Raw genomic sequence first — 230,686 nt, 5'->3', positions numbered from 1 at the left:
TCACACCAAATTTCAGCACCGATTAAGCGTGCTGATTTATTAGCTGCGATCGCAAATATTTACGGACAGCTTAAGAAAGATACAGAGGCAACCAAACTTCTTGACCAATCCCTATCCAGCCTGAAAGCAGGCCTCGAGTCAAAACTTGACGATCGTTACGAAGCAAGTGCTGTACTTGTTTCAATTATCAGCGGCTATCTAGACATACAACGAGTCGATCAAGCGCTCGAAGTAGCTCAGATGGTGCGAGCTGGTGAAATCAAATTGGCAGCTCCTGATTTTGCCAACATTGTTGTTGGACCTAAGTTTGCTTACGACAGTTTGATGCCACCCGTCGTCGGCTTCTACGCAGAAATAGGAAATTTTGAATCAGCACTTCAGCTTGCAAACAGCCTTGGCAGGGGGCATCAAGACGACGCACTATTTAGAATTACCGAGCAATACGTATTAATCGAACAATATTCCAAGGCACTTCAAACGGCTCAAATGATTAACCCATTTGATGCTGACCTAATCTATAACATCCTTGCAGTAGCAGTTAAATCAGGTCAGATAGAATGGGCAAAACAAGCAACGCTGACTCTCGATTGGGCAGTCCAGACAGCAGAAGCAATGGAAGAGGAGGCTGACTACACAAATGTAGAAACGGTTTCTAGCCTTACTTACCGCAATCGATTATTACTGATGATTGCCCGTGAATACGCTCAGTCGAAGAAATTGACTCAGGCACTTAACGTTACTGCTCAGATTGGCGTAAATGAATTTGGCAAGGTTCCAAAGTCCGAAGCTCTCAGGGCGATCGCTCGTCAGTACGCCAAGGCAGGGCAAACCAAAGAAGCAGTTAAATTGCTCAATCAAGCCGTGGAGATTGCTCGATCTATTTCACCCAACTAGCCGCACTAATTTGCTTGTGGCCTTAGAACACTTTTTCAAGGTTCTACAAAATACCCAGGGGGGTCATGTGTGGCCTGTAGTCGCGATCGCCTTTAGTCCTAAGGGTCAACTATTAGCCACTGGAGGTGATGATAGGACCATCAAGCTCTGGCACGTTAATACAGGCCAATTAATGCTGACTGTGGATGCATGACCAAACACCACAGTTCGGCTCCAAGAATTTTTTCCACAAAAAAAGGCGCTTTCCATCCATGTTGGTGCTGGACGGATTTAAGCTGCGCCAAAGAATCAGGAGCCGATAAAAATCAGGCGCTACCTGTAAAAGTAACTTCAGGAAACTTAGATTGAGCCTCCGACATGGGACGGCGTCTGCCTTCCTCTTGCCAGTAGTTGATCACTTCTGTCGCTTTGTTGAGTAGCTCGACGCGATCGGTTTCAGCAATCCAGTGCTTGGCTTCCAGTTCGTTCTTGAGTTGTTCCCAAGCATCATTACGAGGCCAGAAAAAGTAAGAAGTCAGAGGGCTGGTACCTTTACCAACAACCTGATCAACCGCAAGAGCAACGTTCTCTTCTAACCAGAGAATCTTTAAGATAAACTTCGACAATCAAACCTCCAGCAGGCAGCCTTAAACTGTTTGCGTAACTCCACAAACGATCATCTTACCTTACTGTCCCCCGTATCTGACAAGATATCTTGCAGGGACTTGACCTTAGGAGGCGCGAATCATTGACTCAAGCATCTGAAGCAGCATTCAATGCCATTGTGGTATTCGACATTGACGGCGTCGTGCGGGACGTGAGTGGCTCGTACCGTCGCGCCTTAGCAGACACCGTCGAGCACTTTACCCAGGGGGCTTATCGCCCTTCTTCGGAGGATATGGATGCCCTCAAGTCAGAAGGCATCTGGAATAATGATTGGGAGGCTTCACAAGAGCTAATTCGTCGCTATTCTCAAACTCAAGGGCAAAACGAGCTGGATTGTACCTACGAAGAAATAGTGGCGTTTTTTCAGGGTCGCTATCGTGGTCCAGACCCCAACTATTTGACGGGCTATATCTGCCAAGAGCCTTTGCTGATGAGTGCGGCTTACATTGAGCAGTTAAGCCAAGCCAATATCGGCTGGGGCTTTTTCAGCGGTGCCACTAGAATTTCTGCAACCTATGTTCTCCAAGCCCGCATGGGATTAAAGTCGCCGCTACTTGTGGCAATGGAAGACGCACCCGGAAAGCCCGACCCCACTGGGTTATTACAAACCGTGGAGCACTGGGAAAACCAAGGCTCCGCTACAGCAACAACCCCTGTTTTCTACGTGGGGGACACCGTTGCAGACATGCAGACGATCGCCAAAGCCCAGCAAATTCAACCCGATCGCGCTTGGCTGGCAGTTGGCATTTTGCCTCCTCATGTCCAAACCACCTCAGAGCGTCGAGAAGCTTACGCTACAACGCTGAAACAAGCAGGGGCGATCGCGGTTTTTGAGCAGGTTGAGCAACTCACACCTGACACCATCCGCCAACTAATCGGCTCACAGTAAAGCCACGAACTGACAAATCAGTTTTTAGTTCAAAGACAAAAACTTTTCTAATGCCGTCGCCATTGCGGGTGGCCAACGTCGGACTGTCGTAACCCATTGAACGTCCTTGTAGCGAGAATCTAGGCCCACTGCTGAAACCCACTGACTCTCAGCCTCACCTCGCTTGCCTTGCACCCATAAGGCCGCAGTCAGAGCCGCTCGCATATCAGCAAATTTAGGATACTTCCGCACCAAGTTCCGCATCGTGCGGATCGCTTCGTCGGTTTGGCCTGCTTGATAGGCTGCTAGGGCATAATTGGCTCGTGCAAAGGCGTAGTCTGGTGCTAAATCAGCAGCATGGCGATAATCTGCGATCGCCCTTTCCCACTGGCCTAGCCCTGCTTCAGCATTGCCTCGATTGTTAAAGGCCGCCGGATCATTGGGGTCCAGTTCTAAAACGTGGTTGTAGTCTGCGATCGCGTCTTCCCAGCGTCCTAACCCTTCTAAAGCCGTGCCCCGATTCAAATAAGGGTCTGGAGCGTCTGGAGCCAACTCCATTGATTTGTTGTAGTCTGCGATCGCAGCTTCAAGCTTGTTCTGGCTGACCCTAGCATTGCCACGATTACTCCAAGCTGCGGCATTGTTGGGCAGGCGATCGAGAATTTGAGTCCAGTAAGCTTCAGCCGTTGCAAAGTCACCGACGTTAGTAGCAGCAAACGCCTGCTGAAACAAATCATTGACTTCTGCTTGTATATCCTCCGTCGGCATCTCCACAGCGGGACTGGATGCAGACAAGGTAGCAGCCTGAGCCGTTGGCAAGTCCCCGCTACCCAACCAAGTAGCGATGCCGATCCATAGCCCGCACAGCAAAGCCAATATTAATCGCATTGAGGTAGCTCTCGACTGACTCTGTAAACTTTGTAGCAATTCTTGTGGCAATTCTTCGTAACTCTGGGCTCTGAAACTTACGCTTCAGACTTTCGCAGAATCACGATCATCTCATCGCCATTTTTACAAAATAATTCTAGTTCAAACGCTAGATTTAGCGTCTTTTTCATCGTCAGAAGTAGGTCTAGAAATTCTGTTTGGGTCCAAACGTGATAGTGAATGCTGTAGTCGATCGCCATCAGGTGACTGGTTTGTACTTCGGCCTCGTGATCATCCTGGATTTTGTTAACGATTCGGGTCCACTCCTCAAAGTGGTGCCTTCTAGACCACTCTGGCCCTTCTTCGTAATCCCTCAGGATGTGTTCAACCGGGGTCACAGCGCGATCGCAGTCAAATGTATAACGCTTATCTGGAATAGCGAGATACAACACTCCCCCAATTTTTAGCACCCGCAGCATGCTACACAGCGATGCGATCGTATTCTGGCAATGCTCAATAAAGTGATTGGCAATGACAAAGTCTTGGCTCGCTTCAGCAATAGTTGTGAGGGATTCCCCGTTGTCAATAATGTCAACTTCGACCAAATTTACTGCATTCAACTCAGGATAGTGAGTTCTCAAATCTGGAACCGACATTCTATCTACATATTTGACCTGAGCGTTGCTGGGTACATAAAGGGGATGATTTAAGGCCCCAATCTCAATACCTGTTCCGGTCAAATAGTTGTTGGCAATGAGTTCTCGGTTGATTTTGGTAAAACTCTTCTGCTCCACTTCAGGCCCTTGGCTATCCATCGGATCGATATTCGCTAAAGTTGCAACTTGACCAGGATTAACTGAGTCCAGTTTTAGGCCCGGTTCTGCGAGGGCAGAAGCAGATGGATTGATCGGAGATGCTGAATTTTGCTCAGGGGATGCCAGGGATGTGGATGAACTGGGAACTAGATTCTTGGCTCTCTTGATGAAATTCAACATAACTTTTCCTTGGATTTCCTTGGAGATGAAAGGCTCAGGATAATAGGGGAAGCTGGCTATCTGGAGGAGTATATCCCAGGTGCTTCCAGGCGGCAGTGGTGGCGATGCGACCCCGAGATGTGCGATTTAGGTAGCCAATTTGCAGCAGGTAAGGCTCATAAACTTCTTCAATAGTTTGGGAGTCCTCCCCAGTTGCAGCAGCCATTGTGTCTAACCCAACAGGGCCACCATTGAAGTGCTCAATCATGACACTAAGTAGGCGACGATCGGTCCAGTCAAGGCCACAAGGATCGACGTTGTAAAGTTCCAGAGCTTCAGCCGCGATCGCCTGAGTGACAGTGCCTGCTGCCTTAACTTCTACATAGTCACGCACCCGCTTCAGCAGTCGATTGGCAATCCGCGGCGTCCCCCGAGAACGGCGAGCAATTTCAGCCGCTCCTTCATCGGTAATATCCGTGCGAAGAATCAGACCGGTTCGACGCACAATTTCAGTCAACTCATCCAATTCGTAGAAGCGTAGTCGTTGAATCAGCCCGAAGCGATCGCGCAGAGGAGAGGTTAATGCGCCAACTCGTGTCGTAGCGCCGATTAAGGTAAAAGGTGGCAGCGGAATGCTACGAGTTCGGGCACTCTGGCCCTTGCCCACCGTGACATCTAGCCGGAAGTCCTCCATTGCTGGATAGAGAATCTCCTCTGTCACCCTAGGCAAGCGATGAATTTCATCTATAAATAGAATATCTCCAGGCTGCAAATTGATTAACAGCCCTACAATGTCACGTGGACGTTCTAAAGCGGGGGCACTAGTGATTTTGCAAGCGACTCCCATCTCCGAGGCCAAAATCAGCGACATCGTGGTTTTGCCCAAGCCAGGAGGCCCGTAGAGCAACAAGTGATCTAAGGTCTCGGCGCGAGCCTTGGCCGCTTGAATCGCGATCGCCAAGACTTCCTTGAGATCTTTCTGCCCGACATACTCAGACAGGGACTGAGGTCGTAACCGTTCTTCCTGCTTGCCAGCTTCTTCAGGACAAGCTTCAGGCTGCACCAGCGACTCTGGCGTGGCAGTGGCCAAGAGGGGACCACTACTAACAGCAACCTGATGAGAACGGGGCTTACCTTCCGTTCGCCGATCTGGTTCCGATGGCTGTTGTTTAGAAGAGATAATTGCCATAGTTGAGTATCATCATACTCAGAGATTCGCTCAAAACAATGACATCTGTGTTTACAGTTCCCGAAGGAATGACGTTTGAGCAAGCGATCGCCCTGACACAATCGCTGTTAGCTCATATGGAACAGGGTACCCTGTCAGCCCCCGAAGTAGAGCGGGCGATCGCCGCTTTAGTCAGCAGCGAAGCAGGGGCTCGTGGCTTTTTCGTAACTTATCTCACCGATTCTGGAACCCTAGCAGATAATCCGGATACAGCAGTTCTGACGGCTCTGCGCTCTGCCCCAGAAATAGTGGCTGAGTTGCTGATCAAAAACTTAGCGATGTCTGCTGCAATGGCCGTATTCCATCGCCGCCAGCAAAATGAAGCGACTGCCCAAGAGTCTGACCGCGTGCGATCGCGCACTGAGCGCTTAATTCGGCTACTGCAATTACCCGCAGTGCAAGTCAAAGGCCAAAGTTTAGTACATAGCATCACTGCTGGCCAAGGCCCATACCAAAGCTTTTTAGATCGCTGGGGCTATGACACGGAGCAGCGTCAAGTCATTCAGCAGGTTCTCCAGCAAGCCTTAGCGTAACTGCATCACCAAGCCCATACTCGGCCTCAGAATTTTAGATGCACTTAAGGCAGAATTTGAATAAAATCTTAACTTAAGGTATGTTATCGGGACCACAGATCAGGGCTACAAGAACCTAGATCAAATTATCCAGCCCTGTGTTTCACGCAGCGACAGGAACTCAGACGTTTGATCTACCTTCATAGGTAAGAAGTAAATTACGGATTCGATCTTGATCTAATGCAGATTGCTTCGTAGTTAGCAACATAAACAGACCGAGGGCCTTGAGCTGAGCAATGTTTGGTGTGTAGGCAGTGGGTGAGGAAGTGAAAGTTGATCAGACCAATGAAAGGAGTAGTTCGACGAGTTAGCAACCTAGCTCGTTGGTTACCAATTGCCCCCAAGTGGTGGGCCAAGCTAGACCTGCTTAAAGCACTGGTGCAACGAGATCTAGAAGCTCGCTACAAAGGTTCTGTTTTGGGAAATTTGTGGCCTTTGCTGAACCAAATTTCTCAGCTACTAATTTACACGTATGTTTTCTCAATTGTCCTCAAGGTCAAGCTGAGCATACAAGGATTACCTGACAACAATTTAACCTTCGGCCTTTGGTTGTTCGCAGGGCTACTTCCTTGGATTCCCTTTTCCACTGGGGTCGCCCAAGGTGCAGCATCAGTAATTACTCAACCTAACCTAGTCAAAAAGGTCGTCTTTCCTCTAGCACTGTTACCGTTGGTTCCAGTTCTATCCCTCTTCTTGGAGAGCACCTTGGGCCTGATGGCCTTAATCTTGATGGTTGCCATAACTTCTCAGACGATACATAGCACGTTATGGCTATTACCACTGGTTTGGATCCCTCAACTGCTATTAACAGCAGGGTTGGGGTACCTGTTTGCTGGCTTCACCGTTTTTCTGCGAGACATCCCTCAAACGCTGGCAGTAATCCTCAATCTCTGGTTTTACGTAACACCCATTATCTATCCAGCCTCTGCTATTCCCGAACAATGGCGAGCTTGGATTTTTTGGCTAAATCCCTTCACTGCGATCGTTGAGGTTTACCGAGATTTAGTCCTAGTCGGAGAAGTCCATCACTGGGGTGAATGGGGCACTGCTTCACTAGTGTCTCTGGTCGTTTTTTTGGGAGGTCTTTGGTGTTACCAGAGGCTACGCCCAGCTTTCGCAGATGTCCTTTAAGGCCGCTTAAAGCTTAAGCAGCTTTCCAAAGTACCCAACCTAACTAACCTTTTCGTAGCTTTTGCAGCCCTCATCCCGATGAATGAAATTGCAATTTCAGTCAAAAATGTTTCTAAATGCTTTAAGAAATATCCTCATCCAGTAGCCCGACTGCAAGAGATTTTGTTGCCCGGCAAGAGCAAAGCTGAGGAATTCTGGGCCCTACAGGATATTAGTTTTGAAGTTCCCAAAGGCGAAACTTTAGGCGTGGTCGGGCGCAATGGCTCTGGTAAAAGTACATTGCTCCAAATTATTGCTGGGACACTGACTCCAACAACCGGAGCTGTGCAAGTCAATGGTCGCATTTCAGCTCTCTTAGAACTGGGGAGTGGATTTAACCCAGAATTCACAGGCCGACAAAATGTTTTTTTTAATGGTCGGCTTCTGGGATTGAGTCAGAAGGAAATCGAAGACAAATTTGATGAAATTGCTAGATTTGCAGACATTGGTGAGTTTATTGATCAACCTGTCAAAACATACTCTAGTGGTATGTTTGTACGTTTGGCATTTGCAGTAGCTGTTAACGTCGACCCTGATATTTTAATTGTTGATGAAGCGCTGGCGGTGGGAGATATTGTCTTTCAGCATCGGTGTATCCGCCGCATGAGAGCTCTCATGGAATCTGGCATCACAACACTATTCGTTTCTCACGATGCCAGTGCCATCAAAACTTTATGTAGCTCAGCCATCATGGTTCATGATGGCAAGATGTACACTTCAGGTTCTCCTAATCAAGTCATTATCGACTACATGAAGCTGGTGACTGAGTTGGAGTTAAATCTGGCTCCAGATAAGCCTGAGTTAAGGTCAGATGATCTCCCTTCCGACCTTGATAACTCACCAGCTACAGAGGTTCCACCTGAGGTGGAACCAGTCAGGGAATGCAGTACTCCAGTTGAGAGCGAAAGTGTAATTGAGGCTAATGAAAGTACCAAGAAAAAAGCAGCCCGTCGCGGTAATCGCAAAGCTTTGATCGAAGAAATAAAGTTGTTAGATCAATTTGAAGAATACGCTGGTGAAGTTCCTATCCTTGGCTTTAACGAAGAAGTAACTTTGCTAATCGGATTGAAGGTATATGAGCCTCTCCAGGGTTGTATTGTTGGCTTTTATGTATGCGACAAAAATGGCAATGAAATTATCGGCAGTAACACCTTTGAGGAAGATTTACGCATTGGCAAACTGGAGGCAGGAGAGGAATTACAGATTAAGTTTCGCTTTAAATTGCCATTAAGAACAGGCTCTTATAGTTTGACTGTGGCAGGCTCAGAAAACTATTCATCAATCACTTTTGATTGGATCGATAATGCTCTAGTTTTTCAAGTACTGCCTCCCAACACAGGTAAGCAGATTTATGCCTTAGTTGATCAACCAATGGCTGTTAGCGTTATTCAGAAAAAGCTACCTGTCGTTGTGTCGTAAAATTCATATCTTAAAAGAATTAAGGTGATAGGTTATATGAGTAGTGGTTGGGCGAAAGATTATCCTGCTGTGGAAGGGATCACTGAAGAAGCTTTGGATGACAACAACAGCCACAAGAAGATGTTGCAGTTAATTGGCAACAACAAACATGTTATAGATTTTGGCTGTGCCACAGGATACTTAGCTCAATTTCTTTCGCAGAGAGGCTGCAAAGTTACAGGAATTGAAGTTAACCCAGAAGCGGCAAAAACGGCTGAAAATTATTGTGAACAGGTTATTGTCGCCGATTTAGATCTAGTTTCTCTAGCTGAGATTCTGCCTGAAAAAAAGTTTGACGTAGCTGTTTTTGGAGATGTCTTAGAGCACCTCCGAAATCCTTGGCAATTACTAAAAGCGACAATCCAGCTCTTAAAACCAGATGGCTATATTGTTGCTTCGATTCCAAACATTAGTCATGGAGCAATTCGACTAGCACTCTTAAAAGGGAGATTTGAATATAGCCAGCTTGGCATCCTGGATGATACTCATCTTAGATTTTTCACCCATGAAACAGTCAAAAAATTATTTGAAGATACGGGATATTTTGTAGATTGTCTTGAGCGCACAAAACTTCCGGTTTTCTTTCCGTCCCCTCTCATCCCCCAGGTAGTGAGAGAAGAGTTTGACGAAAGCACCTTACAACTCGTTGAGCAAGCAGAAGAGTCAGATACTTTACAGTTTGTTTTGAAAGCATATCCGCTTTCCCTAGAGGGTAGAAACTCAGCTTTGGTTCAAAGGTGTTCTACGTTGACGGAGCAGCTGAGTGAATCAAAACTTCAGCTACAACAGTTACGAATTGAGCTAGAGCAGTCGCAAGCTCAGATGCATCACACCTACGGAGAATGGGAACGATCGCAGGCACATCTGCACGAGACTTATGCTCAGTGGGAACAGTCCCAAGCACAACTACGCCAAACTCAGGCAGAGCTTGAGAAATCCCAAGCAGAGTTAGAGCGATCGCAGGCACATCTGCACGAGACTTATGCTCAGTGGGAACAGTCCCAAGCACAACTACGCCAAACTCTGGTAGAGCTTGAGAAATCCCAAACAGAGTTAGAGCGATCGCAGGCACATCTGCACGAGACTTATGCTCAGTGGGAACAGTCCCAAGCTCAGCTTCAGGAAGCTCAGGCAGAACTCAGCCGATTACAAGCACAACAAGCTACTTACGCTGAGCTAGAGCAGGCCCAAGCTCAGCTTCAAGAAGCTCAAGTAGAACTTGTGCGATCGCAGGCTCAAATCCGAGATGCTGAGGCAGAAAAGCAGCGCTCGCACGTTCAAATTCAACAGCTAGAAGCTGATTTAGATCAGTTACAATCTCAGCTCCAACAAACTCATGGCCGTCTGGAATACTCCCAGACCGTTATTGCGGCCATGCAAACCAGCAAGTTTTGGAAATTGCGCGATCGCTGGATGAACCTTAAGAAAACGTTGCGGGTTGAACCCTCCGAAGAGTTCAAATTCGCGATCGAGAATCTTCCTGGATTAAATTTGGGTTCAACGACTCAGTCCGCACCAAAAGCAGTCGTTCCTTTAGAGTTAGAACGCCACAAACAGACTGTAACCACTACATACAAGCATGTCTTAAAGAGCTTTTTAGCATCAGGAGCAAAGCTACACCTTCCTACCAGCCAAACTCCCTTAGTTACAGTTGTTTTAGTTTTATATAATAGAGCCGAGCTAACTTTCCAGTGCTTACGGTCTTTATCCGAAAACTTTTATAACTCCTTCGAAGTTGTCATCGTTGACAATGCTTCTTCTGATGACACTAGCGTGCTCCTGGATCGCATTCAAGGTGCCAGGATTATTCGCAATAGTGAAAATCATCACTTCTTATTAGCAAGTAATCAAGCCGCGAAAGTCGCTCAAGGAAAATACATATTATTCCTGAACAATGATGCCCAAGTCCTCCCCGGCAGCATTGCCTCTGCGGTTAAAACGATTGAGAGTGCAGAGGACATCGGCGCTGTAGGTGGCAAGATTTTGCTGCTTGATGGCAGTTTGCAAGAAGCTGGAAGTATTATCTGGCAAGATGGCTCTTGTTTAGGCTATGGCCGAGGCGACTCTCCGTTTGCTCCCGAGTATATGTTTGGGCGCGACGTAGATTATTGCTCTGGCGCATTTCTCCTCACGAGTCGAGAACTCTTTTTGCAAATGGGCGGCTTCGACGAAGATTACAAGCCTGCCTACTACGAAGAAGCAGATTACTGTTTACGATTATGGCGCTCAGGCAAACGTGTAGTTTACGACCCCGATGCGGTAATCCTACACTTCGAATTTGCTAGTTCAAAATCGAGTGATGCTGCTTTACAGTTACAGGCTAAAAATCGTGAGATTTTTGTCAACAATCATCGCGATCGCTTGCAAGCTCACCACTTGCCAGACCCCGCTAATATCTTGTTGGCTCGCACCACAGCTAACAAGCAGCCTCGCGTTCTTTTCATTGATGACCGAGTTCCCCATACCTTCTTAGGTGCTGGTTATCCCAGAGCCAGAGAAATTCTTCTATCTCTAATTGAGCTAGGTTACACTGTCACTTTTTATCCTCTCAATGATCTAATTGATGAAGGAGACTGGGATACAGTTTATCGGGACATCCCTAAAGTCGTAGAGGTGATGACCGAGCAAGGTAGGCCCAAGCTGGCAGAATTTTTGCAGCAACGAGCTGGCTACTATGAGGCCATCATTATTAGCCGCCCTCACAACATGCAAATCTTTCAACCCATCTTCACGGGGCATCCCGAATTATTCAGCAATACCAAAGTTATTTACGATGCCGAAGCGCTCTTCTCCTTACGGGAAGTGGCTTATCGCCGATTGAATGGCCAAGAAGTTTCTGAAGCTGAGATTGACGCTTTAATTCAAGATGAAGTTAAGTTAGCAGCAGGCGTTAGCTCAGTTATTTCGGTTTCAGAACCGGAAAGTAAGAAATTTGCTGAGTGTGGATTTCCTACCGTGCATACATTGAGCCACACAGTAGCTTTACGTCCCACTGAAAATTCCTTTAAGCAACGGTCTGACATTTTGTTTGTTGGAGCTATTCATGATGATTTCAGTCCCAATGCAGACTCAGTGATTTGGTTTGCCAATCAAGTATTTCCGCAAATTCAAGCGCAGCTAGACGCAGACTTAAAGTTCAAAATTGTTGGGTTTAACAGCTCTGAAAAAGTTTTCAACCTAGCTAATGACCACATTCAGGTGATGGGCCGAGTGAATAACTTGGAAAGCTATTACAACCGCGCTCGTCTCTTTGTTGTCCCCACTCGCTTTGCTGCCGGGATTCCCTTGAAAATCTATGAGGCCGCTTCTCATGGACTGCCAGTGGTCACGACCTCACTGATTGCCGCTCAGCTAGGTTGGCAAGACGGCATAGAGTTGCTAGTTGCAGACGACCCGAATGAGTTTGCTCAAAAGTGCGTCCAGTTATATACCAACGCTGAGTTATGGGAGAAACTGAGGTTTAATATTTTACGCAGGATCGAAGCAGAAGGTTCTAAGGAAGCATTTACTGCCAAGCTACAAGAAATCCTGACGAAGGAATAAACCAAATGCAGAGGTTAGACCAATGCTAAAAAATTCTGTGCTACGTTCTAAACGTGTGCTAGAGCGAGTTCCTCGACTACTCTTCCTGCTCAAAACTGAAGGGTTGAATCCGGTCCTAGCGAGAATTTTTAGGAAGCTTTATTTTAAGCTTGCTAGCCCCTCACTTTTGGCTGAATCGCATCCACCTGCTTTAGAAGTACCTCTAAGCGCTAACCCTACTTATCAGCAATGGCTTAATAAGAAATTCCCGCGAGAGGCTGACCTAGCTAAGATGGCTGAGACGCTGAAGGTGTTTCGGTATCAGCCAACTATTAGCGTGTTAATGCCCGTCTTCAACACACCAGAAACTTTTTTGCGAGAGGCGATCGCCTCAGTTCTTGACCAGATTTATCCTTATTGGGAATTGTGCATTGCTGATGATGCCTCTACACAGCCTCATGTAAAAGAGATTTTGGCAGAATATGCTGCTCAAGATCCCAGGATTAAAGTGGTCTTTAGAAGCGAGAACGGCCACATTTCTCGTTCTTCTAATTCAGCGTTAGAAATAGCCACAGGGGAGTTTGTAGCACTTCTTGATCATGATGATTTGCTAACGCCAGATGCTTTATATGAAGTAGCTCTGTTGCTCAATCAGCATCCTGAAGCAGACATGATCTACTCAGATGAAAATAAGCTGAATGAGCAAGGCCAACTGCTAGAACCTGCCTTTAAACCTGACTGGTGTCCAGACTCCTTTTTGTCTCGCATGTACACCTGTCACTTAGGAGTTTACCGGCGCTCTTTACTCGATCAAATCGGTGGCTTCCGTGTGGGTTATGAAGGCAGCCAAGATTATGATTTAGTCCTACGATTTACTGAAAAAACGAATCAAGTCTTTCATATTCCCAAGGTGCTTTACTGCTGGAGAATCCATCCCGAATCTACAGCCACTGGTGAGGAAGATGTCAAACCTTACGCGTACATTGCAGCTCAAAAAGCCCTAGAAGAATCGATTGAGCGCCGTGGAGAGCCTGGAAAAGTTTTAGATGCACCTGGCTTTTTAGGAATTTATCATGTTCGTTATCAGCTACCAGAGCAATATCTAGTTAGTATTATCATTCCAGTAACCAGTGAGCACCAAGCTTTTATTAAAAACTGTATAACATCTATTTTTACAAAAAGTACTTATCCAAACTATGAAGTGATTGTTGTTAGCGATCGCACTGTTTCTCAAGATACAAATCGCCTTCTTGCTCAGTGGCAAGCTAAAGAACCAACAAAGTTTAAACATCATCAGCTTTCTAAGCCTTGTTCTAGTTCTAGCCTCAGCCGCTATGGAACTCGTCAAGCTCAAGGCAGCTATTTACTATTTCTAAATGCCAATACAGCAGTGATTACTCCAGATTGGATTGGTGCCATGCTGGAACAGGCACAGAGACAATCTATTGGCGCAGTTGGAGCTTTATTGCGATATGACGATGACACCATTCAACATGCTGGCTTAATTGTCGGCATTCGTGATGCTGTAGGCTGTAACCACAAGTATCTGCCTGCAACAGCTTCAGGTTATATGTTTCAAATTCAAGCCATCAATAACTTCTCCGCTGTTTCTGGCGCTTGCCTCATGTGTAAGCGAGAAGTTTATGAGCAAATTGGAGGCTTTGATGAAAAATTAACCCATCAATATTACGACGTAGACTTATGTTTAAAGATGGTAGAGCAAGGATATAGAAACATATATTTGCCTCACGTTGCTCTATATCATTATGAGTCGAAGGAAGATAAAGTTTGCGAACCAGATTTAGCTTATTTCAGAGCTAAATGGCAAAGCTTCATTAAACATGACCCCTGCTATAGCCCTCATTTAACAAGGGAATATGAAGATTACCGCCTTTGAACTTAAGCACCTTGCAGATTGTGTAATAGATTAGTAGCTACTAACAATACAGCTCCACTCTTCGTATTCTGAAGCACAAACAGCAGCAGTTGCCTCATTTATGTCTTCTAAATCTGCACTAATCACAGGCATTACAGGACAGGACGGTTCCTATCTTGCCGAGCTACTTTTAACTAAGGGATATCAAGTTTTCGGTTTGGTCCGTCGTTCTAGTTCTGGTAATTCTAGTCGTATTAGTCATTTTTCCGATGACATCAAAATCCTTTCTGGAGACTTACTAGACCAGTGCTCCTTGATGGATGCCATTATTGAGGCGCAACCAGACGAAATTTATAATCTTGCGTCTCAAAGCTATATTCCTACTTCTTGGACCCAGCCTTCCTTGACGGCTGAGTATACGGCGCTAGGCGTTTCTCGGCTTCTAGAGTCAATTCGCCGTTGTAAACCGGATGCTAAATTTTATCAAGCTTCTAGTAGCGAAGTCTTCGGGCAACCGGATGAATCCCCGCAAACAGAGCGCACCGCTTTTCGGCCTCGGAATCCTTATGGGGTAGCCAAAGCCTATGCTCACTGGATGAGCGTGAATTATCGTCAGCAGTACAATCTCTACACTTGCTGCGGCATTACGTACACGCATGAATCTCCTAGACGGGGAGCAGAATTTGTGTTTCGCAAGATCACGCGAGCAGCAGCCCTCGTTAAACTGGGCTTGCTAAATGAGCTGAAGCTGGGGAATCTTGATGCGAAACGGGATTGGTGTTATGCCAAAGATGCCGTCTATGCGATGTGGTTGATGCTGCAACAGCAAGAAGCAGATGACTACATTATTGCTAGTGGTGAGACTCATTCCGTGCGTGAGTTGGTGGAATGCGCCTTTAGCTGCGTGAACTTGAACTGGGAAGATTATGTTTCGGTTGATCCTGCCTTTTACAGACCTGATGAGCCTGTCCAGTTAATGGGCTGTATCGACAAAATCCGCAATCAACTAGGCTGGCAGCCTCAGCATTCTTTTCAAGAGTTGGTGGAATTGATGGTAGAGCATGACCTGAAGGCTCTCCAAGACCAGCCTTAACAAATGCAGACTTCTGACGCGGGCTTTGGAGTAAAGCGATCGCCCTCCTGAATTCGTGTTTGTGTGCTCAGCTTGACATCCACGATTTGTGACAGTTTTAAGGGCGCTCTCCCACCGGGGAAAGCGCCCTTTTTAAGTTTGATGCAGTCATTCTAATAGGAACTGGCTAGCTGAAGGCTAATCAACTTAGACCTCAACAAAGTGTTTCTACTTATATAAACAATCAACAAAAGCCCAAATAAACAGGAAACAGAGCCGTCTGGCGTCAATTAACTGAGGGAAGCGTGACTGCGATCGTAGGAAGCTCGGAAAGAGGGATGAGCTTTGCCTTGAATATGGTTCCAGTACTCTGATGCTTCAGCAGGCATACCTACTTCTGCCGCGGCACGACCCAGCATCGATTGCTGACGATTTTTGATCAAGTGGTGGTGGCGCATCATTAAAGCACGAGCTTGATCTTGAGCAGACATAAATAGTTCTCCTATTAGATGAATCGATCTGAGCATTTATGGGTTGTTTAATCAATATAACAAATTTTTCTGTATCTAAAGTTACAAAACGCTTTACATGCCATATTTTTAATATTTTTTTACAAATAGAGTGAAACCAAAAGTCTTCGCAGGATAGGAGGCGTTTCGCTAAGCGCGCATCTCCAAGAAACGTCAGCTTGTTTAGGCTACCGTTCAGCGGTAAGCTCAGACCACTTGAGCTTGTGGGAGAAAAGCTGTGGCAGTTGAGGAGCGTTTGGTTGAAGTAGGGCCGTTGAAATGGTTTTGCCGAGAAGCAAACCCGATGAACTCAACGGATAAGCCGCCAGTGCTGCTGCTGCACAGTTTTCCTTCCCAAAGTTACAGTTGGCGGCAGGTGTTGCCTGCTTTAGCCGAGCAAGGTTTTCGCGCGATCGCCCCCGATTGGCCGGGGTTTGGCTTTTCTGCCAAGCCAGATAAGCGAGATTTTGCTTACACGCCTGATGCTTTTGTCGGAGCTTTGGCAGACTTGTTGCAAGCGCTGGAAGTGGAACGGTTTTCCCTGGTGGTGCAAGGTTTTTTGGGAGCTGTAGGACTCCGCTACGCTTTACAAAATCCTGACCAGATCGAGCGCTTGGCTATTTTCAATACGCCGCTCTCTACCACTGCAAAGCTGCCTTGGAAGATCCAACAAATGGGATTGCCCTTGGTGGGTGACATGATGACGCAAGACCCCTTGCTGGTCGATCGGTTGCTAGAAGGAGGTGGGCCTTACCAGGTGGCTGACAAGGATTTGGATGTGTATCGGCGGCCTTTTCTCAAAAGCTCGGATGCGGGGCGATCGCTGCTATATACGCTACGCAACTTACAACTGCCAACAGCCACCGCAGAAATTGAGCCAGGCTTTGCTAACTGGGAGCGGCCTATTTTGGTGGCTTGGGGCATGTCTGATCCTTGGTTGCCGTTTAGCATGGCCGAAAACTTTACTAAAGCGGTTCCTGATGCAGAGCTAGTAAAACTAGAGGAAGTGGGACACTATGCACAAGAAGACTGGTATGAAAAGGTGAATGAGGTGCTCTTACCTTTCCTACGTCGTCAAAGTCATTGAGCCTAGCTAGGATTGAGGTGCTAGTTAGATTTAGGCGATCGCTGCCTTAAGATCTCGCAGTCTTTATTTAGGAAGAAGACTTTGAGTACAGTCTTGAGATATATTTCTTTACGAAAATTATAAATGGTCGCCCCCTAAGCGCCTCTCTAAAAACTGATTTGAGTTTTGGGATAGGTTCTAATCAACAAGGCAATTAATTTTGCAAGTGGTAAACAAGTAGAGTTATGAGACACTATCGGTCAATTTTGGCTCTAGCACTGGCCTTCGTCACAGCGTTTCTCGTCAGTTGCAGTAGCCCCACCAGCACCAAAACCCTGACTTACAGCCCCACTCAAGTCGAGCGCATCCAAAGTTATGCCTCTGGTATCACTGCCCTTCGCGGTCGCATGCCAGAGTTGGCAACTCTAATCGAAAATCGTGAATGGATCGATGTTCGCGGCTTTATTCACGGTCCTCTAGGAGAGTTGCGGATCAGAATGGGAAATTTGGCTCGCAACTTACTGCCCGATGCTCAAGGGCAAGCGCGGCAAGCTGCTCAAGACATTTTTACTCACCTAGAAGAAATCGATGAAGCGGCTCAGAACGGCGATTATCGTCAAGCGATTCGCAACTATGCGGAAGCGTTAAAAGACTTTGACGCTTTCTTCCAACTCGTGCCCAACAGCTAGAAAAAAGATCTCTCCCCAAACCCCTCTCCCGTGGGAGAGGGGTTTTGAATGTGGCATCCTAGGCTCTTAATTTTGAAGCGAAATCTATGAGTCGTGTTGCTGTGGTGGGTTGTGGGGTCGTGGGAGCTGCGATCGCTTATGAACTCAGCCAAATACCAGGATTGACGATCACTGTGTTCGATCGCCAACTTCCTGCTCAAGCCGCAACGGGAGCTGCCTTGGGTGTGTTGATGGGCATCATTAGCCACAAAGTGAAAGGTAAAGCTTGGCAGTTGCGGCTTGCCAGTATGGAGCGGTACGAAACTCTAATTCCAGAACTAGAGGCGATCGCAGGCTGCACCATTCCCTGGAATCGCAACGGTATTTTGAAGCTGTGTTTTGCCGAGGAAGACCTCACTAAATGGCAAACCTTGGCTGAAACCCGAAAAAGTCAAGGCTGGGAGTTAGAGATTCTGGATGCAGCTCAGCTTCAGGATCAGTACCCTTATCTCAACTCGGATTCGATCAGTGCGGCCATCTACTCACCTCGCGATCGCCAAGTCGATCCGATGGCTCTCACACGCGCCCTGGTCACAGCTGCCGAACGCAACGGTGTAACCTTTCACTTTGAGGCTGCTGTCGAGACCGTCACTTGTAGCTCCGACTCCAGCAATTCACAGATTTGTGCTCAGTTACAAACGACAGCGGGAAACTTTGAGATTGATTGGTTGGTCGTGGCAGCGGGCTTAGGCTCCACACCCCTAACTGCCGCTCTGCAACAATCGATTGAAATTCGCCCAGTTTTAGGTCAAGCGCTACATCTGCAACTCGACCAACCCCTAGGTATTCTGGAAAAGCAACCTGTAATTACAGGCAACGATGTGCATATTGTGCCTTTAGGCTCGAATCAGTGCTGGGTGGGGGCAACGGTCGAATTTGCTGCTGGTGAGGAAGTTGTGGCGGATGAAGCGCAATTGCAAATAGTTTTGGAGCAAGCGATCGCCTTCTGCCCTGCCTTAGCTAAAGCCACCATACTCAAAACTTGGTCTGGTTTGCGGCCCCGACCCGAAGGCCGTCCTGCCCCCATCATTGGGCCGCTGCCAGGTTACAGTAATGTTTTACTCGCCACAGGTCACTACCGCAATGGCGTTTTGCTAGCTCCTGGGACGGCTCAGGTGATTCGCCAGTTGATTACCGCCAAGCAAAATTAATTTAATTACACTTTCTCGCTCTCTTGAAGCCTCTTGTGCCAAAATCGCGGAGATCAGGGGGCAGTATGGATGTAAATGAACTCCTACAACGGTATGCGGTAGGGAAGCGGGACTTTGCTTGGGCAGATTTGCAGGGAGCTGATTTAGCAGGTAGCAACTTAGCGCAAAGTAATTTCAATCGAGCCAACTTCACAGGGGCGAATCTTAAACAAGCCAACCTGAGCCAAGCTAACTTAACCAAAGCCAACTTCAGCAACGTTGATTTAACCGGGGCTAACCTCACAGGAGCTACCTGTCGCAAAGCCAACTTCACCGGAGCTATTCTTGCAGGGGCGATATTGGAAGCCGTTGATTGGACAGGGGCAACCTTGCCTGATGGCACCATGTTTGAGGCGATCGCTGCTGCTGAGCCTGAGACCGACACACCACTAGAAGATGCAGCAGTGATTAGTAGTGAAGCAGCGAGGAAGGAAACTCCTGAATTGGTAGAAACTCTGGCGCTGTCAACTTCTGCAAGGCCCCGACGAACCACGGTTAAAGAGTTTCAAGCCGATTTACCTTGGCCCTCTTTATTGTTGCTAGGGGTAGGATACTGTTGCTTTGGTTTCTTGATTGGTATGCATCCAGGGGCAGGGTTGGCTTGGGTGATTGCTTGGCTCGGCTCAATCGCCTGGCTGTTTGAGGAATCTCTGACTTGGTTTGCACCATTGGTAGGGGCGATCGCAGTGATGGCAGCGGCGGGAGTTTCTGTCGTGCTTTTGGCGGTCTGTGGTGTAGTCACCTTCACTTTGTTGGTGATGCTCAAATTTCTGGGTTGGAGTTGGCGAGCGGCTGTCAAGGATAGTCTTTGGGTGGGCGCGATTGGCGCAGTTGCGATTACAACCGCAAGTTGGCTATTTGCGGATAATGAAGGAACTGGCGCAATCCTGGTATCTGGCAAGTTTCCCTTCGCGATTTTGCTGCTGTTGGGCGTGTCTGGAGCGGGACTGGGAGCAGTCGCTTGGGGCCAGATGTTGGGGACAGGCTACAGTAGGAAGCAAACCGCTTGGACTTTTGGTGGTACTACTGCCTTAGGTTTACTGGGTGGCTGTTTGCTGGCGCTCCCCTTGCGTGGGTAAGCCTTTGTGTAAGTAAGAGTGTGCGATCGCAGCATTAGTAAAAATCTCCGAGTGACAATGGGAGTATAAGGTGAGCGAGACACCGGATTTTATTCTCTATGCTCAGCATGGTTGGGCCGATAGTAGTCGGGAGATTACTGCCCTGGCTCAGAGTCTTGCTTCGCCTCAGACCCAGGTAGTCACGCCGAATCTGGGTTTTGTTAAAACTTGGCTACGGATCGAGCCACTGATTGAGCATGTGGAGCAGGTTGCGATCGATATGTTGGCGACCTACCCCGAAACTCCCATCCGCATTATTGGGCACTCGATGGGCGGTTTGATTTGGCTCGAAGTGCTGAATCGCCATCCCGAATGGTGGTCGCAGGTAGACTCGTTAGTGCTTGTTGCCTCTCCAGTGGGTGGTTCAGACTTGGGCCGCATTTTCGATCCATTGCAGTTTGGGTTAGGCATTGCGCGGGACTTGGGCAAAAACCGCCGAACCATTGCTGAGACGATCGCAGCTGTGATTCCAACTCTGACGATCGCCGGAGACTATGATGGCGGCAGCGATGGCACGATTCCAGTTGAGTCGAGTAAGTTCCGTCATGCCAAGTTTGTCTGCATCTACGGCTTGCCCCATGCCACTTTAAAGAATCACCCTGCTGTGGCCGCTGCGATCCGTGATTTTTGGGGCGAATCAACTGAGGAATCTGAATTGAGTGGACACCTGATTCAGCGCTTACGTTTAGTGGCGGGCATGACTGATGCTCACCGTCGTGATTTTGAGCGATCGCAAACCCTTTTCACCTTTGAGGATGGCACGACAATGCGCACCTGGAAAAATCCCTTTGGCGTGGATCACGTCTTTGTCGCCAGTCCGAGAGGGCAATGCCTCTATGGTGGGTTCGTTGGTTGGCTCCATGCCGATGATCTGCGGCAAGCCCTTGAAGAAATCCAGCGAGAATACCAGCCTCAGCTCTAAAGCGATCGCTTGTTGCGTTGCTTGAAGCGCTGGGATACCTACCTTTGCCGTCGGGAACAATAAGCATTAACCCCCAGGAAAACCAACTATGCAATCTCAAGCAACTTCTCTCTACGAGCGGCTCGGTGGTGTGTACAGCATTGCCACGGTTGTAGATGACTTTATCGATCGCATCATGGATGACCCACGCCTTAACTCCAACCCACTAGTTGATGAAGCGCACCATCGTGTTTCTAGGTCTGGATTCAAATATTTGGTGACGGAAATGGTCTGCTGGGCAACAGGTGGCCCCCAACAATATAGCGGTCGCTCGATGCACGATTCCCACGCTCACCTCAAAATTACAGCAGAAGAATGGGAGTCTTTTCTAGACGATTTTCAACAAACGCTAGATAAGTTTGCTGTCCCTGCTGCGGAGCAAGCTGAGCTGTTTGCGATCGTTCAAAGCACCAAGCCCGACATTGTAATTCCTGCTTAAGACTTCATTCCTAAATTAGTTCGTGATATTAGGCGATCGCTCTTTTCTGATGGAGAGGGGCGATCGCTAATTTTTGAGATGGGTTCTTGCGTTGTCGTAGCTCTATTTCTGTACGTACACTGTACTTACTGACAGTCAACAGAGTATTTCAGTGAACCCAGTTGTCAAAACTCGCATCATCAAAATCGGCAATTCTCAAGGAATTCGGATTCCTAAGTTACTGCTAGAGCAATTGCAGCTCAGTGATGAAGTGGAACTAGAGGTGCAGCAAAACCAACTCATCATTCGTCCTGTCCGATCTGTACGCCAACGTTGGGACGAGGAATTTCAGAAAATGGCTGAGCACGGAGACGATCACTTACTAGATCAGGAGCCGACAAGCCTAACAAGCTGGGATTCGGATGAGTGGGAATGGTAGTTAAGCGTTTTGATGTATATCTAGTAAACCTCAATCCCACTATCGGCAGTGAAATTCAAAAAACTCGTCCCTGTTTAGTCGTGTCTCCAGACGAGATGAACCGAAATATTAGTACTGTGATCATTGCACCGATGACGACAAAAGGACGGGAGTATCCAACACGGGTAGCTTGTCGTTTTCAGGGCAAAGATGGTCAAATTGTTTTGGATCAACTTCGTACGGTTGATAAAGTACGGCTTGTAAAGCGGCTTGGTCGCATCAGCACTGCTGCACAAAAAGTAGTTTTGGCGGTTTTAACAGAGATGTTTTCTGAATAGCTATTATTAAAAAGCTTTCAGCTCATTAAGCAATATTGGAGAAGGTGCATGAAAACAATTACGGCGATTTATGAGCAAGGTGTTTTAAGGCTTACTCAGCCTGTTGAGCTACCGGAAGGCACAGAAGTACAAGTCGTGATAATTAAGAATGGCGCTAGTGCTCCAAAAGGAAATGCTGCAAGTATCCTAGCCGCGATCGCTGCTCTACCTGAGGAAACTACTAGCAGCGGAGTCATAGTAACTGTTGATGAAACATAGCCGACAATACCAAAAGTTTCAGCTAAAAATTTTTAATGTGCGAAGCAATAAAAACCGTATAGCTTTACTATTAAGCTCTCTAATATGAAGTCGAATGAGAATTTAACCTATATTTTTAGGGTTTAACCTAATTAAGGTCACAATAGATTATAGTACAAAGGAACCACGATCATGCCTCCGACAACAGAAGCTTGACTTCTGATGGTACAGTCAGCCTATGACAAGCACACACACAGGTATAGAGTGGACTGACAAAACTTGGAACCCTACGACTGGTTGCGATAAGGTTAGCCCAGGATGTACCCATTGCTATGCAGAAGCACTAACAAAGCGCTTTTCGCGAAACTTTCCTAATGGGTTTGAGCTGACTATACATCCACAGAGATTACAAGAGCCAAGGCGGTGGCGAACTCCAAGCCGAATCTTTGTCAATTCGATGAGTGACCTTTTTCACGAGGATGTTCCTGTTTCCTTTTTAAAGGAAGTTTTTTCAGTTATTAAGGAAACACCTTGGCATATCTATCAGATTCTTACAAAGCGCCATGAACATTTGCTAAAAGTGTCCGCTCAGTTAGACTTTCCTGAGAACGTATGGATAGGCGTATCTGTTGAAAATCAAAGCTATGCCCATCGCATTGATTACTTACGCCAAATTCCAGCAAAAGTGCGTTTTCTCTCCTGTGAACCTCTCTTAAGCGCGCTACAGCTTGACCTAACAGACATTCACTGGGTTATTGCTGGCGGAGAATCTGGTCAAGGGCATCGACCAATGAAAACTGAGTGGGCGCAAAGCATTCGTGATCAATGCCAAAATGCTGAGGTGGCATTCTTCTTTAAACAGGTCGGAGGAAGAACTCCTAAGGCAGGAGGGAGATTGCTAGACGGTCAAATTTGGGACGAGATGCCAGATGCGTGGAAGCAGCATCTTGAGAAGTGGGAAAGCTACTCAATAAAACCTAGTAAATCGGAGAGATCGAAGCTTACTGCTTAGCAGGAAATTTGATAACAACATTATCTCCAAATGTTACTTCTCCATGCTGCTTACGTCGTTTATTGGCAGGTGGTTCAGCTTGAATTTTCCCTTGCTGCTCAAGCTTTCGTAAAGCAGCCTTGTAATTTTTTTTAATGTAGCGTTTACCTAAATGGTGCTGGTTATAAACCTCTAACATTGTGATTTTCTGAGCCGAAAACTCACGCAGCAGCATATCCTCTAAATCATCCAGAGGACGTGATAGCTCAAATAATAAAGGTTGGTTGGAAGTAGCAGGGCTATATTCAAAGGAAGGGACACCCTGCTCATGTTCTGAGCTCTCCGGTGCCATAATTTCCTTCATAATTTCGTAGCCTTTTACATGCTTGCTTACGAAAATAAGGTGGTGACTAGTACGTTTTCCATCCTCGTACTTAAAACGAAAAGGGAGAACATGCTTGCCACCCATCTCTTTTAGTGCTTCACAAATCGCTTCTACAATAGATAACTCCCGCTCCAAAGGTGGCATTGATCTTAATCGCTGGCGTACCTGATCAGCGCGCTCTTTACCGAAGAGAGCATTCATGTGTTCTTCTACGGAGGCGTTGCCTAAACCCATGTTGATGCGATTATAGTTGAAGAAAAATATACAATCACAACCCCAACTTTTGACTACCGAGTTGATTAACTGTAAGGACAGTCCCTTATAGCCCCAAGGATCAACAAAGAATAGGGTAGGAATAAGCTTTCTGTTCTCAAACTCCTTAACTATTTCTTGACCAACTTCATGACTTCTTACTACTGGCTTATATCTTAACGCTTCGATGCCAGGAAGCGAATCAATAGCTTGTTCCAGGGAACTAGTATTATCTGAATCTGCATCATTAAAAAGAGCTACTAGTGAATTTCTTAAATCTGGATCAAGAATTGCTTTCTCTAAGACTAGAAGAGGAGTTGATTTTGAACCATCTTTATAGCGTCCCGGTCCAGCAAATAAGTCAATGTAAGCAATTTTAGCTTCACTATTACTATTATTGTGAGTATTCCTTTTCGATACTGAAAGGATTACCTTTGCCCAAGCCCAAAAATACTTCTCAACTATTCTGGCTTTGACTAAAGATTGTTCTTTCTGTTCATCAAAGAACGAATTGCCGCTCACAACTTACTCCTGAATCTCAAATTAATTAAACACTCCTAAAGATAGCCTTTTGCTTTCTGGGTCAGCAACTTTTTTGCTGTCAGATCTAAAACTTTAAAGAAATAACCGTTGGATTTGCAATTACTTCAAAAACTCTTTAGTGCTATTGCAAAATCTTTAATAGCAAAAGTATCAGACTGATACATTTTAATGTTGATTTCACTACCAGCTTAAACGGTTACCAAATTAATTTATGCTTAGATAAGCTTTAAGGCATCGCTTAACTGATTTACCTTTAAGCTTAAATAAAATTATATTAAAGACAAATAAATTATTAATTGAGTTAGTGATTCTAACTAAGCCGTTGGATAGATGTGGTTTGTTTTTATAAAAGCGGAGGATAAACTGAGTAAAGAGTCATATCGAATATAAATCTGTCAGTTTAATACCAACGTCTTCTAGCAGTTTTAGCTAAAGGCTATTTCGAGATCAAACACTTCTAAATGTGTTTTTACAAAAGTAAACAATTTAATGCTTGGAGGTGTAGAGATGGCTCTGCGTCTTGTTAGGCATTTAATTAGTTGGAGCTAATAGCGCTCTTCTCTAAATCAAAAACCAAATATTAGGAAGAGTTGAAATTGCAGAAGCTCAAATGCCTCTCAGTTAGGTCTGAATGATTCAGAGCTAGCTCATGCTTTTGATTAATTCGCAGATCTATATTCTGTTGGCTCTCTTAATGAGTTGGTGGAAATAGATGAACGTGAAAAGAGTAGCGATCGCTGCTGGCGCTTTGAGTCTCGCCAGTAGTGCGCTTGTGGCTTGCTCACCGACTACCCCAAATAACCGATTAGCGATCGAGGGTAATCAGGGCAACCCAGGCAATGAAGCGGTGAAGCTGAAGTCTGTTGCTGTGACCGTGGGCGATTTGAGCAATCCTTTTTTCGTGCTGATGGGGCGAGGCGCGGAAGCAGAAGCCAAAAAAATTGGTGGTCCAGATGTCAGAGTCACGTTGGTATCCAGCGGCTATGACCTGAACCAGCAATTTAACCAGATCGAAAATTTCATTGCTTCTGATACCGACGTGATCGTCCTCAACGCGGGGGATAGCAAAGGCATTGCTCCAGCCGTAGAGAAGGCCAAACAAGCGGGCATCGCGGTGATTGCGGTAGATACAGGGGCAGAGGGAGGTGTAGATGCCACCATCACCTCCAATAACGTCCAAGCGGGACAAGTTAGCTGCCAATACATTGCCGATCGCCTGAAAGGGAAAGGCAACATCGTCATCGTCAATGGCCCTCCAGTCAACTCGGTCTTTGAGCGAGTCGATGGCTGTAAAGAAGTTTTGGCCAAATATCCGGATATCAAAGTTCTTTCCAAAGACCAGAACGCTGAAGGAAGCCGAGATGGGGGGCTAAGAGTGATGAGTGACTTGCTCACCTCCTTCCCCAAAATCGATGCCGTATTTGCAATTAATGATCCTTCGGGAGTCGGGGCAGAGTTAGCAGCTCGGCAAGCCAAGCGTAGTGAGTTTTTCATTGTAGGTGTGGATGGCGCACCAGAAGCTAAAGAAGCGATCGAAGACCCCAATAGCTTGTTTGTGGCGACTGCGGCTCAAGACCCCTTAGGCATGACCCGCAAGGCCGTTCAAGTCGGTAATGACATTCTGCATGGCAAGAAGCCTGCTAACCCGGACATTTTGATTCCAGTCAAGCTAATCACGCGAGAGAACGTCAGCGAATATCCAGGCTGGCAGTGAGATTGATTTAGGAGCTACTGATGACCACCGATATCCGAGCCTCATCCCCAGAAGGAGCGATCGCCACTCCAGTCCTGGAAATGCGAGGCATCACCAAACGATTTCATGGTGTCCCGGCGCTGCAAGGCGTGAACCTCATCATCTATCCCGGAGAAGTTCATGCCCTGATGGGGGAAAACGGGGCAGGCAAAAGCACATTGATGAAAATCTTGGCGGGCGCTTATATCGCGGACGAAGGCGAGATTCTGATCAACGGTCGCCCTGTCAACATTACCGATCCAGCGATCGCCAGACAATCGGGCATCAACCTGATTTATCAAGAGCTGAATGTCGCGCCCAACTTGACTGTAACCGAAAACATGTTCATGGGCAGGGAGTTGCGGCGAGGGCCATTTCTCGATCGCGACGGTATGGAACGAGAAGCAGCCCAAGTCCTCAGAACTTTGGGAGCTAGTTTCACCACTCACGATATCGTTGGAGATCTCGCGATCGCGGAACAGCAGCAGGTAGAAATTGCCCGCGCCCTCAAGGACAACAGCCGCATTTTGGTGATGGACGAGCCGACAGCAGCTCTGTCTGACAGGGAGACAGAACACCTGTTTGAGGTGATTCGGCGGTTGCGGAGTGATGGCATTGCCATTATCTACATCAGTCACCGTATGGAAGAGATCTATGCTTTGTCCGATCGGGTCAGCGTCCTGCGAGATGGACAATACATTGGCAGCCTAACCCGCAGCGAAATTTCTCCCGATCGCCTAGTGCAGATGATGGTCGGTCGGCCCATGCAAGACTTCTATGAGCACCAGCGCCAAAGCACGCCAGGTCCGGTGGTTCTGGAAGTGAGAAACATGAGTGATGGCCGTAAGGTGCAACCCGCCAGTTTTTCGGTCCATGCGGGAGAAGTGCTGGGGCTGGCTGGTCTGGTCGGTGCAGGCAGGACGGAACTATCGCGGCTGATTTTTGGTGCTGACCCTAAGACGAGTGGCGAAGTCTTTCTGAACGGTCAGAAGCTGAACATTAACTCCCCTGGTGACGCGATCGCCGCAGGGATTGGCTATGTCCCAGAAGATCGCAAAGACCAAGGGCTGTTTCTAGAGATGAGTTCTCGCAAAAACATCGTCCTGAATCGGCTGAAGCAAGATGCTCATGCTGGCCTGGTCAATTGGGGTGCAGTTAATCAGGTGGCGACGGACGCTGTAGAGAACTTTAATATCCGCCTGGCCAACTTGGAAATTCGAGCTGTAGACCTGTCGGGGGGAAACCAACAAAAGTTGTTGCTGGCCCGCTGGCTGGCCATTAAACCCAGAGTCATATTGCTGGACGAACCGACGCGTGGGGTGGACATCGGCGCAAAAAGTGAGATCTACCGCATTATTAGCAACTTGGCTGCAGAAGGAGTCGCCATTCTCATGGTTTCTAGCGAACTGCCAGAAGTCGTAGGGATGAGCGATCGCGTGTTGGTAATGCGAGAGGGCGAGCTGGTGGGCGAGCTAGGCGGCTCTACTGGCAGACAGATTACGCAAGAAAACATCATGGCTTACGCCACTGGCGCATCGGAGGTAGCAGGATCATGAGCCAAACTGAACTAAGACCGCGTCGAGACCAGACGAGCGATCGCCCCCGCGCTCAGAAACGCAAAGGAGCCAGGGATTTACTGCAAGTGGCAGGAATTTTGCCCATCCTGCTGATTATTGGCATTCTGTTTACGTTTCTCACGCCGACTTTCCTGACCCCTGGCAACCTGGTTAATATCGCTCGGCAAGCCTCGATCAATATCGTGCTAGCGACCGGGATGACCTTTGTAATCCTGACCGGAGGCATTGACCTGTCCGTTGGCTCGATTTTGGGCGTATCGGCAGTGGTCGCAGTGCTCGTCTCCCTGATTCCTGCTTTGGGTTGGGCGGCTGTCCCCGCAGCACTACTGGCAGGGCTAGCAATGGGCTTGGCGAATGGCGCGTTGATTGCTTTCCTCGATCTACCGCCGTTTATCGTTACTCTAGGCGCGTTAACGGCTTGGCGAGGCACCGCCTATTTAGTGGCGAACGGCACGACCGTGATCAACCGCGACCTCAACTTCGCCTGGATTGGCAACAACTATCTTGGCCCCATACCTTGGCTAGTGGTGATTGCGTTACTGGCAGTAGCGGCGAGCTGGTTCGTCCTCAGGCGTACTGTATTGGGCGTGCAGATCTACGCAGTGGGTGGCAACTCACGAGCAGCACGGTTAACTGGGATTAAAGTCAATCGGGTGCTGCTATTCGTCTATGGTGTCAGTGGCTTGCTCTCTGGCTTAGCGGGCATCATGAGTGCCAGTCGTCTTTACAGCGCCACGGGGATGTTGGGCAACGGCTATGAGTTAGACGCGATCGCAGCAGTCATTCTCGGTGGCACCAGCTTCACCGGAGGCATTGGCACCATCGTCGGCACGTTGGTCGGCGCGCTGATCATCGCAGTGCTCAACAACGGCCTCACTTTGCTGAACATGTCCTATTTCTGGCAACTGGTGGTCAAAGGTTTGGTGATCATCGCGGCTGTGACGATCGACCGTTTGCGTCGTCGTAATCGCCGTTAGAGTGAACCGTAACCTCCACCACCGGGGGTTTCAATTACAAACACATCGCCGGGGTTCATTGCGACCTCGGCTTTGCTGTCTAATAGCTCGATCGCCCCGTTTTGTCGTTCTACCCAGTTTCGAGCGATCGCCCCTGGTTGACCTCCTTGCAAACCAAAAGGTGAAATGCGCCGACGGTTAGAAAGAATTGCCGCTGTCATAGCTTCACGAAAACGGATGCGACGAATCACGCCATTGCCACCGTGATATTTGCCCGCACCACCGCTGTCAGGCCGAATCGCAAAAGCTTCTAACAACACCGGAAAGCGCCATTCCAACACTTCCGGGTCTGTGAGACGAGAGTTGGTCATGTGAGTTTGCACCGCATCGGTACCTGCAAACGTGGGGCCAGCGCCAGAACCACCACAGATGGTTTCGTAATATTGATAGCGATCGCTGCCAAAGGTGAAATTGTTCATCGTGCCCTGAGACGCAGCCAGCACCCCCAATGCCCCATACAGCGTATCCACGATCGCCTGAGACACCTCCACATTCCCCGCTACTACTGCCGCTGGATATTGTGGATTCAACATAGAACCTTCAGGGATATGAATGTCTAAAGGCTTGAGGCAACCCGCATTCAACGGAATGTCATCCTCTACCAACGTGCGAAACACATAGAGAACCGCTGCTTTCGTCACGGCTAAAGGCGCATTGAAGTTGTTCGGCTGTTGTGGAGAACTCCCCGTGAAATCAATCCGAGCAGTGCGGGCGGTGTGATTGATTGCGATCGCCACTTGAATTTGGCTACCATCATCCATTTCATAGGTGAAGCGGCCATCCTTCAGCACTGCAATCACCTGCCGCACCGTCTCCTCCGCGTTATCTTGCACATGGCGCATATAAGCTTGCACCGTCTCCAAGCCAAAATGCTCGACCATCCGATGCAGCTCTTGCACCCCCTTCTCATTCGCCGCAATCTGCGCCTGTAAATCGGCCAAATTCTGCGTCAAATTCCGCACCGGATAAGGCCCAGAAGTTAACAGCTCACTGAACTCCTGCTCGCGAAATTGTCCCTGATCTACTACCTGAAAGTTATCAATCAGAATCCCCTCCTGCTCCACCGAAGTACTATTCGGCGGCATCGACCCCGGTGTAATTCCTCCGATATCAGCATGGTGACCGCGAGAAGCGACGAAGAAGAGAGGAGTAAGGGATGAGGAGTGAGGAGTATTCACTGCAAACACAGGCGTTATCACCGTCACATCCGGTAAATGCGTCCCGCCATTGTAGGGATTGTTGATGGCGTAGACATCGCCAGGTTTGAGCTGATCTCCTTTTGCAGTCAATAAGCTTTGCACACTCTCACTCATCGACCCTAAATGCACCGGAATATGAGGTGCATTCGCCACCAATTGACCCTGCCCATCAAAAATCGCACAAGAGAAATCTAGACGCTCCTTGATGTTGACCGAGTAGCTGGTGTTTTGTAGCGTAAACCCCATCTGCTCCGCGATCGCCATAAACAAGTTGTTGAAAATCTCCAACATCACCGGATCAACATTCGTGCCGATCGCTTGCTGCCTCACCAAAGGTGTAATACGCTCAAGCACTAAATGACTGCGCTCGTTCACCTGTGCTTGCCACCCCGGTTCAATCACATTAGTTCCAGTCGCTTCAATGATGATGGCTGGACCTGAGATGCGATCGCTAGGTTGCAGGTTAGCTCGGTCAAAGACTGGGGTATCGTGCCAGGTATCAGCCGTGAACATTTGGACAGTTGCGATCGCCTCTAGTGCTCCAGTTCTCCATTGATCGGCGATCGCCTCTTCAGGAATCGCGGTAACGCCCACCACTTCTACCGAAACCGCTTCGACAATCAAGGGTTTGTGGGGCGCAATAAACCCATACCGCTGCTGATGTGCTGCTTCAAACCGAGTCACCATATCCGGAATACTGCCAAATTCCACAATCAGCGCAGAATCTGTCCCTTCATAACGCAGATGTGCTTTAGAGAGAACTTGAATATTTGAAAACTCCAGTTCCCCGCAATTTATAGCCCTAGCGGGCATACCAGAGAGGGGGGGTAGGGGGGCCTGCATCAGTTCAGCTTTGGCATCATCAGCAATCTCAGCCAACAGCTTTTCCAACCCAAGCATCAACCCATCCGTCAATTTCGCCTCAACCGATCGCTCTCGCAACACACGCAGATCAGCCAAACCCATGCCATAAGCCGAAAGCACACCTGCAAACGGATGAATGAACACCTGTGTCATTCCTAGAGCATCTGCGATCGCGCAGGCATGTTGTCCGCCCGCACCACCAAAACAGCAGAGCGTGTATTCCGAAACGTCGTAACCCCGTTGAACAGAGATTTTCTTGATTGCATTCGCCATTTTCTCCACAGCGATCGCCAGAAATCCCTGAGCCACTTGTTCTGGAGTACGGTTGTCTCCGGTGACTTGGCGAATCTGAATCGCGAATTCGGCAAATTTATCCCGTACCACTTCGGCATCCAGCGGCAAATCTCCATTGGGGCCAAAGACCTTGGGGAAGAACTGGGGATGCAACTTGCCGACCATAACATTGGCATCAGTTACCGTTAAGGGGCCATTTTTGCGATAACAAGCAGGCCCAGGATTCGCCCCTGCTGACTCTGGCCCGACTCGGTAACGCGATCCGTCGAATTGCAGAATAGAGCCACCGCCCGCTGCGACTGTGTGGATGGACATCATCGGCGATCGCATTCGCACACCCGCCACTTCCGTTTCAAAGGTGCGCTCATATTCGCCGTTGTAGTGCGCCACATCGGTGGAAGTGCCGCCCATATCAAACGTGATGATTTGCTCAAACCCTGCTAACTTGCTGGTTTGGACTGCGCCGACAATGCCTCCCGCTGGCCCCGAAAGGATACTGTCTTTACCTTGAAAGAACTTCGCGTCGGTCAATCCGCCGTTGGATTGCATAAACATCAGTTGCGTATCGCCCAACTGAGCCGCCACGCGATCGACATAGCGCCGCAGAATCGGAGAGAGATAGGCATCCACAACCGTCGTGTCCCCTCGACTCACTAACTTCATCAACGGGCTAACTTCATGGGATACCGAAATTTGTGTAAATCCAATCTCTCGCGCTAGCTCAGCAACTTGTTTCTCATGGTTGGGATAACGGTAGCCGTGGAGAAAGGCGATCGCACAAGCTCGAATTTCACTTGCACAAGCTGCTTGTAGTCCAGGACGAAGGGCTTCTATATTGACCGGGATTAATTCTGCCCCTTGAGCGGTGTAGCGTTCTTCCACCTCAATCACTTGCTCATAAAGCATTTCGGGCAAGATGATTTGGCGAGCGAAAATATTGGGGCGGTTTTGGTAACCGATCCGCAGTGCATCCCGAAAGCCCTTTGTGATCAGGAGTAGCGTGCGATCGCCCTTCCGCTCCAGTAGGGCATTGGTCGCCACAGTCGTCCCCATTTTCACCGCCGCAATTTTTTCTGCTGGGATGGGTGCCTCAGCTGCTATCCCCAATAATTCACGAATGCCTTGAAGGGGCGCGTCTGTATAGCGTTCGAGGTTCTCTGACAGCAGCTTGTGAACGACCAACTCACCGTTAGGCTGTCGCGCCACAATATCGGTGAAGGTGCCACCGCGATCGATCCAAAATTGCCAACCCGAATCAGATACACCAGACATTTCGGCTCCTTAACAATTACGGCGTTCGTGCTGCTGTAGTTTTGCTTAAGTTTCCGAACCCTATAAAAGGTCTTGAGTAGATAAATTCTAGGAGTTTTTAGGAATCCGTCTTGCTCAATGCGTTGCATTCACTAAGCTTCCTCTCAACAGCATGAAACAAATCTGGCAAGCCTGCAAAGCTTCACTGAAATCTGGTTTGAAATATGGCGCTGCTTGGCGGCAAGGGTATCCTTGGCACTACGCTCGGCTCCAACAGCCAGAGGCGAGTGGGCGCTATCCTTACCTTTGGAGCCAATCTACAACTCCAATTCCCCCACGTCCTGACTCTCCAGAAGTGAGCGAGAACCGACTCTGGAATCTGCGATTGGCTGCTCGAAAAATTCATGGCTTGACCATACAACCCCAGCAAATCTTCAGCTTTTGGCATCGTGTCCCGCGTCCTACTCGCTTTAGTGGCTTTCGGGAAGGACCAGTTTTTGTGAGAGGTGAAGTCAAGCTAGATTTTGGCGGTGGACTCTGCCTAATTTCTACGAACTTGTTCAATACTTTTCTACTGGCTGGACTTGAGATTTTAGAACGGCATCACCACAGCATTGATCCTTACGGTAGCAAGCGTTTCTTTCCCTTAGGGCGAGATGCCACAGTTGCCTACGGTTACAAGGATTTGATGGTGAGAAATACGAGCGGTATCCCTTTGCAACTAAGGCTAGACGTTGATTCAGAGCTAGGAGAAGTAACTTCGAGTGTTTGGGGAGTCACACCTTGTCCGTTTGCGGTGAATGTAACTGCTGAGACCCTAGAGCAAACGCCTGCTCCTAACGCCGATGGGATGCCTGGTTATCGCGTCAAAGTGACTCGCTATATTGGCAGACCCATCCAAGCTCATCTAGAAGCATCAAGAATTTGGCAGCCTGACTACGAAGCGATCGCCGTTTACCAACCCAGCCAGAGTTCCTACTACAACACCGGTTCCACTTCAACCACAACTGGTATTTGAAACTATTTGAAATTGCTTAAGAACCGAGGTTAGTGCTGTTGCAGCGTGAATACTTTGTGAATCGAATGGCTTACCCATCAGGTGTCATTCTCTTGCAGCGCTACAAAAACCATTGCTTACCTTGGGAGAGTTGGTCATGCAGGCAGATCTGCTGAATCGCAAACAAACTCACTTTCTGCTGTGGCGTCCTGGCAACATTGACCCAATTCCAGCGCTCTACATTGGCACTTATGCCAGCCTCAAAGCAGGCCAGTTTGAACAATTTCGGGAAATTCCACTTCAGCGATCGCCCCAGTTTCCTGATTTGTGGGAAGTGAGAGCGCAAGATTGCAACCTCGTTGATGGGCAAGTCTACGGCTATTGGTTCAAAATCCGTGACACCAATCCCTACAACGCCAGTCGCCCCGTACTCTGCTGCACAGATCCCACAGCCTACACCGTTGATCGTCGCTTTGCCGCCCCTAGCCCTAAAGAACCAGACGGTGCAGCCAGCGGTGATCCGGTCAGTATCGTGCTTTATCAAGCTGGACAATTAATTCCTTGCGATCCAGAAGGACAGGTGGTGGATTGGACAGGCGATCGCCCGCTGTCAGACTTGCCTCCCAACAATCGCTTAGTGATTTACGAGTTGCCTACCCGTTGGACTCGGATAGATAGTAGTGGGGACATCACTGTGGGTAAGGGAGCTTTTCGGGATGTGGAATCTCTCTTAGAACCTGCGGAAGCTGCTCCAGACTTTCCAGACGTGCCAGCCTTGCAACCAGGGCGAGCCCACTTGCTGGAGTTGGGCGTGAATGCCCTGGAACTGCTGCCGCCTGCCGACAGTGACGACAATCTGAATTGGGGTTATGGTACCGCTAACTATTTCGCCGCTGACTTTGACTTGGGCAGTCCTGATCATCAAGGTGCTCCCACTGCTTCAACCGATTTAGCGAGCTTAGTCAAAACCTGTCATCGCCACGGACTGCGCTTCTTCTACGACGCGGTGATGGCGTTTTCTCGCAACAATCCCTACGCAAACATCAATTTCCTCGACTTTTACATCCAGTTTGGGGGCGGCGATCCAGAGCAAACCAATCGAGATGGTTTTGGTGGCGATTTGTTCAAGTACAACTACACCGTCGAGGGCTATCACCCAATCACCGGAGAGCGATCGCGCTTGGTGCCCGCCCGTGAGTACATGAAAGCCCACATTGCTCACTGGATGGACTATTACCGCGTCGATGGGTTGCGCCTCGACAGCGTCAACAACGTCACCAATTACGACTTTTTGCAAGAGTTTAAGGACTATGCGCGATCGCTTTGGCAACAACGGGGCGGGACAGGCGATCGCTTTTTAGTAGTGGGTGAGGAACTCAGCGTTCCCTTAGAACTTGTCAATCAAAACCGTCTGGACGGCTTGTGGAATGAGAAGTTCAAGCAAATCATTCGCCAGGTAATTTTAGGCCGCAATTGGTATGGTGATCCGAGTTTTGAGGGCAGTGTTCGCAAACTGCTTGACTGCCGTTTATTAGGCTTCTCGGATGGTGCCCAAGCGGTCAACTATTTAACCTCCCACGACATCGGCGGCTTAGGCAATGAGCGTTTCTACAACTGGCTGGCTAACAACGGCGTCGCCGACACAGAACCGCGCATCAAGTTGGCCTTTGCCTGCTTACTAACTGCGGTGGGCATTCCCATGATTTTGGCTGGCGATGAATTTGCCGATCAGCAAGATCTAGACCTCAACTATCCAGGTCAGGGAGATACCAACAAACAAGTTGACCCAGTGAACTACAGCCGTGCCAGCGAAGATTGGCGACAGCGAATTTTTGGCTATGTGGCTCGATTGGTGCGCTTGCGAACGACTTCTGACGCGATCGCCTCCAACGACATTCAGTTTATCCACAGCGATTTTAGCGACGATAAGCGGGTAATGGTTTGGCAACGAGGCTATGGCCGCAATCTAGTTGTAGTAGTAGCCAACTTCTCCGACTACGGCACCCCCAACCCCACCGAACCGAATGCTGAGTATTTTATTCCCAACTGGCCACAAATCTCTAAGGGCGATCGCTGGCAAGAGGTCACGCAAGGACGATGGGTGGCAGGCGATCGCATTGGCCGAGAACCCATTTATCCCTGGTCAGCACACGTCTATGCTTTGAGCCAAAGCACTTTAAGAAATCGCTAATTGCAGAGGCTACTATTCAGCTAGTTTTCTCAGAATTAATTGATGACCCTTGTGAATGATTTCAATTTTGGGTGAGAAGCTGCTAACAAATGCGTCAATGCCGATCTGGGTATTTTGGTTGGGCTGGTTAGGGAACCTAAAGTCATAGTCATCAAATACCAGTAGTCCTTGGACTTTGACCAAGGGCCAGCTCAACACCGCATCAATCAGTACATCACAAGCAAGATGTGAGCCATCAATATAGATGAAGTCATAGGTATTAGGCGGCAAACTTTTGAGAACTCGATGAGACGAACCCACTATCTTTTTGACCCTTTCTGAAGCACCAGATTGTTGAATATTAAAATCAAATCGGTCTTCGAGAGATTTGATGTAGTCAGGGTCGTAAGATTGATGCTCGAAGCTACCTTCAAAAGTATCTACACAAGTAATAGTTGAAGAGGGATGCGTTAAGACATCTTCTAATAGCCAGCAAGTGGAGCGGCCTTCCCAGCTACCAATTTCTAGAACAGTTAAATTGGGTTGACCTACGAACTGCTGCAAATATACTTGCCACGTTGGAATATTGAAGCTAAACCAATCTGACGTAAATGTGTAGCTTTTGGCTGCGGTGTGGAGTTTATACCTGGCATCGACTAATCTTCTTGCAGCATCAGCATTATTGGCATCTAGCTCTACAGCCTGTTTCAGGTAGGTTTCCGCTGATTGAAACTGCTGCTTTTGAGCAGAGGTAACTCCTAAATTGAGAAATATCTTGGAAAGATGGACAGGACTAATACTTGCCTGGATTTCTAAACATCTACGGAATGCCCCAAACGCTTGGTCTAAAGATCCTTGCTGATGAAACACTAAACCCAGGTTGTTATGGGCGATCGCCACTTGATTTCTTACGGTATTAAATTGGGGGTTCTGGCGAATATTGTCGTTTAGAAAGCAAATATCAAATAATTCATGAAAAGGATGAATTGCGGCTAGTTTTTGTAGCACTCCTTCTAAAAGGTTGAGATTTACTTGTTCAAAGCCTTGGGCAAATGCCAGCGAATGAGTTGCCGATGCTAAGAACCGTCTCCCCTCCTGCTCAAATATTTTTAACTCTATAGCAAGTCGAATCAGGATTAGCGAATTATTAATGTCGTTAGGAAGGAATTGGGCAATGTAAGAACGAGTTAACCAAGCATTTTTCCAACTGGCATCCTGTTCATATTGCTCCGCTGTGGTTGCTAGAAATTGAATCAATTCAAGCGTGCTGTTTTGTTGCTGACTAGCACTTTGTTGCGAGAGCACTGACAGCCAAACAGTCTGTGCTTCCGGTGCTCGCTCTGCCAGGAGTAAAGCCAGAATCAAAGAGGTGTGGTCAGTCACTTCTCCAGGTTCTGCTTGAATTCCTGCTGCATAACTTGGCATTGCCTCACGAGCGCCTGTTGGGGCGACAGTTTGTGGAGGCTGCTGGCTATGGGTCATGGTTAAATTCCTGAAAAAACGGGTGGGCAACTCATCTATAAAGAACGAATGCCCATTTCTAGGCCGCGACAGACACCCGTTAAAAAATCTAAATCTAAAGTTTCAATGCGATCGCTGGGCTTATGATAGTGCGGATTCCGTAGATGTGCCGTATCGGTCACCATGAGGGCGCGATCGCCTCGGTCCCAAAAGGCAGCATGATCACTGCGGCGCGTATCTGGCAAAATCACGCCTTTTTTCCCCGCAGGTAACCAGCGACAAGGCACACCTGCCCGCCGCAAATGGCGGCTCAGGTGGATTAGGTCTGGAATTGTTTTCAGATTGCCAATGAGGCCGATAAAGTTGCCTTGGTTGGGAAAGAAATACTTGAGGACAGGAGGATACTGTTGGGAATTAGGAGTGCGATCGCAATACCCCAGCATTTCTAGGGCCAGCATTAAGCGCAGCGGCGCTTGTTGCAAGGAAGTTGCATAATAAGTGCTGCCCGCCAGGTTGTAGCTAGTTTCTTCAAAGTCGAATGCGACCAACCGTACCGGATAGCGAGCAGGTGCCTGGTGAAAAGCCCGCGCCAGCTCCAGCAGCACTGCTACCCCTGTGGCGTTATCGTCTGCTCCCGGTGAACCGACTACAGCATCGTAGTGAGCCCCAATCAAAATCGGCGGTCTGAGGCTGCGCCTTGCTGTGCTGATCGCTGGCAAATCCAAAATCAAGTTCTTCAAGTTCATTCCCCGAACCTGAAACTCTTGGACCTCCACTTCGCCCCATTGTTCTAACTGTTGGCGGATGTATTGTTGAACAAAAAAGTGTCCAGCCGTGGCTAAGTAAGGATCGCGATCACGAGCAACTTGAGTTAAATGCTGATGTAATCGAAATTTTAACTCCACCCAAAACTTCCATCCCACTAGACGGTAGTGGCAACTTCCAAGAAAAAATGGCTGTGCTTAGCGGAAATTTTTCATGACAAAAATTTCCACTTAGGGTCAGTAGGGGGTTTCACCCTATAGGTGGATTATTTCGCGGTTAGAGTTAGTATACTCTACTACCTAGCTACCAGAGGTTGTATACAGCACTACTGTATACGACATTTTGTGCATCCTCTCAAGCATTTATCCATACATGTTGCTATTTTGTCTTGTCTGGGTTGCATCCCAAGCTGAGTACTTTTTCTCTTCGGGACCAGGTTTGCTTAAAGCGCCTGAACGTCTATTCAGCACCTTTCCTGCCAAGATTCTTTCGGCAGTGAGTAGACCTTCCAAATCCACTACAGCTTGGCTCCAACCCGCAGTCACCTCCAATCTTTACAGCACCTATTCGCCTAAGTTAGCGTTGCTAAGCGTGGCACCGCAGCCCAAGCGCCAGAGTGCTTTGATCTCTTCTTCAACCTCTAGTTGGTTCAATCCGGTCGAAAATTCACTTTTTCACCCCAAATTAAGAACTGCCCCTGCTAGTATTGCGGCGATTAAATTAGAACCTCAACTTTGGGCTACTCGTTCTCTAGCGATTACAACGACCGCTAGCAAGAACTTCATGGACCACTATCCGGGTCAAGTCCTGCGGCTATTTAAGGATTTGTTTACTTGGCAAGGTCAGGAAAATAGCCTGAATGCCGTTAAAGCAGTGGTTATAGTCCGAGCTAACCGAGCTATCACGCTAGAGGGTAGTAGCCTCGCTAGAAGACAGCAGAAGTGGTCTGCTTTCCGACACACGGCTTTTATCCAAAATTTCTCGTCTCAGTCTCCTCATCGCACAGTGTTTCAAGTGTGGGTGAAAGGCTATCTCATTGCTGAGCTGCCGACTCGTGACCAAGCCGAATGGGTAGGAGCACAATTTAAACAAACCTTAGAGAATCCTCACTTTGATGCCTCTAAATTGCAGCCTGGCATGGCCCAAGGGAACCCTGCTGGCAAAGTCGGCGATCGCACTCTGTTTGTGGTTGATCCAGCGATCGCCGCTCACTTGAAGCGCACGCGCGAATTGTTAGCAGTTGAGTGGGTGAACAACTTACGCATTGCTTTGGCAACTCCACCCTTAACCTTGGCGGAAGCCCAAACCAAAATGTACGGTCTGGTGGAAACTGACCAAAAGATTCAGGGGCTGGCTTCTTGGTACGGCCCCTATTTTCATGGTCGGCTGACGGCGACGGGTGAAACATTTAACCAAAATGAGTTAACTGCGGCCCATCCCTCACTTCCCTTTGACACCTATCTCAAAGTGACAAACCTCAACAGTGGCCATTCGGTAGTGGTGCGAATTAACGATCGCGGTCCTTATGTAGACAACCGCATTTTAGACTTATCGCGCGAAGCCGCTCGCCAAATCAACAGCGAAGACGCAGGAGTCATTCCCTTCCAAGCAGTAATTATGCAACCCAATGCTCCTCAAAGCATTGCTGCAAATTCACAACTTAGAGCTGGCCTATAGCGTGGCTGACTTATAGGGTGGTCTGGGACGGAATCACAATATGGTGGTTCCGATCTACATTCAGCCATCCTTCTTCTTTTAGCTGACCCAGCAAGCGAGTCACGGTAACCCGCGTCGTGCCGATCGCGTTGGCTAAGTGTTGGTGAGTCAACCGAACGCCTAGGCGAGTGCCTTCGGCCGTAGGCAACCCAATTTCTTGCTTCAGCAACAACAACAAATGGCACAGCCGATCTTTAACTCGGCGATGCCCCACCAAAGCTAAAATTGCTTCCGTCTGCCGTAAGCGGCGGTTGACGTGGCGCAGAATTCCCTTCGTCAGAGTGGAAGATTGCTCCACATCAGCCACGGTTAACCGCATTAAATCAACATTAGATAAAGCGGTGGCTTGATAAGGATGGGTCAGCGTCAATGGCAACCCAAAAGGCATGGAAGGTCCCGCTAAACCCAGCAAAGCTTCATCGCCGTTGGGGTAGAGGGTACTGAGCTGCACCACCCCGCGACAGACAATCCAAATTTCCTGCGGGGCCATGCGGATGGACTGACCACTGCTATATGGATATAAACTGCGGCCTTCGTAAAGCTCCTCCAGCAACTGACGTAAATCGGGCTGAGAGCCTGCCTCAGAGGCAAAAGAATGGAGCATACCAATTACCCAGGCTAAATCTTTCCCTTAATTTAGAGGTTCGAGCTCAAGGGAAGTTAATTGCTGGGTTTACGCCCGGTTAAATTTTGGTTATGCCGCTTGTGATCTTGCTCACAAGACAGACTGCCAGACAGCAGTACGGCTCAATTAGGTTAACTGCTGCCTAGAGTAGGGTCAAGTATGCTAGCTCACACCAGAGTTAACTTGGTCAGCCCTTGCCAGCCAAACTTTGTCAGTCAGCCCTTGTCAGTCAAATTACATCAGCATGGAGGCAACGAATCGCTTCTAGCAGCCCTCTGGCTTTATTAAGGGTTTCCTGGTACTCGCGTTCTGGCTCCGAATCCGCCACCAAGCCAGCGCCTGCCTGGACACTGACTCGGTACTTGCCATCGCCTTGGCTACGAACTACCATCGTCCGAATGGCGATCGCGGTATTGAGCTGCCCTTCAAAATCGTAGTAGCCATAAGCTCCGGAGTAAGGCCCCCGCCGACAAGGTTCTAAGTCATGGATAATTTCCATTGCCCGAATCTTTGGGGCTCCGCTCACCGTTCCAGCCGGAAAACAAGCTTTGAGCAAATCCCAAGCCGTTTTGTCAGAGGCCAATTCACCAATGACATTGCTGACGATGTGCATGACGTGCGAGTAGCGCTCAATCACCATCAACTGATCAACTTTGACACTGCCACTTTGACAGACTCGCCCTAGGTCGTTGCGGCCCAAATCGACCAGCATGACATGCTCGGCAATCTCTTTGGGGTCTTGCAGAAGGTCTGTGGCTAGCGCTGCATCTTCTGCCGTCGTCTTGCCACGGGGACGAGTACCAGCGATTGGGCGCAGAGTTGCAATTAGGGGGCCTTGGGGGTCAGAGGTCCGTTCAGCTTTCACCATTACTTCTGGACTGGAGCCAATAATTTGCCAGTCTTGGAAGTGGAAATAAGCCATGTAGGGCGAGGGATTAATTAAGCGTAGGGAACGGTACAAAGCAAAAGGATCGCCACGGTATTCTGTCGCCAACTGCTGAGAAATGACGACCTGGAAAATATCCCCTGCTTTGATGTGCTCTTTAGCCTTCTCCACATTGGCGCAGAAGTTAGCTTGTGAGGTATTGCTGGTGTAATTTAGCGGCGGAGCGGCTTTGAGACTGCTAGGCGGAGTCCATTCAAGAACGGTGTCGGTGCCAGATAACGGTAGCTGTAGTTTGCTGACTAACTGCCGGACACGATCGCAGGCTTGCTCGTAGGCCTGCGCCAGATCTACCCCTGGCGATTGTAAGTCCGCGTAGGCGATCGCCCAAATCTTGCGCTTCACTTGATCAAAAATCAACAGATTATCTACCTGCATCCACAAACCATCTGGCAGGTCTGCCTCTGTAGCGGGATAAACCGGAACGCGCGGTTCAATCCAACGAATTAATTCGTAGCCCCAAAACCCAAACAATCCCCCAATCCCTGGCGGTAGCTCTGTCAACTTCACAGGTTGATAAGGTTGCAAGCAACTCGTCAAAATATCTAATGGGTTGCCGGAAAACTCTTGAACGGAACCATCACGATGAGTTTGAGTGGTGCGATCGCCTCTCGCTTCCAAAATCCACAGCGGATCGCAGCCCAACAAACTGTAGCGAGCGAGTTGCTCACCCCCTTCTACAGATTCCAGCAAAAAGCTATAGGGTTGCCCTGCACAAACTTTATACCAGGCTGAAACAGGTGTTTCTAAATCTGCCACCCATTCCTGGTAAACCGGAATGAAATTACCTTGCTGAGCGAGGGCTGAAAATTGCGAAAAATCCGGGAAAATCATGGCTGTATGGTTCAGTCTGGGAGGGACTCAAGTAAACACTTTACTGGCGAAATGGATTGACCTGAGTCATGCTGGTTGAGGTTGAAGGGACGCAAATAAATCAAAACACTTTACTGATTTAAAAAGTAAAGCCTCGGAGGGAGCAAGCCATCCGAGACTCAACTGTCTTTGTCCTGTCAATCAATTAAACTGCACTAAGCAACCATCCAAACACTTTGAAAGAATTTTTGAAAATTCAAAAACTTCATCAAGCTTCGAGATGAAAACTCAAGCAGCTAGCCCTAGACGCTATAAGTTGACTCACCGCTAAATTTGACTTTAGAGGGGTCAGTGTTTTGACCAATACGGCGTTCTTTCTTACCCACGTAAGGACGGCCTGCATTCACCTTCTCAGGGAACACGCCATCCTTGGGATGCAGGTACTCCATTTCGCCATTCGGAAAAATCCGATAGATCTTATAGTTAGTGATTTTGAATTTTGCCCGCAGTTGCTGGCCTCCGAGGGCGATGCAGTGCTCTTTACGAGCTAGGTACAGCAAGTTGTCACCTTGCTGCATAACTGCCGCTCCACCCGTGGGCATTTCAAACACTTGCTCTTTGGGGCTAGTCCAAGTGATGGCGTATTTCTCTTCGACTTGAGCTTTGGTTAGTAGGCCACCTGTACTGCCGCCAAATAAAGGAGTTTGTCCAGTAAGGGTTTCTGCCATGAATTTCTCTCTGAACGTCTGAACGTTTTACGGCATCCTATCACTGAGACGGAACCCGTCTATCTACTTTGTCAGGAACTGTTACAGTTCTTCAGTATTACGGCTTGACAATTCTTTAAATTTTTAAGGACGCGTAGTGATCCGCTTATGCCGCATCTTGGAATTGCCCGTTTGGACATTAGGCGATCGCGTCTCTCGTCCTTCTCGACTAATCGGAATCGTGAAGTGGAAACGACTGCCTTGATCTCTTCCGGCTGATTCCGCCCAGATCTGCCCCCCTAAACCCGTAATAATTTGGCGGCAAATGGCTAAGCCTAAACCTGTGCCTCCTGTGGTGCGGCGCAAGGCCCCTTCCTCTTGATAGAAGCGATCGAACACCGCTTCCAGCCGATTCGGTTCAATGCCTCGGCCTGTATCCGTAATCGTTACCTCTAGCATTTGTCTACCATTCCGGCGAGCTTCAATGGTGACTTGGCCTTCAGGCTCAGTAAATTTGCAAGCGTTTTCCAGCAGTTTCGAGAGTACCTCAACTAACCATTCACCATCGGCTCGTACCAACGGTAATTCTGGAGGCACTTGGGCCGCAATCTGGGGCAACTGTTCTTGAGATTGCCGAGAATGAATGCTGCTCAGAGCTAGATCTACACATTCCTGCAAAGGCAGCGGTTCTAAGTTCCACTGCACTCGTCCACTCTCTAAGCGCGAGAGGGTGAGAAAATCTTGTACCAGTTTACGCATGCGCTCTGCATCGCTTAAGGCGGTGCTGAGCATGACTTGCCGCAGTTCCAACGGCATATCGGGCTCGCTAGCCAGGCTTTCTAGGCACACTTGAATCGTGGAAAGGGGAGTGCGGAGTTCGTGCCCTGTGATGGCAATTAAGTTGCTACGGGTGCGATCGAATGCTTCGAGCTGTTGGTTTAAATCTTCTAAGTTGGCGTAGGCTTCCGCTTGAATCAAGGCCACTCCCACTTGGGTGGCGATCGCCTCTACTAAAGACAACTCATCATCGGCCCAGCGATGAGGTAACGCGCCGCAGTGATGCAGTTCTACCATGCCCATCAAGCGATCTTGATACAGCAGGGGCACCATCAGCCAAGAACGAATCTGCCAGCGATCGCTTAGTGCCTTCAAGTCTGCGTTGCCAGTGATGCGGGCATCCTTAGTCGTATCTTCAATGTGGATCAACTCGCCCTTCTGAGCAATTTCCTGAAATAAAGGATTGTTTTGCAGCGGCCAAGGTTGGCCATTTAGAGAAGGCGCGGTAATCGCTGCTGTAGCTGTTGCCCCATCTACCGCTGAGTCGGCACAAATGGCATTGGGACTGAGAAACTCATACTGAATTGTAGCTGTCGCATCTGTGGCGCGACAGCGATACATTAGGCAGCGACAAACGCGGAGGGTTTGCCCTAGTTCCTGCACTGCTACTTTGAAGATTTCGTCTGGGTTGAGCGATCGCCGAATGGCTGAACTGATCGAGTTAACCAACCGCTCTTTGCGTTCCTGAGCCGCGATCGAGCGATAGGTTTTGAGCAATTTGTACTGGCCCGCTTGCAGATAGGTCAACAGCCGCTCGACAAAGGGGTCAGGGTCAATCCCTTGCAACCCAGACGGCTTTTTACCCAAAAATTCAGCTTTGGCTTGCGCTACTTTGTCTGCTAATTCAGGTCGATACTCTAACACTCGATCTAGCAGGAGTTCAGCCGCTTGGCAGGTCACTTGACGGTCAAAGGTCCACACCCCTTCAAAGCGCCGGGTTTGATCCATCGCGGGTTGCTCTGGTGGCGGTAGCGCATCTCGCCGGAGCCTGATTGGATTGGTAGTCGGGCTTTCACGCTCGCGACAAACCAAACAGCTAGCATACTGCTGCCCAATTACCACCAAATGCCACTCATGGGTCAGTTGATCGGGCGGCTCAAAAGCGATGGTTTCGTAACTGCCTGAACGATTGGCAAAATCGGTTTCGGGCGCTGCTAAGACATAGACCTGATTGGTGCGCTCAGCAATCCGTAGATAACGATGTGCTTCCTGCCGATAGAAACGCTCTCGCTGGAAGCTAGCAATCACCAAGGGCCGTTCGGTTCCCGCCAAAACTTGGTCTTCCATTGCATGAGACAACGCTGTCAAGGAGGACTTGAAGTATAGTTGCGGTCTTAGTTCAGGCAGGGCTTGTAGCAGAGCTTCCAGCACGGAAGTATGGGTACTCATTCAGGTTTTTATCAGTCCAGGCGGGACACAATCCACGGGAGAGCGGTATTGAGATAGACTGCGCCTAATTCCTACGCTATAGCTCTAGAGAGGCAATCTAGCGCTCAGGCTGCGGCAAAGGCTCAACTGGCAACCCAGCACTTATGCCACCGACCACAACCTATCTTAATCAGGATTAGGTGTTAGCGGTTATCGAAAGTTTTCTTTCCTATTTTGACTGAGCGATCGCAAGTTGAGCGCTAGCTAGCCGGGCAAAATTCGCCCTTCGCTCTCTGAATAGCCATTAAACTCTATCCACTCAGCGATCGCCAGCTTATCTAAGTTTTTGTTTACTCCTTCTTAAGAAGTACGCCCAAAGTGTTAGAAAGAATTCAAATTCAAAAAGCAAAATAACTCGCTTTTTAGCCAAGTTTGGTTAAGTACATTAATTAATAAAATAGAGGCATTTATAAGCTATTTTTCTCTACCAGAATCCCGAAAATCCTTATATCACCGTATATCTAGCAATATCACAAGCTCTAAAGGCCAGCATTTTTTATATCAGCTTTATAAAACAACGTTTGTTTATAAAGAGTGTATAGACAACCGTTTTTTGAGATTGTTTTCCGTAGATTCCCTGAATAGGATGAGTTTGTAACTTACGTAACCTTTCGTAGTCCACCGCTATGAACACTAAAGCTTTCTTCTCATGGGTGCCCGTAGTGGCTGCAGGAGCCACTGCAGTTCTTGGCTTTTCTACCCAGGTCAGTGCTGCTACCGTCAACTTAGGTGCTGCAACCGGATATAACGTTTTTGTTTTGGGTGATGTGAATCTAGATTCAGACACTGAAGGCAAAATGGCGATCGCTGGCGATGCTACCCTACGTAACTACAGTGTTGGCCTTAAGGACCAAGGTGGCGATGCCCTAGTAGTGGGTGACGATCTTGACTTCAAAAATGGCACAGTGTACGGCAATGCCGTTGTAGGTGGCACCGCAAATCTAACTAGCGTTGACTTCCAAGGTGGTGCACTGAAGTCAGGCAACCCCATCGACTTTGGCAAAGCGGGTCAATCTCTAGTGAATTTGTCGCAATCCTATTTGTCTAGCTCTGCAACTGATGCAGAAGTGACATCCTGGGGCGGAATTAATCTAGCGGGCACAGGCTCTACCAATGTCTTTGATTTGAAAGGCACCGATTTAGCAAACGCTAAAGGTTTGAGCTTCGAAGGCTCCGGTAACTTCATTGTTAACGTCAGCGGTAAAAATGTTTCCTTCCAGAATTTTGGTTTCTCGCTAAAAGGCGTTGACAAGCAAAATATTCTATTCAACTTCTTTGAAGCAACCAACATTACGGCTTCTGCGGTAGGAATTGAAGGTAGCATCCTAGCTCCCAAAGCCAAGTTTGAGTTTAATAATGGTCAAATGAATGGCACACTGGTTGCGGCTGGCTTAACTGGCACTGGCCAGTTCAACCATGTGGGTCGTCCTCCAGTTGAACAGCCCCCTGCTAGTGTTCCTGAGCCTGCGACCTTAGCTGGTTTAGGTTTCGCTGCTGCGGCTTTAGCAGCATCTCGTCGGAAAACCAAGCAGGCTGCATAGATACAAACCTGTTAAACAACAGCTCCGAACTAGAGCCTGCCTGGTGGATTTGATTGAGAACTGAGATGTCTTTAGTTTATAGTCGGAAGCTTATAGCCAGGAGCTGTTTGTTGCAAGGTTGATAGTCATGAATACTTGAGATTTAAGTGAAGGCTTGCTAACCCAGCCTTCATTTTTATTTTGTCTTTACTGACGGGCACACTCTACAGCCGCAAAATTAGCCGCGCCAAACTGAAGTAGATCAGTACGCCTAGTACGTCTACGGCAGTAGTAATGAAAGGAGCTGACATCAGAGCTGGATCAAGCCCTAGAGAACGAAACAGAAAGGGTAGAGCCGAGCCAGACACGGAAGCCAATAGCGCGATCGCGAGCAAACTGATCCCTACCGCTATGGCGACCATTAAGTTGCCCTGGAGAAAATAGGCCCAGACGATCGTGATGCTCCCCAAAATTAGGCCGAGTAAAATCCCTGCGATCGCCTCCCGCCGAATAATTCGTAGCGCTTCTTTCAGCCGAATATCCTCTGTATTCAAGCCTCGAATCACCACCGTAGAAGACTGAGCCCCGACGTTGCCCCCAGTGCCTGTGAGTAAGGGAATAAAGGCCGCCAACGTTACTACCTGCTGCAACAGTTCTTCTTGCGCTTTAATAATCGTGCCAGTCACCGTATTCGTGAGCAGCAGGACAAAGAGCCAGACAACTCGTCGCCGCGCTACGGTAAACAAATTAGTTTGGAAATAGTTGTCGCCATCCGACTGCACGCCACCTAGCGCGTAGATGTCTTCGGTCGTCTCTTGCTCCAAAATGTCGAGCACATCATCGACCGTAACAATCCCTACCAGCCGCCGCTCCGTATCTACCACGGGAACCGCCAAGAAGTCGTAGCGTTGAATCAGTCGAGCCACTTCTTCTTGGTCTGTATCTGTCTGTACAGAGAGCGCATCGCGAGTCATAATCTCCCCAATCGTTTGTTGGGGTTGTGCCACTACCAATTCTCGCAGTGACAGAGTGCCTGTCAAACAGCGGGCTGCATCCGTTACATAAAGGTAATAAATTGTCTCAGTATATTTGGCAAGACTGCGAATTCGCTCTAAGGCTTGGAAGACCGTAAAGCTTTCTTTTAAGGAAATATACTCAGGTGTCATAATTCGCCCTGCTGTGCCTGGTTCGTAACCCAATAGCAAAGCAGTGGATTGGCGCTCTAAAGGACTTAACTGCTCCAGCAGGCGAGTGACAATCTTAGCGGGTAATTCATCGAACAAGCGCACTCGATCATCAGGAGACATTTTATCGACAATGTCTAAGACTTCCTGACGCTTAAACTCCTGAACTAGAGCTTGCTGCACCGAAGAATCTAGATACTCATAAACTTCGATTGCCTCACCTTTGGGTAATAAGCGAAAGGCGATCACTTGCAGGGTTTCAGGTAAACCCTCGATCGCCTCGGCAGCATCAGGGGCTTGCACAGGCACCAACAACGCTTTGGCCCCTGGCAAATTTCCTTGTTCTAGCAGGGCTTGGAGTTGCGATCGCACCAACTGTCGAAGTTCGGTTCGCGAAGTAGATGGCAACGGAGAGGAGAGATATTCAGTCAAGGCGGATTTCCTCAACTTAGGAGTACGTCACTTGCTACCTTCAGTCTACGGGTCAGTGGTAGGCAATCGGTATAGCCTGCTTCTACTTCAGCCCACGAGCCAAAATTGTACCTAGCTGAATGCTGACCACTCCCAGCACGGCACTACCCACCCCATACAAACCCGCGTACCACAGATTCTGGTTCCGCAATAAGCTTACCGTCTCCAAACCATAGGTAGAAAAGGTGGTGTAGGCACCGAGAAACCCAGTGGCCACTAACAAGCGCAGCTCGGAGGAAATGGCAACAATCCGCTCTAAAACCAGAGTCGAGAAAAATCCCATGCCCAAGCAACCCGTTAGATTAATGACAAACGTTCCATAAGGAAAGCTCGTGCCAAAGCGTTGGGTAAACCAAACTGTCAAGTAGTAACGGCTGAGAGCCCCCGCAATCGCACCTAAACTAATTGCGATCGGAGTTCGAAGTGCAGGGTCTTGAAACACTAACAACCCCATAAAGTACAACGCTCGTGTCAACACTATTCTCGGGTCAGCCTATTAAGGAAGCAAAACACTTAACAAGGATTAGGATGTGTGCAGTCAGAGCAAACCTGCGTCAGCACCATATCTAACCTTTAAAGCTCAACTCCGTCATCTTTGTTACAGAAATAACGAGCAAATTCAGATTCAATTTTGTTCTTTTTCATCCAATACTCCTCAATGAACGCTAAACCTTTTACCAAACAGGCATGGGCAAACTCAAGCACAGTTTCTCACTGGCTAAAATTTTTGTGTATTTTTTTGCTAGTGCTAGGCATTTGCTTCCGATTTGTCAATTTAGGACAAAAAGTTTATTGGAAAGATGAGGCTTACACTTCGCTTTGGCTTTCAGGTCACTCTCGAACTGAAATAATTGCAAACATTTTTAATGGTCAAACTCTTAGAGCTAGTGATATCTCCAAATATCAATTCCCTAGCCCTGACAGAAACGCTTTAGATACTGTCAAACAACTTGCAACAAATGATCCTCAGCATCCACCACTTTATTATTTGCTAGGTTGGTTTTGGCTCAAGATATTTGGCACTTCCACTGCAACCTTAAGAAGTTTATCTGCGTTTCTAAGTTTATTAATCTTTCCAAGTCTTTATTGGTTTTGTCGAGAATTGTTTGGCTCAGCAGTTCCAGGCTGGACTGCGATCGCCTTATTTGCCGTATCTCCCTTTCATGTGCTTTATGCCCAGGAAGCCAGGGAGTATAGCTTATGGACCGCAATAGTTGTGCTCTGCAGTGCCGCTCTACTCAGTGCTTTAAGACAGCAAACCAAAGTAAGTTGGGGAGTATATAGCCTCACCATCGTCCTTGGATTCTACACATGCATCCTCCAAGGATTAGTCGTTGTGAGTCATGGACTCTACGTCTTGCTTACCCAGGGTTGGCGGCTGAACAAAACTTGGAAAGCTTACTTAGCTAGTTCTCTCATAGCCTTTGTCGGTTTCCTACCCTGGCTGCCATACCTCAAGCAAATTGATGGAGTAGGCTGGACTGCCACACCTATTCCTTTGTCAGCTTTTATTAAAATTTGGGCCTTAAACCTCAGTCGCTTATTTTTAGATGTGCAGTTTAGCTTAAAGAATCCGCTTACTTACCTGATACTGCCAATTTTGGTACTAGTGGCCTACTCACTTTACTTCGTGATCCGTAACGCTCCTAAGCCAACTTGGTTGTTTATTGTCACGTTACTAGGTGTTACCTTATTTGCTTTTACAGCACCGGATTTGATAGGTGGAGGACGGCGATCGCTGATCAACCGCTATTTGATTCCTTGCTATATCGCCATTCAACTTGGGGTTACTTACTTGTTAAGTGTCAAGATTTTCGCCCCTAAAAGCGACTTCCCTTACTTTTGGCGATCGCTATTAGCTATTCTGGTGGGCCTTGGCATTATCTCTTGCGCTACTAGTACGTCGGCAACCACTTGGTGGCACAAATACAGCAGCAATGCAAATCCAGCGATCGCACGAGTCATTAATCAGTCTCCTCATTCCCTCGTGATCAGCGATTCTAGTTTTGGTGAAGTACTTGCTTTGAGCCATCTTCTAGAACCGGACGTAAAATTGCGACTAACCTTAGAACCTCAGCAACCGATCGTTTCTCAGCAAGTAATCCAAGAGTTCAGTGATGTCTTTTTGCTAGAGCCTTCACGAAATTTTCGAGAAACATTAGCCCAACAAGCATTCCATTCTCAGCGAGTACCACGGGTCCAAAATCTTTGGCACTTACAACAAGACAGCAGCCCCAAGGTACCCAACGACCGAGCATCATGAATTGGCTGCATGATGATTCTGTGTCCTGTTTACCTGCCAAATCTCGCCAAACTGGTTAGATTGGATTTGTCGCATCATTACTAATTGCGTCAGCCATCCTAATTACTTAGCCTTACCCGCTTTGGAGGCCCTTTATGAGTTCTGATGAACCAACGAACGCAGAAACCGTCGTTGTCGAAATCCATCCTCCATCCACTTCTGGCGAAAATACGGCGCTGGTCAATTCCCAAACCGATGCGATCGTGACCGTCGAACTAACTGAGGAAGATGACGAAATTAAACGCGAAACTCAAGCGTTGATCGCAGCCATTCGGAAGCGCGCTCAAGCGGAAGTGCAATCTGCGGGGGATCTCAGCCGTGATGCTTACCTTAACGCCGTCCGCCAAGCGCGAACAGCAGTTGAACAAAGCCAATTGATGATCGATCCCCAGCACTTGGAGCAGACGATTCAAACCTTACAGAAAGAAGCTGATAAAAGCTGGCACGTCATTCTAGGCGAAATTGAGTCCGTTGGTTTTCAACTTGCAGATGCAGCTAGACTCGCTTGGAATAGCTTAATGGCTACCCGTCCTAAGTAAAGCGAACTGTTCAGGCTTGGGTGCATGACCGATAGGATTGCTACGTGGCAGTCCAACATTCCGCAAATTTCGGGGGTACGGTTTTTTTCGTGCCCCTACTTTTATGAATGGGGTTGAACAGGGTCTAGATCTTATTGAGCTATCCACCCTCGGTCACTCCAGACAACCCCTTCATCCCATTCAGCTCAGACTCGGTGATAGAAGCGCAAGCAAAATGCTGGATAATGGGAAGGTTTCGCTAAACATCCCTAGGACGTACTGCGATTTTGGCAGCTTCTCCTGAGCCTCAACTTCAATTTCATCAATTCTGAAAAGCAAGAACTCTGAATCATTAGCTATGCGAACCCATTATTGCGGCCAACTCCGAGCAGAAAATATTGGAGAGACTGTCACGCTGTGTGGATGGGTAGACCGTCGCCGCGATCACGGGGGGGTGATCTTTCTAGACCTACGCGATCGCACTGGCATTGTCCAAATTGTCAGCGATCCGGAACGCACCCCCAATTCTTACGAGCCAGCGGGTGATTTCCGCAACGAGTATGTCATCCAAGTCACGGGTCGGGTGACTCGCCGCCCTCATGACTCGCTCAATCCTCGGCTGCCCACGGGAGAAATTGAAATTTACGCTGATCAGGTCGAGCTGTTGAATGCGGTTCGCAAGCAACTTCCCTTCCAGGTTTCTACGGCAGACAACGAGGCTGTACGAGAAGATTTGCGCCTGAAATATCGCTACTTAGATTTGCGGCGCGATCGCATGAATCGCAATCTGCGGCTACGTCATGAAATCATCAAAACATTGCGGCGCTATCTAGAAGATGCCAAAGATTTTATCGAAGTTGAAACGCCGATCCTGACTCGCTCCACCCCAGAAGGCGCACGAGATTACTTAGTGCCCAGCCGCGTCAACCCCGGAGATTGGTTCGCGCTGCCGCAGTCACCGCAGTTGTTCAAGCAATTGCTGATGGTGTCAGGGTTCGATCGCTACTACCAAGTGGCTCGTTGCTTCCGGGACGAAGATTTACGGGCCGATCGCCAACCTGAATTTACTCAACTGGACATGGAAATGAGTTTCATGTCGCAAGAGGAAATTCTGACTCTAAACGAAGACTTAGTTTGCCATCTGTTTAAGACCATAAAAGGCATCGATCTACCCAGACCCTTTCCCCGTCTGACCTATAAAGAGGCGATGGATCGCTATGGTTCTGACAAGCCTGACACCCGGTACGACCTGGAGCTAGTGGAAGTCTCTGATTTGGTCAAGGATTCTGGCTTTAAAGTGTTCTCTGGTGCAGTCGCGAGTGGCGGCATTGTCAAAGTTCTACCAATCCCCGGCGGCAACGATGCCATTTCCAACGTGCGGATTAAACCCGGTGGTGACTTATTCCAAGAAGCTTGCAACGCGGGCGCTAAAGGTTTGGCCTACATCCGCGTGCGCGAAGATGGCGAAATTGACACCATTGGCGCGATTAAGGACAACTTAACTGCTGAGCAAAAGCAAGAGTTACTGGCCCGTACTGGCGCTAAAGCAGGTGATTTGTTGCTGTTTGGCGCTGGTCCAACCGACTTGGTGAACAAAACCCTCGATCGCCTCCGCCAAGTAATTGCCCAAGAACTGAATCTAATTGATCCCGAAAAGATCAATCTGCTCTGGATCGTCGATTTCCCCATGTTTGAGTGGAATGCTGACGAGAAGCGCCTCGAAGCGCTACACCATCCCTTCACCGCACCCCACCCAGACGACCGTGATGACTTAAAAACAGCTCGCGCTCAAGCTTATGACTTGGTGTTCAACGGCTTTGAAGTTGGGGGTGGTAGCCTGCGGATCTATCAACCTGATTTGCAAGCCCAAGTCTTCGAGACCATTGGTTTACCTGAAGAGGAAGCTCAAAGTAAGTTTGGCTTCTTAATCGAAGCGTTTGAGTACGGCACTCCGCCTCATGGTGGCATTGCCTACGGTTTGGATCGCTTGGTGATGTTGTTGGCGGGTGAAGAATCGATTCGAGACGCGATCGCCTTCCCCAAAACTCAACAAGCTCGTTGTCTGCTAACCAGTGCGCCTTCGGGTGTGGATGACAAGCAACTCAAGGAGCTGCATGTCGCCTCTACCCACAAACCAAAAACTTAAAGCGTCAGGCTCACGGAGCCGTTTACCTGCAGTCGTTCGATTGCATTAGTGGTAGGGGCGGGTTTTGCTTAAAATGCTGATTTTAGTAATCACTTTTCTGCTCAGCCCGCCCCTATCTGTTGTTCCTGTGGCTTTTGTAGGTTGGGCTTTCCGACCTCAACCTAACGTGACTGCTTAGGCAGTTGCTTCTAATAGTTGAATATTTGAGAAAAGGAACTCCTGAACAGAAGTCTGACCATCGGTTTCAGTAGAAATTGCTCGACGGCTCAGGATATAGAAGTTACCCACCTTCTCGTATTCATCTTCAAATAGGCTCTTGCCACCTTTCTGCTCACCCGTTTGGGGATCGTGGTAAACCGAATCATAGCGGTGAGACAGGTAGCCTTCACCCGTGTCGTGGCTGCTGAAAGTGTTGATCGTAACTACAACGCCGTGGATGTGACGGTGCACCAAGCACACCTCGTTATCCCGCACTTTATAGCGATCGCCTTCTGCCTTGCCCCCCATCAGAATTTCCACAGCACCCGTCTCATCGGTATTACCAAAGGAGAAACTGTTCTTGCCGTGGGTTTCTTCAAAGGTGCGGCGAACCCGGTGGATGGCAATTTCGAACAACTGGCCGTGAATCGCCTGCTTGGCGTCCTCGTTCTCGATCCCTTCAACTTCGGGCTTAAAGCCAGCGCTGACTCGCGCTTTGCCAGTAAATACCTGATCGTCTTGCTTTAGGGTGACATCAGCGGTGTAGCCAGGGAAGCTCTTATCCCAGGTGTAGCGATTTTCGTAAGCAGCTCTAAAAAGCTCTGGAGCGGATACTTGTGCGACTGTCATGGGTTTTTCCTACGTCTTCTGCTTTTGTTTCTTATTCTTAAGATAGAAGGCAGGCACTCAGACTGCATAGACCTCAAGTGGGTACACCTTGATTAATGGGCAAATCTCCCCATAACTTCTTTCAAGCGATCGCTGCCGCCTCCGATGAAAAAGCGCTCCGCCTGTTATTTATGAAAGAAGCAGGTGAATATTTTGGTGCCGAATGCTGGGGCTTGTGTCTGCTGAATGAGCAATCTCAAGCAGCAGAAGTAGATATTCAAGGCGGCCCGAATGTAGATGCTTTCGTGCAGCGCTACGAGAAAATTGGTCGCAGCACTGATCCCGTGTTGCGCTATGTGTTTGAGCACCATGCGCCCACTCACGAAGGAGTAGTGTTTGCGGGCAACGATTGGAAAGAATCGGAGCTATACCAAAATTGCTACGCCTACTACGACCAAGAGCATGTGATGATGGGACCGATCGTCAATCATGGCCGCTTAATTGGTGGCGCTTACTTCACGCGTGCCAGTGATGCCCCGGCGTTTAACTTACAAGATTTAGCCAGCTTGAGTGGTCTATGTTTGCACCTCTCCGCTCGTTTGGCCGTTTTTCGACCCCAAGCATTCCCTCGCTTGCAGCCATCTATTAGCGATCGCCTCACCGAGCGGGAGCAACAAATTGCGGAACTAGTGGCTCAAGGACTGACAAATGCAGAGATCGGTGAAAAGCTCTGGATCACTCAGAACACCGTAAAACAAGCCCTAAAACGCATGTTCCGAAAGCTCAACGTCTCTACCCGCACCGAAATGGTGGCTCGTTTAGGAGATAGCCTTAATCCCTGAATCAGCAGTTCAAGCAATACCAAATAATTCGTAGGGTGCCGTGATCTCCAGCACACGCATCTTTGCCCGTGCGTTACAGCTTCGCCTAACACACGCTACGGGGTTAATTTGTGGAGATAATCTTCAAAAAAGAAACCCCCTTGTCTAACTTGGGACAAGGGGGGAATCTATTTATGTTTGAACGCGGAGAAAATTAGCCGTTTTTGGAACCAGAGGCTTGAGGCGCAGGAGAAGTCTTGATTACTTTCTTAACTGGCTTGGGCTTAGAACCAGAGTTGAGACGAGGCTTGTCGTCAGTCACGATATCCTCATAAGCCTCAGATTGCATCCAAGTAGGACGACTGCGATCGTAAATCATTTGCAGGGCAGCAGCAGCGATCGCGTGGGAGTCGTACTCTTCACCCAGTTGCGCCACGATAGGCAAGAAGGAAGCCATCCGCTCACCAGCTAGTGCTTCACGCAATTGCGCTTGCAGCTTCTCAATGTGACGCGCTTCAATCATAGCCCGAGTGGGGATCGAGCGAATTTCCAGAGATTGGCGGATGTGACGCTCAATATCGCGCAGTTTGCGACGATCCAGGGGTTGAATCAGAGAGATTGCAGTTCCTTCTTTGCCTGCACGACCTGTCCGACCAATCCGGTGAACATAGTTCTCAACGCTATCGGGCAAATCGTAGTTAATGACATGAGTCAGGTCATCGACGTGGATACCCCGAGCGGCAATGTCGGTAGCCACAACCCAACGAACTTGAGTCTCCCGGAAGCGATGTAGAAGGCGCTCCCGCTGGCTTTGGCTCAGGTCACCGTGATATTCATCCACGCTATGACCTGCGCCTTGCAGTTGGCTAGTGAGTTCCGCCGCAGCGCGACGAGTCCGCACAAAGATCAGCGCGGATTCGGGATCTTCGAGTTCCAGAATCGGTTGCAAAGCTCTAGCTTTGGTGCAGCCACGGGGCACCATGTAAGCAACTTGGTTAATCCGAGAAGGAGCGGCTTTGGGCTGCTCAATCGTGACCGTGATGGGCGATCGCAAGAACCGGTTGACCAACTTGCGAATCGAAGGGGGCATGGTGGCCGAGAAGAAAGCAGTATGACGCTCTGTGGGCACCTGAGTCAGGATTTTTTCCACGTCATCGATGAAGCCCATATTGAGCATTTCATCAGCTTCATCCAACACCAACCAACGCAGGTGATTGAGTTTGAGGTCGCCACGGTCGAGTAAATCTAACACTCGTCCCGGAGTTCCTACCACTACCTGTACGCCTTGTCTGAGGCGCATAATTTGGCGATCGATCGCTTGACCACCGTAAATCGGTAGGATGTGCAGTCGTCGCTCATCATTAAAGGTACGAATGGCCTGGCTGACTTGAACAGCCAACTCACGAGTGGGAGTTAGGATCAACGCCTGCACCCCTACAGCATTCAAATCAATCTGCTCTAGGATGGGCAGCGAGAAAGCAGCAGTTTTACCGGTACCCGTCTGGGCTTGGCCTACTACGTCACGGCCTGCCAACAGATGGGGAATGGCTTGGGCTTGAATTGCACTGGGAGTGGTAAAACCGATCTTTTCTAGATGTTGAACGCGGGCTTCAGAGAGGCCGAGACTTTGAAACGAAAGAGTCATGCAGTTTAGTTAATAAGGGTCATGAATCGCATGGCATACTCCCGCCCCAAGCATGAAAAGCTTGGTCGCAGTTTTCTCGTATCGTAGGGAGTCGAGTCGACTTCACCCTCAACGAGCTTCGACGGGATGCCGTCCGCCGTTTGAACCCTGCCAAAGACTGAGCGTATTGATCTAGAAGGTTTTATCCACTTCGGCAATTTGCAAGCTGTACCCTCCTAAACAGGTACATTGCCATTAAAGACTCGCGGCTAGAACCCTCTACCTGGTCTTGCCAAGGTTCTTGTAACTAACCAGCGCTTATGAGCGCTTGGTCAATAGCTGTCATATTAAGAAATTTTACGACCTAAGTGACAAAATTGTCCAACCTTAATTTTTGTTAGGGTGCAACGCAACCATAAAGATCGTAAACATCAGCGTCGGCAATCGTAACTGGAACTAAGGTTCCTAGTGCTGCCTCGCCTTGAACGTAGACAACACCGTCAACTTCTGGAGCAAAGCGAGCCGAACGCCCAACCAACTCGCCAGTTTCAGGATTTTCTTGCTCAATCAGAACGTTAACGGTTTTCCCGATCTCAGCTTGATTCTTCTTCAAGGAAATGGGTTGTTGAAGAGCCATCAACGCATCACGACGCTGATCCATTATAGCTTGCGGTACTTGATTTGGCAGGCTATAGGCAGGAGTGCCCTCTTCGGCTGAAAAAGTAAACACACCGACGTGATCAAATTCATGCCGCTCGACGAACTGCAACAGGTGCTCGAAATGCTCATCGGTTTCCCCTGGGAAGCCGACAATAAAGGTGGTGCGTAGAACCGCATCCGGAAGAGCAGTTTTCAGTCGCTCAATAATGCTATCGTTGACGCGACCTTGCCAAGGGCGATTCATCGCCCGCAAAATTTCTGGGTGAGAATGTTGCAACGGCAAATCTAGATAGGGCAGAACGTTAGCAGTTTCTTGAATGGCGGTAATAACTTTGGGGGTAAGCCCGGTCGGATAGGCATAGTGCATGCGAATCCAAGGCACATTGACTTTCCCTAAAGCCCGCAGCAGTTCATCCAGTTTCGGCTCGCCGTAGATATCCAAACCATAGTTAGTGGTGATTTGAGAGATCAAGATAATCTCTTGCACCCCTTCAGCCGCCAATTGCTCAGCCTCGGCCACAATCGATTCAATGGTGCGCGATCGCTGATTGCCTCTCAGGTGCGGAATAATGCAGAACGCACAGCGGTAATCGCAACCCTCTGCCACCCGCAGATAAGCTACACCCTCGGTAGTAGTGCGGTAACGAGGCGTGGTTTCATCAGCAATGTAAGTCGGCTCTGCCGTTACTTCTTTGACGCGCTCACCTGTTTCTACCCGCTGAATCACGTTGACTATTTTGTTGTAGTCACCTGTACCCACTAAAGCGACTGCTTCGGGTAACTCATCCAACAGTTCTTGCTGGAAATGCTGTGCCATACAGCCTGTAATTACCACTTTCTTGTTGGCTTCAGTCAGTTCCACAATGGTGCGGACAGATTCTTCTCGCGCCGCTTGAATAAAACTGCAAGTGTTGACGATGACGTAATCAGCTAAATCTTCGTTGGTGTCAACTTGATAGCCTGCTTCCACAAGCAGACCGAGCATGTGTTCAGTATCAATCCGATTTTTCTCGCAGCCTAAATGTGCGACGGAAATAGTTGGCTTATTGCCCATGAAGTTCAGAATTCGGTAAGTATTGAGTAAGCGTTGAGACAGGGATAGGTCAGGTCGTTAAGAGTGTTGCGATCGCCTTTCCACCCCCGCTGGTTTGCTTGCCGATGGAGGCCGTTGACTGCAATCGCTAAATAAGCACGAATGTTCATCATATCGCACAATTTGACGGTTACAACATATTAAGCTGCTTCAATGACGATTAGTGCTTAGCAACTGGTTGAGGCTCACTTCCGCCTTATCTAAGCTAATTAAAGTAATTTTGCAACAGCGATCGCAAGTCTGAGACAGGCTTACAGTTTGTCTGTAATACAGAAGCGTGGGGTCAAAGGTAATCTAGCGAATCAATTTTTGCGGCGAATAGAAGCGCGGTAAGAAGTTATCATTTTGATTATCTGACCTTTGCCGCTGAGTCCGAGATATTTGAAGCAAGTGGACTTAAATCACATATTCAAAACCGCTAATCCCATCATTGGTGTTGTGCATTTGCTGCCTTTACCAGCCTCGCCGCGTTGGGGAGGGAGCCTCAAAGCTGTGATCGATCGCGCCGAGCAGGAAGCCACGGCTTTGGCATCAGGCGGCGTAGACGGCATTATCGTTGAGAACTTTTTTGATGCTCCCTTCGCCAAGGATCGAGTTGATCCGGCGGTGGTGAGTGCCATGAGCTTGATTGTGCAACGGCTGATGCACCTGGTGACGGTGCCCATCGGGATCAATGTCTTGCGTAACGATGCTCAGAGTGCAATGGCGATCGCGACTTGTGTGCAAGCTCACTTTATTCGCGTCAACGTTTTGACTGGGGTGATGGCAACAGATCAAGGTCTGATCGAAGGGCAAGCGCATCAACTCTTACGCTATCGTCGAGAACTGGGCAGCAATGTCAAAATCCTGGCAGATGTATTGGTGAAGCACGCCCGACCCCTGGGATCACCTAATTTGACCACAGCGGTGCAAGAAACCATTGAGCGCGGTTTAGCGGATGGGGTGATTTTGTCTGGTTGGTCCACAGGCAGTCCTCCTAGCCTAGAAGATTTGGAACTGGCGACTGCGGCAGCAAATGGCACGCCTGTATTTATTGGTAGTGGTGCGGATTGGGAAAATATTCCGACTTTGATTCAAGCAGCGGATGGGGTGATTGTCTCCAGCTCGCTAAAAAGGCATGGTCGCATTGAACAGCCAGTAGACCCAATTCGGGTGAGCCGCTTTGTGGAATCAATGCGTCGCAGTTTAGCGATGAAAGGGCAAGCCAAGTCCATGCCTTCAGTTACAGCTCATTCTTATTCGGAATAGGACTCTGATAAACATTGGAGTGGTAACTCACTAGATGGGTTGCTATAAGCTAAATTGGCAATGATCAAGTTCAGTTAATTGCATAGGGGTTTTATGAGACGCCGACGTTCTACTCCTTGGATTCATCGCTGGTCTCGGTTAATTATTGCCGCGATCGCGGCTGTGGGAGCTTTAGGAACAGGCTACCTAACCATTACCAAACTGGCGGGAGGGTCTGCTGCCTGTCCAACAAGCGGTTGTGAGCAGGTACTTTCTAGCCCTTACGCCACAGTATTTGGTTTGCCACTGACCTTGTTTGGCTTTTTGGGCTACGCCAGCATGGGGATTTTGGCGATCGCGCCTTTACTGGTGAATGCTTCAGCCAATAAAGATCTGCGCTCTAATTTAGAGAACTGGACTTGGCCGCTAATGCTAGCGATTGGCACAGCCATGACAGTGTTTAGCGGCTACTTAATGTACCTGCTGGCATTTGAGATCAAAGCGTTGTGCCTCTACTGTCTAGCATCGGCGCTATTCTCAGTTAGTTTCCTCGTCCTAACAGTCTTGGGCCGAACCTGGGAGGATGTGGGTCAAATCTTTTTCACAGGTGTGGCGGTTGGACTAGTAACCTTAGTCGGGACGCTGGGAGTTTACGCCAATATCGATGGGGCTGGGAATACCAATGCCTCTGGTTCTGGCGCTGGAGAAGCTGGTGCCCTAGTAACAACCCCTTCTAACCCTGCTCAAATCGCGCTAGCAAAGCATCTGACTCAAGTTGGAGCCAAAATGTATGGCGCTTACTGGTGTCCCCATTGCAATGACCAGAAGCAATTGTTTGGTCGTGAGGGTGCCAAACAAATCAATTACATCGAATGCGATCCTAGTGGACAGAATGCTCAACCTGAAGTCTGCAAAGCTCAGAAGATTGAAGGCTATCCTACCTGGGAAGTGAATGGACAGTTTTTCGGGGGAACCCAATCTCTACAAAAGCTAGCTGAACTCTCAGGCTATCAAGGCCCTAAAAACTTTCAGTAAGTTTCCGATCTAGACTTTGGCCAAAATTAGTTTTTAGTGCGATCGCAACTCTAGAGCAATCTAAGGGCGATCGCATTTTTTATTTTCGGACGGGCGAAGGGTTGTTCGTCCTTACAGGCAATTATGCATAGCCTGGTTTTTATAAGGGATTACAAGGGGACTACTGCTTCTGGAAACTGGCGCTTTAGCGCGGGTAGCACGGGGCAGGGTTTTTTATCTTCTAGATTGTTAGGCTTGCTCCAAGTAAAGGGAGCCTTTTGGGCCGCAGACATCCACAGCAACCGTTTGGCACGAGTCATGGCGACGTAGAGTAGACGAAACTCTTCGGCTAGTTTCAGATGTCCCGCTCGCTCCCATGCAGTCGCAACATCAGGGAGGGGAAACTGACCATGTAGGCTAGCGCGAATCTGGGCGCGAGCAACCTCAGAGAGCGTAAAATCGCCAAGAAATTGGGATTGAGGCAGAATCCTCAGACCGCCAGGGATCGTTTGCTCATGTAGAAAGGGGAGAAATACATAATCCCAATCCAACCCTTTGGCCTTGTGCATCGTGATAATCGTTAGTTGGCCCGATCGCGTGTAACGAGCTTCTGAGTTTTCTGTTTCCACAGGTTCAAATTTTTCTGAACTGACGATTTCGCTCAGCCGCATCAACATTGCAGTCATGGAGCTATCTCCGACTGTTTGCTGCGCGATGCGTTCGGCTAGCTTATCTGCGGTGGCCAGTTCGGCTTGGTCATAGTTCAGCGACAAAGCCAGGAAAGAAATGAATTGATAATGCGGTAATTCCAAGCGGGCTCGTAGCAAACTCGTACAGAAACGGCGGGCTTTCTGCACCGGATCGCTTTGCGGGGGATCAAGCGGTCCAGGATATAGAAACTGCTCTGGTAGGCTGGCGATCGCATTCAAATCCTGCGAGGGGATTAACTGCCGCTCTACTAAAACTGTGAGTGCTGCTTTTAAGTTATCGGGAGAATGAGGGCGATCGATGAATTGCAGCAGCGCTAGGATCTCACCCGGAACCCGCGAATGCCGATCGCGATCGCCGACATCATAAACTTCAATGCCGTAGTCTGACTTGAGATAACTTAGACGCTCCGCGATAAAGCGCCCCTGTTTGTTTTCGCGGACTAAGATGGCCGCTTGCGTTTGGGGATCTTGAGCAAACAGCTCGATCACCCGCTGCCCAATCAGTTCCACGGTGTGATAGGTGTCGCGGGGAGTGTATAGCTCTAGCCCTCGCCCCGTAGGAGTGGGGTTGGCATCCGGTTGAGGATCTTCGGGATCAACCGGGCGAATGTGCTGGGGTCGAAAAGGTAAGGTAGTGCTGTTGGCAGCTAGCGAGGTCTGCGATCGCGGAGTTCCATAGGTACGATTCACCCAGGCCAAGACAAAATTAGCGGCATCAATAATGACCTGGGTGCTGCGACCCGCTTGATCCATCGTTACGAGTCGGTCTTGGGTGCTGCAATTTTCGCAGAAGTCACGAAAGAAAATGGGGTCAGCCGGGGTGAAGGTGGAGTTGATGGCTTGGTTGGGATCGCCCACCCGCACTAAGTTGGGTAGTTGCTCGGCATCGCTGGGATTAGTAGATAGAATCTCCAGTAGCTTGGTTTGGAGCGGTGTGGAGTCTTGGGCTTCGTCTTCAAACACAGCAAATGTTTGAGTTTGCCAAAGCTGACGAGCACTGTCATTGTCTAGCACTCGCAAGGCAGACAAAATCATTTCGTCGTAGTCGATGAAATCTCGCGATCGCAGCAAAGCTTGATACCGCTCATACAGCCCTGCTGCGACTTCTAAGACGGAATATTCATCAGATGTGATCTCTGTGCTTAGGCGCTGCAAATCTTGGGGCAGCAAGCCAGAACTTTTTGCTTCATGGATGACCGTTTGCGCCAGCTCTGGCAAGACTTCTGTTCGTAGGACTGACTGCCGCCGTAGCCGTTCGGTCTCTTCTCCGTCGAAATGTTGCCCTTCTAACAAGCGCTGGTATAGCGCCGGATGATCAGCAATCCACTGCTCAATACAAGTCCGAATTAAACGGTGGCTTTGCGTGGGAGAGATTAAAGTCAGACGCTCTAAGTTAAGCCCAGAAAGCTCAGGATGGCGAGTCGCAATGTTCAACGCTAGGCCGTGCAATGTCTGTACCAAAAAGCCACCCTGCGGCAGAGACATGGTTCGCAGCGCTTGGCGAATCTTGGCCTTGATATTGGCGGCAGCTGAGCGGGTAAAGGTAACGACCACCAGTTGACGGCTGCTATGCAATTGGTAACGGGCGATCGCGATCGCTGCTGCCCCTGCCATCCCAGTTGATTTTCCTGCGCCCGGAACCGCTGAGACCGCCAGAGGGCCACCTCGCCAATCCGCCATTTGCTGCTGTCCAGGCCGCAAACCCGCTCGGATCTGCTCTAAGGCTCTGGCTCTCAACTCGCCTAGAGATTCCAGCGAAGGTTTGTTGAGTAAAGGAGCGGGCGTGAGCGAATCGAAAAGGTTGGGGTCTGAGTTGGTGGGAATTTGAGAAGTCATGACTGATCCTGGGCAACAGATCCTGGAACAACAGAGCTACCGAGCGATCGCCATCGCACCACTGCATAGACATTTGGTTGAACAATTTGACCGAACAGGACTAGTTGTGACAGAGATTACAGAGAAATACCTGTAGGATCACCTGGAGGAGCCAGAGGGAATGTCATAACAAAATTGGCATTCATTTCCTGTTGTCATCATGTCTGACTCCTTCTCCTCTCGCAGCGCTGTTGTAATTCACGCGATCGCCATTACTGCTGCGGTTGCTTTCCTTTCAGGCCATTCTCAACTCAAGCGAACAGTTCCTTCAGCACAAGCACCAACTTCATCGATCCAACTCTCAGCGCAACGATGATGAAGCCTGAGTAAAGAACGCTGAGAAAAAAGAGCTTGGTAATTTATATCACCCGTAAGTTGACCAGCGAGCTAGCGCCCAAGCTAAGCACAGCCCCAAAGAAATAGACGTAGCTCCGCTGGTAGAACGGCAACTCAGCTTCAGCCCGCTTTGCCAAGAGTCTTAGTGAAAAATTCAACAGCTACTACAAGCAATGGGAAGAGCACGCCAGCTAGACCCAGCCAACCCACAGCTTGTCCTAATAAAATCTGCAAAGGCTTGTTGGTTCTGTCTGCGCGATCAACTGTGACGTTGATGTACTGGGAGCTTGCCCCAACTAAAAACGCCCCAATGACTCCGACTGGCACACTAGTTGCGATCCAGCCATTCAAGCGATCGCCTGGTTGAATGAGTCCTAGGGCTGGAAACAGCACCAGACCCAGAACTTCTAAAATCACCCAAATTCCTAAAGCGACAAAGAAATCCCTTTGCGTAATATCCTCTAAGGTAAAAGATAAAGGCTGTCTTTCACGAGCAGGTGTGCGAGGAGCTAACCGAGTTCTTTGCTTAGGCATAGTTGTGACTGCTAATTGAGGAATGCGTCCGTGGGATAGCGCTATTTTATAGAGAAGTTGCTGTGGTCTTCACAATCGATTCGTTGATCATCGCCTGAATCCCCTCAGTTTGGCGAGCGTACTCTGCGTCACTGAGCACTGGAGTTGAGTCAACCAGTGATATTGGAGTAGCTAAATCAATCCAAGACTGGCAACCTCCATACTCTAAACGATAGGGAATCATTTGAGTTTGGGGCAGGCGATAGGCCCGCAATAATAAGAGATAGAGCGGGGTGCGGGGTTTCCACTTTAAGCGATCGCTGACAAACCGCTCATTCCAAATGTGGTAGGGCAGGAGTTGAGCGACAGTTGCTGCCTCTACGACCTGAAGAATGTGGGTAATTTGAGCCCAAGCGCTGATTGGCACAGTCTCAGGGTGCCATCCAGAGGCTACGGGTTGGACTTGAGCGGCATAGGCAGGTTTGAGCAAAGCAGGTTTTTGGTGCTCATAGGTGGGATACAGCACCACTGAGTCATGAGCCACTCTAAAAGTACCTCCTTGCTCTTTGATGCCCCCCTTCCGCAGTAGCAAAATGGTTTGCCCCTGTACCAAAGCACTGACAGCGACAGCCCACTCTTTTAGCGCGTGAGTCATGGTTGGTTCCATAGCTTCCATAGCATTGACTCCCAAATGAGTTGGTCAGGCTCTGTTCACTGCAATCTGCTCACTGCAATCGAAGCCTCTATCCTAATCTCTCACCTCAATTTCAGCCAACTCTGAGATTTGAGTAGGAATATAGCAGCCATAAATGATGGATCAGATTGATTCAGGTTAATGGGTTGTGAGAGGCGCTTCACCAAGTGAATTGGTAAACAAACACCGTCACCCCCGAAGTTCAGGATTAGCTAATTTTTCTATTAAAAAAGATAAGTTTACTAGAAACTTACACAGCTTTAAGACTAAATATTTATAGCTAATTAAAAACTATTTCAGCTAGCTTTTAAGTTGTATTCCAGAGCCACAAAAAATAACTACCGAGAGCGATCGCTACATTTCTATATATCTTTAGAGGGAATTAATAATTTATCTAAAAAGATAGATTGAGCTGCCTCAGCATTCCACTAGAATCTACGGATAGATAGCATTAAATTCTTACGATTACCTGGGTGCAGTCCACAATTATTTTTTGAATAAATATCACCATTTTTGGCATCGAGGTTTTAGTAATGGCTCCTTTAAAACCCTACACGACTTACCACACCATCCCGATTTATTTGAAGCAATCAGAGCAAAATCGAGGTTTATGGTTGCAGTGGCAACGCGGCAAAGTGCGTTATGGCATTCGAGTTACTGAATTGAATGAAGCTTTAGGCAAGGCTTGGGCCATGATCGACGCCATGCTAGAGCTAGAAGTGGTACGGCGGGCTGCGTAAGCTCCAGCAGTTTTGCGCCACGCCTAGCTCTCTTAAGTTAAAACCAAACTCGGTTCCATCAATTTCATAATTGAAGTTATAAGCCTCGGGCTGCTCCTTCCCCACGGGGATCGGCTGCTCCTTGTAGTTGTCCATTGGGTGCTACTACAATCAAGTTGGCATTTCCCCAAGGAGATCGCTCCTGAATCTGATAGCCACGTTGTCGCAAGTCCTTCAGCGTGGCTGCATCCAGTCCCCAAGGTTCTACCCTAAGTTCGTCGGGGAGCCATTGATGATGGATGCGAGAGGCAGAAATGGCAGCCCCAGCATCCATGTCATAGACCAGAACGTTCAGAATGATCTGGAGGACGGTGGTAATAATCGTGCTACCGCCGGGAGAGCCTACGGCTAAGCGCAGTTTTCCCCGCTCCGTCACGATGGTTGGGGTCATGCTGGATAGGGGGATTTTGCCAGGGGCAACTGCATTGGCATCATTACCCACTAAACCATAGAGATTGGGAATGCCAGGGGCGATCGCAAAATCATCCATTTCGTTATTGAGCAAAATTCCTGTACCGGGTGCCACGACTCCAGCTCCAAACGGGCCGTTGACCGTAAAGGTGAGGCTGACCGCATTGCGAGCTGGGTCAACTACAGTCAGGTGAGTCGTATCATCAGACTCGGCTGTTGTCTTAAACCGTTTTAGAACCGCTGGATCAACCGCCTTAACGACTTTGGAGGAGCGGGCCTGTCGAGGTGGAATTTCTTGACGCCTTGTGGCCGCATAAGCTCGACTGGTCAGAGCTTTAACAGGAACTTGGACAAACTTAGGATCGCCTAAAAAGACCGCGCGATCGGCATAGGCAATCTGCATGGCGCTGGCCAGCAAATGCAACGCATCAGGGCTGTGCCAACCCCAACTCTTGAGGTCGGCGTCGCCCACAATATTCAAAATTTCTAATAAGTGAACTCCCCCAGACGAAGGGGGTGGCATAGAGCAAACTTGGTATTGCCGAAACGGGCCGCAAATCGGAGTGCGCCAAGTTGGGCGATAAAGCTGGAGATCTTTAGCTGTAATTAAGCCGCCATTTTTAGCCATATCACGGGCGATCGCCGCCGCAATCCAGCCTCGATAAAAGGCTTGGGGATCTTGAGCGATCGCCTGCAATGTCTTGGCTAAATCGCGCTGCACTAAGCGATCGCCAACTTTATAGAAAACACCATCGCGAGTGAAAACTTGCCGTGCTGCTGAATTTCGCAAAATTACTGCTTTACGAGCTGCGGCAGACCCAACAAAGCGAGGCGTAATCTCAAAACCGCCTTGCGCCAATTGAATCGCTGGATTGACCACTTTTGACCAAGGCAACTGGCCGTAGCGGCGATGCACTTCATAAAGTCCCGCCACCGTTCCTGGCACTGCCACCGCTAGATGTCCATCCACACTGGCTTGGGGGCGAACTCGTCCTTGCTCATCCAAAAACATATTGCGAGTGGCTAATTGCGGTGCTTGCTCGCGAAAGTCTAGGGCTGTGGTTTTACCCGTTTTACCCGCATGGAATAGTAAGAAGCCACCCCCACCGATGCCCGCCGAAAAAGGTTCTACGACTGAGAGGACAAAGGCTGTAGCGACGGCTGCATCTACGGCATTGCCGCCCTGCCGTAACATCGTCAGCCCTGCATCGCTTGCCTGGGGATGAGCCGACACCACCATTCCCTGCTGACTGCGTTGAGGTGAGATAAAAGCGGCCAGACTAGACTGCCCCACTGCTAAGGCAACCGCACAGCTGGAAACCAACGCGATCGCCAACTGTGTGCAGTGATACAAGTAAGGATATGGCAAGCTTAAATCAGTCGGTCGATGGAGTTGATAGCGTTGAAACATAAGCGGGTCTCCTCAGCAGTGATCTCAGCAATGATTCTGTTCTGCGAGCGGGACCATTGCCGAAAGTAATTTTTCGGGAATACTACAGGACAGTGTTAGTTACCACTAGACTTGGGTAGCCTGAGACTTCTGAACCTGGGCGGGTTCAACCAAGGTTTGGGTAGGTTTGAGGTGAGGACTGGGTGTTGAAGGCTAGCAGCCTAGGAATGATTGAATGTTTGCACAAAGTTTAATCAATCATCAATCCGCTTCTGGGCCAAATCTAGCGCTGTTGGGGTCGCGCTGGTGGCGATCGCTAAAATTAACAGCATTAACAGCACGAAAGAGAATGGGCTGCTCAATGGGAGATTGACAATGAAGGCACCTCTGCCTAGCAACGAATCAGCACGGCTTGAAGCTCTCTCTCAGTACAACATTCTGGATACCGCTCCAGAACAAGCCTTTGATGACTTGACTCGTCTAGCAGCTCAGATTTGTGAAACTCCCATTGCCTTAGTCAGCTTGGTAGATGCAAGGCGACAATGGTTCAAATCAAAGGTGGGGTTGAGTGTTCAGGAGACTCCTAGAGACGTTGCCTTTTGTGCCCATGCTCTCCACAAACCAAAAATATTCATTATTCCAGACGCACTAGCGGATGAGCGGTTTGCCAACAACCCTCTCGTTACTTCAGCACCCCATATCCGCTTTTATGCGGGCGTCCCTTTGGTCACACCAGAAGGTTATCCGTTAGGGACTCTCTGCGTGATTGACTATGTACCCCGTCAGCTCAGTGAGTGGCAAATTGAAGCCTTATACGCTCTAGCTCGCCAAGTCTTAACCCAACTAGAGTTGCGGCGTAATTTAGCCAGCCTTGCCCATACCGCAGTCGAGCGCAAGCAGCCGGAAAAAAAGCGATATCACCTGCGTTTTAAGATTCGCAGTGGTTTTGCCCTCGTAGCAGGCGTTTTGTTGATGACTGGGTTTGCGGCACATCGGAGTGCCACTCAGCTTCAAATAGCCAGCAATTCGGTTGAGCAAACCCATTATTTGTTAGAGAGCTTAGGAGATACTGTCGCCCAACTCAAGGAAGCTGAAGCCAACCAGCGGAGCTACCTGATCACAGGTAAAACCTATTATTTAGCCCCTTACAAAGAGGCTTTGCAGGGTATTAAGCAAGACCTAAATCAGCTCCGCAGCTTGACTCATCATGACCTCAGCCAACAGCGAAACTTTAAGGCCTTAGAGACGTTAATTTCCCGAAGGCTGATGGAGCTACAGCAAACCATTGATTTGCGTAGCCAGTACGGGCTGGAGTCCGCCGTACAGCGTGTACTGGCAGATGAAAATAAAGACAACCTTGATGATATTCAAGAGCTGACTGTAGCAATGCAGCAACAAGCCAAGCAATTGCTGCGACAACAATCACAAGCAACTGCAACCAGCACTCAACAAACGCTGGTGATGTTCTCGGTGGGGCTATTGCTGTATCTTGTGATTCTTTCAATCGTTTACTACTTGGTAGATCGAGAAGTCCGAGAGCGTCAGCAAATAGAAGAAGCTCTATGGCAAGAGCGCAATTTTGTGTCCACTATCCTAGACACCTCTGCTGCTTTAGTGATTGTGCTGGATACTCAAGGACGAATTGTGCGCTTCAATCGCACCTGTGAGCAAATCACAGGTTATTCATTTGCTGAAGTGCGAGGTCAACCTTTTTGGGATCTTTTTACCGTCCCCGAAGAGACCACAATGGTTCAGGCTGTATTTGCCGAGTTACGAGCAGGGCAGTTTCCTAACCACCATGAAAATTATTGGCTGACTAAAGAGGGCGATCGTCGTTTAATTGCTTGGTCTAATACAGTGCTCCTAGACTGTGCTGAAGTGGTGGAGTATGTCGTTGCCACTGGAATTGATGTCACAGAACGGCGCTCTACCGAGAAAGAGCTAGATCAATCTTTTTCGCTGCTACAGGCAACCCTAGAGTCAACCGCTGACGGCATCTTAGCAGTAGATACCACTGGAAAGATGGTGATTTGGAACCGCAGATTTGTCGAGCTATGGCAAGTTTCTGATGAAATTATGGCATCGCGGCAGGATCAGCAGTTTGTTGACTTTGCTCTAGGGCAACTGCAAGAACCAGAAGAGTTTCTCGCTCAAGTTCAGAAGTCCTATACAAGGCCTGAGGCGGTGAGCTGTGCTATTTTCCAGTTGAAGGATGACAGAAGTTTTGAGCGTTATTCCAAGCCGCAGAAGATTGGTGACAAGATTGTGGGAACTGTCATCAGCTATCGAGACATTACTCAGCGGCAACAAGCGAAGGCAGCACTCCATCAGCAGTTTCATCGAGCTGTATTGCTAAAACAGATTACGCAGGAGATTCGGCGGAGCTTAAATACTCAACAAATTTTTCGGACGGCGGTGTGGCAGATTGGTCAAGCATTTAGTGTCAATCGCTGCTTGATTCGGACTTATGTCACCAGTCCCTCGCCTCAAATTCCAGTCGTGGCTGAGTATTTAGAGCCTGGTTATGATTCGGTGTCTCTGATCAATGTTCCAGTTGCTAGCAATCCGTTTATCGTTTCTGTGTTAGCGCAGGACCAAGCGATCGCGGCTGATAACATCAGCATCGATTCATCTTTTCAGAGTCCGATCGCGGCCTGGGAGCAAATGGGCTTGAAGTCGCTGCTGGCTGTGCGGACTTCCTATCAAGGCGAACCCAATGGCGTCATCTCTCTGCATCAGTGTGATGCCTATCGCCATTGGACTCTAGAAGAAATTAGTTTGCTAGAAGCAGTAGCTGACCAAGTAGGCATTGCTCTAGCCCAAGCCCGCCTCCTAGAACAAGAAACTGACCAAAGAGAACGCTTAACTGAGCAATATCTAGCCTTAGAAAAAGCTAAGCAGACAGCCGAAGCCGCCAACCGAGCTAAAAGTGAATTTCTGGCCACCATGAGCCACGAAATTCGGACACCAATGAATGCGGTGATTGGGATGACAGGATTGTTATTAGATACCCCCCTCACCCTTCAGCAGCAAGACTTTGCTGAAACCATTCGTACCAGTGGCGAATCGTTACTTGCCATCATTAACGATATTCTCGACTTCTCCAAAATTGAATCGGGCAGGCTGGATCTAGAAGAGCAACCCTTTGACTTACGCACCTGTATTGAAGGTGTTCTAGATTTACTAGCCCCCAGAGCGGCTGAGAAGAATTTAGAGCTAGCTTATCTAATTGAACCGAATACGCCTGTGGCGCTCGTGGGTGATGTCACTCGGCTACGGCAGATTTTGGTGAATTTGATTGGCAATGCCGTCAAGTTTACGGAAACTGGCGAAGTGACCGTAGAAGTTAAGGCACGTCAACTACTGCGTAGCTACAATGCTGAGTCTTCTGACAATACAGAATATGCCGTGAGATTCGCCATTCGCGATACGGGAGTAGGGATTCCCAGCAATCGCCTCGACCGCCTGTTTCAACCGTTTACCCAGATTGACTCTTCCACCAGCCGTCAATATGGCGGTACAGGTTTGGGTCTGGTGATTAGCCAGCGTCTGAGCGAAATGATGGGAGGCAGGATCTGGGTAGATAGTGAGGTGGGCGCTGGCTCTACTTTCTACTTCTCCGTGATTGCCCAAGTTGCGGAGGACTTATCAACCAGTTTCAATATGCGGTTGCCCAGCTTAGCCAAGAAACGGCTGCTAATCGTGGATGATAATGCCACCAGTCGGCAGAATTTAATGCTACAAGCTCAGTCTTGGGGCATGCGGGCACGAGCAGCCAGCTCCGCCACAGAGGCGTTGACTTGGTTACGTCAAGGAGAACAGTTTGATGTTGCTGTGATTGATCAGCAAATGCCCACCACAGATGGTTTAACGCTCGCTACTGCCATCCGCCAGCAACAAGATTGCTCACAGTTATTACTGATTTTATTGACGACCCTCCGACAATCTGGGATTGAAAGGCAAAGCGCAAACTTTGCGGCAGTTCTGAGCAAGCCTGTGAAACAATCCCACTTTTATGATGCCTTGAATGAAATTTTTGCCGGAGTGCCTACCCCAGCACGCTCAACTCGCTCTAGTTTCTCTCGCTTTGATGCCCAAATTGCCGAACGTCATCCTCTCAAAATTTTGCTGGCCGAAGACAATGTGGTGAACCAAAAAGTCGCTTTACATTTGTTGCAACAGTTGGGCTACCGAGCAGATATTGCGGCTAATGGCTTAGAGGTGCTTTCGGCCTTGCGACGACAGGTTTACGACCTGGTCCTGATGGATGTGCAAATGCCAGAAATGGACGGCCTCACTGCCACTCGCCGTATTTGTCAGGAGTGGTCTCCAGACACCCGCCCCTACATCATTGCCATGACTGCCAACGCTATGCAGGGCGATCGCGAGCTTTGCAAAGCCTCTGGGATGAATGACTATGTGAGCAAGCCGATTCGACTAGATACGCTTGTGAAAGCCTTAAATGGTTGTCCCTCCAAAAGCCAAACCTTACGGAGTGGAGAAACGCGATCGCCAGAAGATGTGCTGAATCGACAGGCGTTACAAGCCTTACAAGAGTTGGTAGGCGAGAATGCCATTGAATTTTTAGTCGAAGTGATCGATACCTACTTGGAAGATGGCGCTAAAGTGCTCCAGAGCATGTGGATGGCGATCGTTCAGGAAGATCTGGATTTATTGCAGCAGGCCGCCCATAGTCTGAAAATCAGCAGCGTGACCTTAGGAGCTAAAACCCTGGCAGCCCTATGTGAAGAGCTAGGCGCGATCGCTTATCCTAACGAAATCGAATTAGCCAGAGAACTGATGCAACACATTGAAGCGGAGTATGAGCGCGTCAAGGCAGCATTGAAGTCTGAGCGGCAACAGTATCAAGTCTAAGCTTCTGATGACACTTTTGATGATGCTTCGGCTGTCTCGGTGGCAGGTGTAGATGAGCTAAACCAGGTTTGAGCGATCCAGGTGGTGAGGATGTGAGACAGCAAGCCTAGAGGGCCCGCAAATAAACAAAGAGCGATCGAGTGAATGGTCCAAATGCCAGTACGCTGGCCTTCCCAATAAATCCAGCGACCGACAAACAAATCCATGACCAAGAAATGCACCCAACCAGTAGCGGCAGCAGATTCGACCGCAAAAAACCGAGCAATATCGGCTAGCTGAGGGTTAGACAAAGCTTCAGCTGATTCCGGCGTAATCGTGCTGACAAACAGATAGAGATACAGCGCTGCTAAGACCACAAATGGAAGTAGCGAACTCATGACGCGCCGAGTCACACTCCAGTTGGGCAGCAGAATCATCAACCCCCAGAAAGGCAGCACAAACAGATTGGCACCATCGAATAGCTGAGCAAGGGTCAGTTGGGCAAGGGTCATGACGCAATTTCTCCAAGTAATTTACACAACGGTTCCCCTTCCGGGTTCGCTTCTGGGTCTGGGGACAAGACACCCGTAAAGACTATTGTGGCTTGCCGCGACTGAGAAGGCGATCGCGCCAATTTTTCGCACCAATTTCTAGCACCTATGCCTTCGGTCAATCAATTTGGGTAAATCAGACGGATGTGGGACCAGACACTCCGAATAAAGTGGGGAATTATGTTTAGTACCCCCAGCGTTTTGAAACTTAAGAGCACCATGACAGTGAAACTCAGTCTGCTAGCGGCGATGCATCAGATGGTTCTGTTTGCCTTGACTCCTACGGCGATCGCCCTGAGTGTAGGGTTGCCGAGTTGGGCAAAACCTGCGATGTTGCAAGCGAGGTATGCAGATTCGCAAATTAATGTGCGTTCGGCCCCATCCACGGTCGCATCTCTGGTTTCTACAGGATGGGTTGGCGATCGCGTTGAGGTGTTGCGAGAAGCGCGGGGGCAAGATGGTGCAAATTGGAGTTATGTTCGCTTTGAGCGAACTCGCTTAGCAGGCTGGGTGCGGAGTGACTTGGTACAGATGCAGCGATCGCCATTGCCAGTTCCGTCAGCTCGGTCAGTTTCACCTCTTGCGACCTCGCCTGCGATCGCCGTTCGTCCTCAACCCAGCTCAGCCAACACCACAAAGGTAACAACGCTGCGCCCCAAGAGCCTAGGGCTACCTAGCTACACCCCAGAACAAATCAGCTATTTCTTAGAAGTGGCAATGGGTGGCGAGTTTGGTGCCTCAACCTCTAGGGTGCGGAAATGGCAGGGTCCGGTAAAGATTAAAGTTCACGGGTCACCCACTCCAGAAGATCTACGCACGTTACAGGCAGTCGTCCAAGATATTGAGGGGGTCACAGAGGGGCTGCAACTGCAAATGGATCAAGACAACCCCAACATGGAAATCTACTTTGTACCGGAGTCCGATTTCCGACGCTATGAACCGAACTACCAAGCACTTAATTACGGCTTTTTCTGGACGTATTGGGACCAGCAGAACACAATTTATAACGCCAAAATTTTGATTTCGACCGTCGGGGTGAGCCAGAAGGAGCGATCGCACCTGATCCGCGAAGAACTGACCCAATCGCTTGGCTTGATGCAAGATTCTAACCGCTACCCCGACAGCATCTTTTTCCAGGGCTGGACTGACCCCACCGAATACAGCGAAATTGATAAGGCGCTGCTGCGGATGTTGTATCGCCCAGAAATTCAACCTGGGATGACGCGATCGCAGGTTGCTCAGGTGCTCAGCCAATGGCAAACGGCAAATCAGTCCTCGGCTGCCACCCAACATCTAGGCGATCGCGCTCCCTTAGATTTCTCTCTGCCCACAGTTCCGCAGATTGGGCGCTAAAGGTCAGAAGTTAATAGATCGAAGTTAATAGATCCAAGAGCCAGAAACCCAGCCTCCATTAGCCAGTTCATACCAGCCGTTAGAGGTGCGCCCAGTGATGCTAGCTCGTGAGCCATTGGACAAACTGCCAACTACACCGTAGCCAGCACCGGGACCAGAGCGAATGTTGAGAGCGCTGCCATTGGTCGAAATCGTGACCGCACCGCTCGGCGCGCCACCGCCGCCACCACCACCGCCACCACCGCCAGTGCTGAGGTAGTCTGCTGCTACCCAGCCACCGCCCGCAAGCTGTGCCCATGTGTAACCGTCCCCAGAGGCCCGATTGCTGGTAACACTCACTTGCCCGCCGTACCCCAAACTGCCGATTACCGCACTTCCTCGACTAGGGCTGGAGCGGATCAGTAGCCCACTTCCAGCAGTAACAGTGTAAGTGCCAGGAGCACCGCCACCGCCACCACCGCCACCACCAGTGATGCTGCCGTTATTGATGCCTAGAGCCGCCGCTGTTGCCGCACCGACAATGCCATCAGCGCTCAGTCCTTGTTGTTGCTGAAAGCGAATGACAGCCGACTCAGTCGCAGGACCAAAAACACCATCCACGCCACCCGTGTTGTAGCCACGATTAACCAAGGCTGACTGTATAGTGCCGACGAGACTGCCACTAGAGCCACGTTTTATAACTGCCGCCATTGCATCTGAAGTGGTACTGAGAATTGCCAAGCCGATCGCGATCGCCACCAAGCTCATCCATCCAGAATTGAGGAGTTTGAAGTTAAGCGGCTGGAAAGAAAATTGTGGCTCTGAATCAGGGTCAGCGTAGGCGACGGCGGTATGAACAAAAGCTAAAGTTTCCATGCTAGATGCATTCTCCAATAGGGCTGTTGAATGAATACGTACGGTGGCTGATGATTCCTCGATCACCACTATCTAAGCAAGGTGCTAATTATACTGAGTAATCGCAAGGAACTAAGATCCCGTATAATCACAGTCTCCTTTTAGGTTCTCAGATAATTCACCGAATATCGCCACTTAAAAGGGTAATTTAAGCTTTAGGAAATCTGAATTTAAGGGCAGGCGGGTACCAGCGTCACTAGAACCTGCAAGAAAAACTAGCGATAGAGTTGACAACAAAGCCCGACTGGATGATTCCGGATCTGTACTAACCCCAATCTTGCAACTGAGCAGCTTGGTGGGGAGTAGATCTACTGAGACGAAGACATGAAAAAGTATTGCCTGGTAGTTAGCTAGTAATTATTCAAGACCGTAAATGCCGTTAAAAATTTCACCAAGCGGTACTACTGCCATTCCCGTACTTAGCAGTCTCCGATCAAGTGCCGCCTCGAGTTGGTTGGGTAATACCAATTCTCTAAATTCTCTTTACAGATATTCGTAGGGGCAAACGGCCGTTCGCCCCTACAGCCAATCATTTGTAGCCCGATTTTTAGAAATTGGTATGAGTCTAAACTGTGGCTAATCGTGCAAAACTGTTGCAAAACCGCTGAGAGTCTTGCAAAACGCTTGAAAAACAGTAGTGTCAGCTTAACTTCAAGTTCACGGGAGGAGCATTGGGCCAACGGAGATCTGTGAGTGAATCATGTGGCTGAGATGCACAACCCGTGAGCAAGTAATCGTTGGGGAAAAGCTAATAGTCTAGCTCTTCTAACTTGGTAGAGGGCGTTTGAAGGTCAGCGTGTTGAAGGTACTGGTGTACATATACTTGCCGTAATCATCTCGCGAGATGATCTCTTGGTTGACCACGTGGCTCACCAGTTCCCATCCTTGCCGACCGAGTCGATTGAGAAACTCAATCACGCTAGAAACGTTATTCTGCTGTTCCCCATTGAGCTGTAGCCTTAGGGTCGAGGTAGAACCAACCCGGTTGACAAAATAGAAAACTTCGCAATACTCCCACTTCTGCATGCACACCTCACCTAACAACCACTTATCCTTAGCCCAAAAATGATGGCTATTCGTAGATGATGTTGTCAAGCATAATCACATCCCTCAAGTTGGCACCTAGCAAATCTGCTCCTGCTAAGTTGGCCCGGGTTAAGTTGGCACCTACTAGTTCAGCGCTGCGTAGAATCGCCCCTTTTAGATTGGCATCACTCAGATTCGCTTTCTGTAAAGTCGCTCCAGTTAAATTGGCTCCGACTAAATCCGTTTCTCGCAAAACTGCGGCTCGCAAATTGACGCCTTGCAGATTAGCCGCACTGAGAATGGCTCCTGTCAAATCACTCTCTGAAAAATCGGCTTGACTTAGATCTGCCCCGATCAGAATAGCCCCCACAGGCTTTGCTCGCCGGAGATTTGCTCGGTTTAGGTCAGCTCCGGTTAAGTTAGTACGGCTCAAGTTAGCACTGCTCAAATTGCTTCCTGTTAATTTAGCTAAGGCTAAATTGGTGCCAGCTAAGTTAGCGCGGCTGAGGTTAGCTCCAGTTAAATCAACCTCAATTAAATGGGCGTTTGATAAGTCAACATCGCTCCAATCTACGCCTCTGAAGTCACGTTCCCCATCGGCATATTGCTGATAAATCTGATTCACATCCATGCTAAATCCTTGATCACTCCCTGTAATTCACTACATCACAGTACTTACCAGAGTTATGACTGTGGAAATGGTTGGTCTAACAACTTCTCCACAGTCGAGCAAAATTAATCTGGTAAGCTACTAAAATTTTCCAGTGTGTAGGAATACAAAACCTCCTGGAAATGGCTTGCTTCTATAGCTCTTAGTGCTGAAGTGGCCTTTGAGTGAGTATAGTAAGCAGATCAAAAGCGCCCGGTAGTCTGACTGAGCCGTTTTAGTCTGTGATGAAAATCACATATTCTTGGTATTTAAGTCGCTTTTCTAGTACCTAAGAATTACACAATGAGTCAAGAGATGCTGAGTGCTGGAAAGCCTTAGTGATGAAGTTAACAGCAATAAAAATGAGTGCGAATGAAGTCACTCAGGGGAGTAATTAAGTTCTATGGAGCTTTTAGAATATTTGGTAGAGCTAGAAGACCGTGTCCAGATGCTTCTGCCGTTAGTAAGCGATCGCCTGGATCATTATTGGAGCTTAGAGCAAGTCAATGAGCTACTCACAAGCGATCGCCTTACGAACTTAGACGAGCCTCAACCCGAAGAAGTTTAAGTGGCGAACTCAAAAATTCAGTATCCATAATAATTGCACCAACCAAGCACACTGGCCAAGCCAGATCAGTAGTTAGATCATCGTTAGCCAGTGCGATCGCAGGTCTTGAAATCTGAACAGTTCACCACCAGAGAGACAGCCACTAAACAGGTTTAGCGGACTTGGTTGAGCTGAGCCAAGACATTACGGTAACCATCGGCTTGACCCAATTTGAGATAGAGATTTGCAGCTGTTTCCATATCCGCCAATGCCTGTTGGCGATTGCCTTGGCTCAATTGCAGTAAGCCTCGCTGGAAATAGGCATCCGCATTGCCTGGATTAATTTGAATGGCTTGGCTGTAGTCTTCAATCGCTCCATCTGGGTCTCCAGCAGCTTTACGGTTCATGCCCCTCTCGGTATAGGCAGTATCGTCGCTGGCGTTCATGCTCAGCGCTTGGGTGTAGTCTTCCAGCGCTCCTTGAGCATCTCCTGCATTCGAGCGAGCCTTAGCCCGAGTCGCATAGGCCACCGCATAGTTGGGATTGATCTCCAAGGCTTGGGAGTAATCGCTGGTTGCCCCCTGCTGATCACCTAAAGCTGCACGAGCATCCCCTCGACCCTTATACGCTTCTGCGTAGTTGGGCTGTAGTTGAATGGCTTGATTGAAATCAGCGATCGCCACTTGAGGTTGTCCCATCGCTACCAGGGCAAAACCCCGGTTTCCGTAGGCTTCCGCGTAGCTAGAGCGTACTCGAATAGCCGCTGTGAAATCGTCAACCGCCCCCGTTTGGTCACCATTTGCGGCGCGGACAAATCCCCGATTGAAATAAGCTTCCGCATAGTTAGGCTGGAGCTGCACAGCACGATCGAGATCGTCTAGAGCGGCATTGCGATCGCCTAGAGCGGCCCGAATGACTGCTCGGTTCAAATAAGCTTCTGCGTAGTTAGAGTTGTGCTTCACTGCTTGGTCAAAATCTGCCAGAGCGGCTTGGCTCTCTCCTAGAGAAGAATGTACAAACCCTCGGTTGAGATAGGCAGCAGCATAGTCAGACTTGAGTGTAACCGCTTGATTAAAGTCTTCTAAGGCCGCTTGAGAGTTGCCACCTTGGTAATAAAGGTTGCCCCGGTTCACATAGGCCGTCGGATCATTCGGATTCAGCTCGATCGCTTGGTTGAAGTCAGCGAGTGCCCCTTCTTTATCGCCCAGCGTAGACCGAATGTAGCCACGATTCACATAAGCGGAACCATAATTCGGATTCAGCTCGATCGCCTGATCGAATTCTTTCAGAGCCGCATCGTAATTTTCTTGTTTGGCTTGCTGGGCTCCGCTGCGATAGAAATCTTGAGCCTTAGGCTGCTTGGTTTTTTCCGATTGGGCCAGTCCCACCGGGCTTAGTCCACCCAAAAGAACAAGGGCTCCCAAAATTGTGATTGCTCTGTGCATGATTTTCATGGCTCCACCTCACGGTTCTATGCAGGGACGCGACTCACGAGAGGCGAATTCTAGGTAGCATAGCTCCCGAATTTCCCCTAGTTCAGTTTGCCCGTTTTCGTCAAAATTCATAAAGTTTTCCTGAAAGTTACTGATTTCAGCTCAGCTCGTCAAGGTTTGTGTAGCTAAATGGCTTTTTCTGGAACTTTATCCAAGATTTTTGAATTCAAATGATGACTCTGCCTACTAAATGGGCACTAAGTAGATAGGTATCTAGTAGCACAACCAAACGATTACGAGTCCAAGGACTAGCTCAGGTAAATCTAGGAGAAAACCGAGTGGGCATTTTTGACAAGATTAAAGGCGAATTTGTCGATATCGTTGAGTGGCTCGATCAAAGCAACGATACGATCGCCTATCGGTTTCAGCGCCACAACAACGAAATTAAGATGGGGGCTAAGCTGACGGTACGACCTGGGCAGAAGGCTGTATTTGTCAACGAAGGCCAAATTGCGGATACCTTCAGCCCTGGCCTTTACGAATTAACGACACAAAATTTACCTGTTCTCAGCACCCTACGCGGCTGGAAGTACGGGTTTAACTCTCCCTTCAAGGCAGAAGTTTACTTTTTCAACACCAAGATTTTCACCAATTTGAAGTGGGGCACACCCAACGCCATTACGATTCGCGATCCAGAATTAGGTCCAGTTCGTCTGCGGGCCTTTGGCAGCTACAACATCCGAGTGGCAGACCCGGCTCAACTGATTCGCCAGCTCGTAAGTACAGATGGCCTGTTTCAGGTGGATGAAGTCAGCGATCAAATCCGCAACATGATCATCACGGCCTTTGCCACCTGGTTTGGCCGAGGCAACATTGCCTTGTTTGATTTTGCTTCTCGCTACGGGGAGATGGGCGAAACCATCCGGGCTGGGATGCAGCCAGAGGTGCAGCAATTTGGGCTAGAACTCACTCAGTTACTAATTGAGAACGTCTCGCTACCCCCTGAAGTCGAGACTGCCCTGGATAAACGGGCTTCGATGGGTATTTTAGGCAACATGCAGCAATATGCTCAGTTCCAAGCAGCTAACGCGGTTGAGGCCTCGGCTAACAATCCAGGGGGCGGCAATCAAGCACTGGATTTTGGCGTGGGTTTGGCGATGGGGCAGCAGCTCATCTCTAATCTTCAAGGTGGACAAGCGGCACCGCCTGCACCTGTAGCACCTCCCGCTGCGCTTACAACACCCCCTCCACCACCTGTCCAAATTCAGTGGTTTGTTTCGCGGGGTGGCCAGAATCTGGGGCCATTTACGCCAGAGCAACTACCTCAAAATGGCTTAACGACTCAAACTCACGTATGGCGATCGGGGATGGAAAGTTGGAAGTTGGCAGCAGAAGTGCCTGAGCTAGCCACAGTTCTGGCTTCGATCCCACCTGCGCCTCCGGTGAGCTAAACGAACCCCCATGACCGCTACTCAACCCCTGATTAAACAATTTCCTTGCCCTGGTTGTGGGGCAAGTTTGCAGTTCAACCCTCAAGCAGGTCAACTGAAATGTCCTTACTGCGGTCGAGAGGAACTTATTCCTCAGAGTGCAGAGCAAGTGGTGGAGCGATCGTATGAGGAATATCTCAATACAGGTCGGACGAAAATGGCGGCGCTCTCAACGACGGCGCTGGAAGTGGTTTGTCCGGGCTGTCGGGCGCAAATTGAGTTTGAGCCACCCGATGTGGCTGGGCTATGTCCCTTCTGCGCCACCAGTATTGTGGCTCAGCCCAAGTCAGCAGATCCCCTTATTACCCCAGAGGCCGTGTTGCCGTTTAGTGTGGGGCAAAAAGCCGCTCGTGAAAAAATTCACCACTGGTTAGGCAAGCTTTGGTTTGCACCCAATGGTCTGAAAAAAATGGCGCAACACGAAGGGTTGCAAGGGATGTATTTGCCCTTTTGGACCTACGATTCTTTCACGGTGAGCCATTACCAAGGGGAGCGGGGGACTTATTACTATGTGACAGAAACCTATCAAGAAACTGATTCTGAGGGCAAAACGGTTACTAAGACGCGCCAAGTGCGGCATACTCGCTGGAATTCTGTATCTGGTCGAGTCGATCGCTTCTTTGATGATGTGTTGGTAGCAGCTTCACAGTCTGCAAATATTGAGCGCCTAGAAGAGTTGGAGCCTTGGGATTTGTCTCGGTTAGCTCCTTATAATCCTTCGTTTTTGGCAGGGTTTAAGGCTCAACGGTATCAAGTCACTTTGCAAGAAGGATTTGAAACCGCCAAAGGCAAGATGGCTCCAGTGATTCACTCGGATGTATGCTGCAATATTGGAGGAGATGAGCAGCGAGTGCATTCTGTTTCCACGGCCTATAGTGCCATTACCTTTAAGCACATTCTTTTACCTGTGTGGCTTTCGGCTTACCGCTTCAACAATAAGCAGTATCAGGTGATGGTGAATGCCCAAACAGGAGAGGTGTTAGGCGATCGCCCTTACAGCATCTTCAAAATCACAATGGCGGTGCTTTCTGGAATTGCAATTGTTGCTGGTACCTGGTTTGGTATTGATGCTTATCAACAGCGGCAACTTCCGCAGCCTGAACCTGTCACCGCACCTTCGCTTTCCGATCCAGCAACATCTCCTGAGCTGCCAGCGACAACGCCGACTGCATCCCCGAAAACGGCTCTAACTCAATCTACTAAGCCAGTAGATGCCAATGATCCATTTCGGCAAGCGATCAATCGAGCCACACAAGCCTCAACTTTGGGGCAGTCAGCCGAAACTCAGGAAGATTGGTCTGCTGTGGCGAGTCAGTGGAACCAAGCGATTCTGCTCCTAGAAGAAGTTTCACCTGATAGCGCCAACTACGAAACGGCTCAAACGAAGTTGCGGGAGTATCAGCGCAACTTCGACTACACCAAGCGAAAACAGGCTGAGGCTGCGCCTTAACTTAACGCTAATAGTTGCCGCTAAGCCGTAGGCGACGGGTATAGCTTTTCCATAGGGGCACTTGGTATCCTGCGAGATTCAGGGTGGGGATTTGGAGAATCTCGGCACTGGGCGATGAGTCCGCGCTTAGAGGTCGGCGGATCACGGTGGATTCTGACAAAAAGGCTCGTCCATAGGTGTTGGCAACATCTTCAGCTTCACGGCAGCTAATCTGCAATTGACCAATGGGGATGCTATTGGCTGAATAAGACCATTGAAAAACTTGAATCGGCTGGTTAAAAGGAAAAGTGAACCGACGTTGACATAAAGCATCGGTGACTTCATACATCTTGGCGATGTGGAGGTCATAAAGACTCAGTTCGCTATCGGAGAAGGCTCGGTCATTGCCACGATCGGGCACTGAGAGACTGGCAAAGGCGGTGCCACTGCCATCTACACCGCTAATGATGATGCTATTGATGGGGACTTCTTCTCTAGCGATCGCGGGAGCAATGCTAGCTATAACGATGGCTAAAATTGCCAATGTGCTAGTGAATGAAATTGCTAATCTGGGGAGCATAGTCGTTCTCCTAAAACAGGAGCAGTAATCTGAGAAGCTGATAGATCTCGACTTCTATTGCGGCTTCTAGTTCTATCTTGACTGCAAAGACTGCCTGCAACCAGGATGGCAAACGAGCTAGGATCACCAAGTTGCGATCGCGGCAGGCGAATTATGCGGAAGCGGCAATGGATTTTGGTTGCGCTCTTTTTGTTGACAGTGCTGCTGGGGATAGTGGCAGGGCAAAACTGGCTTGGGCGATCGCCTGCTTATCTAGCTGTGAATCACTTCCGCAAGGATACAGCCCTATCTGAGCAGTTGTCCCAATTTTCACCGTCAGCGCCCGACTCTAGCGCCGCTCCTTCAATTTCCCAAGTTAATGCTCCTACGGTCGATTCCAAGCGGCTGTTTGCCCATGTGCAGGCTTTGGCCTTTGAGCGGCACAGTGAGAGCGATCGCCTGCAAGCGAGAGAATATATTCTGAAAGCTTTGGAGCAAGCAGGCTGGCAACCTTACCTGCAAGTGTTTAGTAGTGGGGTGAATGTGGTGGCTGAGCGAGCGGGGACTGACCCACAAGCAGGCAGCATTCTCGTGGCCGCTCACTTTGATACGGTGGTGGGGTCTCCTGGAGCTGATGATAATGCGACCGGAGTCGCAACCACGCTGGAGGTAGCTCAGCTACTCGGTTCGCGATCGACTCCCCGCACCTTAAGAATTACTTTTTTTGACCAAGAAGAGCGGGGTTTGCTAGGCAGCTTTGCCTTTACCTCCGATGCCAACCTGCCACAAGATTTGCAAGGCGTGATTATCCCGGAAATGCTGGGATATGCCTGCTACGAGCCGGGATGTCAAAAGTATCCAGTTGGTTTACCTTTCCAACCGAAGACGAGCCAAGGAGATTTTTTAGCAGCGATCGGCGATCAAGAACATTTACCACTCCTAGAAGCTTTCCATCAGCCTGCAAAACCTGGACAACCCGCGGTGATTACTTTGCCGATTCCACTGCGAGGTTTGTTGACTCCAGATTTGCTCCGCAGCGATCACGCTCCGTTTTGGCAAAAAGGGATTGGTGCAGTAGTAATTACAGATACAGCAAATTTTCGCACGCCTCACTACCATCAGCCCAGTGATACCCCAGACAAGATTGACCAGAAATTCTTTGCAGGGTCTGCTCAGGTTGTGGTTAATGCAGTGAGTGCCCTGCTGGAAGGACGTCATAGCTTAGCAACCTCAAGCAACTCATAGCCCTACACAATCTCTGTTACAGCGGCGACAGTGATCTGGCCTTTGAAGATCTGCCTTCTGCGAGATGTGAGGGGTATTTTCTCCTGCCAAGGTTAAGTTTAAAGCTACGCCAAGGACTCTATGAAAGCATTACTGCTCTATCCTCGGTTTCCTCAGTCTTTTTGGTCGTACGATCGCTTTATGGAAATAGCTGGACTCAAAGCGGCTATTCCCCCCTTAGGAATTATTACAGTTGCAGCGCTTTTACCTCAAGATTGGGATATTCGGTTTTACGATCGCAACGTCAAAGTTGAAACCGAGGCGGACTGGGAATGGTGTGACATAGTTATTCTCTCCGCCATGCTGGTGCAAAAACCAGACTTCCACGCCCTGATTCAAAAAGCAGTGCAATTGGGCAAGAAAGTAGCTGTGGGCGGGCCTTACCCTACATCAGTGCCACAAGATGCCCTAGACTCCGGAGCACATTATCTGATCCTGGATGAAGGAGAGATGACGGTGCCGCAGTTTTTGACGGCGATCGCCCAAGGGGAATCTCAAGGTATCTTTCGTTCTCTCGAAAAACCAGATGTTAGCTTAAGCCCGCCGCCCCGCTTTGATTTGCTGCAACTAGATGCCTATTTCATGATGGCGATCCAGTTTTCGCGGGGGTGCCCCTTTAATTGCGAGTTTTGTGACATCATCACGCTCTACGGTCGTAAACCCCGCACCAAAGAACCTCAGCAAGCTTTAGCCGAGTTGCAAGCGCTGTACGACCTAGGTTGGCGAGGCTCGCTTTTTATTGTGGATGACAACTTTATTGGCAATCAGCGCAACGTCAAACGCTTTTTACGAGAGTTGATTCCCTGGATGCAGGAACACAACTATCCCTTCACCTTTATGACTGAAGCGTCCGTCAATCTGGCAGAAGATGACGAGCTGCTACAGATGATGGGAGAAGCGGGATTCTACGCAGTCTTCCTCGGCATTGAAACGCCGGATCAAGACAGTCTCCAGGTAACGCGCAAGATGCAGAATACTCGTAACCCGCTGATCGAGGCTTGCCGCAAAATCAATGACGCAGGGATGCTGATCTATGCTGGCTTTATTCTGGGTTTTGACGGAGAGCGCACAGGCGCGGGAGAACGAATTCAAGCCTTTGTAGAACAAACCAATATCCCTCAACCCATGCTGGGGATTCTGCAAGCGCTGCCCAACACGGCCCTCTGGAATCGGCTGCAACAAGAGCAACGTTTGGTCGCAGGTACGGGCGTGACGGATGTCGGCGACCAGAATACTTTAATGAATTTCGTTCCCACTCGACCAATCGCGGAGATTGCCAAAGAGTATGTAGAAGGTTTTTGGACCTTGTATGAACCGACTAACTACTTGAGGCGGTCTTTTCAGCAATGCCTCAACATTACGCCTCCCTCAGGCCGCAAGCAGATGATGCAGTTTACGCCGGGTAGAGGATTAAGGCTGGTAAGTCAGTTAATCTGGCACCAAGGAATACGACGACCCGAAATTCGCGGGCAGTTTTGGCGACAGTTATGGGCGATCGCACGAAACAAGCCCCAAACTCTGGCAATGTATCTGGGCTTATGCGCCGCTGGGGAGCATTTTTGGGAATATCGGGCTTTAGCGAGACAACGCATTACTGAGCAGTTGGGCTACGACCCCACGATCACTCCTGTGGTACCGGAAGCCCAACCTACTTTGGTCAGGCTATGATGCGTTTGCTAAAAGCCTTCCCTTAGGCATGAACGCTGCCATCGGGCATGCGGGTGCTAGCCAATCCTGTGCCTTTTAGAGTTGTACCTGCGATCGCGGCTCCCCGTAAGTCTGCTGATTCTAGGTACGCTCCATCTAGGTCGGCCCCCTCTAGTTGGGCTTCCTGTAAATCTGCACCACTCAGGTCTGCCCCCCTAAGATCGGCTCCCCGGAGGTCTGTCTTACTTAAGTTAGCGCCCTTTAAGTCAGCTCCTCCCAGCTTGACTCCCCGCAGGTCAGCACCGCTTAAATTGGCTTTGGTTAAATCGGCTCCGCTGAGGTCAGCTCCAACCATTTCGGCGCTAATCAGACAGACCTCGATCATTTCCGCATCGGCCAAGCAAGCCTGATTCAGTTTTGCTTGCTCCAAGTGGGCATTGGTCAAATCCACGCCTCGTAAGTCTGCGCCAACCAAGTGCGCTCCAGTTAAATGCGCCCCAACCAACTTGGCATTTGTTAAGCACACATGCACTAGGTTAACCCTGCTAAAGTTGCGTTCTCCTGCTGCATATTGCTGCAAAAATTCTTGAGTATCCATCTTGTTTATCCCCAGTTTTTATTATTAGATTGAATGCTGATTGAACCTAAGCCATAGCGCTTAATTCAATGACAATTTTTTACTCAAGCTAATACGAATAATCAGCATTTAACTAGAGCTACAGTTTTATTGATTTTTAAGTAATTCCTCAAATGCCAAGTGCTTCAGCACCTGAATATCTCGATTTCAGAAAGTCTATTTTAATCTCTACAACACCGCAAGATAGACGGCTTACATTGAATCCATGTTGTAGGAAATCCCTAGATCAGATTGTGTAGAAATTCAGATTTAGAGATGCTGATAGAGTTAATTAGATAGTAAAAAATAGTCTTCACTACCTTCACCCTAGCATGGAATATTGAATTAAGCTTTTAGGATTTTCAGCAACTCTTCTCCTAGAACAGCTCCCGCTTAGGTAAAGTCATGACTCAAAAACCAACAGTCGATCGCCAACGCGAACACCAAGCCAATGAGCGGACTTTTCTGGCTTGGCTACGAACCTCGATTGCGCTGATTGGCTTTGGCTTTGCGATCGCTCGTTTCGGGCTATTTTTGCAGCAACTGCAAATCACTTTGACGCAACAGAGCGCGCGAGTGCATCCGTTTTTGAACTCGTCAAACTTAGGATTGAGTTTGGTGATTCTGGGAATTGCCACCATCTTGATCGCGGGTTGGCACTACAACCAGGTGTTTTGGCAAATCGAGCGAGGAGATTATCGTCCCAGTCGATGGCTTGTTTGGGTGATGACGATTGCTGTGGCTGTTTTAGGGTCGCTTAGCATTCCTTTGGTTCTGTGGAGAAATTTCAATACGCCTGTTCCTCCCCACAACAGCGATCGCCCGAATCTCACTAAACCTATAGAATGAGCGGAAGGGAACAACTGCTAGGGACTGATGGCTCGCACTCCTACGCTCTCATTTGATCGGGGTACATTGATTCTGCATCCACCACCGAAAGGTAAAGCGTGGATTGAGTTTGCCACCTGGGACGACCGGGTAGAACGCTTCCGAATTCCTGCAATTCATTACCGAGAGCTAGTCGAAGCGCTGCAAGCGGACGGCACCGCTTTTGAAGACCAAGCGCGGATTTTTGCGCCATTGCCTTTGGTGGCGAGTGTGGAGATGCAACCCTATCCTCACCAAAGCGAGGCGCTAGCGGCCTGGATAGAAGCGGGACGACAAGGCGTGGTGGTTCTGCCCACGGCAGCGGGGAAGACGTACTTAGCGCAAATGGCGATGCAAGCGACACCTCGCCACACGCTGATTGTGGTGCCCACTTTAGATTTGATGCATCAGTGGTACGCGCACCTGATGGCTGCCTTTCCAGATGTAGAGATTGGTTTGCTAGGGGGAGGCTCCCGCGATCGCACCCCCATTCTTGTCTCGACTTACGACAGCGCCGCGATCAATGCAGAATCCTTGGGCAACCAGTATGCGTTGCTGATTTTTGATGAATGTCATCACTTACCCAGTGACTTCAACCGGGTGATTGCTGAGTTCGCGATCGCCCCTTACCGTTTGGGACTCACGGCTACTCCAGAACGCGCCGATGGTAGACATACCGACTTAGAAACTCTAGTAGGGCCAGAAGTCTACCGCCGCACGCCTGAAGAGCTGTCGGGAACGGCACTGGCGAATCATGAAGTGGTGCAGATTAAGGTGAAACTCTCGGCCCAAGAGCGCGATCGCTACGATGAGTTGATCAAAACTCGCAATCAGTTTTTGCAGGATGTGAATATCCGTTTGGGAAGTATGCAGGGATGGCAGCGGTTTGTGCAGGCGAGTGCGCGATCGCAGGCAGGGCGAAGAGCGATGTTAGCCCATCGAGAGTCGAAGGAGATCGCCTTAGGCACAGAAGGAAAGCTCCGAGTCTTAGCCGATCTGTTGTCGCAGCACTACCCGGAACGTATTCTGATTTTTACCAACGACAATGCGACGGTTTATCGGATCTCGCAAAACTTCTTAATTCCGGCGCTGACTCACCAAACTCCGGTGAAAGAACGCCACGAAATTCTAGACCGCTTTCGCAACGGTACTTACAAAACTCTGGTGACATCTCACGTACTCAACGAAGGCGTAGATGTGCCAGAAGCTAGTGTCGCGGTCATTCTCTCTGGTACTGGCTCACAGCGAGAATTCATTCAGCGCTTAGGACGTGTACTCCGGCGCAGCAAAGAAGGCGAGAAATTAGCCATGCTGTATGAAGTGGTGGCAGAGCAAACCAGCGAAGAAAATACCTCCGATCGCCGTCGTTCTACTACTGCCCCGACTACTGCGAAATTCAAGCCCAAACCTGCACAGCAACCCCGACAATTAGAAATTGTCCCCTCGAATCCTACCTCTAGCCCTTACGAGATAAGCGCCCATGTTACCCACCGAGCTGCTGATTCACCGTTACAGTGGGGAGGAGATCATCCCGAAACGCCTGAAACTTGAGGCGACAAATGTAGCGATCGCCTCTGAGCTAATTTCTCTTTTTCGAGATGTTGTTGGGCAGACGCAGGGAAAACTGAATCGGCAACTGCAAGAACTCGAAGGAGACACCCCCGATTACCGGATGAAGCGGGGTTTGGCGCATTTGCTCAAGAGTGCCATGTGTACCTTTGAGATCATCAGCCCTCTAGAACCGCAGCAGTTGCGAGAACGAGTTTTTGCCTTTGCTGCGAATACGCTGCCTAGTCCGCAGGCGACTCCTCAAACATTGAATCGGTTGGCAGATTCGTTGAGCAAAGAACTAGAGCGAGAAGTCTTCCCAGACCAAATCCGCGCGGGCTTGTATGCCGACTTGGCAGAGAACCGCATCCTCACCCAATTTGAAGAACCTACGCCAGAAGCGTTGCTGCATCGCTACAACTTGTCACAAGTGCAAGGTGTATTCTACAAAGCCAGCCATATTATCTTGAATGTACATCGCAACGATCCGGGTGAATACAAGCTGCTATTTCGCTACCTGAAGCTGTTTCAACTGATGACCTACATTGAAGGTGATGCGGATCATGGCTTTACGATCACGATTGATGGGCCTGCAAGTTTGTTCAAAGTCAGTACCCGCTACGGCTTGGATATCGCTAAACTCATTCCAGCCATGCTGCATGTAACGAAGTGGAACCTGAAAGCCACCTTGCAAACCCGTGACTTTTACACGAATGAACCCAAATTGCGCCACTTCAGCCTCAAAGACGACTGCGGATTGGTGACTCATTATCCTCCCGGCAAGCCCTACGACAGCATGTTGGAAGCTTCCTTTGCCGATCGCTGGGATTCTTTGAAATCTGAGTGGAAATTGGAACGAGAAGTCGATCTAATCCCGATTCCGGGCAGTGTGATGATTCCCGACTTTCGCTTGGTACATCCTGACGGTCGGACGTTTCTGCTCGAAATCGTGGGTTATTGGCGACCAGAATATCTCCGCAAGAAATTCTCCCAAGTGCGCCAATCGGGTTGCGACAACTTAATTTTGGCGATTTCCGAGCGCTTAAACCTGGAAAAAGCAGGCGTAAAGGTACAAGATACACCTGCAAAAATTATTTGGTTTAAGGATAAATTGGCTCCCAAAGCGGTGTTGGCGGCGATCGCTGACTCAAACTAAACCAAAGCGCTCGCTAATCGAGGCTGATGAGTAAATTTGCTGAAACATAAAATCAATTGCCTCGTCAACTTGGGTATCGGGGTCATCAACTAAGTTGACCCGACTGAACGACGCAATCTCTAGCACGTTCGTTAAGCCGAATCCGAAAACTCTGGCGAGAGGTTTGAATTCAAAAGCTCTACCGGGTTTAAGCGATCGGCAATTTGTAGAGTTGGCATAGTCAGGAGGGATGTAAGAGATGCACCGCTTACTCAGCGCCATTTCTTTAGTGGTATTGCTACAAGGCTTGCAATTGGTAGTGCAAGCGCAATCTGTACCTGAGACACCACCCTTGGGTGAACCTGTAGAAGTGATCGCCCCTGTCGCTGATCCGATCGCAGCGGTGGTTGCGGCTGGCTTGATGACAAAAGATAGTAACGGGGATTTTCGTGGAACTGATTTGCTCAGTCGCGCCGAGTTGGCTTCTATCTTAGTCAAAACGTTTCAGTTGAATCAGCGAGCGGCGGCTAAGCAAGGTGAGCCAGTGCCCGTAGATGATGTATCGCCTAACTACTGGGGCTATAAAGACATCCAAACGGTGCTGAAAACAAAGACCATGACAGGCTATCGCGGTCGTTTGTTCTATCCCAACCAGAAAATAACTAGAGCCGAAGCCCTGGCAATTTTTGCTCAAGCCTATGGCGTGTATCAGTTCCCAGATGCGACCGTAGAAGCGATTTTGGCTCGCTATCCTGACTCCCAAAACATTCCTGCGTGGGCACGTAAGGCAATGGCAACGGCGCTGAATGAAGGCTTTGTCAATGTGGAAAGGAACCGCATTAATCCGCTCCAGCCAATCACGCGAGGTGACTTGGCTTATGCCTTGAGCCAATATTTAGCGCGGCAAACGAGACCTGATTCTACCCCTGCTCAGGAAACTCCAACACCTCAATAATCAAGTCGCGATCAGGCTGAATAGAGCTGCCGCAGCTTCTTCAGAATCCGCTCAATCTTGCTAACCCCAAGTAGGGTGGTAATCGAAGAGCCACTTGAATTGTAAATCTCCCAACCAAGTCGGAGTCAGCTGATAAATCCAGTTACGCATGAAACAACCCACTGTGGAGTCAGTCTGCCCCAGTTGGCTGACTTGTCGCGAGGAGGTGAATACTTGAGCAACCCGGTGGCTGCGGCTAGCTTCAAATTCTCGCAGTAGGGATACTATCTGAGTGCGATCGCCTGCTTGCTTTAACTGCTTAGCCAGCTCGAAAGCATCTTCGATGGCCATACAACCTCCTTGGCCTAAGCTAGGCTGTACGGGATGGGCAGCATCGCCGATTAAAGTCACTCGGCTTTTTCCCCACTGCTGACCCAACGGTTCGCGATCGAAAATATCATCCCGATAAATTGGATACTCACCCAGACTATTCACAATCGCAGGGACTGGCTCAGCATAGTTGGAAGCCAGCGATCGCAACATGGGCAAAGCACCGCCTTGACTGGCGTCATCACCCCCCATTGCGGTGTTTTGGAAGGCGTAGAACGAAAAGCGCCCGCCGCCAACATCGAAGTAGCCAAAGCGATTGCCTTTACCCCAAAATTCCAACCAACTGTATTCTGGGTCCAACGGCAGCCCAGCACCAGAAAAATAACCTCGCCAACAAGTGGTGCCGCTATAAACTGGCGGTGTCAGACGCTCACAATTCTCTAGACTAGCTCTTACCCTGGAATACAGTCCATCTGCTCCCACCAGGATATCTCCTTCGGTGCTGCTGCCATCTTGAAAGGAGACTCGCACGCGATCGCCCAAGTCTTCAAATTTCTCAAAAGCGACTTCTGTATGTACCTTATCTGGAGGGAGAGCTTGATAGAGAATCTGCTGAAGCTCCGGTCGTAATAAACAAATCCCTAAATTCTCTTCCTGAATAAACTCTGGGGCATTGATGTATAAGGGGCGACCCTTCTGACTAAAAAATCCTCCTTTGCCGATTTTGCCACCCTTTTCGTAAAGAGCGTTGTAAAGCTTACCTTCCCATAACAGTTGGTAGATACGGATGGCATTGCGCTGAATAAAGATACCGCCTGGCCCAGAGAGCATGGCATCCAGCGATCGCTTTTCATATAGTTCAACATCAATTCCGACATCTAGAAAAGCCCGGGCGAGCGTGAGGCCACCGATACCTCCGCCGATGACAATTGCTTTTTTGATAGAAGGTTGAGTCGGAATATGGTTTTGTTGCATAGCTAAATGCACGGAGGAAACTTAAGCTACAAAAATGACAATGGCAATTTACTCACTGTAACTGATGCTGATTGCTAGCAGGCTATTACGATGGGCAAGGTGAGAAATGAGAGGTAAGCCAGTTTGACTGACCAAACTAACAATCATGCTTGTCGCCATGCGCCTGCAACTGCTCGCAACCGAGAGCCGATTTTGCAAGTGTTGCAGCGGGTGTTACCTGACACAGGCACAGTCTTGGAACTAGCCAGTGGCACTGGAGAACATGCCATCTTCTTGGCACCACGCCTCCAACCAAGAATTTGGCAGCCCAGCGACCCAAATCCTGAAATGGTGGCAAGCATTGCCGCGTGGCAACAAGAATGGCCGTCCAAGCATCTGCGATCGCCCTTACAATTAGATGCCCGTGAACCTGTTTGGCCTGTTGAGATAGTCAGCGATGGTAACGATCTGCCTGAGCCACCCATTAGCGCGATCGTCTGCATTAATATGATTCACATTGCACCTTGGTCAGCTTGTCTAGGACTAATGGCTGGCGCAGGACGCATACTTCCGGCGGGGGGCATTCTGTATCTCTATGGCCCTTATCAGCAAAGCGGACAGCACACAGCTCCCAGCAATGAGTTTTTCGATGAGACGCTGCGATCGCAAAATCCGGAGTGGGGTGTGCGGCACTTAGAAGATGTTGTCGCAGCAGCCAACGCTCAAAATCTGACTTTATTGGAGACGGTACCAATGCCTGCCAACAATTTCTCTGTGATCTTTCAGCATCTTTAGCAACGAGTTTTGTTGATGATCCTCTAGGAGCAGCGGTAGGTTTCTGGCGATGCCTACCTCTACTATGGAACTAATCAGGCTTGATGAGGATAGATTTAGGATGACTACGACTTATGTTTTTCTGGCGGGTGCAAGTCGGGGTGTAGGCCGAGAAATCGCTCGTTGTTTAGTCGAACAAGGCATCCAAGTGAAGGCCCTGTTGCGCTCTGAGGCAGCTCGCTCAGAACTAGAAGCAATGGGCATTACAGTGGTGCTGGGCGATGCTTTAAGCGCCGTTGAAGTAGAACAGGCAATGCAGGAAACTCCAATTCAAGCTGTGATCAGCACCATTGGTGGCTTGCCTAAGGATGGAGAAAGAGCCGACTATCTAGGCAACAAAAACCTAGTAGATGCAGCCGTGAAAGTAGGAGCTGCAAAATTTATTTTGGTATCTTCTATTGGTAGCGGCGAGAGTATTGTCGCGCTTTCCCCACAGGCATTAGAGACGTTACGGCCTGTGTTGATTGAGAAGGAGAAAGCAGAGCAACATCTGATTGCTAGTGGCTTGAACTACACGATTGTCCGACCGGGTGGGTTAAAGTCTGAACCTGCAACCGGAAATGCAGTGCTGACAGAAGATCCGAAGGTATCCGGCATGATTCATCGGGCTGATGTAGCACACCTGGTTTGTCAGTGTCTCCGATCCGATCGCGCTAATCACAAAATTCTCTCTGCCATTGATCGCCAGATGTTGTTTGTCCCGGTTGAGTTTGCCGAATTTGCGCTGCGTTAAGTTCAGGTATCTAAGGCTAGCGATCGCTTGATCGCTTATTTTGGCTCCTGGCTAATGGGAATCTCGATCACAAATTCTGCACCGTGGCCAATTTCAGAAACACAGTGTAAAGAGCCGCCATGCTTTTCTTTCACGATCTGATAGCTGATTGACATGCCTAGACCTGTGCCTTTGCCGACAGGCTTTGTCGTGAAGAAGGGGTCAAATAAGCGTTGCTGAACTGTTGGCGATAGCCCTAGTCCATTATCAGCAATCCTGATTCGGACTCGATCAGCACTGGCTCTCTCTGTGTAAATAGAAATTCGACTTGGATTTTGAACCGCCTCTCGCAAGGAGCGCTGTTGATTCTGTGACTCCAAAGCATCAATGGCATTGGTGAGGATATTCATAAATACCTGATTGAGCTGCCCTGCATAGCACTCGACCAAAGGGATATCACCATAATCCTTAACCAATTCAATGGCAAGGTGCCCATCTCCAGCTTTGAAGCGATTCTGCAAAATCATCAGCGTACTGTCAATACCTTCATGGAGGTTAACCGCTTTCATCCCCGCCTCATCCATGTGAGAGAAGTGACGCAGAGAGACGACAATCTGCCGGATGCGCTCGGCTCCTATTTTCATTGAAGAGAGCAGTTTAGGCAGATCTTCCACTAAGAAATCAAGATCGATGGCCGCTGCTTCCGCCTCCACAGCTGCGATCGGATGGGGATAATGTTGTTGATAAAGCTGGAGTAGCCCTAAGAGGTCTTGTGTATACTCGTTCGCGTGTTTCAGGTTGCCATAGATAAAGTTGACGGGATTGTTGATTTCGTGGGCTACGCCAGCGACAAGCTGCCCCAAGCTAGACATTTTTTCGCTTTGAATAATTTGGGTTTGGGTTTGTTGCAGTTCCCAGAGCGTTGATTCTAGTTGTTGGGCTTTTTCTCGTAGTTGGGTTTCAGATTGGCGCAAGGCAGTTTCTGTTTGCTTGCGCTTAATGCCCAGTGCGACTTCTTGAGCCACAAAGGCCAAAGCATCTAGAGTGGAAGTGCTGAGGGACTGGCGAGCAAACAAAGCTATTACACCTAATAACTGATCTTCCACCATGAGGGGGTAGCCAGCAAAAGCCACCATGCCCTCTCGCAGCGCCCAGACTTTATCGCCAACCCGAGGATCATCCAGCACTGTATTGGTTAAGTGTGGCTCGCGTTCGGCAGCAATCAGGCCAATCTTGAACTGGCCGACTGGGACACGGGCATGAGCACCATCAAGATGGGTGTAGAGACCAGAGCTAGCTTGCAGCTCTAAAATGTTCTCTTCTGGGTTGAGGAGCCAGATCCGGGCAAAGGCAGCATCTAAATGTCCCACCACCGCATTGGTGCATTGATGGAGCATTTCCTGGAGGTCATCACTGCGAGTCAGGGAAGCATCAACTTCGGATCGGAAGGCAGCCAGTCGCACTTGATCCACTAGCGCTTGCTCTGCCTGCTTGCGAGCGCTAATGTCTCGTGCTACCCACAACACAGATTGTTCGGTCAAGGCGACCAGCGTGGCATCAAACCAAATCAGTTGATCCTCAACAGGTAAACTGTACTCAACCTTGACAGCGGTTTGTGTCGTTAGAGCTTGCTGAATGTGGTGTAAGAAAAAGTCTGCTGCTGCTTGAGGCAGTACCTCATGCATGGTCTTGCCCACCAAATCAGTTGAAGGACGGTATAGGAGGGGAGTGCAACTCGGTGCAATTTTTAAGTAACGGCCTTCAGCACTAATCACTAAAATCACATCTTGCATCGCCCCAAATAGAGTCATTAACTCTGCTTGAGACATGCTTAATGCGACTTCTGCCTCAGAGCGTTTGTCTTCAACACCCTTTTCAGCAGTAAGTTTACGGGCTGTGAGGTCTTGAGTAACTTGAGAAATCCCTTGGAGTTGTCCATTGATATCAAATAGTGCGGTTAGAACCACACTGGCCCAATATCGAGAGCCGTCTTTACGAACCTGCCACCTCTCCTCAGCAACACGACCTTGAGCGATCGCAGTTGCCAGAACTTGGCTAGGTTGACCTTGCTCCATATCCTCAGCCGGAAAAAAGCAAGAGAAATGCTGCCCAATCACTTCCTCTGACTGATAGCCTTCTAAGTTTTGAACCCCTGCATTCCAACTGCAAACATACCCGTCAGGGTCGAGAATCATGGTTTCGCCATTTTGCACAGGCCCTAGAGAGCGGGTGAAGCCTAACTGATGAGGCTGGCAAGAAGTCGCTGCTAGTGGATGGTGCATAGGGGCTGCTTGAGAAGCTAATTTTGGGCAGCATCAGCTTCCTAAACTTTTGAGGTTGCCTTAAGGTTGCCAAAAATTTGGGCAGAAAGTACTGACACTAGACCTAAGACTTCCCAATCTAGTCATGATTTTTCTAAGACTGTTTACGGAATCTGCATCAGCTAATTAGCGCGGCTTTATTCGTAATATTGCTGAGTTCAACCCAGTTTCACCCCAAGCTAAAACCAGGGGGTTGGGTGAAAAGCCTAGTTGGAATTAAACCGTTTGACCCAATCCTGCTGAATCGCAAAGTCTAAGGCCAAACGAGCGATCGCAAACAGGCAGATACTTTCGATCGCCAGCACCCCAAACGGCCAAAGTGTCCCTTGGAGGTTGAACCCCACATCCACCTGCGCCAACCCACGCACTAAGCCAAAAGCTAATACTACACCCGACTTGAGGTGCGGATTTTGGTCTTCGCGGATCACATAGCGGTAGGTGACCCCGAACAGAAACCCCGCCAAAATGGCGATCGCACCACTAATGAGCAAATTGGCTTCGATACTGGCGATTTGTAGGCTGGCGAGGCTAGCAAACTGGGTAGCCAAAACTTGACTGTTGACAAGCGCGATCGCGGCAAAGGCCACGCAGACAGACAAAGCGGCTAAGGTTCCTGCTTTGAGCGATTCAATGCGTTCTGCTAAATTCAGCTCGAAAGACCCGTTTACCATGCGCAATTTTGCTCAATCCTGTCAAGGCGCGATTGTATCAGGTTGGGCCACCCGATCGCTAAATTTGCAATTAATTGTCAGGGTTGAGCCGAGCTAGTAACGGACAAAATGGAGGCATTGATTGCTCAAGTTTTGAATTATCATAAGGGTCGGAGTAGTTTCATAGGCTTGTCTTTAACAATATGGATATTCTGACGCTGGGCTGGGTTTCTCTCCTCGCTGTCTTTACCTTTTCGATCTCGATGGTGGTTTGGGGCCGTAACGGGTTTTAACTCCTTCCCCGTCCCCTCTCCCTAGGGGGAGGGGTACCATAGGCGGGATGGGGTTAAGCCTCAATCAACAAACTTAGAGTCATTGGCTTCACGCATCTAAGTATTCTTCCAAAGGCAAATCTTTTTCGTTCTTGATTGTTTTCATTCAAAAGTTATTGTGGAAGCTACTGTTGCTAACATCCTCGTTATTGCTGCGCTCGGGCTGCTGATCACCGTCACTGGTGGCGTTGCCTATTTAACTGCTGTAGATTGGCGCGATCGCCGTCGGCGGGAGCAGGAGCAGCGAGAGCAAGTGCCAGGTCGGGTCCGCCGGGAACAAGAGCAACAAGAAAAATCCCGCGGTCGCAATCGGCGTGGCAAAGAGCAGCGGGAAAAGACGCCAGGTCGTCGAGCCAAAAAATCTGAGTGATTCAGGCGGGTCAGGAATAAAACTAACTTTAATCAATAATTGCAGCACTTAAAGATCGCTCAGTATCTCTGAAGAGTGCTTCAGATTGATTTGTGCGAACTAAGAGAAACCAGGAATTTCTCTAGCATCTACCTGGCATCTACAAATTTGTGATCTGCGGTTCGCTGTCTTGTGATCTACGTGACCACAAGCCAAGTTTTGCTGTGATACGGTGATGAGAATTGGTAGCGTCGTGGCTGTAACTTGTAGCCTTTTACACAAAAGTTACAAAGCGATCGCGGATAACCAGCGATTTTCGGGAAATTTAAAGTAATTCTTTTTTGTAGAGCTATCCCTATGAGTATTTTCTTATCCTTGGCAATGCTTGTGGTGATATTAATATTGAGCGAATCTCCTGGTGGTGCTCTGGCAATGGGGCTGGGTTTGTTTACAGCAGCGATCGCCATTCGGCATGTAGCGTCCCATTAATCTCCCATTAATCGAAGACTAGAATTGCTGGTGTCTGCCTCTGCCACCTCCTGCACCTGTCTCCTACTTTATAGGGATGTATAATCCTCGCCCAAAGGGATGCTTAGAAGTAGGAATGATAGGGCAGGAGCGCTGATATGGAAGCGTTACATCGAGTTGCTAAAAAAGTTTCTGACACGATTTGGGAGATTCCAGTTTCTTATAAAGAAGGGATGCGGGTGCCTGCCCGAATCTATGCAACCGAAAAACTAATCAAAGACATAGACGAAGGCGTAATTGACCAGATCACCAACGTCGCCACATTACCAGGCATCACCAAATACGCCCTCTGTATGCCCGATGGCCACTTCGGGTACGGCTTCCCGATTGGAGGTGTGGCCGCAATGGATGTCGAGCAGGGTGGGGTGATTTCTCCCGGTGGCATTGGCTTCGATATCAATTGCGGGATGCGTCTGGTCGTCACGAATCTCACTTACAAAGACGTCAAGCCGCACATTAAGCAATTGGTAGACAAGCTATATAAAAGCGTGCCTGCGGGCGTAGGCAGCAAAGGGTTTGTCAAGTTGTCCCGCAACGACTTCCGGCAAGTGTTGCAACAAGGAGCCCGTTGGTGTGTAGACAATGGCTACGGTTGGGAAGCTGACCTAGAACTCATGGAAGAAAATGGTTGCCTCGCCGGAGCCAATCCGGACAAAGTAAGTGAAAAGGCGATCGATCGCGGCTTTAACCAAATCGGGACGTTGGGTTCAGGCAATCACTACTTAGAAATTCAGGTTGCTAAAAAAGAAAACATTTACGATCGCGAGCTAGCGCGAGCCTTTGGCATCACCATCCCCGATCAAGTCGTGATCATGTTTCACTGTGGTAGCCGAGGATTTGGCCATCAAGTCGCTACTGACTATCTACAGGTCTTTCTGAAAGTGATGGAGAGCAAGTACGGCATCAAGGTGCTAGATCGAGAACTGGCTTGCGCTCCTTTTGATTCCCCTGAAGGCCAAGCTTACTTCGCGGCCATGCAGTGTGGCATCAACATGTCCTTCGCCAATCGCCAAGTGATTTTGCATCGTATCCGGGAAGTTTTCTCTGAGGTGTTTGGTCGCTCCGCCGAAGACCTGGGCCTAGAGATGGTCTATGATGTCGCCCACAACACCGCCAAGCTAGAACAACATATTGTAGATGGTCAAGCGCGATCGCTCCTCGTCCACCGCAAAGGAGCCACTCGTGCCTTTGGACCCGACATGAGCGATGTCCCCGAAGCCTACAAAGTGTACGGCCAACCCGTGATTATTGGCGGCAGTATGGAAACCGGTTCCTATTTGTTGGCTGGAGTCCCGACTGGCGACCAAACCTTCTTTAGTACCGCTCATGGCAGTGGCCGCAAAATGAGCCGAACTAAAGCCCGCAAAACCTGGAGTGGTGATGTACTGCAGAAGGAGATGCTGTCTAAAGGCATTTATGTCCGTAGCACTTCTGCATCCGGTTTAGCTGAAGAAGCAGGCGGTGCCTACAAAAACGTAGATGATGTGATCGAAGCCGCTGAGCTAGCGGGAATCAGCAAACGGGTGGCGCGTCTGACCCCCATCGGCAACATCAAAGGTTGATGGCACCTAACCCCCCAGCCCCCTTCCCTGGTAGGGAAGGAGGAGCCAGATTCATAGCCCCTCTCTTGTAGGAGAGGGGTTTGGGGAGAGGTTCGCAAGGGCTGCGATCGCCCAATTGCCAAACTCTCACCCGCTAGCTCTCACTGCCCCTTTACTTCCTTCTAACCAGCCGTTTAACTAGTAGTCAAAGTTTCTCACTGTTGCTGAGACAGTCAAGGTTCCATGACAAAAGCTTTATGGCAACCGCCCCGTTTGCGTCGTGATGAAGAGCAAGTGTCTGAGCGTCACGCTACCTGGTTGGAACTGTTTTACGATTTAGTATTCGTTGCTGCGACCGCAGAACTAGCCCATAGCTTAAGTGGCAACATTTCCTGGACTGGCTGCTTAAAATTTGCAATTTTATTTGTGCCCATCTGGTGGTGCTGGGTGGGAGCAACCTTCTACGCCACTCGCTTTGATATCGGAAGCATTGTCGATCGCTTGTTTGCCTTAGTACAGATGGCGATCGTCGCAGCAATGGCAGTCAATGTACATCATGGGCTGAGCAGCTCCGGAAGTGGCTTTGCCATCTGCTATGTTCTGTTTCGTGTCACCTTGATCTTGCAGTATCTCAACGCGGGACATCACATACCAGCCGCGCGATCGCTGACAACTTGGTATGCCACTGGCTTTGGCCTAAGTGCTGGACTTTGGCTAGTCTCAGCTTTTCTGCCTCCTCCTTTGCGATTAGGGCTGTGGGTGGTGAGCTTAGCGATAGACCTCTCTACCCCGCTCTCTGCGGGTCGTCTCGTTGCCAAAATTCCTCCCAGTATGCCCCACGTTCTAGAACGCATAGGACTATTTACCTTAATTGTCTTGGGTGAGTCTGTGATCGGCGTAGTGGGAGGGTTGGCAGAACACGAATGGAGCTTAGGCTCTATCCTTGTAGGGTTGTTAGGGCTGGCGATCGCCTTTAGCCTGTGGTGGTTATACTTCGATACGGCTGATGGCTCGCCCCTTAAGTCGATGAAAGTAGGCAAGATGCGGGTTGCTCTCACTTGGCTCTATGCTCACCTGCCTCTAGCAATGGGATTGGTCGCTGCTGGAGTTGGTGTAGAACACCTAATTGCCCATGATGCTACTGCCATTCCCTCTAGTGCGGAACGGTGGCTGTTGTGCTCGGCGATCGCGACTTGTTTGTTGGCGTTAGCGGGGATTCACTACATGAGCTGCGCCTTGGGAACTGCGAGGTATCGCAAAATTTTGAGCGCTTATCGCACTGCATCCGCCGTTCTAGTGCTGCTCCTAGCTATGGTTGGCGATCGCCTCTCATCTCTGAATCTGGTAACGCTCGTAGCCTTAGCTTGTGTCGTCCAAGTTCTACTTGATCTCCTCCGCAGTTCAGTCGCCACTCGTCCCGCTACTGCCACAGAGACCAGCCAGCCCTCCAAGCCAACTTAACACCCCTAAAAGCTACTGCATTGGCTCAAACCTATGACAACTCGCACCCCCCTCACCCTGATTACAGGCCCTCTCGGTAGTGGCAAAACCACATTGCTACGACATATTCTCGCTACTGTTTCTCAAAAGATTGCCATCTTGATGAATGAATTTGGTGAGATTGCGATCGATGCCAAAGTGATTCAAGGCCAGAATGTGAGCATGGCGGACTTGGGTGGGGGGTGTGTTTGCTGCTCACTCTTGGGAGAGTTTGAGGCAGCAGTGAATGAGATTATTGAAACCGTCAACCCAGATCTAATTGTGGTAGAAACCACTGGCTTAGCGGAACCCGATGCTCTGGTGTTTGACATTCAAGAAAGTATTCCAGTGGTGCGGCTCGATGGCGTGGTGACCGTGATTGATGCCGATGGTTTGGTTCAATATCCGCAAATAGGCCATACTGGGCGAATTCAGATTGAGGCAGCCGATGCCATTTTGCTCAACAAGGTGGATTTGGTGGCAGAGAGTGAGCTGGAAGCGATCGCCGCTAAACTCCACCGCTTTAACGAAACAGCTCCTATCTTCCACACCCAACGCGGCCAAATTGACCCAGCCTTATTGTTTGGGATTGCCAAAGCGGAGCGATCGCTTCAACCACCCCATCACATTCACCAGCCAGAGTTTGATTCCTTCAGTTACACCTCACCTGCTACGTTCGATCGCGCCTGTTTTGAAGAGTTTGCCGGTAGTTTGGCTCCAAGCATCTATCGAGCTAAGGGCTTTGTGCGGTTTGTAGACGATATTTATCTATTTAACTTTGTCGCGGGTCGTTGGGACTTCGAACCCTTTGAGCAAGCAACGACAGAGCTAGTCTTTATTGGCAAACAGGTGAACGAGCACCAAGCCGAAATCTTACAGCGCCTCAAGTTATGTGAGCATTAAGACAAGCGTATTCTCCGCAATAGCATGAATCAGAGTCAATTGGTTACACTCTACTGAACTGTTGACCATGACCGCTTGTTCAGAAATACGGAGGTTAGAGCATTTTGGAAGTCGCCCTCTCCCAACTCTGGCGCTATGGTAGCGCTGTGTTGCTAGTTGCGATCGCCTCACTCCTGATTTTGCTAGCCTCCGACCCGACGATTGCAGCAAACCCTTGGCTGATTGGTTTCGCCCCGGTCATTTTGAGTGCAAGATATGGAGGTCTCGGGCCAGGTCTCCTCGCTACAGTTCTGATGGGTGTTGCTTGCGCCTACTCTTCTCCACCATCTCTGACCTCTAGTGGGGCGATCGCGCCGAATGACCTGGTTGAGTGGAGTGTCTTTGCACTAGAGGGAATATTGATCAGCGCGCTGATGAGACTGCATACAGCTCCCTCTCAACACCAGCGTGGGCCACGTTCTAAGCTGCAACTGAGAACCATTTTAGACAACGCTCCAGTCGGACTGTATGTTGTCGGCAGTTCTAGCCATGAGTTTATGAACCAGCACTTATGCGCTTGGTTAGGGCTAACTTCAGAGCAAATCCTGGGCAACGGCTGGATAGATAGCATCCATCCAGAAGATCGAGAGTGGGTGATCCGTGCATCCACAGAGAGCCTGACCGCAGGCCAACCTTTTGAAGCTGAGTATCGCATTCTAGACCAAGAAGGTACGCTCTATTGGATCTTAGATCGGGCTGTCCCTGTGCGAGATGAGGCAGATCAAGTGCAGTTCTTCCAAGGGTCTTGTGTAGATATTACTGCGCGTAAGCAGGCTGAGGAGCGTTTGCAGTCATTGGCGCAGCAATTGCAAGAGCGAACCGCAGAGCTTTCCGCCTCACGCGCCCAAATGCAGTCCCTTCTAGACTATACTCCCGCCATCATTTACATCATTGATGTGGAGGGTTATATGAGGTTTGCCAACGCCGAATGGTATCGGATATTTGGACCACTTTTCGGAAACCCAATTGAAGGGCAAAATCTACGCGATTTTTTGCCTCCTGAAGCAGCGGCTGTGTTCTTTCAAGAAAATGAAGAGATTTTTGCCTCAGCCAAAGTCATGACATTTGAGAATGATATGACCTTACCCGATGGCGTTCATACTTTCCTCCGCATCAAATTTCCGCTTCAGGACGCAAGTGGGGAAGTTTACGCTTTCTGTGGAGTCTCATTAGATATCACTGAGCGTAAGCAAGGGGAAGAAGCCCTGCGGCAAAGTGAAGAACGCTTTCGCTCTTTGAGTGCCTGTTCTCCCTTGGGGATTTTTCTCACGGATACCCAAGGAAATTGCACTTATACCAATCCTTCCTGGCAGGCGATCGCAGGTCTTACCTTTGAAGCAGCCTTAGGCGAAGGGTGGGCTCAAGCGATTCATCCCGAAGATCGGGAGAGAGTGGCCGCTTATTGGTTTTACTGCGCGTCATCGGGCCAAGCATACTCAGATGAGTTTCGCTTCCAGCGACGAGAGACAGTATGCTGGGTACATTCTCGCTCGTCTCCTTTGTTTGCCGATAATGGTCAACTCATGGGTCATGTGGGCACTGTGGAAGACATCACCGAGCGCAAGCAAGCCAACGAGCAATTGCAAGCGTTAACACGCCAATTACAAGCCCAGAATGAACAGCTGACCGAAGTTTCGCGCTTAAAGTCAGAATTTCTCACCAATATGTCGCATGAGTTGCGGACACCTCTCACTTCGATTCTAGGCTTCTCCAGCGTGTTGCTGCAAAAGAATTTTGGAGCTTTGAATCCTAAACAAGAGCAGTATTTATCCCTGATTCACTCTAGTGGTGACCATTTACTCGCACTGATCAATGATTTGTTGGATCTAGCTAAAATCGAAGCAGGCAAGCTAGAGCTTGATTTTGAGGAGCTGAATCTCGCAGCGTTATGCCAAGCCGCTCTAGAAATGGTAGAGGTGCGAGCCTTGAGTAAACAGCAGCAGTTATCTCAAGAACTTCCTCTGGCTTGTGAATTCATTCTGGGCGATCGCCAGCGAATTTTACAAGTGTTGCTAAACTATCTATCCAATGCGATCAAGTTTACGCCAGGAGGCGGCACCATTACGCTGAAGACTCAAGTTGTAACTGATGTGGAGTTACAGAGCTTCAATGTGTTGGAGGTGGAGGAAGAAGCGACTTTGCAGGGTGCATCTACTTCTATGTTTGTAGGTTTATCCGTTAGCGATACAGGAATTGGTATTCCTGTTGAAGATCAACATTTATTGTTCCAAACTTTTCAGCAAGTAGATGGAGCCACCGATCGACGGCATGGAGGAACAGGTTTGGGGTTAGCCCTGACTAAGCGATTAGTCGAGTTACATGGAGGCAAGGTCTCGTTTACCTCTACCTGTGGAGTTGGCAGCACCTTCTCTGCTTGGTTTCCCTTACCTGAGAGCAACGTAGAACCAATTTAGATCTGCAAACATAGAGCTTAAAGAGAATTGCATTTTAACTAACGAATAGTATGTCTTACGAATTCTTAGAAGATATTGCGATCGCGGATATTGCCTTCCAAGCTTGGGGCAAGGATTTGGAAGAAGTATTTTTGGCAGCAGGAGATGCAGTCACCAATACCATGATTGACAACCTAGAGGCGATCGCACCTCAAGAAACCCGCACCTTTACCCTAGATAACGACGAGTTAGATCTCTTGTTATTCAATTTTTTACAAGAGTTTGTTTACTACAAAGACAGCGAACAACTCCTCCTGCGCCCTCAACAGGTACAAATTGAGCAAAAGGATACGCTTTACTACCTAACGGCAATGGCAAAGGGAGAAGAGCTTGATCCAGAACGCCACCAGCAGCGAGTCGATGTGAAAGCAGTGACATTACATCGATTTAAGCTAGAACAAACACCAGAAGGTTGGACAGCACTGGTGATTTTAGATATTTAGCGGTGCTAGAACGACAGGTTATGTGAGCGATCGCAGTTGATATGCACCTAATCCATAAAGTCATGATGAACTAATTTTTTGCTGGGTGGCTCTCCGGTTAAACTAGGTTCTGGCACGAAAAGTATACAGAGCCTAAGTAATTACTCCGGAATGGGTGTAGATACTGGTTATGGAGAGACAACACCGCAAGCAACCAGGAAAGGAGTAATGCATCGAGAAGCCGCTAACTCGTTTGAGCGTTCCACCCGTCAATTTTTCTCAAACGGCATTCAATTTCTATTGCAACTCCTGAATAGAAAAACCGTTTTGATTCTGACTCTCCTATTCATTGCTGGGGTGTCGGGGGCTTTGTGGAATATGTCGCGGCTCTCATCTAGCTTGATTAAGTCTCAGGCACTTCAGAGCGCTGCTTTGTATGCTCAAGCCATTGAAGAAGCTCGCACCCTCTACAGTTCCGAGGCGGTCAGACGAGTCGCAGGTGTTCCCGGAATTACAGTGACGTATGACTACACAAATACCCCAGGTGCAATCCCAGTCCCAGCCACCTATTTGATCGAGCTGAGTCATCACCTGAGCGACAAAAATCCTGGCATGTCGGTACGGCTGTATAGTGACTACCCGTTTCCTAGCCGAAAAGCTGAAGGTGGCCCTAAAGATGAGTTTGAGCGTGAAGCTCTGCGTTATCTGACCCAGCATCCTGAGCAACCCTTCTATAGAATCGAAACTTTTCAAGGCCGTCCGGCTCTGCGCTATGCCCAAGCAGACATCATGCAGGCTAGTTGCGTCAGTTGCCATAATAATGACCCCAATAGCCCGAAACGAGATTGGCGAGTCGGAGATGTGCGAGGTGCGCTGGAGATTACTCGACCGCTCGATACGTTTATGGCTCAAACCAATGCTGGATTACGTGGCACCTTCCTCATGCTCACCACTCTGTCGCTCCTAGCGCTATCAGGAATTGCATTGGTGATTGGTCGCTTACGTCAAACTTCTAAGGAGCTGGAGTTGCGCGTGATTGAGCGTACGGCTCAACTTCAGTCCGCAAATCAGGAATTAGCGATCGAGCAAGGAAAATCAGAACGCTTGTTGCTGAATATTTTGCCACCCCCCATTGCCCAAAAGCTCAAAGACGGTCAGAGCAATATTGCGGATGGTTTTGCCTCGGCCACAATTTTGTTTGCGGATCTGGTCAACTTTACCCAATTGGCCGAACAAGTGCCTCCGGAAGCACTCGTGGCGATGTTGAATGAGATCTTTTCCGCCTTCGATCGCCTGAGCGAACAATATGACTTAGAAAAAATCAAGACGATCGGAGATGCCTATATGGTGGTGGGAGGCTTACCCACGCTACGACCTGACCATCCCCAAGCGATCGCCGAAATGGCTCTAGCCATGCGTGAAGAGATTCACAAATTCAATAGCCGCTATCACCAGAATTGCAGCCTCCGAATTGGCATTAACACAGGTCCAGTGGTAGCTGGCGTGATTGGCACCAAGAAGTTTATCTACGACCTTTGGGGCGATACGGTCAACGTTGCCAGCCGCATGGAATCTCATGGGTTACCAGGAGAAATTCAAGTTACTGCGGCTACTTACGAATGCCTCCGAGATGACTACAGCTTCGAGCCTAGAGGTTCAATTGAGGTCAAGGGGAAAGGAGCCATCACAGCCTATTTACTGACAGGCAGGAAAAGCCACGCCAATCTTTATCTAACTCCTGCCTCTGTAGCCTGAAACAGGAGTTTGGTTCTTGGTACAAGACGAACCAAGTCGAGAAACAGGAGTCAGTTTAGGCTTAGCCCGGATGATGCGGTACTGATTCGTTGTTTATCGAATTTGTTCATGTTGTAGCTGAATCAGGATATAACTGGCAAACTCACGATCTGTTGCCAGCTTGAATCCCATCAGCCGTTCTAGAGCTTCACTCCGATTGGCAGTAATGGGGTTGACTTGGTTGACGACCAATAAGTAACCAACTTGCCAGTCATCTATGACTAAATTTTCTACTTGGTGTCGCTCCTGCTGCCGGGCCGCATAAACCAACAAGCCATTCGCCTCTAGGTTGCAGATAGAACGGTTTAGCGTCAGTTGAGCAGTGATTCTATCTTGACTGGCGATCGCATCCCAGCTATCAAGACGCTCCTGAAAGTTTTGCAAAAACTCGTTTGCCAGTTCGGTTCTATCGCTATCTAGATGGTCATGATGAAACCGGGAAGCATGGCTACCACGCAATAGAGATATGAGTTGAAGGCCAGTCTCCATTCTGTAGAGTAGCAAAGGAGATTGAATTGGTTCTGATGCTGGCAGCTCTAGGTTAAATGCATCTCTGATCCACGCTTCATGTCTGCGCTTGATCTCCCTTAACTTATCTACAGGATATGTGTGGGGCTGAGCATCAACCAGTTGATGATGAATTTGACAGAGCAAAATGAGATTGGAGTAGTCATCTAGCTCTTCCACAGTCAGCGGGAAATTACCACGGGGGCCATTGGGTTTGGGTGCCACAATATGACATTCATTCCCAATTGCCGACTCTAAGTATGATTCAGTGGCGTGCACGACCAATCGACGCTGACAAACAGCACAGCGATCGCCCGATCGTTTCCACAGAATCCTACGGGTCTGATTAGAGATGGCCATCGTGACAGTTAAGTAAACTCTACCTAATCTTTAGTATTCCCCCAGCAAAATTAGCTCTAACAGAATGGGTAGGGTCTGGCCTGTGGCGATCGCAAGCTTGAGCAGCTATTTTTCTACCTGCTTCTGAATTGCGTAAGTAACTTGGAGCAGCCCTGTTTCATAGTTTTTGGTATGTTGCAACTTCAGCAATGTCTCAAGAGTGGGGTCATGAGCAATCAGAGGAATGCCATCACCCAGAATAATGGGGTGAATTGAGAGAATCAGTTCATCCACAAAACCATGTTGGAGACAAAAACGAATGAGTTCAGAGCCGCCTACTAGCCAGATATTTTGCCCTTGAGCGTGACGTAACTGGTTCAGGAAGTTAACCCAGTCAGCGCTGACAAACTCTACATTTTCATCTTGTTGCTGTTGTTGTGTTTTGGAGAAAACATATCCTTTTTTGCCGTGATAGGGATACTCGCCAAAGCCCAAAACTTGCTCATAGGTTTTACGCCCCATCAAAACTGTATCGACTTGTTCAAAAAACTCAGTGTAGCCGTAGTCTTGGTCTGTAAATAGCCAATCCACGTCTCCTGATGTTCTGGCAATATATCCATCTAGACTGGTAGCAATGAATAGTTGAATTGAGCGCATCTTGCTGTTACTGGTTGGTAGGCTCTAACGCAGCTCGATCCCAATGAGCTAAGTCGGCAGCAGCTTCATAAGTGGTTTGAAAGAAGGCAAGGAGCATGGCATCTGGATCGGTTGCCTGTTGTAGAGCTGCGTAGGGCAAAACAAATTCTTGGAGATCGGGGCTGTAGAAGGCTTCCGCAGGTTGAATCACATAATCTCGAAACCCTTCAGGACCAGGATAGGCGTAAGCGTAGAAGATCGGCTCCGCCACGGTGCCGCCTCCGGGCCAGAAGCCACAACTGCTCACTTCATGCGAGTAAGCTTCTCTGGTTACCCAATCGGCCATGTGGGGAACGCCACCAGGATGTTCTGGGGCAAGACGACCCGAGAAGCGGGTTACTGCTAGGTCAAAGCTGCCCCAAAAGAAATGTACCGGACTCGCTTTACCAATAAAGCGGGAGCGAAATACAGTCATGACCCGGTGTGTTTGCACCAGAATCTGCCAAAGTCGCTGAGCATACTCTGGATCATAGGTAGCATGTTGATGGTCTTGCTCAAAGCGGATGGGATCAGCGATTTCTTGCGGCATAGTCCATATTTGGACTGCAATCCCCAGTTCACGCAAGGTGCCAATGATCTCTTGGTGAAAATCTGCTACAGAACGAGAAACGAGAGGGATATTTCTGGTAGCGCGATCACTCGTTTCAATGCGTAAGTTGTGATCGAGGAAGTCAAAATCAATCTGAAAGAGACGGGTTTGGTAAGGAATAGCAGAGGTCGTCAAGCCTCTGGGCGTGACATACAGCGTGGAATGCCACCAATGATTCAGCTTAGGGGCCAGGGCGAGCCGAATCTTGCCGACAATTTGAGTCCACAGATGCAGAGTTGCATAGGTATCTTGCCATGCCGTCACTGGCAGGCTCGGCCAAAAACTATTGCTAGCGGTGTTATGCACAGGAGTTGCCATGAAGTGAACCTCCAGATCATCCTGTCCTTATTAAACTGGCTATGCCGCAGCAACCCTGCTTTCTTTAGCAATTTATTCGGTTGAGTGAGAACCCAATCAGCGATCGCCCTTGATACCAGCCTAAACAGGCGATCGCCCGGATGCTTGAAAAAGCCACTTACACAGCCAATGGGACGATTTCTGCTTGTACCTTCGCCCCTGTGATGGATAGGCGGGCCACTGACATCGGCAACTTAAAGCGCTTCGGCCCTGCGCTCCCTGGATTCACATACAAGACACCTCCCCGTTCTTCTATCAACGGTTTGTGGGAATGTCCGCTAATCACAACTTGAAATCCAGCCGCTTGGGGAGCAAACTTGAGCTCTTGGAGGATATGCAGCATGTGGATGGAGATGTCTGCAATTTTGATGCTCTCCTGCTCTGGAATCGCCTCCGCCCAACTAGCTTTGTCATTGTTGCCTCGGATAGCAATGACAGGCATGGGAGATTGCCCTGACGCAGGAGTAGGAATGGCTTGCAATCCTGCCAATACCTCTGGCTTGCCAATGTCTCCTGCGTGCAGAATCAGATCAGAACCCCTTAAGGCAGCGATCGCTTCAGGACGCAAAAGCCCGTGAGTATCCGCAATCACTCCTACTTGCGTCCCTGACTTTATGGCTTGCTCCATTGCTCCACCATTGCCCGCTGCCTCAAACTACTCTGGCTATGCTGCCTGAGCTAAAGGAGAATTGTCATAGTGAGCTAGGAGATCTGCTGGATCGTTGTAGATGGCGATCGCATCCGCCAGTTGCTCATCTGGGAAGCCACCAGAACGCACTGCAATCACTCCAACTCCCGCTTTGCCTGCGGCCTCAATGTCATAAGGCGTATCGCCTATCATCACGACTTCTTCGGGGGTCATTTGGCTTTTAGCTAGAGCCGCTTCCACAATATCTGGCGCAGGTTTGGAATGTTCGGCATCCCCAGAGGCAGTGGCTTCATGGAGCAGATCATCTACTTGAGCGACTTTTAGTAGAATTTTCAGTTCTTCCTTAGTAGCGGAAGTCGCAATAATCAGGTGTAAGCCTTGTTCCTGCATCTTCAAAACCAGGTCTCGGCTACCATTGGCGGAATCTAATTCATTGCCAAATTTGTTGAGAATCAGCTCTTTACGACGAGTGCTAATTTCTTTTCCTACCCCTTCTTTGTTATTTAGATCTGACACCATTTGTGGAATGATCTGATCACCACCCATACCAATTAAGGGCCGCACGTTCTCGAAAGGAACTTCATAGCCAAAAGCAGCAAAGGCTTCCACCCAGGCTTGAGCATGAGCATCGTTGCTCAACACTAGTGTTCCATCTACATCCAGAATTACACCTTTAAGCGCCACTGCGGTTTCCCTTTTGAGCAAATTTCTTGCATAGTCGCATAGGCTTAAAATCACTTCATCAGTCTTGGAGATGAGAAGATTGAGACTTGGGATTGTAGCGGGACTGCATGGATTTAGAAGGCTTGCTGCGAAATAATCGGACGATTCGGGTGATTGGGTTTGATGATGCGCCTTTTGTGCGGCGATCGCCTGCTCCGGTGCCAGTCGCGGGAGTCGTTTGTGCGGGAACTCGGTTTGAAGGCATGGTTTGGGGTGAGATTCAACCGGATGGCTGGGATGCCACCGAGGAGCTTTGTCGGTTGCTGATCGGACGAAAGTTTTTGCCACAACTGCATTTGGTGTTGCTCGATGGCATCTCCTTGGGCGGCTTCAACGTGATTGATCTCCCTGTGCTGGCAGAACGACTCGGCAAACCTTGTGTGGCCGTGATGCGACGGCAGCCTGACTTGCTGGCAGTCAAACACGCAATGCAGCGCTTACCAGAAGCAGATCGCCGCTTGGAAATGATGCAAAAAGCGGGTTGTATTTATGCGCGATCGCCTTTTTACTTTCAAGTCTGCGGAGCACCGCCAGAATTGATTGCTCAAGCTCTCCCTCGTCTGAGCGATCGCGGTCATGTGCCAGAAGCGCTGCGAATTGCTCACCTGATTACCGCAGCAGTAGTCAAAGGGGAGAGTGGGCGACAAGCATAGTGCGGTAAACCTGAGAGAGAAAAAAGCAACTGTTGGGTAGGGCTATGTTGCAAATTGATGGTTCCTATGGTGAAGGGGGCGGCCAGATTCTCCGCACCAGCTTGAGTTTGGCAGCAATCACAGGGCAACCGATTCGGATCGATCGCATCCGAGCAGGACGCAAGAAACCAGGATTAGCGATTCAGCACCTCACGGCTGTCCGAGCTGCTGCCGAGATATGTCGAGCGGAGCTAGTAGGAGATGCGGTCGGCTCCACTACCCTAGAATTTCGGCCCACGGCGTCGCCGCAACCAGGACAATACAAATTTGATGTGGCAGAAACGACAGGGGCAGGCTCGGCTGGAGCGATCGCGCTGATTTTGCAAACGATTCTGCTGCCTTTAGCCCTCAGTCCAGGTGATTCTCATGTCATGCTCCGGGGTGGGACTCATGTGGCTTGGAGTCCACCCATTACCTACATCGAACAGGTGTATCTGCCGACGGTGCAGCAGATGGGGGTACAGGCACAAATGCAACTGCAAGCTTGGGGTTGGTATCCCCAGGGAAACGGCGAGGTCGCTCTAGAGATTACAGGGAGCCAAACACCGTTGCAAGGCATTGAAGTGCTAGAGCGGGGCAAGCTGAAGCAGGTGCAAGGATTGGCTGTGGTGACAGAGTTGCCTGCCCATATCCCTCAGCGGATGGCGAGCCGAGCTTATAACCTGTTACAGCAAGCGCAACTGCAATCCGATGTGCAACCCCTGCGGGCAAAAGGGATTGCACCTGGGGCAGGGATGTTTCTCACCGCAGAATACCAACATATTCGGGCTGGGTTTAGTGCCATCGGCAAAGTCGGTTTAGCGGCGGAAAAAGTCGCAGAAATGGCCGTACAGGAGTTCCTGGCATTTCAGGCTACAGATGCGCCGATAGATGTGCATTTGGCGGATCAGTTGTTGTTGCCTGCTGCTCTCGCTACGGAGCTGAGCCAATACCGAGTCGCAGAGGTGAGCTTGCACCTCACGACCAACGCTTGGGTGATTGAGCAATTTGGTTTAGCTCAGGTAGCGATCGCTCCAGATACGCAAGTTGTCACCGTCACACCCAATCATTAGCGAAGCCACGACTATTTCTCCCCGCAGACTGAAGCTGATCTCACTCACCTACTTACCATTCAAGGTAAAGGATGCGCGGGAAAGTGAGACATTGTATGAATTATCTAGTGGCGGTTTTACCCGATCGGAACCAGGCAGAGGCGGCTTACACAGCCTTAGAAAAATCAGGTCTACCTCTTAGTCAGGTAGATATTCTGGGTAGGGGTTACAAAAGTGCAGATGAATACGGCTTGATTGACCCCAACAGCCAAGCAAAAAAAGGTGCAACAAGCTTAGCTGTCTGGTTAATTCCTTTTGGCTTTGTGGCGGGTTACGCCTTCAACTATCTAACCGGAATTGCTATCTTGCCGATCGCTGCCGTTGGCAACCATATTATTGGCGGGCTTCTGGGAGCTGCTTCTGCGGCTTTGGGGGCTTTCTTGGTTGGTGGGGGCGTGGGTTTATCTGTGGGCAGTGGAGATGCGTTGCCCTACCGCAATCGCCTCAATGCGGGGAAATACTTAGTGGTGGTGCAAGGGTCGGAAGAACTGACTCACCAAGCAACTCATGTGCTGCGTCAGTTTGAACCGGAGAACCTGCAAGGTTACGCCGAACTCACAGCGGCCTAAACTACAAGTAAGACAAATCAAAGACTGGCCTACAGCTTAAGAAATGGGGGGTGAAGCTCTTGGAGCCATGCACAGCTCCTCACCCCCAACTTTTCTGTATGACAAACTTTTGGTCAGCTTTAACCACAACTTCAACCGCTGTGGGGCTGCTGTCAGCGCTCCTAACCACTGATGCCCCTGCGATCGCTCAACCCAATAGCCCATCTACCACCCAATCCGCTGCCGTCCGAACGACTCCAGTCAAGGTGCCAGAAATTCTCTCCGGGCCACCCAACACTACGTTGCCAGTGCATCGGTCTTCCGGGAATTGTCCTTCTACTATTCGTCTCTGGACTGCCTCGCGCTACTACGAAGGCGGAGCCGAAAACACCGTGATCATGAATATGTCGGCGATCGCCTCAGCGCCTGCCAAGTTTATGGATGTGCGCGATCGCGTGGTGATCTATGGTGCGCCTTTGCAGAAAACCTACGCTTCTTGTGTCGGCTGGGTCGTCGCTCCCAATGCGCCTGAGTACAATATTTGGTTGCAATTTGGCAACGCCTACTTCCGCTTCGATCTAGATGTTTTAAAGGGGAGACCTCTGAGCGAAATCACCTATCAGAATGTGGTGAAGGGACAACCCTATTTGCGTTGGGCGATCGCGGATTAACCAGATTTACGCCGTTAGACTCCCCAATAGGAGGGGCTGACGGATTGGTTGCGCCGCAGTCAGGAGTGCAGCTCGCCGTTGCGACCAAGTTTCGCGCAAGTACTGACGGTTCCACTCGTCATATTTAAATTTTTTAGCTCTTGATAGAGCCATAGCCCCATATCATCCAGCTCTGCTGAAGTTGAACAAGCTTGAATCAGTTGAGCGATCGCTTCTACCTAAGCCGCCAATCTTCGATAACTGATAAACTTACCTCCTCGCTCTTTGTGGGCCCGGAGTCAGGATTAGCGTTCGACCACTGCTGCTCTAATTCGATCTGTTTTGCGATTAGACCAATTAAGTAGTGAATGCGCTCAATGGTGACTCGGATATCATCAAGCGTCTTGGCGCGTGCTTCAATCAATTCTTCAAAGCGTCCGGGAGAACTCATGGTGATTCAACAACAGGGCAAAACTGAGATCAATCTACATACAAACCAAAATCGCAGGGATTGCCTGGATCTGAACCCCTCATAGGGGGCAACTGACTAGAAAAACTTTTAGTGATTCAAAATACAGAAAAGCTTCAGAGGCAATGCTAGCAAGCGATTGGTAGTACTGCGATCGCCACGGTGTGAGTAAACAGTAACAACTGCGTAAAATAAAAGCAGGAAGCGAGACGCGAGCAAATATGTACCTGACCTGGCTAGACAGCAACTCTTGGCTGATTGAAATGGGAGGCAAGCGGATTCTGCTAGACCCCTGGTTAGTCGGGCCGCTAGTTTTCGGTAACATCAACTGGCTGTTTAAGGGCAGCCGTCCCCAAGAGCGGCCAATTCCCGATCGCATCGACTTGATTTTGCTGTCTCAAGGGTTAGAAGACCATACGCATCCGCCTACACTTAAACAACTCGATCGCTCGATTCCGGTTGTTGCTTCCCCCAGCGCTGCTAAAGTGGTGCGCGAGTTGGGCTACCACCAAGTAACGACTCTGGCACATGGAGAAAGCTTTAATCTAGACAATCAAGTCACTATTCAAGCCCTACCCGGATCACCAATTGGTCCCTTCGTCACTGAAAACGCCTATTTCTTGAAAGAACTTGCCTCTGAACTCACTCTTTATTACGAGCCTCACGGCTATCATGCCCCCGTTCTGAAAGAGATGGCACCTGTGGATGTAGTGATCACCCCAGTCATTGATATGAAAGTGCCTGTATTAGGACCAATCATTCAAGGGAAAAACAGCGCTTTGGAACTGGCGGAGATGGTGCAACCTCAAGTGATGCTACCGACCGCCGCTGGAGGAGATGTCACGTTTGAGGGAGTGCTGATGGCGATTATTCAAACAATGGGTAGCACGGATACACTACGCACTCAACTAGCGGCTAGCAAACTCTCAACCCAACTATTAGAGCCAAAACCCGGCGATCGCGTGGAACTAAAACTCCAACGCCGGGCGATCGCCAAATCATGATTGTGAATTAAAACTTTTGTGTTCCACCTGTAGGGCCAACAGCCGTTCGCCCCTACCCCTACTTAACGATGGATAGAACCATCAGGGAGGGTGGCTCCTTGCAAATTGGCTTTGTGCAGGTTGGCCCAGCCCAGCTCAGCTCCTTGCAAATTGGCTCCTTGCAGATTAGCCCCACTCAAGTTAACGCCCCGCAGATAGGCGTAACTGAGATTAGCCCCTTGCAAATTGGCCTTGCTAAGATTGGCCCAACTGCAATCGGCTTTAGATAAATCCGCTTCGCTCAAGTTAGCTCTAGAAGCATACGCCCGCCCCAGATGCGCCTGGATTAAGTTGGCCTTGGTGAGGTTAGCTTGGTAAAGATGAGCAGTAAGCAGCTCCGCGTTATAGAGAGTGGCATTGCTAAGGTCTGCTTGACTTAGATTAACCGCCATCAGGTTGGCTTCGCTCAAGTTGGCGCGGCTCAAACGAGCTTCACTGAGGTCTGCGCCTCGGAGATTGGCTTCGCGTAAATCGGTGCCAATCAAGTTAGCTCCACTCAGGTCAGCCCGCTTAAAATTGGTGCCCCGCAAATCCGTGCCGATCAAGTTGGCTCCGCTGAGGTTGGCATCGCGCAAATCTGCCTGCATCAGGCTAGCGTCAACCAACTCGGCGTTGCACAAATAAACTTCTACCAAGTCAGCCGCTTGAAGATTAGCGTTGTTGAGAATGGCGTTGCTGAGATTGGCAGCAATCAACTTCGTATGGCTGAGGTCTACCCGCTTGAGATTGACTCCTTGCAAATCTGCGCCTCGGAGATTAATGCCGCTCAGGTCTGCTTCGCTCAAATCTGGTTCTACAGCACCATTGTGAGTTCTCCACTCCAGCCATCGCACAGCACCCATTTTCAATAGCGCCAAATGTTCTGGATTTGCCATTGAGTGCTTCCTTTATTCCTTGCCTCGATCAGTGGGGTTTTCACGCCCAGTCACGCTTTCAATGGCTGCGAGAGCGGCACTGGAGCCAGCGAGAATGTCTTGCTCGTCTCCGCCTAAATACAGCCGCCCAAAGCTACCAAAGGCTTGCACCTCTAGCAGTCTAATCCCGGCTGCCTTTTCAGCTTCATTCGCAGCCAGAGCCGCATATCCCGCAGGTTCAACTTCCAAAACATAAAGGGTTTGGCCTGCCAAAATCAGATTGCCACGCCGAAAGCGGTTGATTAACTGAGTTTGGTGCGCATCAATGTTGCGGATAATTTGGCTAGAAACCACCCGGGGCTTCAGGCGATCGCGCTCTTTCGCTCCCAATGCTTCCAGAATTGCCATCCCAGCAGTCCGGGTATCCCCTTGGTTACGGGAATGCACTTCTAGCAGGCCGTACAGACGCTCAACGATTTGCAAGCCTGGTCGCACCGAGGTGGCTTTGAGGGCAACATCTGTGATCCGGTTGATTTCAATGCCGGGGGAAATTTCAACCCAGAGCGAAGTATCACCTGGGAGTGGCAAAAAACCAGGCACCACGGTTCCCAAAAATGCCGCATGCTGCGGTTGAATATTGTCCAGATAAACGTAGCTGCGTAGTTCTATGCCCAAGGTTAAAACTCAGTACAGACCAATTTGCTCAGTGTACGGGTAAAAGTATCTCAGCTATTGTGCCATCCGGCTATGGTTCCGCAGAGATGACTTGCCATGAGGGTTAGAAAGATCCCTCATGCACGCTTGAGGTACCACCACTCTCAACCCAGTTATTCGAGCAGCAATCACAACTCACAGTTCAAGCAACTGCTGATATGGGTCGAGCAGCAGCAAAATCTGAAGGTAAGGTTCTCAAGCTGACCCAGATCTTGTACTCCACTCTCATACAGGTAATACATACTTGACTGTCTTGCTCGGCCAAGTCCATTGCTAGGGCAAACGCTTCTTGTCTGCTATCAGCAGGAAACCTTCTCCAGAGGCAGTACAGCTCTTTGCCAGAACACATCCCTTCGCGAATCTCATGGTCATACAAAAACTTAAAGGGGTGGACCAGTTCGTGAGACAACACCAAAGGCAACATAAAACTTCGAGGGAGGAGCTACTTCATCTTCCTTAATGCTCTATCAACAAAAATGTATTCTCTCTTACTTAAAGGAAAATCAATTTAAATCTTTACACTGTTATAAATAACTAATAGGTTTGTTAAAAAACGACAGTAAGCATTGCCACACTTCCTGATTTCCCTTAATAAGACGAGCTTGGTCAGAGGCTGCCTTTAGCTCATCTAGATTAAGCCATTTGGCGGCATCAATCTAAGCAATTTACCTGAAGCATTATTTGTAATAATAGACACATCAATAATCCGCATAACTTTGGCCAATATTAGCTCCCTAAATAATAAAAAACTTTGAAAATGTCCGGATCGCCTCCCGTTTTCTAGGGGAAAAAGCTATAAGTTTTTCAAAGAGAATAACTAGCTAATCTAAGAAAGAAACATTTTATACAATTGTTCAACCGTGAGCCTGATCACCCTAATTTTCATAGGGGCAGCAGACTATACAATTAACCCGTTCTTTAAGCAGCTTTCATGTCAGTTGATTCATTTGCCCTGTAGCAATCTACTCAAGAGCCTCCTTACATGAAGCCACTACTACCTAACATCTTGACTCAGCGCTGGCGAGGACGCCCGGAGGAGGACAACTCAGAACTCGAAGCTCAACCTCCAGCAAAAGTTTTATTGCCTGGGACTACGGGTTCTCTGACTCGTCGCACGCTGATCAAGCTGGCAGTAAGGATTGCGGGTGTGATTGTGGTGTCAACTACGATCAGCTATTTCCACATGATTTCTAGCTTCAAGTCCCAAACACTGGGGCAACTGGAAAAGTATGTAGAAGAGCGGGTGGAGCGAGAAAATACGATCTTTGCGTTGGCAGAAACGAACCAAGCAGTCTTGAAAACTGAGTTGCTCCGGCGCTTAGAGGAATTAGGGGATCAAGATCCCAAAACTGAATTCGATCGCTTGTTTGCGCGATCGCCTGATGGAGCTATTCGCAATCGCCCAGAAATCTTTGATGGCACTCGTGAAGCAGGCGTATACATCGACCAGCGAGTGCAGCTCAATGCAGATATTCGGCAGCGAGTCCTCACCTTCTATCAACTGGCGAATATGTATGGTGCGGCGTGGCATCATCAGCTGCAAAACACCTATTTCACATTGCCAGAGAACATTATGGTGCTCTACTGGCCCCAAGTGCCAACTTGGGCCGCTGATGCTACCTCAGACTTATCCATGCCTGACCAGGAGTATTACTGGGCGGCTGACCTAAAACATAACCCAGCGCAAGAAACAGTCTGGACAGGCTTGTACTACGACATTGTAGGTAAAACTTGGTTGGTGACTTGTGCCACCCCTGTCAGCCGCAACGGCAACCCCATTGTCACTTTGGGCCAAGACATCACCTTAGATGAGCTACTCAACCGCACCATCCACGATCGCTTGCCTGGGGCTTACAACATGATTGTGCGCTCCGATGGTCGCTTAATTGCCCACCCGCAGCGTACAGCGGAGATTCAAGCCAAGAAAGGCGAGTTTGACATTCAGCAGTCGGGCGATCGCCATCTAGAGCAAATCTTTCAGAAAATTCAGACCCTGCGATCGGGTCAGGTGATTATTGACAACGCGCAGCATGACGAATATCTAGCTGTCGCCAAAATCAAAGGACCAGATTGGTATTTCGTTACGGTCTATCCTAAGTCGATCTTGGCGCAACCCGCTTTCCAAACGGCTCGCATCATCTTGCTCTTGGGCTTCTTGTCTTTGTTGCTAGAAATTTTGGTGCTGTTTTTTGTCTTGCGCCAACAGATTGCCAAACCCTTAACTAGCTTCATGCAGGCTACAGAACTAGTGGCTGCAGGTGATTTTAATATGCAGCTAGATGAGTCACGCCGAGATGAGTTGGGGCATTTGGGGCGCTTGTTTAACTCAATGGCCGAGCAAGTATACAGCCGAGAACAAAGCCTAGAGCAAGCCCGTGAGAAATTGCGACGCAACAACGAAGAACTAGAACAGCGGGTGCTAGAGCGCACCACCGAGTTGAGCCAGGTGATCACTCAACTAGAGGACGAAATTACCGAGCGGCGGGAAGTAGAATCGGCTCTGCGTGATTCAGAAACGCAACTCAAAGAGCAAGCCCTACAGCTCCAGCAAGCGCTGCAAGATCTCCAAAGTACTCAAGCCCAACTGATTCAAACGGAGAAGATGTCTGGTTTAGGGCAACTTGTGGCTGGGGTGGCGCATGAGATCAATAACCCAGTAAATTTCATCTACGGCAACCTCACCTATATCAACCGCTATGCCGAAGATCTGCTCGATCTGGTGCAACTTTATCAGCAACATACCACCGAGAAAATCCCTGCGGTTGAAGCTCAGATTGAAGCGATCGAGTTGCCTTTCTTGGTCGAGGATCTGCCGAAACTCTTGGCCTCCATGAAAGTTGGGGCCGAACGCATTCGCCAAATTGTTCTATCCCTCCGCAACTTCTCCCGCCTTGACGAAGCCGAAATGAAGCCTGTGGATATTCATGAAGGCATCGACAGCACGCTGCTGATTTTACAGAATCGTTTAAAGGTGCAGCCCCATCGGCCAGAAATTGCCGTGGTGAAAAAATATGGTGACCTGCCACTGGTGGAGTGCTACGCCGGACAACTCAACCAAGTGTTTATGAATATCCTCTGCAATGCTATTGATGCTCTAGAGGAAGATCATGAGCAGCGATCGCTAGCTAATCCCGCAACGATACCCAGCATCACGATTCGCACCACTACCAACAAAGAAACGGTGCTGATAGACATTGGTGACAACGGCCCTGGTATGAGCGAAACCGTCAAGCACCAATTGTTTAATCCCTTCTTCACGACCAAGAAGGTAGGGGAAGGAACTGGCTTGGGCTTGGCGATTAGCTATCAAATTGTGGTGGAAAAACATCACGGTCAATTGCGCTGTCTTTCCACCCCTAGCCAAGGTACTCACTTTTTAATTGAGATCCCCACTGTGCACAAATCGATCGCTGATCAGTCTGCAACTGAAAAGCCTGCGGGTAAGAAATCTGCGATCGCTTCCCTCACTGAGTAAGCTATTGCTCGTCGCGTCTGTGAGCAAAGGCGGGAGGTGAAGTTGCCTCAACTGCTGTAAATGGCTCTAACACCTTGTAAGTATGCGAGGCTCCTTTCGGCACCACCCAAGAATCACCCGTTTCTAGAAGCACCATTTGGCCTTCTAGGTGCAACTCAGCACGACCTTGGATCACATAACCGACAGTTTCGTATTCACGGCGGGTTTCAGGCTTGGATTCGCCCGGTTGCTCGTTTTCCCACATCCGCATGGCAAGGGTCACCCCTCCAGCCAGGTACTTCTGCCCCAACTCACCATGAGGAGATTGGGCAGATTGAACTTTGATGACTGTGGTATCGCTCATGATTTTTCGACCTATAACGACAAGTTAAACAATTGGCGATCGCAATGGGGCAGGCTCCAGCCCATCAGCCTGACTAGGCGAGTGGAGTTGCAGGGAGTCAGGCTTGATATGCTCAGCTTCTAGAATTTCAACCAAGTTATACAGCTCTGAGAGCAACTGGTTGATTAAAGCTGTCTTTTCAAATTGAGGAGCAGGGTCAATCTCCATGACTACGGCCTACGGCTTGAGGACAACTTTGATGCAGTTCTCTTTTTTATCTCTAAAGATCTCGTAACCATGAGGAGCTTGGTCTAGAGGCAGTTTATGGGTAATGACAAAGGAGGGGTCAATCTTGCCTTGTTGTACCGCTTCCATCAGGGGTTTAATGTAGCGGTGCATGTGAGTTTGGCCCATTTTGAAGGTCAAGCCTTTGTTGAAAGCAGCCCCAAAAGGCACTTTATCTAGGAAACCACCATACACACCTGCCAAGGAGACATGGCCACCTTTCCGGCAAGAGAGAATCACTTGACGCAGCGCAGTGGGGCGATCGGTTTCTAGGCGTACTGCTTGCTTGACCTGGTCGTACATCGCCATTGGGCCTGTGCCATGTGCTTCCATACCTACGGCATCAATACAGCTATCGGGACCGCGCCCGCCTGTCATCTCTTTGACAGCGTCTCCCGCATCAATCTCTTCGTAATTGATGATTTCGGCCCCACATTGCTCTTTCGCCATCTGTAAGCGTTCGGGAATGCGATCGATCGCGATCACCCGTTCGGCACCCAGCATGAAAGCACTCTTGATGGCAAACTGGCCGACAGGACCACAGCCCCAAACTGCTACGGTATCTCCTGGCTCAATGTTGCAGTTTTCTGCCGCCATGTAACCTGTAGGGAAAATGTCCGTCAGGAACAAGACTTGATCGTCACTGAGCCCGTCAGGCACTTTGAACAGACCCACATCGGCAAAGGGAACACGGGCATATTCGGCTTGACCGCCCGCATAGCCGCCGAACATGTGGGAGTAACCAAATAATCCAGAGGGAGAGTGCCCCATTGCTGCTTCTGCCATCCAGCCGTTGGGGTTGGAGTTGTCGCACAAAGACCACAAATCCCGCTGACAGAAGAAGCAGCCGCCGCAGGAGATGGTGAAGGGAACGACAACGCGATCGCCGATTTTCACGTTCTTGACGGCACTACCAAGTTCAACCACTTCTCCCATGAATTCATGCCCGAGGATATCTCCCTCTTTCATGGTGGGGATATAGCCGTCAAGGATATGTAGATCGGAGCCGCAGATGGCGGTAGAGGTGATTTTGATGATGGCGTCGCGGGGATTGAGGATGGTGGGATCGGGGACGTTGCCGATCCGAACGTCGTTGGCTCCATGCCAGCAAAGTGCTTTCATCTAGTTTTGCTCCTGTACTACTTTCAAGTTAGGTTTTGATATAAGCATTGAAGAACCGAACCTTGGGGGCACTCGCCTCCAAACCCCCGCTGAGGGACGGTTGCGTCCCCCAGGCCCCCTCCAAACAAGTTTGGGTGTAAGTGTTTCGAGCCTTGGGTTGGGTGAGTAGTTGGCCATTGGCTTCTCACTTCTCTCCCCTCACTCTCTGACTCCTCCTTCCCTACTAGGGAAGGGGGCGGGGGGTTAGGTCATGGCTTGAACATGACCCGCATGCAGTTGTCTTGTTTGTTTTTGAACATTTCGAAGCCACGTTTGGCTTCTTCTAGCGGTAGGGTGTGGGTGAGGACAGCGGAGGGGTCGATGCCGCCGTTGAGGACATGTTCTAGCAACATGGGGATGTAGCGCTGGCCGTGCATTTGCCCCATTTTGAAGGTGAGACTCTTGTTGAAGGCAGCGCCAAAGGGCATTTTGTCTACGAAGCCAGAGTAGACTCCCATGATGGAGAGGGTGCCGCCTTTGCGACAGGCAACCATCATTTGTCGCAGCACGTTGGGGCGATCGGTTTCTAGTCGTACAGCTTGTTTGGCTTTGTCGTAGAAGCCTTCTACACCCATGCCGTGGGCTTCTAGACCCACCGCGTCGATGCAGCTATCGGGGCCGCGTCCTCCGGTCATTTCCTTGAGGGCTTCGCCTGCGTCTACTTCTTCGTAGTTGATTACTTCGGCTTTGACCAACTCTCTTGCCATCCGGAGTCGTTCGGGGAAGCGATCGATCGCGATGACTCGTTCGGCACCGAGCATGTAGGCACTATGCATGGCGAAGAGACCTACAGCACCTGCCCCCCAAACCGCGACGGTATCTCCCGGTTGGATGTCGCACATTTCTGCGCCCATATATCCGGTGGGGAAGGCATCGGAGAGAAAGAGTAGTTTCTCATCTGGAATGCCTTGAGGAACTTTGATTGCTCCGTGATCGGCGAAAGGAACGCGAATATATTCGGCATGGGCACCCGCATAGCCACCGAAGGCATGAGAGTAGCCAAAAATTCCAGCAGTAGAGTAACCTGTGACTTGCTCTTGAAGCCAACCTCCAGGGTTGGAGTTGTCGCACAGAGACCACTGTTGCAAGTTGCAGTAGGAGCATTGACCGCAGCCAATGATCGAAGAAACCACGACGCGATCGCCCCGTTGCAATTTCTTTACTTTGCTGCCAATCTCGACTACTTCACCCATAAACTCGTGACCAATAATGTCACCGGGCTGCATGGTGGGAATGTAGCCGTCATAGATGTGCAGATCAGAGCCACAGATGGCGGCGGCTGTGACTTTAATAATCGCGTCTCGCGGATTGAGAATCTTGGGATCGGGGACTGTGTCCACGCGGACATCATTCGCCCCATGCCAGCAAACTGCTCTCATCGAATGATTACTCCTGCCTAATGAGATGCACGACAGGACGTTTGTCCTTCGGTGGTCGCAATTTCGCCTGCTTCCATCAGCATCTTGAAGCGGCGCAATTCATCGCCAATTTGTTGTTCGGGTTCTTCGCCCAGGAGTTTGGCGATCGCAGCGGAGACGGCACCGCCCGGAATGTTATATTCCATCACAACTTTGACTTCGGTGCCCCGACCACCAGTCGCAGGTTGGAAGCGCACAAAGCCAGAGTTATCAACGTCAGCGTTCTCGGCAGAAGCCCAAGCAATGAAGCGGTTTTCTTCTTCTTGGATGATGTCAGCATCCCACTCGACGCTGGTGCCCAAAGGAGCACTGGCAATCCAGTGCGATCGCGTGTCGTTGTAGGCAGTAACAGATTTGAGATGCTTCATGAACCGGGGGAGGTTCTCTAAGTTGCGCCAGAAGCGATATAGCTCTTCAGCAGGCTTGTTGATGGTGACAGTTTTTTCAACTTTGATGCCTTTGTTGAGACCCACAGCGTCTTGAGCTTGCTGGAGCACTCCCTGAGCTTTTTGCACAGTGCTTTGCTTAGTCACGCCTTGGTAGAGCAATCCTCCACCTGCGACTGCGGTCAAAACGCCCCGGAGCGATCGCTGTTGTAAACCTGCAAGCACCAAGGCACCTCCCCCGATGAGAGAGGCCCAACGCTCAGTATCACTGGCCTCGCTGCTGCCAGACTGGTTAGGCACAATTGGCTGATTACTACTTTGTTCCATTTGTTTTTCCTTTAGAGTTTCAAATTTGAGTTTGTTAACTAAACACCTAGCCGAGACGAGAGCGGAGCACTATCTTGTGTCCGTTCTTGTGCGCGTTGCAGCAACTCACAGACCTCGCGATCGCTGGTTTGAGGGAACGCTTCGTACCAGGCTCCGACCGAGTTAAAGCGCTCTGGCAGCACAGCACAGATGATCGCCTCTACTTGTGGACTGATCTGCTCGTAGGCTTGCCGCGCTCCGACCGGAACCGCCACCACAACTTCTTGGGGTTGGTGTTGCCGCACTGCCATGACTGCGGCTCGCATCGTGGCTCCTGTGGCTAAACCGTCATCTACCAGAATCACAATTCGATCTGTGATCGGCAGGATAGGGCGATCGCCTCGATACAAATGCTCGCGGCGTTGCAACTCTTGTTGTTCGCGCTGCGTCACCTGTTCTAGCGCGGTATCGGAGATCTGTTGCATCTCCACCACATCTTGATTCAGCACCCGCACATCACCTGAGGCGATCGCTCCCATCGCCAGTTCTTCGTGCCCCGGAACTCCCAGCTTCCGCACTAGAAAAATGTCTAGCGGCACATGGAGGGCAGCAGCAATTTCAAAGGCGATCGGCACCCCACCGCGAGGCAAGCCTAAAACCAGCACATCAGCGCGATCGCTATACTGCGTCAGCAAAGATGCTAGAAATTGACCTGCTTCGGTTCGGTTTTGAAATCGCTTCATGATTCAATCTCCTGACCAGCCTAGAGAGCTAGTGATCTGCAATAGCCCGCCACCTCAAATCTTGGCTGCGGCACCAGAGGTAGGTTGAGGGGGGCTGACGGGGCCGACACTAATGCGAGCATGGTAAAGATCAGCGACTTGCTGCTCATGCTTGGCAATGTCGATCTCCATGTCATCAAAAATTAGAGTAGTGGTGGGGTCGGTCAGCTTATTACGCAGGGCATAGGTATCAACGACTCCGGTTTGCAAGTCGCCCAAGGCTCGCCGCAAGATCGAAATATCATCGGTACGTGTTTGTAACCAACCTTTGAGCGTAGCTAGAGTGCCGCTGGCAACCGCTTGAAGAGATTCTTGCTCCCCGAACAGCCGCAACCTTGCTTCTAGCTTCTGGATATGTTGTTTCTTAGCCGTGCAGACATGCTGAAAGACAGACCGCAATTCACCGTCATCTGTCTTCTCGGCATACTGCTGGAAAGCTTCTAAACCGTAACGTTCTCCGGCGATCGCTGTATTAATGGCGCTAACGATCTCCTGTTTACTAGAGCCACCCCACTCTTCGCCCAACTTCCACCAACCTGCATCGCGATCGCTGACATCCGGCAGAGTCGTGTCAGGAATGCTTAGGCCCAGGCGAGTCAAGATCGCAGTGGTAAACATCGGCAAGTCACCTGGACGACGCGAGGTGAGCAGATTGCCATCTACAACTAGCGGCTCATCCACATAGTTAGCTCCTGCATTCTGCATATCTTTGCGAATGGCTCGGAAACCTGTGGCAGTGCGACCTTGAAGTAAGTCTCCCTCAATCAAAACCTGAGGACCGTGACAAACCGCTGCGACCAACTTGTTTTGGGCGATCGCATCTTGGACGAAGCGCACCGTCTTCATATTGGTCCGCATTTTGTCGGGAGCCATGCCACCCGGAATAATCACTGCATCAAAGTCAGCGGCACGGGCTTCTGTAGTAGTGCCATCGGGTTCCTGCGACACTCTGCCTTGCTTGCCTTTGTACTGCTCATTCATCCGGGAACCGAGGACGACGACTTCGGCTCCAGCTTTTTTCAGAGCTGTGTAAGGAACATGAAACTCTGAATCTTCAACACCGTTTTCAATTAAAATGGCAACTCGTCTCGAAGAGGTGGGAGTTCCATTTTGAGCGTAATTGGATACCATGATTGAATTCCGTACCTCTGATTGCGGGCATTAATGCTGCAATGAAAAACGCAAGCATTACCGGTTATAGCCGAAACTAATTCTTGAATTCTTGTCCGTAGACAGAGAAACAAGCAGACAGAGAAATAAACTAAATCCAGAATTAACTTGTCTTGTGACTCCTCAACCTGGCTCATTAAGTGCAAAGGTATAGATGCTTACCGAGCCGCAGCCGTTGATTGAGTCAGCCTGGCTGCAAGTAGCGCTTTCGCCCGTTCTGCTCGTCTGTTCTCTTCTTCCTGTAGTTCCTGGAAAAATTGAGTCAACTCGCTGTCGCCTGCTTCCTCCGCGTCCTGAATGTAGACTTCGCAAGTGGCAGCCCCTTCTAAGGCATGGTAGAGCACACTGACTAGGTCGTACTGCTCGTCGCTAGTGCCAGTCATATGTTCGCCGTGATGAGACATGGTGATCCTCCTAAGGGTTGGCACATTAATTGGACGCTTATGCTGTGTGTAAGCACGTCTCAGCGTACGTCCGCCAAGGACAACCTCTCCTCGCCCTACAGACAGATCTCAACCAAATCTCAGTAGACCTCACTCAACGGATCTCAAAGCTACCAAAGCTAGAAAATCTAATTTCAAGCTTTTGCACTGCATTTCGTCGAACTCTTCTAAATTACCTACTCCTCAAGGGGGGAAGTTGATGGCTAACTTCTGCCTCAAGCAGCATGGAACTTTGCCAAAATTTGGCGTTAATGAGTGCCTATAGAGCGCCTTGATCACTTGCATTCAAAGTTGTGTTGGGGTGCATTCCAAAACTCCAGCGATCGCCTTGCTTCTCCCCCAGCTGGGCTGCTATTTACGAGATCTCCCAAAACGGTATTCCTGACTTGTTCAATTAGTGAGAAACAGCATCCTGTCCATTTAGCAAATCTTTTTGTTATGAGCCAGAGCCTATCCACCACTGACAAATCGACCACCCACAAATCGACTCGTTGGTTTGCGCTTGTACTAACTCTGATTTTAACCTTCCCCTTATTTGCTGCCTGTGGCGATTCTCAAGTCACCTCGCCTCAGCAACCGCCTACTTACAACACTCGTAATGACAGGCAATATGCGCCTCCCCGTAATGATACACGGGTAAACCAAGGGTTGAACAACAAGCAGAAAGTTGCCATTTTGGCTGGAGCAGCCGCGCTTTACTATCTTTACAATCAGCATCGCAACAAACAGGCGCAAGGGCCAGAAGGACAGTATTACCTCTCCAAAAATGGTCGAGTCTACTACCGGGATGCTCAGCGTAAGGTGCATTGGGTGACACCACCACGAGAAGGCATTCGAGTACCTGAAGCAGAAGCTCGACGCTATCAAGAGTTCCAAGGCTACAACGGTCGAGAAACAGGGCGCGACCTTCGCGATTTAGCCGCAAGTGGTGAGCCCGCTCCCGCTTATTAAATTAGGTTTAAGTAGCGATTAGTTGTTACAGGACACATTGAAAAACTGCTGCTCAGCGGTTGTCGATACAGGCTGAGATAGATTGAGCCTCCGTGAGCAGCTTGATAACCAAACTGAAATAGGAGATCCATCATGGTTGATGATTTTTTCCGGAGAATGCAGGATGCCCTACTGGGAGATGACCCAGATGTGAACTATGACCGCCGGGTCCGCCCGGCTAGTGAAGACCCCTACGGCGATCCAGCGGACCAACCTCCTTACGGTAATGTTCGCCCCGCTAGCGAAGATCCTTACGGTGACCCAGCTAACCAAGCTGGCTACGGTTACGATCCTTATGGTAATGTTCGGCCCGTCAGCGAAGACCCCTACGGCGACCCAGCTAACCAAGGTGGTTACGGCGTTGGTTATCAAGACCCCTACGGCAATGTCCGCCCGGCTAGCGAAGACCCCTACGGTGACCCTGCTGACCAAGCTGGCTATGGCACGGACCCATTTAGAAATATCCGCCCTGCCAGTGAAGACCCCTACGGCGATCCAGCAGATGACCCTCGCTACCGGAGAAACGTTCGTCCCGCCAGCGAAGACCCCTACGGTGACCCCGCTGACCAAGGCTGGTAAAGCAATTTAAATTGATTTTGTAATTCAAAAACTCCGCCTAGGAAAAACTGGACGGAGTTTTTAACTATTTGTAAGAGCCTGACGAGACGCGATCGCCCTTACTTTCGAGCCTTCACAAAGAAGGTCGTCATGTCTTGCCATACTCCTGCATCCGTTGCCAACTGCTCAATTTCTGCTCGATATTTCCTCTGAAGTTGCTCCAGTTGTTGAGCAGATAATAGAGATAAGGGATTACCTCTTGGGTAAAAACTACTTTCGCTCCAGCTTAATCTACCGTCATCTAAGCTCAAATAGCATCCAGACGGCTCAATTACAACCTCAATCTCTCTGAAACCCGATTGAAGCAACAAATTACGACACTTCTCAGGCGTGTTAAGCGGTTCGTTAATGTGAGGTAAGGAAAGATTGAATAGCTCTGTGTAAACTTTACCTTGGAGTGGGGCCAAGTAAGCAGTGTCAGCAGGACAGGTGAAAGCCACAAATCCTCCTGGTCTCAGAAACCGATACCACTTCTCTAAGGTTTTAGGAATATCAGGCAAATATGTGATTGCAGAGCAACAGAGAATTACGTCAAAGCTTTCGGGCATAAAGTCTACAGCTTCTGCATCTGCTTCAACGAACTCAATGTTTGTTAATCCTAGAGGTTCAACCTTCTGCTTAGCCTGAGCCAGCATCCCAGGAGAAAAATCGACTCCCACCACGTAACCCTGCACTCCAAGTTTCTGTGCTGCCGAAATTGCCACTAATCCGGTACCTGTAGCAATATCAAGCGCTCTTTGCTGCTTTTGCAAGGGTACGAAACTTAAGAGCTGGGCTGCTTCTTGAGGGTGTCGAGAACCTTCTTGGTCATAGGCAATTCTCTGATTAAAGAAATCAATCACCTGTTGCTTGTATTGATTCATGAACTTTGGAACTAGGCCTTTCTAAGCGATCACATATCGCCCTATCCAAATAATCACTCTAATTTCCCTTACGTCTCAAGCCGTTATCTATCTAATTGCAGAGGGCCAACCGAGCGAAACAGTTGCAGTCCCAAGGACACGCCCCATCCTTACTCCTGCGTTTCTGCCTATTTGTGGAGTGAGTTCAGATTTATCTTCGTTACCTTGGCAACTATAGAACTACAAACTATAGAACTGCAAAACAGAGAGGCAGGGCAATGGCTAACCAAACCTCATCTGGTGCCAAGTCAGGACCAGGTTCAGAACCAGGACTGAACGCGAGCCAACATGTGGACGCACCAGAACTGAATGAATATACCGATACCAATCCCGCATTGTTTAGTGACGAAGCGGAAGGAGCAGAAGAGATTGCGGATGATGACGTGCCTCAGGAAGTTACAGAATCCTATGGCACGGGGGTGAAAGATCAACCAGGTTGGACCACTGGTGGACGCACCATGTACAACCGTAGACAGGCCTATAACGAGACTAGCCCAGAGCTGAGCGGTGGGGATGTTGACGCAGCCTGGACCATGCATATGGAAGGCGAAGAAATGGTAGGCGGCACCGTCGCCACCCCAGACCAAGATATTGTGGATGACTTGGGTGCAGCGATGGGCACAGAAATGCGCGATCGCGAGGACTTCTATGGTAACGACAAATTTGCTCAGCGAGATGAGCATCGTTGGGACTTAGATCCTGCCTCTGCTGAGGATTACCAGAATCGACATCAAGAAGAGTAGGGATTCACCAAATTAGATTTGCAGTTATGTTGGGCAGGGTTCACCTGTCCAACTAAGCAAAGTTAACTGGGTGTCAGAGTAATTCCCTGACGGATTTGTCCCTGAGAGATTTGTAGTTATAAGGATACAGAGGTGATGCAACTTAAGCCAATTAGTCAGCAGGTAGTCGCGATCGTGGGTGCCTCTAGTGGCATCGGTCGCGAAGCAGCGCTGCAATTCGCTCAGCGAGGGGCCAAGGTAGTCGTAGCGGCTCGGAGCCAACCTGGGCTGGATTCTCTGGTGGAGGAGATCCAACGAGCGGGAGGTGACGCGATCGCTGTGGTTGCCGATGTCGCCGATATGCAACAGATGCAGGCGATCGCTGATAAGGCAGTAGAACGTTATGGTCGCCTAGATACTTGGGTGCATGCCGCTGCTACGGGTGTGCTGGCTCGCTTTGAGCAGATTACCCCAGAAGAATTTCAGCGGGTGATCGATGTCAACCTGATGGGGCAAGTTTACGGTGCGAAGGCAGCATTACCTTACTTAAGGCGAGAAGGTCGGGGTGCCCTGATTCATATCTCTTCTATGGAGGGTCGGCGGAGTTTGCCACTGCAAAGCCCTTATTGTGCGTCCAAACATGCACTGCAAGGAATGTTGGAGTCTCTGCGAGTAGAACTGCAACATGAAGGGATACCGATTAGCGTCACCAGTGTTCTGCCCTCTGTAATTAATACGCCGTATTACAACAAGGTAAAGACCAAGTTGGGTGTCAAGCCCACTGGAATTCCGCCTTATTATGATCCGCGTTTAGTCGTAGATGCAATTCTATATGTGGCTGAGCATCCCACCCGCGACTTTATTGTGGGAGATGTCGGTCGAGTGTTGGATGTGGCGCAGCGGATCTCTCCTCCTCTAATTGATGCCGTTTTAACAGTCGTGGGAATTCCAGGACAGCACACCACTGAGCCAGAATCAGAAGCATCTCCAGATAACGTTTTCGCTCCGATCGCCGCCGATCAAGGACTCGATCGCGTGGATGGTGATTTTGGCAACTTAGTTATTCCCAGCGTTTCCGACTGGTTCGCCATGCGATCGCCTTTTGCCTGGGGCGCAGTGGCGGGAACAGTGGCAGTCGGAGCATTGGCTTTGCTAGCCAACGGAATGTTCAACAATTCCCAACAACCTTAATAAGAACCTAACCCCCAGCCCCTTCCCTGATAGGGAAGGGAAGCCAGGAGCCAGAGCCATAAACCCTTTTCATAGCCCCTCTCCGACGCGGAGAGGGGTTGGGAGAGAGGTCATCTAATTTAACAACCGGAAATTTCTACCTCTTCATCTTTAGCCCAGTTAAAAAACCCAACCAAGGAGTTCTATATCATGCAACTTAAGCCGATCAACCAGCAAGTGGTTGCGATCGTCGGCGCTTCTAGTGGCATTGGCCGAGAAACCGCGCTGCAATTTGCTCGCGAAGGAGCCAAAGTCATTGTTTCCGCCCGGAACCAAGCAGGATTAGATTCCTTAGTTGAGGAAATTCGGCAAGCAGGCGGAGATGCCACGGCGATCGCCGCAGATGTACGGGAGTTTAGGCAAGTCCAGGCGATCGCAGACAAAGCAATTCAGCAATATGGCCGCCTCGATACCTGGGTGCATCTCGCCGCAGTAGAACTCTATGCTTCCTTTGAACAGACCACCCCGGAAGAGTTTAAGCAAATCATTGATATCAACTTGATGGGGCAAGTGTTTGGCGCGATGGCGGCTCTGCCCCATCTGAAGCGGGAAGGACGCGGGGCGCTGATTCATGTCTCTTCCGTGGAAGCGATCCGAGCCCTACCGCTGCAAAGTGCCTACGCTTCTTCTAAACATGGCATCAACGGCTTCCTGGAGTCGCTGCGGGTGGAACTGATGCACGACAAAGTGCCAGTCAGCGTTACTGAAGTGCAGCCTGCTTCGATCAATACACCCGTCTTTGACAAAGCTCGCACTAAGTTAGGGGTAAAGCCTATGGGGGTGCCTCCGCTCTATGCGCCCGCTGATGTGGCAAAAGTCATTCTTTATGTGGCCGAGCATCCGACGCGCGACATTGTGGTGGGAGATGCAGGTAAGGCGATCGCTCTACTCCAGCGGTTGTCACCCCAACTCGTGGATGCCTTCATGCGCCAGAGTGGGTTTGAGGCTCAGCGCACTGATAAACCCAAATCTGAAAATGCTCCTGACAACTTGTATGAGCCGATCTCTGGCTACGACCAAGTGAATGGAGAATTTCCCACTCAGCCCAGTCTGACCACTTGGCTCGATACTCACCCCACCGTCACTTGGGGGGCGATCGCAGCCACAGCCGCTTTGGGAGCAGCCGCACTCTTGGGTTGGGGCAACGAAGTTTAGATAAGTGAGGACGGAGAAACGACGATGGCAAAACAGCGTAAAACCAAACAGCAGATTCAGCAAATAGCGCAAGCGCAACTTGGCTACGAGCAACTCCGCCCTGGCCAAGCTGACGCGATCGCCGCTCTCCTAAAAGGACAGGACACGCTAGCTGTGATGCCCACGGGTTCGGGTAAATCTGCCATTTATCAACTCGCTGGGTTGCTGATTCCAGGCGCTACCGTGGTTGTTTCACCGTTACTCGCGTTGCAACAAGATCAAAAAGCAGCCATTGAAGCCCAGAAGTTAGCAGAGGTTGGCGTGGTCAACTCCACGATCGCCGAGGCTGAACGAGCCGCTGCCTTTGCACAGTTAGCCGAGTCGAATCTAGAGTTTCTATTTCTAGCCCCTGAGCAATTCAACAATGAGGAAGTGCTAGAGCAACTCCAAGCAGCCGCACCTTCGCTGTTTGTGGTCGATGAAGCCCATTGCATTAGTGAATGGGGCCATGATTTTCGACCCGACTATCTCCGCTTGGGTACGATAATTGAGGCTCTAGGTCATCCGCTGGTTCTGGCTTTGACTGCTACTGCCGCTCCCCCTGTGCGGGAGGAAATTGTCGATCGCCTAGGCATGCAAAAGGCCAAGGTTGTGGTGCAAGGGTTCGATCGCCCCAACATTTGGTTAGCGGTAGAACGTTACGAAGACACTCGTGAGAAACAGGAAGCCCTACTCGATCGCGTGGTGCGAGCTGAGAAACCAGGCATTGTCTATGTAGCCACTCGCAAACGAGCGGAGGAGCTAGCGGAAGCCCTCGAAGAGCAGGAGGTGAAAGCCGTGGTCTACCACGCTGGAAAATCTCCTCAAGTTCGTGAAGCTGCTTATCGCGCTTTTATGGATGATGAAGCAGAAGTGATCGTGGCGACGACTGCTTTTGGGATGGGTGTGGATAAACCAAATGTGCGCTTCGTTTTCCATTACGACATTAGCGACTCCATCGATTCCTACTATCAGGAGATCGGTCGAGCAGGACGCGATGGAGAATCGGCTCAGGCAGTTTTGTTCTACAACCCCGAAGACTTTAACCTGCGTCGCTTCTTTGCCAGTGGCGGCAAAATTGAGACTGAGGATGTGGAGCAAGTGGTGCAGGCGTTGCAAGAGCGCGAGGAACCAATGGCTCCCCGCGAACTGCAAGAAACTACGAACTTGTCCCGCTCCAAACTCAAAAATACCCTCAACCGTTTGGGCGAAGTGGGAGTCCTAGAGACTTTGCCTAACGGGGAAGTGGTACCCAACGAATCACTCCCTGACCTAGAAGAGGCCGTCGAGGAAGCAGTGCGCCTACAAGAACATCGCCAACAATATGTGCGATCGCGAATTGAAATGATGCGGGGCTATGCCGAAGTACGCGACTGCCGACGCCGTTTTGTCCTCAATTACTTCGGTGAAGGCCTTTCAGAATCTTGTGGTTTCTGTGATAACTGCAAAGCTGGAATCACGAATGAGCCAGAAACAGGTCATCAGCCTTTCCCCATCAACAGTCAGGTGGTGCATAAAAGCTGGGGCATAGGCACAGTCATGCGCTACGAAGGCGACAAAATCACTGTGCTATTTGAAACCGTTGGATACAAGACGTTAGGCGTGGGCATGGTGCTACTGCGTGGCTTGCTCAAGCGGATGGATACAGCTGTCGCAGATTCAACCATTAGGAGCTAATCCTTAAGGAGTTACAAACCACAAAGGGGATGGGATGAACACACAGTTAATTGAAAAGCAAATTCACTTCGCTGGATGCAATGTTTCCTATTTAATTGGGGGACCGATCACCGCTACACCACCAATCTTGTTTGTGCATGGCTGGGGCGTTTCGGTAGAACCCTATCAAGAGATGCTGAGCCTCTTGGCCCAACGGTATCGGGTGATCGCTCCCTACTTACCCAATCTGGGCAAAACAACGGGACCAAAATCTGTCTGGAATTACGATGATTACACCCAATTTTTAATCGACTTTATTAACATTCTTAATTTAGAAAAAGTGCATCTGATCGGTCACTCCCTAGGCGGTGGCATTTCGGCCCAAGTTTCCGCCACGCTGCCTGGTGTCGTAGATAGCTTGGTGTTGATTGATAGCACAGGGATTCCTTCTGGCACTATTCCAACTGTGTTGCCGCGTCGCTTGGTGGAAATGTTAGGTCAGATGCCTCAAGCTCGGTTGCCGCAGCTTCAGCAGATTTTTCAAGCTTTTACATACAACTGTTTCTTTCATCTCCAGAATGTCGTTGAAACCCTGAAGGTAGCTTTGGAAGGAGACCTGAAACCGTTACTTCCCCAGATCCAAGCGCCTTGTCTCTTACTTTGGGGTGGTCAGGATTTAACAACCCCTCTAAGCGTGGCTCAAGAGTTTTTAGGTCATATCCCTAACTCTCAGCTTGTTGTCGTTGACGAAGGATTTCATGAATGGAATTTATTCCTTGTGGAAAAATCTAGCAGCATTATCTTGAATTTTCTGGATGGCATCGAAGCAAAGCAGCAGGGAGGTATAAAGCTTGATGAGTTCCTTATTCAGCGTTGATTGGCGAGAGCTATTTGTCCCTAACCTCTCTTTGGTTGAGCTTTTTGTGCGGGGTTCAATTGTTTATCTAGTGTTGTTTGGGGTTCTGCGATCGCTCCCCAGTCGGCAATTAGGCAGCTTGGCAATTACAGATTTGTTAGTCGTAGTTTTATTTGCTGAGGCTGCTCAGAACGCGATGGCGCGGGACTACACTTCCATTACAGAAGGGGCGGTTCTGATTGGCACCGTCATTTTTTGGAGCTACGCTCTCAATTGGTTAGGCTTTCGTTTTCCAGCGGTGCAGCAATTCCTCAATCCCCCACCCTTGCTCTTAGTTGAAAAAGGTAAACTGTTACGGCGCAACCTGCGGCGAGAACTGATCACCGAAGATGAATTAATGAGTCAATTTCGCCAACAAGGGATTGAAGAACTTGCAGATGTCAAGGCTGCTTATATGGAAGCGGATGGCAGTGTTAGTGTCATCCCAGAGAAGCCTCGATCTGTGGCTTATCGGACTTTGAAGCGTGACGTTGTGACCAAAGGAGCTGAATAGACCAGGGGGCAAGAACGGCGCTAGCTCAGCGAGTAGGACTGCACCAGAGCCAGCATTCCTTCTGGCAACGTAGCCCCATGCAACTTCGCCCCTGTTAGATTGATGCCTGTCCATTGAGTATGGCTTAAATCTGCGGCAGTCAAAATAGCATCTGTCAGGTCAGCCCGGATTAAACTGGCACCTAGCAGGTCAGCACTGCTCAAATCTACGCCTTGCAACGTTGCTCCAATCAGATCTGCTTCATATAAGTGAGCCCGTCGCAGATTAGCCTGATACAGATTCGCTCCGTGTAAGTCGGCTTCTCCTAAACTAGCGCGGCTGAGATTGGCTTGAACTAAGTTTGCTGCTTTTAGTTTCGCCCCTACTAAATTAGCTCGACTGAGATCAGCTTTGACTAAATCAGCTCGGGTCAAATTAGCCACTCTCAAAATTGCGTCTATCAAACGGGCTCGGCTCAGAATGGCACCCGTTAAATTAGCGCCTGTTAGGTTAGCACCACTCAGGTCAGCGCCGCTGAGATCAGCGCCACTCAGGTTCGCGCCTACTAAATCAGCTCCTTTCAGGCTAATTCCCCTTAGAATGACTGCCTGTAGCGGTGCTTTTGGTAGTTCTATGGCACCAAAATCCTTCTCACCCGCTGTATAACGCTTTAGCAGCTCATTCACATTCATTCTGACTCACACCTTATCCCTAGGAAGCTATGGGGATCATAGCCCAACCTCTCTAAGGTGGAAGTGCGTAGTGTGATACAAGGACAGGGCGATCGCCTTAACCTAATATTTGCAGAATATCTTTGGGAACGGAGAGAGAGGGATTCGAACCCTCGTTAAGTTGCCCTAAACAGCATTTCCAGTGCTGCGCCTTCAACCACTCGGCCATCTCTCCTGGGGGGTCTGTACTGCTTATTTCAGCACAGGATTTCTATCTTAGCAAATACTACCAGAAGTGGCTAGGTTTTGGCGAGTTATTTCTAAATAAGCTTCCATCATTTACTTTTACTGACCTAGATCTGACTTTTATCTGACTTTTACCGCTATAAACAAAAATCTGCATCAGCTAATGTAATTTATATCACCCGCTTGAGAAGCTACGTTTTCGTAAGGCATCTAGCCAATTGCCTATCGCTGACGCTGTTACTAACGACACTAGACTGACTGGCGCTAGTAACACCACTGACTTTTCTCTGAAATTATTCACCTACCTATTGCTCTATGTCTTCTCTAGGAGTTGAGTTCAACCCCTATTTCGGCTTGGAGGAAAAGCTTTGAACTCGAAGGCTCAGATGAGCAACTCATTTCCACTCTCTACCTCTGCTGTAGCGGTGGACTCAGAGCGATCGCCTGCCCCTAGCTTAGAACAGCAGGTTGCCAGGCTGGATTTGGCGCTGTTACAGGTTGTCCTGAATTCATTAGGCCAAGGGTTTGTGGTGGTGTCCCCCACCCTCCAGCTGATTTATTGGAATCAGCGGGCGGTAGAACTGTGCCGTTGGTTCCCGCCCTCGCGCTCAACTTTGCCAGAGGAGCTGGAAACCTTTTGCCGCCTCTTTCTGCGACGTAACTGCCCAGAAAGCCAGGTGGTCTTAGCGGATTACCAAATTGAGCCGACGATGAGACTACAAGTTTCGGCTCGCTGGCTCAAAGGTCTACCCAACTCCGGTGAACCAACTGCGGCTGCTAACCTAGAGCAGGCAATCTTAATTGTGCTGCAAGATCGCCAAGCCATCTTAGAAGAAGAATTGCAGTTGGTGCAAACCCAACTGGAACTAACCAAGCGAGAAGCCGAGATTTGGCTGTTGCTGAAACAGGAGTATAGCTACCAAGAGATCGCTCAAACCTTGCAAGTCAGCCTTAACACCGTCAAAACTCATATCAAAAATCTTTACTCGAAAAAACGGATTTATCAGTGCTAAGCGCCTAGATTTGTCTCAGGGATGGTCAAAAGCTGGCACAGTTATAGATAGTCCATTGTCATTGTGGCACTGAGTTTTCTGCGGAAATTCTCTGCTACTGAATGGACAAATCCCTGATTGCAGTGCTTGCGCGCTTTGAGATTCATGACCCGTTCCTATTCTGTTCGCATCCATTACCGCCAGAAAGGTACCCACCACACGGTTCAGGTACCAGAAGATCGCTATATCCTGCATAGCGCCGAGAACCAAGGGGTAGAGCTGCCCTTTGCTTGTCGCAATGGGGCTTGCACGAGCTGTGCGGTGCGCGTTGTCTCTGGTGAACTCGCTCAGCCGGAAGCAGTGGGTCTTTCTCCCCATTTGCGCGATCGCGGCTATGCCTTGCTCTGTGTCAGCTACCCCCGCTCTGATTTAGAGGTAGAAACTCAAGACGAAGATGAAGTCTATGAGCTGCAATTTGGTCGCTATTTTGGCAAAGGCAAGATCAAAGTAGGTCTGCCTTTGGACGAAGACTAGAATTGCCGCTTGAGGATTTGAGGTTTTAGATTTGAGATTGAGAGTGAGCCAAGACCAGGAGCGATCGCGTTTCCAGAGCTGGCGGTGGTGGCAAAGGTTGGGAGTTGGCTGCGGCCTCTGGTTGCTAGTAGCTTCACTGACAGCCTGCCAAAGCCCGATGTCAGCTCAAGGCACCTTAGTAAAAGTGGAGCAGATCGCCAATGGACAGGCGATTGAGATCAGTCCTGCTAATAACTCCCCTGGTACACCGGAACGAGTACGGCTGATTGGCATTGATGCGCCAGATTTAGCCCAGCAACCTTGGGGACCCGCTGCTAAGCAACAACTAGAGCGTCTGATCGGCAGTAAGCCTGTGCTACTAGAACCTGGGCTAGAATCCCGTGACCGCTATGAACGAACACTGGCCTATGTTTGGCTAGATGGCAAGCTACTCAACGAAAAGCTAGTAGAAGCGGGCTATGCGTTGGCAGTACCGCGATCGCCCAATACCAAGTACGACCAGCGATTAAAGCGTGCCCAAGAAAAAGCCAGACTCATGGGGGTGGGCATTTGGAACCCTAACGAACCCATGCGCCTGACTCCGGCGGAATTTCGCGCCCAAAATCGCTAGTTAATGCACACCTTCGAGTTGCTTCTCTGGTTCTGGAGCCTCGTTGGGGATGCCTAGGATGTCGTTATAGAGATTGGAGTACTCTCTAGCAGATTTATCCCAGCTAAAGTCGGTGTGCATGCCGCGCTGCTGCATTTCTTGCCATTGCGGCTTGAAGCGGAAGCCTTCCCAAGCGCGCACCATACAGGTATAGAGATCCAGCGGTTCGTAGCGATCGAAGCAGTAGCCCGTACCTGTATGATTCATCGGGTCGTGGTGGCTGACGGTATCTACCAGACCACCTGTGCGGCGCACAATCGGGACACAGCCATACCGCATTGCCAGCATTTGGCTAATGCCACAAGGCTCAAACCGAGAAGGCATTAGGAAAGCATCTGATCCGGCGTAGATGCGCCGCGCTAAAGCATCGTTGTAAAGCAAATAAGCCGCCATCCGACCGGGATAGCGAGAAGCAATTTGCCACATCTGGGTTTCATAGTAGCGATCGCCCGTTCCCAACAAAATAAACTGGGAATCTGTGTAAGACATAAAGCGATCGAGCACTTGAATAATTAAGTCGATGCCCTTCTGCTCCACCAATCGGGTCACAATGCCAATCAAGAAAGCTTTAGAGTTGACTTCTAACCCCACTTCTTCTTGGATCGCAATCTTGTTAGCAGGACGGCGATCGAGCGTATCAGCATTAAAAGTTTGCGTCAGGCGCTTATCCGTTTCTGGATTGTAAGAATCCATGTCAATGCCATTGACAATGCCGCTCAGCTTGCCACTAATGAAAGATAACAACCCCTCCAGCGTTTCCCCGTAAGCAGCCGTTTGGATTTGCTGGGCGTAGGTGGGCGAAACGGTAGTGACTCGGTCGGCATACTGCACGGCTGCCGCCATTGTGTTATGACCTTGCATATACCAAGGGCACCAAGTCATTTGCTCTAGCTTCCAGCGCCACGGCCCTTGGTAAGCCAGGTTATGAATCGTGAACACGGTGCCAATATCAGACGTTTGGTGCATCCAGACAGGGATCATGCCTGTATGCCAATCGTGGCAGTGAATAATGTTCGGCTTCCAATAGTTCCAAGCAAACTCAGCCGCTCCATTGGAAAACAGGGTGAACCGCCAATCCTCGTCCTCACCAGAGTAAATATGCCGGGGTAGGAAGGCTGGGTGGCTAAACAAATACAGGGGTACATCAGTCCCAGGAAGCACACTTTCGTAAACAGAAAATGTCTGGAACATGGCGCTACCCGACCAAACAGGCTCGGCTGGAATTGACATCTTATCTGGCAGGAAGCCGTAGTAGGGCATAAAGATGCGGACATCGTGGCCCATCTGGCGCAACACTTGTGGTAGGGCACCCACAACATCTCCCATCCCACCCACTTTGGCAACTGGGGCTGCTTCTGCGGCAACAAACAGAATTCGCATGTTAATTCCTGTATCCCCTGAAATGGTTAGCTGAACAGGTCAGATTGGCAAATTGGCCGAACTGGTAACGTCATCATACCGACTCCTGCCACTTTCTCTCTAGCTGACTAGATGGCGATCGCACTCCATGCCCTATTTCTCTGCAAACTTCACAAAAAAAGGCACCCACGAGAGGTGCCACTACAGTACAAGGCAAAACTAAGTTAGCTACGCATTTCAGCAGTAATCTGATTCAAGATTTCTTGGGCACCTTGCTGCTTGGCCTGGTTGGCTAGCTCTGTACCTAAGCGTTCGGCTTCAGTGGCAGGGCCTGTAATGCTCTCTTTGATGATGGTTTGGCCGTCTAAGCTGGCAACTAGTCCGGTGAGGGTAAGGGCATCGCCGTTAATCTCGGTGTTCACGCCGATGGGTACTTGGCAACCCCCTTCGAGTTCGCGCAAGAAGGCGCGTTCGGCATAGCAGCGTTGCGCGGTAGGAGTGTGCTCTAAAGCTTTGATCACGTTCAGCACTTCTGCGTCGCCTTCACGGCACTCAATCCCCAAGGCACCTTGGCCCACAGCGTGGAGAGACACCTCAGAAGGAATAGCTTGGTGAATGCGATCGCCCATGCCCAAGCGATGCAGACCTGCGACTGCCAAGATCAAAGCGTCATACTCACCTGCATCCAGTTTGGCGAGGCGGGTGTTGAGGTTGCCGCGCACGTCTTTGAAGCTGAGGTGGGGATAGTGGTGACGCAGTTGGGCCAAGCGACGTAGCGAGGAGGTGCCGATGACGGCTCCAGCGGGTAGGGTGGCGAGCTGTTTGTCTTTATGCTTTTCGTGAACCACTAGAGCGTCGGCGGGGTTTTCGCGCTCGGTGACGCAACCTAGCATCAGTCCTTCGGGTAGGCGAGTGGGTAAATCTTTGAGGGAGTGGACGGCAAAGTCAATCTCGTTGTTGATCATGCCTAGCTCTAGTTCTTTGGTGAACAGCCCTTTGTCACCAATTTTGGCGAGCGCAACATCAAGAATTTTGTCGCCTTGAGTGCTCATGGTGTGCACTTCAAATGTCCGATCCGGGAAGGCTTTTTGTAACTGTTCCTGAACCCAGTAGGTCTGAACTAAAGCCAACTGACTTTTACGCGAACCGATGCGGATTGTGCGAGCAGGACTGGAAACAGCGGAGGACATAAGGCAGTGCAGTGAAAGGGTTTTCTTAAAGTCACTCTTTCCAGATTACCGCAGCGATGGACAGCAGGGGCTTGAATGACTGCTGTTGAATGGTTACAGATGATTAAGTTGGTGGGTGTTGTTGGTTTTGGGAAAATCCGAACCCTTGGGGGCGCTTGCCCCCAAACCCCCGCTGAGGGACGGCTGTGTCCCCCAGACCCCCTCCAGAAGTGAATTTTTGTGGGGTGTGCGAGATTGGGTTATTTGAGTTTTTGCTTGATGAATCCGGTGATTTGGACGAGTTGTTTTTTCAAGCTGTCGATGTCTGTTTGCATCTGATCGAGCTTGGCGTTGAGGGCTGGGATGGCTGAGTTGGAAGTGGTGGTAGCAGTGGAAGTGGTGGCGGGTTTGGGAGTGGCGATCGCGGCTGGCTTTGGAGTTCGGGATTTGGCGATCGCGGCGCGTAAGGCTCCAATTAAGGCTTTTTGGCCGAAGGGTTTCTCGATGAACTCGAAGCGATCGAATAAGTCTGGCACTTTCTCGACGACTTCTTCTTTGCGTCCTGACATCAATACGAGCGGGATGCTTTGGAGTTCTGGTTGAGCTTGCATTTGCTCTAGTACTTCCCAGCCATTCATTCGCGGCATGAAGAAGTCGAGTAATACGATGTTGGGACGAATTTTGCGAATTAAATCTAGGCCCTCAACTCCGTCTTTGGCTTCTAAAAACTCAAAGCTGCCTTGTGGCAACATGTCTCGCACTTGCATGCGAATGGTTTTTCCATCATCGATGACTAAAATTTTTTGATTTGCCATGACTGATTACTACATGACTGATTACTAAGAGTTGAGGGTCGCCCTAGGGCTACGTGGAGATTGAGTCTGCTTCAGTTTTCACGTTGCTCAAGAATTAATTAGCAGATTGAAACAATTTTTAGTGATTTAAACCATAAAAAAACTGCATTCATGAGCCTCAAATACTGAGCAACATGAATGCAGTTATCTAACTCTGGAAGGAAATGTGATTTAAAGAGTGATTGAAATATTTGAGAGGGCTAAGAGATTTAGCTTGCCATCAAAATTTTTGATTTGAAAGCTCTGAGGCTAACTTACAAACCTGTTTCGCTGTCGTGCTCAGCAGTTGCGGAGTCAACACCCATTGGGGAAACTAGGTCACGGAAGAGGGTGATTTGCTGCTGGAATTGTAGACCTTTGATTTGCTCTAGCAGACTTTGAGCTTCAGGGGCGAGTTGATAGTCAGCAGGCAATGGACTGATAATGCCAGCATCCATCCCCTGAGCTAAGCGATACCAGAACAACAACTTGGTAGTGTCGCCTATAGAGCCATACTCACGAGCCAGCAAACCGTTTTTGTGTGTGATTAAATCACGTTGCAGTTGTAGTTGCTCTTCATGGGACATGTCCTTGACTTGGTTGAACAGCCCTTCAGCGATTTCAGGAGAAACGGTGCTAGCGCCAGGAGCAGCAGGCGTAATGGCTCCACCCATCTCTTTGTAAATGAAATAGAACAGCGCCAATTGCTGATCCACATCTAAGCTTTGGAAGGCTTCTACATTACTTCTAATCGTTTCGTCTTTCGTGAATGTCATCGGGATCTCACTTATACAACTCCTGCAAGGTAACAGGGGATTTACATCTCTTAAACCCACTGAAGATAGAGGTAGCCAAACCTTACTACAGACAGAGGAAAAGTCTTAAAGGAAGCAGAACATGAGGGATAGTAGGTCGCACTTTGTCTGCGCCTATCTCAACCAGAAGAGTAGTTTGCGAGCGCACGTTTAGCAGACAAGGTTGCCACTATCACCGGAGCAGGCACAGGAATTAGCGAAGCGATCGCCCACCAGTTTTGCCAAGCAGGAGCCAAAGACGGCTTAAAAAATAGAGAGATTCATTTTGTGAAGTAAGCGATCGCTACCATTCATTTGAGGAGAACAGATCGTATGCAACTGGCAGGGAGAGTGGCACTAGTCACAGGAGCCGGATCTGGAATTGGTAAAGCCGCAGCTCAACTCCTGGCAAAAGAAGGAGCCAAAGTAGCCGCCTTAGGCCGCAGTGACGATGATGTGCAACAGACCCTAGAAGAGATTCAAAAATCGGGTGGAGAAGCCATCCCAGTACTAGCTGACATCTCACAACCTGAGGCGATGCAGCAAGCGATTCAGGCGATCGCAGATAAATGGGGCAGATTAGATATTGTCTTTGCCAACGCTGGCATCAACGGCGTCTGGACTGCCTTAGAAGAACTAGACCCCGACGAGTGGGACAAAACCCTCAACATTAATCTCAAAGGCACCTTTCTCACCGTCAAATACGCCATCCCTCTGCTGAAGAAACAAGGCGGCTCCGTGATTGTTACCTCCTCCGTCAACGGCACCCGCATGTTCAGCAACACCGGAGCCACCGCCTACGCCTGCTCCAAAGCTGGCCAGGTTGCCTTCACTAAAATGGCTGCGCTGGAACTCGCCGAACACCGGATTCGCGTCAACGTCATCTGCCCCGGAGCCATCACTACCAACATCGACGAAAACACCGAACGCCGCGCCCTAGAAGACATCCAAGAACCCGTCGAATTCCCGGAAGGCAAAATTCCCCTCACCGACGGCAAACCAGGCACCTCCGAACAAGTCGCCCAGCTCGTCCTCTTCCTCGCCTCCGACAACTCCAGCCACATCACAGGTACAGAAGTCTGGATCGATGGCGCTCAATCGCTGTTGCAAGGGTAGTGTGGATCTCCTTGCTGTGAGGCCTAACCCCCAGCCCCTTCCCTGGCAGGGAAGGGGAGCCAGAGAAGCCAGAATTAAAACATAGCCACCTCACACAGAAGTTACCTCTGGAGGGGGTCTGGGGGACGCAGCCGTCCCTCAGTGGGGGTTTGGGGGCAAGCGCCCCCAAGGGCTCGGATTTCCCAGACTTAAACCGATAAAAATCAGGTTGAACCCACATGCCACAAGTATTTGGAAAACTCCCCACCACCACACAACCCTGGTCTACCATTGGCGCAGTTCAATCCATTCAAAAAGACGATCGCACCCTTCACCTCGATTGTGGTGGCCCTAAACTCGCGATCACCATTCTCGCCCCTAACCTGATTCGCGTCCGCCTTGCCCCCACAGGCACCTTTCAACCTCGTCGCTCCTGGGCCGTCACCAAAGACGACCAAGACTGGCCCGCTACCTCCTTTGATCTAGAAGAAACTCCTTCCACGATCGAAATCAAAACAGCCCAGATCCGAGTTTCAATTCAGCGAGATACCGCTCAATTCACCTGCTTTGACAACCAAAATCGTCCCTTTGCCCAAGATATAGCTCCTGGGATGGCTTGGCGGGCAGGCGCGATCGCCGCATGGAAACAGATTGAAGCCGACGAACACTTCTACGGATTTGGAGAGCGCACTGGATTTCTCGATAAACTCGCCGAAGTCAAAACCAACTGGACCACAGACGCCCTGGACTACGGTTCTCTCAGCGATGAGATGTACCAAGCCATTCCCGTCTTTATGGCACTGCGGCCCGAAGTAGGCTATGGAATTTTCTTCAACAGCACCTATTGGAGCCAGTTTGACATTGGCGCAGATCAAGCAGGGGTGTGGCGAATGGAAACCCGTGGCCCAGAACTCGACTACTACATCATCTACGGCCCCACGCCAGCACAAATCATTCATACCTATACAGAGCTAACCGGACGGATGTCCCTGCCACCGCAGTGGGCGATCGGCTATCACCAATGCCGCTGGAGCTACGAATCTGAAGATGTGGTGCAAACAATTGCCCATGAGTTTCGAGAACGCCGCATTCCCTGCGATGTCATCCACCTCGACATCGACTACATGAATGGCTATCGGGTCTTCACTTGGAGTCCCAAACGCTTTCCCCAACCTGACAAACTGATTCGCAACTTGGCTGAGGATGGATTTAAGACTGTAACCATCGTTGATCCTGGGGTGAAATACGAGCCAGAAGCCGACTATACTGTGTTCGACCAAGGACTAGAAAAAGACTACTTTGTCCGGAAAGCTGATGGACAACTAGTTCACGGTTACGTCTGGCCCAGCAAAGCGGTCTTTCCCGATTTCTTACGCCCAGAAGTTCGCAGTTGGTGGGCTGACTGGCACAAAAACCTGACCGAAGCAGGTGTAGCAGGGATCTGGAACGACATGAACGAGCCTGCTTTAGACGATCGCCCCTTTGGAGACAACGGAAACAAAATTTGGTTTCCCCTTGATGCACCGCAAGGACCGAAGGATGAGCAGGCTACTCACGCCGAAACCCACAACCTCTATGGCTTAAACATGGCACAAGCCTCGGCTCAAGCCCTGGAAAAACTACGTCCCACTGAACGCTCCTTTGTCCTGACGCGATCGGGTTATGCAGGGGTTCAGCGCTGGTCTTCTGTCTGGATGGGGGATAACCAATCATTGTGGGAGCATTTAGAAATGTCCCTGCCCATGCTCTGCAACATGGGGCTATCAGGAGTGCCGTTTGTTGGGTGTGATATTGGGGGGTTTGCAGGCAATGCCACCGCTGAGCTGTTTGCCCGCTGGATGCAGGTAGGGATGCTGTACCCCTTAATGCGGGGTCACTCCTCGATGGGTACAGCTCAGCATGAACCCTGGGTATTTGGCGATCGCGTGGAAGCCATCTGCCGCGAATATATTGAACTGCGCTATCGATTGCTGCCTTATCTCTACAGCCTGTTCTGGTCAGCCGCAACCACAGGAGAACCGATTCTGCGACCGCTGCTCTACCAGTACCCAAACGACCCCAAAACTTACAGCTTGTACGACCAAGTGTTGCTTGGTCCTTCCTTGATGGCAGCGCCAGTTTACCGTCCGGGTGTGGAGTGTCGAGCTGTTTATTTGCCAGCAGGGACTTGGTACGACTGGTGGAGTGGAGAGCAGTTTGAAGGGCCAACCCATATTCTGGCTGACGCACCGCTAGAACGGATGCCGCTTTATGTCGCCGCCGGGAGCATCATCCCAATGGCTCCTGTGATGCAGTATGTGAATGAGCGATCGCTAGACGAACTCAGACTAAGAGTTTGGCCCGGAACTGGCGAGTGGACTCATTATGAAGATGATGGTCATACCTTTGAGTATCGGGATGGTGCTTGGGCTACGACTCACTATCGCGTCTTCCCAGAAGGTCAGCAACCCGTGGTAGAAATTGCAGCGCGTCAAGGCAAATGGACACCCAGCGATCGCGAAATTATTGTGGAACTCGTGGGCATCGGTGAACAGCGCTTCAAGGATGACGGTACAGCCCGCCGCCTCACCTTCTAAATCGAGCTATTGCCCCCGGAGAATATCCGCCGGACAGCGAAACCAGCAGTCTGGCCCTTGAATATGCAGATGAGCGGGCGTATCGGCAACCTTCAATAGTTTGTTAGCTAGGCTCGTGCAGCGCTTCAGCAACCGATCGGTAACAACGATCGTGGGACACATCACCAACAACACAGTGACATCATTTGCTTCTTGTACAATGCCCCACTCTGAGAGGCTGAGCAAAGCTCTCAAGGCTCCATCGCAGGATTGGTAAAAGCGTTGCTGAGTGCTAATCACAGCTCCCAATTCTTTCGCTAGTATCCAATCAGTTGGGCCTAAGGGTTGGGGTTGGTCGTCAGGGTGCCTCATGCTGTTTTTCCGACAAGGGGCTAGGGCTGAATTGCTGCACGTAACCGTGTCAGTATGCCCACCCCAGGTAGCGAGATCACAGAGGCTTTGCTTCGTACTTTTGGCGATGCTCGGCTAAGAGTTGGAGATAGTGCGGGTTCGTCTTGGCCTCAACCCATTTCTCCTTAAAGATAGCCGCCGATTCGGCCTTGATCGGATCTACGTCGTAAGGCAAAACTTGCTGTCGTGCTGCCTGCTGCTCAGCTTCAGAACCCGCTTTTTGCGGATTGGCTTGGTATTTTCTGCCGTTTTTGTGGTTGGCATAACGACGCGATCGCGTGTAACCCATTTGCAGAAATTTCCGAGCCATATCTGCTCCGACAAAATCTCCCTGTTCCAGATAGTCCAGAAACATCTGGTAAATCGTTTCGCTAGACTGTTTAGCGATCGCAGGAGTTTTGAAACGCCAGTGAGGCAGGATTTCTGCCTTGTATGGCTCTACCATCAGCACACCCTGTTCACCTTTGCCGACGCGGTACAGTTCTGGGTGCTGGCGGAAATCAATGGTTTTGAAGTCCAAAGAATAATCAAATGACATGGCTACTCTAGGTCTGATTTAGATTGAATAGAAGTGCTGGTGATCGTTCTGGCAATATGTTCTGAATGGAATGGTGCTCGTTATGCAATCTAGTTTCTCTACCTGCAACCCCACTTTGGCTCTTGGTATGCTGCGTCGCATGCATCACATCGCGTTGAATGTGCAAGATCTGCAAGCCTCGCGACAGTTCTATGGCACTTTGTTAGGGCTACAAGAGCTAACCGGAGATGCGATTCCAAGTACATTGCGATCGCTTGTAGAAGCAGGGAAAGTTGCTAATTTTGTCATGCCTGATGGTACTGTGCTCGATTTGTTTTGGGAGCCAGATCTCACACCACCCGATCTAGATCCTAGTCGAGGCTTTACCCGTGCCAATCATTTAGCCTTTGATATCGAGCCGCAATTATTTAATCAAGCTGTGGCAGTACTGCACCAAAATCAAGTCGCGATCGCAGAAGGCCCAGTCACCCGCCCCACCGGACGCGGCATCTACTTTTATGACCCCGATGGCTTTTTAATTGAGATTCGCTGCGACCCAGATACAGATCCAGATACCAGCGCTTAAACTGCCTTAGAAGCCGCCTTCCCAGTCAGGGCAAGTCCCTTGGTTGCCCCAACCATAGGGATGGAACCCACAAATCAACATATGTCGGCTCTCGTAAGCAGTGCCGTAAGCCACGCCGTGGTAGTGAGCGCAACCCTGGCAAGCTTTCGGACGAGAGGGTGCAGTCTCAATAAACCCAACTTGCGATCGCAGAATTTGTTGCTTACTTTGCTGCCGATGCCATTTCACATAGTCGGCTTTTCTAAAGAAATAGTTGGCCTTCTGAAACGGATCTTGGGTCGTATGCATAAAAGGTTTCTATAGGAGGTTTTACCTTCTAGCCTATCCAAGTAATTCTCGCTGCCGCATCACCCTTAAGCATATTCATCTGTTCTTGCCAGAGCCAAAGCATAAGTAGGATAGCTGTCAGCTAGACTACAACTGTGATCAGTAGATATGATCACAAGCAGCTTCGTAATCTGAGCTGGGAAAGGTGCCTTTGTTATGACACAAGTCAGCCTAATGGAACAAGCGAAGTCTGGAAGCCCTACAGCGATCGCAGCGTTGATTAATCGCTCCTTGCGGACTAAAGGCATCGAAGCAACGGTTGCCTTAGAGGAGGAATGTTTAAAGATTCTATTAGAGTCTGCTCAAGTACCTCCTGTTACCTTAGTGAGCGGAATTCAAAAAGGACTTACTCAGTTAGAGTCTGAGTCCTGGAAGCGAGTTGAGATATACGGTAGGCAGAAAGGTGAGGCAATTCCTGATTGGACTCGTAGCTTTGAATCCAATGCTACTTGTTTTGAGGTTCCAGATCCAAAGACTCCACTTACCTCTATAGCACCAGCCTTTGCTAAGCCAGAGTTACCCTCCCAGCAACCGTTACAGCAACATTTAGCAAAATGGCAGATTCCCGCTCTAGTACTCACCAGTGTTGCGGCTGTCGTGGTTGTAGGCTGGTCCTTGGTGTATGTGCAACGTGACATTGCAGCGTTGATGCGAAAACAACAAGCACCAACAGGTTTAAGTCAAGAGAACATCAAGTCCCATGAAGCAGCATTGGCAGAGGCAGAGCGAGAGCTGCGAACTGATTCCAACAACCACGAAGCTTGGTATCGCAAAGGCCAAGCCTTAGCTGGGTTAAATCGTCACTCTGAAGCTTTGAGCGCTTATGAAAAAGCTACTGAGATTAACCCTGCTGATTTTGCTGCTTGGAGTGGTCGTAGCCTGACCCTACGCCGACTAGGGTACGATGATGATGCTTTACTGGCGGCTGACAAAGCTCTCGAAATTAACCCAAAATTTGCTGAGGGTTGGAAAGACCGCTGTGGTGCTTTATTTACCTTGAATCGTTCGACTGAAGCTGTTGCTGCTTGCGATCAAGCCATTAAGCTTAAGCCAGATTTTCCGCAAGCTTGGTATAACCGTGGACTGGTGCTAGTGCAGATGGGGCAATATGAGAAAGCTGTGTCTGACTTCGATCAAGCAACTCAGGTTAAGCCTAATTATGGCGGTGCTTGGCGAGCTAAGAGCGCAACTTTAGCAATGTTGCAAAGATTTGAGGATGCTTTAGCCGCTTCAGATCGAGCGCTGCAAGCAGAAGGCCCCATTGGTGAGGTTTGGCTGGTACGAGGGCACATCTTGGCGAGTCAGCAAAGGTATGAGGATGCGATGCAAGCATACACTAAAGCTTTGAGGACTAACGAGGATCGTAACTCGGTGACAGTCGCTCAAATTGTCTTAAAGCGTAAGTGGCAATGGTACCGAGAAGCAACCGCTAATCAAGATACAAGACGGCAAACTCAGCTGAAACAAGCAGGAATTTGGTACTACCAAGCTAGCTTGTTATCCTATACAGTAGCTAATTCACAGGAACTGAATCTGATGGCTTTAGATAAGGCTGTGCAGATCGATCCCAAAGATGTGGATGCTTGGAATAGTCGGGGTTGGAATTTATCAGATCTAGGGCGGTATGAGAAAGCTCTAGCCTCCTACGATAAAGCTACTCAGGTTGATCCGGAGTTTGGTTGGGCTTGGTATAACCGAGGTCTATTACTAGAGACGCTAGGACGCTATGAAGAAGCCTTAGCATCTTACGATAAAGCCATTCAAGCAGGCTCTTTTCCGGCTGTAGAAAGGACAAAGCGAGAGTTGTTGCAAAAATTGGGTCGATAAAAGTTGGACAGAATTGGGATTCCTACAGATAGGATTTGTAGTGCCTTAGAACGCAGGGTACAGGTGGGACATGCCTTGGTTTGCCATCATCAATGAGCGAGATATGCCATGACGCAATCAGAGGTTTTAGCACAAGCAAAACAAGGAGACCCCCAGGCGATCGCCCAGTTGATGAACCGTTCGCTGCAAAGTAAGGGCATCACAGCAAAAGTGAACCGCAAGGAAGGCTCTCTCCGAGTGTTGCTGGAGTCGGATCAGCTGCCCGATCAACAAATCATGATTCGGTTCATTGATCAAGGAATTGCTAAGTTGCAGGTTCCAGGGCTAGAAACGGTTCAGGTATATGGGCAAAGAAGCGGTCAAACGATGCCAGCTTGGAGCCAAACCTTGAATTTGATCGAGACTAACCCCAGCGATGATTTTGTCACGGATACTGCGTCAGATATTTCAGCGCGTCAGTCTTCCAAGATTGCTTCTGATGTATCTCAGAACGTAACAGGGGCAAAACTACCTCAACCTAAGGCTCTGATTTGGTTAAGTAGGCTGCTCATGACTAGCCTATGGGTGCGCCTAAGCCTTGATGTTTTATTCGTCGTCTACTTTATCGTTTGGGCTACCTCATACTATGTCTACAATTTGCTGGGGATTGCCGATGCTACAGGATTCTTGGCAAGCTTAATTAATGCAGTCATCAAGCTCATTTACAATTTATGGTCACCCCTAGATAGTTTCAGTGGCTGGGTGTATTTAACCGCGTTGCTTTTGATGTTAGTTTGGCTACACCAAACCCATGCGAGACTGAAACACATCTTCCAGCGCTATCCGATTTCTGGTGGGGGAGCGATCGCTCGATTTGTAATTCCTTTGTACAGCCTCTGGGGAATCTGGAATATCTTTACCACGCTAGCAGAGCATCTAAAGTCTCAAGGCAAGAGTCTAGCGCAACGAGCAATCGCTATACGCCAATGGCTACCGTGGTTCTACATTGCCCTGATTACTTCTAACCTGTTAGATCAAGTTTATAGAGTAAGCGTGAGACTGGGCAGTGAGGAAAATCTATCTTCCTGGTTTTTTGTCGCTAAAAATGGAGCCTCCCTGTTTCTCTCTATTGCTTTGCTGCAAATGGTACAACTCACCAATAAGTCTGTGACTGAGCTAAGTAATCCTCAGAAATAATGCGGAGTTGGTTGCAGTTTACAGCACTATCTTTAGGTTGTAATACAGCTAGCAAGAGCATCACTGAGGTTGTTTAACGTCGAGTCTAGCAATCGCAGTTGATGGCGTTGGTGGGAAAGTTCTAGGGGTTCGACGGGTACAGAGAAATTGAAGATTTGCTCGGCGGTGATTTCGTAGTCGCGCAGTGCTGCCAAAGCCAGAGTGCTGAAGCGAATTAAATAATCTTTCGCAGCCTCCGAACAAGCTTGCTGAGTTTGGACTGTGTAAGCTGCGGCAGAAGTGGGCGATGTCGAGGCGGAAGTATCAGTGGTTTGATTGAGCAGATAGCTGGCTCCTCCTAAAACTGCGGCTCCTAATGGGCCTCCTAACACCCAACCTAGCCCAGTGGCGATCGCGACAGGTGTAGAATCACTCGATGAACTGGAGCTTTTGGTTGTGGGTGGGTCTTGTGTCAGGAAGACTTGAGGCGCTTCAGGGAAAGCAAACCACGGATCTGTGGGTCGAGGACAGTTGAGAAAATCACAAGCTTTGTAAACCCATGCGGCGAGCGATCGCTTTTGCTCGTTCCAGCCAGGTTTCAGTGTGTTGGTTTCCCAGGTAACGAAGTCAAATCTCTGGAGAGCGTCGGCAACATCGGCTTGGTAGCGATCGAGCAGGTTAGGGAGAGATAGCCAATCGCGGCATTGAGTAGCACTGGCGAGAAACCCATCTTTGATCAGTTTTTGGACTTTTTGGCGGATTTCTACTTTTTTGTTGCGGGTTTGTTCTGCTGTGGCGATTTCATGGGCGATCGCTTCTCGCTTAGCTTGTAAGGCTTGTTGTACTTGGTTCGCTAACACGACTACACGCGGTAAACGAGGTTCGCTCTGACCACGCTGTGCTTGGACAATGCTCTGCAAAGCAGATTCAAACATAGGGAGTCCTGCCGTCTGAGCCGCTGCCATATCTCCTTTTAGGCGGGATCTCAGGGCAGGTAAGGCATCGACACGATATAGATTGCTAACACCCGGAGGTAATTGTGAACGAAAACTCTCAGCGACAAATCGCATGCGCCGATACACTTCTTTTTGGTCGTCGGTTTCCAGTAAGTTGAGGAAATTGACGACGAATACCACCGTGGTAATGCCGCGATCGAGCAACCAATCCCGCAGGTTTTCTCGCTCTCCCAAGGTCATTAGTTTGCGGCCATCCAAGACTTGCACGACCAGATCTGCGGTTAAGAGTTGGTCTTTCACTAAGGCATCTTGAGCTTCGCGATCGTTAGTTCCGGGTAAATCTAGCAGCTCTACGCCTGTTTGCAAAAAAGGATGGGGACAGTACACCTCAACCGCAGCCACATCCTCTCGCATCCGCCGCTGATCATCTAAGGTGGCAAATCGCTTCAAAACATCGGTGCCCGTTTCGCAGATCTCAGCGCCACTGCTCAACAAAATCCGAGTGGATAAGTCAGAGCCGTACTTAACTCGAATCGCTGCGCCTGTGGTAGGAATCAGGTCAATGGGTAAAGCTTTTTCACCGAGTAGGGCATTCAGCAGCGTGGATTTGCCGTAGTTGAAGGGGCCGAATACTGCGATGCGAAAATCAGAACTGGTTAGGCGATCGCAAACTGCGATGACATCTTGCTTCAAGGGTGAATTGGGTTCTAAGTCCAGCAGACCTACCGCTGTTTTAAGCGTCGTTAGTAAATTCTGGGAAGCGTTGGGTGACTGCATACGGTTGACTTGAACGCCTGTTTATAAGATATCAATCTCAAAAAATTTGTCTAGAAATGTCTGTGGAAGTGTCTTTAGGAGCGTCTGGGGAAGCGATCGCAAAGAGCCTCATCAATACTTGTATTAAAGTGATATTTTTGCTCAGAATTTGAAGGGAATTTTGGCTGAAAATTTTGTTAAAAAAAGGGGAGAGAGTGCGCTCAGGCAAGTATTTATACTCCCTTTAGGAAAATCAATTATTTCGATTAACTATACCTCCAGCGGTACGAATGAATCTGTAAGGCCTCCTAAGCTGAACGCAGGATTGTGAAAATCCACAGTGAATTTTGAGATATCTCTTAATTTCATTGCACCGAATTTATTAGGAGCCTGAGGCCAAGATTATGTTTTTTCATAAAAAAGAACCCATTCATACAGTTCAGGTTAATGAGCCCGATCCTCGGTTTGCTCAGTTGATGCTAGAGCAGTTTGGTGGAGCCACCGGAGAACTCTCAGCCGCCTTGCAGTACTGGGTGCAGTCTTTCCATGTGGAGAATGCCGGGATTCGAGACATGCTGCAAGACATCGCGATCGAGGAATTTAGCCACCTCGAAATGGTAGGCAAATTGATTGAAGTTCATACAAAAGATGTGGACCAAACAGAAGCCTACAAGAGTACGCTCTTTGCAGTGCGCGGTAAGGGGCCTCATTTTCTAGATAGTCAAGGAAACAACTGGACTGCTAGCTACTTGAACGAAGGCGGAGATGTGGTGCGTGACTTGAGAGCAAATATTGCCGCAGAAGCGGGTGCTCGTCAAACCTACGAAGAGTTGATCAAGTTATGTACCGATGAAGGAACCAAAAAAACCCTCGTTCATCTGTTGACACGCGAAATTTCGCACACGCAGATGTTTATGAAAGCGCTAGATTCTATGGGCAAACTCACTGATCCGATGTTTGGCAACATCCAGCCAGATGAGACTGTAGCACTCTACTTCAACTTATCGACGGATGGGGATAAGCCAGACGAACGTGGCCCCTGGAACTCTGAGCCTACCTTCGAATATGTGGCTGATCCGCTAAATACTTCTGCTAAATAAGTCTGAAGAACGGGAAAACGCGATCGCGTTTAAACCCTGAGTAAGTTTTGATAAGCCGTCTCAACGTTTTGACTGTCAGAGAGGACAGATTTTTCAATTCCTTTGAGGCGGTTGATTTCATTCTCACGATTAATTTCATGGGACGTTTTTTGTTGCAAGAGGTTTTCTAGCTCGGCTTTACGCGATTGAATATCGTCGTTGATGCGCTTAATCACCTCGCGCTCGTAGGAATCAAAACATTCTTGGATTGCACTGTAAATGGGTTGCCACTGCTCTTGAGCCACCTGCGGCAAATGTTTCACAAGCTCTTTTTTCGTGGCTTTTACCAATTCTTTGCGGGATTGATCGGCTTGCGCCACTCCCATTCCTAAGCCAATTAAGCCCAGCCACAAGGGACCGAGCATAATACCGAACATAGACGACGCCACCACGGCAATGCTGGTCACAGTCAGGAAGTTGAGCAAAATATTTTGCCAATCGAAGCCTGCTCCCGCCATTGCCACGCCTGCTAAATTACCTCTGGCGAGAGAGACTAAACCCATTGCCCACTTCGCCCAAGCAGGAGAATCATCTTCAGTTGAGGCGTTGGTGCGAGTCTGGATCTTTTGTCCGGTTAACTTGGCCGTGATTTGGTCGGTGACTTGGGTATAAGAGGCACCATAGTTCGCAGCCCTGCTGGAGAGTTGGGTAAAGGCAGCTTCCATATCCTTTTGGACGGTGAGGCTCCAGGCGCAGAACTTGTCATTGACATATTGCTGAAAGGATTTCTCTAGCTCTGCTGCAAATGCTTCTCGCTTGCCTTGACTGAAAAAGTCCATGAATTGCAGATTCGGTTGGTACTGCAAAAAGTCTTGCTCAAAGGTATGCTCCAGGTTCAACACATAGGTGCGGAAAGAGTCTGCGATCGCTCTAGCTCGACGATCTCTCAAGTTGCGGATCTCATCTTGAAACTGGTCGCGAATTTCGGTGAGTTTGACGAACTCTGGTTCTACCGAGTTAATTCGTTGTTTAAGTTCATTCACATCTTGATCGAGCAAGGGAATGCGCCGAGCGATCGCTTCTCCTACATGAGTAGCTGCTTGCCGCGCTAAAGTTCTGGCTTGCCGCAACTCAGAGATGGCTCGCTCCTGGGTTAAAAAGATGTTCAGTGCGCCCATAAACTCTGGGAAGCCTGTATCAGCGAGAGCAGCGTCTGGATTCTTGACTCTCAAGCGCAGGGCTTTGAGCGAAGATAACTCAAATACCCGTTCTTCGTAGAGGTCATAGCCATCAGCCACACAATATTCTGCTAGGTTGGCTTTGAAAACACGTCGTAGTTTGGTTGCGGCCTCTTCTAATTCTTCAGTATCATCAGGGTCAATCAAGCTTTCCCGCACCTGGTCCCAAGCATTCACCAGAAAGAAAACCGTCAGACCTCGGCCCTTGATGTAGTTTTCTAGGTAGCGGCGTTCACCCAACGTACAAGGTTGAGAAGCCCGTAAGACAAATAGAATCGCATGGCAGTTGTTGATGTATCCGAGAGATAACTCATTCCGCGCTTCCGTGTCGTTCAACCCCGGACTGTCCACAATTTCTACCCCACGTTGCAGTAGGGGAAGCGGGTATTCTACGATCGCGCAATCGATGTTGGGGAAAGCCTGTTTTTTCTGTTGTTCTAGTTGTTTAGCCTCTCCTGGATCAATTGTGTAGCGCTGCTTAAAAGTTTTGAAGTCGAGCTGTTCTGGACGAGTGCCGTCATTGAAGTGCACTGTCACTTTCTTCTCCAGCCCGTAGCGCAACACTGTGAGGATAGCGGTGCAAGGATTGACATCACTAGGTAACAGGTTTTCTCCGATCAGCGCATTCAGGAAGGTACTCTTGCCCCGCTTCATGTCACCCAATACCAACAGCCGAAATACGCCCTGCTGCAAGTTTTTGCTGGCTACAGCGAGATCTTCGATATCACGTTCTAAACCGAGCTGCCCCGAACTACTGGCTCCCTCTAGCTCGGATTGTTTCAGAGTATCTACCATGCGGCCCAAAGAGTTGGCGACCTGCGATCGCACTTGAGCCACGCGATCTAAATCGTTGAGAAATCCTGTCGCTTCAATTTTGGCACTCATGGTTGTTGATATTTTTTAGTGGAGCGAAATGAGCAGTTAAAAGTAGACGCGATCGCCAGCCAGTCAGGAATTGACATATCCCTAATCGTTGATCACAGCTAAACGGATAGAAGCAACATGGAGTTATAAACTGATTCAACGGTACGGATTTCAGACAATACTTCTGCGTCTAAGGCTTGTAAACGCTTGGCTTCCGCTTCTCGATTAATCTCATGGGATTCCTTCTGCGCTACTAAATTGTCCAGTTCAGCTCTGCGTGCTTGAATATCATCATTGATCCGCTTCATTACTTCTCGCTCATAAGCATCAAAGCAATCTTTGATCAGTTGATTGATTGGGTTCCATTGATCACGAGCGATATCAGGAAGATGTTTGACGAACTCTTTTTTCGTAGCTTTAACAAACTCTTGGCGAGCTTGATCCAGTTGCAAAGCACCAATTCCTAAACCGACCAACATAATACCAATCGGCCCAATAAAGGCACCTGTAAACAGCGCTAGAAAGCTGGTAATACCAATCACCGCAATATAGTTGACCAGGATGTTTTTCCAATCAAACCCTGCTCCCGCCAGAAACACCCCAGCAATATTGCCCGATGTTAGGGAGAAGAATCCCATCGCCCATCTCGCCCAAGTCGGAGAGTTATTTTCTGATGAAGCGTTGCCTGTGTAGATGGTTTGCCCAATCAACTTCTCAGTGATGGTGTCGGTGATGCGGTTGTAATCAGTGCCATAGCTGGCAGCACTTCTACCCAGCTCAGCAAAGGCGGTACTGATTTCCTGCTCAGCCGTACGTTGCCAAGCTACAATCTTTTCGTTGATGTAACGCTCAAACGCTTGCCGACAAGCAGCATTAAACTCTTCTCGCCGTCCCTGAGAGAGAAAATCCCAAAAACTAATGCCTGGTTGATAGCGCAAGAAATCAGTGTCGAACGTGGTGCCTAAATTGAGAATGTAGGAGCAGAAATCAGTCGCAATCTCCTTGGCTTTGCGATCGCGTAGCTCTCGGATTTCCGCTTGGAACTGATCGCGAATCTCATTCAGTTTGGCAAATTCTGGCTCCACAGACTTCAGGCGTTCCTTTAGTTCCTGCACATCCTGATCGAGCAGGGGGATACGACGGGCGATCGCTTCGTGAGCATGGTTATAGGCTTGGCGAGCCAGGGTCGTCGCTTGGCGCAGTTCTGCCACAGCACGTTCTTGAGTCAGAAAGCGACTAAGCGCGGCTTCAAATTCCGGGAAACCTGTTCCGGTTAGCGGGTCGGCAGCATCTTTGAGGCGGCGACGCAGAGCATCAAGTGAGGACAGTTCAAAGACGCGCTGGTTATACAGATCTTGACCATCGACGCGGCAATACTCCGCTAAGTTCGTGCGAAACACCTGCCGTAGCTTGGCTTCTGCCTCTCGCAGTTCATCGGCATCATCCAAGTCAACTAAGCTTTTACGAATTTCGTCCCAAGCATTAATCAAGAAGAAAACGGTGAGCCCTCGGTCTTTGAGATAATTCTCTAAATAGCGGCGTTCGTCTAGGGTGCAGGGTTGGGAAGCTCGGAAGACAAACAGAACCGCATGGCAATTGTTGATGTAGCTAAGCGATAATTCGTTGCGTGCTTCGGTGTCATTTAGTCCAGGACTATCAACAATCTCCACACCCTTTTCCAGGAAGGGTAAAGGATATTCCACCACAGCATGGCTAACTTGGGGAAAAGCGAGTTGCTTGACTTCCTCTAGCTGTTTGGCTTCGCTCGGATCTATTGTGTACTTTTGCCTGAAGCTGGTGAAGTCTAGGCGCTCAGGCGGGCGATCGCCTTTGAAGTAAACCGTAACTTGCTTCTCCGGGCCATAGCGCAATACAGTTAGCAGAGCAGTGCAAGGGCTGACATCGCTGGGCAGCAGGTTCTCGCCAATCAAGGCGTTGAGCAATGTGCTTTTACCCCGCTTGATATCTCCCAAAACTAGCAAGCGGAACACACCTTGGCGTAAGTTCTGGCTAGTGAGGTTTAAATCTTGAATCTCTCCGTCTAACTCCAGCTTGCCAGAAGCTTGGCTACTCTCGACCTCAGCTCTACTCAAGGCTCCCGAAATATTGTCTAAATGTTGAGCCATTTGATGCCGCACTCTAGCAACTCGATCTAGATCGAGTAACAAACCTTCCGCCTCAACTTTGACGCTCATGAATCCTGCCTCAATTGAAATAACTTGATGCCTAAATGGAATCTTGGTTTAACGTCGATTCGCTCGATTTGCTGCCCCAACTGCAATCAGATGATGACGAACTACATGCTCGAAGTGATAAATGTAGGCAGCCGCAATCACCCAAACTACTGTCGGAATCGTGAATAAATAGTGAGTTTTATCCCAAGCTAAAAACATGGAATATAAGGGGTAAAGCGATCGCCAAGTGGGCAAGAAGGGGCCCACAATCCCAACGGTTGCCAAAGTCGCTAATAGAATGGCTGACCATCCCATCACGCCTTCCCACCAACTCATGAGGCTGGGAAAAAACCCTAAATTGGGCTCCATTTCAGGCGATCGCGTTTCGGGAAAGAAGCGATCGAGAAATAGGTGTAATAAATGATGAAAAATCGCAATGATCACAATGGGAGAGAGCAGCGCCAACACGCCAAAGGAGATTGCCACAGGTGGCAGGAATCGAGCCATAAAATAGCCCATTTGCCAAATTAGTTTCACTGCAAAAGCAAGGCTACCCGTCAGCAAAACCAACAGTACAGCGCTCATCCATGCACTCGGTACCGGAATCCAAGCAGGCCAGTTTTTCATGGGTAAAACCCCTATGAAGGGGAGGAAGAGGGCGTTGTAAAAGTAGCTTTAGAGAGGGAACGTCTCGATTGATTCTTGTCTAGTAGCTGCTGCCTCGAAACGTAGCTATTTTCAACGTCTAGCGCGATCGCTTTCAAAAAACAGTTTGTACGCGACCCAAGCTACTCCTCCCACAATCACCACTCCCGTGAGCCAGGTTGCAATCCGAATCGTGATGATCACTGCAACTGCAATGCCCATAAACTGAGCCACATTCACCAGCTGCTTGGACCATTGCTGCAATGACTTTTTAGATGGCTGGTGTTTCGCGGTTTCATAGAGAGGGGGCTGATGTGTTTGATTGATTTCAGCTTCTAGCTCCCGGAGCCGCAAGGCATGTTCTCGCTCTCGCAATTCTTTTTCTCGCCGTCGCAATTCTTCTTCTGGGTTACTGCTAGGGTTCATGGGTCGTGAAAGTCCTGACGGGGTGGAGTGAGTAGATGCCTAACCCAGGTTTGGATCTGAAGCAGGCAAGGAACTGCTCCACAACCTTAGCCTTCCCGACCGGGCACTGCCTAGACTAAATTAAAAATTTTCATTCTAAAGGGGGATGTTACTTAACCAAATCTTTAAGATCACTTAGGCGATCGCACTTGAACTCGAAAACCCTGTAACAATGCCTCTGGAATCGGATGTGGTCGCGTGGTGGTGCGCTCTACCCAGACCCATAATGCTTCTCCTAGTTTCTATCTCCTGATTTATATCCGCGCGATTGCCCTCTCAGATCAGCGATTTTCCCGATCTCTACTCATAGAAAAAATTTGCTGGACTGAAGATGGAGAAGCACTCACTGAGCCGTCTAACTCAGCTCTCTGGCTAGGGGTAAGGGTTTTTCTGACTTGGGCTTTTTTCTCACCTTAGCCATCAGTGGCCCGACTTGGCTCAGGTCTACATTGCCGCCACTGATGATCACACCAATGCGAGCATTAGGGACAGAAACCACTCCCTCTAGTAAAGCCGCTGCCGCTAGCGCTCCTGTGGGTTCCACCACAATCTTGAGGCGTTCCCAGAGCCAAAACATGGTTCGTAAAATTGCTGTTTCTGAAACCGTCACCATGTCATGGACGTAGTGCAAGACCAAAGGAAACGTCACCTGGCCTAAAGCAGGCGTTCTGGCTCCATCGGCTACTGTATCCGGATTGTGAACTGTTTGCAGTGTGCGGGTATAAAAAGAGCGGGTAGCATCGTCGGCGCGGGCAGGTTCTACCCCCATTACTTGGCATTGAGGCGAAAGAGCTTGAGCTGCGATCGCGCAACCAGACAGCAATCCTCCACCGCCACAACACACCAACAGGAGATCCAGTGGTCCCACTTCCTCAATTAATTCCTTCGCAGTAGTCCCTTGCCCTGCCACAACCTGAGGATGATCAAACGGAGGAATTAAGGTGAGGCCACGATCGCGAACTAAGCTTTGGCTCAACTCTTCGCGTGAAGTGGTTTGGCGGTTGTAAAGCACTACTTCTGCCCCATACTCTCGCGTGGCTGCTTGCTTCACCGCTGGCGCATCTTCTGGCATCACAATCGTCGTGGGAATCTCTAAAATTTTTCCCGCTAGGGCGATCGCTTGAGCATGGTTCCCAGAGGAGTAAGCCAAAACACCTTGCTTTTTCTGGGTTTTTGTCAGTTGGGCCAGAGCGTTATAGGCTCCTCGAAACTTGAATGAGCCTGTGCGTTGAAAGTTTTCGCACTTAAAGAAAACTTGGCTCTGAGTGCGTTGGTTGACAGTTTGCGAAGTGATTACAGGAGTCCGTGTTGCTTGGCCCATTAGCCTTTGAGCCGCACTAGTAATGTCGTCATAGGTGACTAACAAAGGCCCGAGCGGGGTAGGTAAGTCAGGGGTTGCCATCGGTTCAGAATCAGTCATACCGGGATTGCGGTAGTTTCTACAACCAGTTGAATGAAGGTTACCTGCTAGTGGCGAGCGCCCCAGGTTCAGCTAATCAGGCTCAGCTAAATAGCTTAGCAATGGCATCTCCACTGGGGCACGGCTGACCCATATAAGGATGCGTTAAGATCATCACAAGTAGATGTGATTTGTCCTCGATACCTAGATAGATCCACTGAAGGCCAGTTAATGGGTATGCTAGAGCTAGGTTCTGGTTCTAGGGGAGCAGGATGCCCAAACTTGTACACAGATTGAGACACGGAGCGATCGCTTTAGTGTTCGTGGTATTGACGATTGGGTGTGCAACTGAGAGTGAACCGCCGCAAGCAACAACGCCAGGCTTACCTCCAGTGAATAAAGTTAAAAATGCCGCTCAAGATGCTCAGCAGAAAGCGTCAGAGCGAGAGCAAATTGACCCCGAAAAGCAACAACAGCAGCCAGGCCAATGAGGTGGTCTAAATTTTCTTCGCAGCAGGCTCATTGGGACTCGTTCAGGCAGCACTTGCAAGGTCTCTATCTGGAGTGTCGCTAACAACATTATTTTGACACCTTGTACTATGCCTGTGATAGAGACTGGGTAAGGCTGAACCTGTCTCACTTGAAGGAGGCTAGGCTACTTGCCTTCAAGTTAAATCTAAAAATAGCTTCTATTAAATCCCTGTTTTATATGTTCCCTGTGTCCCCTTCGGAAAACAAGCTTGCAGTTAGTCCTCGTCCCCTCATTTCTCCCGCCTACAGACAAGCGCTAGAGCCTTATACCGAACCTGAATCCTTAGAGCTATCTGACCACAAGCCCCCAATTATGCAACTGGCGATCGCGGCTTCGCCCACCACTCTGGCATCTAAACCTAATCGCATTGAGGTAGCCTTAGCGTGGCTGGTTGCGGGTGTTTGCATGCTAGGAGTGACTTCTACTTGGAACTTGGCTTTTACAGCACCTACGCCCCAAACGAATCAAGCTCCCCTAGAGCGATCTGGCAGCTAAGCGATCGGCTAAGGTTTCCCCTGTTGACCATACGACTGATAGGTACTTGTATGGCTGCTTCCCTCTGCTCCAGACTTGCCTCCTGAAGTCAATCCCGAATCTATTTAAGGGGCAACTTCTATGAATCGTCGCTGGCTGAAAATTCTAGGTTTTACGGGTTTAGTCATCGTGGGGTTAGTGCTGTTGCCAGGGCGTTTGGCAGCTCAATCCACAGCCCTACTAGAATCTCGTTTGGCCCGGTTAGAGTCAGATGGCTATCAACTCCGAGCTGAGATCAGCCGTTTAGAGGCGCAAATCTACAGTTTGAGTCGCTCTGGCACCCGTCTACCTGAGCCTAGTCGTCCTGCAGCACCTGCTATTACACCACCCAGGCCAACTCCTGCAACCACACCCATTTTGGACCGTTTGGCAACGTTGCTGATTGAGTTAAAAGAGCGAGTGACGAATGTAGAAGCTCGCATGACTCAGCTAGAAAAAGCTAACCCTGCCCCACGATCGCGCTGATCGCAGTTCCCGCCTAAGATCGAGTTAGGCAAACCTACAACTGTGGACCATGAGAGACGCACATCCTCAGCAATCGCCGACTCACAAAAATGGGTTTCTGTATCAACTAATTTGGATGTCAACCGGCGCGATCGCCCTTATGGCCCTAATTATGTTGTTGGGAGTTTGGCGTTCTGGGCAGCAGTTTTGGCTTGATTTACAAGCCCTGTGGCGACCGACTGAAACTGCGCCCCAAGTGGATGTGCGATCGGTAGCGTTGCGGCAAATTCAAGGCGTGAGTGAGCTGAGTACCACAGTCTTTGCGATGGAAGCCATTGTACCGACGCATCAAAATCGCGAGTTGGCAGGGTTTGTAGTCGGAACTACCAAGCTGCTGTACATTGCCTATGGTGAAGTGCGAGCAGGGGTTGATTTAGGACAGCTACAACCCCAAGACGTGGTTATTAATGGCGACATCATCCAAATCCGCCTGCCTCCTCCGCGTATCCTTGATGCCAAAATTGATGTGACGCGATCGCAAGTGTACGACTACGATCGCGGTCTTTTAGGGTTAGGGCCAGATGTCGCACCAAATCTACAAACCTTAGCAGAGCAACAAGCCCTGAAAAAAATTGTGGCCACTGCTTGCCAAGAAGGAGTATTGCAAAAAGCTAGCGATCGCGCTCAGCAAGTGGTTAGCCAGCTCCTCCGCACCACTGGGTACTCGCAAGTTGTAGTTACAACTCAGCCACCTCTACCAGCAGCCTGTGCCGCAACCTAAAATGCTACGGGTACCACTTCCATCTAAAATCATTGGCAGTCCCGCTTTTGCTGTGTGCAACCACCTGGAAAGGAACCAATACGATGCCAGAATTCTTCAGCTCCAAACTCGACCCCACTGAGCAAAGTTGGCGGCAGCAGCTAGAACTATTTGTTGAATCGCACAAACCAGAATTAGCGGCCTTGGCTTGGGGACTAGCGCAACACTCGGAGGCGGAGCCAGGGGTTTTAGGAGTTGACTTTCAACCGACTCCCCATCTAGTATTTTGCTCCGTCGCCGCGATCGCCGAACTCAACCGCAAAGTAGACAACCAAATCCAAGAAATTCTGGGAATTATTGATGCTAATCAACCTGAGGAAGAAGTTTTAATCCTTGGTTTGGGGACTGGTAAAGGGTTTGAGTTTAAGCTAATCCAGTTCAAACCAGAACCCACACCCCCGCAATGTTACGAGCAAAGTCTAGTCAACGGCGAGGCACACTTACAGCAAATCGAGCAACAGCTCAATCAGTACTTGAGTCAGTGGAGTTAGCTCTCGATTATCGCTGCCTACTCAGGTTAACTTGCTAGGCGCACTTCAGGTTGATACCCTGCTAATGCTAAAGACCGTGAGCGATCGGAAAGCTGAGTTAGACAAACTTGATCCTGTTCATCAATCAGATTTTCTTTCTGCAACAGTTCCACAATCGTTTGACACAGCAGACTTTCCACCTGCTTGGCTCGACCCGTTAGCCAGTGATGAGTCGTAGCATCTTCTGGAAACTGCTGGATACAGTCAGTCGTATATTGACGAAAAGCTCTCACCTCTTGCACCAGACGGACTAAATAGCTAGGGCACTCACAAGCCAGCACATCCGCAGCTTCGCAAATTGCATATAAGTCTGCGTCAGACAACTCTGAAGAAATCCGAATTTTCATTGTTTAGGGAACCGTAGTTGCAAGGGTAGAGGTAGCTGAACGCCAGCCAGCTAAAGGTTAAGCTGAGCAAAGCTCCAGCCTTGAAGGCAAACTAGAGAGAGTAGGCCTGGGCTGCCGAGTCGTTTTTTCGGGAACTTGGGTTAGCGATCGCAAGCTTACCCAAACCGCATATCCTACGCTGGAGGCAGTAACCACAACTGGAACTCCCTGCTCTACCAGCTCACAAGCCTTTTGATAAGCCGTTAGCCGAGCCGTTTGGCTAAATTCCTGAGCGAGGGCATACAGCTCGTCTTGATGCCGCATCCCTTGTTTGACAGAAGTATGGAGATAGAAATTGAAACGGTGGACTAGCTCTTCGTTAACAACTATTGGCAACATAAGGGCAGAAGTTACGGTATCAAGAACTTGAGCAAGGGCAATACTACTTAGTGCTTATTAAGTATTATTAACGAATGTAACACGTCCTCATAAAACCTAACCTCCACCTTTGGCTAGAAAGCGATCGCCTCGAATGATTCCGCCAATTGGCTTAGAGCCAGACTCAAGCCAAACATTTTATCTACTCTGCTGAAAAAAAAGTTTCTTAGAGTACAGCATAGATCACCTCAAGCAAAAATCCTTAAGAAATTATTTAGATTTCCGATGATTTGTATTAGACTGAGATGAAATTTGGCGCTTTGGGTGCAGACAGTACCCGGATTTCTCTCAGAATCACTAAGCTCATGACAAATCATTGACGAATCGCCCATGAACATGGAGCCCTTCCGCCATAAGCACCAACATCTTTGGGTGAAACAGCCTCTAATCTTGGTAGTGGATGACGATGAGGATAGCTTGTTGCTTCTCTCCCAGATTCTGAAGGTGTTCGGCTTTGCTTGTATCAATACTTTGCAAGGTCAAACGGTCCTCAACTTAGCTAAGAGATACCAACCCGATCTGATTTTGTTGGATGTTGTCTTGCGAGATATCAGCGGCGTTGAAGTCATTCAACAACTCAAACAACATCCTCAAACTCAGGCAATTCCCGTCATTGCCGTAACGGCTCTGGCTAGAGTAGAAGACCGAGAACAAATCTTGCAGCTAGGCTGGGATGACTACATTAGCAAGCCCTATACTCTAGAGGGCCTAGAAGGTTTAATCTATCGCACGCTAAACCAGATTGGTTTTTACCAAGCTAGCTAGTTTGTCAGAGAAGTCGTAGAAACAAAAGAATTCAGCCGAAAAAAGGCTGAGAGCTAAGCTTTTAAGCAAACTGTTCAGTTTTTTCGCGAAATCAACTAAGATTTGACCTTAGACTCCGTTTAAGTGCTGGTAGTTTTTGTCAGAAGCTTCACAACTTGCTTCAATCTACTCAAGTAAGTTGTCAACCTTGTGGTTTTAATTCCGAGACATTCTCAATATTTGCCCGTAGTCGCTAAGAGAATGCCTCGTTTGCTCAGCTTGGGGTGACGATGACTTTATAAGGCATCTATAAAAGTTGGCTTCATCATTGGATTTATCAACTGAGCCAGCTCTTATTGAAAGACTGTCTTAAAGTAATGCAACATTTGAATCCAGTGAGGTCCAAAACTACATTAAAGACAGTTACACTCAGTATTATTTCGTCTCAGAAAGTTCGGTTTATTTACGAATCTCTTGTAGAATCAAGAACCAAGAAATCTTGTAAATGGTTGATTCATGCTTTATCGAGAAAATCTAGAGCGTTCAACCTGACCAAATAGCTACGAGCCAGTTCGCCACAAGTAAGCGCCAAATTGCCGCTTCGGAAATGCCTCGTCCAAGCTTCTGTTAGGGATCGCAGGTGCGCTCGTTTCGTCCCAGAGGCAGGATATGGATTTGAAATGTTTCCTGGAAACCGATCAGCCAAATTGTGTGAAACAACCATTGATTTTGGCGGTTGATGATGATGAGGACAATTTGTTACTCATTAGCCAAGTCCTGAGTTTAGGAAACTATTCGTTCATTACTGCAACGAATGGCTTAATGGCTTTGAGTATGGCTGAAGAGCAGCTGCCAGATCTAATTTTGTTAGATGTAATGCTCCCCGATCTGGACGGTGCAGAAATTGTGCGCTGCTTAAGACGAAATCCCGAAACCCTGAGGATTCCGGTTATTGCAGTCACGGCGATGGCAAGAAAAGAAGATCGCGATCGCCTTCTAGAAGCGGGTTGCAACGATTACATCAGCAAGCCCTACATGGTTGATGACCTAGAAGAGCTGATTCACCGCTATCTTAGTTCTCCTCCCCCTGCCTTTTAGCTTTAGGGGTAGAAGCTGGATCACGAACGGTGGGCGTTGCTCCTAAAACGGCAATCGTGCCAGTTCGTCCAGTATCGATTTTGCCGTCGCTGAGTAAATCTAGCACCTCAACCCCCAGCACCTCCTTAATCAACTCTCTCAACTGCGGCTCAATGGCTTTAGATAGATCCGCCCGGACTTGTTTAGCGAGTTCTTCTTGACCACTGTTCGCCAACAACTGCTCGGGAGGGGTGATGGAGTCTTCTAGAACGATCGCTAATTTCTCATCAAACAGTTGGCAGGTTACTTTACTAGGCTGATGCCCAAGCTGCTCGCGATAGAGCGCTTGAATCCGCTGCGAGAGAGTGCGTTCTAGTTGCCCACGGGTAGGGGTAGCTGTCATAGACAAAAGGGTAACCAAGGAATGAAAGGTTTGAGATTTAGCGATGTAAATCTGTGCAAACCTTGTTGGAGCTTTATTAGGAATGATTTCTTTTCATTAATTTACCACACGGGCGTTTTTACCTTTCTTATTCCCGATAAAATTTACCTACTTAGGTAGTTGTTTTTTATTTGATACTTCCTACGAATCAGCAGTGCGGTTTTTAACCTTCAGCACCTTCAGCACGGAACGAAAGTTTGCTCTAAGTCATTACGTGGCAACTGGTAGCGCCTTAAGTTGGATTTGTGATGTACAAAGTTTCTGCGGAATCAAAGCGATCGCAACTGTTGAAGTAAACAAGGGCACTTTGTTAGGTAAGAAGTGACCCGCTTCTACTTAAAGAACTTAAAATTCAGAGCAACTCTCATGACTGGAAAGTCAACTCGGTCTGCATTACCCAACTCACGTGGAATGCCACCCCTGCCATCTGCTAATACGGCTCTCTACATTGCTGGGGGAGTGACCCTTCTCCTAGGAGCAGTGCTTTTTCGCCCCTTTGTCATCGTCAACGCTGGGGAGCGGGGCGTGGTGATGCACTTTGGCAAAGTCCAAAATCAAGTGTTAGATGAAGGCATCCACCCAGTAATGCCAGTTCTAACCTCGGTAAAGAAAATGAGTGTCCGAGTACAGAAGGACGACATTAATGCCCGTGCCGCTTCTAAGGACTTACAAGATGTCACCACAGAAGTAGCCATCAACTGGCATATCGACCCGGCGCAAGTTAATACGGTCTATCAACGAATTGGTAACAAAGAACAAATTGTCAGCGGCATTATTACGCCTGCGGTTTCTGAAGTAGTGAAAGCCGCGACTGCTAAGAAGAACGTCGAAGAGATTCTTACCAAGCGCACCGAGCTAAAAGGCGAAATTGATGACCAGCTGAAGAAGCGCTTAGCATCTTATGGGCTGCTGGTAGATGATGTCTCGTTGGTCAACTTTGGATTCTCACCAGAGTTCAACAAAGCGATCGAAGCGAAGCAAATTGCTGAACAAGAGGCAAAACAAGCAGAATTCACCGCACTTCGGGCCAAGCAAGACGCAGAGGCCGCTGTGAACCGCGCTAAAGGCCAAGCTGAAGCTCAGCGATTGCAACGACTGACTTTAACCTCAGAGCTATTGCAGCAGCAGGCGATCGAAAAATGGGATGGCCGCTTTCCGACTGTCATGGGTGGCAATGGCACTCTGCCGCTAGTCAATATCGATCCTGCGACATTAAACCAACGTCGTTAGGCCGTATCGGGTAGCGCGTGTTAGGCGCAGCCGTAACGCATGGATCAACAGCATTGACCTTTAAGAGGCGTGATCAGTTAAATGGTAGCGATCGCCACCAAAGCAGACTTACCTCAACCTGATAGCTTAAGAACTTGTTAAAAGTCAGGAAAAGTCTAGATTTCTAGGGCTACCTTGGTTTTTAAGATACCTCCTAACTGGGTTTTATAGCTCCACCTTTTGTAGCGGCATGCACGGAGGTGGAGTTTCTGTTTTGAGTGGGTTTGGATGAGGATTGCTAACGAGTACGGGTAATATCGATGGTAATTCTGCCACCAAAATCGGGAATGGGGGCAGCAGGTTTAGACAACTGCACTCGGACTTGCTCCACGACGGGTTGATCGGGGTGGGCAGGTAGTTCCAACAAAGCTTCTGCGATCGCGCTGGCTAATCTCTCGACCAAAGCGAATTTGCTGGTTTTAACCAGTTGCTTCACCGTTTCGATGGCGTTGCGGTAGTCCAGAGTGTCTTCAATGCGATCGCTGGATCCCGATTTAGACAAGTCCAGCCACAAGGTTAAATCTACTTGAAACCATTGGCCCAGAACTTGTTCTTCTGGCAAAAAGCCTGTGTAACCGTAAGCGCGAATTCCTGTGAGTTGAATGCAATCCATGTGTCGATTCAGCGGTAAGGCAGTTGAAACCAAAGTGGTCTGTAGGGACGAATGGCCATTCGCCCTTAGTGATGTGTTGCAAGAGAGGTAGTTATTACAGATCTCGGTGGGTAAATGGTTTGGCGTCGGGGCCAGCGTAGGTGGCAGCAATGTGCCCGTCTCCGGTGATCTCGTATTTGTAAGTTACCAACCCTTCTAGACCCACAGGACCGCGAGGCGGCATTTTTTGGGTGCTAATGCCCACTTCAGCTCCAAAGCCGTAGCGGAAACCATCAGCAAAGCGAGTCGAGCAGTTTTGGTATACCCCCGCAGCATCCACTTCAGCGAGAAACTGAGCCGCAGCTTTGGGATCTTCGGTGGCGATCGCTTCGGTATGTCGAGATCCATAGGTATTGATATGGTCGATCGCAGCGGCCAAGTCATCCACAACTTTAATCGACAGAATCAGATCGCTGTACTCAGTAGACCAGTCGGCTTCGGTCGCAGCAGCAATATTCAAAATGGCTCTGGTGCGATCGTCTCCCCGCAGTTCTACATTTTTGGCCTGAAGCGCAGAAGTGGCCCCTAACAAGAACTCAGAAGCAATGTCTTTGTGAACCAGCAACGTCTCGATCGCGTTGCAAGCCGCAGGATATTGGGTTTTAGAGTCTACGGCGATCGCCACAGCTTTACGAATATCCGCGCCTTTATCAACATACAAATGGCAAATACCATCGGCATGTCCTAAGACTGGAATCCGCGTGTTGTCTTGGACGAAACGCACAAAAGAATTGGAACCTCTGGGGATAATCAAATCCACATATTGATCGAGCTTGAGCAGTTCTAAGGTTTCTTCGCGAGTGGTCAAGAGTTGCACTACAGCAGGATCAATTTCGGTCTGGGCTAAACCTGTATGAATCGCTCTAACAAGGGCTTCGCAGGAACGTACCGCTTCTTGGCCGCCTTTGAGGATCACGCCATTCCCAGACTTGATCGCCAGTGAGGAAATCTGCATCACCGCATCGGGACGAGCTTCAAAAATTACGCCCAACACACCCAACGGGCAAGAAACCCGCTTCATCACCAAGCCTTGGTCGAGTTCGCGGTGAATTTGCACCTGTCCTACCGGATCGGCTAAGCGACCCACATCTCTGACTCCGGCGATCGCGGCTTTTAGTTTGCTTTCATCCAGCTTTAAGCGAGCATAGAGAGAACTACTAATGCCTGCGGTTTGGGCGGCTTCACAGTCGGCAGCATTGGCAGCCAAGATTTCTGGAGCTGCAACTTCTAAGGCTTGGGCGATCGCTTCAATCGCTTGATTTTTCGCCTCGGCTGGCAAGGTCGCTAACTTACGCGCAGCTTGACGGGTTTGCCGAGCCAGATCGGGAAGAGACAGGGAAGCAACTTGAGACGCGATCATAGGTTTAGATAGAAAGCCACAAGCAAGCCAAAATTTAGCAAATCTCGACTTGTCCTTTAAATCGTAGCGGTGAATGCTGTCTATCCATCATTCCTCTAACTTTTTCTCCTGACCATCTATGCCTAAATTCGCCACCTATCTTCACCCCCAGACTTGTCAAACGTCTAAGCCGAGTCATTTGATTCCCTTCAAAGGTTATTCATTTCCGCACTACAGCAAGGTTCGGCAAGAACTTGAAAAAAGCCTCTCTGATTATCCATCGCTCCCAGTCAGACGAGTGAAATACAGTGAATACTTGCGAGTTCACACGAGAGAGTATTTGCAACAGTTAGTGTTGCTGGCGGCAGAAAAACCACTAGAGAAGTTCAACCTGGAGATGCCGCATCTTCTCGGTGGTTGCTGGGGACTGGAGCATTGCCTACCTGGATATGCTTACGGGCTGGGTGGCTTATTTGAGGCGATCGCCCAGATGAAACAAGGCAACTTAGAGCGAGCTTACTGCTTTAGCTTGGTTGGCCATCATGCTCATGCTAATTGGGGACATGGCTATTGCTTGCTCAATCCTTTAGCCGCAGCTGCAAAGTATGCCCAAGAGCAAGGCTTTGAGAAAATCTTAATTGTGGATTGGGATATTCATCATGGTGATGGCACGCAATCTATGTTCAGTGGCGATCGCAGCGTATATTGCCTGAGCATTCATAGCGCGATCGACCTGTACATGGCCAAAGCTTCAGATTTGAAACGTGGCACCACGACAGCTGCCGAAGCCGTGGGGCATTGCAATATTCCTTTGCTACCTGCCCGATTCGCCGATGACTTCCCGCCCAAGATGGGGCTGACGGGTCAGTTCTACCGAGTCAACGAGAGCCTATCTGCCTTTCAGTCTGCGCTGGACCAAATCCCTTGGACTCCCGATTTGATTCTGATTTTCTCTGGATACGACTCGCACCGCGATGACTGCGGTAAAGAAACCACAGGCTGGACGGAAGCAGATTTTGCAGCGCTGACTGAAGCAGTTTTAGAGGTGGCAAAAAAAGCCAACTGCCCAGTGCTGTCTAATCACGGAGGTGGTTACAAGTTACCCATCACGATCGCCTCAGCTGTGAGTCATGTAAAAACCTTAGCGAGCTATAGCTAAACCCACCCCTACCAACCTGCTTTTGTGAACGGATGCTAAAAGGGTCATGCGTCTCAGCCAAATTGCTTAAAGATTGCGTGTACTTTTGCGGATTTCTGCGTAGAGAAATTAGATCTGCGGGTATCCAAAGATCAACTGCACAGGCTGCTGAATCGACCCAAAGCTTTTGTGCCCTCTAATCCCCTCTTTCTCTACGGAGAATCCTTATGTCATCCCAATCGGGAGCGCTCCAGGCTGGAATAGACGCCCTAAAACAAGGGCGTTACTCGGAAGCTATCAACTTATTAGAAACTTTCTGTCGCAATAGTTCTTTAGCGGAATCAAAAGAACTATTGCAAGCTCAGATGTGGTTAGTGAAAGCATATCAACGTGTAGGGCAGCCTGATAAGGCGATCGCGCTCTGCCGCCAGTTAGCGCTACACGAAAACCCCCAGGTTCATACTTGGGCCAAGCAAACTCTCCAGGCACTCTCCACTGCAACACCCGATCAGCCTGCTAAGGCACCTCCTCGAACTGCGGCTCCAGAAACTCAGCCTGTACCCGCTAGCAAGTTGGGCCGAGCAGGCAAGACAGGTGTCAAGCTAGCCATGTCTGGGATTGGTGGCAGTCTAGCCCTCGCTTCGGGTGTAACGATCTCCCTGCTGTTTGGCATGGTGTTTGTCCTGGCATTGAGCCTGGTGTTTATTCTCGGCAGCGACCAGCCAGGAGTTGGCTTTGGCATTGCCGTGGGATTTACCCTGGTCTTTAATGCGATCGCCTTCTTTGTTTCGCCTTGGTTTATGGACTTGATCCAAGGTTGGTTCTACGGCACTCGTTGGGTTTCTCTGCCAGAAGTAGCGAGGCATAGCCCAGAAGCAGCGCGGGTAATTCAGCAAGTTTGTGCCCAGAAAAAACTGAAGCAACCTCGCCTAGGAATTATCAACGACGAAAACCCCACTGCATTTACCTATGGCTCCTTGCCTAACAGCGCTCGCTTAGTTGTCAGCCAAGGCTTGTTCACCTACCTCGACGATGAAGAAGTTGCCACAGTCTATGCCCACGAGCTAGGGCACATTGTCCACTGGGACTTTGCCGTGATGACAGTTGCAGCAACGTTGGTGCAGATTACCTATTTGATTTATAGCTTTGCCCGTCGCATGAGTCGTGGCGGTGGCGACAACAAGCTCAAAGATGCGATGGGAACTGCCGCGATCGCCGCTTACATCTTTTACCTGATCGGCACCTATCTAGTTTTGTATCTCTCTCGCACCAGAGAATACTTTGCCGACCACTTCGCGGCTGAAACGACAGGCAACCCTAATGCCCTCTCTCGCGCCTTGGTCAAAATTGCTTACGGGATTTTAGAAGAAGGCCAAAGAGCTAAGGAACCCAGCAAGTTAATCGAAGGTACGCGGGCGCTAGGAATTTACGACCCGAAAGCAGCTAGCTCAGTTGGCACAGCTTACCGAGTTGCCTCCTCACCAGAAAAAATTGGCCGCGTCTTTTTGTGGGATATGTTTAATCCCTGGGGCTGGTTGATGGAGTTGAGTTCCACCCACCCTCTGACCGGGAAACGAGTCCGAGCCTTGAGCACCTACGCCGAACAGTTGGGTTTAGAAACTGAGTTCGATATGGCGCGGGTGGTCGCTGAAAGTCGCACTCTCAACAAAAACAAGCTCTACGGCAACTTTGCGCTTGACCTCTTGTTGTACGGTGCTGAGCTCATTGGCTTGGCAATCGGTCTAGGGATTGGTTTGGCGCTGATGTCGCTGGCTGGTTGGAAAGTTTTAGTATCTCTCAGCTTGCTCGGTTTGGGTCTGGGTATCTTGGTCAAGATGATGGTGACGTTCCCAGATTTCAGCCGTGCCCAAGCGACTGATGTGATGAGCCTAATGTCTGACCCTTATGCTAGCCCGCTGCGAGGCCGTCCAGTGAAACTCAGCGGCGAGTTGATTGGTCGGGGTGATGCGGGTTATAAGTTTGGCTCTGACCTGAAGCTGCAAGACCCTACAGGCATGATGTATGTCCACTACGCTTCTCGCTTTGGGCCTTTGGGCAACTTCATGTTTGGGGCTAACCAAGTTCAAGAATTGCTGGGTTCGCAAGTGAACGCAACAGGTTGGTTCCGCCGCAGCATTATGCCCTGGGTAGACTTGGCTCAACTCAAAACCGTTGGTGGCAAAACAGTTGATAGCTACCATCGCTTCTGGCAGTGCATTTTGGGGGCTGGAGCCATTATTGCTGCCATTGTCGTGCCAGTCGTGTTCTAGAGGGTGGCGCGATCGCCCTTTTCTGTTTCCTGTTCCTGTTGAAATTTCTGTTGATTATTAATCTTGATAGAGGGGCGCGTCGCTTGCGCCCTTTTTGCTGCCTGCTTTTTGCTGCTCAAAGTAGCGCTCTCGATCACACCACTGCTTTGAGCGTCAGAGTTGCTTCACTCAACTGCCGCGTGCTCACTCTCGTTTGTCCGATGCCACTTGCGGTTTGGCTAGCTCCTTGGTTGATCGCAGTCATGGCATCCACTACTTGCTGAATCGCGATCGCCTGTTGCTTAGAAGTCAAAAAAATCTGTTGGTTACTTAAGGAAATATTATTGACCGCAGCTACAATGCTCTCAACGGTTTTTGTGCCTTCATCCGTCACCATCACTGTAGAGTTGGTAGCGTTTTGAATATCGGTCACGAGAGTACCAATGCGATCGGCTGACTTGCGGCTTTGGTCGGCAAGTTTGCGGATTTCTGTCGCAATTACTGCAAATCCTTTTCCTTGGTCTCCGGCACGTGAAGCTTCGACAGCAGCATTCAGCGCTAGCATGTTGGTCTGATTCGCCAGATCACTCACCAAGGTAGAAATTGTGCCAATTTGGTTGGTTTGCTCACTCAGATATAAAATCTGTTCGGCAATTTGACCCACTTTCGCTCTCAGGCTGTCGCCGTTGTTGCGGGCTTGCTTATCTTGCTGACCATTGACCAAAGCCAACACTTGACGTGCTCCTGTAGCGGCTGACTCTGCCTGCTCGGCGGATTGCTGAGAAGCGACGCTCAGTTGATCCATTGCTGCTGTGGTTTGGTTCACAGAAACCGCTTGTTGAGAAACTGTTTTTTCTTGCTGTTCTACGGCTGCGGCAATTTCTGTGGAGGAGCTAGCTACCACTGAGACAATCTGATTAATCGTTTGAGTGATGCGGGATGAAATGAATAGTCCCATTACGATTGCCAGCAAACTCGCCGCGATCGCGCCTACCACAGCCATCACAATGAGCGATCGCATGGCTTCCTCCGATGCTTTCACTCTTTCGGCTTGCAACTCATCTTCATGCTCAGTTAGGGCGTTTAGTATGCCTCCAGCCTCGTCAATTAACCCTAAGATGCGACCATTCACCATCTCTTGACCAGCTTCCTTAACTTTGCCAGCCTCTACCAGACTAATCAGACTTCTATTAATCTTTGAAATCTCTTTGCCTAAAACCTTTAATCTTTGCAGACGCTCAACCTGTTCCTCACCCGAAACAGCAATTACTTTTTCTAAAGTAGCTATTCTTTCCTCATAGTCTTGGACACTGGCTTCATAGGCTTTGGCAAAGATATCATTTCGAGTCAAAAGATACCCACGCGCATGAGTCTGACGCTTATATAGAGTCATTGCTAGACGGTCACACTCTTGAACAATGTGGGCACCTACTTCTGTGATGCGGCTTTGCTCGATTACATGTCTAGCATTAGCAACTACTACTCCGGTCGCTGCAAATGTGAGGACTAATGGCACTCCATAACCCAACAAAATGCGTTCTCTAAGCTTGAGGCGGCTAAAATCAATCATGTTTTCTATGGGATGCTTTAAAGAGCTTCAAAGATTGATAATTCTGACGTGATGTATAGACATCGATAGAGCTTCGAATTATCTTTTCTTAGCTATCCCACTAGTATTTCTCAAGCTTGAATCTGATTACAAAATTTCATAGCTCAGTCCGATTAAGTGTTCATTAAAAAAGAAAACTAGCTGCTTTCACCGAGGAAATACTGAGCGATCGCAGCCTTAGTAACCGCTTGCAATGCTTTTGAAATAGAAGTCAAAAATTAAGCAAATTAAACAACATCCACAGGAGGGGTGAATGCAAAACAGTGACCGACTAGGCCGAGCTCAAGACGCTTTGGTAGGGCTGTCCGTCGGAGATGCATTCGGTGAGAATTTCTTTCGTGACCCGAAGATTGAGACTAAGTGGAAACAATTTCAGATACTACCCGCACCATCTTGGTCATTCACTGACGATACCCAAATGGCCCTCTCAGTTGTGGCTATCCTGCGCCGATATGGTGAGATTCAGCCAGATGCGCTAGTTGCCAGCTTTGCTCAGCATTACGATGCCAAACGAGGATATGGCCGAGCAATGGGTGACATGCTGGCAAAAATCCGTTCAGGTCAATCTTGGCAAGCTTTGGCTGCTAGTCTGTTTCAAGGTCAGGGGTCTTTTGGGAACGGAGCTGCCATGCGAGTTGCTCCTCTAGGCGCTTATTTTGCCGATGACTTAGACGCTGTGGTTGAGCAGGCAAAACGCTCGGCTGTTGTGACTCATACTCATTTGGAAGCAATTGCAGGCGCGATCGCGGTGGCTGTGGCAACTGCTTGGGCTTGGCGATTTCGGATGAATGGCTCTCGTCCCAGTCATGCTGAATTTTTGACCCAAGTTTTGTCGTTGGTGCCTCCTAGCAAAGTGCGATCGCTAGTTCAAAAAGCGTTGGATTTACCAGCAGACACCAAAGTTTTGAAGGCAGTTGCGGTGTTAGGCAATGGTAGCCACATTTCTGCTCAAGACACGGTTCCGTTTGCCCTATGGTGTGCAGCGACACACCTTGACAACTATGAAGCAGCCCTTTGGCTAACTTCACGGGGTTTTGGTGACGTTGATACAACTTGTGCGATCGTAGGTGGAATTGTTGCAGCCTATAGCGGGGTAGAAAGTATTCCTGCCGCTTGGCTCACGGCGAGGGAACCTTTACCCAATTGGCCGTTTGAGGAAACGTAAAACTTTGCCAAGCTGTTATTGCTCTGAGGGAGTCGTCGGTTGAGTGTGCCCTAATTTAGCTTTTGCTTGTTGCCAAAACGCTTCTAATTCTTCCAAGCTGTAGTCGGTTAAAGGGCGATCGCACACGGCTTCAACCTGCACAAACCGCTGAATAAAACGGCGATTCGTGCCTTGTAGGGCTTCCGCTGGGTCTAATCCTTGCCAGCGAGCGAGGTTGACGATCGTGAACAACAAGTCCCCCAGCTCTGATTCTTGGTGCGCTTTGTCCTCTCCTTGGAGTGCTTCTTGCAACTCAGCCAGTTCTTCGTGGAATTTATCCCACACGCCGTCAATGCTGTCCCACTCAAACCCAGCTCCTGCGGCTTTCTGCGAAATTTTCATCGCTGCCACTAGAGGCGGTAGGCTCCGAGCATAGTTGCTGAGTTTTTGGCTGAGGAGGGGGGGCTGAGTTGTGGCTCCTTTTTCTTGATCTTTAATTTGCTCCCAGTTTTGCCGTACCTCTTCCACACTGGCAACTTCCACATCCCCAAAGACATGAGGATGGCGACGAATCAACTTCTCACTAATGCCTTGGGCGACTTCGGTTAAGCTAAACTGCCCTTGCTCGCTGGCAATCTGGGCTTGCAGAACCACTTGCAGCAGGAGATCTCCTAATTCTTCCGCGATCGCCTTTTGATCACCGCTGCGAATCGCGTCTACGGTTTCGTAGGCTTCCTCAATCACATAAGGAATTAGAGTCTCAGGAGTTTGGGCTAAGTCCCAAGGACAACCCCCATCGGGCGATCGCAATTTGGCCACCACCTCGATCAGTTGTTGCAGAGCAGTTAGGGCAGCAGTAGTCGGAAGCGGAACTTGTCCCTCTGGGTGTGACATGGAGAAAAACCAAGACTATTTACTTTAATCTTTACCTTAATCAATCTAGTTTCTAGGCTGTGGTTTCGTAGGCATGATCCTAGACTGCGGTTTGGCGCGAGGAGCTGATTTTCGTTGACGCTTTTTAGGCTTGGAGTAAAACAGTCCTTTCCAACCCTGAGTTTTGTAGCGTTTGTGAGTCGATTTGTAAGTAGAACTCAGCCAATCGCTACAGGAATGACTCAGCGCCCCCAGTTCTAGGCCCAAGCACAGGGCCATCACTTCGGGGCTGTACTGCAAAACTGACTGTTGAGCCAAATCAGTCGCAGTAGGCCAGTCGGGGACGGGGTAGCCGAGGGCAAGGGCGATCGCCACTCCGACTAAACTCAAAGCACTCAACCAAGTCGCCAAATAAAGCAGGCGTAGCGCAGTGCCGACTACAGGCCCATGAGACCAAAAGGAACGGTGCCGCATCATTTTGCGATAGGGCAACCATATCCATCGCAGCCACCCCCAGCGTTGATATTGCCGCGAGTAAATGTCGAGGTCAGGACCAAACATCAGTCCCCCAAACAAAAATCCACCCGCCACTAGTAAGGTGAGGTTGCTACTTTGAGTTCGCCCATAGGTCAGACCTGCCACTAATGGCAAGCTCCACAGGGTAATGCGATCGTGGGTTCGACCAGAGGGCATGGAAGTAAAGTACGAGGAAATCCAGAAAATCCGAAAATTTAGTCTCAGAAAATATTAACAAGAACAAAAATGTCTGCTATATTTAATTCTCGTGCCCAAACGATTGGGTGCAAGTCACGGGCGATTAGCTCAACGGTAGAGCGCCTGCCTTACAAGCAGGATGTTACAAGTTCGAATCTTGTATCGCCCATTTTTCTTTTTGTATGTTCTGTAGATTCGCACATTAGATGTCGCGATTCGCAAAATAATTTCCGAGCTGAAAAAATTATTTTATTTGGTTGATCCTGCTGTTCTGTGCTAATCGACTGAGACAGTCTGCGCAAATAGCGGATGCTTCCCTCCAACTTTTTCAAGCATCATAGAGCCATCTACGTTGATTTGCCTTTAAGTCAAGGGCAGGACTTTAACAGCGTTGCTTCTATGAGTCATCCTCCTAAGTCTTCCCTACAGCACCGCGTGTCTTCTGAGCCGCTGTCAGACTATGATTCTCGACAGGGTGCTGGCCTACTGGACTTTCCCACTCGTTGGTCGTTGCGTCGAGCGAAAAGTATCCGCCAAAAAATTGGTTGGTCTCATGCTTTGGCGATTGGGGTAGCAGTGATTGGATCTACTTTTGGCCACCTTCTGGGAGACGCCTATGCGAGAGTCGCAACGCGAAACTGGGAGGCAGCTCACCGGGAAGAGAGGCTATTGAGCAGCTTGAATTTGGCTGTCCTAGCCGCTCGCAGTCACCAACAACAATTTATTCCCTTGCTCCAAAATCTCCCAGAGTTTGAGCATGAGCACAAGCACTTTTTGGGTCATGTGCAGAAAATTCGTGGGTTAATGACAGAGGTACAGACTGCGGTTGTCACTCATGCTCAATTTAGTCACGCAAGTGCAGAATTAGAAGCTTGGTTGCGTACCCATGACAGCACGATTGAAATCTATACTGAGCAGCTAGATCAGGAATTGCGAAAGATAGATCGCAGCCGTTTACAAACAGCTAATGTTTCAGCGGCTCAGCAATCATTGCTGGCATTTACCAATAGTGATGCAGCTCTAGAGCTAGATAGTTTGTCTGACGACTTGACTCTCTTGCTGGACGATGTCCATGCCCGAGAGATGGAGGCAGACATCGCCATGCATCGAGCAGAAGACTTACACAGTCTAATTACTTACACGAGCTTGTTGCTGTCGGTTGTACTCGCAGTTGTCCTAGCTCTGCGGACTAGCCAAGCGATCGCTCGTCCCATTGAAGCCGTGACCCAAGTGGCGCAACGAGCAGCTCAAGAATCACGGTTTGACTTGCAAGCTCCAGCCCTGACTGACGATGAAGTGGGACGGCTGGCAACGGCCTTCAATGGCTTGATCCGTCAGGTAGGGCAGTACACCCAAGAGCTAGAACTCAGCCGCCAAACTTTAGAATTGCGAGTCACGGAACGAACTCAGGAACTAAAACAGACAATTCAGGAGCTAGAGGAGGAAATTAGCCTCCGTTGCCAAATTCAAGTAGCGCTGCACAAAAGTGAGGAGCTTTTTCGCTCCTTAAGCGCTTGTTCTCCTGTCGGCATTTTCCTGGCAGATGTGGCGGGTGGTTTAACTTACATGAATCCCCGGTTGCAAGCTTTGAGCCCCAAGAGCACCGCAGCGAATGGCACCGAAGTTAGCTGGGGAGCTAGCTGGATGGAGCGGGTGCATCCTGAAGATTGCGATCGCGTGCTTAGTGCTTGGGCTGAGCATATCCAACAAGGTGGCAGTTACGCAGATGAGTATCGACTGCAAATGCCAGAGGGTGAGACTCGTTGGGTTCACGCGCGATCGTCTCCCTTATTTGCTGACACTGGGATTCTCCTGGGGCATGTAGGCACCGTTGAGGATGTAACAGAGCAGAAACAAGCAGAGCAAGAGATTCGCCATGCTTTAGCTAGAGAGCGAGAGCTGAATGAACTACGCGCCCGTTTTGTCACCACAGTTTCTCATGAGTTTCGCACCCCCCTGACGGTGATTGTTTCCTCTACGGAATTGGTGCAGCACTACGAGCACAAGATGACTCTGGAGAAGAAACAGCAACATTTCGAGAAAATCCAAACTGCTAGTCGTTATATCACTCATCTACTCGATGAAGTGCTATTGCTGAGCCAAGCCAGTAGTAGTGACTTGCAATCCAACCCTGCTCCTATGGATCTAGAGCAGTTTTGCCGCAATCTGCTAGAAGACATGCAGGTTGCCTCATTCAGTTCTCATACTTTCCGATTTCGCTATCAAAGCTTTCATCCGTCGGTCTGTTTAGACGAGAGGCTATTACGGTACATCCTGACTAATTTGCTCTCAAACGCCATTAAATATTCACCCCACGGCAGCGAGGTGGAGCTTGAGGTCACTTGTGATGGTGCCAGCGTCACTTTGAGCGTGCAGGATCAAGGGATTGGTATTCCTGCTGCCGACCAGTTGCATCTCTTTGAAGCCTTTCATCGCGCCAAAAATGCGACTAACATTCCAGGGGTTGGTCTAGGTCTATCGATCGTCAAGAACTGTGTAGACATCCAAGGTGGTCAAATTACAGTAGAAAGTAAGACTGACCTCGATACCAAATTTACGGTTGTGCTGCCACTAATATCTCAATCCCACGAAACTCAATCTCAAGAGATTTAAAGGCATCTTTAAGGGCAGATTCAAAGAGCTGCATTCACAGTCTGCGTCTCCCACGGATAATGAGGACAAGCGATCGCAGGCTGGTTGATACACCAGTAAGCAACTCATGAGCAATCCATCGGCAAAGTACATTCTGGCGCTAGATCTGGGCACTACGGGCAATCGAGCCTTTCTGTTTAACCACGATGGCAAAATTGTCGGGCAGGCTTACAAAGAATTGACCCAGTACTACCCGCAGCCCGGATGGCTAGAGCATGATCCGCAACAGATTTGGCAAGATACCTGTTGGGTGATGCAAACAGCAGTACAGCAAGCAGGCATTGCCGCCACTGAGATTGCTGCGATCGGATTGACCGTGCAGCGAGAAACTTGCCTGCTGTGGGATAAAACCACCGGACAACCTTTGCATCCTGCGATCGTGTGGCAAGATCGCCGAACTGCCCCTTTGTGTCACCAGTTACAGGAGCAGGGTTACGCCCCAGAAATTTACGATCGCACGGGCTTAGTGATTGATGCGTACTTCTCCGCCACTAAGTTGAAATGGCTCCTAGACCATACGGCGGGCAAGGTTGATCTAGGCAATGTGCTGGCAGGGACGATTGATACTTGGGTGTTGTGGAACCTCACGGGGGGACGGGTGCATGCCACAGATGACAGTAATGCCAGCCGCACAATGTTATTCAACCTGCGATCGCGCCAGTGGGACGCTCGGCTGCTCGACATATTTGGCATTCCCGCCCATCTTTTACCCGAAGTACGACCCAGCTTAGGTTTGTTTGGTGTGACCGATGCTCAGTTACTAGGAGTTGAAATTCCTATCACTGCCATCTTGGGCGATCAGCAAGCGGCTTTGTTTGGGCAGGGTTGCGATCGCGCAGGTTTAATCAAATGTACGTACGGTACAGGTTGTTTTCTCGTCGCTCATACAGGAGCGGAAATCCGGCGATCGCCAGGACAATTGGTTTCAACCGTGGCTTGGACTCGGGCTGATCAGACTGGAGCCCCGGAGGTGGGTTATGCCCTCGAAGGCAGCATGTTTACCACCGGAGCCTGCATTCAGTGGTTGCGCGATGGGCTGAAGCTAATTCAGACTGCGGCAGAGACGGAAGCAATGGCTGCTCAGGTGAGCGATAACGGTGGCGTTTACTTTGTGCCTGCCTTGAGTGGCTTAGGGGCACCGCACTGGGATATGAGCGCTCGTGGTGCCTTTCTCGGCATTACAGGAGGAGCCCAGCGAGAACATCTGGTGCGCTCCGTTTTAGAGGCGATCGCCTACCAAGTCAAAGAAGTGGTGCAGGCGGTGGATGCTTGTAGTAGCACCAAGGTACAACGACTGAAGGTAGACGGGGGAGCCTGCGACAACAACTTCCTCATGCAATTTCAGGCAGATGTGTTGGGGATTCCGGTCGAGCGTCCGGTAGTCCGGGATGTGACTGTGCAAGGGGTGGCCTTTGCTGCGGGCTTAGCCTCCGGTTTTTGGCAAGACTACGCGGCCCTAGTTAATAATCGCCAGAGCGATCGCGTCTTTGAGCCGAAAGCCGCCACAGCAGCGCTAGAAAACTTCACCACCTGGCAAAAAGCATTGTCTAGGGCAAAAAGTTGGGCCGAGTAGCCTCCATAACAAATCCCTCGCCATAATCCGATACAACCGGAAAATAACGAGGGGGAAGGGAGATTTACGCGAATAAAAATCCTAGGCAGAGCGCGATCGCTTACTCTCTGTAACCAGTGCGGCTAACGACATCGGGCTCTTGGTAGCGAACATTTTCTTTCGGCTTGCGGAAGAGATTAGCTAGACCTAACAAACCAATCAAACCCAACCAACCCAAATTGTTGTTGTCATCTTTGGTTTCTTGGAAAGGCGTTGTGTCTAGAGTGGGGTTGTTGTTTGCGTTGTTGTCAGTCTGAGCGTGGCTAGGGAGGCTCAGGGGCACAACAGCAAGGCTAGCAGCCAGCACACCAGCACCAACTAACTTAGATAGAGTAGTCCGTTTCATGGTCAAAAATCCTCTAAAAATTTCTAGCGAAGGGATGCAATGCAGCTAAGCAACTAAATGCTTGAATATGACCTTAGGGTGGAAGTTAGCGTTTCAAGAGCAAATCCAAAGTTCTGAGAAGAGACCAGAGAAGAAGAGAGTTTTACCTCAGCTCTCCCCTGGCCTTTGGAGAGATAACCGCTAACTACGACAACTCTATGGATTAGTAGCGAGTTCCAGTGCGGCTGACTTCTTCAGGTTCGCGGTAACGAGTAGGCTCTTCGTGGCTCTTCTTAGCTAAACCAGCCAAACCAGCCAAACCGAGCAGACCCAACCAACCCCAGTCAAAGTCGCGATCGCCTTCAGTAGCAGTGTCGGTATTGTTGTAGGTAGAAGTTGTATCTGTACCAGAAGTGGTGGAGGTGCCAGCATCAGTTTGAGCACCAGCAGGCAAGGTTAGAGGTAGTGCAGCAAGGCTAAGGCTAAGTACACCAGCACCGATAAATTTAGATAGAGCAGCAGATTTCATGGTTAAAATTCCTTTTTTCTTTGTAATGTCTGTCGAATGCTTTAAGAAATAATTCAAGCTTTGAAAAACTCTTCGGTTTAGATGGCACCGATACTGAACAATTTACCGGTTCCCAATCGATAGCGAATCGCTCTCTAGCTGTAATCTGCTAGTCCATTTAACTCTCACTCAAGAAATAGAAATTGCGTCACTGGTCAGTCATAAGAGGCAAGACTCGCAAACGCCAAATACCTCTATGCACCCCTTTAAATTTCAATAAAAATTGGGGATCATAGACCCAGCAACAGTTTCCGAAATAGGTGAGTTTATTAGTAATAAACCTAGCCCAATCCTGTCGTTAAATTTCTATCTGCAACTGGCAGGTATCATGAGCTGAATAGATCCGTTTACTACCATTCAGAACTAGCTGAAAACTAGCTGAAAACTAACTGAGAATTAGCTGAGAATTTTTAGGCTACTTAGAGATAAATTAGAGATATTAATGGCAATTTCTCATTTACAAGCCGCTAAAAGTGATTTTTAAGTAGCTATCAACTCATTTTCTTGACAAAAGTTAAGAATTCAATTTAGGGGCTGGTTGTATAGGAATTTGCACAATAAATTCTGCGCCCTCTCCAGGTACCGAAAGGCAACGCAATTGTCCTTGATGTTTTTCTACAATTTGGTAGCTAATCGACAATCCTAAGCCTGTCCCTTTCCCCACTTCTTTAGTTGTAAAAAAGGGATCAAAGAGGCGCTGTCGGGTTCTCTCGGTCATACCTGGGCCATTATCCACAACCCGAATCATGACTTGATTAGGCTCTACTACCGCAGTGCTGATCCAAATCTTGGGAGGTGTAACCAGAGCGTCTTGATCAACTAGAGCCACGCCAGCTTGCAAGGGTTGATGGGTGCAACGCGCTTCCAGAGCGTCGATCGCGTTGGTCAGTAAGTTCATAAAGACCTGATTCAGTTGTCCTGCGTAGCAGTTAACTAAAGGAAGCTGACCATATTCTTTAATCACTTCGATGCCTAAATGGCCTGGTCTGGGCTTCAGTTGATTCTGCAAAATCACCAAAGTGTTATCCAGCCCCTGATGGATGTCGACTGGCTTCATTTCTGCCTCATCCAATCGAGAGAAATTTCTTAAGGAGAGGACGATCTGCCGAATTCGTTCCGCGCCCACTTGCATCGAAGCCAGAATTCGATCGAAATCTTCCCCCACAAACTCCAGATCAATTTCTTGGGTTGTGGTCTGAATGGCAGGAGCAGGATGGGGATAGTGGGTTTGGTAAAGGTGCAGCAACTTAAACAAGTCCTGGAGGTACTGCTTGGCGTGGGTTAGGTTGCCATAGATGAAGTTGATCGGGTTGTTAATTTCGTGCGCCACTCCAGCGACTAGTTGCCCCAAGCTGGACATTTTCTCGCTTTGCACGAGTTGGGCTTGCGTCTGCTGTAGTTCGTGTAGGGCTTCCTGTAGTTGTTGAGCCTTTTCTCGGTATTGCGTTTCTGACTGGCGTAGCGCTGCTTCCGCTCGTTTGCGTTCGGTAATGTTCTCAATCATGCCGAGGCTGTAGCTGGCACCACCTTGCTGGTCCCGAATTAAGGTGGCGGTTAGGTTGGCCCAAACAACTTCCTGAGTTTGTTTCAAGTAGCGTTTCTCAATCTGGTAACTGGCGATCGCCCCTGTCACCATTTGCTGGAACAAGCGTAAATCTTTGCTCAGGTCGGTTGGATGCGTGATGTCCTTAAACGAGAGCTGAGTTAACGCCTCGGCCTCATAAACCAACATGCGGCAAAAGGCTTTGTTCACCTGAACCAACTGCTCGTCTTCTAAGCTGGCGATCGCCATGCCAATCGGAGCATCTTCAAAAATACGCCGAAAGCGCTCTTCGGTTTTCTGGATTTGTTCAAACAGGCGGGCATTTTCTAAGGCGATCGCAATTTGGGCCGCTAGGGTTTTGAAGGTGTCTAGGTCAATCGCACTAAAGTGATCGGTGTAAACGTCTTGAATGTCGAGAACGCCGAGCAGTTGCCCTCGTGCGACCAGCGGTACAGCCGCTTCTGTGCCCATTGGCAAAGCAGCTAAATCAGGGGCGATCGCCTCAGTAATACGCCTAGACTCTGCAACGGCTAACCTCTGGGTGCGTGCGGCACAGGCAACTAAGCTATCAGGACAATCTAACCGGATGCTAATTTCTCGATGAGCAGGCCAAGAGATATCGGCTTCACTGGCTCCCGCTTGGCGGCTAAGTTGTTGCGTAGCTGGCTCCCATAAATAAATTTGCACATGGTACAAATTGAAGCGAGTCTGCAACAAGGTGACGGCTTCTTGCAAAAGTGATTCGGGATCAACAATTGCTTTGGATAACTCACTCACAGCGAAGGTGACATGTTGACTCGCTTCCAACTCATGGGTGCGTTCCTCCAACCCTTGGAAGAGTTTGCCAACTTGCTCCGCCATCGCATTAAAGTTGGTCGCTAAGCTGCCAATTTCGTCCTGCGATACGATATGAGCCCGAGCATTAAGCTGCCCTGCTGTAAACTGAGCAACTCGTTGCGCTAAGTGGACTAAAGGTCGGGCAAGCCATTGAGCGATCGCGATCGCAATGATGATCACGGCGATCGCAATCAAAACTGCTAATCTCTGCGCTACCCGAACTTGAGCGTAAATCGGAGCTAAAAAAACTTGCTGAGGTTGCGCAAAAATCACGAACCAAGGCTGGGTTCTGAGTCTAGCCGCTGCAACGGCACTTAGCTGATGATTGACCCCAGTAAGTGCCGTAGTGAAGTATGTGGGTGGGCAAGTTCTGACTGCTTTGCAGGTAATCTGATTCAGTCCTTGCTCAAATGCAGGTAAGTCAGTAGCCAGTTCAGATGGAGGTCGCTGCGGCAATCGTCCCGCCTCGATCAAGGCCTTCACTTTGTTGGCAGGTAACGGCACTACAGACTTAAATATCAATTCGGCAGCAATGCCATGAGCCAGACGAATGTGATTTTCGTCCAATAAAACAGCAAAAGATTGAGCACCTGCTAAACCATTATTTTGGGCGACTAGCTGTTGAATGGCGGCGGCATTGTAGCGAACAGCTAGTACACCCACAATCGTGCCTTTGGCATTACGGACTGGGCTGCTGAAATAAAGGCTGGTAAAACCATCCCTGCCGACCCGGATCGGTGAAGCGTAAGGAAATTTAGTTTGCAAAGGTTGCCGAATGTAGTCATCGGTAGCCTGACTGCGGCCAATATCCTTCAAGTTCGTGGCCAACACACTACGGCCCTGGCGATCGAACAAGGTGTAGGACAGGATGTTGAGCGAATCTCGGCGAGTCAGGGTACTTAGGATGGCAGCAGCTTCTGCTTCAGCCTCACTGTTGGAGCGTCCCTTTGGCGGGAGACTCAGATATTGAGCTAAACCGGGTAGTTGCGCATCCACTCGAACTGCATCTAAGTTGGCAGTGATAAAAGCATCCAGGGTTAAAGCAGTTTGGCTGGCTGCGGCATACAAAGCTTGGTTGGCAGTGTTGGTGAGTGTAACTTGAGCCGTATGTTTATTCAGCCAAGACAGCAACAGCAGCGGGATCAGCGCTACTCCCAAAAAAGCCAAGATTAGTTTGGTGCGAAGGGAAAAAAATTGGAACTGCCGCACAGTGACCGACTTCCTGCAAATTGTTTTGAATCGCTATAAATCGCTATACATACAGAGATACCCTGATTGAACAAGAAAGTGTGAGACCGATCGCTCTTAGCTAGCGCAACTACATTTGTTTTTGCAGCCAATTTGCTTAGGGTTGAGACCAAGCGGCTTGCCATTGCTGCATTTTCTGAATCTCTGCTTTTTGAGTCGTAAGAATATTTCGGGCTAATTGCTTGATTTCCAGATGTTGTGACTTCTGCAAAGCGTCTTGGGCCATCGCGATCGCGCCTGCGTGGTGAGGCATCATGGCACTGAGAAACCGCTGATCAAATTCACTCCCGGATGCACTTAAGTCCTGATGCATCATCATCGCTGCCTGTTGCTGGGCAGACATCGGTAGCATCTTGCGCTTCTCTGCGTCGTAAGCCATCGGAGTGCTGTCAAATTCGGGATACCACTGTTGCCGCCATTTCTGCAATTGCGTAACTTCCTGAGTTTGAGCTTGAATGATCGCTGCTGCAAGCTGCTTCAGCTCAGGCCGCTGGGCTTTCTGTTGGGCTGCTTTAGCCATCGCGATCGCGCCTTGATGGTGAGGAATCATGGCATCAATGAAACGCAAATCATAATTAGCTTCAGAGGGCCCTAGATCAAGAGCGGTATTATGGCTTGAGCCTGGGTGCGCGTGGTTCATCCCCTGAGCCTGGGGGCTGGCCGAGGGATTGGCGGCTGAACTCGTAGTGGCTCCTGGGGTAGGTGCTTGGGTTTCGGAGGTGGAAGCACAGCTGATGAGAAGACTGCCCGTGAAGGCGATCGCCGTGAGTAGACGAGCCGGAGGTTTGGCTCTAGAAGTAGGGGGTTGCATAAATATTAGTTCCAGTGCAACTCAATAAGTGTCTTACAGAGGATTGTCAACGCTCTAACCAACTGGAGTGTCAATCGGGGTTTAGGTAAAGATGGCTCCACCCATGAGCCGCTGATAGCGATATTCTAGTTCTGCTTGCATTAGCGGCCAGCGATCGAGCGTAGCATCTTTGGCGATCGCTTTCTCGGCGGCTTCCCGCGCCACTTCCAGCACCGCCTGGTCTTCAACTAAGCTGGCTAGAGCAAAGTCAGGTAATCCAGATTGGCGAGTTCCTAGCACTTCTCCCGGACCTCGGAAGCGCATATCCATTTCTGAGATAAAAAAGCCATCCTGCGATTGTTCTAATACTTTCAGGCGTTGCCGCGCAGTTTCCGCCTTGGAACTACTCATCAGCAAACAAAAAGCTTGGTCTGCCCCTCGACCCACGCGCCCGCGCAACTGGTGCAACTGCGACAAACCAAAACGTTCAGCATGCTCGATCAGCATTACCGTGGCGTTGGGAACATCCACACCGACTTCAACCACTGTTGTTGAGACTAAAATTTGGGTTTGATTGTCGCGGAATTGATTAATCGCTTCCTCTTTCTCCGCCGAAGTCATGCGGCCATGCAGTAGCCCAATCTGAAATTCTGGAAAAATTTGCTCTTGCAGCCGTTGGTGTTCCTCGATCGCAGACTTTAGATCCAACTTCTCGGACTCGTCCACCAAGGGCAACACTACATACACCTGGCGACCCTGAGCCACTTGGCGACGAATTAACTCATAGGCTTGGGTGCGATCGCTGGCGGTCAGAGCCGTTGTCTGAATGGGTTTGCGTCCGGGTGGCAACTCATCAATCTGGCTCACATCCAAATCACCGTGGAGCGTCAGAGCCAGGGTACGGGGAATGGGCGTCGCCGTCATGGTCAAGACATGAGGGATGCCATTGACACCTTTTTGTTGCAATCTAGCTCGTTGTTGCACCCCAAAGCGATGCTGCTCATCAATCACCACCAAGCCTAAGCGCTGGAAGGTGACTGGGTCTTCAATTAAGGCATGGGTACCCACCAACAAAGGCAGTTCACCCGTTTGCAATTGGGCGTGGATTTGCCGTCGCTTCGCCGTCTTGGTTGAGCCTGTGAGTAACTCGACGGGTAAGTGCATCAAGTTAAACCAACTCACCAACTTGCGATAATGCTGCTCTGCCAACACCTCAGTCGGAGCCATCAGCGCTGCTTGGTAGCCCGCCTGAATCGCTGCCAAAACCGCCACGACTGCCACCACAGTTTTCCCCGATCCCACATCTCCTTGCACCAGTCGGTTCATCGGGGCAGGTTGCTGCAAGTCGTTGAGGATGTCATTAATCACCCGTTGCTGAGCACCCGTGAGTTGAAACGGCAGCAACTCATACAACTGATCAATCAATTGCCCAGTGGGAGCCAAGATAGCGCTCGCTTGGGTTTGGCGCTGGCTCTGGCGACGCTTCAGCAACCCCAACTGCAAATAGAAAAACTCATCGAACACCAAACGCCGACGGGCCATATCTAAGGCAGCACTATCGGGTGGGAAATGAATATGCGCGATCGCTTCTGCCAATCCAGTTAGCTCATACTGCTTCTGTAATGGCTCCGGTAAGGGATCATCCAGACGAGTGGCTGCAGGTAACGCCGCAATCACTGCTTTGCGAACTAAATCTGCCCCAACTCCCTCGGTTAATGAGTAGATCGGCACCACTCGTCCCACGATGACCGACTCAATGCTACTGCCCGAATGATCCAGCACCTCAATCTCTGGATCTTCCAAAGTCATGCCGTACTTGCTTTGCTTGACCAAGCCAGAAGCCGCAATCACCACACCCGGTGGGTAGAGCCGTTTCTGTTGCTCTTGCCAACCTCGATTGCGATAGCGGTTCCCTGCAAAGAAACGACTCAGCTTAATTTGCCCACTGCGATCGCGCACCACTAATTCAAAAATGGTTAACTTGGCATTGCGGGGGCTATTGAAGCAGGTACAGCGCTTGACTGTGCCCACCAATGTCACCGTTTCCCCAGCCTCCAAGTCACGAATCTGAACCTGCCGCGCATAATCAATGTGGTCACGAGGGTAATAAAATAGCAGATCGCGAACCGTATAAAGTCCCAGCTTGGCTAGCCGTTCCGCATTCTTGGGGCCAATTCCAGGTAAGTAAGTCAGGGGTTCATCGGGAGAAATGGCTCGCTGGGACTCGGCTAGTGGGGCAGTTTTAGGAGGTTTTGGCTTCGGTTCTAACGCTGCCAGCCCGTTTTCAGCGCCACTACTTTGGTTCGTCCGCTCACAGGTTTGCCGCACTTGATAAAGAAACCGCCGCGTATCGGCCACTAAATGCTGCCGCTGGGCAAAACTCAGATCGGAGTAATTAGTAAATTGGCCCGCCATCTCCTGCCAACGACTGCGATCGCGACTCGGCAAAATTTCTGGAGCCTGCTGCAAGCTTTGAGCGAGAAATTCACTGAAGCGAGACTGCTTACCCACCAAATCATTAAAGCCATGCTCTGCTTCCACGGCCAAGGCTTTTTGCAGCCGTACCCAATCAGGCGGCGAGGAAGATGGAATTGCCGCTGTGGAGGTTGGGGTCACTATTTCAGGTTGGGGCAAAGCCAATTGCTCAATTGCATCCTCCATACAAATCCTGGATTAAGTAGGACAGCGAATCTCGATTTAATCCTCAAACCAACTGGCACGCCAAGCAGATTCAGCTTCTGCGATCGCTCGTTCTCGTTGCTTCTTTTGGTATTCCTTGCCAAGAGATTGCAACCGCCCGGATAAATTCCGTAGTTTCTGTCGCCACACCGCTACGGTGCTATCCGTAAACTCAATTTCTGCCAGACGCAAATGAATAGCCACAATATGAGTGATAGAAAGTCCTGATGGCATTGCTTCAGGCCGATTTTCATCTACAGTCTCCACCAACAAATTCAGCAAGTTTGGTGTACTCGCTACTGAGTCTGTCGCCTCTTCTGCTTTAGAAGCCGCCTCTAGTAAAACTTCTGGCAGCTCTTTTGGCAAGATGTCTACTTGCTGAAATAGATGATTTGCCTCTTTCGAAACTTGGCTCAAAGTTCGAGCGATCGCCCGTTCCACCCCTTCTCGCCACCGGACTAACCGTTCTGGTGTCAGGCGTTGGGACTCGGCATCTTCGCTTTTGGGTTTTAGAGTTTCGGGTTCTGGAGCTTCTGATTCTTTTGGCTGCGGCTCCACAGTTTGAGGTTCGGCCACGTTAGCAAGCCACTGCTTCTCGACAGTTTCTGTCAACGCTACATCCAGCGAAGCGAGAGAGAACTCCTCAGGCTCGGCTGGTTTATCGGTAGACTGCTGCTCAGGTTGGGTCTCACCAACGCGCTGTAGTTGCTCCAATAAAGCTTCTTGGGCTTGCTTAGCCAGTTGCTTCAAAGACTGCTGTAATTGATGCCTTTGGTTAAAGGACAAGCACAAAAACTGCTGAGGATACCCTTGAGTGCACAGATGATAGCTTGCCAAAATTAGCTGTTGTTTAACCGCCTGCCCCAACGCTGCTAAATAGCCAGAATCAACGCTATAAAACTCATCAGCCATACCTGCTAGCATTTGCTCTAATGCAGCAATATCACGTTCAATTTGTTCAACTGATCTAACCATTCTCTTGCCTATGGTCAAGAAGCCCCCAAATAGAGGAAAGACAGGTCAGAGTGGTGAGCTTGACCTGTCTTCACATTACTATCCAAACTACGCTTCAGTCGATCCTTGCGGATGTTAGAAGCTGCAAGCTAAAACTTTTACTTAGTCCCAGTCATCGCTGCAACTTCATCAGCAAAATTGTTCTCTTGCTTCTCAATGCCTTCACCTAGAACGAATCGGACGAAGCGACGAACTTGGATGTTTTCACCAGTCTGAGCAATAGTTTGCTTCACCAACTCTTCCACCGTGATGTTTTGGTCACGAATGTAAGGCTGATCCATCAAAGTCATTTCTTTCAGGCGCTTGTCAATACGACCTTGAACGATTTTTTCCTTGATGTTGTCTGGTTTGCCAGCTAAGTCATCGCGACCCATTTCGATCGCTTTTTCCTTCTCCGCGATGTCTGCGGGAATGTCGCTCACCTTGACGTACTCAACGTTAGGGCAAGCTGCAATCTGCATAGCTACGTTGCGAACCAGGGTCTGAAACGTTTCGCCGCGAGCTACGAAGTCAGTTTCGCAGTTTACTTCTACCAGAACCCCGACGCGGCCGCCCGTGTGGATATACTGACCAACCAAACCTTCCGCTGCAACTCGTCCTTCTTTTTTGCCAGCAGAAGCGAGACCTTTTTGCCGTAGCCACTCGGTCGCTTTGGTGATGTCCCCACCATTCTCGGTAAGGGCTTTTTTACAGTCCATCATGCCTGCGCCAGTTTTTTCGCGCAGCTCTTTCACGCTTTGTGCAGAGATGTCCGCCATTTTGCCTTGATTCCTACTTCAACTCGATTGAGACCTTGAACGCGAAAACTCTAAAAAAGCTGCGTCAAATGAACTGCGATCGCAGTTCATTTGGTAATAGCTATCGAAATAACTATGCTTCAGCTTCAGCTTCTTCCTCTGGCAGGAACGAAGTATCGTTGTCTTCGTAGTCGAAGTCGTCCTCCGCACCTTCGTAGTCTTCGTAGTCTTCCTCAGCCTCTAGCTGACCGTGACGACCTTCATAGATCGCATCCGCTAGCTTACCTACTATTAGCTTAATGGACCGAATGGCATCATCATTAGCTGGAATAGGAATATCTACGAAGTCAGGATCGCAATTAGTATCTAAGAGCGAAACAATGGGAACGCCCAACTTGAGGCACTCTTGAACCGCGTTGTACTCCCGGCGTTGGTCCACGATGATAACGACATCGGGAACTTTACGCATGGCTTTAATGCCACCTAGGTACTTCTGGAGCTTTTCTAGTTCTCGGCGGAGGACAGAAGCTTCCTTCTTAGGCAGTAGGTCTAGGGCCCCAGTTTCTTCGCGACGCTCTAGCTCTTTAAGGCGATCGACGCGAGTTTTAATGGTGGTCCAGTTGGTGAGCATGCCGCCTAACCAACGCTGGTTGACGTAGTATGCTCCACAACGCGCCGCTTCTTGAGCCACAATCCCAGCTGCTTGCCGCTTGGTGCCAATAAACAGGAACTTTTTGCCCTGTTCAGCCGCAGTTCGCATGTAGCTGTATGCTTCTTCCATCAACTGGGCAGTTTGCACCAAGTCGATGATATGAACACCGTTACGAGAGGTGTAGATATAAGGAGACATTTTGGGGTTCCACCGACGGGTTTGGTGCCCGAAGTGAACGCCTGCCTCCATCATTTGAGCCAAAGAGACGACTGGCATATTTTTTTGAACTCCTGATTCGGGTTAATCCTCCATCCAGGTGTATTTCTGAGCTTCATGGCTCTTCAGAAACACCCGAAATCCTGGATGTGCGAATTTAGACAACTTTTCTAGCGTAACACAATCAGAGTCTTCCTTTGAGTCGGAGTTATTGATTGAAAGTGACAGTGTGCACTCGGCTCAGTTGAAAGGCTTCTTTGGTATCAGAGTTATAAGCCCAAGCTGTGAGAACAGCTCTGTCTGCTGGCAGGGTTGCTGGGTCGAGCGTTACAGTCCAGCCTGAGTTTGTATAGTTAGGGTTGTTTGTAACTTTGGCGACATCGGTTCTTTCTACACTAACAGGAGCGATCGCGATAACAGCATTCTGATCACCCTGCGTGACGATCACCTGATTCGCTGACTTGCCAGTAGTCGGAAGAATTGCCCAACCGTTGAGGGTCAAAATATCTGTTTTAGGTAAGGTATGTTCTGGCGTCACCTTATTGTTGACAGCATCAAAATAACCATTAGTAGATTCAGTACCGGCAGGCAGTGAATAGAACTTCACTTCACTAATGTTCTGCACGCCTAGGTCAGTAACACTGATGGTTGAAGTCGCTGTTGCGGGCGAAGCTTGACCTGCCGCAGGAGCGGTCGTAGTAGGAGCAGTCGTGGTCGTAGTATCAGAAGTTGTTGTAGTGTCGGTGCTGGGGCCACAAGCTGCCAAAGCAACTGCGATCGCCGTGAAAACCACTAAATTCTTAAGTCGCAACATAGGTGTCCTAGGTGTGATTTGTAAAAACAGGTCAAATAGAGTAGAGCAGTTTTACCAAAGCTAAAGTACTGCAAATGTGTATATCTACTCAAGCACCCCAAAAATAGAGGCCACTGATATATTACGAAGCGGCCTGCTGCATTTCAGCATAAGCGGCATACACACCTTGAACGTTGTACCAATTGAGAAAGATACGAGCGATCTCTAGGGCTAGTTGGGGCTTGCCTTGCTCAATCAACCATTGCAACAAAGGAGCTAAGGTTCGCTCATTTAAGGAGCCGCCTAGAGAGAGTAAGCCCCAGAGCACACGATGCAGCCAAGTCATTTGAATCATCATCCGCACTTCCCAGGTGGGATGCTTTTGATAGAACAAAACTCCCATGCGTCCGCGCTGGATTTCTTTGTCAATTAACTGCGGAATTTCTGCTAGGGCAAAAGGTGGGTGCCAATGGTAGCCAACTGCATCGTGACATTTAATCAGCTTGAGACCTAATTGCTTCAGCCGCACGCCTAGTTCTAGATCTTCCCAGCCATACAGTTGGAACTGAGTATCAAATAAGCCTGCTTTTTCTAGCCAGTAACGGGCGATCGCGACATTACCTGTAGCAAAATAGGCGGCTGAGAAATCTGTGACTTTGTACGGCTCACTGGTGGGTTGCTCAAAATTGCAGGTATTAATCACTCGACCGTAGGTGAAGAGGCGGGGCGGCTCATTGGGGGTCGCTGGGGCGGGGAGCGATCGCTGGCCTTGCTCCAGACCATCTGCATGAGCTTGCAAAAACTGTTCGGTGACGACTAAATCGCTGTCAATAAAAATAATTGTGTCTCCGATCGCTTGCTGCACCCCCAAATTCCGAGCCGCAGATGGACCTTGGTGATTTTGGCCAAACAACCGTACATGAGGAAACTCTGCTGCACTTGTGCGTATCCAATCGACTGTGCCATCCGTAGAGCCATCATCAACTAGCACAACCTCATAGCCAGTCACTTCGCTATCTGCTGTGAGGTGTTGATGCTCCAAAGCCCTTAGGCACTTCTCCAAGATAGATTTGCGATTATAAGTTGGAATTACCACACTGAAGAACACGGCTACCCTCATACCACAATTTCTCTAGTATCCTTAGCCTAGAGATGAACTGCAAGACATTGACTATGGCAGATTTGGCTTTGTTGACAATGATTAAGTTAAAAAGACTCTGATTGTATTTATCAGTAGTTCATGAAGCAACAGTTCATGAAAACACTTAAACAAAACTCAAGCTACTACTAAAGTGTTAGCTCCAGATATATCCCATCCCCATGAAAATAAGTATTATCACACCAACTTCTGCAAATAGACAAATTCATTTTCCTGGTTTGTATCATTGCTTTAAATCACAAACTTATCCCGATTGTGAGCTACTAGTTTTAGATGATAGTCCATCCAGTTCAGAGTTTTTTCTTAATCTAAGCGATCCAACCGTTAAATATCTTCAGGTTAAGCAAGGAATGACTATTGGTGAAAAAAGAAATCGTTTAGTTCAAGCGGCAGCTGGGGAAATTATTGTCCATTTTGATGATGACGATTATTATGCGCCAAATTATGTCGAGATAATGATGAACTATCTGAAAGAATATGATTTTGTGACTCTGGGTGGTTGGTATGCTTATGCACCAAGGCATGACTTTTTCTGTTATTGGGATACCACCCAATCTTCCAAGTACCTATTTGATGTAAAACCAAAGCTAGAAGTTAGAGCTCTCTCATTAGAAGAAGTTTCACCGGAAGAAGAGCATGTTTGGCTAGAATCTGTTCTTTGGGGGTATGGCTTCTCTTATTCTTACAGAAAGAGTATTTTTGACAAAATTACTTTTGACTCTGTTGATTTTGGGGAAGACATTAAATTTGTTGAAAAAGTTAAAGAGGCTAACTATAAAACAATCCATTTTTTAGATCAAGAAGGCCTTGTTCTACACATCATTCATGATCGAAATACATCAGGTATATTTCCCCAATTTTCTTTGCCTAGCTTTTTATTGGCGCAAATCTTTGGCTTGGAAATTATAGGATTTTTATGGGCTTCTCAAGGTGGATAAGGGCTTGATAAGGAAAAATAGAGATAAACGTTGATAGCGTAGGCTTTTCCTCTTCAAGTTCCCAACTAAATTTAATTGTTTTTAGGAGATGCTTGAAATCTGTGCCGTCGCAGACAAGAAGTGGTCAGAATTAGTTGCATAATAGGGACTCAGTTGTTCTACCAAATCGAGAAAATCAATGGGTCGCGCCAAGAAAGTTGTGCTGGCATACTCCGGCGGAGTTGATACTTCCGTCTGCATTCCTTATCTCAAAACTGAGTGGGGGGTTGAAGAAGTTATTACCTTAGCAGCCGACTTGGGCCAAGGGGATGAACTAGAACCCATCCGCAAAAAAGCACTCGATTCAGGCGCTAGCGAGTCCTTGGTAATCGATGCAACGGCAGGTTTTATCAAAGACTATGCTTTTCCTGCGATTCAAGCTAATGCACTCTACGAGAATCGCTATCCCCTTTCTACCGCTTTGGCTCGGCCACTGATTGCCAAGCTATTGGTGGAAGCAGCCGAAAAATATGGTGCCGATGCGGTCGCACACGGTTGCACAGGCAAAGGCAATGACCAAGTGCGATTTGATGTCTCGATCGCTGCTCTAAATCCCAACCTCAAAGTCTTAGCGCCCGCCAGAGAATGGGGCATGAGTCGAGAAGAAACGATCGCCTACGGGGAAAAATTTGGCATTCCTGCTCCAGTCAAGAAGTCTTCACCTTACAGCATCGATCGCAACCTCTTGGGTCGCAGTATTGAAGCAGGCCCTCTAGAAGACCCTTGGACCGAGCCCCTAGAAGAAATCTACGCTTTGACCAAGGCGATCGCCGACACACCTAATGAACCAGAATATGTAGAAATTGGCTTTGAGAAGGGTTTGCCGACTCACCTGAATGGAGAAGCTTTAGATTCTGTGGCGTTGATTACCCGACTCAACGAACTTGCTGGCAATCACGGCGTCGGGCGGATCGATATGCTGGAGAACCGTTTAGTTGGGATTAAATCGCGTGAAATTTATGAAGCACCCGCTCTCTTAGTACTGATTCAAGCCCACCGGGATTTAGAGAGCCTAACGCTAACGGCTGATGTCACCCACTATAAGCGGGGCATTGAGGAAACCTACAGCCAACTCGTCTACAACGGCCTCTGGTACAGCCCGCTCAAGGGAGCCTTAGATGCCTTTGTGCAACAGACCCAAGAGCGCGTTTCTGGCACTGTACGAATCAAGCTGTTTAAGGGCAATGCCAATATTGTGGGACGGCAATCTGCCAACTCCCTCTACAGCCCAGACTTGGCAACCTACGGCGCAGAAGACAAGTTCGACCACAAAGCAGCGGAAGGATTTATCTATGTTTGGGGCCTACCCACGCGGGTTTGGTCACAACAAAACCGCCTTTAACCTTTTCCATTTAGCTTTGAATTCAGTCAAAAGCTCTAAGACAATCATAAAAACAGATGGAGCAATGCAAAACTGCTCCATCTGCTAATTTGCCTATTTACCAACAGGTATCCAAAGCTGATTTAGTTTGATCCAGCTTCAGAATTAATCTGGACGTTCTAATTGCTTAGCTTTACGAGTTTCTAACCAGATGGGAACTGCAATCCAGGCGATCGCCAGGAACAAAGCGACTCCAGCAAATTGAGCGGCCCAAACAACTAGCTGTTCTAAGGGCACAATTCGACCTGCGAAGAATGCCAAGGTCACCATCACAGAAGCCCAAACCGTTGCCCCAAACAAGTTATAAAACATGAATTTGAGAAACGGCATCTGGGCAATTCCAGCGAGCGGGCTAGCAAAAACTCGGAGCAGAGCAATGAAACGGCCAAAAAACACTGTCTTTCCGGCGTTTTCACTAAATTGATTTTTGACTTCTAGCAATTGCTCTTCTCGAAAGCGGAAGATGCGACCGAGGCCAACGAGCAGCGGCCATCCGCCCCACCTACCAATCCAATAGCCGCAAGTCCCGCCCAGCGAAGCACCGAGAACTGCACTACCGAGGACAATCCAGTAATTCAGTTCACCGCTACCCGCCAAGAAACCGCCAGCAAGTGTCGCAGTTTCACCGGGAATTGGCAAGCCGAGATTTTCTAGCAGAATACCTACAAATACTGCCCAGTAGCCATATTGACGAGCTAATTCCTGGATAGTCTCTAGCGATAAAAACTCGAAAGACATGCAACACAGCCTTTACAAAGATTTGCCTTTCTTAAGATCTTGACTCGGCTATCTGAAAGTGTCAATAAACCCTTGGTAGTGCCAGACGCTACTAGGACAAAACTTGCTTCTCAGAGGATTTACGCCTTTGTAGGCCAAACTTTCAAGAGTGAGTCAATCGCATTCTCGGTTTGAGTGCGATCGCTGAGCAGTTTAGGTCCAATCAACTAGGATTGAGAGAACTAAATCAGTTGCGGAATAGGTGATGGATGTCAGAGGTGGGTCAGGTTGCCGTTAAGTTTTGGGATGTTACCTATCGCCTTAAGCAGCGTGCTTTGATTACTCAACTAAATTTTGAAGTGCATCGAGGTGAAATCTTAGTTTTGCTGGGACGTAGTGGTTGCGGCAAAACTACCACTCTCAAGTTGATCAATCGGTTGTTGTTGCCGACGAGTGGCGAAGTTTGGGTAGAAGGCAAACCTACCAGCCATTGGAATCCGATTCAACTGCGACGACGGGTTGGTTATGTGATTCAAGAAGTGGGGTTGTTTCCGCATTTCACAGTGGCTCGGAATGTGGGGGTGGTACCTGCTCTGGAAGGATGGGAGCGCGATCGCATCTCTGCCCGTGTCAAGGAGCTTCTAGAACTTGTGGGCCTAGACGCCAATCATTTTGCCCACCGTTATCCTCATGAACTTTCGGGCGGTCAACGGCAACGAGTGGGAGTGGCCAGAGCTTTAGCGGCTGACCCACCGTTATTGTTGATGGATGAACCGTTTGGAGCGCTGGACCCGATTACGCGGTTAGAAATTCAGCGAGAGTTTCGCCAACTGCAACAGCAACTCGGCAAAACCGTGATATTTGTGACTCATGATGTGCAAGAAGCCTTTCTCCTCGCTTCTAAAATTGGCTTAATGCAAGAGGGTCAATTGAGCTTCTGGGGGACACGAGAAGAGTTTTTGCGATCGCCCCTTCCAGAAGTGCAAGCCTTTACCCAGTGCTTACAGCCGTTTAATACCACGTCAGACCGGGAAGCCAATTGATGAACCTGGGTGAGTTTTGGAGCCGTTATGCAGGAGAGATTGCCCAGCGCACGTTAGAGCATGTGCAGATGGTGGGGATTGCCCTGGCGATCGCGATTCTGTTTGGCATTCCTTTAGGAGTTTTGATTACTCGCAAGCCTCACCTCGGTAAGCCGATTTTAGGATTCGCCAATGTTGTACAAACAATTCCCAGTTTGGCGCTGTTCGGCTTTTTGATTCCAGTGCCATTTTTAGGCGGAATTGGCGTACAGACGGCGATTTTAGCGTTAATTCTCTACTCCCTGCTACCGATTATTCGCAGTACTTACACCGGAATTGTCAGCGTCGATCCGGCGATTCGAGAGGCAGGAGTGGGCATGGGCATGACCGACTGGCAGTTGTTGTGGCAAGTAGAACTCCCGTTGGCTCTGGGCTTCGTTCTGGCGGGGGTACGAGTGGCGACGGTGATTGGCGTGGGTTTAGCGACGATCGCGGCGGCAGTCGGTGCAGGTGGATTAGGGGTGTTTATCTTTCGAGGCGTAGCAGTAGTAGATAATCAACTCATTCTGGCTGGCGCAATCCCAGCAGCGGTGATGGCGTTGTTGGCAGATTTTGGTTTCGGCTGGCTGGAGCGGCGGCTAACACTAAAGGGTTCCCGATGAGAAGAACAGTTGTCTTGGGTTTAATCGCAAGCGTTTTGAGTTTGGCGATCGCAGGCTGCAACTCTAGCAATCAGCGTATCGTGGTCGGCTCCAAAAACTTCACCGAGCAAGTGATTTTAGGGGAGTTGCTGGCTCAAGAAATTGAAGCGAAAACCAATCTCAAAGTCGATCGCCGTTTGAATCTGGGAGGTACATTTGTCTGCCATCAAGGCATTGTAGCTGGCGAGCTAGACGTCTATCCAGAATACACAGGCACCGCTTACACAGCAATTCTCAAGCAGACTGCCATTAGCGATCCCAAAGCGGTCTACCAGCAGGTGAAACAAACTTATGCTCAGCAGTTCCAGTTGGAATGGACAGAACCGTTAGGCTTCAACAACACCTTCGCGATCGTGATTCGGGGCGATGATGCTCGTAAGAATAATCTCCAAACTCTTTCTCAAGTCGCAAAATATACTCCACAGTGGCAAGCAGGGTTTGGCTACGAGTTTTTAGAACGCGCCGATGGTTTTCCTGGGTTAGCGAAAACTTACAATCTCAAATTTGCTGAGCAGCCCAAAGTGATGGACCTAGGCTTGCTGTATCGGGCGCTTACCGACAAGCAAGTCGATCTTGTCGCTGGAAACTCCACGGATGGCCTGATCGACTCGCTAGGTTTAGTGGTGCTACAAGACGATAAGCAATATTTTCCGCCTTACGAGGCTGCCCCTATTGTGCGTCAAGAAACCCTACAAAAACACCCTGAACTGCGCTCTGTCTTCCAGGGGCTGGCTGGCAAAATCTCCGAAACCGAGATGCGACGACTCAACTACGAAGTAGATGGCAAGCGCCGCGATGTGAAGCAAGTGGTAGAAGAATTCCGCAAAGCTCAAAACTTGTAGGGATTTTTGGCCAGCTAGACACTTCCTAGATGAATTCATTAGGATTGTGATTAAGTAGAGCAACGTCAATCATGCTGGCCTTTCGGCCCAAGAATGTTTGGCGATCGCATCATGTTTGTAGCAAGGGGGCTGCCATGATCGAAATCATTTTAGTGATCACGCTAGGCTTATTGCCTCCCCTATTATCACTATGGCTGTTGCAGCGAGCAGAAATCAGAGCCCAGAATCGATTAAGGGTGGCCATGGCAGCAGTGGAACGTCGGAGTCTACAAAATCTCCGTCGAGCTTCTAGCGACCAGCGCTATGTCGAAGGCATGGGGTTGCTTACAGGCGATATTACCTGTCGGTTTAATGCGCGATCGGCGCATCTACGTTGTGCGGTGAATCCTCTAGGGCCGTGTCAGGACTGTCGGTATTACGAGTCAATTGAGTTTAGCTAGGACGCTTCTAGTCATGCCGTAAACGCAAGAAAGGGGATAGTTTTTACCATCCCCTTTCTTAGAGTTTCTGAGTTTTAGAGATTAGAGCTGAGGCACATACTGCTCTTTCTCGGGTACTACCGTGTACTCAGCCACGATTTGGCGGAACTCGTCGCCGTCGATGGTTTCTTTTTCAATTAAGAGATCCACCAGGCGATCGATTACGGTGCGGTTCTCACGGATGATGCGACGAGATTCATCGTAGCAGTGCTCCACAATTGAGCGGACTTGAGCATCAATCCGAGACGAAATCTCATCAGAGAACTCCGAGCGAGTCATCAAATCTCGGCCCAAGAACACTTCGCCTGATTGGCTCTCTAAGCACAAGGGGCCTAAGTCAGACATGCCGAACCGGGTCACCATCTGCCGCGCCATGCTGCTGACTTGTTGCAGGTCATTACCCGCCCCAGTAGTCACCTCAGCATCACCAAAGATTACTTCCTCAGCCGCGCGACCTCCTAAGGCTCCCATAATCCGAGCCATCAGTTGCGCTTTAGAAATCAAGCCTTGCTCTTCGCTGGGAGTAAACCAGGTCAAGCCCTGAGCTTGTCCGCGAGGAATCAAAGTGACTTTTTGGACGGGGTCATGAGCTTTGACCAAGGTGCCAATCACCGCATGGCCAATCTCGTGATAAGCAATCAAGCGCTTGCTCTTGCTATCGACCAGAGGAGTGCCTTCCATCCCAGCTACCACGCGATCGACTGCATCGTCGATTTCTAGCATGGTGATCGCTTCTTTACGGCGACGTGCGGTTAGGATAGCGGCCTCGTTCAGTAAGTTTGCCAAGTCTGCCCCGGTGAAGCCAGGAGTCCGACGAGCCACTAAATCGATCGAAACTTCGTCAGAGAGCTTCTTGTTGCGAGCGTGAACTTGCAAAATCTCTACGCGACCTTTGATGTCAGGAGCATCCACCGTGACTTGGCGATCGAAACGACCCGGACGGAGCAGGGCTGAGTCTAGAACGTCAGGACGGTTAGTTGCAGCAATGATGATGATGCCAGTGTTGCCTTCGAAGCCATCCATTTCGGTGAGCAACTGGTTGAGGGTTTGTTCCCGCTCATCGTTGCCACCGCCAATGCCTGCGCCCCGTTGCCGACCGACTGCGTCAATCTCATCGATAAAGATGATGCAAGGCGCGTTTTCTTTCGCTTTCTTAAAGAGGTCACGGACGCGAGAAGCACCCACACCAACAAACATTTCGACAAACTCAGAACCAGAGATGCTAAAGAAGGGCACGCCAGCTTCCCCAGCGATCGCCTTAGCCAACAGAGTTTTACCCGTTCCTGGAGGACCCACTAGCAATACCCCTTTAGGAATGCGGGCACCAACGGCAGTAAAGCGTTCTGGCTTCTTGAGGAAAGTTACAACTTCTTGCAACTCTTCCTTGGCTTCTTCTACGCCTGCCACATCCTCAAACATGACACCTGTTTTCGCTTCCATCTGGAACCGAGCACGGGATTTGCCAAAGTTCATGGCTTGACCAGGGCCACCTGGCACATTATTAGAGCGACGGAACAAGAAGAAGAGTCCCGCAATCAGCAAGATTGGGAAGACTAGGTTCCCCAATAGGCCCCAGATGGCACCATCATTACGAGGTGGATGCACATCAAAGCTGATTTTTTCGGTTCTGAGGCGGGAAATCAGTTCAGGAGCATTACCAGGCAGGTCTACTCTGAGCCGCTGCACCCGATTATCTAATTCTGGATCAACCGCTTCTACAATTGCTGTCCGTCCTCCTTCATAGAGGTCAACACTTGTGACTCGACTTGCGTCTAGATATTCCAAAAAGCGCCCGTAGGTCATGCGGGTACTTGCTGCGTTTTTGCTCATATCTACCGGAGTTGGAGCAAAAGCGCCTTGCCAAAAGAAGAAACCGATGACCACAGCGGGCAGTGCCCACAGCAGCACTGTTTTCCAAGACAATTTCATAAGTTAGTGGCCTCTATATACGGAGCAACACGGAGCACAACAGTTAGATTCGGCGTGAGTGAGCCATCCCACTCGCAGAATAGAGTTTTTGGATCAAGGGCAGCTAAATTAATTTCCCTTAGCTTCATATCTATCAAGCTCAGGTTTGTCGGAGCTTGCTTAAGAACGGTTAAAACAACTTCTTAATCAAATTTAACTTAATTATCAGGATTGGGGCAAGCAAAGGGGTTTGTCTCCTCATAAACCATGCTATATAGTACTTTTGTACTATATAAATAGGGCCTAAAGAAAGCGATCGCTAGATCTGGGTTTACCAAAGCTAGGTTCACCAGGTCAGGCTCAGCCAGACTCAAATTTTTTCCAGCACCCACTTCTTAGCACCTATGCCAAAACTTTACCGAGTTTTGGCTATTCAACCATCCCTCCTGGGGGCTTGAATCAGTGCTTCGTGGTCAAGACAGGGCATGCACAGTTATGAATTTAAGCGAGAGGTGAATAATTCGATGACTGCCAGACAACCCTCTAATTCACTCAATGGTCATTCCAGCAGTACTGCAATTTTGAGTATTGACTTGGGCCGAACTTCTACTAAAGCTTGCGTGAGCCGCTATCCCGATGATGTAGTGCTGATTGCTGCTAATGTCGCTCACTTAACCGTTGACCAAGTGCGACGGGGTGGGTTCGAGTCCCGTTCTACCGATGCGCTATTAGATATTTGGTTGGAGCACCAAGGTCGAGGCTACGCGATCGGGCAATTAGCAGCAGACTTTGGAGCCAACTTAGGCGTCGGACAATCCAAGGTTGAAGATGCCTTGGTCAAGGTGTTGGCTTGCGTAGGGCATTTCAATCTCAGCGGAGATTTGGCTGTGGTTTTGGGATTGCCCTACCACTCCCAAGAGCAGTTCGATCGCGAGAAAGAGCAATTAATCAGTTTGCTGCGATCGCCCCATGTTTTGGCTTACCGAGGCGAGCCAAAAGCCGTCAACATTCAGCAGGTGTGGGTGATGCCAGAAGGCTATGGCAGCCTGATTTGGTGTGAAGCCCAAGACAAAGACGCTCATAGTCCTGACTTACCAAATCTATCAGTCGCGATCGTGGATATTGGTCACCAAACTACCGACTTTCTCATGGTCGATCGCTTTCGGTTTGCGCGCGGAGCCTCCAAGAGCGAACCCTTTGCCATGAACCAGTTCTACGACCAAGTGGCAAGTCAAATTCAAGGCGCAGATAGTCAGTCGCTCTCGTTGATCGAAGCGGTGAATCGACCTCAAGGACAACGGTTTTATCGTCCCCGTGGTGCCACTCGCCCAACGGATTTGGATGCTATTCTGCCCAGCTTGCGGAAGAGTTTTGCCCGTGAGTTGTCGAACCGTTTAATCGCTTGGCTACCAGAACGAGTTACAGATGTGATCGTCAGTGGTGGGGGCGGCGAATTTTTCTGGCCAGATTTTCAACCCTTGCTAGAGGAGGCGCAGTTGCGCATTCACCTCGCCCAACCGTCGCGCAAAGCGAATGCGTTAGGCCAATACCTCTATGGCCGCGCCCAGTTGGCAACTGTTAATCCTCAACTCACCAAGGTCTGACTGCCATGCCCACTCCCCCGAAAAAGACGAATAAATCTATTACGTTTACTCCGGAAGCTGCTGACCAAACTTTGTTGGTGGCGATCGAAGCAGCATTGAGCGAAGAGCAGTACGACAGTTTCAGTGATCTCTGTAAGCAAGCGCTCCAGCAAACCTTATTAGCCGCTGAGCCCACTCAGTCTGTCAATCACGATGTTAGTCATGCTATTGACTTTGAAGCAGCCTTAACACCAATCCAGCAACAAGTAGCCCAACTAGAGGCAAAGTTAGTTGCTAGCCAATCCCAACAATTTGATCAGCTTGAAGCTCAGCTCAGGCAAGTTATTCAGCAGTTAGAGGAATTGGGAACGAAGAGCGATCGCGGGTTTTCTAGCTGGAAACAACCCACGAATAATCCGACAACGGAGTATCTCAATCAACTAACTAGTCAGCTCATTCACTTGACGACTCAAGTTGAAGCGATCGAGACTCACATTGCTCAGCAGTTTGCAGACCTACAATCTCAGCTTAGCCAGGCTCCATCAACCTTATCCTCTTCCGTTCCAACTCCTCCGCCTAGCATGGTTGAAGTTTCGTCACCACTATTAGCTCAGACTTGCATCCCTGCTGACCCCATGGCCCCTGAACCTATCTTTGCTTTCAAGGAGCCAGTCTCAAAAACAGCAGCTTTATCTCCCGAATCTGATCCAATTTTGAGCCGACTCAGCTCTCTTCTAGAAGATTTCTAAGTTATTTGGATTAACCCTCTAGCAAAGGCTTCAGCCCTTGAGTGTGGAGTCACTAAATTGGCACTTTAGCAACTCCCCACTCAAACTGAACCCATTCATGGATAGGCTGAGATGATGGACGGACAACCATTAACGAACTTCTGAGAGCTTGATGCGATAAGGATGGTAGCTACCGGGCTTGTAGGAACCGATCCAAACTTTATAGGTTCCAGCAAGCCATTGACCTGCAATACCGGGGTTTTTACCTTGATGGTCATCATTACACCAGGTGCCACCTGGCCCTTGAATCACCAAGGTAGTATCTTCAGGGCTTTCGACTTCCAAGCTGAGGTAATCGAAAAAGCCAGTCAGCGAGAGGGTGTGGTCTGGCTTAGTATCCATATAACCGCTGCACGGCCCTGTTATCGTATCATTGCGTTTTGCAATACTTGTAGCCGCCACTGACCCCCCACTAATACCCTGAATTCTAGTTGGGTCTGGGGAAAACTTGGGACCGAGTTTAACGTTTTCAAAGATCGAAAGTAAGGGAGATTGGGCTGACTGCGCTTGTGCCGGGGTCGTGATCAAACCTCCAGCTACGATCGCGATCGCGATTGGCAATCCTACTCCTCTGCCTAGCCCACTGTTGCGCATTCTGGTTGCCCTTAACTGCTTACTGACGGAATGTAGCAAATAGCAATCATGCCGCTAACAGATCGCCATTGCTCTAAACCTACATTTTTGTTATTCGGAGTGTAATGAGCCCGCTTGCGCCCGATCCCACTCCGTAAATGATTGGTGAGAACTACTCTTGTAAAAAAGACGGTAGGGTTCCTAACGGAGTTCCCTACCCTTTGCTTGAGATAGGTTTACCACCCGATCTCCTTCAGTAACTAGTACAGTAACTAGTATCTTTAGTTTTGATTGGATTAATTTGCTACAAAGCTGACACGAAGATTTACTGAGCGACCGTCAAAGCTTGTTGCAGACGGGGTAAATCTTGTCCCTTCTGATGCAGAAGCAGCCAAGACTGAAGTAAATCAGGCCCCTGTAAGTCTCCAGTCAATCCGGCACGTAGCGATCGCATCACTAGGCCTTTCTTGACGTTCTGCTCTTTCACCACCTGCTTGATGATGTCTTGCGCTTGCTCGGCAGTCAGACTGTGGTCGCTTGGTAAAGCTGCAGCCACCGCTTGCAAAGTAGCAGCCGAGCCTGCTTGCTGGAGTTGTGTCTTAGCTTCGTCAGTGAAAGCAATCGGGTTGAAGAACAACTGGCTCATCTCGACTGCATCTTTTAGAAGTACCAAGCTCGCTGCTAGTAAAGTCGTGAGCTCCTCTAGCCAAGCGCGATCGCCTGTGGGATCAAACTCGTATCCGGCAGCCTGCCAGAAGGGAATCAACAGATCTGTCAGGCGATCGACAGGCATCGCATGTAGGTATTGGCTGTTGATCCAGTTCAGCTTATCCCAGTCAAACTTGGCTCCTGCTTTGTTGACGCGATCAAAGCTAAATAGTTGAGCCGCTTCGGGTAAAGTAAACAGTTCTTGCGTAGCGTCTGGTGCAGACCAACCGAGCAAGGTCATGTAATTAGCCAACGCTTCAGGCACGTAGCCCATCTGCTTAAAATCGGAAATGGAAGTGACGCCATCCCGCTTAGAGAGCTTGGCTCCCGATGAGTTTAGAATCAGTGGCGTATGACCGAACTCTGGCGCTGTAGCACCTAAGGCTTCGTAGAGCAGAATCTGCTTGGGGGTATTGCCGATGTGGTCTTCTCCCCGAATCACATGGGAAATCTGCATGTCGATGTCATCGACCACCACCACAAAGTTGTAGAGGGGTGGTCCAACTTCATCAGCGGCAGCGGCCCGCGCAATCACCATATCGCCGCCTAGATCTCGCCCTTTCCAAGTGACTTTGCCCCGGACTAAGTCATTCCAGCTAATTTCTCGATCATCTTCAATTTTGAAGCGAATGACAGGCTGACGGCCTTCAGCAACAAAAGCCGCTTCTTGCTCAGGCGTGAGGTTACGGTGACGGTTGTCGTACCGAGGAGCCTCGCTTCTCGCCTTCTGAGCTTCCCGCATGGCATCCAACTCTTCCGGCGTTTCGTAGCTGCGGTAAGCTAAGCCTTTGTCGAGCAGAGATTGAATTGCCTGCCGATACAAGTCCATCCGTTGAGTTTGGTAGAACGGCCCTTCATCCCAGGTCATGCCTAGCCAGGTCAAACCTTCCAGAATGTTTTGGGTGTATTCCGGACGCGATCGCTCTATGTCAGTGTCCTCAATCCGCAAGATGAATTGACCACCCTGATGGCGGGCAAACAGCCAGTTAAAAACCGCAGTTCTGGCAGTACCAATATGCAAGTTCCCTGTGGGGCTGGGGGCAAGACGGACTCGAACAGTCATAGGTCAAAAAATAGAAGGATGCAACAGGAAGGATGAGGGATGAAAGAATTCTAATTCATCCTTCATCCCTCATCCTTCATTACTTATTTTACGGGACTGACGGGGCTCGAACCCGCAACTTCCGCCGTGACAGGGCGGTGCTCTAACCAATTGAACTACAGTCCCTTGCAAGTCGCGATTTCTATTATGCTGATGTTTCACGGGTTTGTCAAACGTTTTCTCAAATTTTTCTTGAGGGATTTTTTAAATGCCAATTCGGGATGCGGTGGAGGCTGACCTACCCGCGATCGTAGAAATTTACAATGCCACCATTCCTAGCCGCAGGGTCACAGCGGATACTCAACCTGTCACCGTAGAGAGCCGTTTGGCTTGGTTACGCGATCGCAACTATCAATCTCGGCCTTTATGGGTAATGGAACAGGAGCAGACTGTGGTGGGTTGGCTCAGCTTTCAATCTTTTTATGGCAGACCCGCCTACCAAGCCACCGCCGAAGTGAGTGTTTACGTAGCTGCACCTTATCAGCGTCGAGGAATTGGGCAAGTTCTTTTGCAGCAAGCAATTCAGCGCAGCCCGCAGCTAGGCTTAAAAAACTTGCTCGGCTTCATCTTTGCTCATAACCAACCGAGTTTGCGGTTGTTTGAGAAATTTGGCTTCCAGCAGTGGGGCTATCTCCCGCAAGTCGCTAGTCTCGATGGAGTAGAGCGAGATTTAGTGATTCTGGGACGCAAAATTTCTGGCGCAGAACCCCTAGACCAACTCTGAGCAAAGTGATTCCTGCAAGAAACCTACCAGCCACTCTTTGATCTGGTAAGTGGCTCGACAATCATCTTCGTTGTACTGCACGATCGCATCTAGGTAAGCGCGATCGCCTGTTTCTAGCCACTGGCTATACCAGCAAATTGCCTGGGCTCCATTCGCTTTGGCATCGCGCCAGTCAAACCCCACCCAACGAGCAATCGGTTTGAGGGCATAGCTTTCAACGGGCAAAATTACAGTACGAGTTACCCGCTCATGCAAATCAACGAAGCGGCTGAGCAGTGGTCGTACCCAAGGAGATGGTGTGTCGTACAGCTTCGCCAAGCGCGCTACGGTTTGAGGCTCGTATGGGCAGAAATGAAAAATCGGAGCATCTGGATAGTCGTTGACTAATTCCAAAAACTGCTGCCAAACCAAAACCTCGTCTTCTGGCCGCTCTGCCAACAAAGGGTGGAATGTTTCTTGCTGAGTTCGGCGATCGACGACCAATACTCCATGTAGAAAAGCCACATTCAGGTCTGGTTCGGCCTCAATGTCAAAATAAAGTTCCACTGGGGCAGTCGGCAGTTCTTGGGACAAGTTCAAAGGCTTGCCAGAAGGTGACTTGTCTGGGTAGGCGATCGCTCGGTTCTCTAACACAGCTTGCGCTTGCCAAACTAGCCTTTGAGCTACTTCTGGGCCAAAGCCAGGTAAAGTCTCCAGCCTGGTTGGTGTAGAACTGGCTAAAGATTCGACTGTAACTAGATCAAGGGCTTGCAACTGAGTGTAGCGGCTAGCAGTGACTCCAGGCAGCAGCGATAGATGCCGTTGCGCTTGCGCTACTCCCGAACAGTAGTTCAGCCAACCACACAGGTTACAGCGGTTACGAGCAATGAAAACTTCGGGGGCTTCTGGGGCAAGCAGAGTTTGCAAACACTCTTGCAAAATCGTTTGCATCTGGGGCAACAAAGTCCACAAATCGACTTCGTAAGCTCCTTTTTCTCGCAGAATCAGCCAACTTGTCTCAGGCCAAGCGCCTTGCACCGCAGCCAAAACATAGGTATGAAACGTAGCCAGAATTTGGTACTCCAGCTTAGGGCGCTTGCCTAACCTAATTTCAGTTGGGACGTAAATCCAATCGCCAAAGTAAGACTGACCAGGTTGCTTGATCAGGAGATCGGGCTGACTCACCAAGGTCACTCCTTCTGGTGTCTCCCTTAGGAGAATCCCTTGGTAAATGCACTCTACTCCCTGCCGCATCATTTCCAGGGTGGCTTGGCCCCCGGCAATCCAATCTCTCGGCGGCCAGGTGGGTTGCTGCCAAGCATACTCTGTCAACACAGTTCGTCGATGAGCCGCGCTGTCCTGGATTAACTTGAGCAAGTAATCGCTCGGAGGATCTCGTTGAGTGAGATCTCCATAGATATCTAGGAAGGCTCTTCGACTACAGCGTTGATACTGTAGTAGGAGTTCAGTAGTCAGGAACATGCCTTCAACGCTAGCAGGAAATTTGCTTAGTTGTGGTATTTAGAGACTGCTAAATCAGCCTACTTTGTCGAAGAACCCAGATTCATCTCAGGATTAGCAACGCCAAAGGGCCTCTGGTGGTTGTATATGAGAATGATTTGAGTAGTCCATACCACTCAAATCATTCCAAACTTTGGCCCTACCAGAACGCTTACTTACGCACGAAGCCAGCGGGATCTAGACGCACGTTGGCACAAACGATGCCAGGGCCAACAGGAGTGCCTTGGGTCGAGTGAATGTTTAGGTAGCCAATGTCTGCCAAAGCAACCGGGGCAGATAGCTGAACAGGGCTGAAGGGTGAACCAACCCGACCAAAGCCACCAACACTAGATTGCAGTGGTGCGATCGCAGCCAAATCTGTAATAACGCCGCCACCGACTTCGGAATCTAATAGAGCTTTATCGCCTTCGCAACTGGTGGGGTTAGTACCAGTCAGAGCGCCATGAAAGTGATAAGGCAGAGTCTGGCTAGGCTCTAAACCTGTGGTCGCGAAGTAGTAGCCTGTGACTTGATCTTCGTCGTTCACCAGTAGGGCACCACTGCCTAAAATCTTGCTAAAGCGAGGCTGGTAGCCAGGAATGACTCTGGTGCTAGCCGTTTCTCCAGCAGTAGAGACAAGCACGATGGGAAGAACTCGTTGGTCAGAAGCTTGCTCGGCAGGAGCGGGGGTTTCCTCGGCAGGGGTCTCTTCAGCGGGAGCTTCTTCAGCAGGAGTCTCCTCGGCGGGGGTTTCCTCGGCGGGGGTCTCTTCGGCGGGAGCTTCTTCAGCGGGAGTCTCTTCAGCTGGGGTTTCCTCGGCGGGAGCTTCTTCAGCGGGAGTCTCTTCAGCTGGGGTTTCCTCGGCGGGAGCTTCTTCGGCGGGAGTCTCTTCAGCTGGGGTCTCCTCGGCGGGAGCTTGCTCTTGAGCGATCGCGCTCTGCTCCCCGACCAAAGCCATGCCGATGCTGCCACTAGCACCCATTACAGTCGCTAGTCCAACAATCAGAGCAGATTTCAGCAGGGAGCTACGTAGTTGCCAGTTTGCCATAGGGACTCTAGTTCCTCACACGAACATTAAATATTTTTCCTTAAACAATTTATAAGAATCTATCTAATTGGGGATGTATCCCAGGATTGATTTCTCTAGTCAAATTGCTAAATCATTGGAAATTCTAAGGCTACGCTCATGTCGTGATAACTTAAATTGCTAAAATGCTAGGGCTTGCCCACTGATTTGAGCAGCTATGACCAGCACGCTTCCGGTTCATCACCTTCTAGAGCGTCATCGCCACCAGTTTCCTGCCTTAGCGAATAAAGCTTATTTCAACTACGGTGGTCAAGGCCCAATGCCCCAAGCGGCTTTAGCAGCGATGCAGCAAGCGCACTTGCATATGCAACAAGCTGGCCCATTTTCTAATAGCAGCAATGTCTGGATTAATCAGGAATCTCAGCAAACTCGCCAAACGATCGCCGCAGAGCTGGGCGTAACGGCTGAAACCATCACCTTGACCGATAGCGTCTCGACGGGCTGCAATATTGCACTCTGGGGTATCAATTGGCAACCTGGCGATCGCATTTTGATGACTAACTGTGAGCATCAAAGCATCATTGCTGTGGTTCAAGAAATTCAGCGTCGGTTTGGCGTAGCGGTAGACGTTTGCTCGCTGATGGCAACGCTGAATGCAGGTGATCCAGTAGCGGCGATCGCGCAACATTTAACAGCTAATACTCGCCTGGTTGTTCTCAGCCATATTCTGTGGAACACGGGCCAGTTGCTTCCCCTAGGAGAAATTGTGGCGGCTTGCCACGCCTACCCAACTCAACAACATCCAGTACGGGTTTTAGTGGATGCAGCGCAATCGGTCGGGGTGTTACCGCTCGACCTGGCAGCACTAGCGGTCGATTTTTATGCGTTTACAGGCCATAAGTGGTGGTGTGGACCTGCTGGAGTCGGTGGATTATACATTCGCCCAGACGCTCTAGAAACGTTGCAACCAACCTTCATTGGCTGGCGAGGCATCACCACGGATGCTAACGGCCAACCCGTGGGCTGGGAACGAGGCGGCAAACGGTTTGAGGTAGCCACTTCCGACTATGCCTTGTATCCTGCGTTGAGAGTTGCGATCGCGACTCAGAGCGAATGGGGTTCAGTGGAAGCTCGTTATCAGCGGATTCAAACTCTGAGTGCTTATCTGTGGCAGCAACTGAAGGAATTATCTTCTGTGCATTGCTTGCGGACTGCACCACCGGAGGCAGGTTTGGTTTCGTTTCAGCTGGTAGATCAAGCTTCTGGGCGATCGCACCGCCAACTGGCCCAGTTTTTAGAGAGCCAAGGTTTAATGGTTCGTACCATTTTGAATCCTGATTGTGTCCGTGCTTGTGTGCATTACCTGACTTTAGAATCGGAGATCGATCGCTTGGTGGTGGGCGTGCAGCAGTTTTGTCAAACGGTGGGGTAGGAGGAGAGCTTAGGCATGTCGCGACCCGTTTTATATGTGGCAATCACCAATCACGGTTTTGGTCATGCCACTCGTGCTGCTTCGGTAGTGGCAGAAATTCAACGCCTCTGCCCAGAGATTTTGGTGGCAATGGTGACAACGGCCCCCCGGTGGTTACTGGAGTCGTATGTGACTGGCGATTTTATTCACCGTCCCCGTGGCTTAGATGTCGGGATTATCCAAAGCGACAGCATCACGATGGACAAAGCCGCCACGCTGGAAAAACTGCGGCATATCCGGGCCCAAGAGCGATCGCTGATCGCCTCAGAAGTGAACTTTATTCAGCAAAATCGTGTGGGGCTGGTGTTGGCAGATATTCCACCTCTAGCTGCCAAAATTGCCAAAGCCGCAGGCGTACCTTGCTGGATGATGAGCAACTTTGGTTGGGACTTTATCTATCAAGCTTGGGGCGGTGAGTTTGTAGAAATTGCCGATTGGATTCGGGGTTGTTTCCAACAGTGCGATCGCCTGTTTCGCCTACCTTTCCACGAATCGATGAGCGCCTTTCCCACCATTACAGATGTGGGTTTAACCGGAGGCTCGCCTCGCTTTGATTTAGATCAGCTCCGCTCCACGTTTAATCTCACTGCCCCGCCAGAGCGAACCGTTTTACTCACCTTCGGCGGTTTGGGTCTGGATCAAATTCCCTATCAGAATTTGCAGCGCTTCCCTGATTGGCAATTCATCACCTTCGATCGCCAAGCTCCAGATTGGCTCAACATACGCCAAGTCACCGATCACCAATACCGTCCGGTTGACTTTATGCCGCTGTGTGGCCGTTTAGTCTCCAAACCGGGATACAGCACCTTTGCCGAAGCCTGCCGCCAAAACTTACTGATTATTACCATCACGCGCGATGACTTTGCCGAATCGCCTGTCTTGTTAGCAGGCATTCAGGATCATGCTCAGCATCAAATTCTGCAACCAGATGAATTTTTCCACGGCGACTGGGAGTTTTTACGCCAATTACCCCAAGCGCCACGGCAATCTGAAGCGGTCAGAACCGATGGCAACCAGGCGATCGCTGAAGCGGTGATTCAATACTTTGCCCAGTAAATTCATTCAATTAACCAGCTATTCAAAATTCATGCGCCATTACCAACGTTTCGTGACCATCTCAACTGCGGGTAAGTCGCTAGCTAAAATCACCTCCAAAATTCAGGCGATCGTGGCAGAGTCGGGGATTGAGACGGGACTCTGTACCTTATTTTTGCGGCATACTTCGGCGAGCTTACTGATTCAAGAAAACGCTGACCCAGACGTGTTACGCGATTTAGAAAACTTTTTTGCCAAGCTTGTCCCCGAAGATAGCCAACGCTATATCCACAGCGCTGAAGGCCCAGACGATATGCCTGCTCACATTCGAACGGCCTTAACTCACAGCTCCGAGCAAATCCCCATTTCTCAAGGACGCTTAGTCCTAGGCACCTGGCAAGGCATTTATGTGTGGGAACATCGCCAACGCAGTCACACCCGCGAGCTAGTGGTACATATCACTGGAGATTGAAACCCGCTCAATGTCGCACTTTTACGGGCACAAAATTTCTGAGAAGCGATCGCAACGGTGCTTTCACGGTATCTCTGCTAGCTGCCTTTTTATAGGATGAATCCGGAAAATGGAGCATCCGATAGGGCGATCGCAGTATGTCAAGTTTGTCTTCCCGCAGTTCGCGATCGAGTTGGCGCAAGACTTGCCCTAAACAGGTTTGGTTAAGCTACGCTGCCTTGTTTGCAGTCCTATGGACGATTCCACCCGTTTTTCATTACATCAAGCAGGCCCAACGCGGCCATCCGTTAGATGCTCACTATTTTTGGGCGGAGCTATCACCGGAAAAAGTTTTCCATCTCGGTCTCTATAACGGTCCTGGTGGCAGCAATTGGAAGATTGGTCTGCCGATCGCGACTCTTTGGACTGCTTCCGCACCCCGCTCTTTGCCAGAGCTACAGAAGCTTGGCCTGGAGGTGATGAACCGCGATCGCCAACTCAACGGCTTGCCTACTTTGGTAGAAGATCCGCTCCTCTCCCAAGCCGCGCAACTCCATGCCCAAGACATGATGAATCGGCACTATTTTGCTCACAACTCGCTTGAGGGCCGCACGCCCACCGAGCGGTTTCACGCGATCGGTGGGGCTCCGAGAGTGGGCGTAGGAGAGAACATTATTTATGTCCAAGACTCCAGCGTCGGACTCACTTACCGAGATATTGAAATGTTTCAGAAGGGCTGGATGTATAGCAACGGTCATCGAGACAATATTTTGAAGCCAGAGTACGTCAAGTTTGGCTACGGCATTGTGATTGACCCCTTATCCGGGCGCAAATTTGCAGCTCAAGAATTTGCGGTACCCGCTCCGACTCCCTAACCAATTTCTCAGCAATCTTTCAGTCAGCTCGGCATCAGGAATACATCAAACGCTTCAACTTTCTACTACCTTTAAAGCAGGTGGGAACAACCCGCAACAGATTCCTTCTACCAAATTGTCTTGCTAGGTGTTTTGGCCAACTTAGGCTTTTGTATAGCCTAGAGTCATTTGCCAAAGCAGTTCTAGCAGTTCATTGATGTTGAACTTGTCGCCATTCGAGAACATGCCGCAGTTTTTCTGGCCTCAGCCGCGAGTCGCCTCCTCCCCAGCCATCCCTTCAGCCTTACCACAACGTTATCAAAGGTGGATGCAAGGGCTCTTATGCAGTGCTGCTGTCGCGCTTAGTTGCAGTATTGCCAGCCCTAGTCATGCGGCAGAACGGCTCACATTGCGCCTCGGCCCCTTTCAGCAGACGATCGCGATCGCGGATTTAGAAGAATTTGCCAAGACGGGAAAACTGTCTCCCGCACTCAAACCTTATGCGCTAGTCTTGACCCCTGATATCCGCAAAGCTCTGGCCGATCGCCTAGAACTTGACCCGAATATTGGCGATCAAGTCGTGAATGAGCTGTTGCGCTCCCCCGCTGGCCAAAGAATGCTAGCTGCCTTGGGCGTGGCGATTCCGGGTAGTAATGTAGAACAACTGCAAGCCGCGATTACGCTGGCAGCCCGTCAGGTCGATGGCTTGAGTGTCCTGGCGATCTTGAGAGCATTTCCTCAAGAAACTGTGACCGTAGATGTTACTTCGATCGCAGCGCTCGCTTCTCAACTCAACTTTTCCTACTGGGAAAGCCAAGCTCTCAGCCCCATTTTAGAGCGCGAGTTGAAAGTAGACTCTGCTTTTACTGCCGCCTTTGACCCTACGGTGCCTGGACCTCAAGTCGTAGAGCAAAAGACTCTGGTGCTGCGCGATCGCCAACGCCAGCGTACTCTTCCTGTGGATCTTTACTGGAGCGATCGCCCTAGTGGTCCTTTGGTTGTGCTTTCTCACGGCTTTGGCGCGAATCGGACTTTCCTGGCTTATTTGGCACGTCATTTAGCTTCCTATGGGCTGACGGTAGCCGCGATCGAGCATCCTGGCAGTAACATGGCCTGGTTAGCCAGTCCTTCACCAGGTCAGGCTCGCGATACTTTACTCTCAGCCGCCGAGTTTGTTGAGCGCCCCAGAGATGTCAGCTTTTTGCTAGATCAGTTGGCACAACTGAATCAGAAGCCTGGTGCCTTGCGGGGGAAGCTGAATACAAACCAAGCTAGCGTCATGGGGCACTCGTTAGGAGGGTACACAGCCCTGGCTTTGGCAGGAGCGGAACTGAATGTGGTCGGGTTGCGCCAGTTTTGCCAAGAGCACATCCCCCTCGGTTTATCTCCCGCCGACTGGTTGCAATGTACCGCTATTGATCTACCAGAACGTCGGGTGAGCTTGCGCGATCCAAGAGTGGTGCAGGCGATCGCCCTCAATCCCGTCATTGGTCGCTTGTTTGGGCCAGAAGGGTTGAAGCGAGTCGCGACGCCAACTTTGATTTTGACGGGTACAGAAGACAGCCTGACCCCGACCCTAACCCACCAGTTACAACCTTTCGCCCAACTGCCTAATCCTAAATATTTAGTCACCGCGATCGGAGGAACTCATCTGAGTGTGGGTGATCCAGCGAATTTTAGTGACTTGATTACCCAAAGTGCTTTAGTGCGAGAACGGCAAGGCAAAGAAACTGCAAATCTTCGCCAATTGCTGCAAGGAGTGAGTTTGGCTTTTATCAAGCAACTGACTCCAGAGGCCAAGCAATACCAACCGTTTTTAACTTCTGGCTACGCCCAATCACTCTCTACAACCCAAATTCCGCTACGCCTGAACACAAAATTGCCAGCCAGCTTAGCGCCTTGGATGAAAGTAGCAGCCCTGCCACCCCATCAACTGAATACTCAAGTAAATCAGCAGGTTTCGGCGTTGGCCTATTATTTCGTGGCTTGTAACTCAGTGCTTTACACCGTTAGTGCCTCATTTGGCAGCTCTGCGTGGCAACTCGGTTCGCGTCGTCCAGGTTCTAACTGATCGTTTCTAGCTGATTGGGATGGCAAAAGCTCAATTGGTTACATTCCAACAGAACGAGTCACCAGTTTGTACACTGGGAGTAGGATCTAGCAACTGAACTATCTTGCCAACCAGCTTGGGGCTGCACGATTGACGCTGCATGACGTAGCCTAGCTCCCTTGCAAATGCTGGTATCCGAATCCCCTCTTCACTGGTCACCTCTGGTGGTAACTCTACCTGCTCATAGTCTGTGGCTGATTGGCGGCATGCTCTGCCTAGCCTTAGGGACGCTGATTCCTGAACCGAGCATCCCAGCTTTAGGCATCGCCGCCATCATTACCGCGATCGCCACCATTGGCGTTCCTTCTCCCCTCGCCCAAATGATTTTATGGGGGGTGCTGTCCTTCACCCTAGCGAGTTTCATGCGATCGCTGATGCCGAAAGAAGCTAAAACTCTCAAGCACGATACCGAAGCTTGGGTCAGAACTGCCATTCCGGCAGGTGGAATGGGGCTTGTCATCTATGAAGGGACGCTTTGGCAGGCTTGCTGTCAGTTGCCAGATGTGGCGATCGCAATCCAGCAGCGAGTTTATGTAGTGGGGCGGCAACGCAACACCCTCCTGGTTATCCCTGCCAACTACCCGGACCTTAACATTTCAGACAGACTCCCCTCAAGCTGACTAAACTAACCACTAAACTGAAAAGTCGTAGTCTGAGTAATTTTGGCTCTGCGTTTCTGCCCAACCCACTCATCGGGAGTTGATTGACTTATGGAGTCTATTCTTGCCGCCTTAGCTTTAGTCATTGTCGGTTATACCGTTGGCTCTGTAAAAATCATCAACCAAGGCAACGAGGCGCTAGTAGAACGTCTAGGCCGCTATCACCGCAAACTTACTCCCGGTTTGAACTTTATTGTGCCCTTCGTAGACTCCATCGTGCTGGAAGACACGGTACGGGAGCAGGTGTTGGACGTAGAACCCCAAGAAGCCATTACCAAAGACAACGTGGCTTTGAAAGCGGATGCAGTGGTTTATTGGCGGATTCTAGAGCTAGAGCGAGCATTCTACTCGGTAGAAGATGTGGAGTTGGGGATTAAAAACCTGGTGCTAACAACTCTGCGATCGGCTTTGGGCCAAATGAAAGTAGAAGACACCTATTCATCTCGCTCCGAAATTAACCAAACCCTACTGCATCAGCTCGATGAAGCGACCGCAGCTTGGGGCGTGAAAGTAACGCGGGTTGAGGTGCAGAACATTTCACCGCCTCCCTCCCTCCTAGAATCGATGGCGCAGCAACGAGCGGCGGAAATTCGCAAGCGGGCTTCCATTTCTGAGGCAGAGGGCACGGTTGAATCGATGCGGTTAATTGCGAAAGCGCTGCAAGCTCAACCCAATACGAGTGAGGTGCTGAAGTACCTAATTGCTCAGCGGTATGTAGAAGCCAATGAAAAAATTAGTGAAAGTCCTAACTCCAAAGTCATTTTCATGGACCCGAAGGCTTTGAGCGAAGCTTTGGAGAACTTGATGGAAACACCAACCACGCCCGATGGTTTTGATCCGGGACTCGGTGGCGGTCCTGGTAATGGTGCTTCATCCTGAACTCAGGCAGGTTTTCCCTGTAAGTTAAGCCAGTTCTTGCCGCCAAATTGCATCTGCTACAAGGCAAACATCTCGCATTTCCTGGACATCATGCAGTCGTAGTAAATCAGCGCCGCCAGCGATCGCGGCACAACAAGCAGCCGCTGTTCCCCAGGCTCGTTGCTGCGGGTCCGGCTGATTCAAAATATGACCAATAAAACTTTTGCGAGATGGGCCCACCAAGATCGGGCAACCTAACGCTCGAAACTCTGAGATGCGGCGCAGCAGTTCTAAGTTTTGCGAGTAAGTTTTGGCAAAGCCAATCCCTGGATCAATCATTAGGTGAACAGGGTTAATTCCCGCCGCGATCGCCGCCTCTATGCGAGCTTGCAAAAAGGCTTGAATCTCGCCGACTAAGTCTTGGTAATCAGTCAACTGTTGCATTGTCTGAGGGGTGCCTCGGATATGCATCAAGATCAGAGGGACTTGTAGGGCAGCCACAGTAGATAGCATCTCTGGATCAAAGGTTGCACCCGAAATATCGTTGATGATGTCAGCTCCAGCCTCTACCGCCGCTTTAGCGACAACCGCTCTGGTTGTATCCACCGAAATTGGCACATCCAGTTGCGATCGCACCGCTTTTATCACCGGAATTACCCGCGCCAGTTCTGTTTCTACATCTATCTCAGTGGCTTGGGGTCGGGTAGACTGCCCCCCAATATCTAGAATGTCTGCACCAGCCGCAACTAAATGTTTGGCCTGCTCTAAGGCTGTCGCCAAGGAGTCAAATTGTCCACCATCACTAAAGCTGTCTGGCGTAACATTCAGAACTCCCATTAAGTAAGTACGTGCTCCCCAATCGAAGCGATTATTTCTAATTGTCCAGGTAGCACGCATTAGCATTGAAGTCACTAGATATACAGTAGCGAAAGATACCGAATAGACTATTCTGAAGGTGAAGTCAACCCACGTAGGAACTCGGTGGTCATTTCAGCATCTTGCTATACAACTAGATATAGAGACGCTTAGTTATACAGCAATAATATTTAGCCGTTATTTAGCCGTTTTTGAGCCAGTAGGCTAGCAAAAAAATATGACCAAAATTTTACTCGTTGAAGACAACGAGGTGAATTCTTTTATGATGTTACGACGGCTTCAAAAGCGCGGCTACCAAGTTGTACATGCCGCCGATGGGGTTCAAGCAATCGCGATCGCCCAAGCAGAGACACCCGACTTGATTCTAATGGACATGAGCCTACCCGTTCTGGACGGTTGGCAAGCAACTCAACAGATCAAGGCTGCTCCTACCACCCACACCATTCCCATCATCGCGCTGACCGCCCATGCCCTGGCAGGCGATCGCGAAAGATGTCTAGCCGCAGGGTGCGATGAATACGAAACGAAGCCAGTCAACTTCAATCAGTTACTAGAAAAAATGCACTTTTTTCTGAACAAGCCTCTTTAGGCTGCCCCTTTATTAACGTGGGGATTTTCTAGGATGCTGCGCTGGCAGTCTACTCCTTATGCTATTCCGCTCCTCATTGCCGCTGGGGTCTCCATTACCCTCGTGTACCTGGCATGGCGGCGTCGCTCTGCGAGTATTGCTAACACCTTTGCCCTGTTCATGTTGGGTGTTTCAGAATGGTTGCTCGGATATATCTGGGAACTGAGCAGCAGCGACCTCGCTAGCAAAGTTTTAGCAGGGAAAGTTCAGTACTTCGGAATTGTGGTGGTGCCAGCGGCTTGGTTACTCTTTGCCCTCCAGTACACAGGGCGAACCAAGTGGATGACTCGGAGAAACTTGCTCCTGCTGACCATTGAACCGCTGGTCATGTCTTTTCTGGTGTGGACGAACGAGTGGCATCGGCTAATTTGGTCCCAGACGGAACTTGGGCAAATTAGCTCCTACACCCTCCTGAGCGTGACCCACGGCATTGGGTTCTGGATTCATGCCGCTTACTCCTACCTCATAACTGGGTTGGGCACAGTTCTAGTCGTGCAAGCGTTGCTGCGTTCTCCTCAGCTCTATCGGGGGCAAGCTTGGGCTTTATTGATTGGGGCGATCGCGCCTTGGCTCGCTAATGCCCTCTACCTCTTACGCTTAAATCCCTTTCCTCACTTAGACCTCACCCCATTTGCTTTCACAGTCACAGGAGCCGCGACAGCTTGGGGATTGTTCCGCTTTCGTCTGCTCGACATTGTGCCTGTGGCTAGAGATGCCGTCATTGAAAGCATGAGCGATGGCGTGATGGTTTTAGACCTCCAAAATCGGATTGTAGACCTCAATCCTGCGGCCCAACAAATGATTGGGTGGAATGCCGCCGCGATCGGACAACCTGCCATGCGTGTGCTGGCCCAGTGGCCGCATTTACTACAGGAGTATGGCAACCTTTTAGAAGCACATACCGAAATCAGCTTTGGCACTGGCGAGGATGAACGCTGCTTTGATCTACGCATTTCTCCCTTGGCTGACTCCTACCGTCGCTTAACAGGTCGCTTAATCGTTTGGCGAGATGTGACTGAGCGGAAGCAAGCGGAGGTTAAATTGCAAGCGGCAAAGGAAGCAGCAGAAGCCGCTAATCGGGCCAAAAATACCTTCCTAGCCAACATGAGCCATGAGTTACGGACTCCGCTCAATGCTGTGATTGGCTACAGTGAGCTAATTCAAGAAGAACTGCAAGAAATGGGCCATGAGGAGTTTGCTTCTGGTTTGGAGACGATTGGCAGGTCCGGACATCATCTACTCGCACTGATCAGCGATATCCTGAATTTCTCCAAAATTGAAGCAGGCAAAATGGATCTCTATATCGAGACCTTTGACCTGGCGACATTAGTAGAAGAGGTCGTTGCCACCATTTACCTGTCTCTGAGAGAGAACGATAACAAGCTACAGGTCAACCTGGCGGCTAATTTAGGTTCTATGCAGGCTGACTTGATGAAGGTGCGTCAAGTCCTCTGCAATTTGTTAAACAATGCCACCAAATTCACGCAGCAAGGGCTGATCACCCTGACGGTCTACAAAAGCCAGACCAGCCTGGCTATAGGAGCAGCTACAAGCTTAGACTGTTTTATCTTCGAGGTTGCTGATACGGGGATTGGCATTACCCCAGAGCAGATGCAACAAATTTTTCAACCTTTTACTCAAGCAGACGCTTCAACTACCCGTCGCTATGGTGGCACTGGCTTGGGTTTATCGCTGAGTCGCCGTTTCTGTCAAATGATGGGGGGTGACATCACCGTTGCGAGTGAGTTTGGCCAAGGTTCCGTGTTTACCATCTGCTTGCCGACCCAGGTCAACAGTGAGGCCCCTTTGGAATAGTCTTTAACAGGGGCACCTCTTGTAGGTGCCCTGCTTGGGTATAGTTGCTAGGTTCTACGCTTGGTGGTTGACGATCCGGGCAAAGCTCTTAGGGTCTAAACTAGCCCCACCGACTAAAGCACCATCGATCTCTGGTTGAGCCATAATCTCATCGATGTTGTCTGGCTTGACAGACCCACCATATTGAATTGAGACATTGGCGTTGGTTAACTTCTGACGAATTAACCCAATCACGCGATTGGCTTCTGCTGAATCGCAAGTATCACCAGTGCCGATCGCCCAGATAGGTTCGTAGGCAATCACTAGATTCTGCTGGTCAACGCCGATTAAGTCTTTGGCCAACTGATTAAAAATTACGGCTTCTGTTTCGCCAGCGTCGCGCTGTTGTTTGGTTTCGCCCACACACAAAATGGGGGTGAGGCCATGCCGTTGAGCCGCTCTCAGGCGCAAGTTTACGGTTTCGTCGGTTTCACCAAAGTACTGTCGGCGCTCGCTGTGACCCACGACTACAAACCGCACACCAATTTCTGCCAACATGGCACCAGCAATTTCACCCGTGTAGGCACCCACGTCTTCCCAATGAACGTTCTGAGCGCCTAACTGAACTCGGCTACCATGCAAGCTCTTAGACAACAGTCCTAAATCTGTAAACGGAGCGCAAACGACTACTTCCCGCTCATCTGGGGTTGCATCCAATTCGGACATAAATCCTTGCAAAAACTCCAGGGATTCTGCCTGGGTTTTGTACATTTTCCAGTTGCCAGCAATAACGATTTTGCGCACGGGTGCTTCAGCCAAACTCACAACACTTTGAAATGCAACCTCCAGTTTAAGGCTTTGAGGGGGCAGTTTTACCTATTCTTCTTCGACTTGCTGTTTAGGGTGAAGTATTAGCCCAGAATTAAACTCAAAGCGATCGCCCTTCTCCAGTTAGGAAAAAAGCGATCGCTTGAATTAAAAGTTATAGCCAGTAAACCGATATACCAGTTCACTCACTAAAACTGGATGTTACTTATTCCGCAGTGACAGCTTCACGCGCCGCCGCAGCTTCGTCAGGATGAATGCCCAGGCGAGTCAGGTTGACGCGGCCCCGGTTGTCAATCTCCCGGACCTTCACTACCACTTCATCGCCCACAGCCACTTCATCTTCCACCTTGCCGACCCGGTGTTCAGCCAACTGAGAAATGTGGATCATGCCTTCCTTGCCAGGTAAGAACTCCACAAACGCCCCAATCGGAATAATCCGAGTCACACGGCCTGCATAGACATCTCCCGCATTCAGCTTGCGCGTCATGCCTTGGATGATGTTGCGGGCTCGCTTCGCCTTTTCGCCATCGACTGCGGAGATGGTGATGGTGCCATCATCTTCGATGTCGATCTTGGCTCCGGTTTCTTCGGTAATGCCTTTGATCGTCTTACCACCTGGGCCAATGATCATGCCGATCAAATCTTGATCGATCTTGATCGTCAGCAGGCGGGGCGCGTAGGGTGAGAGTTCCTGACGCGGTTGGTCGATCGTCGCCAACATCTTATCCAGGATGTGCATCCGGGCAGGCTTGGCTTGGGCGATCGCCTTGGAAATGATTTCCATTGACAGCCCAGTGATCTTCATGTCCATCTGTAGCGCTGTGATGCCGCTATCGGTTCCAGCCACTTTGAAGTCCATGTCACCCAGGAAGTCTTCGATACCTTGGATATCGGTCAGAATTCTGACTTCGTCCCCTTCCTTAATCAGACCCATTGCCGCACCGCTGACCGGCTTGGTAATCGGTACACCCGCATCCATCAGAGCCAGGGTAGAACCGCAAACGGAACCCATTGAGGTGGAGCCGTTGGAAGATAGCACCTCAGACACAACCCGAATCACATAAGGAAATTCTTGTTGAGTCGGCAAGACAGGCACTAAGGCTCGTTCTGCTAAGGCACCGTGACCCACTTCCCGACGACCAGGCGATCGCATGGGCCGAGTTTCACCCACCGAGTAGGGAGGGAAGTTGTAGTGGTGCAGGTAACGCTTTTGCTCATCGGGGTGCAGGTCGTCTAGCTCTTGGGCATCGCCAGGAGTCCCCAATGTGGCAACCGACAACACCTGAGTCAAGCCCCGGTTGAACAGGCCAGTGCCATGTACACGCGAGGGCAGTACCCCGGTACGACAGGAAATGGGCCGTACTTCATCCAACTTCCGACCATCCACGCGCACCCCGTCTTCAATGACTTGACGACGCATAAGGGTTTTGGTGATGTCTTTGAAGGTATTACCTAGAGCTTTGGAGTTTGCGGCTGCGGCGACTCGTACCGGGTCAGTTTCTTCCAAAGCCGCAATTTCGCTAGCGATCGCTTCTTTGACCTGATCTAAAGCGGCATCCCGTACCTTTTTGTCTGGTTCAAAGCGGGCCAGAATCTCTTTAATCTGAGCCGTGGCGCGATCGCGAATGAACGTCTCTAGCGTCGAGTCGATTTCGGGGGGCGTTTCTTGCACCAGAGCAATGCCCAACTCCTCTAGCAAATCACGCTGAGCTTGAATCAGGTCGCGGACGGCTTCATAACCAAAGTCGATCGCCTCGATCATGTCTTGCTCAGGCAATTGGTTTGCGCCTGCTTCCACCATGACCACGCCATCGGGAGAGCCTGCAACAATCAAATCCAAATCGCCAGACTCGATTTCGGTGTAGGTCGGGTTAATAATAAAATCATCACCCACCAAACCGACGCGCACGGCTGCCATTGGGCCATTAAAGGGAATCTGAGCCAACAACACCGCAATGGAAGCTCCCGTCACCGCTAGCACATCGGGGGGGACTCGCTCATCCATTGACACGGTGGTTGCCACCACTTGAATGTCATCCCGCAACCAACCGGGGAATAGTGGCCGCAGGGGACGGTCAATTAGACGGCTGGTCAGGGTTGCTCTCTCAGGGGGACGACCCTCACGCCGGAGAAATCCGCCTGGAATCCGACCTGCTGCATAAAGTCTTTCTTCGTAGTCCACCAGCAATGGCAAGAAATCAATTCCTTCTCGCCCCGTGGCTCTTGTAGCCGTCACTAGAACCGCCGTATCGCCCGATTGAATTAATACTGACCCGCCTGCTTGAGGGGCCAGTAAACCAACCTTAAGTCGAATATCCCGTCCATCAAAGGATATTGACTTGTCTATCTCTACCATGTAGCGTTCGTTCCTTTGTTGTTCTTATTTTTTTCTTCTGTGGCAATCGTAGCACTGATGCCCTTGTGCTGCCTTTACAGGAGAGTCTTTGGAGGCGATCGCTTGAATAAATTAGCCAAGGCAATTCCTTGCCTAGCCCTCAATCTTTAGTCATTCAACTCAACAATAATTAATGATTTTTTGTGGAGAGTTCGCTAGAAATTGCAGGTATAAACCATGTCTTCGATGGCTGATTTTGTCATTGCTTGCTCATAACACTGAGCCGAGAGATGCTCACGGCTTGAGCAATAATTCAACAAGTTATTGGTAAGCACAATCAGCGTAAAGACCGATATAGAATGAGGGCATCAACTTGAGAGCCATCACCTAACTGTACGGCTTCAGGAATTCGGCCAATGGTGCTGAATCCTAAAGATTGCCATAGGCTTATGGAAGGGGTGTTGGTGGCAAACACCAAGTTAAATATCACGGCCTCATAACCTTGGGCAGTGGCGAGCGCTAACATTGCCTCTCCCATCCAGCGCCCAATTCCTTGGCCCCGCAGACTCGATTCCACAATAAACCCAGCATTGCAGAGATGGCTGCATCGTCCCGAAAAGTTGGGCTTGAGATAAAACGCTCCTAGGATGTTCGGTAATTCTTGGCCTCCTAGGTCTTGGCCCTCTAGGTCGTTCGCCCCCCGCACGACAAAGGCATCATGAGTCGCCCAATAAGCTGCAAATTCACTTTCGCTCAAAGGTTGTATTTGAGGATAGGTTTGGCCTTCAATAATGACAATATTCAGCAGTTCCCGAACCCACTCGCGATCGGCAAACTGCATCCGATCGAGCTTGGCTGACATTCCATTTCGTAGCGTTTTATAGAGCGGCAACTGGATATTCATTCAGTAATTAACAAAAGACTGATCAGCTCAGAATTCTTAGTTCGAGAAAGTCATGGCTACGCAGATGGCAAGCTTCGGTAGGTTTTACTCCAACTTTTAATCCTGATAAAATTCGGCAACTTAAAATCGCATGGCAATTTTACACGGTAGTTGGTTACTGCAAACTTCCAAAAATATGGCTCATCAGAGTGCATCCGGACTAGGCGAGTATTCACCTCTGAATTTCACAGGCTGTTTTTTTGTTTGGGGTGAGACGTGGCGACGGATTGCTGAAGACACTGCCATTACCACTGACCAAGTTCCTGAGCATCCCTTCGCGATCGCACCTAGTGAGTTAGCCGATTTCCTGCGATCGCTGCAACAAGCGGGCAAGCTCAAGTGGACGTTACCAACTCCGGCAGCCAATGCCGCTACGCCACCTCCAGACGCAAGCTCAACTCCGGCGGGACGCTCTCGTAAACGTACTGCGAGTACTGCGATCGCTGTTGAACCTGCTACCACTGCCGATGGCGAGATCACTTGGCGATCGCAAGTTTTGGCTTTGCCCACTTGGGTTACAGCCACAGCCGCTATCCCACAACATTCGGCTGCGGCAGTTAGTGAAGCTGAAGTCACACCCGATGCCCTCTGTCTCTCTCCTTGGCGAGTCGAAGGCTTTTGTCTACCACCCTTGGCTGCAATGCAATTTTTGCAGGCTTTGCCGCTGAGTTCCTTTGGTGCCGAAGACTCGTTTGTGGGCGATGATTTGCGGTTTTGGTCCCACATGGCTCGTTGGAGCCTAGATTTGCTGGCGCGATCGAAGTTTCTGCCAATGGTGCAAACCAATGGCAATACAGTAGTTGCTCATTGGCAAGTGCTTTTAGACAGCGCCACTGACCAAGCTCGATTAGAAAAGTTTGGGCAGCGCTTACCTGCGGCTTGCCGCACTTATCAAGCTGCATCTCAAGCTGCGTCACAAGTTCAAGCCCTAGACTTACCCCTAGCTCCGCAAGATTTGATTCGAGAATTCTTAAACAATACGCTGGATGCACAAGTTAGAGCGATCGCAACTCCTCCAACTTTTACGCCAGCTTCAGGCGATCGCCGTAAACCAGACGCGGCAATTGATCCAGCCCTGCAACTGTGGCTTCAAGCATTAAGCACTGAATCTGGTTTAGTAGCAACCGATTCAACGACCGTAGGGCGTTTAGAAGCCGCTTTGAATACCTGGACAGCTCCGCTCCAAGATTATTTGGTGGAGCAGCGACGGTTTCGGACTTGCTTCTATTTGCACCCTCCGGTCAGCGGTCAAACGGAATGGCTCCTAGAGTATTTCTTGCAGGCAGCTAATGATGCCGACTTTTTGCTGAGTGCCCCCACCATTTGGAGCAATCCAGTGGAGCGGTTAGTATATTTAGGCCGCACGATTGAGCGACCACAAGAAACGCTACTAGCAGGCTTAGGCCTCGCTTCAAGACTGTACCCGTTGCTAGAACCGAGCTTACATGAGCAACGACCTCAGTTTTGTCGTCTCACCGCTTTGCAGGTGTACGAGTTTATTAAAACAGCAGCTTGGCGCTTGCAAGACAGCGGCTTTGGCGTGATTCTCCCCCCTGGGCTAGCCAACCAAGAGGGCTGGGCCAACCGTCTCGGACTGAAAATTCAAGCAGAGACTTCTATTGCGGGCGATCGCCGTTTAGGGCTACAAAGCCTGCTGAATTTCCGCTGGGGTTTGTCCATTGGGGGTCAAACGCTTTCCAAAGCAGAGTTCGACCAGTTGGTGGCACTCAATACACCTTTAGTCGAAATCAATGGTGAGTGGGTAGAACTGCGTCCTCAAGATATCCGCGCCGCCCAGAACTTCTTCGCAGAACGTAAAGACCAGATGGCTCTTTCTCTAGAGGATGCCTTGCGAATTAGCACAGGCGACACTCAAGTGATTGAAAAGCTTCCCGTTGTGAGTTTTGAAGCTTCCGGTGCCTTGCAAGAGCTGATCAATGCCCTCACCTCTGGCAGTCAATCTGTAGAAGCGATCGCCACTCCTACCACTTTCAAAGGAGAACTGCGCCCCTACCAAGCCCGTGGTGCAGGATGGCTAGCATTTCTGGAGCGCTGGGGTTTGGGGGCTTGCCTCGCGGACGATATGGGTTTAGGTAAAACCGTGGAGTTCATTGCGTTCTTGTTACATCTACACGAGCAAAACGCTCTAGAACAACCGACCTTGTTGGTCTGTCCCACTTCTGTATTAGGGAATTGGGAGCGAGAAGTAAAGAAATTTGCTCCCACCCTCAAGGTGATGGTGCATCACGGTGACAAGCGTCCTAAAGGTAAAGCTTTTGCCAAAACTGTTAAAGGTCAACATTTAGTCATTACAAGTTACGCGCTGATTCAGCGAGATCTGAAGGATCTACAAACTGTGAGTTGGCAGGGGGTGGTGCTAGATGAAGCTCAAAATATTAAAAACCCAGACGCTAAGCAATCGCAAGCAGTCCGACAGTTAGAGAACCACTTTCGCATTGCCTTGACAGGAACTCCCGTAGAGAACCGCCTCTCCGAGCTGTGGTCCATTTTGGACTTCCTCAATCCTGGCTACTTGGGGCCAAAGAACTTCTTTCAACGACGGTTTGCGATTCCGGTCGAGCGTTATGGTGATACTGCCTCGCTCAAAACTCTGCGATCGCTGGTGCAACCCTTTATCTTGCGCCGCCTCAAGAGCGATCGCAGCATTATCCAAGATTTGCCCGAAAAACAGGAAATGACTATTTTCTGTGGGCTGACTGCCGAGCAAGCAAAACTATATCAGCAGGCTGTCGATGCTTCCTTGGCCGAAATTGATAGCGCTGAAGGCATTAAACGGCGAGGCATGATTTTGGCACTACTGGTGAAACTAAAGCAAATTTGTAACCACCCAGATTTGGGGAAGGATGAAGGCGGAAAGAGGAAGGATGAAAAAACAACTACTTCATCCTTTAAAGCTCGTTCAGGCAAACTTCAGCGCTTGGAGGAGATGCTGGAAGAAATTTTAGCGACGAGTGAAGAAGTAGGTGCCAACCGAGCCGATCGCGCCCTAATCTTTACTCAGTTTGCTGAATGGGGCAAATTGCTACAAGACCACCTACAAAAACAGCTCAAGCAAGAAATTCCATTCCTATACGGCAGCACCTCCAAGAAACAGCGCGAGGAAATGGTCGATCGCTTCCAACAAGATCCACAAGGCTCTCAAATCTTCATTCTTTCCCTTAAAGCAGGCGGAGTAGGTCTCAATCTAACTCGCGCCAACCATGTCTTCCACTTCGATCGCTGGTGGAATCCAGCAGTCGAAAACCAAGCGACTGACCGGGTATTCCGTATCGGTCAAACTCGCAATGTCCAGGTGCATAAGTTTGTCTGCAACGGCACCCTGGAAGAAAAAATTCATGAACTAATCGAAAGTAAAAAAGCCTTGGCCGAGCAGGTAGTAGGAGCAGGTGAACATTGGCTAACCGAGCTTGATACCGATCAACTCCGCAACCTGCTCTTGCTCGATCGCAGTGCTGTGATTGATGAGGATGCCGAATGACCCACTATTCTTCTAATCTCCCTAAAAACAACCCACCGCCCAAAGCTACCACTGCCGCCGATGGCGTTTCTCTCCAACCCAGTCGCGAGTGGTGGGCACAGCGCTGGGTAGATGTTCTAGAGTCCTTTGGCTGGCGGCGACGGTTAGAACGAGCTCGCAATTACGCTCGGCAAGGCAATGTTTTGGCACTAGAGTTTCAAGGGCCAAAGGTGTCTGCCCAAGTTCAAGGCACCGCTCCTGAGCCGTACCAAGTCTCGCTCTCCCTCGATCCGTTCGACGATGAACAATGGGGATATGTGATTGAGACCATGTCCCAGCGAGCAATTTTTTCAGCCAAACTACTAGCGGGAGAAATGCCTCAGAGCATTGAAGAGGTCTTTACTAGCAATGGTTTAAGCTTGTTTCCGTTGACGCGGTTCGATATCCACAGCAAATGCTCTTGTCCCGACCCTGCAAACCCTTGCAAGCACATTGGAGCGGTTTATTATCTGTTGGGCGATCGCTTTAGTGAAGATCCGTTTGTTCTGTTTGAACTTCGAGGTCGCACCAAAGAGCAAATTATTGCGGCCCTGCGACAAATGCGGAGTGCTAACAGTGAGGGAACGTCAGAAACAGCACCAGAAGAAGCAACGAATGAGCGATCGCAACTCATTACCCCTCTCAATCTCGACCAGTTTTGGCACTACAACGAACAACTAGAGTCCTCTTTGGTAGTAATTGCGCCTCCTCCTAGCACAGAAACAATTCTGGATGTGCTCGGCCCTATCTCTATCAAGCCAGAATCTAGCTCCAGTGCTGCTACGGCTCAACCTCCAACTTCAGCCGCAATGGATCACCTGCGCTCCATCTACATAGCTGCCAGCCAACAGGCCGTGTTATCAGCCATGAACACGGAAGGCAGTTAATTAGAACCACTGTGGGGTTGGTGTTTATTGACCAAACTCTAAGCGAGCTTGCTCGACGAGTTCAGCCGTCACCGTATCCATCTCCCCTTCTCGCGCTAAATGCTCAATCCGCTGGCGTGCCTGCGATCGCACGAAAAAGGGAATGTTTTGTAGTTTCACTTTCGCTTCAGGAGTCCATTTCAAAGCGTCAGTCAGGTCAGATTCGCGCATACAATTGCTTCCTTAGCTTGTCTTGTATTCAATTATTTCAAGGCCTCAATCTTTTATAGCTTCGTTTGTTATTTCTTCATTTTTGTGAAAATAAACTTATGAGCAAAACAATGGAGCACTTTCCAGAACTCAATGATTTACGTCTCTGCCGTCACGGCATGATGCTCTACAACAGAAATGACGTTTTCATCGGAAGATCACTTGCTTTTTATGGCGAGTACTCTGAATCTGAAGTGGAACTTTTTCAGCAACTCTTAAAACCAGGAAATTTAGTCATTGAAGCTGGAGGAAATATAGGCGCTCATACTGTTGTGTTTGCTAAAACTGTGGGACGGGACGGCCTAGTTCTTGTATTTGAGCCACAACGTATCGTTTTTCAAACCCTTTGCGCCAACTTGGCTCTCAACAATTTAACTAACGTGAGTGCAAAACAAGTAGCCTTAGGACAGAAAGTTGGTACAACGAAATTACCCCCTCTTAATTACGAAGATCCTGAAAACTTCGGCGGGATATCTCTAGGCAGGCAATACGATGGAGAGGAAGTAGATATTAAAACTATCGATAGTTTGGACTTACAGCACTGCCATTTAATCAAAGTAGATGTAGAGGGCATGGAGAAGGAGGTATTGGGTGGAGCTTTAAATACAATTAAACGTCTACGGCCTTTTCTTTATGTGGAAAATGACCGTCCAGAACACTCAGAAGCTTTAATCAGTCTCATTCAGTCTCTTAACTACCGTCTTTGGTGGCATTTCTGCCCACTGTATAACCCTAATAACTTCGACGAGAATCAGGAAAATATATTTGAAAATCTAGGCTCTCTTAATATGCTGTGCATTCCTGCAGAGATTCAAACTGAGACAGCTTTGAGCGAAGTTAGTGGGCCAAAAGACAATCCCTTTAACAAAATCACTTTGTAGGTTACATGAGGATTTATAACAGTAGATTTGCGCATTATAGTGACGTTCGCAGCATGCCCTTTGGACAACGAATTTTATCGGCATGACCTAAAATACTGTATCCAATAAACAGTTGAAATAAAGACCTTAAAAAAGACTCCTGCTTTAAGCAGGAGTCTTTAGAGATTAACTAGTCGTCAAACCAAAGTTTAATTTACTAGTCGAGGTCAGGCATGGAGAGTACAGGCTCACTTTCACGGTTGATGCCTCGCTCAAAACCAGCCGCAGCAGCCCGTGCACGACCCGCATGCCACAGATGACCGACTAGGAAGAAGAAAGCGAGCACAAAGTGAGAAGTTGACAACCAAGCGCGAGGAGACACGAAGTTAACAGAGTTAATTTCGGTTGCCACACCACCTACAGAGTTCAAAGAACCTAGAGGAGCATGGGTCATGTACTCAGCCGCGCGGCGTACTTGCCAAGGTTGAATGTCGTTCTTGATCTTGTTGAGATCTAGACCGTTGGGACCACGTAGAGGCTCCAACCAAGGACCACGGAAGTCCCAGAAGCGCATGGTTTCACCACCGAAGATGATTTCACCCGTGGGGGAGCGCATCAGGTATTTACCAAGACCTGTAGGACCTTGAGCAGAACCGACGTTTGCACCCAAGCGTTGGTCACGAATCAAGAAGGTCATCGCTTGCGCTTGAGACGCTTCAGGACCCGTAGGACCGAAAAATTCGCTGGGGTAAGCAGTGTTGTTGTACCAAACAAAGCAAGAAGCGATGAATCCCATCAGGGACAGAGCGCCCAAGCTGTAGGAGAGGTAAGCCTCACCTGACCAGATGAAAGCGCGACGAGCCCAAGCAAAAGGCTTGGTGAGAATGTGGAAGATACCACCGAAAATGCAAACCAGGCCGACCCAAATATGACCGCCGACGATGTCTTCTAAGTTGTCAACGCTGACAATCCAGCCATCGCCACCAAAAGGAGACTTCAAAAGGTAGCCAAAGATGGTAGCTGGGTTCAAGGTGGGGTTAGTAACAACCCGCACATCACCACCACCTGGTGCCCAAGTGTCGTAAAGACCGCCAAAGAACATCGCCTTAGCCACCAGCAACAGAGCACCACCTCCCAACAGGATCAGGTGAATGCCGATGATGGTGGTCATCTTGTTCTTGTCCTTCCAGTCGTAGCCAAAGAAGGAGGAGTACTCTTCTAGGGTTTCGGGACCACGGACAGCATGGTAGATGCCACCCAAACCAAGTACCGCAGAAGAAATGAGGTGCAGTACACCCACTACAAAGTAGGGGAAGGTGTTGATCACTTCACCACCAGGACCCACGCCCCAGCCTTGAGCAGCCAAGTGCGGTAGCAAGATCAAGCCTTGCTCGTACATCGGCTTTTCGGGCACAAAGTGAGCGACCTCAAACAAGGTCATCGCTCCAGCCCAGAAAACAATCAGACCTTGGTGAGCGACGTGAGCGCCCAACAGCTTACCAGACAAACTAATTAGACGGGCATTACCAGCCCACCAAGCAAAACCAGATGACTCTTGGTCGCGGCCACTGCCCGCAACCACTGGATTAGAGAGCGTTACCACGGGGCAGAACCTCCTCAGGGAAGACAAAGTTTTCGTGTGGCTGATCTTGAGGTGCCATCCAAGCGCGGATGCCCTCGTTCAGCAAGATGTTCTTCGTGTAGAACGTCTCAAATTCAGGGTCCTCCGC

212 protein-coding genes, 3 tRNA genes and 1 pseudogene (1 of these 216 cut by a window edge) are annotated in these 230,686 nt (G+C 49.5%); 116 read left to right on the top strand and 100 right to left on the bottom strand.

The features are described from left to right. Both H6F72_RS30260 and H6F72_RS14940 read left to right on the top strand, forming a co-directional pair. On the top strand, positions 1-894 hold the end of the coding sequence (locus H6F72_RS30260; RefSeq protein ID WP_242016946.1) for a hypothetical protein. Its footprint begins 954 nt before the window's first position; the window shows 894 of its 1,848 coding nt (coding positions 955-1,848); its start codon lies off the left edge, out of view; it ends in the stop codon at positions 892-894. Positions 895-910: 16 nt separating this feature from the next. Further along, positions 911-1,087 carry a hypothetical protein gene (locus H6F72_RS14940; protein ID WP_313930254.1) on the top strand — a complete coding sequence of 59 codons (177 nt, stop codon included), beginning with the start codon at positions 911-913 and terminating at the stop codon, positions 1,085-1,087. A gap of 112 nt (positions 1,088-1,199) precedes the next feature. Here H6F72_RS14940 and H6F72_RS14935 read toward each other — a convergent pair whose 3' ends face one another. Further along, entirely contained in the window at positions 1,200-1,499 is a 300-nt protein-coding gene (locus H6F72_RS14935; RefSeq protein WP_190436966.1) for a 30S ribosomal protein PSRP-3, read from the bottom strand. 122 nt (positions 1,500-1,621) lie between these two features. Here H6F72_RS14935 and H6F72_RS14930 point away from each other — a divergent pair, with 122 nt between their 5' ends. Continuing rightward, positions 1,622-2,428 carry a TIGR01548 family HAD-type hydrolase gene (locus tag H6F72_RS14930; protein ID WP_190436963.1) on the top strand — a complete coding sequence of 269 codons (807 nt, stop codon included), beginning with the start codon at positions 1,622-1,624 and terminating at the stop codon, positions 2,426-2,428. Positions 2,429-2,452: 24 nt separating this feature from the next. Here the strand turns inward: H6F72_RS14930 and H6F72_RS14925 are convergent, their stop codons facing one another. The 3 genes from H6F72_RS14925 to ruvB all read right to left on the bottom strand — a co-directional run bounded on the left by H6F72_RS14925 (position 2,453) and on the right by ruvB (position 5,437). Further along, complete coding sequence (locus H6F72_RS14925; protein ID WP_190436960.1) at positions 2,453-3,295, bottom strand: tetratricopeptide repeat protein; 843 nt, start codon at positions 3,293-3,295, stop codon at positions 2,453-2,455. 77 nt (positions 3,296-3,372) lie between these two features. Beyond that, on the bottom strand, positions 3,373-4,269 hold the full coding sequence (locus H6F72_RS14920; RefSeq protein WP_199299099.1) for a methyltransferase domain-containing protein: 897 nt from the start codon (positions 4,267-4,269) through the stop codon (positions 3,373-3,375). A 34-nt stretch (positions 4,270-4,303) separates the two neighbouring features. Then, positions 4,304-5,437, bottom strand: coding sequence for a Holliday junction branch migration DNA helicase RuvB (gene ruvB / locus H6F72_RS14915; RefSeq protein ID WP_190436957.1), 1,134 nt, complete (start codon positions 5,435-5,437; stop codon positions 4,304-4,306). 38 nt (positions 5,438-5,475) lie between these two features. Here ruvB and H6F72_RS14910 point away from each other — a divergent pair, with 38 nt between their 5' ends. From H6F72_RS14910 to H6F72_RS14885, 6 genes are all read left to right on the top strand, one after another. Further along, positions 5,476-6,009, top strand: coding sequence for a hypothetical protein (locus tag H6F72_RS14910; RefSeq protein ID WP_190436955.1), 534 nt, complete (start codon positions 5,476-5,478; stop codon positions 6,007-6,009). 324 nt (positions 6,010-6,333) lie between these two features. After that, complete coding sequence (locus tag H6F72_RS14905; protein ID WP_190436952.1) at positions 6,334-7,179, top strand: ABC transporter permease; 846 nt, start codon at positions 6,334-6,336, stop codon at positions 7,177-7,179. Positions 7,180-7,257: 78 nt separating this feature from the next. Continuing rightward, the gene (locus H6F72_RS14900; RefSeq protein WP_190436948.1) at positions 7,258-8,637 is read left to right on the top strand and encodes an ABC transporter ATP-binding protein; all 1,380 of its coding nucleotides are present in this window, start codon (positions 7,258-7,260) and stop codon (positions 8,635-8,637) included. A gap of 36 nt (positions 8,638-8,673) precedes the next feature. Next, entirely contained in the window at positions 8,674-12,219 is a 3,546-nt protein-coding gene (locus H6F72_RS14895) for a glycosyltransferase (RefSeq protein WP_190436945.1), read from the top strand. A gap of 22 nt (positions 12,220-12,241) precedes the next feature. Further along, positions 12,242-14,095: a glycosyltransferase gene (locus tag H6F72_RS14890; protein WP_190436943.1), complete on the top strand. Its 1,854-nt coding sequence runs from the start codon at positions 12,242-12,244 to the stop codon at positions 14,093-14,095. A 100-nt stretch (positions 14,096-14,195) separates the two neighbouring features. Then, positions 14,196-15,167: a GDP-mannose 4,6-dehydratase gene (locus H6F72_RS14885; protein ID WP_190436940.1), complete on the top strand. Its 972-nt coding sequence runs from the start codon at positions 14,196-14,198 to the stop codon at positions 15,165-15,167. A gap of 269 nt (positions 15,168-15,436) precedes the next feature. Here H6F72_RS14885 and H6F72_RS14880 read toward each other — a convergent pair whose 3' ends face one another. Beyond that, positions 15,437-15,637, bottom strand: a complete 201-nt coding sequence (locus H6F72_RS14880; protein WP_190436937.1) for a hypothetical protein — start codon at positions 15,635-15,637, stop codon at positions 15,437-15,439. Between the two features lie 256 nt (positions 15,638-15,893). Here H6F72_RS14880 and H6F72_RS14875 point away from each other — a divergent pair, with 256 nt between their 5' ends. The 10 genes from H6F72_RS14875 (at position 15,894) to H6F72_RS14830 (ending at position 23,141) form a co-directional block, all read left to right on the top strand. Then, positions 15,894-16,742, top strand: coding sequence for an alpha/beta fold hydrolase (locus H6F72_RS14875; protein WP_348252262.1), 849 nt, complete (start codon positions 15,894-15,896; stop codon positions 16,740-16,742). 224 nt (positions 16,743-16,966) lie between these two features. Then, positions 16,967-17,410 (top strand): photosystem II protein PsbQ, encoded by a 444-nt coding sequence (gene psbQ, locus H6F72_RS14870; protein ID WP_190436934.1) that lies wholly within the window; start codon positions 16,967-16,969, stop codon positions 17,408-17,410. Between the two features lie 86 nt (positions 17,411-17,496). After that, positions 17,497-18,600 carry an FAD-binding oxidoreductase gene (locus tag H6F72_RS14865; RefSeq protein ID WP_190436932.1) on the top strand — a complete coding sequence of 368 codons (1,104 nt, stop codon included), beginning with the start codon at positions 17,497-17,499 and terminating at the stop codon, positions 18,598-18,600. A gap of 65 nt (positions 18,601-18,665) precedes the next feature. Beyond that, the gene (locus H6F72_RS14860; RefSeq protein WP_190436929.1) at positions 18,666-19,718 is read left to right on the top strand and encodes a pentapeptide repeat-containing protein; all 1,053 of its coding nucleotides are present in this window, start codon (positions 18,666-18,668) and stop codon (positions 19,716-19,718) included. Between the two features lie 70 nt (positions 19,719-19,788). Further along, positions 19,789-20,679, top strand: coding sequence for an alpha/beta fold hydrolase (locus H6F72_RS14855; protein WP_190436926.1), 891 nt, complete (start codon positions 19,789-19,791; stop codon positions 20,677-20,679). Positions 20,680-20,767: 88 nt separating this feature from the next. Next, positions 20,768-21,157: a group 1 truncated hemoglobin gene (locus H6F72_RS14850; RefSeq protein ID WP_190436924.1), complete on the top strand. Its 390-nt coding sequence runs from the start codon at positions 20,768-20,770 to the stop codon at positions 21,155-21,157. A gap of 151 nt (positions 21,158-21,308) precedes the next feature. After that, entirely contained in the window at positions 21,309-21,575 is a 267-nt protein-coding gene (locus tag H6F72_RS14845; protein WP_190436921.1) for an AbrB/MazE/SpoVT family DNA-binding domain-containing protein, read from the top strand. Beyond that, the gene (locus H6F72_RS14840; protein ID WP_190436918.1) at positions 21,569-21,892 is read left to right on the top strand and encodes a type II toxin-antitoxin system PemK/MazF family toxin; all 324 of its coding nucleotides are present in this window, start codon (positions 21,569-21,571) and stop codon (positions 21,890-21,892) included. Before H6F72_RS14845 ends, H6F72_RS14840 begins: the two co-directional genes overlap by 7 nt. Before the next feature lie 48 nt (positions 21,893-21,940). After that, positions 21,941-22,150, top strand: coding sequence for an antitoxin family protein (locus tag H6F72_RS14835; RefSeq protein ID WP_190436915.1), 210 nt, complete (start codon positions 21,941-21,943; stop codon positions 22,148-22,150). A 217-nt stretch (positions 22,151-22,367) separates the two neighbouring features. Beyond that, positions 22,368-23,141: a DUF5131 family protein gene (locus tag H6F72_RS14830; RefSeq protein ID WP_190436912.1), complete on the top strand. Its 774-nt coding sequence runs from the start codon at positions 22,368-22,370 to the stop codon at positions 23,139-23,141. On the opposite strand, the gene H6F72_RS14825 is transcribed toward H6F72_RS14830, so the two are convergent. After that, on the bottom strand, positions 23,131-24,279 hold the full coding sequence (locus tag H6F72_RS14825; RefSeq protein ID WP_190436910.1) for a three-Cys-motif partner protein TcmP: 1,149 nt from the start codon (positions 24,277-24,279) through the stop codon (positions 23,131-23,133). The two genes, H6F72_RS14830 and H6F72_RS14825, sit on opposite strands and share 11 nt — an antisense overlap. Before the next feature lie 733 nt (positions 24,280-25,012). Here H6F72_RS14825 and H6F72_RS14820 point away from each other — a divergent pair. Genes H6F72_RS14820 through H6F72_RS14810 form a run of 3 tightly spaced genes read left to right on the top strand, consistent with a single transcriptional unit; the run spans position 25,013 to position 28,586 of the window. Beyond that, the gene (locus H6F72_RS14820; RefSeq protein WP_190436907.1) at positions 25,013-26,014 is read left to right on the top strand and encodes an ABC transporter substrate-binding protein; all 1,002 of its coding nucleotides are present in this window, start codon (positions 25,013-25,015) and stop codon (positions 26,012-26,014) included. Positions 26,015-26,034: 20 nt separating this feature from the next. Further along, positions 26,035-27,588: a sugar ABC transporter ATP-binding protein gene (locus H6F72_RS14815; protein ID WP_190436904.1), complete on the top strand. Its 1,554-nt coding sequence runs from the start codon at positions 26,035-26,037 to the stop codon at positions 27,586-27,588. Further along, the gene (locus H6F72_RS14810) at positions 27,585-28,586 is read left to right on the top strand and encodes a ribose ABC transporter permease (protein ID WP_190436900.1); all 1,002 of its coding nucleotides are present in this window, start codon (positions 27,585-27,587) and stop codon (positions 28,584-28,586) included. The genes H6F72_RS14815 and H6F72_RS14810 overlap by 4 nt, the downstream gene beginning before the upstream one ends. On the opposite strand, the gene H6F72_RS14805 is transcribed toward H6F72_RS14810, so the two are convergent. Then, complete coding sequence (locus tag H6F72_RS14805) at positions 28,583-32,254, bottom strand: hydantoinase B/oxoprolinase family protein (RefSeq protein ID WP_190436897.1); 3,672 nt, start codon at positions 32,252-32,254, stop codon at positions 28,583-28,585. The genes H6F72_RS14810 and H6F72_RS14805 overlap by 4 nt on opposite strands. Before the next feature lie 151 nt (positions 32,255-32,405). Between H6F72_RS14805 and H6F72_RS14800 the strand changes: the two genes are divergently transcribed. Next, complete coding sequence (locus H6F72_RS14800; protein ID WP_190436894.1) at positions 32,406-33,251, top strand: VanW family protein; 846 nt, start codon at positions 32,406-32,408, stop codon at positions 33,249-33,251. A gap of 136 nt (positions 33,252-33,387) precedes the next feature. Then, positions 33,388-35,421: an alpha-amylase family glycosyl hydrolase gene (locus H6F72_RS14795; protein WP_190436890.1), complete on the top strand. Its 2,034-nt coding sequence runs from the start codon at positions 33,388-33,390 to the stop codon at positions 35,419-35,421. A gap of 12 nt (positions 35,422-35,433) precedes the next feature. Here H6F72_RS14795 and H6F72_RS14790 read toward each other — a convergent pair whose 3' ends face one another. Both H6F72_RS14790 and H6F72_RS14785 read right to left on the bottom strand, forming a co-directional pair. Next, positions 35,434-36,882: a class I SAM-dependent methyltransferase gene (locus H6F72_RS14790; protein WP_190436887.1), complete on the bottom strand. Its 1,449-nt coding sequence runs from the start codon at positions 36,880-36,882 to the stop codon at positions 35,434-35,436. Positions 36,883-36,917: 35 nt separating this feature from the next. Further along, positions 36,918-37,766 (bottom strand): M28 family peptidase, encoded by an 849-nt coding sequence (locus tag H6F72_RS14785; protein ID WP_190436884.1) that lies wholly within the window; start codon positions 37,764-37,766, stop codon positions 36,918-36,920. Between the two features lie 355 nt (positions 37,767-38,121). On the opposite strand from H6F72_RS14785, the gene H6F72_RS31125 reads away from it, so the two are divergent. Next, entirely contained in the window at positions 38,122-39,303 is a 1,182-nt protein-coding gene (locus H6F72_RS31125) for a septal ring lytic transglycosylase RlpA family protein (RefSeq protein WP_348252258.1), read from the top strand. Positions 39,304-39,313: 10 nt separating this feature from the next. On the opposite strand, the gene H6F72_RS14775 is transcribed toward H6F72_RS31125, so the two are convergent. From H6F72_RS14775 to H6F72_RS14760, 4 genes are all read right to left on the bottom strand, one after another. Then, positions 39,314-39,946 (bottom strand): Crp/Fnr family transcriptional regulator, encoded by a 633-nt coding sequence (locus tag H6F72_RS14775; RefSeq protein ID WP_190436881.1) that lies wholly within the window; start codon positions 39,944-39,946, stop codon positions 39,314-39,316. Between the two features lie 250 nt (positions 39,947-40,196). Next, on the bottom strand, positions 40,197-41,744 hold the full coding sequence (gene trpE / locus H6F72_RS14770; protein WP_190436878.1) for an anthranilate synthase component I: 1,548 nt from the start codon (positions 41,742-41,744) through the stop codon (positions 40,197-40,199). 281 nt (positions 41,745-42,025) lie between these two features. Next, positions 42,026-42,451 (bottom strand): photosystem I reaction center subunit II PsaD, encoded by a 426-nt coding sequence (locus H6F72_RS14765; RefSeq protein ID WP_190436875.1) that lies wholly within the window; start codon positions 42,449-42,451, stop codon positions 42,026-42,028. A gap of 123 nt (positions 42,452-42,574) precedes the next feature. Continuing rightward, positions 42,575-44,656: a DICT sensory domain-containing protein gene (locus H6F72_RS14760; protein ID WP_190436872.1), complete on the bottom strand. Its 2,082-nt coding sequence runs from the start codon at positions 44,654-44,656 to the stop codon at positions 42,575-42,577. Between the two features lie 665 nt (positions 44,657-45,321). Between H6F72_RS14760 and H6F72_RS14755 the strand changes: the two genes are divergently transcribed. Beyond that, entirely contained in the window at positions 45,322-46,236 is a 915-nt protein-coding gene (locus tag H6F72_RS14755) for a choice-of-anchor A family protein (RefSeq protein ID WP_190436869.1), read from the top strand. 203 nt (positions 46,237-46,439) lie between these two features. Here the strand turns inward: H6F72_RS14755 and mgtE are convergent, their stop codons facing one another. Then, positions 46,440-47,831, bottom strand: a complete 1,392-nt coding sequence (gene mgtE / locus H6F72_RS14750) for a magnesium transporter (protein WP_190436865.1) — start codon at positions 47,829-47,831, stop codon at positions 46,440-46,442. 82 nt (positions 47,832-47,913) lie between these two features. Beyond that, positions 47,914-48,345, bottom strand: a complete 432-nt coding sequence (crcB, locus tag H6F72_RS14745) for a fluoride efflux transporter CrcB (RefSeq protein ID WP_242016944.1) — start codon at positions 48,343-48,345, stop codon at positions 47,914-47,916. 183 nt (positions 48,346-48,528) lie between these two features. On the opposite strand from crcB, the gene H6F72_RS14740 reads away from it, so the two are divergent. The 3 genes from H6F72_RS14740 to aspS all read left to right on the top strand — a co-directional run bounded on the left by H6F72_RS14740 (position 48,529) and on the right by aspS (position 52,836). Then, on the top strand, positions 48,529-50,133 hold the full coding sequence (locus tag H6F72_RS14740; protein ID WP_190436862.1) for a glycosyltransferase family 39 protein: 1,605 nt from the start codon (positions 48,529-48,531) through the stop codon (positions 50,131-50,133). Positions 50,134-50,267: 134 nt separating this feature from the next. Beyond that, entirely contained in the window at positions 50,268-50,711 is a 444-nt protein-coding gene (locus tag H6F72_RS14735) for a hypothetical protein (protein ID WP_199295764.1), read from the top strand. Positions 50,712-51,048: 337 nt separating this feature from the next. After that, a complete protein-coding gene (aspS, locus tag H6F72_RS14730) occupies positions 51,049-52,836 on the top strand; it encodes an aspartate--tRNA ligase (RefSeq protein WP_190436860.1) in 1,788 nt (595 codons plus the stop codon). 174 nt (positions 52,837-53,010) lie between these two features. Here the strand turns inward: aspS and H6F72_RS14725 are convergent, their stop codons facing one another. Further along, positions 53,011-53,664, bottom strand: coding sequence for a DUF3386 domain-containing protein (locus H6F72_RS14725; RefSeq protein ID WP_190436857.1), 654 nt, complete (start codon positions 53,662-53,664; stop codon positions 53,011-53,013). 95 nt (positions 53,665-53,759) lie between these two features. On the opposite strand from H6F72_RS14725, the gene H6F72_RS14720 reads away from it, so the two are divergent. Further along, positions 53,760-54,485 carry a LuxR C-terminal-related transcriptional regulator gene (locus H6F72_RS14720; protein WP_190436854.1) on the top strand — a complete coding sequence of 242 codons (726 nt, stop codon included), beginning with the start codon at positions 53,760-53,762 and terminating at the stop codon, positions 54,483-54,485. 193 nt (positions 54,486-54,678) lie between these two features. On the opposite strand, the gene H6F72_RS14715 is transcribed toward H6F72_RS14720, so the two are convergent. The 3 genes from H6F72_RS14715 to H6F72_RS14705 form a co-directional block, all read right to left on the bottom strand. Beyond that, entirely contained in the window at positions 54,679-56,109 is a 1,431-nt protein-coding gene (locus tag H6F72_RS14715) for a DEAD/DEAH box helicase (protein WP_190436852.1), read from the bottom strand. 376 nt (positions 56,110-56,485) lie between these two features. Beyond that, the gene (gene rimO, locus H6F72_RS14710; protein ID WP_190436849.1) at positions 56,486-57,802 is read right to left on the bottom strand and encodes a 30S ribosomal protein S12 methylthiotransferase RimO; all 1,317 of its coding nucleotides are present in this window, start codon (positions 57,800-57,802) and stop codon (positions 56,486-56,488) included. A gap of 5 nt (positions 57,803-57,807) precedes the next feature. Then, on the bottom strand, positions 57,808-57,954 hold the full coding sequence (locus H6F72_RS14705) for a hypothetical protein (protein WP_190436846.1): 147 nt from the start codon (positions 57,952-57,954) through the stop codon (positions 57,808-57,810). 277 nt (positions 57,955-58,231) lie between these two features. On the opposite strand from H6F72_RS14705, the gene btpA reads away from it, so the two are divergent. Beyond that, positions 58,232-59,089: a photosystem I biogenesis protein BtpA gene (gene btpA, locus H6F72_RS14700; RefSeq protein ID WP_190437025.1), complete on the top strand. Its 858-nt coding sequence runs from the start codon at positions 58,232-58,234 to the stop codon at positions 59,087-59,089. 93 nt (positions 59,090-59,182) lie between these two features. Continuing rightward, a complete protein-coding gene (locus H6F72_RS14695) occupies positions 59,183-60,103 on the top strand; it encodes a vitamin K epoxide reductase family protein (RefSeq protein ID WP_190436843.1) in 921 nt (306 codons plus the stop codon). A gap of 149 nt (positions 60,104-60,252) precedes the next feature. Here the strand turns inward: H6F72_RS14695 and H6F72_RS14690 are convergent, their stop codons facing one another. Next, complete coding sequence (locus H6F72_RS14690; RefSeq protein WP_190436840.1) at positions 60,253-62,628, bottom strand: ATP-dependent helicase; 2,376 nt, start codon at positions 62,626-62,628, stop codon at positions 60,253-60,255. Between H6F72_RS14690 and H6F72_RS14685 the strand changes: the two genes are divergently transcribed. Continuing rightward, positions 62,627-62,764: a hypothetical protein gene (locus H6F72_RS14685; protein ID WP_190436837.1), complete on the top strand. Its 138-nt coding sequence runs from the start codon at positions 62,627-62,629 to the stop codon at positions 62,762-62,764. The two genes, H6F72_RS14690 and H6F72_RS14685, sit on opposite strands and share 2 nt — an antisense overlap. Before the next feature lie 63 nt (positions 62,765-62,827). Next, positions 62,828-62,983 (top strand): hypothetical protein, encoded by a 156-nt coding sequence (locus tag H6F72_RS14680; RefSeq protein WP_190436834.1) that lies wholly within the window; start codon positions 62,828-62,830, stop codon positions 62,981-62,983. Positions 62,984-63,123: 140 nt separating this feature from the next. Here H6F72_RS14680 and H6F72_RS14675 read toward each other — a convergent pair whose 3' ends face one another. Further along, positions 63,124-63,537: a hypothetical protein gene (locus H6F72_RS14675; RefSeq protein ID WP_190436831.1), complete on the bottom strand. Its 414-nt coding sequence runs from the start codon at positions 63,535-63,537 to the stop codon at positions 63,124-63,126. 46 nt (positions 63,538-63,583) lie between these two features. Next, positions 63,584-64,192 carry a DUF1802 family protein gene (locus H6F72_RS14670; RefSeq protein WP_242016943.1) on the bottom strand — a complete coding sequence of 203 codons (609 nt, stop codon included), beginning with the start codon at positions 64,190-64,192 and terminating at the stop codon, positions 63,584-63,586. A gap of 551 nt (positions 64,193-64,743) precedes the next feature. Between H6F72_RS14670 and H6F72_RS14665 the strand changes: the two genes are divergently transcribed. After that, positions 64,744-64,950: a hypothetical protein gene (locus H6F72_RS14665; RefSeq protein WP_190436828.1), complete on the top strand. Its 207-nt coding sequence runs from the start codon at positions 64,744-64,746 to the stop codon at positions 64,948-64,950. A 76-nt stretch (positions 64,951-65,026) separates the two neighbouring features. Here the strand turns inward: H6F72_RS14665 and ggt are convergent, their stop codons facing one another. After that, on the bottom strand, positions 65,027-66,811 hold the full coding sequence (ggt, locus tag H6F72_RS14660; protein WP_190436824.1) for a gamma-glutamyltransferase: 1,785 nt from the start codon (positions 66,809-66,811) through the stop codon (positions 65,027-65,029). 354 nt (positions 66,812-67,165) lie between these two features. On the opposite strand from ggt, the gene H6F72_RS14655 reads away from it, so the two are divergent. Next, entirely contained in the window at positions 67,166-71,665 is a 4,500-nt protein-coding gene (locus H6F72_RS14655; protein ID WP_190436821.1) for a response regulator, read from the top strand. Here H6F72_RS14655 and H6F72_RS14650 read toward each other — a convergent pair. Next, the gene (locus tag H6F72_RS14650) at positions 71,662-72,156 is read right to left on the bottom strand and encodes an ABA4-like family protein (RefSeq protein ID WP_199299097.1); all 495 of its coding nucleotides are present in this window, start codon (positions 72,154-72,156) and stop codon (positions 71,662-71,664) included. The genes H6F72_RS14655 and H6F72_RS14650 overlap by 4 nt on opposite strands. Beyond that, complete coding sequence (locus H6F72_RS14645) at positions 72,153-72,317, bottom strand: hypothetical protein (RefSeq protein WP_190436819.1); 165 nt, start codon at positions 72,315-72,317, stop codon at positions 72,153-72,155. Before H6F72_RS14645 ends, H6F72_RS14650 begins: the two co-directional genes overlap by 4 nt. 97 nt (positions 72,318-72,414) lie before the next feature. On the opposite strand from H6F72_RS14645, the gene H6F72_RS14640 reads away from it, so the two are divergent. Continuing rightward, positions 72,415-73,548 (top strand): DUF2927 domain-containing protein, encoded by a 1,134-nt coding sequence (locus tag H6F72_RS14640; protein WP_199299096.1) that lies wholly within the window; start codon positions 72,415-72,417, stop codon positions 73,546-73,548. A 24-nt stretch (positions 73,549-73,572) separates the two neighbouring features. On the opposite strand, the gene H6F72_RS14635 is transcribed toward H6F72_RS14640, so the two are convergent. From H6F72_RS14635 to H6F72_RS14625, 3 genes are all read right to left on the bottom strand, one after another. Further along, positions 73,573-74,403, bottom strand: coding sequence for a peptidoglycan-binding protein (locus H6F72_RS14635; RefSeq protein ID WP_190436818.1), 831 nt, complete (start codon positions 74,401-74,403; stop codon positions 73,573-73,575). A gap of 804 nt (positions 74,404-75,207) precedes the next feature. Further along, a complete protein-coding gene (locus H6F72_RS14630; RefSeq protein ID WP_190436816.1) occupies positions 75,208-75,468 on the bottom strand; it encodes a DUF4177 domain-containing protein in 261 nt (86 codons plus the stop codon). Positions 75,469-75,514: 46 nt separating this feature from the next. Beyond that, entirely contained in the window at positions 75,515-76,099 is a 585-nt protein-coding gene (locus H6F72_RS14625) for a pentapeptide repeat-containing protein (protein WP_190436815.1), read from the bottom strand. Between the two features lie 421 nt (positions 76,100-76,520). Between H6F72_RS14625 and H6F72_RS14620 the strand changes: the two genes are divergently transcribed. Beyond that, positions 76,521-76,685, top strand: a complete 165-nt coding sequence (locus tag H6F72_RS14620; protein WP_190436813.1) for a hypothetical protein — start codon at positions 76,521-76,523, stop codon at positions 76,683-76,685. 152 nt (positions 76,686-76,837) lie between these two features. Here the strand turns inward: H6F72_RS14620 and H6F72_RS14615 are convergent, their stop codons facing one another. Further along, positions 76,838-78,118: a tetratricopeptide repeat protein gene (locus H6F72_RS14615; protein WP_190436811.1), complete on the bottom strand. Its 1,281-nt coding sequence runs from the start codon at positions 78,116-78,118 to the stop codon at positions 76,838-76,840. Positions 78,119-78,435: 317 nt separating this feature from the next. On the opposite strand from H6F72_RS14615, the gene H6F72_RS31120 reads away from it, so the two are divergent. Continuing rightward, complete coding sequence (locus tag H6F72_RS31120) at positions 78,436-79,548, top strand: SPFH domain-containing protein (RefSeq protein ID WP_190436808.1); 1,113 nt, start codon at positions 78,436-78,438, stop codon at positions 79,546-79,548. 10 nt (positions 79,549-79,558) lie between these two features. Further along, entirely contained in the window at positions 79,559-81,037 is a 1,479-nt protein-coding gene (locus tag H6F72_RS14605; RefSeq protein WP_190436805.1) for a hypothetical protein, read from the top strand. Between the two features lie 7 nt (positions 81,038-81,044). Here H6F72_RS14605 and H6F72_RS14600 read toward each other — a convergent pair whose 3' ends face one another. Further along, a complete protein-coding gene (locus H6F72_RS14600) occupies positions 81,045-81,596 on the bottom strand; it encodes a hypothetical protein (RefSeq protein ID WP_190436803.1) in 552 nt (183 codons plus the stop codon). Between the two features lie 105 nt (positions 81,597-81,701). On the opposite strand from H6F72_RS14600, the gene H6F72_RS14595 reads away from it, so the two are divergent. Then, a complete protein-coding gene (locus H6F72_RS14595) occupies positions 81,702-82,820 on the top strand; it encodes a M28 family peptidase (RefSeq protein WP_242016942.1) in 1,119 nt (372 codons plus the stop codon). Positions 82,821-82,940: 120 nt separating this feature from the next. Next, a complete protein-coding gene (locus tag H6F72_RS14590; RefSeq protein ID WP_190436801.1) occupies positions 82,941-84,527 on the top strand; it encodes a B12-binding domain-containing radical SAM protein in 1,587 nt (528 codons plus the stop codon). 22 nt (positions 84,528-84,549) lie between these two features. Here the strand turns inward: H6F72_RS14590 and H6F72_RS14585 are convergent, their stop codons facing one another. Beyond that, entirely contained in the window at positions 84,550-85,104 is a 555-nt protein-coding gene (locus tag H6F72_RS14585) for a pentapeptide repeat-containing protein (protein WP_190436798.1), read from the bottom strand. A 423-nt stretch (positions 85,105-85,527) separates the two neighbouring features. Between H6F72_RS14585 and H6F72_RS14580 the strand changes: the two genes are divergently transcribed. The 4 genes from H6F72_RS14580 (at position 85,528) to H6F72_RS14565 (ending at position 89,627) form a co-directional block, all read left to right on the top strand. Then, positions 85,528-85,971, top strand: coding sequence for a YidH family protein (locus H6F72_RS14580; protein WP_190436795.1), 444 nt, complete (start codon positions 85,528-85,530; stop codon positions 85,969-85,971). Between the two features lie 27 nt (positions 85,972-85,998). Beyond that, positions 85,999-87,540, top strand: a complete 1,542-nt coding sequence (locus H6F72_RS14575; protein WP_190436792.1) for a DEAD/DEAH box helicase — start codon at positions 85,999-86,001, stop codon at positions 87,538-87,540. Then, positions 87,470-88,693 (top strand): DUF790 family protein, encoded by a 1,224-nt coding sequence (locus H6F72_RS14570; protein ID WP_190436789.1) that lies wholly within the window; start codon positions 87,470-87,472, stop codon positions 88,691-88,693. Before H6F72_RS14575 ends, H6F72_RS14570 begins: the two co-directional genes overlap by 71 nt. 238 nt (positions 88,694-88,931) lie before the next feature. Beyond that, on the top strand, positions 88,932-89,627 hold the full coding sequence (locus H6F72_RS14565; RefSeq protein ID WP_190436786.1) for an S-layer homology domain-containing protein: 696 nt from the start codon (positions 88,932-88,934) through the stop codon (positions 89,625-89,627). A 60-nt stretch (positions 89,628-89,687) separates the two neighbouring features. On the opposite strand, the gene H6F72_RS14560 is transcribed toward H6F72_RS14565, so the two are convergent. Then, positions 89,688-90,911 carry an FAD-dependent monooxygenase gene (locus H6F72_RS14560; protein ID WP_190436783.1) on the bottom strand — a complete coding sequence of 408 codons (1,224 nt, stop codon included), beginning with the start codon at positions 90,909-90,911 and terminating at the stop codon, positions 89,688-89,690. 123 nt (positions 90,912-91,034) lie between these two features. Here H6F72_RS14560 and H6F72_RS14555 point away from each other — a divergent pair, with 123 nt between their 5' ends. Continuing rightward, positions 91,035-91,685, top strand: coding sequence for a DUF938 domain-containing protein (locus H6F72_RS14555; RefSeq protein ID WP_190436780.1), 651 nt, complete (start codon positions 91,035-91,037; stop codon positions 91,683-91,685). Positions 91,686-91,785: 100 nt separating this feature from the next. After that, positions 91,786-92,457, top strand: a complete 672-nt coding sequence (locus tag H6F72_RS14550) for an SDR family oxidoreductase (protein WP_190436778.1) — start codon at positions 91,786-91,788, stop codon at positions 92,455-92,457. Positions 92,458-92,492: 35 nt separating this feature from the next. Here H6F72_RS14550 and H6F72_RS14545 read toward each other — a convergent pair whose 3' ends face one another. Together H6F72_RS14545 and H6F72_RS14540 are read right to left on the bottom strand one after the other, a co-directional pair. Next, entirely contained in the window at positions 92,493-94,718 is a 2,226-nt protein-coding gene (locus tag H6F72_RS14545; protein WP_190436776.1) for a PAS domain-containing protein, read from the bottom strand. A 245-nt stretch (positions 94,719-94,963) separates the two neighbouring features. Then, positions 94,964-95,428, bottom strand: coding sequence for a hypothetical protein (locus H6F72_RS14540; protein WP_190436773.1), 465 nt, complete (start codon positions 95,426-95,428; stop codon positions 94,964-94,966). Positions 95,429-95,610: 182 nt separating this feature from the next. Between H6F72_RS14540 and petN the strand changes: the two genes are divergently transcribed. From petN to H6F72_RS14500, 9 genes are all read left to right on the top strand, one after another. Continuing rightward, positions 95,611-95,700 (top strand): cytochrome b6-f complex subunit PetN, encoded by a 90-nt coding sequence (gene petN, locus H6F72_RS14535; protein WP_190436771.1) that lies wholly within the window; start codon positions 95,611-95,613, stop codon positions 95,698-95,700. Positions 95,701-95,857: 157 nt separating this feature from the next. Continuing rightward, positions 95,858-96,109 carry a hypothetical protein gene (locus H6F72_RS14530; RefSeq protein WP_190437040.1) on the top strand — a complete coding sequence of 84 codons (252 nt, stop codon included), beginning with the start codon at positions 95,858-95,860 and terminating at the stop codon, positions 96,107-96,109. A gap of 336 nt (positions 96,110-96,445) precedes the next feature. Beyond that, positions 96,446-96,577, top strand: coding sequence for a hypothetical protein (locus H6F72_RS30775; RefSeq protein WP_255524968.1), 132 nt, complete (start codon positions 96,446-96,448; stop codon positions 96,575-96,577). Between the two features lie 137 nt (positions 96,578-96,714). Then, positions 96,715-98,178 carry an RtcB family protein gene (locus H6F72_RS14525; RefSeq protein ID WP_190436769.1) on the top strand — a complete coding sequence of 488 codons (1,464 nt, stop codon included), beginning with the start codon at positions 96,715-96,717 and terminating at the stop codon, positions 98,176-98,178. Between the two features lie 222 nt (positions 98,179-98,400). Then, positions 98,401-99,618 carry a low temperature requirement protein A gene (locus tag H6F72_RS14520; protein ID WP_190436766.1) on the top strand — a complete coding sequence of 406 codons (1,218 nt, stop codon included), beginning with the start codon at positions 98,401-98,403 and terminating at the stop codon, positions 99,616-99,618. A gap of 33 nt (positions 99,619-99,651) precedes the next feature. Beyond that, positions 99,652-100,539: a GTP-binding protein gene (locus H6F72_RS14515; protein ID WP_190436763.1), complete on the top strand. Its 888-nt coding sequence runs from the start codon at positions 99,652-99,654 to the stop codon at positions 100,537-100,539. 104 nt (positions 100,540-100,643) lie between these two features. Further along, a complete protein-coding gene (locus H6F72_RS14510) occupies positions 100,644-102,992 on the top strand; it encodes a PAS domain S-box protein (RefSeq protein WP_190436759.1) in 2,349 nt (782 codons plus the stop codon). 50 nt (positions 102,993-103,042) lie between these two features. Next, positions 103,043-103,474 (top strand): archease, encoded by a 432-nt coding sequence (locus H6F72_RS14505; protein ID WP_190436756.1) that lies wholly within the window; start codon positions 103,043-103,045, stop codon positions 103,472-103,474. 207 nt (positions 103,475-103,681) lie between these two features. Next, on the top strand, positions 103,682-105,208 hold the full coding sequence (locus H6F72_RS14500) for an adenylate/guanylate cyclase domain-containing protein (protein WP_190436753.1): 1,527 nt from the start codon (positions 103,682-103,684) through the stop codon (positions 105,206-105,208). A 93-nt stretch (positions 105,209-105,301) separates the two neighbouring features. Here H6F72_RS14500 and H6F72_RS14495 read toward each other — a convergent pair whose 3' ends face one another. The 5 genes from H6F72_RS14495 to H6F72_RS14475 all read right to left on the bottom strand — a co-directional run bounded on the left by H6F72_RS14495 (position 105,302) and on the right by H6F72_RS14475 (position 109,068). Further along, positions 105,302-106,114: an HNH endonuclease gene (locus H6F72_RS14495; protein WP_190436750.1), complete on the bottom strand. Its 813-nt coding sequence runs from the start codon at positions 106,112-106,114 to the stop codon at positions 105,302-105,304. 105 nt (positions 106,115-106,219) lie between these two features. Continuing rightward, a complete protein-coding gene (locus tag H6F72_RS14490) occupies positions 106,220-106,750 on the bottom strand; it encodes a dihydrofolate reductase family protein (protein ID WP_190436748.1) in 531 nt (176 codons plus the stop codon). Positions 106,751-106,757: 7 nt separating this feature from the next. Continuing rightward, complete coding sequence (locus H6F72_RS14485; RefSeq protein WP_190436745.1) at positions 106,758-107,696, bottom strand: DUF5996 family protein; 939 nt, start codon at positions 107,694-107,696, stop codon at positions 106,758-106,760. Between the two features lie 157 nt (positions 107,697-107,853). Continuing rightward, complete coding sequence (locus H6F72_RS14480) at positions 107,854-108,363, bottom strand: metallophosphoesterase family protein (RefSeq protein WP_190436743.1); 510 nt, start codon at positions 108,361-108,363, stop codon at positions 107,854-107,856. 36 nt (positions 108,364-108,399) lie between these two features. Continuing rightward, the gene (locus tag H6F72_RS14475; protein WP_190436738.1) at positions 108,400-109,068 is read right to left on the bottom strand and encodes an HAD family hydrolase; all 669 of its coding nucleotides are present in this window, start codon (positions 109,066-109,068) and stop codon (positions 108,400-108,402) included. Positions 109,069-109,175: 107 nt separating this feature from the next. Between H6F72_RS14475 and H6F72_RS14470 the strand changes: the two genes are divergently transcribed. The 4 genes from H6F72_RS14470 to H6F72_RS14455 all read left to right on the top strand — a co-directional run bounded on the left by H6F72_RS14470 (position 109,176) and on the right by H6F72_RS14455 (position 112,109). Further along, complete coding sequence (locus H6F72_RS14470) at positions 109,176-109,760, top strand: DUF99 family protein (protein ID WP_190436735.1); 585 nt, start codon at positions 109,176-109,178, stop codon at positions 109,758-109,760. 44 nt (positions 109,761-109,804) lie between these two features. After that, positions 109,805-110,851 (top strand): RNA 3'-terminal phosphate cyclase, encoded by a 1,047-nt coding sequence (gene rtcA / locus H6F72_RS14465; protein WP_190436732.1) that lies wholly within the window; start codon positions 109,805-109,807, stop codon positions 110,849-110,851. A 95-nt stretch (positions 110,852-110,946) separates the two neighbouring features. Then, positions 110,947-111,459, top strand: coding sequence for a hypothetical protein (locus H6F72_RS14460; protein WP_190436730.1), 513 nt, complete (start codon positions 110,947-110,949; stop codon positions 111,457-111,459). A gap of 98 nt (positions 111,460-111,557) precedes the next feature. After that, the gene (locus H6F72_RS14455) at positions 111,558-112,109 is read left to right on the top strand and encodes a hypothetical protein (RefSeq protein WP_190436728.1); all 552 of its coding nucleotides are present in this window, start codon (positions 111,558-111,560) and stop codon (positions 112,107-112,109) included. A gap of 6 nt (positions 112,110-112,115) precedes the next feature. On the opposite strand, the gene H6F72_RS14450 is transcribed toward H6F72_RS14455, so the two are convergent. After that, positions 112,116-112,262, bottom strand: a complete 147-nt coding sequence (locus H6F72_RS14450; RefSeq protein WP_190436725.1) for a hypothetical protein — start codon at positions 112,260-112,262, stop codon at positions 112,116-112,118. A 61-nt stretch (positions 112,263-112,323) separates the two neighbouring features. After that, complete coding sequence (locus H6F72_RS14445; RefSeq protein WP_190436722.1) at positions 112,324-112,539, bottom strand: hypothetical protein; 216 nt, start codon at positions 112,537-112,539, stop codon at positions 112,324-112,326. Positions 112,540-112,778: 239 nt separating this feature from the next. On the opposite strand from H6F72_RS14445, the gene H6F72_RS14440 reads away from it, so the two are divergent. Beyond that, positions 112,779-113,561, top strand: coding sequence for an MBL fold metallo-hydrolase (locus tag H6F72_RS14440; RefSeq protein ID WP_190436719.1), 783 nt, complete (start codon positions 112,779-112,781; stop codon positions 113,559-113,561). Positions 113,562-113,623: 62 nt separating this feature from the next. Here H6F72_RS14440 and H6F72_RS14435 read toward each other — a convergent pair whose 3' ends face one another. The 3 genes from H6F72_RS14435 to H6F72_RS14425 all read right to left on the bottom strand — a co-directional run bounded on the left by H6F72_RS14435 (position 113,624) and on the right by H6F72_RS14425 (position 115,592). Then, complete coding sequence (locus H6F72_RS14435) at positions 113,624-114,475, bottom strand: pentapeptide repeat-containing protein (RefSeq protein ID WP_190436715.1); 852 nt, start codon at positions 114,473-114,475, stop codon at positions 113,624-113,626. Between the two features lie 12 nt (positions 114,476-114,487). Next, positions 114,488-115,129, bottom strand: coding sequence for a hypothetical protein (locus H6F72_RS14430; RefSeq protein WP_190436712.1), 642 nt, complete (start codon positions 115,127-115,129; stop codon positions 114,488-114,490). Positions 115,130-115,310: 181 nt separating this feature from the next. Then, a complete protein-coding gene (locus H6F72_RS14425) occupies positions 115,311-115,592 on the bottom strand; it encodes a hypothetical protein (protein ID WP_190436709.1) in 282 nt (93 codons plus the stop codon). A gap of 558 nt (positions 115,593-116,150) precedes the next feature. Between H6F72_RS14425 and H6F72_RS14420 the strand changes: the two genes are divergently transcribed. Further along, positions 116,151-118,643 (top strand): ATP-binding protein, encoded by a 2,493-nt coding sequence (locus H6F72_RS14420; protein WP_190436707.1) that lies wholly within the window; start codon positions 116,151-116,153, stop codon positions 118,641-118,643. Between the two features lies 1 nt (position 118,644). Here H6F72_RS14420 and H6F72_RS14415 read toward each other — a convergent pair whose 3' ends face one another. From H6F72_RS14415 to H6F72_RS14380, 8 genes are all read right to left on the bottom strand, one after another. Beyond that, on the bottom strand, positions 118,645-118,986 hold the full coding sequence (locus H6F72_RS14415) for a cupin domain-containing protein (protein ID WP_190436702.1): 342 nt from the start codon (positions 118,984-118,986) through the stop codon (positions 118,645-118,647). A gap of 24 nt (positions 118,987-119,010) precedes the next feature. Further along, positions 119,011-119,193: a hypothetical protein gene (locus H6F72_RS14410; RefSeq protein WP_190436700.1), complete on the bottom strand. Its 183-nt coding sequence runs from the start codon at positions 119,191-119,193 to the stop codon at positions 119,011-119,013. Positions 119,194-119,202: 9 nt separating this feature from the next. Next, entirely contained in the window at positions 119,203-120,372 is a 1,170-nt protein-coding gene (locus H6F72_RS14405; protein WP_190436697.1) for a zinc-dependent alcohol dehydrogenase, read from the bottom strand. Positions 120,373-120,620: 248 nt separating this feature from the next. Further along, positions 120,621-121,790 carry a zinc-dependent alcohol dehydrogenase gene (locus tag H6F72_RS14400; protein WP_190436694.1) on the bottom strand — a complete coding sequence of 390 codons (1,170 nt, stop codon included), beginning with the start codon at positions 121,788-121,790 and terminating at the stop codon, positions 120,621-120,623. 17 nt (positions 121,791-121,807) lie between these two features. Beyond that, complete coding sequence (locus tag H6F72_RS14395; protein WP_190436691.1) at positions 121,808-122,542, bottom strand: SRPBCC family protein; 735 nt, start codon at positions 122,540-122,542, stop codon at positions 121,808-121,810. 38 nt (positions 122,543-122,580) lie between these two features. Next, the gene (locus H6F72_RS14390; RefSeq protein WP_190436688.1) at positions 122,581-123,264 is read right to left on the bottom strand and encodes a phosphoribosyltransferase; all 684 of its coding nucleotides are present in this window, start codon (positions 123,262-123,264) and stop codon (positions 122,581-122,583) included. A gap of 54 nt (positions 123,265-123,318) precedes the next feature. Further along, positions 123,319-124,434, bottom strand: a complete 1,116-nt coding sequence (locus H6F72_RS14385) for a DJ-1/PfpI/YhbO family deglycase/protease (protein ID WP_190436686.1) — start codon at positions 124,432-124,434, stop codon at positions 123,319-123,321. A 197-nt stretch (positions 124,435-124,631) separates the two neighbouring features. Further along, on the bottom strand, positions 124,632-124,877 hold the full coding sequence (locus H6F72_RS14380) for a hypothetical protein (protein WP_190436684.1): 246 nt from the start codon (positions 124,875-124,877) through the stop codon (positions 124,632-124,634). Between the two features lie 477 nt (positions 124,878-125,354). Between H6F72_RS14380 and H6F72_RS14375 the strand changes: the two genes are divergently transcribed. Together H6F72_RS14375 and H6F72_RS14370 are read left to right on the top strand one after the other, a co-directional pair. Next, positions 125,355-125,867: a hypothetical protein gene (locus tag H6F72_RS14375; RefSeq protein WP_190436682.1), complete on the top strand. Its 513-nt coding sequence runs from the start codon at positions 125,355-125,357 to the stop codon at positions 125,865-125,867. A 132-nt stretch (positions 125,868-125,999) separates the two neighbouring features. Then, entirely contained in the window at positions 126,000-126,485 is a 486-nt protein-coding gene (locus H6F72_RS14370; protein WP_190436679.1) for a hypothetical protein, read from the top strand. Between the two features lie 98 nt (positions 126,486-126,583). On the opposite strand, the gene H6F72_RS14365 is transcribed toward H6F72_RS14370, so the two are convergent. Then, positions 126,584-127,387 (bottom strand): class I SAM-dependent methyltransferase, encoded by an 804-nt coding sequence (locus H6F72_RS14365; RefSeq protein ID WP_190436677.1) that lies wholly within the window; start codon positions 127,385-127,387, stop codon positions 126,584-126,586. A gap of 257 nt (positions 127,388-127,644) precedes the next feature. On the opposite strand from H6F72_RS14365, the gene H6F72_RS14360 reads away from it, so the two are divergent. The 6 genes from H6F72_RS14360 (at position 127,645) to H6F72_RS14335 (ending at position 133,616) form a co-directional block, all read left to right on the top strand. Further along, positions 127,645-128,169, top strand: coding sequence for a DUF6335 family protein (locus H6F72_RS14360; protein ID WP_242016941.1), 525 nt, complete (start codon positions 127,645-127,647; stop codon positions 128,167-128,169). Positions 128,170-128,304: 135 nt separating this feature from the next. Continuing rightward, positions 128,305-129,339: an SDR family oxidoreductase gene (locus H6F72_RS14355; protein WP_190436674.1), complete on the top strand. Its 1,035-nt coding sequence runs from the start codon at positions 128,305-128,307 to the stop codon at positions 129,337-129,339. Between the two features lie 189 nt (positions 129,340-129,528). Continuing rightward, on the top strand, positions 129,529-130,533 hold the full coding sequence (locus tag H6F72_RS14350; RefSeq protein ID WP_190436671.1) for an SDR family oxidoreductase: 1,005 nt from the start codon (positions 129,529-129,531) through the stop codon (positions 130,531-130,533). Between the two features lie 24 nt (positions 130,534-130,557). Next, the gene (locus H6F72_RS14345) at positions 130,558-132,228 is read left to right on the top strand and encodes an ATP-dependent DNA helicase RecQ (protein ID WP_190436668.1); all 1,671 of its coding nucleotides are present in this window, start codon (positions 130,558-130,560) and stop codon (positions 132,226-132,228) included. Between the two features lie 34 nt (positions 132,229-132,262). Then, positions 132,263-133,084, top strand: coding sequence for an alpha/beta fold hydrolase (locus H6F72_RS14340; protein WP_190436665.1), 822 nt, complete (start codon positions 132,263-132,265; stop codon positions 133,082-133,084). Then, entirely contained in the window at positions 133,062-133,616 is a 555-nt protein-coding gene (locus tag H6F72_RS14335; protein WP_190436663.1) for a DUF421 domain-containing protein, read from the top strand. Before H6F72_RS14340 ends, H6F72_RS14335 begins: the two co-directional genes overlap by 23 nt. A gap of 20 nt (positions 133,617-133,636) precedes the next feature. On the opposite strand, the gene H6F72_RS14330 is transcribed toward H6F72_RS14335, so the two are convergent. Together H6F72_RS14330 and H6F72_RS14325 are read right to left on the bottom strand one after the other, a co-directional pair. After that, positions 133,637-134,287 carry a pentapeptide repeat-containing protein gene (locus tag H6F72_RS14330; protein ID WP_190436660.1) on the bottom strand — a complete coding sequence of 217 codons (651 nt, stop codon included), beginning with the start codon at positions 134,285-134,287 and terminating at the stop codon, positions 133,637-133,639. 129 nt (positions 134,288-134,416) lie between these two features. Next, positions 134,417-134,501 (bottom strand) — tRNA-Ser (locus H6F72_RS14325). Between the two features lie 397 nt (positions 134,502-134,898). Between H6F72_RS14325 and H6F72_RS14320 the strand changes: the two genes are divergently transcribed. The 3 genes from H6F72_RS14320 to H6F72_RS14310 all read left to right on the top strand — a co-directional run bounded on the left by H6F72_RS14320 (position 134,899) and on the right by H6F72_RS14310 (position 136,648). Next, positions 134,899-135,525 (top strand): LuxR C-terminal-related transcriptional regulator, encoded by a 627-nt coding sequence (locus H6F72_RS14320; RefSeq protein ID WP_206755442.1) that lies wholly within the window; start codon positions 134,899-134,901, stop codon positions 135,523-135,525. Between the two features lie 144 nt (positions 135,526-135,669). After that, positions 135,670-136,038 (top strand): 2Fe-2S iron-sulfur cluster-binding protein, encoded by a 369-nt coding sequence (locus tag H6F72_RS14315; protein WP_190436655.1) that lies wholly within the window; start codon positions 135,670-135,672, stop codon positions 136,036-136,038. A gap of 43 nt (positions 136,039-136,081) precedes the next feature. Next, on the top strand, positions 136,082-136,648 hold the full coding sequence (locus tag H6F72_RS14310) for a thermonuclease family protein (protein WP_199299094.1): 567 nt from the start codon (positions 136,082-136,084) through the stop codon (positions 136,646-136,648). Here H6F72_RS14310 and glgA read toward each other — a convergent pair whose 3' ends face one another. After that, positions 136,649-138,067, bottom strand: a complete 1,419-nt coding sequence (gene glgA, locus H6F72_RS14305; protein ID WP_190436652.1) for a glycogen synthase GlgA — start codon at positions 138,065-138,067, stop codon at positions 136,649-136,651. A 203-nt stretch (positions 138,068-138,270) separates the two neighbouring features. Further along, positions 138,271-139,236 carry a hydroxymethylbilane synthase gene (gene hemC / locus H6F72_RS14300; RefSeq protein WP_190436649.1) on the bottom strand — a complete coding sequence of 322 codons (966 nt, stop codon included), beginning with the start codon at positions 139,234-139,236 and terminating at the stop codon, positions 138,271-138,273. Between the two features lie 75 nt (positions 139,237-139,311). Here hemC and H6F72_RS14295 point away from each other — a divergent pair, with 75 nt between their 5' ends. Then, complete coding sequence (locus H6F72_RS14295; RefSeq protein ID WP_190436647.1) at positions 139,312-139,449, top strand: hypothetical protein; 138 nt, start codon at positions 139,312-139,314, stop codon at positions 139,447-139,449. A gap of 26 nt (positions 139,450-139,475) precedes the next feature. Here H6F72_RS14295 and H6F72_RS14290 read toward each other — a convergent pair whose 3' ends face one another. Continuing rightward, a complete protein-coding gene (locus H6F72_RS14290) occupies positions 139,476-140,030 on the bottom strand; it encodes a response regulator (RefSeq protein WP_190436643.1) in 555 nt (184 codons plus the stop codon). 293 nt (positions 140,031-140,323) lie between these two features. Beyond that, on the bottom strand, positions 140,324-140,824 hold the full coding sequence (locus tag H6F72_RS14285) for an orange carotenoid protein N-terminal domain-containing protein (RefSeq protein ID WP_190436639.1): 501 nt from the start codon (positions 140,822-140,824) through the stop codon (positions 140,324-140,326). Between the two features lie 351 nt (positions 140,825-141,175). On the opposite strand from H6F72_RS14285, the gene H6F72_RS14280 reads away from it, so the two are divergent. Together H6F72_RS14280 and H6F72_RS14275 are read left to right on the top strand one after the other, a co-directional pair. Further along, complete coding sequence (locus H6F72_RS14280; protein ID WP_190436636.1) at positions 141,176-141,958, top strand: SDR family NAD(P)-dependent oxidoreductase; 783 nt, start codon at positions 141,176-141,178, stop codon at positions 141,956-141,958. 218 nt (positions 141,959-142,176) lie between these two features. Continuing rightward, a complete protein-coding gene (locus H6F72_RS14275; RefSeq protein WP_190436633.1) occupies positions 142,177-144,513 on the top strand; it encodes a glycoside hydrolase family 31 protein in 2,337 nt (778 codons plus the stop codon). Positions 144,514-144,519: 6 nt separating this feature from the next. On the opposite strand, the gene H6F72_RS14270 is transcribed toward H6F72_RS14275, so the two are convergent. Next, positions 144,520-144,864, bottom strand: coding sequence for a hypothetical protein (locus H6F72_RS14270; protein ID WP_190436629.1), 345 nt, complete (start codon positions 144,862-144,864; stop codon positions 144,520-144,522). Positions 144,865-144,940: 76 nt separating this feature from the next. Then, the gene (locus H6F72_RS14265) at positions 144,941-145,441 is read right to left on the bottom strand and encodes a DUF4385 domain-containing protein (RefSeq protein ID WP_190436626.1); all 501 of its coding nucleotides are present in this window, start codon (positions 145,439-145,441) and stop codon (positions 144,941-144,943) included. An 82-nt stretch (positions 145,442-145,523) separates the two neighbouring features. Between H6F72_RS14265 and H6F72_RS14260 the strand changes: the two genes are divergently transcribed. Then, a complete protein-coding gene (locus H6F72_RS14260) occupies positions 145,524-146,006 on the top strand; it encodes a VOC family protein (protein WP_190436623.1) in 483 nt (160 codons plus the stop codon). A 6-nt stretch (positions 146,007-146,012) separates the two neighbouring features. Here H6F72_RS14260 and H6F72_RS14255 read toward each other — a convergent pair whose 3' ends face one another. Further along, positions 146,013-146,294: a hypothetical protein gene (locus tag H6F72_RS14255; RefSeq protein ID WP_190436621.1), complete on the bottom strand. Its 282-nt coding sequence runs from the start codon at positions 146,292-146,294 to the stop codon at positions 146,013-146,015. 195 nt (positions 146,295-146,489) lie between these two features. Between H6F72_RS14255 and H6F72_RS14250 the strand changes: the two genes are divergently transcribed. Further along, positions 146,490-148,160, top strand: coding sequence for a tetratricopeptide repeat protein (locus H6F72_RS14250; protein WP_190436617.1), 1,671 nt, complete (start codon positions 146,490-146,492; stop codon positions 148,158-148,160). A gap of 108 nt (positions 148,161-148,268) precedes the next feature. Then, positions 148,269-149,336, top strand: coding sequence for a hypothetical protein (locus H6F72_RS14245; protein WP_190436613.1), 1,068 nt, complete (start codon positions 148,269-148,271; stop codon positions 149,334-149,336). Between the two features lie 32 nt (positions 149,337-149,368). Here H6F72_RS14245 and H6F72_RS14240 read toward each other — a convergent pair whose 3' ends face one another. Next, complete coding sequence (locus H6F72_RS14240) at positions 149,369-151,048, bottom strand: dynamin family protein (RefSeq protein WP_190436611.1); 1,680 nt, start codon at positions 151,046-151,048, stop codon at positions 149,369-149,371. 383 nt (positions 151,049-151,431) lie between these two features. On the opposite strand from H6F72_RS14240, the gene H6F72_RS14235 reads away from it, so the two are divergent. Then, positions 151,432-152,127 carry a manganese catalase family protein gene (locus tag H6F72_RS14235; RefSeq protein WP_190436608.1) on the top strand — a complete coding sequence of 232 codons (696 nt, stop codon included), beginning with the start codon at positions 151,432-151,434 and terminating at the stop codon, positions 152,125-152,127. Between the two features lie 29 nt (positions 152,128-152,156). On the opposite strand, the gene H6F72_RS14230 is transcribed toward H6F72_RS14235, so the two are convergent. The 5 genes from H6F72_RS14230 to H6F72_RS14210 form a co-directional block, all read right to left on the bottom strand. Continuing rightward, positions 152,157-154,229 (bottom strand): dynamin family protein, encoded by a 2,073-nt coding sequence (locus tag H6F72_RS14230; RefSeq protein ID WP_190436604.1) that lies wholly within the window; start codon positions 154,227-154,229, stop codon positions 152,157-152,159. Between the two features lie 98 nt (positions 154,230-154,327). After that, complete coding sequence (locus H6F72_RS14225) at positions 154,328-156,403, bottom strand: dynamin family protein (RefSeq protein WP_190436601.1); 2,076 nt, start codon at positions 156,401-156,403, stop codon at positions 154,328-154,330. Positions 156,404-156,451: 48 nt separating this feature from the next. Continuing rightward, positions 156,452-157,009 carry a hypothetical protein gene (locus tag H6F72_RS14220; RefSeq protein ID WP_190436598.1) on the bottom strand — a complete coding sequence of 186 codons (558 nt, stop codon included), beginning with the start codon at positions 157,007-157,009 and terminating at the stop codon, positions 156,452-156,454. Positions 157,010-157,120: 111 nt separating this feature from the next. Continuing rightward, positions 157,121-157,453: a hypothetical protein gene (locus H6F72_RS14215; protein ID WP_190436596.1), complete on the bottom strand. Its 333-nt coding sequence runs from the start codon at positions 157,451-157,453 to the stop codon at positions 157,121-157,123. Between the two features lie 394 nt (positions 157,454-157,847). After that, entirely contained in the window at positions 157,848-158,912 is a 1,065-nt protein-coding gene (locus H6F72_RS14210) for a threo-3-hydroxy-L-aspartate ammonia-lyase (RefSeq protein ID WP_242016940.1), read from the bottom strand. A 251-nt stretch (positions 158,913-159,163) separates the two neighbouring features. Between H6F72_RS14210 and H6F72_RS14205 the strand changes: the two genes are divergently transcribed. The 5 genes from H6F72_RS14205 to H6F72_RS14185 all read left to right on the top strand — a co-directional run bounded on the left by H6F72_RS14205 (position 159,164) and on the right by H6F72_RS14185 (position 161,712). Next, positions 159,164-159,382: a hypothetical protein gene (locus H6F72_RS14205; protein ID WP_190436593.1), complete on the top strand. Its 219-nt coding sequence runs from the start codon at positions 159,164-159,166 to the stop codon at positions 159,380-159,382. Between the two features lie 218 nt (positions 159,383-159,600). Beyond that, a complete protein-coding gene (locus tag H6F72_RS14200; RefSeq protein WP_206755441.1) occupies positions 159,601-159,918 on the top strand; it encodes a hypothetical protein in 318 nt (105 codons plus the stop codon). Between the two features lie 120 nt (positions 159,919-160,038). After that, complete coding sequence (locus tag H6F72_RS14195; RefSeq protein WP_190436588.1) at positions 160,039-160,422, top strand: hypothetical protein; 384 nt, start codon at positions 160,039-160,041, stop codon at positions 160,420-160,422. Positions 160,423-160,471: 49 nt separating this feature from the next. After that, a complete protein-coding gene (locus H6F72_RS14190; protein WP_190436586.1) occupies positions 160,472-161,182 on the top strand; it encodes a DUF4230 domain-containing protein in 711 nt (236 codons plus the stop codon). A gap of 83 nt (positions 161,183-161,265) precedes the next feature. Continuing rightward, positions 161,266-161,712, top strand: a complete 447-nt coding sequence (locus tag H6F72_RS14185; RefSeq protein ID WP_190436582.1) for a hypothetical protein — start codon at positions 161,266-161,268, stop codon at positions 161,710-161,712. A 26-nt stretch (positions 161,713-161,738) separates the two neighbouring features. On the opposite strand, the gene H6F72_RS14180 is transcribed toward H6F72_RS14185, so the two are convergent. After that, complete coding sequence (locus tag H6F72_RS14180; RefSeq protein ID WP_190436579.1) at positions 161,739-162,098, bottom strand: hypothetical protein; 360 nt, start codon at positions 162,096-162,098, stop codon at positions 161,739-161,741. 57 nt (positions 162,099-162,155) lie between these two features. Then, on the bottom strand, positions 162,156-162,476 hold the full coding sequence (locus H6F72_RS14175) for a hypothetical protein (RefSeq protein WP_190436576.1): 321 nt from the start codon (positions 162,474-162,476) through the stop codon (positions 162,156-162,158). A gap of 369 nt (positions 162,477-162,845) precedes the next feature. Here H6F72_RS14175 and H6F72_RS14170 point away from each other — a divergent pair, with 369 nt between their 5' ends. Next, positions 162,846-163,280 (top strand): response regulator, encoded by a 435-nt coding sequence (locus tag H6F72_RS14170; RefSeq protein ID WP_242016939.1) that lies wholly within the window; start codon positions 162,846-162,848, stop codon positions 163,278-163,280. A 690-nt stretch (positions 163,281-163,970) separates the two neighbouring features. Continuing rightward, on the top strand, positions 163,971-164,357 hold the full coding sequence (locus H6F72_RS14165) for a response regulator (RefSeq protein ID WP_313930246.1): 387 nt from the start codon (positions 163,971-163,973) through the stop codon (positions 164,355-164,357). On the opposite strand, the gene H6F72_RS14160 is transcribed toward H6F72_RS14165, so the two are convergent. Continuing rightward, positions 164,332-164,739: a DUF2294 domain-containing protein gene (locus tag H6F72_RS14160; protein ID WP_190436570.1), complete on the bottom strand. Its 408-nt coding sequence runs from the start codon at positions 164,737-164,739 to the stop codon at positions 164,332-164,334. The genes H6F72_RS14165 and H6F72_RS14160 overlap by 26 nt on opposite strands. Before the next feature lie 405 nt (positions 164,740-165,144). On the opposite strand from H6F72_RS14160, the gene H6F72_RS14155 reads away from it, so the two are divergent. Then, a complete protein-coding gene (locus tag H6F72_RS14155) occupies positions 165,145-166,008 on the top strand; it encodes a prohibitin family protein (RefSeq protein WP_242016938.1) in 864 nt (287 codons plus the stop codon). A gap of 277 nt (positions 166,009-166,285) precedes the next feature. On the opposite strand, the gene folB is transcribed toward H6F72_RS14155, so the two are convergent. Next, positions 166,286-166,693 carry a dihydroneopterin aldolase gene (gene folB, locus H6F72_RS14150; RefSeq protein ID WP_370527503.1) on the bottom strand — a complete coding sequence of 136 codons (408 nt, stop codon included), beginning with the start codon at positions 166,691-166,693 and terminating at the stop codon, positions 166,286-166,288. Between the two features lie 61 nt (positions 166,694-166,754). Next, on the bottom strand, positions 166,755-168,059 hold the full coding sequence (locus tag H6F72_RS14145) for a glutamate-5-semialdehyde dehydrogenase (protein ID WP_190436564.1): 1,305 nt from the start codon (positions 168,057-168,059) through the stop codon (positions 166,755-166,757). A gap of 118 nt (positions 168,060-168,177) precedes the next feature. On the opposite strand from H6F72_RS14145, the gene H6F72_RS14140 reads away from it, so the two are divergent. Together H6F72_RS14140 and H6F72_RS14135 are read left to right on the top strand one after the other, a co-directional pair. Continuing rightward, complete coding sequence (locus H6F72_RS14140) at positions 168,178-169,197, top strand: histone deacetylase (protein WP_190436562.1); 1,020 nt, start codon at positions 168,178-168,180, stop codon at positions 169,195-169,197. Between the two features lie 206 nt (positions 169,198-169,403). Then, positions 169,404-171,446, top strand: a complete 2,043-nt coding sequence (locus H6F72_RS14135; RefSeq protein ID WP_190436559.1) for a zinc metalloprotease HtpX — start codon at positions 169,404-169,406, stop codon at positions 171,444-171,446. Between the two features lie 133 nt (positions 171,447-171,579). Here the strand turns inward: H6F72_RS14135 and H6F72_RS14130 are convergent, their stop codons facing one another. After that, positions 171,580-172,995 carry a methyl-accepting chemotaxis protein gene (locus H6F72_RS14130; RefSeq protein WP_190436556.1) on the bottom strand — a complete coding sequence of 472 codons (1,416 nt, stop codon included), beginning with the start codon at positions 172,993-172,995 and terminating at the stop codon, positions 171,580-171,582. A gap of 292 nt (positions 172,996-173,287) precedes the next feature. Between H6F72_RS14130 and H6F72_RS14125 the strand changes: the two genes are divergently transcribed. After that, entirely contained in the window at positions 173,288-174,199 is a 912-nt protein-coding gene (locus H6F72_RS14125) for an ADP-ribosylglycohydrolase family protein (RefSeq protein WP_190436553.1), read from the top strand. Between the two features lie 15 nt (positions 174,200-174,214). On the opposite strand, the gene mazG is transcribed toward H6F72_RS14125, so the two are convergent. Both mazG and H6F72_RS14115 read right to left on the bottom strand, forming a co-directional pair. Continuing rightward, positions 174,215-175,072 carry a nucleoside triphosphate pyrophosphohydrolase gene (gene mazG / locus H6F72_RS14120; RefSeq protein ID WP_190436551.1) on the bottom strand — a complete coding sequence of 286 codons (858 nt, stop codon included), beginning with the start codon at positions 175,070-175,072 and terminating at the stop codon, positions 174,215-174,217. Between the two features lie 45 nt (positions 175,073-175,117). Further along, positions 175,118-175,744, bottom strand: coding sequence for a metal-binding protein (locus H6F72_RS14115; RefSeq protein ID WP_190436547.1), 627 nt, complete (start codon positions 175,742-175,744; stop codon positions 175,118-175,120). Between the two features lie 118 nt (positions 175,745-175,862). Here H6F72_RS14115 and H6F72_RS14110 point away from each other — a divergent pair. The 3 genes from H6F72_RS14110 to glpK all read left to right on the top strand — a co-directional run bounded on the left by H6F72_RS14110 (position 175,863) and on the right by glpK (position 179,990). Then, positions 175,863-175,934: transfer RNA gene (locus tag H6F72_RS14110), tRNA-Val, on the top strand. Positions 175,935-176,164: 230 nt separating this feature from the next. After that, positions 176,165-178,378: an ATP-binding protein gene (locus H6F72_RS14105; protein WP_190436544.1), complete on the top strand. Its 2,214-nt coding sequence runs from the start codon at positions 176,165-176,167 to the stop codon at positions 178,376-178,378. A gap of 106 nt (positions 178,379-178,484) precedes the next feature. Beyond that, positions 178,485-179,990 (top strand): glycerol kinase GlpK, encoded by a 1,506-nt coding sequence (glpK, locus tag H6F72_RS14100; protein ID WP_190436541.1) that lies wholly within the window; start codon positions 178,485-178,487, stop codon positions 179,988-179,990. A gap of 100 nt (positions 179,991-180,090) precedes the next feature. Here glpK and H6F72_RS14095 read toward each other — a convergent pair whose 3' ends face one another. The 10 genes from H6F72_RS14095 to H6F72_RS14050 form a co-directional block, all read right to left on the bottom strand. Beyond that, entirely contained in the window at positions 180,091-180,375 is a 285-nt protein-coding gene (locus H6F72_RS14095) for a WGxxGxxG family protein (RefSeq protein WP_190436538.1), read from the bottom strand. A gap of 202 nt (positions 180,376-180,577) precedes the next feature. Further along, the gene (locus tag H6F72_RS14090; protein ID WP_190436535.1) at positions 180,578-180,883 is read right to left on the bottom strand and encodes a WGxxGxxG family protein; all 306 of its coding nucleotides are present in this window, start codon (positions 180,881-180,883) and stop codon (positions 180,578-180,580) included. Positions 180,884-181,436: 553 nt separating this feature from the next. Continuing rightward, positions 181,437-184,511: an ATP-binding protein gene (locus H6F72_RS14085; RefSeq protein ID WP_190436533.1), complete on the bottom strand. Its 3,075-nt coding sequence runs from the start codon at positions 184,509-184,511 to the stop codon at positions 181,437-181,439. Between the two features lie 136 nt (positions 184,512-184,647). Next, positions 184,648-185,361 (bottom strand): DUF305 domain-containing protein, encoded by a 714-nt coding sequence (locus tag H6F72_RS14080; RefSeq protein WP_190436530.1) that lies wholly within the window; start codon positions 185,359-185,361, stop codon positions 184,648-184,650. A gap of 81 nt (positions 185,362-185,442) precedes the next feature. Continuing rightward, positions 185,443-188,001, bottom strand: coding sequence for an ATP-dependent DNA helicase RecG (gene recG, locus H6F72_RS14075; RefSeq protein ID WP_190436527.1), 2,559 nt, complete (start codon positions 187,999-188,001; stop codon positions 185,443-185,445). Between the two features lie 36 nt (positions 188,002-188,037). Further along, a complete protein-coding gene (locus H6F72_RS14070; RefSeq protein ID WP_190436524.1) occupies positions 188,038-188,994 on the bottom strand; it encodes a hypothetical protein in 957 nt (318 codons plus the stop codon). Between the two features lie 137 nt (positions 188,995-189,131). Beyond that, complete coding sequence (tsf, locus tag H6F72_RS14065; RefSeq protein WP_190436520.1) at positions 189,132-189,791, bottom strand: translation elongation factor Ts; 660 nt, start codon at positions 189,789-189,791, stop codon at positions 189,132-189,134. A gap of 112 nt (positions 189,792-189,903) precedes the next feature. Further along, entirely contained in the window at positions 189,904-190,698 is a 795-nt protein-coding gene (gene rpsB, locus H6F72_RS14060; protein WP_190436517.1) for a 30S ribosomal protein S2, read from the bottom strand. A gap of 148 nt (positions 190,699-190,846) precedes the next feature. Beyond that, positions 190,847-191,452 carry a hypothetical protein gene (locus H6F72_RS14055; RefSeq protein ID WP_190436514.1) on the bottom strand — a complete coding sequence of 202 codons (606 nt, stop codon included), beginning with the start codon at positions 191,450-191,452 and terminating at the stop codon, positions 190,847-190,849. Positions 191,453-191,573: 121 nt separating this feature from the next. Then, positions 191,574-192,551 (bottom strand): glycosyltransferase family 2 protein, encoded by a 978-nt coding sequence (locus H6F72_RS14050; RefSeq protein WP_199299093.1) that lies wholly within the window; start codon positions 192,549-192,551, stop codon positions 191,574-191,576. 200 nt (positions 192,552-192,751) lie between these two features. On the opposite strand from H6F72_RS14050, the gene H6F72_RS14045 reads away from it, so the two are divergent. Continuing rightward, positions 192,752-193,528: a glycosyltransferase family 2 protein gene (locus H6F72_RS14045; protein WP_190436508.1), complete on the top strand. Its 777-nt coding sequence runs from the start codon at positions 192,752-192,754 to the stop codon at positions 193,526-193,528. A gap of 178 nt (positions 193,529-193,706) precedes the next feature. Continuing rightward, positions 193,707-194,909, top strand: a complete 1,203-nt coding sequence (locus tag H6F72_RS14040) for an argininosuccinate synthase (RefSeq protein ID WP_190436505.1) — start codon at positions 193,707-193,709, stop codon at positions 194,907-194,909. 144 nt (positions 194,910-195,053) lie between these two features. Here the strand turns inward: H6F72_RS14040 and H6F72_RS14035 are convergent, their stop codons facing one another. Beyond that, positions 195,054-195,686, bottom strand: coding sequence for a DedA family protein (locus tag H6F72_RS14035; RefSeq protein WP_190436502.1), 633 nt, complete (start codon positions 195,684-195,686; stop codon positions 195,054-195,056). A gap of 248 nt (positions 195,687-195,934) precedes the next feature. On the opposite strand from H6F72_RS14035, the gene H6F72_RS14030 reads away from it, so the two are divergent. The 4 genes from H6F72_RS14030 (at position 195,935) to H6F72_RS14015 (ending at position 198,670) form a co-directional block, all read left to right on the top strand. Then, positions 195,935-196,708: an ATP-binding cassette domain-containing protein gene (locus H6F72_RS14030; RefSeq protein ID WP_190436499.1), complete on the top strand. Its 774-nt coding sequence runs from the start codon at positions 195,935-195,937 to the stop codon at positions 196,706-196,708. Continuing rightward, the gene (locus tag H6F72_RS14025) at positions 196,708-197,349 is read left to right on the top strand and encodes an ABC transporter permease (protein WP_190436496.1); all 642 of its coding nucleotides are present in this window, start codon (positions 196,708-196,710) and stop codon (positions 197,347-197,349) included. The genes H6F72_RS14030 and H6F72_RS14025 overlap by 1 nt, the downstream gene beginning before the upstream one ends. After that, positions 197,346-198,230, top strand: a complete 885-nt coding sequence (locus H6F72_RS14020) for a glycine betaine ABC transporter substrate-binding protein (RefSeq protein WP_190436493.1) — start codon at positions 197,346-197,348, stop codon at positions 198,228-198,230. The genes H6F72_RS14025 and H6F72_RS14020 overlap by 4 nt, the downstream gene beginning before the upstream one ends. A gap of 71 nt (positions 198,231-198,301) precedes the next feature. Continuing rightward, positions 198,302-198,670 (top strand): DUF6464 family protein, encoded by a 369-nt coding sequence (locus H6F72_RS14015; protein ID WP_242016937.1) that lies wholly within the window; start codon positions 198,302-198,304, stop codon positions 198,668-198,670. Between the two features lie 81 nt (positions 198,671-198,751). On the opposite strand, the gene ftsH2 is transcribed toward H6F72_RS14015, so the two are convergent. After that, positions 198,752-200,638 carry an ATP-dependent zinc metalloprotease FtsH2 gene (gene ftsH2, locus H6F72_RS14010; protein WP_190436490.1) on the bottom strand — a complete coding sequence of 629 codons (1,887 nt, stop codon included), beginning with the start codon at positions 200,636-200,638 and terminating at the stop codon, positions 198,752-198,754. Between the two features lie 503 nt (positions 200,639-201,141). Here ftsH2 and H6F72_RS14005 point away from each other — a divergent pair. After that, complete coding sequence (locus tag H6F72_RS14005) at positions 201,142-202,221, top strand: ParM/StbA family protein (protein WP_190436487.1); 1,080 nt, start codon at positions 201,142-201,144, stop codon at positions 202,219-202,221. Positions 202,222-202,226: 5 nt separating this feature from the next. Beyond that, the gene (locus H6F72_RS14000) at positions 202,227-202,949 is read left to right on the top strand and encodes a hypothetical protein (RefSeq protein ID WP_190436484.1); all 723 of its coding nucleotides are present in this window, start codon (positions 202,227-202,229) and stop codon (positions 202,947-202,949) included. 129 nt (positions 202,950-203,078) lie between these two features. On the opposite strand, the gene H6F72_RS13995 is transcribed toward H6F72_RS14000, so the two are convergent. The 3 genes from H6F72_RS13995 to H6F72_RS13985 form a co-directional block, all read right to left on the bottom strand. Beyond that, on the bottom strand, positions 203,079-203,582 hold the full coding sequence (locus tag H6F72_RS13995) for a hypothetical protein (protein ID WP_190436482.1): 504 nt from the start codon (positions 203,580-203,582) through the stop codon (positions 203,079-203,081). Between the two features lie 304 nt (positions 203,583-203,886). After that, a complete protein-coding gene (gene gltX, locus H6F72_RS13990) occupies positions 203,887-205,332 on the bottom strand; it encodes a glutamate--tRNA ligase (RefSeq protein ID WP_190436478.1) in 1,446 nt (481 codons plus the stop codon). 91 nt (positions 205,333-205,423) lie between these two features. Then, a tRNA-Asp gene (locus H6F72_RS13985) sits at positions 205,424-205,497 on the bottom strand. Positions 205,498-205,579: 82 nt separating this feature from the next. Here H6F72_RS13985 and H6F72_RS13980 point away from each other — a divergent pair. Beyond that, positions 205,580-206,095: a GNAT family N-acetyltransferase gene (locus tag H6F72_RS13980; protein ID WP_190436475.1), complete on the top strand. Its 516-nt coding sequence runs from the start codon at positions 205,580-205,582 to the stop codon at positions 206,093-206,095. On the opposite strand, the gene H6F72_RS13975 is transcribed toward H6F72_RS13980, so the two are convergent. Then, positions 206,081-207,556 (bottom strand): TM0106 family RecB-like putative nuclease, encoded by a 1,476-nt coding sequence (locus H6F72_RS13975; RefSeq protein ID WP_190436472.1) that lies wholly within the window; start codon positions 207,554-207,556, stop codon positions 206,081-206,083. The genes H6F72_RS13980 and H6F72_RS13975 overlap by 15 nt on opposite strands. A 190-nt stretch (positions 207,557-207,746) precedes the next feature. After that, entirely contained in the window at positions 207,747-208,622 is an 876-nt protein-coding gene (locus H6F72_RS13970) for a hypothetical protein (RefSeq protein WP_190436469.1), read from the bottom strand. Positions 208,623-208,818: 196 nt separating this feature from the next. On the opposite strand from H6F72_RS13970, the gene H6F72_RS13965 reads away from it, so the two are divergent. The 7 genes from H6F72_RS13965 to H6F72_RS13935 all read left to right on the top strand — a co-directional run bounded on the left by H6F72_RS13965 (position 208,819) and on the right by H6F72_RS13935 (position 216,060). Continuing rightward, positions 208,819-210,033 carry an aminotransferase class V-fold PLP-dependent enzyme gene (locus H6F72_RS13965; RefSeq protein WP_190436466.1) on the top strand — a complete coding sequence of 405 codons (1,215 nt, stop codon included), beginning with the start codon at positions 208,819-208,821 and terminating at the stop codon, positions 210,031-210,033. 15 nt (positions 210,034-210,048) lie between these two features. After that, positions 210,049-211,128: a glycosyl transferase gene (locus H6F72_RS13960; RefSeq protein ID WP_190436464.1), complete on the top strand. Its 1,080-nt coding sequence runs from the start codon at positions 210,049-210,051 to the stop codon at positions 211,126-211,128. A 52-nt stretch (positions 211,129-211,180) separates the two neighbouring features. After that, entirely contained in the window at positions 211,181-211,579 is a 399-nt protein-coding gene (locus tag H6F72_RS13955; protein WP_370527502.1) for a secondary thiamine-phosphate synthase enzyme YjbQ, read from the top strand. 137 nt (positions 211,580-211,716) lie between these two features. Then, positions 211,717-212,433 (top strand): CAP domain-containing protein, encoded by a 717-nt coding sequence (locus H6F72_RS13950; protein WP_190436459.1) that lies wholly within the window; start codon positions 211,717-211,719, stop codon positions 212,431-212,433. 196 nt (positions 212,434-212,629) lie between these two features. After that, a complete protein-coding gene (locus tag H6F72_RS13945) occupies positions 212,630-214,483 on the top strand; it encodes an alpha/beta hydrolase (protein WP_242016936.1) in 1,854 nt (617 codons plus the stop codon). A gap of 203 nt (positions 214,484-214,686) precedes the next feature. Then, positions 214,687-215,142, top strand: a complete 456-nt coding sequence (locus H6F72_RS13940) for an NfeD family protein (protein WP_313930245.1) — start codon at positions 214,687-214,689, stop codon at positions 215,140-215,142. Positions 215,143-215,232: 90 nt separating this feature from the next. Next, complete coding sequence (locus tag H6F72_RS13935; RefSeq protein ID WP_190436456.1) at positions 215,233-216,060, top strand: SPFH domain-containing protein; 828 nt, start codon at positions 215,233-215,235, stop codon at positions 216,058-216,060. A gap of 24 nt (positions 216,061-216,084) precedes the next feature. Here H6F72_RS13935 and folP read toward each other — a convergent pair whose 3' ends face one another. Further along, positions 216,085-216,942, bottom strand: coding sequence for a dihydropteroate synthase (gene folP, locus H6F72_RS13930; RefSeq protein WP_190436454.1), 858 nt, complete (start codon positions 216,940-216,942; stop codon positions 216,085-216,087). A gap of 190 nt (positions 216,943-217,132) precedes the next feature. Here folP and H6F72_RS13925 point away from each other — a divergent pair, with 190 nt between their 5' ends. Both H6F72_RS13925 and H6F72_RS13920 read left to right on the top strand, forming a co-directional pair. Then, on the top strand, positions 217,133-217,504 hold the full coding sequence (locus H6F72_RS13925; protein WP_190436450.1) for a response regulator: 372 nt from the start codon (positions 217,133-217,135) through the stop codon (positions 217,502-217,504). Positions 217,505-217,537: 33 nt separating this feature from the next. Then, positions 217,538-219,358 carry a histidine kinase N-terminal 7TM domain-containing protein gene (locus tag H6F72_RS13920; protein WP_190436447.1) on the top strand — a complete coding sequence of 607 codons (1,821 nt, stop codon included), beginning with the start codon at positions 217,538-217,540 and terminating at the stop codon, positions 219,356-219,358. Between the two features lie 54 nt (positions 219,359-219,412). Here the strand turns inward: H6F72_RS13920 and tpiA are convergent, their stop codons facing one another. From tpiA to H6F72_RS13905, 3 genes are all read right to left on the bottom strand, one after another. Next, entirely contained in the window at positions 219,413-220,141 is a 729-nt protein-coding gene (gene tpiA / locus H6F72_RS13915) for a triose-phosphate isomerase (protein WP_190436444.1), read from the bottom strand. 229 nt (positions 220,142-220,370) lie between these two features. After that, positions 220,371-222,521 carry a polyribonucleotide nucleotidyltransferase gene (locus tag H6F72_RS13910; RefSeq protein WP_190436439.1) on the bottom strand — a complete coding sequence of 717 codons (2,151 nt, stop codon included), beginning with the start codon at positions 222,519-222,521 and terminating at the stop codon, positions 220,371-220,373. Positions 222,522-222,837: 316 nt separating this feature from the next. Beyond that, entirely contained in the window at positions 222,838-223,404 is a 567-nt protein-coding gene (locus H6F72_RS13905) for a GNAT family N-acetyltransferase (RefSeq protein ID WP_199299092.1), read from the bottom strand. Positions 223,405-223,534: 130 nt separating this feature from the next. On the opposite strand from H6F72_RS13905, the gene H6F72_RS13900 reads away from it, so the two are divergent. Together H6F72_RS13900 and H6F72_RS13895 are read left to right on the top strand one after the other, a co-directional pair. After that, positions 223,535-226,942 carry a DEAD/DEAH box helicase gene (locus tag H6F72_RS13900; RefSeq protein WP_190436437.1) on the top strand — a complete coding sequence of 1,136 codons (3,408 nt, stop codon included), beginning with the start codon at positions 223,535-223,537 and terminating at the stop codon, positions 226,940-226,942. Then, positions 226,939-227,847: an SWIM zinc finger family protein gene (locus tag H6F72_RS13895; protein WP_242016935.1), complete on the top strand. Its 909-nt coding sequence runs from the start codon at positions 226,939-226,941 to the stop codon at positions 227,845-227,847. The genes H6F72_RS13900 and H6F72_RS13895 overlap by 4 nt, the downstream gene beginning before the upstream one ends. Before the next feature lie 24 nt (positions 227,848-227,871). Here H6F72_RS13895 and H6F72_RS13890 read toward each other — a convergent pair whose 3' ends face one another. After that, positions 227,872-228,057 carry a PCP reductase family protein gene (locus H6F72_RS13890; RefSeq protein ID WP_190436434.1) on the bottom strand — a complete coding sequence of 62 codons (186 nt, stop codon included), beginning with the start codon at positions 228,055-228,057 and terminating at the stop codon, positions 227,872-227,874. A gap of 98 nt (positions 228,058-228,155) precedes the next feature. Here H6F72_RS13890 and H6F72_RS13885 point away from each other — a divergent pair, with 98 nt between their 5' ends. Further along, positions 228,156-228,977: an FkbM family methyltransferase gene (locus tag H6F72_RS13885; protein WP_190436430.1), complete on the top strand. Its 822-nt coding sequence runs from the start codon at positions 228,156-228,158 to the stop codon at positions 228,975-228,977. A 196-nt stretch (positions 228,978-229,173) separates the two neighbouring features. Here the strand turns inward: H6F72_RS13885 and psbC are convergent, their stop codons facing one another. Then, positions 229,174-230,559: a photosystem II reaction center protein CP43 gene (psbC, locus tag H6F72_RS13880; RefSeq protein WP_190436428.1), complete on the bottom strand. Its 1,386-nt coding sequence runs from the start codon at positions 230,557-230,559 to the stop codon at positions 229,174-229,176. Beyond that, positions 230,543-230,686 (bottom strand): annotated as a pseudogene (locus H6F72_RS13875) (photosystem II protein D2); the annotation flags it as partial. The pseudogene H6F72_RS13875 and the gene psbC, both read right to left, overlap by 17 nt.

It is taken from the genome of Trichocoleus sp. FACHB-46 (assembly GCF_014695385.1).
Classification (GTDB): Bacteria; Cyanobacteriota; Cyanobacteriia; order FACHB-46; family FACHB-46; genus Trichocoleus.
The sequence above is the reverse complement of the archived record's forward strand: the minus strand, read 5'-3'. Positions and strand labels throughout refer to the sequence as shown.

Coding starts and splice junctions, on each gene's coding strand:
- H6F72_RS14925 (WP_190436960.1), bottom strand. CDS start 3,295: ATGCGATTAATATTGGCTTTGCTGTGCGGGCTATGGATCGGCATCGCT.
- H6F72_RS14360 (WP_242016941.1), top strand. CDS start 127,645: ATGGCTAACCAAACCTCATCTGGTGCCAAGTCAGGACCAGGTTCAGAA.
- H6F72_RS13965 (WP_190436466.1), top strand. CDS start 208,819: ATGACCAGCACGCTTCCGGTTCATCACCTTCTAGAGCGTCATCGCCAC.
- hemC (WP_190436649.1), bottom strand. CDS start 139,236: ATGTCCTCCGCTGTTTCCAGTCCTGCTCGCACAATCCGCATCGGTTCG.
- H6F72_RS14515 (WP_190436763.1), top strand. CDS start 99,652: ATGACAACTCGCACCCCCCTCACCCTGATTACAGGCCCTCTCGGTAGT.
- glgA (WP_190436652.1), bottom strand. CDS start 138,067: ATGCGAATTCTGTTTGTTGCCGCAGAAGCAGCCCCAGTTGCCAAAGTG.
- H6F72_RS14230 (WP_190436604.1), bottom strand. CDS start 154,229: ATGAGTGCCAAAATTGAAGCGACAGGATTTCTCAACGATTTAGATCGC.
- H6F72_RS14665 (WP_190436828.1), top strand. CDS start 64,744: ATGGCTCCTTTAAAACCCTACACGACTTACCACACCATCCCGATTTAT.
- H6F72_RS14640 (WP_199299096.1), top strand. CDS start 72,415: ATGACAGTGAAACTCAGTCTGCTAGCGGCGATGCATCAGATGGTTCTG.
- H6F72_RS14790 (WP_190436887.1), bottom strand. CDS start 36,882: ATGACCCATAGCCAGCAGCCTCCACAAACTGTCGCCCCAACAGGCGCT.
- H6F72_RS14570 (WP_190436789.1), top strand. CDS start 87,470: ATGTTACCCACCGAGCTGCTGATTCACCGTTACAGTGGGGAGGAGATC.
- H6F72_RS14160 (WP_190436570.1), bottom strand. CDS start 164,739: ATGACAGCTACCCCTACCCGTGGGCAACTAGAACGCACTCTCTCGCAG.
- H6F72_RS14585 (WP_190436798.1), bottom strand. CDS start 85,104: ATGGATACTCAAGAATTTTTGCAGCAATATGCAGCAGGAGAACGCAAC.
- H6F72_RS14390 (WP_190436688.1), bottom strand. CDS start 123,264: ATGAAGCGATTTCAAAACCGAACCGAAGCAGGTCAATTTCTAGCATCT.
- H6F72_RS14345 (WP_190436668.1), top strand. CDS start 130,558: ATGGCAAAACAGCGTAAAACCAAACAGCAGATTCAGCAAATAGCGCAA.
- recG (WP_190436527.1), bottom strand. CDS start 188,001: ATGGAGGATGCAATTGAGCAATTGGCTTTGCCCCAACCTGAAATAGTG.
- H6F72_RS14385 (WP_190436686.1), bottom strand. CDS start 124,434: ATGGTATCCAATTACGCTCAAAATGGAACTCCCACCTCTTCGAGACGA.
- H6F72_RS14410 (WP_190436700.1), bottom strand. CDS start 119,193: ATGGAGATTGACCCTGCTCCTCAATTTGAAAAGACAGCTTTAATCAAC.
- H6F72_RS14180 (WP_190436579.1), bottom strand. CDS start 162,098: ATGAAAATTCGGATTTCTTCAGAGTTGTCTGACGCAGACTTATATGCA.
- H6F72_RS14025 (WP_190436496.1), top strand. CDS start 196,708: ATGAACCTGGGTGAGTTTTGGAGCCGTTATGCAGGAGAGATTGCCCAG.
- H6F72_RS14280 (WP_190436636.1), top strand. CDS start 141,176: ATGCAACTGGCAGGGAGAGTGGCACTAGTCACAGGAGCCGGATCTGGA.
- H6F72_RS14015 (WP_242016937.1), top strand. CDS start 198,302: ATGCTGGCCTTTCGGCCCAAGAATGTTTGGCGATCGCATCATGTTTGT.
- H6F72_RS14690 (WP_190436840.1), bottom strand. CDS start 62,628: ATGACTTCTCAAATTCCCACCAACTCAGACCCCAACCTTTTCGATTCG.
- H6F72_RS14275 (WP_190436633.1), top strand. CDS start 142,177: ATGCCACAAGTATTTGGAAAACTCCCCACCACCACACAACCCTGGTCT.
- H6F72_RS14920 (WP_199299099.1), bottom strand. CDS start 4,269: ATGTTGAATTTCATCAAGAGAGCCAAGAATCTAGTTCCCAGTTCATCC.
- H6F72_RS14605 (WP_190436805.1), top strand. CDS start 79,559: ATGACCGCTACTCAACCCCTGATTAAACAATTTCCTTGCCCTGGTTGT.
- aspS (WP_190436860.1), top strand. CDS start 51,049: ATGCGAACCCATTATTGCGGCCAACTCCGAGCAGAAAATATTGGAGAG.
- H6F72_RS14295 (WP_190436647.1), top strand. CDS start 139,312: ATGACTGCTGTTGAATGGTTACAGATGATTAAGTTGGTGGGTGTTGTT.
- H6F72_RS14755 (WP_190436869.1), top strand. CDS start 45,322: ATGAACACTAAAGCTTTCTTCTCATGGGTGCCCGTAGTGGCTGCAGGA.
- psbQ (WP_190436934.1), top strand. CDS start 16,967: ATGAGACACTATCGGTCAATTTTGGCTCTAGCACTGGCCTTCGTCACA.
- folP (WP_190436454.1), bottom strand. CDS start 216,942: ATGCTAATGCGTGCTACCTGGACAATTAGAAATAATCGCTTCGATTGG.
- H6F72_RS14105 (WP_190436544.1), top strand. CDS start 176,165: ATGAGTCATCCTCCTAAGTCTTCCCTACAGCACCGCGTGTCTTCTGAG.
- H6F72_RS14420 (WP_190436707.1), top strand. CDS start 116,151: ATGAAGCCACTACTACCTAACATCTTGACTCAGCGCTGGCGAGGACGC.
- H6F72_RS14620 (WP_190436813.1), top strand. CDS start 76,521: ATGGAGCTTTTAGAATATTTGGTAGAGCTAGAAGACCGTGTCCAGATG.
- H6F72_RS14130 (WP_190436556.1), bottom strand. CDS start 172,995: ATGATTGATTTTAGCCGCCTCAAGCTTAGAGAACGCATTTTGTTGGGT.
- H6F72_RS14470 (WP_190436735.1), top strand. CDS start 109,176: ATGGATTTAGAAGGCTTGCTGCGAAATAATCGGACGATTCGGGTGATT.
- H6F72_RS14455 (WP_190436728.1), top strand. CDS start 111,558: ATGACAAACTTTTGGTCAGCTTTAACCACAACTTCAACCGCTGTGGGG.
- H6F72_RS14155 (WP_242016938.1), top strand. CDS start 165,145: ATGACTGGAAAGTCAACTCGGTCTGCATTACCCAACTCACGTGGAATG.
- H6F72_RS14485 (WP_190436745.1), bottom strand. CDS start 107,696: ATGGCAACTCCTGTGCATAACACCGCTAGCAATAGTTTTTGGCCGAGC.
- H6F72_RS14705 (WP_190436846.1), bottom strand. CDS start 57,954: ATGATGAACATTCGTGCTTATTTAGCGATTGCAGTCAACGGCCTCCAT.
- H6F72_RS14395 (WP_190436691.1), bottom strand. CDS start 122,542: ATGGAACAAAGTAGTAATCAGCCAATTGTGCCTAACCAGTCTGGCAGC.
- H6F72_RS13995 (WP_190436482.1), bottom strand. CDS start 203,582: ATGCGCAACAGTGGGCTAGGCAGAGGAGTAGGATTGCCAATCGCGATC.
- H6F72_RS14880 (WP_190436937.1), bottom strand. CDS start 15,637: ATGTCTGCTCAAGATCAAGCTCGTGCTTTAATGATGCGCCACCACCAC.
- gltX (WP_190436478.1), bottom strand. CDS start 205,332: ATGACTGTTCGAGTCCGTCTTGCCCCCAGCCCCACAGGGAACTTGCAT.
- H6F72_RS13900 (WP_190436437.1), top strand. CDS start 223,535: ATGGCAATTTTACACGGTAGTTGGTTACTGCAAACTTCCAAAAATATG.
- H6F72_RS14595 (WP_242016942.1), top strand. CDS start 81,702: ATGGCAAACGAGCTAGGATCACCAAGTTGCGATCGCGGCAGGCGAATT.
- H6F72_RS14170 (WP_242016939.1), top strand. CDS start 162,846: ATGAACATGGAGCCCTTCCGCCATAAGCACCAACATCTTTGGGTGAAA.
- H6F72_RS14735 (WP_199295764.1), top strand. CDS start 50,268: ATGAGTTCTGATGAACCAACGAACGCAGAAACCGTCGTTGTCGAAATC.
- H6F72_RS14810 (WP_190436900.1), top strand. CDS start 27,585: ATGAGCCAAACTGAACTAAGACCGCGTCGAGACCAGACGAGCGATCGC.
- H6F72_RS14720 (WP_190436854.1), top strand. CDS start 53,760: ATGGGCAAATCTCCCCATAACTTCTTTCAAGCGATCGCTGCCGCCTCC.
- H6F72_RS14600 (WP_190436803.1), bottom strand. CDS start 81,596: ATGCTCCCCAGATTAGCAATTTCATTCACTAGCACATTGGCAATTTTA.
- H6F72_RS14125 (WP_190436553.1), top strand. CDS start 173,288: ATGCAAAACAGTGACCGACTAGGCCGAGCTCAAGACGCTTTGGTAGGG.
- H6F72_RS14815 (WP_190436904.1), top strand. CDS start 26,035: ATGACCACCGATATCCGAGCCTCATCCCCAGAAGGAGCGATCGCCACT.
- H6F72_RS14830 (WP_190436912.1), top strand. CDS start 22,368: ATGACAAGCACACACACAGGTATAGAGTGGACTGACAAAACTTGGAAC.
- H6F72_RS14415 (WP_190436702.1), bottom strand. CDS start 118,986: ATGAGCGATACCACAGTCATCAAAGTTCAATCTGCCCAATCTCCTCAT.
- H6F72_RS14635 (WP_190436818.1), bottom strand. CDS start 74,403: ATGGAAACTTTAGCTTTTGTTCATACCGCCGTCGCCTACGCTGACCCT.
- H6F72_RS14725 (WP_190436857.1), bottom strand. CDS start 53,664: ATGACAGTCGCACAAGTATCCGCTCCAGAGCTTTTTAGAGCTGCTTAC.
- H6F72_RS13960 (WP_190436464.1), top strand. CDS start 210,049: ATGTCGCGACCCGTTTTATATGTGGCAATCACCAATCACGGTTTTGGT.
- H6F72_RS14655 (WP_190436821.1), top strand. CDS start 67,166: ATGAAGGCACCTCTGCCTAGCAACGAATCAGCACGGCTTGAAGCTCTC.
- H6F72_RS14850 (WP_190436924.1), top strand. CDS start 20,768: ATGCAATCTCAAGCAACTTCTCTCTACGAGCGGCTCGGTGGTGTGTAC.
- H6F72_RS14185 (WP_190436582.1), top strand. CDS start 161,266: ATGCCAGAATTCTTCAGCTCCAAACTCGACCCCACTGAGCAAAGTTGG.
- H6F72_RS14425 (WP_190436709.1), bottom strand. CDS start 115,592: ATGTTGCCTTTGGTGTTGTCTCACGAACTGGTCCACCCCTTTAAGTTT.
- H6F72_RS14005 (WP_190436487.1), top strand. CDS start 201,142: ATGACTGCCAGACAACCCTCTAATTCACTCAATGGTCATTCCAGCAGT.
- H6F72_RS14795 (WP_190436890.1), top strand. CDS start 33,388: ATGCAGGCAGATCTGCTGAATCGCAAACAAACTCACTTTCTGCTGTGG.
- H6F72_RS14205 (WP_190436593.1), top strand. CDS start 159,164: ATGCCCAAACTTGTACACAGATTGAGACACGGAGCGATCGCTTTAGTG.
- H6F72_RS14480 (WP_190436743.1), bottom strand. CDS start 108,363: ATGGAGCAAGCCATAAAGTCAGGGACGCAAGTAGGAGTGATTGCGGAT.
- H6F72_RS14670 (WP_242016943.1), bottom strand. CDS start 64,192: ATGGAAGCTATGGAACCAACCATGACTCACGCGCTAAAAGAGTGGGCT.
- H6F72_RS14145 (WP_190436564.1), bottom strand. CDS start 168,059: ATGATCGCGTCTCAAGTTGCTTCCCTGTCTCTTCCCGATCTGGCTCGG.
- H6F72_RS14330 (WP_190436660.1), bottom strand. CDS start 134,287: ATGAATGTGAATGAGCTGCTAAAGCGTTATACAGCGGGTGAGAAGGAT.
- H6F72_RS14255 (WP_190436621.1), bottom strand. CDS start 146,294: ATGCATACGACCCAAGATCCGTTTCAGAAGGCCAACTATTTCTTTAGA.
- mazG (WP_190436551.1), bottom strand. CDS start 175,072: ATGTCACACCCAGAGGGACAAGTTCCGCTTCCGACTACTGCTGCCCTA.
- H6F72_RS14615 (WP_190436811.1), bottom strand. CDS start 78,118: ATGAAAATCATGCACAGAGCAATCACAATTTTGGGAGCCCTTGTTCTT.
- H6F72_RS14775 (WP_190436881.1), bottom strand. CDS start 39,946: ATGCTCCATTCTTTTGCCTCTGAGGCAGGCTCTCAGCCCGATTTACGT.
- rtcA (WP_190436732.1), top strand. CDS start 109,805: ATGTTGCAAATTGATGGTTCCTATGGTGAAGGGGGCGGCCAGATTCTC.
- H6F72_RS14240 (WP_190436611.1), bottom strand. CDS start 151,048: ATGCAGTCACCCAACGCTTCCCAGAATTTACTAACGACGCTTAAAACA.
- H6F72_RS14335 (WP_190436663.1), top strand. CDS start 133,062: ATGAGTTCCTTATTCAGCGTTGATTGGCGAGAGCTATTTGTCCCTAAC.
- H6F72_RS14405 (WP_190436697.1), bottom strand. CDS start 120,372: ATGAAAGCACTTTGCTGGCATGGAGCCAACGACGTTCGGATCGGCAAC.
- H6F72_RS14545 (WP_190436776.1), bottom strand. CDS start 94,718: ATGCACCATCCACTAGCAGCGACTTCTTGCCAGCCTCATCAGTTAGGC.
- H6F72_RS14680 (WP_190436834.1), top strand. CDS start 62,828: ATGTCTGACTCCTTCTCCTCTCGCAGCGCTGTTGTAATTCACGCGATC.
- H6F72_RS14440 (WP_190436719.1), top strand. CDS start 112,779: ATGTACCTGACCTGGCTAGACAGCAACTCTTGGCTGATTGAAATGGGA.
- H6F72_RS14835 (WP_190436915.1), top strand. CDS start 21,941: ATGAAAACAATTACGGCGATTTATGAGCAAGGTGTTTTAAGGCTTACT.
- H6F72_RS13905 (WP_199299092.1), bottom strand. CDS start 223,404: ATGAATATCCAGTTGCCGCTCTATAAAACGCTACGAAATGGAATGTCA.
- H6F72_RS14630 (WP_190436816.1), bottom strand. CDS start 75,468: ATGCAGAAGTGGGAGTATTGCGAAGTTTTCTATTTTGTCAACCGGGTT.
- H6F72_RS14355 (WP_190436674.1), top strand. CDS start 128,305: ATGCAACTTAAGCCAATTAGTCAGCAGGTAGTCGCGATCGTGGGTGCC.
- H6F72_RS14495 (WP_190436750.1), bottom strand. CDS start 106,114: ATGGCCATCTCTAATCAGACCCGTAGGATTCTGTGGAAACGATCGGGC.
- H6F72_RS14040 (WP_190436505.1), top strand. CDS start 193,707: ATGGGTCGCGCCAAGAAAGTTGTGCTGGCATACTCCGGCGGAGTTGAT.
- H6F72_RS14450 (WP_190436725.1), bottom strand. CDS start 112,262: ATGGCTCTATCAAGAGCTAAAAAATTTAAATATGACGAGTGGAACCGT.
- H6F72_RS14035 (WP_190436502.1), bottom strand. CDS start 195,686: ATGTCTTTCGAGTTTTTATCGCTAGAGACTATCCAGGAATTAGCTCGT.
- H6F72_RS14050 (WP_199299093.1), bottom strand. CDS start 192,551: ATGAGGGTAGCCGTGTTCTTCAGTGTGGTAATTCCAACTTATAATCGC.
- H6F72_RS14000 (WP_190436484.1), top strand. CDS start 202,227: ATGCCCACTCCCCCGAAAAAGACGAATAAATCTATTACGTTTACTCCG.
- H6F72_RS30775 (WP_255524968.1), top strand. CDS start 96,446: ATGAGTATTTTCTTATCCTTGGCAATGCTTGTGGTGATATTAATATTG.
- H6F72_RS14290 (WP_190436643.1), bottom strand. CDS start 140,030: ATGGCAAATCAAAAAATTTTAGTCATCGATGATGGAAAAACCATTCGC.
- H6F72_RS13925 (WP_190436450.1), top strand. CDS start 217,133: ATGACCAAAATTTTACTCGTTGAAGACAACGAGGTGAATTCTTTTATG.
- H6F72_RS14565 (WP_190436786.1), top strand. CDS start 88,932: ATGCACCGCTTACTCAGCGCCATTTCTTTAGTGGTATTGCTACAAGGC.
- H6F72_RS14715 (WP_190436852.1), bottom strand. CDS start 56,109: ATGACTCTTTCGTTTCAAAGTCTCGGCCTCTCTGAAGCCCGCGTTCAA.
- ggt (WP_190436824.1), bottom strand. CDS start 66,811: ATGTTTCAACGCTATCAACTCCATCGACCGACTGATTTAAGCTTGCCA.
- H6F72_RS14900 (WP_190436948.1), top strand. CDS start 7,258: ATGAATGAAATTGCAATTTCAGTCAAAAATGTTTCTAAATGCTTTAAG.
- H6F72_RS13920 (WP_190436447.1), top strand. CDS start 217,538: ATGCTGCGCTGGCAGTCTACTCCTTATGCTATTCCGCTCCTCATTGCC.
- H6F72_RS13945 (WP_242016936.1), top strand. CDS start 212,630: ATGTTGAACTTGTCGCCATTCGAGAACATGCCGCAGTTTTTCTGGCCT.
- H6F72_RS14445 (WP_190436722.1), bottom strand. CDS start 112,539: ATGAGTTCTCCCGGACGCTTTGAAGAATTGATTGAAGCACGCGCCAAG.
- H6F72_RS14215 (WP_190436596.1), bottom strand. CDS start 157,453: ATGAACCCTAGCAGTAACCCAGAAGAAGAATTGCGACGGCGAGAAAAA.
- H6F72_RS14340 (WP_190436665.1), top strand. CDS start 132,263: ATGAACACACAGTTAATTGAAAAGCAAATTCACTTCGCTGGATGCAAT.
- H6F72_RS14140 (WP_190436562.1), top strand. CDS start 168,178: ATGCCTAAATTCGCCACCTATCTTCACCCCCAGACTTGTCAAACGTCT.
- H6F72_RS14740 (WP_190436862.1), top strand. CDS start 48,529: ATGAACGCTAAACCTTTTACCAAACAGGCATGGGCAAACTCAAGCACA.
- trpE (WP_190436878.1), bottom strand. CDS start 41,744: ATGATTTTCCCGGATTTTTCGCAATTTTCAGCCCTCGCTCAGCAAGGT.
- H6F72_RS14860 (WP_190436929.1), top strand. CDS start 18,666: ATGGATGTAAATGAACTCCTACAACGGTATGCGGTAGGGAAGCGGGAC.
- H6F72_RS14195 (WP_190436588.1), top strand. CDS start 160,039: ATGAATCGTCGCTGGCTGAAAATTCTAGGTTTTACGGGTTTAGTCATC.
- H6F72_RS14800 (WP_190436894.1), top strand. CDS start 32,406: ATGAAACAAATCTGGCAAGCCTGCAAAGCTTCACTGAAATCTGGTTTG.
- ftsH2 (WP_190436490.1), bottom strand. CDS start 200,638: ATGAAATTGTCTTGGAAAACAGTGCTGCTGTGGGCACTGCCCGCTGTG.
- H6F72_RS14520 (WP_190436766.1), top strand. CDS start 98,401: ATGACAAAAGCTTTATGGCAACCGCCCCGTTTGCGTCGTGATGAAGAG.
- H6F72_RS14045 (WP_190436508.1), top strand. CDS start 192,752: ATGAAAATAAGTATTATCACACCAACTTCTGCAAATAGACAAATTCAT.
- H6F72_RS14260 (WP_190436623.1), top strand. CDS start 145,524: ATGCAATCTAGTTTCTCTACCTGCAACCCCACTTTGGCTCTTGGTATG.
- H6F72_RS14490 (WP_190436748.1), bottom strand. CDS start 106,750: ATGCGCTCAATTCAACTATTCATTGCTACCAGTCTAGATGGATATATT.
- H6F72_RS14685 (WP_190436837.1), top strand. CDS start 62,627: ATGACTGATCCTGGGCAACAGATCCTGGAACAACAGAGCTACCGAGCG.
- H6F72_RS14895 (WP_190436945.1), top strand. CDS start 8,674: ATGAGTAGTGGTTGGGCGAAAGATTATCCTGCTGTGGAAGGGATCACT.
- H6F72_RS14175 (WP_190436576.1), bottom strand. CDS start 162,476: ATGTTGCCAATAGTTGTTAACGAAGAGCTAGTCCACCGTTTCAATTTC.
- ruvB (WP_190436957.1), bottom strand. CDS start 5,437: ATGGCAATTATCTCTTCTAAACAACAGCCATCGGAACCAGATCGGCGA.
- tsf (WP_190436520.1), bottom strand. CDS start 189,791: ATGGCGGACATCTCTGCACAAAGCGTGAAAGAGCTGCGCGAAAAAACT.
- H6F72_RS13970 (WP_190436469.1), bottom strand. CDS start 208,622: ATGGCAAACTGGCAACTACGTAGCTCCCTGCTGAAATCTGCTCTGATT.
- H6F72_RS14865 (WP_190436932.1), top strand. CDS start 17,497: ATGAGTCGTGTTGCTGTGGTGGGTTGTGGGGTCGTGGGAGCTGCGATC.
- glpK (WP_190436541.1), top strand. CDS start 178,485: ATGAGCAATCCATCGGCAAAGTACATTCTGGCGCTAGATCTGGGCACT.
- H6F72_RS14090 (WP_190436535.1), bottom strand. CDS start 180,883: ATGAAATCTGCTGCTCTATCTAAATTTATCGGTGCTGGTGTACTTAGC.
- H6F72_RS14820 (WP_190436907.1), top strand. CDS start 25,013: ATGAACGTGAAAAGAGTAGCGATCGCTGCTGGCGCTTTGAGTCTCGCC.
- H6F72_RS14540 (WP_190436773.1), bottom strand. CDS start 95,428: ATGGTAAACGGGTCTTTCGAGCTGAATTTAGCAGAACGCATTGAATCG.
- H6F72_RS14315 (WP_190436655.1), top strand. CDS start 135,670: ATGACCCGTTCCTATTCTGTTCGCATCCATTACCGCCAGAAAGGTACC.
- H6F72_RS14460 (WP_190436730.1), top strand. CDS start 110,947: ATGAATTATCTAGTGGCGGTTTTACCCGATCGGAACCAGGCAGAGGCG.
- H6F72_RS14070 (WP_190436524.1), bottom strand. CDS start 188,994: ATGGTTAGATCAGTTGAACAAATTGAACGTGATATTGCTGCATTAGAG.
- petN (WP_190436771.1), top strand. CDS start 95,611: ATGGATATTCTGACGCTGGGCTGGGTTTCTCTCCTCGCTGTCTTTACC.
- H6F72_RS14265 (WP_190436626.1), bottom strand. CDS start 145,441: ATGTCATTTGATTATTCTTTGGACTTCAAAACCATTGATTTCCGCCAG.
- H6F72_RS14590 (WP_190436801.1), top strand. CDS start 82,941: ATGAAAGCATTACTGCTCTATCCTCGGTTTCCTCAGTCTTTTTGGTCG.
- H6F72_RS14220 (WP_190436598.1), bottom strand. CDS start 157,009: ATGAAAAACTGGCCTGCTTGGATTCCGGTACCGAGTGCATGGATGAGC.
- H6F72_RS14320 (WP_206755442.1), top strand. CDS start 134,899: ATGAGCAACTCATTTCCACTCTCTACCTCTGCTGTAGCGGTGGACTCA.
- H6F72_RS14350 (WP_190436671.1), top strand. CDS start 129,529: ATGCAACTTAAGCCGATCAACCAGCAAGTGGTTGCGATCGTCGGCGCT.
- H6F72_RS14840 (WP_190436918.1), top strand. CDS start 21,569: ATGGTAGTTAAGCGTTTTGATGTATATCTAGTAAACCTCAATCCCACT.
- H6F72_RS14285 (WP_190436639.1), bottom strand. CDS start 140,824: ATGACATTCACGAAAGACGAAACGATTAGAAGTAATGTAGAAGCCTTC.
- H6F72_RS14885 (WP_190436940.1), top strand. CDS start 14,196: ATGTCTTCTAAATCTGCACTAATCACAGGCATTACAGGACAGGACGGT.
- H6F72_RS13895 (WP_242016935.1), top strand. CDS start 226,939: ATGACCCACTATTCTTCTAATCTCCCTAAAAACAACCCACCGCCCAAA.
- H6F72_RS14550 (WP_190436778.1), top strand. CDS start 91,786: ATGACTACGACTTATGTTTTTCTGGCGGGTGCAAGTCGGGGTGTAGGC.
- H6F72_RS13885 (WP_190436430.1), top strand. CDS start 228,156: ATGAGCAAAACAATGGAGCACTTTCCAGAACTCAATGATTTACGTCTC.
- H6F72_RS14095 (WP_190436538.1), bottom strand. CDS start 180,375: ATGAAACGGACTACTCTATCTAAGTTAGTTGGTGCTGGTGTGCTGGCT.
- H6F72_RS14505 (WP_190436756.1), top strand. CDS start 103,043: ATGTCTTACGAATTCTTAGAAGATATTGCGATCGCGGATATTGCCTTC.
- H6F72_RS14370 (WP_190436679.1), top strand. CDS start 126,000: ATGGTTGATGATTTTTTCCGGAGAATGCAGGATGCCCTACTGGGAGAT.
- H6F72_RS14765 (WP_190436875.1), bottom strand. CDS start 42,451: ATGGCAGAAACCCTTACTGGACAAACTCCTTTATTTGGCGGCAGTACA.
- H6F72_RS14760 (WP_190436872.1), bottom strand. CDS start 44,656: ATGAGTACCCATACTTCCGTGCTGGAAGCTCTGCTACAAGCCCTGCCT.
- H6F72_RS14235 (WP_190436608.1), top strand. CDS start 151,432: ATGTTTTTTCATAAAAAAGAACCCATTCATACAGTTCAGGTTAATGAG.
- H6F72_RS14910 (WP_190436955.1), top strand. CDS start 5,476: ATGACATCTGTGTTTACAGTTCCCGAAGGAATGACGTTTGAGCAAGCG.
- H6F72_RS14365 (WP_190436677.1), bottom strand. CDS start 127,387: ATGAATCAATACAAGCAACAGGTGATTGATTTCTTTAATCAGAGAATT.
- H6F72_RS14190 (WP_190436586.1), top strand. CDS start 160,472: ATGAGAGACGCACATCCTCAGCAATCGCCGACTCACAAAAATGGGTTT.
- H6F72_RS14625 (WP_190436815.1), bottom strand. CDS start 76,099: ATGGATGTGAATCAGATTTATCAGCAATATGCCGATGGGGAACGTGAC.
- H6F72_RS14020 (WP_190436493.1), top strand. CDS start 197,346: ATGAGAAGAACAGTTGTCTTGGGTTTAATCGCAAGCGTTTTGAGTTTG.
- H6F72_RS14580 (WP_190436795.1), top strand. CDS start 85,528: ATGACTCAAAAACCAACAGTCGATCGCCAACGCGAACACCAAGCCAAT.
- H6F72_RS14245 (WP_190436613.1), top strand. CDS start 148,269: ATGACGCAATCAGAGGTTTTAGCACAAGCAAAACAAGGAGACCCCCAG.
- H6F72_RS14080 (WP_190436530.1), bottom strand. CDS start 185,361: ATGCAACCCCCTACTTCTAGAGCCAAACCTCCGGCTCGTCTACTCACG.
- H6F72_RS14270 (WP_190436629.1), bottom strand. CDS start 144,864: ATGAGGCACCCTGACGACCAACCCCAACCCTTAGGCCCAACTGATTGG.
- H6F72_RS14375 (WP_190436682.1), top strand. CDS start 125,355: ATGAGCCAGAGCCTATCCACCACTGACAAATCGACCACCCACAAATCG.
- rpsB (WP_190436517.1), bottom strand. CDS start 190,698: ATGCCAGTCGTCTCTTTGGCTCAAATGATGGAGGCAGGCGTTCACTTC.
- H6F72_RS14030 (WP_190436499.1), top strand. CDS start 195,935: ATGTCAGAGGTGGGTCAGGTTGCCGTTAAGTTTTGGGATGTTACCTAT.
- H6F72_RS14115 (WP_190436547.1), bottom strand. CDS start 175,744: ATGCCCTCTGGTCGAACCCACGATCGCATTACCCTGTGGAGCTTGCCA.
- H6F72_RS14225 (WP_190436601.1), bottom strand. CDS start 156,403: ATGAGCGTCAAAGTTGAGGCGGAAGGTTTGTTACTCGATCTAGATCGA.
- H6F72_RS14905 (WP_190436952.1), top strand. CDS start 6,334: ATGAAAGGAGTAGTTCGACGAGTTAGCAACCTAGCTCGTTGGTTACCA.
- H6F72_RS13890 (WP_190436434.1), bottom strand. CDS start 228,057: ATGCGCGAATCTGACCTGACTGACGCTTTGAAATGGACTCCTGAAGCG.
- H6F72_RS14135 (WP_190436559.1), top strand. CDS start 169,404: ATGTCATCCCAATCGGGAGCGCTCCAGGCTGGAATAGACGCCCTAAAA.
- H6F72_RS14650 (WP_199299097.1), bottom strand. CDS start 72,156: ATGACCCTTGCCCAACTGACCCTTGCTCAGCTATTCGATGGTGCCAAT.
- H6F72_RS13950 (WP_190436459.1), top strand. CDS start 211,717: ATGTCAAGTTTGTCTTCCCGCAGTTCGCGATCGAGTTGGCGCAAGACT.
- H6F72_RS14695 (WP_190436843.1), top strand. CDS start 59,183: ATGAGACGCCGACGTTCTACTCCTTGGATTCATCGCTGGTCTCGGTTA.
- rimO (WP_190436849.1), bottom strand. CDS start 57,802: ATGGGCAATAAGCCAACTATTTCCGTCGCACATTTAGGCTGCGAGAAA.
- H6F72_RS13975 (WP_190436472.1), bottom strand. CDS start 207,556: ATGTTCCTGACTACTGAACTCCTACTACAGTATCAACGCTGTAGTCGA.
- H6F72_RS14055 (WP_190436514.1), bottom strand. CDS start 191,452: ATGTTGCGACTTAAGAATTTAGTGGTTTTCACGGCGATCGCAGTTGCT.
- H6F72_RS14400 (WP_190436694.1), bottom strand. CDS start 121,790: ATGAGAGCAGTTTGCTGGCATGGGGCGAATGATGTCCGCGTGGACACA.
- H6F72_RS14435 (WP_190436715.1), bottom strand. CDS start 114,475: ATGGCAAATCCAGAACATTTGGCGCTATTGAAAATGGGTGCTGTGCGA.
- H6F72_RS14560 (WP_190436783.1), bottom strand. CDS start 90,911: ATGCAACAAAACCATATTCCGACTCAACCTTCTATCAAAAAAGCAATT.
- H6F72_RS14575 (WP_190436792.1), top strand. CDS start 85,999: ATGGCTCGCACTCCTACGCTCTCATTTGATCGGGGTACATTGATTCTG.
- H6F72_RS14500 (WP_190436753.1), top strand. CDS start 103,682: ATGCATCGAGAAGCCGCTAACTCGTTTGAGCGTTCCACCCGTCAATTT.
- H6F72_RS14890 (WP_190436943.1), top strand. CDS start 12,242: ATGCTAAAAAATTCTGTGCTACGTTCTAAACGTGTGCTAGAGCGAGTT.
- H6F72_RS14210 (WP_242016940.1), bottom strand. CDS start 158,912: ATGACTGATTCTGAACCGATGGCAACCCCTGACTTACCTACCCCGCTC.
- H6F72_RS14200 (WP_206755441.1), top strand. CDS start 159,601: ATGTTCCCTGTGTCCCCTTCGGAAAACAAGCTTGCAGTTAGTCCTCGT.
- H6F72_RS14250 (WP_190436617.1), top strand. CDS start 146,490: ATGACACAAGTCAGCCTAATGGAACAAGCGAAGTCTGGAAGCCCTACA.
- H6F72_RS13935 (WP_190436456.1), top strand. CDS start 215,233: ATGGAGTCTATTCTTGCCGCCTTAGCTTTAGTCATTGTCGGTTATACC.
- H6F72_RS14380 (WP_190436684.1), bottom strand. CDS start 124,877: ATGTCTCATCACGGCGAACATATGACTGGCACTAGCGACGAGCAGTAC.
- H6F72_RS13910 (WP_190436439.1), bottom strand. CDS start 222,521: ATGGTAGAGATAGACAAGTCAATATCCTTTGATGGACGGGATATTCGA.
- H6F72_RS13980 (WP_190436475.1), top strand. CDS start 205,580: ATGCCAATTCGGGATGCGGTGGAGGCTGACCTACCCGCGATCGTAGAA.
- H6F72_RS14675 (WP_190436831.1), bottom strand. CDS start 63,537: ATGCCTAAGCAAAGAACTCGGTTAGCTCCTCGCACACCTGCTCGTGAA.
- H6F72_RS14805 (WP_190436897.1), bottom strand. CDS start 32,254: ATGTCTGGTGTATCTGATTCGGGTTGGCAATTTTGGATCGATCGCGGT.
- H6F72_RS14525 (WP_190436769.1), top strand. CDS start 96,715: ATGGAAGCGTTACATCGAGTTGCTAAAAAAGTTTCTGACACGATTTGG.